This window comes from Acidisoma sp. C75, from assembly GCF_054665095.1.
Genome location: NZ_BAAFHD010000009.1, coordinates 1 through 213,943, shown reverse-complemented (window position 1 = coordinate 213,943; position 213,943 = coordinate 1). Strand labels below are relative to the sequence as shown.

The window sequence follows — 213,943 nt, the reverse complement described above, 5'->3', positions numbered from 1 at the left end:
CTCGGCGGATGTTCGGTGCCCGGCGCCTCGGGCGGCGGCAGCACGGCTGCCAGCTGATCGAGCGTCATCAACTGCGCCGGCGCCATCGGCTTCAGCGTCAGATACTGCGCGGCGAGGGTCTGCAGCCGCTCGGGGTCGTTCATCAGCGCCCAATCGGCGCGCAGCATGCGGGTCTTCTCGCGCGCCACGTCGATATCGTGAAAGGTCGTGCGCAGCTCCGCCTCCAGCTTAAAGGCGCGCTGCTTGACCTGGTAGAGATAGAGGCCGGAGCCGGCGGCAAGCATCAGGCAGATGCAGGTGAAGGGTCTTATCATGCCACAACCTCCAGCGAGCCCAGCCGCGACGCGGCACGCAGGCGCGCGCTGCGGGCGCGCGGGTTCAGTGCGATCTCGTCCGGCCCGGGCCGCAGGGCCCGCCGGGTCAGAAGGGAAAATCGCGCCGCCGCCTGCGGCAGCAGGCCGCGCGGATCATGACGGGAGGGAGCAGGCGCCTGGCCGGCGGCATCCGTGAGGAAGCGCTTGACGATGCGGTCTTCCAGCGAATGGAAGGAGACGACGACGAGCCGCCCGCCCGGGCGAAGCAGGCGCGCCGCCGCTGCGAGCCCGCGCTCGATCTCGCCCAGCTCGTCATTCACCCGGATGCGCAGCGCCTGGAAGGTGCGGGTCGCGGGATCGATGCCGGAGCGATCGGGCGGCAGCACGCCGCGAACGATCGCGGCCAGCTCGCCCGTGGTGCGGATCGGCGCGGCGGCGCGGGCGGTGATGATGGCGCGGGCGATGCGGCGGGAGTGGCGCTCCTCCCCGAAGGTATAGAGGATGTCGGCCAGTTCCTCGGCCGAAAGCCGCGCCACGAGGTCGGCCGCACTCGGCCCATCCGCGCCCATCCGCATATCGAGCGGGCCATCCGCGCGGAAGCTGAAGCCGCGCTCTGCGTCGTCGATCTGAAAGGAGGAGACCCCGAGGTCGAGCACGATGCCGTCCAGCGCCGAGACCCCGCGCGCGCTGAGCAGATCGAGCATTTCGCTGAACCGCCCGTGGATGAGATGCAGGCGGCCCGGGAAGCGCGCAGCGAGCGCGGCACCTCGGGCGATCGCCGCATGGTCACGGTCGATCGCCCAGAGCGTGCAATCGGCCGCCTCGAGGATGGCGCGGGCATAGCCGCCGCCGCCGAAAGTCCCGTCGAGATAGGTTTCACCGGCCCGCGGATCGAGGGCCTGGAGAACCTCGGCGAGCATCACTGGCACATGGCCCTGCCCGGCCGCGCTCATCGCAGCACCCCGATGCCTTTGACCGAGAGGGTCAGCTTCTTCTCGATCACCGTGCCGAGCAGCGCCGCCTCGTTCCGCTCGCCGGCTTCCGGCTCCCAGATCTGGAAATTGGTGCCGACACCGACGAAGAGCACCGCATCGGTGATGCCGGCATGCTTCGCCATCTTCTCGCCGAGCTGAATGCGGCCCTCACGGTCGGTCTCAGCCGTTTGGGCCTTGCCGTAGATCGCATAGGAGAGGGCGTTATAGTCCTCGCTGAACATCTCGTAGCGTTCGAGAACCTGCTCGCCCAGCGCCTCGAAGCGGGAAACCGGCCAGGCCTCGATGCAGGCATGGGTATGGGATGGGCGCAGGATCATCGACACCGGCCCGTCGGTCTCCCCGGCGATCTTCTTCAGCGCCGTGCGGAAGGGGGCGGGGACCGAGACGCGGCCTTTCGCATCCAGCCTGTTCAGGTGGTTCCCGAAAAAATTCGACATCGGGCCCCCTTTCACGGTCTCGCTGGCCGCAGCGTCTCCATTGACATTGATGACGACGCGCCCGCCGCAATCGCCAAATCGTGGGATGGCATGGGTTAACATGGGCATAAATGGGCGTCAAAGGTATTTACGTTCACATTTTGGAAAAAAGCAAGAAAATACGCCGAGAAACAACAACTTCCCCACCGACGCTCCGACGCCAGGTCATTTCATTTGTTCCTGCTTCGTTCTGTATTTCCACCTTATCGGCGCCGCGCGCGGCATGGGAAAACGGGGGTCTCGCGCCCCTTTCCCATGCCCGCCCATGGGCCGGCATGGGAAAGGCCGGCGGCGCCGTAGCGATCGGGTTTACCGATGGGGGGACAGAAAGTGCCAGACGGCCTGTAAGCCGGGTTCTGTCCGGGCTGCTCGCGCAGCCTTGGACGACCATTCCTCTGGGATGCCGCTCACGCGGCACCTCACGCGACCAACCCGGGCGGCGGGGCGGGAATGCCCTCGCGTCACGCGGCTCGTCACCGCGCCGCCGGCCGCCCCTATTCGGTCTTGCTCCCGGTGGGGTTTACCCTGCCCGCCGCGTTACCGCGCCGGCGGTGCGCTCTTACCGCCCCGTTTCACCCTTACCGGCGGGGCCAAGCCGCGCCGGCGGTCTCTTCTCTGTGGCACTATCCCTGAGGTCACCCTCGCCGGCCGTTAGCCGGCACCGTATTCCCGTGGAGCCCGGACTTTCCTCCCCCGCTCTGCCAAGCAGCGCGAGGGCGGCCGTCCAGCCGTCTGGCGGCGCCTGCTTGCGCCAGCCGGGCGCGCCGGTCAAGGCATCGCGTCCTCGGATCTGGCGAGCACGGCGGCGCGGGCCGCGGTTTCGGTATCGAGCAGGCCGGAGACCAGGCGCGGGCGCCAATGGCGTTGAAAGGCCCGCAGCAGGGTGGCGAAGGCCGCCGGCCCGGCGCCGGGCGGCGGCACCGGATAGCCGAAGCGGGCGAGATCGCCCACCACCCGCGCCGGGTCCACCTCCGCCCCCTCCGCCGCCTCTGCCGGAAAATCCGGCCAGAGGCCGATGCCTTGGGCGGCGAGCCAGGGCCAATCGAAAAGCTCGCCCGGGTCTTCCTTGCGGTCCGGCGCGATATCGGAATGGGCGACGACATTGCGCGGCGGGATGGGGTGGCGGCGGAGCAGCCCTTGGGCGAGCCTGGCGAGGGCCGCCATCTGCGCCGGCGGGAAAGGCCGGTAGCCCCATTCGTGGCCGGGATTGACGATCTCGACGCCGATCGAGCGGCCGTTCAGATCCTCATGGCCACGCCAGAAGGAAACGCCCGCATGCCAGGCCCGCCGCTCCTCCGGCACCAGCTGCCACAGCGTGCCATCCTCCTCCACCAGGTAATGGGAGGAAACCTTGGCCGCCGGGTCGCACAGCCGGTCGAGCGCCGCCGCGGCGCTTTGCATGCCGGTGTAGTGGAGGACGAGGATATCGATCGGCACCCCCGCCGGGCGCGCATCGTGGTTCGGCGAAGGGCGCTGCCGCACCATCAGCCCTTGCGCAGCACGTCGATCGGCACCAACCGGCCGTCACGCTCGAAGTGCCAGAAGGTCCAGCCGTTGCAGGAGGGCGCGTTCTGCACCTCCGCGCCGACCTTGTGGATCGAGCCGCGGATCTCGCCCGCGCTTACGCTGCCATCGGGCCCGACGATGGCGGAAACCCGTCGCTGCTTGTCGTAAAGCACGGTGCCGGCGGCAAGCGCCCCGCTCTCCACCAGATGGCCGAAGGCGATGCGCGGCATCTCCCGCCGCGAGGGGGTGATGGACATCGCCTCCCCCGCCGGCAGCGGCTGGGTTTGCGCGAGCCGCGCCCAGGCCGCCTCGACATAGGCGGGATGGCGCTCGATCCCGATGAAATGGCGATTGAGGCGCTTGGCGACGACGGCAGTGGTGCCGGTGCCGGAGAAGGGATCGAGCACGATATCCTCGGGCAGGGTGGAGGAGAGCAGGATGCGATGCAGCATCGCCTCGGGCTTCTGCGTGGGATGCAGCTTGAGGCCATGCTGGTTGCGCAGCCGCTCCGGCCCGCCGCAGACCGGCATCAGCCAATCGCTTCGCATCTGCAGATCGTCGTTCGCCGTCTTCATCGCCTGGTAGTTGAAGCGGTAGCGGCTATCCCGCCCGCGCGCCGCCCAGATCAGCGTCTCATGCGCATTGGTGAAGCGCCGGCCGCGGAAATTCGGCATCGGGTTGGATTTGCGCCAGATGATGTCGTTCAGCACCCAGAAGCCAAGATCCTGCAGGATGCTGCCGATGCGGAAGATGTTGTGGTAGGAGCCGATGACCCAGAGGGTGCCGTCCTTGCGCAGCACCCGCCGGCATTCCGACAGCCATTCGCGCGTGAAGCGGTCGTATTCCGCGAAATCGGTGAAACGGTCCCAATCCTCGTCCACCCCATCGACGATGCTCTCATCCGGGCGGCGCAGTTGGCCCTGAAGCTGCAGATTATAGGGCGGATCGGCGAAGACGCAGTGAACCGACGCCGGCGGCAGCATCCGCATCATCTGGATGCAATCGCCGAGCAGGAGCTGGTTCAGCGGCAATTCGCGCGTGAGGTCCACGTTCCTCCTCATGATGTCGAACCAAGGCAAAGGCACGCCGGGAGGCAGGGGCCGGAAAACATTTTCACCATGGGCGCGATCAGAGTGCCAGCGCGTCTTGCGCCGCCAGGAAGAGGGGCGGCGCGCGCCCGGCCAGGGCTTCGCCCAGGCTCTCGGGCAGCGCCGGCGCCAGCAGCGCGCGCACCGGGGCGAAGCCGCGGCGATGATGGCGCGTGACCCCCCGCTCACGCAGCGCGCCGAGGTGGCCGGGCGTGCCGTAGCCTGCATTGCTCTCCCAGCCATAATGCGGGAAGCGCAGCCCGAGCCGGGCCATTGCGCGATCGCGCACGACCTTGGCGACGATCGAAGCGGCGGCGATGGACAGGCTCAGCCCGTCGCCGCCGACCACGCATTGCACCGGGCAGCCGAGGGCGGGCGCCTTGTTGCCGTCCACCAAAGCGAGATCAGGCAGGCGCGGCAGGCGGCCGACGGCGCGGCGCATGGCGAGCAGGCTCGCCTGCAGGATGTTGATCCGCTCGATTTCCGCGACCGATGCGGCCGCGACCGCGATTTCGGCCGCCGAGCCGCGGATCGCCATCAGCGCCGCGAAGGCCGCCGTCCGCTGCTCGGCCGAGAGCTTCTTCGAATCGTCGAGCAGGGCCGCGAGCTTGCGCGGCACCCCGCGCGGAAACACGACCGCGGCGGCGACGACCGGGCCGGCGAGCGGCCCGCGCCCCACCTCGTCGAGCCCGGCGACCCGCCCGCCCGCCGCCTTCTCGAGCTTGAAATGCGGCGCCATCAGCCCTGCCCGGTCAAGCGGCGCCAAAGGCCGGCGAGGCTTTCCAGCATGCCGCCGGCCGGCTGCTCCGCCCGGCGCACCTGGCTGTAGGAGACATGCGGCCGCGCGGCGGGCGGCCTGAGCGCGCTCGACATCAACTGCCGCCCGGTCTCCCGCTCGGCGATCAGCCGGCGCTGGAAGGCGAGGATGGCGGCGGAATTCTCGTCGAGCGGCGCTTCCGCCAAGGCTTCGGAGACCGCGGCCGCCTGATCGAAGGCGCCGGCGCGGCGATAGATATCGATGAGGCAGAGGCGCGGCTGCGCTTCCGGCGCTTCCGGCCAGGCGGCGGCCGCCTGCAAGCGCCAGGCGCTCGCCCATTCGGCCTCCGCCGCGTCATCGGCCGCCCAGGCCGCCTGCAGCAGCGCTTCCGCCGCCCCCCATTGATCGCCCCGCCGCTGGCAGAGCAGGGCCCAGAGCAGGAAGGAGCGGGCGAAGGCCGGCGCCTGGTCGCGGAGCGCGGCATATTCGCCGTCCGACCGCACCACCTCGGCATCCCCGGCCGAGAGCGCGGCGAGATCGGGTGCCGCCGCGCCGCAGCCCGAGCATTCCGCGACCCAGCGCCGCAGGGTGGAGCGCGCGGGCTCGCCCGGGCGGAAATCGAGATCGGGGGCGAGTTCGGCCGCCGGCGCCTGAAAGACCGGCCGCACCATCGCGCCGCAGACCGCGCAGACGCTCATGACGGGCTCCTCATGCCGCGCGTGCCCGGAAGGCGGCCAGCCCCTCGGCGAGCCGTCCGAGGGCGCGCTCCAGGCGCTCGGGCGCGACGGCGAAGCAGATGCGCAGCCACCCCTCCCCGCTCTCCCCGAAGGCGATGCCGGGCGCGATGGCGACGCCGTGATCCGTCACCAGCCGCTCGGCAAGGGCGAGGCTGTCGGTCAATCCCTGCACGCGGATGAAAGCATAGAAGGCGCCGGCCGGCGGGGCATAGGCGAGGCCGGGCAGCCGGCCGAGCAGGTCTCCGGCGATCCGCCGCCCCTCGGCGCAATAGGCGCGGAAGGCCGGCGGCGTCACATGATCGGCGATCGCGGCGAGGCCGCCCTCCTGCAGAAAGGGGGCGACGCCGGAATGCGTGACCTCGATGAGTTCGGCGAGATCGTCCCGCACCCCTTCGGGCACCACCAGCCAGCCGAGGCGCCAGCCCGTCATCACCCAGGTCTTGCTGAAGCTGTTGGCGACGATGACGCGATCCTCCGGGCCGGCGATATCGAGGATCGAGGGCGCGGCATCGCGACCGTCGTAAACGAGGCGGGCATAGACTTCGTCCGACAACAGCCAGCAACCATGGCGGCGGCACAGGTCGAGGATGGCGCGCAGCTCCGCTTCCGTCGCGGTCCAGCCCGTCGGGTTATTGGGCGAGTTGAGGATGAAGACGCGCGCGCCGGCGAGGGCGCGGTCGAGCTTGTCGAGATCGAGATGCAGCGTGCCGTCCGCCCGCGCATCGAGCGCGATGGGCTCGACCACGGCGCCCCGGAGGCGCGCGGCATTGCCGGCATTGGGCCAGGCCGGCTCGTGCAGCACCACCCGATCGCCGGCGCTGAGGATGGCTGAAAGCGCGATGGCGAGCGCCGCCATGCCGGAGGCGGTGACCATGATGCGGCTTTCGGAGACCCTCTGCCGATGCAGGCCGGAGAGATAGCCGGCGAGCGCCTCGCGGAGCGCCGGGAGGCCGCGCACATCGGGGTAGCGCGTCTCGCCCCGCTGCAAGGCCGCGCTCAGCGCGCCGACCGCGGCGGCCGGGCTCGGCCGGTCGGATTCGCCGAAGCAGAGGAACTCGGTATCCGGCCGGGCGAAGGCGAGCCGCGCGACGGAGACGATGCGCGATCCTTGAAGCCGGGTGAGATCGAAAAGTTCGGATGACATGCGACTCGGGCTAGCACACCCCGCCGCGCCGAGGCGAGAGGCGAAAGCAAGCCCTGTGCGCCACCTTCGGGCGCCCCCGGGCGGCGCGGCGGACCGATCCTTGCGCCGACCCGCGCGGGGCGGGTGAGCCGGCGGCGCGCCCCGGCAGGGGTGACGCGCCTGCGCCGCTCGCGCGGCGTCTTTCGGAAGAACCGGCGCCGCCCGCAGCCCCGCGGCGCGGATCGCCGTCTGCCCCGACCCCGAGCCCACCCCCGGTGCGGGGCGGGACAAGTCTATGGATGAAGCATCAACGGAGACACATCAACCCAGCGGTGGGCTCTTCCGCCTATTCTTCCTCGTCCTCATCCTCTTCCAGAAGGAATTGGTCGGCCTCGCGATCATAGCTGAAGAGTTCGGAATACCGCCCCCAGGAGACGATGGTGCGCATGGTATCCTCGGCGAAATCGGGGGACATGTAATCCTCCAGCTCGTCGCGGAAGCGCAGCGCCGGGGCGCGATGGTTCCACCGCTCATCCAGCACCTGGCGGATCTGGCCGAAGATCGGCACATGAGCGCGCAGTGCTGCGGCGAACTGCTCCTTGCGGTCCTCGGTATCGGCATTGACGAAGCGGCGCCCGGCTTCGGTGAGCTTGATGTCGCCATCCGCCACTTCCGCGAAATGCAGCATCTGCAGCGCCTCGCTGATGGGGAAGAGGTCGTCGCCCTCCATCTGGAAGGCGGTGGCGAGCGCCGGCAGATCGGCGCGCCCGTTATAGGGCTCGCCCTCCACCGTCTCCATGAGGCCGGCGATGAGGTTGGTCGAGACCAGCGGCAGCGCCTGGTAGGCGACGGCGGGCGGCGGCACGCCACGCTCATGCGCCGCCGGCTGGCGATGCTCCACAGGCCGGCGCGTCATCAGCGCGTAGATATCGTCCACCATCTGGCGGAAGGCGGGGTCCAGCCGCTCGCGCGGATGCGGAAAGGGTACCACGAGCTCGCTCGCCACCCGGCCGGGGTTGGAGGAAAAGACCAGGATGCGGTCGCACATCAGCACCGCTTCCTCGATATTATGCGTCACGATGAGGACGGATTTCACCGGCAGGCGCTTTTCCATCCAGAGATCAATGAGATCGGTGCGGAGCGTCTCGGCGGTCAGCACGTCGAGCGCGCTGAAGGGCTCGTCCATCAGCAGCAGGTCGGGATGCACGACGAGAGCGCGGGCGAGGCCGACGCGCTGGCGCATGCCGCCCGACATTTCCTTCGGATAGGCGTTCTCGTAGCCGCCGAGGCCGATGAGGTCGATCGCTTCCTCCGCCCGGCGCGCACGCTCCGCCTTCGGCACGCCCTGGGCTTCGAGGCCGAGCGCGACATTCTCCTCGACGGTGAGCCAGGGGAAGAGCGCGAAGCTTTGAAACACCATCGAGACGCCGCGCACCGGCCCGGTGATCGGCCGGCCGCGCCAGCGCACATCCCCGGCGGTGGGCTGCAAGAGGCCCGAGACGATCCGCAGCAGGGTCGATTTGCCCGAACCCGAGCGGCCGAGCAGGCCGACGATCTCGCCCTCCTTCAGGGTGAGATTGACATCGTCCAGAATGATGACATCGGCCGCCGCCTCCTTCGGGTAGGATTGGCGGCAGTTCGCGATCTCTACGAGGGTCGCGGCGTCCTGGGGCAAGCTATGGTCCATGGGCGTCTCCTGCCGGTCTCGGAGCGAATCGAACATCATCAGAAGGTCAGGCGGCGGACGGCGAAGGCGTGCAGCGGGCGCCAGAGCAGGCGGTTGATGGTCAGCACGAAGGCCGTCATCACCACCACGCCGAGCACGATATGCCCCGTATTCCCCGCATTCGTCGCTTCCGCGATGAAGGAGCCGAGGCCGGTCGCGGTCAGCGTCGTATGCCCCCAGGAGGCGATCTCCGCCACGATCGAGCTGTTCCACGCCGCCCCCGAGGCGGTGAGCGCGCCGGTGACGTAATAGGGGAAGATGCCCGGCAGGATGACGCGGCGCCACCACAGAATGCCGCGCACGCCGAAATTGGCCGAAGCCTCCTTGAGATCGCCCGGGAAGGCGGAGGCGCCGGCGACGACGTTGAACAGCACGTACCACTGCGTGCCGACGATCATCAGCGGCGTCAGCCAGATATTTGGATCGAGCCGGAAATAGACCAGCAGGATCACGACGATGGGAAACAGCAGATTGGCCGGGAAGGCGGCGAGGAACTGCGCCACCGGCTGGATGAGCCGCGCCCAGCGGGGCCTGAGCCCGATCCAGACCCCGATCGGCACCCAGATCAGCGAGCAGATGATGAGCGCCGCCGCCACCCGCAGCAGGGTGCAGAAGCCGAGCAGCACGACATGGGCGAGGAGGCCGAGCGAGACATCCCGCGCGACGAAGCGGATAATGTGCCAGAGCGCGAAGCCGACCAGCAGGACGATCACCCCGTACCACAGCATGTCGAGCAGCCGCGAGGGCCGCTCGGCGCTGCCGCGGCCCTTCAGCGCCAGCGGCAGGCGCATGCGCAGCCCGCCGAGGGCGCTCGTGAAATCACCGATCGCCTCGCCCATCACGCGCAGGAGCTGGGTGCGGCGCAGCAGGCTGAGCACCCAAGGATCCGGCGCGACGCCGCCGCTCGTCATCTCGAAGCGGAATTTGGCCGACCAGGCGACGAGCGGGCGGAACAGCAGCTGATCGTAGATGAGGATGACGACGAGCATCGCGACGATCGCGGCGAAGACCGCCGAGAGATTGCTCTGGGACAGCGCGACCGAGACATAGGAGCCGATGCCCGGCAGCAGGAAGGTTGTGTTGCCGACGGTGACGGCTTCGGACGCGACGACGAAGAACCAGCCGCCCGACATCGAGAGCATGGTGTTGAACACCAGCCCCGGCATCGCGAAGGGCACTTCCAGCCGCCAGAAGCGCTGCCAGATGGTGAGCTGGAAGCTGCGCGAAGCCTCATCCAGATCGCGCGGCACGGTCGTCAGCGACTGGTAGAAGCTGAAGGTCATGTTCCAGGCCTGGCTCGTGAAGATCGCGAAGACCGCGGCGAGTTCGGCGCCCAGCACGCGGCCGGGGAAGAGATTGAGGAAGAACAGAACGGTGAAGGACAGGAAGCCGAGGATCGGCACCGATTGCAGGATATCGAGGGCCGGGATGATGATCATGCTGAGGCGGCGGCTCTTGGCGGCGAGCGGCGCCACGATCAGCGTGAAAAGGATCGAGAAGACCAGCGCCACGAACATCCGCAGCGTCGTCCTCAGCGCATAATAGGGCAGATAGGCGAGGCCGAGATGGATCGTCGTCTGCTGCGGCAGCCGCGCCAGCGTGCCGCCCGCGGCATGGGCGATCAGGATGATGAGCGCGAGCACGCAGGCGATGGCCACGAAATCCCAGATATTGGGAAGGCGGCGTCCGTTCAGGAAAGCAGGCGAGGCCGCGGTCGTCATCTCTGCGCGCGCTCCTGGGCTTGATCAATTGAAGGAGAGCCGCAAGCGGCCGGTCGGGCGCCTGTATCTCAGCCCGGGGGGGCCTGTCACCACCCTTCCTGTTATGAAAGCATGACAGAGCCGGGCGGGCGGGGCCGGAGGCCGGGCCGCCGGGCGCGGCGCTCAGAGGCCGGTGGAGCCGAAGCCCCCCTGCCCGCGCGCCGTTTCGGGCAGTTCCTCCACCACCTGCCAGCGGATGCGGGTGACGGGGGCAAGCACCGCCTGGGCGATCCGCATGCCACGCTCGACCGTGAAGGCCGCCGCCCCGGCATTGAGCAGGATGACGCCGATTTCGCCCCGGTAATCGGCATCGATAGTGCCCGGGGCGTTGGCCACCAGGATGCCATGCTTGAGGGCGAGGCCGGAGCGCGGGCGGATCTGCAATTCATGCCCCGGCGGCAAAGCGAGGGCGAGACCGGTGGGCACCAGCGCCCGCCCGCCGGCGGCGATGATGAGCGGGTCGGAGACCGCGGCCAGCAGGTCCACCGCCGCCGCGCCGAGGCTCGCATAATCGGGCAGCGGCAGATCCGCCCCATGGGCCAGGCGGATCACCGCGACGCTCGCCTGCCCGCTCATGCCGGGCGCCCCTCGAACCAGGCGGCGATGCGCGCGGCGAGCCGGGCGGCGACCGCCTCCTTGGCCATGCGCGGCCAAGGCTCCACCCCATCCTGCGTCACCAGGCGGATCTCGTTCTCGCCGCCGCCCATGATGCCGCTCGCCGCCGAGACATCGTTGGCGATCAGCCAGTCGCACCCCTTGCGAGCGCGCTTGGCGATGGCATTGGCCTCCACCGCCTCGGTCTCGGCCGCGAAGCCGATGACGAGTGCCGGGCGCCTCGCGCCGGCTTGCGCGATCGTCGCCAGGATATCGGGGTTGGCCACGAGATCGAGCGCCGGGGCGGCGGCATCCGGCCCCTTTTTGATCTTGGCCCCCTGCTCCGCCCGCATCCGCCAATCGGCGACCGCGGCGGCGAAGACCGCGATATCAGCCGGCAAGGCGGCCTCGCAGGCGGCCAGCATCTCCCGCGCCGTCTCGACATGGCGGACGGTGAGGCCCGGCGGATCGGCAAGCGCGACCGGGCCCGAGACGAGGGTGACGCGCGCGCCGAGGGCGGCCAGCGCCGCCGCGATCGCATGGCCCTGGCGGCCGGAACTGCGGTTGGCGATATAGCGCACCGGGTCGATCGGCTCATGCGTCGGCCCGCTGGTGACGAGGGCATGCCGCCCGGCGAGCGGCCGCAGCGGCCCGGCGAGCATGGCGCGGATCGCCTCCAGGATCGCCGGCGGCTCGGCAAGGCGCCCGGGGCCGTATTCGCCGCAGGCCATCGCACCCTCGTCAGGCCCGACGACCGCGATGCCGCGGGCGCGGAGTGTCGTGAGGTTGGAGACCGTCGCCGCATGGCCCCACATACGGTGGTTCATCGCCGGGGCGACGAGAACGGGCTTGTCGGTCGCGAGCAGCAGGGTCGTCGCGAGGTCGGAAGCGAGGCCGGCTGCCATGCGCGCCAGGATATCGGCCGAAGCCGGCGCCACCACCACGAGATCGGCCGCGCGGGAAAGCTCGATATGCCCCATCTCGCTCTCATCGGTCAGCGAGAAGAGGTCCTGATAGACGCGCTCCTCCGTCAACGCCTGGACGGAAAGCGGTGTGACGAACTGGGCGCCGCCGGCGGTGAGCACGGCGGAGACGAAGGCGCCCTCGCGCCGCAGCAGGCGGATGAGTTCGAGCGCCTTATAGGCGGCGATGCCGCCGGCGATGACGAGCAGGATGCGCGCGCCGGCAAGCGGCCGGCAAGCAGGCCCGCCCGCGCCCTCTGTCACAGCTTCCAGCCCGCATGGATGGCGGCGATGCCGCCCGAGAGGTTGCGCACCGAGACCCGCGCGAAGCCCGCCGCGCGCATCATCTCGGCCAGCATCTCCTGATCGGGGAACATGCGGATGCTCTCGGCGAGATATTGGTAGCTCTCCGCATCATTGGCGAAGATCCGGCCGAGGCGCGGCAGCACCTTGAAGGACCAGGCATCGTAGAGCGGAATGAGGGCGGCGATTTCGAGGCGGGAGAATTCAAGGCAGAGGAAGCGGCCGCCGGGCTTGAGCACGCGGAGCGCTTCGGCCAGCACCGCCTGCTTCTCGGTGCAGTTGCGCAGGCCGAAGGCTATGGAGACGATATCGAGGCTATTGGCCGGGATCGGCAGCGCCTCGGCATCCGCGACGAGGAAGCTCAGCCGCTCGATGAGGCCCCGGTCGGTCGCCCGGTTGCGCCCCACCTCCAGCATGGCGGGGTTGATGTCCGACAGGATGGCGGGGCCGCCGCCGCGGGCGAGCCAGCCGAAGCTGATATCGCCGGTGCCGCCGGCGAGATCGAGCAGCCGGCGGCCGGCTCGCGGGTCGAGCGCGGTGATGAAGATCTGCTTCCAGGCCCGGTGGATGCCGAGCGACATGAGATCGTTCATGAGGTCGTAGCGCGGGGCCACGCTCGCGAAGACCTCCCGCACGAGGGACTTCTTTTCCTCCCGCGGGACGGAGCGGAAGCCGAAATCGGTCTGGTCGGGGGAGATCTGGTCTTGCATGGCCTTGTCGCTCATCACCCCTCCCCTATACGCTCGGCCGCGCCATGCCGGAACTCCCCGAAGTCGAAACCGTGATGCGCGGGCTCGCCGCCCGCCTTGCCGGCCGCCGCATCCTGAGCGCCCGCCTCAACCGGGGCGATCTCCGCCGCGCGATCCCGCCAGGGCTCGCCGCCGCCCTCACCGCAAGCCCGGTGAGCGGCTTTCGCCGCCGCGGCAAATATATCCTCATGCGCCTCGCGGCGGGGGAGAGCGTGCTCATCCACCTCGGCATGTCCGGCCGGATGGTGATCAGCCCCGCCGGCCGCAATGAGCCGCCGCCGGCCCATGAACACCTGGTGATGGAGACCGAGGACGGGGTGCGGATCGGCTTCGTCGATCCCCGGCGGTTCGGCCTGCTCGACCTGCTGGCGACGGCGGAGGAGGATCGGCACCCGCTGCTCGCCGCCATGGGGCCGGAGCCGCTCGGCCCCGGCTTCGATGCCGCCATCCTCTCGGCGGCCCTGGCCGGGCGGCGGACGCCGATCAAGGCCGCCCTGCTCGACCAGCGGATCGTCGCCGGGCTCGGCAATATCTATGTCTCGGAAGCGCTCTTCCGCGCGCGCATCAGCCCCGAGAGGCTGGCGGCGACCATCCCCGGGGCGCGGGCCCGCCGCCTCGTCCCCGCCATCCGGGAGACCTTGACGGAAGCGATCGCCGCCGGCGGATCGAGCCTGCGGGATTATGTGCAGCCGGATGGCGAACTCGGCTATTTCCAGCATGCCTGGAGGGTTTACGGCCGCGCGGGCGAGCCCTGCGCCCATTGCCAGGCGCCGGGCCTCTGCCCCGGCATCCAGCGTATCACCCAGGCCGGCCGCAGCACCTTCTTCTGCCCACGCAGCCAGCGCTGAGGGCAGCCGCCGCCGATCGGATTTCCTGAGTCCGGCGCAGGGCAGAGCAGCACCGGTGCGGCGCTTGTTCTGCTTGACGAAGTCGACCCCCACCTCTAGAGAAGCCCCCTCATTCGGGGCGGCCGCAAAGCCGCTCATCACGCATTTGGATGTCGATCACACATGGCCAACACCGCCTCTGCCCGCAAGCGCATCCGCCAGACGGCGAAGCGCACCGCTCGTAACGTCGCCCGCCGGACCCGCATGCGCAACGTCATCAAGTCCGTCGAAACCGCGATCGCGACCGGGGATAAGGCTGCGGCGCAGGAAGCCATCCGCGCGGCCCAGCCGCTGCTTCAGCGCGCCGCCAACAAGGGCGTTGCGCACCGCAACACGATCTCGCGGAAGATTTCTCGCCTCTCCGGGCGCATTAAGGCTCTTGCCGCCTAACTCTCCATCTCTCTAGAATGGGGTTCGCCAGGTCTGGCAAACCCCATTCCGACACCTGAGACTTTTACTGTAGTTTCAGAGAAGATTTTCTTTCTGAAGATTCAGAACAGTCTTAAGGGCATCCGATAACAGTAAAGACGCAAGTCAAATGACCCATCGTCTTTGCGCGCGCACCCACAAAATTTAGTCGATATTTGCGGCGTACACCCTTGGGTGATCAAATCCTCCGTTCTTATTTGAGCGCGATTTGAATCTGGTTGCTTCACATGCCCCAGTGACCTAACCTAGCCGTAAGATTGCAGGAGCGTGCCTCTCAGGCGCGCCCCTCCGTCGCTACAGGTTGAGGGAGCGGGCCGCTCGGGCACGCCCGCCTGGTTTTTGCCACGGCCTGGCCTTTCGGGGAGGCTCGGCCGCGGCTGTGATTGATTGTCGCGCCATGGAGCTTCATTTGAGGGCTGCATCAGAAGTGAGGATGGAGGGGCACGACTTTTCCCCATCGGCCGAACTTGCGGCGGAATGGAGCCGCGTGCGTGCCCGCCTGCAAAGCGAGGTCGGCGAGGTTGAATATCGCACCTGGCTGCGCCAGCTGGCGCTCGGCGGCATGGATGGCGATGAGGTGACGGTTCTGCTGCCCACCCGCTTCCTGCGGGATTGGGTGCGCAGCCATTATGGTGACCGTATCAGCGCGCATTGGCAGGCGGAGAATGCGCGGATAAGGCGCGTCGATATCCGCGTCGGCCAGGCGCCGCAGCCGCTCACCACCCCGCTCGCCCCCGGCAACGCCGCCCCGGCCAGCGCCGGGAAGGCGCTGGCCCCGGACGAGGCCGCGCTCGGCGAGGATGCGGACGAGCGCGGGGAAGGCCGCGGCGACGGCATCCTGCTCGATCCACGCTATACCTTCGATACCTTCGTCGTCGGCAAGCCCAACGAATTCGCCTTTGCCTGTGCAAGCCGGGTGGCCGATCAACCATCCTCGCCCGGTTTCAACCCGCTCTTCCTCTATGGCGGCGTGGGCTTGGGCAAGACGCATCTGATGCACGCCATCGCCTGGAAGCTGCAAGCCAGCCGCCGCCCCGGCCTGCCGCCCGTCTCGGTCGCCTATATGTCGGCCGAGAAGTTCATGTACAAATTCATCGCCGCCATCCGCAACCAGTCCACCATCGAGTTCAAGGACAATCTCCGCTCGGTGGACGTGCTGATGATCGACGATCTCCAGTTCCTCATCGGCAAGGACAATACCCAGGAAGAATTCTTCCATACCTTCAACGCGCTGGTGGATGCCGGCAAGCAGATCGTGGTCTCGGCTGACAAGTCACCCTCCGATCTCTCGGGCCTCGAGGACCGGCTGCGCACGCGCCTCGGCTGCGGCATGGTGGCTGATCTGCACGCCACCACCTTCGAACTCCGCATCTCGATCCTGGAAGCCAAGGCCGCCAAGGCGAGCGTTTCGGTGCCGCCCAAGGTGCTGGAGTTCCTCGCCCATAAGATCACCAGCAATATCCGCGAGCTGGAAGGCGCGCTCAACCGCCTCGTCGCCCATTCCGCGCTCTTCCAGCGCCCGATCACGCTGGAGACGACGCAGGAGGTGCTGCACGATATCCTCCGCGCGCATGACCGGCGGGTGACGATCGAGGAGATCCAGCGCAAGGTCGCCGAACACTACAATATCCGACTGACCGACATGGCTTCCGCCCGCCGCGCCCGCAACGTCGCGCGGCCGCGCCAGGTCGCCATGTTCCTCGCCAAGCAGCTCACCAGCCGCAGCTTGCCCGAGATCGGCCGCAAATTCGGCAATCGCGACCATACGACGGTGATGCACGCCGTCTCGCGCGTCGCGGGGCTGATGGAAAGCGATGCCGCCTTCGCCGAGGATGTGGAGCTGCTGCGGCGCATGCTCGAATCCTGAGGCGGCGGCCGAGCGCTGCCCCGCCGCCCGCCGCTTGCTCCGGGCCGCGATCTTGCTAATGTGCGCGCCCTTCTGGCGATCTGAGGTGCGACCATGAAATTCAAGGCCGAGCGTGCGGTGCTGCTCAAAGCCCTCGCCCATGTCCAGAGCGTGGTCGAGAAGCGCAACACCATCCCCATCCTCGCCAACCTCATGATGACGGTGAAGGATGGCGGCCTCAGCCTCACCGCGACCGACATGGAAATCGCCATCGTCGAGCAGGTGGCGGCCAATGCCCTGCAGGAAGGCGCGGCGACGGCGCCTGCCGCGACGCTCTATGAGATCGTGCGCAAACTGCCGGAATCGGCCGAGGTCGAACTCAACCATCCGGGCGGGGATGCGCCGCTCTCCTTGCGCGCCGGCCGCTACGCCACCAGCATCATGGTGCTGCCGGTGGAGGATTTCCCGTCGATGACGGCGGGCAGCCTGCCGCATAACTTCAAGCTCTCCGCCCAGCTGCTGCGCGGCATGATCGACCGCACGCGCTTCGCCATCAGCACCGAGGAGACGCGCTACTATCTCAACGGCATCTACCTGCACGTGGCCGCCGGCGCCGATGGCGCCAAGCGGCTGCGCGCCGTCGCGACCGACGGGCACCGCCTCGCCCGTGTGGAGGAGCCGCTGCCCGCGGGCGCCGAGGAGATCCCGGGCGTCATCATCCCGCGCAAGACGGTGCTCGAAGCCCGCAAGCTGCTCGACGAAGGCCAGGAGGAGGTGGAGATCGGGCTTTCGGATACCCGCATCCAGTTCACCCTGGGCCCCGTGCGGCTGACGAGCAAGCTGATCGACGGCACCTTCCCCGAATACGAGCGCGTCATCCCGCGCGGCAACGACAAGATCCTGCGGGTGGACAAGAAGGATTTCGCTGAGGCGGTCGCCCGCGTCTCGGCCATCTCCACGGAACGCTCCCGCCCGGTGAAGATCGCGCTCGATCAGGACCGGCTGACCCTCTCGGCCGCGAGCCCCGAGCAGGGCTCGGCCACCGAGGAGCTGGATGGCGGGCGGGTTTCCTATTCCGCCGGCCCGCTCGAAATCGGCTTCCAGGCGCGCTATCTCAACGACATCACGGACCAGATCGGCGGCGAGGTCGAATTCCTCTTCGCCGATGGCGCAGCCCCCACCATCGTGCGGGATGCGGGGGATGAGAGCGCGCTCTACGTGCTCATGCCGATGCGTGTCTGATCCCGCCGCCTTCCGGCTCACCCGCCTCGATCTGACGGAGTTTCGCAGCTACGCCGCCCTTTCCTGGCGGCCGGCGGCGCCGATCTGCGTCATCACCGGGCCCAACGGCTCGGGCAAGACCAATCTTCTGGAAGCGATTTCCCTGCTCGGGCCGGGGCGCGGGCTGCGCCAGGCGCGGGTCGGCGAATTCCCCCGCAAGCGGCCGGGAGGCGAGGTGGGCTGGGCGATTTCCGGCCGCCTGCGCAACCCGGGCCTGCTCGAAGAAGTGCAGATCGGCACCGGCAGCGCGCCCGAAGGCGGCGAGCGACGGGTGGTGCGGATCGACCAGGCGGCCGCCACCCAGGCGGAACTCGCCTCCCATATCGCGCTGAGCTGGATCACCCCGCAGATGGACCGGCTTTTCGGGGAAGCCGCCGGCGGCCGGCGCCGCTTCCTCGATCGCCTGGTCTGGGCGCTCGATCCCGGCCATGCCCGGGATGTCGCCGCGCATGATGCGGCGATGACGCGGCGGAACCGCCTGCTGGCGGAAGGCCGCGGCGATCCGGCCTGGCTCGCCGGGCTGGAAGATGGCATGGCACGCCATGCGGTGGCCGCCGCGGCCGCGCGCCGGGCGCTGGTGCTGCGGCTCAATGGGCACTTGGCCGAAGGCGCGGTGGCGCCGTTCCCCGCGGCCCGCCTCGCCCTCCTCTGCCCGATCGCCGCCAGGCTCGACGAGGCGCCGGCCCTCGCGGTCGAAGATTGGCTGCGCGAGCAGCTGGCGCGCAGCCGGGCCGCCGATGCCGCCGCCGGCAGCGCCAGCCTCGGCGCCCATCGCAGCGATTTCGCCCTCGCCGATCTCGAAACCGGCCGCCCGGCCGCCCTCGCCTCCACCGGGCAGCAGAAGGCGCTGCTCCTCGGCCTCGTCCTCGGCCATGCCCTGGTGATCGCCGCGGCGCGCGGCTTCGCCCCTTTCCTGCTGCTCGACGAGCCGCTCGTGCATCTCGATGCCGAGCGGCGGCGGGCGCTGCTCGACGCACTCACCCGCCTGCCCGGCCAGGCCTTCCTCACCGGCACCGATGCGGAGGCTTTCGCGCCCCTCGCGGGCTTGGCCGAATTCGCCTGCTGCATGGCGGCAGGGCTTGAGCCGGACCCGGGTTTCGCTAGGCCCGGCGCGCAAGAATCGCTATAATCTGTTCTATCCCCTGCATTCCGGAGTTTTCCTCGGCATGTCCGATTCCGCCGCGCCGACGCCTGAGCCGATCCCCGAACACCAGGCCTATGATGCCGCCTCGATTTCCGTCCTCAAGGGGCTGGATGCGGTGCGCAAGCGCCCGGGGATGTATATCGGCGACACGGATGACGGCTCCGGCCTGCATCACATGGCCTTCGAGATCATCGACAATGCGGTGGACGAGGCGCAGGCCGGCTTCGCGACCAAGGTCGAGGTTTCGCTCAATGGCGACGGCTCGGTGACGGTGATCGACAATGGCCGCGGCATCCCGACCGATATCCATCCCGAGGAAGGCATCTCGGCCGCCGAGCTCGTGCTCACCAAGCTGCATGCGGGCGGCAAGTTCAACCAGAATTCCTACAAGGTTTCCGGTGGCCTGCATGGCGTGGGCGCGGCCGTCGTCAACGCGCTGTCGGAATGGATGGAGGTGCGGATCTGGCGCGAGGGCGAAGAGCACCACATGCGCTTCCAGCATGGCGAGCCTGATGCGCCGCTGCGCCGCATCGGCCCCTCTTCCCGGCCGCAAGGCACCGAGATCAGCTTCAAGCCAAGCGCCGGCACCTTCACCAAGGTCGAATTCGATTACGCGATCCTCGAACGACGCTTGCGCGAACTTGCCTTTCTCAATTCCGGGCTCGACATCACGCTCCGCGACGAGCGGCACACGCCGGCCGTCGAGACGCGGTTTTTCTACGAGGGCGGGCTCGTCGCCTTCGTCGAATGGCTTGACCGCGCGCGCGCGCCCATCTTCACGCCGCCGCTGACCGGCAATACCGAGGATAAGGCAAGCGGCATCCGGGTGGAATTCGCGCTCTCCTGGAACGATTCCTACCACGAGACGATGTTGTGTTTCACGAACAACATCCCCCAGCGCGATGGCGGCACGCATCTCTCCGGCTTCCGCCAGGCACTGACGCGGATGGTGACGCGCTATGCCGACAGCATGGGCAAGAAGGATAGCCTGGCGCTGACCGGGGACGATATGCGCGAGGGGCTGACGGCGGTGCTCTCCGTCAAGGTGCCCGATCCGAAATTCTCCTCGCAGACCAAGGAAAAGCTCGTCAGCTCGGAAGTGACGCCGGTGGTGCAGTCGGTGGTCGCGGATGCTATCGGCCATTGGCTCGAAACCCATCCGAAGGAGGCGCGCGGCATCATCCAGAAGGTGATGGATGCGGCAAGCGCCCGCGAAGCAGCGCGCAAAGCGCGCGAGCTTACCCGGCGCAAGGGTGTTCTTGACGTATCAACGCTTCCCGGCAAGCTCGCGGACTGCCAGGAGCGCGATGCCTCGAAATGCGAGATCTTCATCGTCGAGGGGGATTCGGCCGGCGGCTCCGCCAAGCAAGGGCGGGACCGCAAGTTCCAGGCGATCCTGCCGCTCAAAGGCAAGATCCTCAATGTCGAGCGGGCGCGCTTCGACCGCATGCTCGGCAGCGCCGAAATCGGTACCCTCATCACCGCGCTCGGCACCGGCATCGGCAATGGCGATATCGACCAGGGCGGCTTCAACGTCGATAAGTTGCGCTATCATCGCATCGTCATCATGACCGATGCGGATGTGGACGGCTCGCATATCCGCACCCTGCTGCTCACCTTCTTCTTCCGCCAGATGCCCGAGCTTATCGCCCGCGGGCATCTCTATATCGCCCAGCCGCCGCTCTATCGCGCCAAGCGCGGCAATGACGAACGCTACCTCAAGGATGACCGCGCGCTCGAAGACTTCCTGCTCGGCAAGGCGCTGGCCGAGGCGCGGCTGACCTATGCCGATGGCCGCGTTCTCACGGCCGAGGAATTGCAGGAGGCGGTGAGCTTCCTGCGCGAAGCCTGGACGCGGGTGCGCAGGCTGACGCCGGCGGCGCCGCTCCCCATCATCGAGCAGGCGGCGATCACCGGCGCGCTCGGCGTGCCGGCGACGGATGAGGAAGCCCTCGCCCAGGCCAAGACGCTCGCCGAACGGCTCAACGCCCTGCTGCTCGATGGTGAAGGTGGCTGGATCGGCACCGGAGACCTCATGAGCGGCATCACCGTCGCCCGCCGCCTGCGCGGCGTGGGCGAGCGCTACGGGCTTGATGCGGCAACGCTGCGGAGCGCCGATGCGCGCTGGCTGGCCGAGCGGCGCGGCCGTATCGCGAGCGAGTTCGCCGAGGGTGCGCTGCTCAAGCTCGACAATCGGGAGGATCGCGTGGCCGGCCCCGCCGCTGCCTTCGAGGCGATCCTCGCCCATGGCCGCCGGGGGTTGACGATCCAGCGCTTCAAGGGCCTGGGCGAAATGAACCCCGAGCAACTATGGAAAACCACGCTCGACCCCAAGATGCGCACGCTACTGCAGGTCAAGATCGGCGATGCCGAGGAGGCGGCGCAGGTCTTCGCGACGCTGATGGGGGATGTGGTGGAACCGCGCCGCGAATTCATCGTCGGCAACGCGCTGAAAGTGGCCAATCTCGACATCTGAGCGCGGGTGTCCCGCGCTGCATCATCCTGCAATCTTCCGCTAGCATTGGGCTGCAAAGGAAGATTGCAGGCCGTCTGCGTTCAAAGAGTTCAGCGGATCGTCCTCAAGAGACAGGTCCAGACCTACAGAGTACCTCATAGTTCTGCTCATTGTTCCAAGCCGGAGCCGCCATCGGCTTGACCGATCGCAGACTGATCATCTGGACAGCAGCGGCGATCACCCCATCTTCTTTCATTCCTTATGAGGGCGCATCGCGGCGGGCATCGAAGGCAAGGTCTTGGCCATCACGCACGCCGCGAGCGCGATCGGCTGCGGGACTGCGACTTGTTCGCAAGGAGGGATAGTCCATGCCCAGCTTAGGCCTCAAGCCGAAGGTCATCACCTTCGACTGCTACGGCACCTTGGTGCAATGGCACAGCGCCTTGGAAGCGGCGGTCCGTTCGGTCCTCGCGAAGCATGTCGGGGCTGACGGCCTGAACAAGGGTCTGGTCGCCGATACTGTCTCGGCGCTGCGAACCCTATCGATGGAGCAGCAACAACGCCCGCCGTTCCGGGATTACAAAACCATCCTGCAATCGAGCCTGGCCGAGGTGCTGGCCGTGAGGAGGCTGTCCATAGGTCCGGATGACGGGGAAAAGCTCCTGTCGCACCTTCGCACCATCCCGCCCCACCCGGAGGTGCCGGCGGCGTTGCAGCGCCTGCGCGCCCGGTTTCGCCTCGCGATCATCAGCAATACGGACGACGATCTGATCGCCGGAACCGTTGGCGCGATCGGCGTTCCGATCGGCTGCGTGGTCACCGCTCAGCAGGCGAAAGCCTACAAGCCGGATCATCAGCTCTTTCGTCATGCCCATGCCGCGATCGGTGTCACGCCGGATGAGACTGTTCACGTCGGCATGGGACAGGTCACTGACCTGAAGGTCTGTCACGAACTGGGCATCCGCGCGGTGTGGATCGACCGGTTGGGCGAAGCGCTCAACCCCGACTGGACGCCAGACGCCGTCTTGCCTGACCTGACGGGTTTGCCTGAACTCCTCGCCTGACCATCCGGGCTCGCCCTCGTCGAGGGCGTCAGAGCGCATTCGTGTCGAAGCGCTTCTCGGGAAATGCTTTCTCAACTACGTCCAGGAAGGCGCGTATCTTGGCGCCGACCAGGCGGCGTGAACTTTGCAGCGCCCAGATTTCGACCGTCGGGCCGGCATGCTTTCCCCAATAGGCCAGCCTGCCGCACTCGATGTCTTCGGCGACAAGCAGCTTCGGCAGCAAGGCGGCACCAGCGCCGGCCAGAACCGCGTCGCGCACCATCAGGAGCGAAGAGAGGCGAAGGATCGGCGCTGGCCGCAGGACCATCTCTGCCTCCGCTCCGGACCTCATCCGCCAAGGCGTGCCGGGCTGCGCCGCCGAGAGCAAAACCGCCGCAACCGACACCTCCTCGTCATCCGCGCCGGGAACGGGGCGCGGCATGCCGGGCGGCGCCACGATGAGGCGTTCATCGTTGAGAAAGCGGCGGCCGACCAGGCGCTCATCGGGCGAGGGGTCGATCCGGATGATCAGATCATAGCCATCTTCGACCGGATCGACCTTGCGGTCCTCGGCCACGATCTCGAGTTGTACTTCCGGATAGGTCAGAGCGAAGCGCGCGGCGATGCGGGGCAGCGCCACATGCGCGAAGACAACCGGCGCACTGACCCGCAGCCGGCCTTTCGGCGTGGATGCGCCGAGGACGACCGCCTCTCCGGCCTCGGTGATGTCACTCAGCAGCCCATGGGTACGCTCGTGAAGCGCCCGTCCTTCCTCCGTCAATCGCAGGCTCTGGGCTCCGCGCTCGATGAGCCTCACGCCGAGGCTTTCCTCGAGTTCGCCAACCCGTCGCGAGAGCGTGGCTTTGGAGCGGCCGGACTGCCGGGCGGCGCGGCCGAACCCGCCATGGGATGCGACAAGGTCGAAGTCGGACAGAGCCTGAAGATCCATCGAGATGTTCCGGATTTGAGACGGTCGATCTCGAAATTGGCGTCTATTGGATAAAAACGAAACGCCTATTTTGACCCTCAAGCCATCCGGCTCGCAACCTCATCAGGAGATTTCGACATGACCATTCTCGTCACAGGCGGCACGGGCACCATCGGGGCGCAGGTCCTCGCGCATCTTCAGGGCCACCAGGCCGATGTCCGCGCGCTGACGCGCTCGCCCGAAACGGCGCAGTTTCCCGCTGGCGTAAGCGCGGTGCGCGGCGACCTCGCTGATCCGGACTCGGTGCGGGCGGCGCTGCGAGGCGTCAGCACGCTGTTCCTGCTCGTCCCGAATGTCGCCGATGAACTGACCCAGGCGATGCTGACCCTGACGCTCGCCCGCGAGGCCGGCGTCAAAGGCATCGTCTATCTCTCGGTCTTCGGCGGCGAAGCCTATGCCGATGTGCCGCATTTTGCCGGCAAATACACGGTCGAGCGGATGATCGCGGCGCTCGAACTGCCCGCGACGATCCTGCGCCCCGCCTATTTCATCCAGAACGATCTTCGTCAGAAAGACGGGCTTCTGAAGGCCGGCGTCTATGGCGCGCCGATCGGCGCCAAGGGCGTCTCGATGGTCGATATCCGCGACATCGGCGAAGCCGCCGCCATCGAGCTGCTGCGCCGTGAACAGGCCGCGACGCCGCTCGGCCGCGAGACCTACGCCCTGGTCGGGCCGGACAGCCTGACCGGCGACGATATCGCCGCTCTCTGGAGCAAGGCGCTCAGCCGCGCGATCCGGTATGGCGGTGACGATCTCGCCGCCATGGAACAGCGCATGAAGAGCATGCTGCCGGCCTGGCATGCGCTCGACCTCCGCCTGATGTTCGCCCGCTACCAGACGGATGGCGCGGTGGCGACCGCGGAGGATATCGCCCGCCTGACCGCGCTCCTCGGTCGTGCCCCGCGCTCCTACGCATCCTTTGCCAGCGATGCGGCGAGCCAATGGGCGCGTGGCTAAGCCCCGCAACTGTAGCCCCTCACCTGGGAGACCTGCCATGAAGAGCTTCCACCCCCTCTCGCCCGAAGATGCGCCGGCCTTGGCCGCGATGCGCAAGGCCGCCTCGGCCCATAAGGGTGAGACCCTCGGGCCCGAGGCGCGGCCGATGTTCGACGCCATGCTTGCCGTGACCCCTGCGGCAGCAGATGTGCGGGTGGAGCCCGCGACCGTCAGCGGCATTGCGGGCTTGTGGCTTCGGCCGGCGAAGGCCCGACCGGGCGCGCGCATCCTCTATCTGCATGGTGGCGGATATGTGCTCGGCTCGGCCCAGGCGCTATCGCATTTCGCGGGCCAGATCGCCGCTCGCGTCGGCGCCGATGCTTTTGTGCCCGACTATCGGCTGGCGCCCGAGCACCCGTTTCCGGCCGCGATCGACGATGCCGTCGCCGCCTATCGCGGCCTCGCGGCGGAGGGGGCCGAGCGGATCCTGGTCGCGGGTGACTCGGCGGGCGGCGGTCTGACGCTGGCGCTGCTCTCGATCCTCGCCGCCGACAAGACGAAGGGCGTGGTGCGGCCGGCCGGCGCGGCGGTAATGTCACCCTGGACCGATCTGGCGCTCACCGGTGATAGTTTCGAGACGAGGGCGGCGGCGGACCCGATCTTCACGCGCGACGTACTCCAGGGCTTCGCGGATCTCTATCTTCAGGGCCAGGATGCCGCGAACCCCAAGGCATCGCCGCTCTATGCGCCCCTCGGCGGCCTGCCGCCCATCCGCATCGATGTGGGTGACGACGAAGTGCTGCTCGCCGATTCCATCCGCTACGCCGAGCGGGCGCGCGCGGCGGGGGTGGAGATCACGCTCTCGATCTGGGAGGGCATGCCGCATGTCTTCCAATCCTCCCTCGGCCAGTTTCGCGCGGCCGAGCAGTCGGTGAACGCTATCGGGGATTTCCTCCGCCAGCGGCTCACCCAAGCGTCCCCGCCATGAGCAGAGCGGCCATCGCGCGCGCCGATCTCGCGGATTTCGTCGTGCAGCGGCTCGCCACCGATACCTGGCCGCGCAAAGCGCCGCTGATGACCTGGTAGCACCCGGCCCGGCTTACAGCAGACCAGGGCGATCCGCCCGGAGCAGATGAGCGAGCCGGGCGACCGCTGCCAAGAGCGCATCATCCTGGGCGAAGCCGCCGACCAGCTGCACGCCGATCGGCAGGCCGGACCGCGAGAGCGCGACCGGCAGGCTGATCGCCGGCAGCCCGCCGATATTCACCCAGCCGGTAAAGACGGCATGGTCGCGCGGGCCGGCGGGCATGCCCTCGATCACCTGCGGATAGGGCTCCTCCGCCGGCCAGGGCAGGGCAGCGGCCGTCGGCGTCAGCACCAGATCATGCGCGCGAAACAGCGTGGCCAGATGCTGGCGGAGCCGCCCGACCTCCTGCAAAGCCGCACTTAATTCGGCACCTGTGATACCCGCGCCTTCGGCCAGCATGGCGCGCGCCGTCTCCCCCGCCTTCATGGGCAGATCGGGATAGAGCCGCAGCAAGGAGGCGACGCCCGCGCGAGAGACGACACGCCAGATCTCGCCCATCGTCTGCAAATCGAAGAAGAGCCCACCCTCCTGTACCTCGGCCCCGCTCTCGCGGAGCGCTGTGGCGAAGTCGGCCGTGGCCGACGCAACCTCGGGGTCAACCGGCGATGCGCCGAAACGCGGCACGGAGAGCACCCGAAGCCGCCCTGCCCTGCCCGGCCCCTCGGCGCGACTCACAAGCGAGCGCGGATCCCGCGCATCCGGCGCACGCAAGATCATGTCCAGAATGCGGAGGTCGGCGAGGCTCCGCGTCAGCGTGCCGATCACCTCGAAATCGCCGAGGATGGGCGGGAAGCCGTCGATCCGTGGAATGGCGCCGGCCGAGGGCTTCCAGCCGATCAGCCCGGTATGGCTGGCCGGGCGCCGGATGGAGCCGCCGCCATCCGTGCCGATCGCCGCCGGCACGAAGCCTGCCGCCACGCTCGCCGCCGCCCCGCCTGAAGAGCCGCCGGGGGTGAGTGCCAGGTTCCAGGGATTGCGCGTGACGCCGAAGAGATCGTTCCGCGTATAGCCTTCGAGGGTGAGTTCCGGCACGTTGGTCTTGCCGAGGATCACCGCGCCCGCCGCGCGCAGCCGGGCCACCGGCAGCTCGTCCGTCTCCGGTCGAAAGGTGGCAAGCGCCCGGCTTCCCCAGCTCGCCGGCAGGCCGGCCGCGAGGATATTGTCCTTGATCGAGAGGGGAATGCCTTCGAGCGGGGAGCGTGCGGCCCCGGCGGCAAGCCTGCGGTCGCTCTCCTCCGCCGCAAGCCGGGCGCCCGGCTCGTCGATCGCGACGAAGCTGCCGATCGCGCTGTCCTCGGCCGTGATGCGGGCGAGCGTGCGGTCCAGCAGTGCCGCCGCCGTCAGCCGGCCGGCGCGAAGCGCTTCCGCCACAGCCGCGATCTCGTTCGGTATCCCCTCGTCTGACATGGCCGTCACAGCGGCTTGCCGATGGCGGCCGGCAGGCGGCTCCCCCGGCCAAGGCCGGCGAGCACCCCAAGCGCGATGAGATAGGGCAGCATCTGCACCACATAGGAGCTGACGGGGATGGCGAAGCTTTGCAGCCGGAATTCGAGCGCTTCGGCGGCGCCGAAGAGCAGGCAGGCGAGCGCCGCGCCCCAGGGGTTCCAGCGCCCGACGATCAGCGAAGCGAGCGCCAGATAGCCGCGCCCGCCGGTCATGCCGTCGGTGAAGGTGCCGACCTGCTGTAGCGAAAGCACGGCCCCGCCGAGCCCCGCGATGCCGCCGCCGGCGACGATCGCCCAGATGCGGATCGCCATCGGATTGGCGCCAGCCGCGAAGACCGCCTCCGGGTTCTCGCCGACCGCCCGCAGCCAGAGCCCGGTGCGCGTGCGGTAGAGGAGATAGGAAAGCAGACCGCAGCCGAGCACGGCGAGATAGGTGAGCGGCGGATGGTCGAAGAAGAGCGGGCCGAGTCCGGGCAGGCGCGCGAGCCCCGGTATCGCCCAGGCCGCCAAGGGTGTCACCTGGATCGCCTGATGCCCCGCCACGATCTGCATGAGATAAGTGGTGAGGCCGAGGGCGAGGAGATTGGCGGTCAGCCCCGTCACCATATTGTCCGCCCGGTAGCGCACGGCGACGATCGCGATGGCGAGCGCCAGCGCCGCACCGGCAAGGATCGCGAGCAGCAGGCCGGCGAGCGCGCTACCCGCGGCAAAGGTGCCGACGACGGCGCCGAAAGCCCCCATCAGCATCATCCCTTCGAGCCCGACGGCGAAGACCCCGGCACGCTCGGAGAGGATGCCGCCGAGGGCCGCGAAGACGAGCGGCGTCGCGATGCGGATGGCAGCGGCGAGATAGTCGATCATGCCCGGCGCACCATGGCGGCGAGGATGAAGAGCATGGTCAGCGCCTCCATGACGGTGACGACGGATGAGGGCACGCCGGTCTGCCATTGCATGGCAAGCGCCCCGGTTTCGAGCGCGCCAATAAAGAGAGCGGCCGGAATGACGGCGAGCGGTTCCAGCGCGCCGAGCAGCGCGACGGTGACGGCCTTGAAACCGAAGCCGGCCGAGAACCCCTCGATCAGGCGGTGATGCAGGCCGAGCACTTCGGCGCCACCCGCAAGCCCCGAGAGCGCGCCCGCGATGAGCATGACGCCCCAGGTGACCCCGGCCGCTGAAAACCCGGCATAGCTCGCGGCCTTGCGGGATTGGCCGGTGACGCGGATGGCAAAGCCGAAGGGCGTCTTCCACAGCAGGAGGGAGAGCAGCACGGCGGCCACCAGGCCCATCAGGATGCCGGCATGGAAGAAGAAGCGCGGCATCTGCCAAAGCCAGTCTGCCCGTGGCAGCAGCGGCGATTGCAGGAAACCCGCCCCCGGCTGGCCGAGCGGACCCGAGAGCAGCAGCTGCACGAGGAGCAGCGCCACGAAATTCAGCAGCAGCGTCGCCAGCACCTCATGCACGCGCCGCCCGAGATGCAGTGCCGTCGCGATGCCGGACCAGAGCGCGCCGCAAAGTGCCGCTGCCACCATGGCGACGACGCAGGAAAGCAGCGAGGGCGCGGCAGGCCAGGCGAGCACGGCGGCGGTCGCCCCCACACCGCCGAGCGCGATCTGCCCATCCGCCCCGATATTGATGACGCCGGCGCGAAAACAAAGCGCGAGCCCCGCGCCCGAGAGCAAATAAGGCGAGGTGCGGTTCAGAAGCGTGCCGATGCGATAGGGCGAGCCGAAGGCACCAAGCAGCATCGCCCGGAAAGCGGTCGCTGGATTGCCACCCGCTGCCGCAATCAGCAGCGCGGCTGCCACCAGAGAGAGGCCGAGCGCGATCAGAATACGGGGCAATACGCCTTCCCGCCGGAAGACGAGGCGGAGCCGGCGCGCAGCCTGGGGCGGCGCGGCACTTGGCGCGGCCGGGGATGTGCTGCGGCTCATGCCGCCCGGCCTGACATCCAGAGGCCAAGCTCCGCGGGATCGACCGCCGCACGATCCCGCACACCTGCGATCCTGCCATCCGCGAGCACAGCCACGCGATCGCTGATCGCCAGCACTTCTTCGAGTTCCGAGGAGATGTAGAGCACGGCCGCACCCGCCGCCCGCAGCGCGATCATCTGGTCGAGCACGAAGCGCGTGGCGCCCGGGTCGAGCCCCCAGGTCGGCTGATGCGCGATCAATACGCCGGGCGCGCGATCCAGCTCGCGCGCGATGACGATCTTCTGCCGGTTGCCGCCCGAGAGCTGGCCCGTGCGCGTGCGGGGCGAGGTGCCGCGGATATCGAAGCGGCGCATCAGCGCGTTTGCATGGGCGAGGCTCGGGGCCCGGCGCAACAGGCCGTGCCGGCTATAGGGCGGGCGCCGGCTATCCCGCAGCATGAGGTTTTCGGCGATCGTCATGCCGGGGACGAGGCTGGTGGTGGCGCGATCCGCCGGCATATAGGCGAGCCCGGCCGCGACCCGCCCGGCCGCGCTTCGGCGGGTGATCTCCCGCCCGTCGAGCAGGATCTGCCCGGATGTGGCCTTCCTCAAACCCGCGATGGTTTCGGCAAGCTCAAGCTGACCGTTGCCATCGACGCCGGCGAGCCCCAGGATTTCGCCCGCGCGGATATCGAGGTCGAGCGGCCCCAGCCCCGGCGCGCGCAAGGCCCGCAGGCTGAGGCGTTCGCCCCCCACCGCCGAGGGTGGCAAGGCCGGTGGCGCGACATCCTGCTCGACCATGAGGGCGGCGAGCGTCTCCCGCCGGGCGCCCGTTACCGGCCGGGTGCCCGCAACGCGGCCCGCCCGCAGCACGACCACGCGATCGCAGACCGCCAGCACCTCGGGCAGCTTGTGGGTGATGAAGATGATCCCCTTCCCCTCACTGCGCAGCCGCTTGAGGATCGCGAGGAGTTCGCTGACTTCGGCAGGTGCCAGGTTGGAGGTCGGCTCGTCGAGGATGAGCAGTTCCGCATCCCGCAGGATCGCCTTGAGGATTTCGACGCGCTGGCGGCGGCCGAGCGGCAGATCGCCCACGCGGGCGAAGGGATCGAGCGCGAGCCCCAGGCGCTCGCTCGTCGCGCGGATGCGCTTCGCGGTCTCGTCCACCGCCAGGCGCCAGCCCGCTTCCTCCCAGCCGAGCATGACGTTCTCGACCACCGTCATCGCATCGACCAGCATAAAATGTTGATGGATCATCGCAATGCCGGCCGCCATCGCTTCCCGCGGCCGATGGTCGGAAAGCTCGCGCCCGCGAAAGACGATGCCGCCCTCATCCGGCCGCAGCATGCCGAAGAGCACTTTCATGAGCGTGCTCTTGCCCGAGCCGTTTTCACCGAGCAGGCCGAGGATCTCGCCCTTATGGACGTCGAGGCTGATGCCGTCATTCGCGCGGAGCGCGCCGAAGCTCCGCACAATGCCGCGCATTTCGAGAAGAGCGGCCATCCGCGCCTATCCTTCGCGCGCTCAGCCTTCGCTCAGCCGCCGGGCCGCGCGTCATGCGCGGTCGGCACGATCGAGAGCTTGCCCGCCGCGAAAGCCTCGCCCATGGCGGTGATCTCCTTCTGCACGGATGCCGGCACCACGGGGTTGAAGGTCTCACCCGGCTTATAGCCCAAGGTCGCGCCCGTCACCGGCGCAGTGTTGTAGCCATATTGCACGAAGGTGCCGAAGAGCTTGCCGGCCTTCACCGCATCCGCCGTATGACCGATCATCGCCGGCCAGTCTTCCAGGATATTGGTGAGCACGAGATCGGGCGCGATCTTCGTCTGGTCGTAGCCCCGGCCGGTGACATAGACGTGGCGTTCTTTCGCGGCTTCGACAAGCCCGGCTTCGGCCGCGTTGAGCTTGCCCGTCAACACATCGGCGCCCTGGTCGATCATGGAGAGCGCCGCCTCCTTCGCCTCGGCCGAATCCTCCATATCCTTGATGTAGATGATGGTGACATGCGCGCCCGCCTTCTCCGCGCAGATGCGGAAGGCGCCGGCCTGGGCGGTGATGTTGGGCACGCCCTGCAACCCATAGACGCCGCCCACCTTATGCGTCTTGCTCATGCGCGCGGCGAGCAGGCCGAGCTGGCAGCCGAACTGGGCATTGTTCCAGTCGATCGACATGACATTGGGTGCCTGGCCCTCATTGCCGCTCACCGCGATGAACTGGGTTTTCGGGAAATCGGGTGCGACCTGCTCCATGGCGGAGACGAAGCGGCCCGAATGGCCGAGCACGATGAGATAACCCTGGCTCGCATAGCTTTGCAGCGCATCGGCCTCATCGGCATCGGCGACATTCTCGGTGTAGGATACCTTGAAGCCGTGCGGCTTGAGGCTTTCGATGATCTGGTAACCGAGCGCGTTCCAGCTCTGGTCGTTGATGCTGCCGGGCAGCAGGATCGCGGCCTTGGGCTCGGCCGCCTGCGCCATGCCGAGCGTGGCACTTCCCATCAGCAAGGCGAAACCGGCAGCCATGAGGCGTGCGGCGCGGGGCAGACGCATGATCAGCATGGGGCAACCTCTTTCTGAAAATGAACCAGGAGATCGGGGGCGCCCGGCCGCGCGCAGTCGGCTCCCCGTCTCATAGGCTGACGATGGCGGCGATCGGCGCCTGGCCGGGGCGGCATTGATGTTCCGTGCCGCCGGAGATGAAGATTGCCGGATCACCCGTGACGGAGGCGAGAACAGCGCCGAGGGCCGCGCGCGCATGGCGCTCGTAATTGATATCGGCATCCGACAGCATCGTCGTCCGCCGCCCACGCAGCATGCCGCCGGGCGGCGCTTCGGCCTTGGCGAAGATCGCGGCGATGCGCGCATCGCCGGCGCCCGCTTCGTCGCCGACTGCATCGCGCGCCGCACGGCCGACGGCGGCAGCGTCGATCACGTCCTCCAACACCGCATGGCCGATGCGCAACGATCCCGTCGCGGCGGGGGAATTGCCGAAGAGCAGCACTTCGCAATGGCGCAGCTCCCCGCCGGCCGAAGTGTTCGCCACTTCCGAATAGAGATCCATCGCTTGCGCGATCACCCCCTCCGCCAGCGCATCTTCGGCGATCTCGCCGAGGGCCAGAGCGACGCCGAGCGCGGTTGCCCCCCGGGCATAGGGCTTCGAACCATTGGGGTCGGTCGTCACCAGCCGCACGCCGCGGCGTGCCGCATCTTGCACCAAGGCTGGCGTCAGCAGCGGGCCTTTGACCTGCACGTAATGAACGTCGCGCGCCTCCTCGATGCCGGCCTCCGCCTGCGCCGCGCGCACGGCCTCGGCCACCAGACGCACCTCCGTCAACGTCCCCACCTCCTCCGGCTGCAAGGCGCGCGTCAGCCCGATGCCGAGGGCGAGGCGCTTCTGGCCCGGCACAGGCACGCCGCCCGACGACCGGGTAAACAGCGTCGCATGCGGGCTGAGCACGCCTTCCGTGCCGCCGGACCAGACGAAGGCAATCCGCTCCGTCACCGCCTCAGGGCTGATACCGAGATGGCGTGCCAGCAGGAGGGAGAAGGCGAGTGTTGCGAAGCCGCGCGTGAAATCATTCGCGCCGCCATTCCCCTCGGTCTTGCCGATGAGGGCGACGATCTCGCGCGGATCGACGACGCCGCTCTCGATGAGTTGGCTCAGGGCCGAAACATCGCTCGGGCTCGCCATGGGCAAGGTGTGGAGGCCGATCTGCATCGCCCGCTCCTTCGACTGATCACGCAGCTTGAACGGGTTGTGCTGCGCTGCGCAAATATTTTGGAATTCTTTTCACGATGTGGAATAACGCCCCATCGGATGGAGGGTGCCATGGCGCGGCCACGCAAGAACGAGGCCAAGGCGGAAGAGGGCGCTGCGGCCGAGCGCGGCAGCGGCGTGCAGTCGATCACGCGGGCGCTCGCGCTCCTCGAAGAACTGGCAGCGAGTGACGAGGGGTTGACGCTGACCGATCTCGCCCGCCGTGTCCGGCTGCCGCCATCGAGCGCCCATCGGCTGCTGACCACCCTGCAGCATGCGCGCTTCGTGCGCTTCGAGCCCACGAGCATGGCCTGGCAGGTGGGCGTCGGTGCCTTTCTCGTAGGCAGTGCCTTCACCCGCACGCGCGATCTCGTCTCGCTCGCACTCCCCCATATGCGGCGGCTGATGAGCGAGACAGGCGAGACCACCAACCTCTTCGTGCTCGATCGGGAGGAGGTGATCTGCATGGCGCAGGTGCAGAGCCAGCAGATGGTGCGCGCCATTTCACGCCCCGGCAGCGGGGTGGAGTTGCACCGCTCGGCCGCCGGCAAGGCGATCCTCGCTTATATGGACCCGCAGGAGATGCAGGCGCTGATCACGCGCCGGGGCCTCCGCCGCTATACCGAGCGCACGATCACCAGGCCCGACGCGCTCGAAGCGGAACTCGCGCGCATCCGAGCAGAGGGCGTCTCGATCGACAATGAGGAGTTCTCGCTCGGGCTGCGCTGCGTCGCGGCACCCATCTTCACCGAAGCGGGTGCGGTGCAGGCGGCACTCTCGATCGCGGGGCCTTCCGCCCGCATCACGCCAGCCCGGCTTCCCGCCGTCTCCGCCCTGGTCCGTCTTTGCGGCGAGCGGGTGACAGCGGAGATGGGCGGTTCAGCCGCTTCGGCAAGGCTGGGTTGAACGCCATTGCGCCCGCCAGGCCCGCCGCGGCCGGCCTTGCCGCGCGGCATTTGGGCGGAGGGTCAGGGGGGCGCAGCAGGGCCAGGGAGTTCGGCATTGCCGAGTTCCGCCGCGGTCGGCAGCGCCGCGAAGGCCCCCGGCCGCCCCACGGTCAGCGCCGCCGCCTGCTGCGCCCGGTCCAGCGCAAGGATGAGCGGCACGCCGGAGGCGAGCGCGGCGGCGATGACGCCGCAGAGCGTATCGCCCGCCCCCGAACTGTCCACCACCACGGCCGCAGGATGCGCGGGCAAGCGAAGGGCGCGCGCGGCGCCATCCGCATCCCGCTCCGCCAGGGCGGCCCCCGCGCCGCCGAGGCTGACGATCGCGGCCTGCGCACCGGCCTCGATCAGCGCGCAGGCCGCCTCCTCCGCCTCCAGCCCCGTGAGGCTCTTTGCTTCCACGGCATTGGCGATGACGAGATCGCAGAGCGGCAGCAGAGGCAGGATGGGCCAGATGAGCGGCGCGGTGTTGAGGATCACCCGCCCCCTCGCCGCCTGCATGGCGGCGCGGGTCGCGGCCTCCGAGAGGTTGCCCTGCATCAGCAGCCAGTCCCCGGGCCCGACCGTCCTGCCGAAGCGCGCGGCCTCCTCCGCCGGATAGGCGGCCGCCGCGGCACCGGCGGTGACGATGCAATTCTCGCCCTCCGCGGTCACGAGAATGAGGGACAGATCCGTCGGCGCATCGACGTAAAGCGGCGCGAAGCCCAGCGGTTCGCGGCCCAGCGCCTCGGACAGGCGGGCCGCTTCGGCATCGCGGCCGATGGCGGCCGCGAGCACGACATCCGCCCCCGCCCGTGCCGCCGTCACCGCCTGGTTGAGCCCCTTGCCGCCCGGCGCGCGTGCCGCGCGGTCGGCAATCAGCGTTTCACCCGGGTAGGGCATGCGCCCCATCGTCAAGGTCACGTCGAGCCCGGCATTGCCAAGCACGAAAAGCCGGCTCATGCGCGCGCCCGCTCGGCCTCGCCCATGAAGGCGCGCACGCGCTCGGGGTCCACCGGGTTCCACCAGACGCCATCTTGCTTGAGGTAGCTTGCGATGATGACGCCATCGGCGAGCGAGAGGATCTCGCCGATATTGCCCGGCGTCACGCCGGAGCCGATGACGACGGGCAGGCTGCAGCCTTCCGCGATGGCGCTAATCTCCTCGGGCGTTGCGGCATCGCCCGTCCGCTGGCCGGTGGCGATTGCCACATCGGCGTCGAAAAACTCCGCATCGCGGGCGAGTTCGGGAATTGACCGATCCCCGGTGATCGCATGCGCCCCGTGCTTGACATGGACATCGGCGAACACCCGCACCGAACGGGCCTGCAGCGCGGCACGGTAGCGCATGGCCTGGCCGGCGAGCCCGTCCATCAAGCCTTCGTTGGCGACATAGGCATTGGTCCATTGATTGACGCGGATGAAGGCGGCGCCCGCCGCTTTGGCGATCGCGAAAGCCTGGATGGCGCCATTGGCCAGCACATTGACGCCGACCGGCAGGCGGCTCGCGCGGCGCACCGCATCCGTCATCACGGCCATGCAGGCCGCCGTCTCGGGGCCGAGCTGGTCCGGCTTGATGAAGGGGATGTCTCCGTGATTCTCGACGATCAGCCCGTCGAGGCCGCCGGCTTCGTAGCGGCGCGCTTCCTCCACCGCATAATCCACGATGCTCGCCATGCTCTCGCCCTCATAGGCCGGCGCACCCGGCAGAGGCCGGGAATGGATGACGCCGATCACCACCTTGCGGCGGCCGAAGAGCGCTTCCAGCGCATGCGGCTTGGGGCGAAAGACGGGCTTCGCGGTCATCACGCCGGCTCCTTCATGCGGGGCACGGGCCAGCTCGTATCATAGGCTGCCTCGTGGAAATCGATCTCGAGCAGCAGGGCGCGCCCGAAGAGGTTGGAAAGGTCGCGCCATCGGGCGCGATCCAGGCTGGCGCCGGCACGGTCCACCTCGGCGCGCAGCCATTCAGCGCCCTGGACGAAATCCGCAGCGGCATGCAGATCGACCCAGGCGCGCAGCGTAGGCGCCGTGATGCGGCCGCGCGCCGCGCGCTCGCACCAGGTTGCATACATCCATTCCGCCGCCAGCATGATCGTCACGATCGCGGCATAATCGCCCTCGCGCGCAATCGCCAGCATGCCATCGGCGAAGCGCCGCACCGCCTCGGGCAAGGCCGGTGCGTCGGATGCCGCATCAATACCAAGTGCTGCAAAACACGCTTCGAACCAGACGAGTTGATCCTCGGCCAGCGCATGGAGCGTGCCGATCAGCTTACGCTGGGCGGCGAAGCCGGGCGCCTTGAGCAGAGCATGCGCGAAGATGAGCACGGCGGTTTCGACAAACGCATGCTCGAAATAGAAATACCGCCGCAGCGCATCCTCGGGCAGCCGATCCTGCTCGATATCCCGCACGAAGCGATGCGTCTGCATCGCCTGCCAGGCTTGCTCATTCTCGGCGCGTAGCCAGGCGGAGAGGCGCTCGCCGCTCACCGCGCCGGCTCCGTCAGCCAGGCGAGCAGGTTGCGCCACAGCCGCCCATAGCCCTCCCAGGCGAGAAAATCGTTCGGCAGCCAATGCGGCCCGATATCGGACGTCCAGACAGCCGTGCGGCCCTGCCCGTGGCTTCCGGTGACGAGCAGGGGAAAGCCGCCCTCACCCGCCGGCAGGCGCGCGAGAACCGCGGCACCTGGCTTGACGGTCACCTCGTTGGCGCCGAGGAGGAGCGGCCATTCGCCCTCGATCCCGGCGAAAATCGGATGCGCAGGCTCGTCGATCTGCGGCCGGAAGCCTTCGGGGATCTCAAGCCTGTCATCCTGGGCGAGGCAGGTGACGGGCAGCGCGTCCTCGACCGGCGTGCGGTGCCAGCGGGCCCGCCCGTCGATCCCCTGGAAGCTGAAATAGCCGCCGATCATGGCGAGCCCGCCGCCTGCCGCCGTCCAATCGCGGAGCAGCTTGAGGCGGTTGGGCACCGGCTTGCCGTGCAGCCAGACCGAAGGCGGGAGCAGCAAGGTATTGGCACCGATATCCGAGAGCAGAATGGCCCTGTATTGCGCGAGCCCCGCCGCCTCGAAGGGAAAGCCCTCCGCCGCTTCATGCGCCGGCATATAGGTCAGCTCGAAAGGCGAATCCGCGAGTGCCGCAACGAGCGGCTCCGCACCCAGGTGAAAGGTGACGCTGCCGAACTGGTCGAAACCTTTGAAGTGGGTCGCGGCACTCACCCAGCTTTCACCCACCAGCAGCACTTTGGTTTTCGTCACGGTCAACCCGTCCTTTCAGTCGCCCCGCGCGGAGAAGACAGCGCGGGGATTGTCGATCATCAGCTGCATGATGGCATCTTCCCCGACGCCATGGCGGCGCAGGCGCGGCAGGAAGTGCTTCTGCAGATAGGCGTAGCCGAAGCCGCCATGGCGGGTGAGCATCATCTTGAGGAAGACATCCTGCGAGAGCAGCAGGCGGCCGAGATGCCCGGCAGCGATCAGCCCCGCGATGGCAGTTGCGTTATCCTCGTCTGACGGACATTGCACGCCCTGGTCGGCGTAGAAGAAGTCCATGCCGATCATGTCGTATTCGAGGAAGGCGCCGCGCTCGGCCAGCGCCGATTGATAGGCCAAGTCCTTGCCCGAGGGGTTCATGTGGCAGAGCACGGTGTGGCGGAGCGCCCCGCCCTCCGCCTCCACGATATCGAGCACCCGATGCCCATGGCGGAACCAGGCCGGCAGATGCACCATCAAGGGCAGGCCGCAGCGGGCTTGGGCTTGCGCGGCACCGCGGAGAGACCGTTCCTCGGCCGCCGTGAAATCGGGCGAGACACCAATTTCGCCGATGATGCCGATGCGCACGCCACTATCGCCGATACCGTCCAGCGCTTCGGCCACGATCTCGTCGGCGATCGCTTCGGCCGACATGCCGGCAAGCCGCGGCGGATGCGAAGCACCAAGGTAGAAGCCGCCGCCGGTGATGATCTGCAAGCCGGTTTCCCGGGCGATGCGCTGATGCGCGAGGGGATCACGCCCGATGCCGGCGCAGGTCGGATCGACCACCGTGCGGCCGCCAAGCGCCGCGACCGGCAGCAGTTCCGCGATCGCCAACCGCTCGTCATCCAGCCGGCAATTGTCGAGATTGACGAAAGGGTCCATCCGCAATTCGCCGAGGATGCCGGGATGCACCGGATCGCAGGCAAGCCGCTGGCGCTCCGGCTCGCGCGGCTTGTGCCACCAGCAACGGCAATCGTTCAGCAGATGCTCATGCATCAGCGTGACACCCATGGCCTCGGCCGCGATCGGGCCGAGCACGGTCATCACCTGCCCCGATCCGATATGGGCGGGCGAGAGTTCGCTCATCATCGCCGCCTGCCAGCCGAGAGGCGGGAGAAGATGCGCGTATTGAGCCAGATGGCGAGGAGGATGATCGCGCCCGTCACAATCTGCACCAGGAAGGGCGAGGTATGGATGAGGATGAGCCCGTTGCCGATCACGCCGATCGTCAGCGCGCCAAGCATGGTGCCGAGGATCGTGCCGGTGCCGCCGAGGAGCGAGGTGCCGCCGAGCACCACGGCCGCGATGACCTGCAATTCGAAACCCTCCGCCGCGTTGGAGGAGCCCGAGCCGAGGCGCGCCGCGATGAGCAGGCCCGCGAAAGCGGAGGCGACACCGGTGATGACGAAGGCCGAGATGATGACGGCGACCGATCGGATGCCGACGCGCCGTGCGGCTTCCGCATTGGCGCCGACCGCGGTGACATAGCGGCCGTAGCGCGTCTCCCGCAGCACGAAGACGCCGATTGCGAGGATGATGACCGCGAGGATCGCCGGGATCGGCAGCCCCGCCACCCAGCCCCGCCCGAGGGTGAGGAACAGCGCGCTGGATGGCTGGTCGATCGGGATCGAGTAGCCGCGCGTCAGCAGCAATGCCAGGCCGCGCATCATCGAAAGCCCGGCAAGCGTCACGATGAAGGACGGGATCTTTTCCGAGGCGACGAACCAGCCCTGCACCGCGCCCGCAAGCGCGCCCAGCGCGAGGACCAGAAGCGAGGCGATTTCCCACGGCACGCCGGCGCCGATCGCGATGGCGCAGACGGCATTGGCGAGCGCGACGATGGAACCCACGGAGAGATCGATCCCGCCCGTGGTGATGACGAAGGTCATCCCGACGGAGGTGACGAGCAGCGGCGCCAGCTGCCGCAGGACATTGAGGAGATTGTCCGGCAGCAGGAAGTAAGGCGAGAGGATGGCGAAGAGCGCGCAACACAGAATGAAGAAGAGCGCGATCGAGAGCACCTGCGCATGTTCGATCAGGAAGTCGTGCCAGGGCCGGGTACGGCTGGGCACGGTTGCCGTATCGGTCATCCTGCGCCCTCCAGAGCGGCGGCGTGGTTGCCACCGACGATGAGCCTGACGATCTCGTTCAGGTCGGTCTCTCCGATCAGCCGTTCGGCGACCTTGCTGCCCTCGTACATGAAGGCGATGCGGTCGCAGACACGGAACAGATCCTGCAGGCGATGCGTCACCAGCACGACGGCGACACCTTGCGCCTTCACGCGGTTGATGAGCGCGAGCACCGCCTCCACTTCCGCCACCGCAAGCGCCGAGGTCGGCTCGTCGAGCAGCAGTACCTGCGGCGAGAAGGAGGCGGCGCGGGCGATGGCGATCGATTGCCGTTGGCCGCCGGAGAGCATCGCGACTTTCGCGCGCATGTTCGGAATGCGGATGTCGAGCGCGTCGAGCATCCGACGTGCCTCGCGCTGCATCGCTGGCTTGTCGAGCATGCCGCCGCGGGTGATCTCGCGGCCGAGGAAGAGATTGCCGGCGACGTCCACCGTGTCGCAGAGGCTGAGATCCTGGTAGACCATCTCGATGCGATGCGCGCGGGCTTCGGCCGGGCCCGAGAGGCGGATGGGCGTGCCGGCCAGGCTGATCTCACCACCATCCGGCAGATAGGCGCCGGACATCACCTTGCTGAGGGTGGACTTGCCGGCGGCATTGTCGCCGACAAGTCCGAGGCATTCGCCCCCGAAAAGATCGAGATCGACATCACGCAGCGCGGTGTTCGATCCGAAGATCTTACGGATGCCGCGCAAAGACATCAGTGGCGTGGCCGCGGCGATCATCCCTTGAAGACGGCACGATAGGGGTCGACATTCGCCTTGGTGACGATGGTGACAGGCACCGGAATCAGCGCCGGCACGGTGCCGCCCTTGAGCTTGGTGAGAAGCGCCTGCACCGCCGCGCGGCCCATGCCTTCCGGGTCCTGCTGGACGACGGCGATGACGTAGCCGGCATCGATGCCGGCGATCGCCTGGGCCGTCAGATCCCAGCCGAAGATCTTCACGCTGTCCTGCTTGCCCTGGCTTTGCACGGCCGCGATGGCGCCGAGCAGCGCGGGCTCCCCGGTTGCGTAGATAACGTTGATGTCGGGATTGCCGGTCAGTAGGTTTTCGGCGGCATTGAGCGCGGTATCCTGGATATTGCGCCCGTCCACGACACCGGCGACCGAGATGCCGGCATGACCCTTGATGGCATCGAGGAAGGCTGATTGCCGCTGGTTCTGGATGAAGGAATTCAGCGCACCGACGACGCCGATGCGCGCATGGCCTTTCATGTGCTGCTGGACATAGGGGAGGAAGACCTCGGCGAGCATGTGGCCGGCCGTTGTGTTATCCACACCAACCTGCGCGAGCTGCGGGCCTTTCGGCAACACCGCATCCACCGCCACGACGGGGATCTTGGCGGTTGCCGCTTCCTGGATCGCCGGCATGATGCCGTTGACGTCGATCGCATCGACGACGATGCCCTGCACCTTCTGCTGGATATAGGCCTCGATCGCATTGTTTTGCGCCGTCGGCTGGTCGTTTGCGTTGAAGACGACGAGCCTGGCGCCGGCAGCCTTTGCCGCTTCCTCCGCCCCTTTCTGGAGCTGGTTGAAGAAGAGCGCCTGCTCGTTGATCTGCACGAGGGCGAAGCTCGGTTCGGCAGCCTGCGCCAGGCTGGGGAGAAGTGCGGTCGCGGTAAGGCCGGCAGCACCTCCAAGGAGGCTGCGGCGGGACAATGCGGTCATCGATACCTGTTCCTTCAAGGGCTGCTGCCAGCCGGAATGGGCGGCCGGCGAGATGGGTGAATCGTTTCAGGCACGCGGCGGCGCTGAGGTAGCGATGGGAGAACAGGCCGTGCTGCAGCGCCGCCCAGCAAGCAAAGTCGGATTGGTAAATCGGTTTACTCTAGGCGCAGCGATAGGCTGCTCGTCAAGCGGGATTTTCTAGCTCTTACCGATTTGCACGCTTAGCCGGTTCCGGCCGATGGCCTTAGCCGAGCTTCACCCGGCGGCGCGGCGGCAGCACGGATTGCCGTACCTGAAGCTCCATCGGCACCCGCACGCGGCCCGCCCCGCTCGGCGGCGTTGCGATCTCCCGCATGACCAGACGCAGCGCCTCCCGCGCCAGGAGCCCGAGATCCTGCCGCAGGGCGGTGATCGGCGGCTCGAAAAGCCCGAGAGGCTCGACGTCGTCGCAGGTCACCACCGAGATATCGGTGCCGATGCGAATGCCGCGGCGGCGGAAGGTTTGCAGCATGCCGAGAAAGATCTCGTCCGAGCCGGTGAAGATCGCGGTCGTCTGCGGATGGTCCGCCAGCAGCCGCTCGGTGGCCGCTTCCCCGGCTTCACGCGTATAGGCGCCCTCCATCACGGCCAATGCTTGGGCGCCCGCCTCGCTCACCGCCCGCATGAAGCCACGCCGCCGCTCCTCCGCCGTCAAAAGCCCCGGCGGCCCCGACAGCATGGCGATGCGGCGGTGCCCTGCCGCGAGAATATGGCGGGTCGCGTCATAAGCTCCGGCGACATTCTCCGCGAAGACGCCCGAGACCTCCGCGCCCGCAATATCCTCGTCAACCAGCACCATGCCGGGCAGGCCGGCAAGCGCCGTCAGCAAAGTCCCATCATCGGGATGGTTGGTCGCGAAAAGCAAACCATCGACCTGCCGGTGCTCAAGCCTGCGGATATAGTCGAGTTCCCGATCCACCCGGTTGAGGGTGACGCACAGCAAGACACCGAGACCGTGCTCCGCCGCCGCCGTCTCGACCGCCGCGGCAAGCCCGGCGAAGAAGGGGTTGCTGATCTCCGGCACGACCAGCCCGATGGTATCGGACCTGCCCCGGCTGAGCGAGCGGGCGAGCGGGTTGGGCACATAACGCAAGGCAGCGACGGCCTGATCGATGCGCTTGGTGGTCGCCGGCGGCAATCGGATGGAGCCGTTGAGATAGCGCGATACGGCGGCGACCGACACTCCGGCAGCACTCGCGACGTCCTTGATCGTCGCCTTGCGCGACACGGCAGTTCTCCTTGACCCCGCCGCCTGGGCAGAACCGGTCGATATTGGACGCCGAGAATAGGGGAGCGGCGAAGGAGGGTAAAGCGCGGCAGGCCACGCGCCGACCGAAGCGAAGGGGCGACCGGACACCCGATCAGAAATGTCTTGACCGACGCCCGCCGCCTCCCCCAGGATATTTTTCTCGCGGCAAGAATTTTGTCGTAAGCGCTTTCGCCCTATCGCCTTTCCGGCTGCCGCGCGAAAGCCATCGGTGCCAACTTGGTTTTGCTCGATCCGAAGGAATCGGCACTGCTATGAAACGGCTTTCCAATCTTGCTGCCACAACAGGCGCCCCACCCCGATTCTCGGCTGCGCGTCGAGCAGACGCGCAGCTTAGGTTGCCTCATCAAATAAGGCATGCGGCGGTGGCGATCGTCGCGCCATGCCGCTTATCCTGGGCATTGCCCTTCGCTCCCCCCCCCCCCCCGGACCGGACCAGCAACAGCGATGGACAGAAGACAATGAGACGATTTCCAAGCAGACTGGGCTTCCTGAGCCTTGCAACAGCGGCTTTCGGCTTGAGCCCCCTCGCCACGCCCCTCGCCCAGGCTCAGGACAAGCCGCAATATGGTGGCGATCTCACCATGGTCCGCGCCGAGCAACTGCGCACACTCCTTCCGTCACAGCCGACGGACAATGCCTCGATCTGGGTCATCGAAGAGGTTTTCGACACCCTGCTGCTGCCAAAGGCTGATGGCAGCGGCGTCGGCCCCGATCTCGCGACCTCATGGTCGCAGAGCAAGGACGGGTTGAGCTGGACTTTCCATCTTCGCCATGGGGTGACCTTCACCAATGGCCAGCCGCTGACCTCGAAGGACGTGAAATTCTCGCTGGAGCAAACATCCAAGCCCTCCAGCCCCTTCTCCTTCATCAATGCGTCGATCACCAAGATCGCGACGCCCGACCCTTACACCGTGGTGATCACGACGAAGCAGCCCTTCTCCCCGCTGCCGTCCGACATGGCGATTTTTGCCAATTCCATTGTGCCCTACAACTATGCCGGCATGAAGCCCGAGGACTTCGCCAAGCATCCGATCGGCAGCGGCGCCTTCGTGCTGAAAAGCTGGACGCCCGGCGTCGGCACGACCTTGGTGCGTAACCCGCATTACTGGCGCGAGGGGCGGCCCTATCTCAATTCGATCACCTTCAAGGTGGTGCCCGACAGCAATACGCGGGCGAATGAAGTGCAGGGCGGCGAAGCGCAGATCGACGAGTTCCCGGCCTATTCCAGTATCTCCGCGCTGCAGAATTCGGGTGGTGCGGTCAAGGTCGGCATCTACCCGTCGAGCCGGGTGGATTTCCTCTCAATCAACAACACGCACAAGCCGTTTGACGATGTGAACGTGCGGCGCGCCATCGCTTCGGCCTTCGACAAGAATACCCTGGTGAAGGTGGTGCTGTTCGGCCACGGAACGCCGGCCGGCGCCTATATGTCGCCAAGTTCCTGGTCTTTCGACAAGAGCATCAAGGGCTATCCCTATGATCTCAAGGCGGCGAAGGCATATCTCGCGAAATCCTCCGTGCCGAACGGCTTCTCCTCCACCATCACCGTCTATAGCGGCAATTCGGACCAGCAGACGGAGGCGCAGATTCTGCAAGCCTCGCTCGCCAAGCTCGGCATCAAGCTTACCATCCAGACGCTCGACCCCTCGGCCGCCTATGATGCGCAGCAGAGCGGCAATTACGACCTCTCCTTCAGCTATGATACGACCGACATCGTCGATCCTGATGAGATCATCCGCTTCGTCGGCTCCTATAACGGCGGCTCGAACTCGCTCTATTCCTTCTACAAGAACAAGCAGATCGATGCCTGGATCGACCAGGCGGCGACGCTGAACGATCAGGCGGCCCGCAAGGCGCTCTACGACAAGGTGCAGGAGCAGTGGAATACCGATCAGCCTGACGTGCCGCTCTACTACACGCCGGAAATCTATGCCTATGGCGGGAACGTCCATGGCTTCCATCCTTTCGTGACCGGCAATTACGATCTGGCGGATGTGTGGATGTCGAAGTGAGGCTATGGCGCGCGGCGATCCCCGGAGCCGCTCCGGCGGGTCGCTGCCGCTTGGGTTCGCGGACTGTCCTGGAAGCCTGACATGATCCAATTTCTCGCGCGGCGTATTCTGCTGCTCATCCCGGTGGTGCTCGGCGTGGCGACGCTCACCTTCATCCTCATGCACATGGCCCCGGGCGATCCGGCGCGCACCTATCTCGGGCCGCGCGCGAACCCGGCAGCCATCGCGGCCTTGCGCCATCAATGGGGGCTCGATCAGCCTTTATGGCGCCAATACCTCACCTTCATGGGCGGCCTTGCCATCGGCAATCTCGGCCAGTCGATGTTCTTCCACCACTCGATCCTCACCCTGCTCGCGATCCGCCTGCCGCCGACCTTGCTGCTGATGGCGATGGCCACACTCTTCAGCGTCGTCATCTCCGTCCCGCTCGCGATCTGGATGGCGGTGAGCCGCGGCGGCGCGGTGGATGCCGCGGTGCGCGCCTTCAATTCCATCGCGCAGGGCACGCCACTTTTTTTCACAGGCGCGGTGCTCATCGCGATTTTCAGCCTGCATCTCCGGTGGTTCCCCGTCGCGGGCTATGGCAACAGCCTGCCGCAGCACATCGTCTCCCTCGTGCTGCCTGCGCTCTCGGTCGCACTCGCGATCGTACCCTTCCTGGTGCGGGGCTTGCGCGGCGCGCTGATGGATGCGCTGACAAGCGAATATGTGAATTTCGCCAAGGCCAAGGGCCTCAACCGCCGGTCGGTCTGGATCAACTATGCCCTGAAGAATGCGGCGATCACCGGCATTTCCATCCTTGGCATCCAGATCGGCTATCTCGCCGGCGGCACGCTCGTCGTCGAGAATGTCTTCGCGATTCCAGGCATGGGCACATTTCTGATGAGCGGTATCCTCAACCGGGATTTCCCGGTGGTCCAGGCGAGCGCGCTCGTCTTCGCGCTTCTCGTTATCTTCGTCTATCTGCTCACCGATATCGCCTATGGGCTCTGCGATCCGAGGGTGCGCGTGAAATGAGCACGGTATCGGTGACGGACAAGCCCGGCCGCCGCCTTGCAGCCCGGCCGCGGCGGCGCGAGTGGAACCTGCATCTGATGATCGGCCTGGTGATTGTGGGGGCGATCGTGCTGATGGCGGTCTGCGCGCCGCTGCTCACCCATTACAGCCCGACGGATCAGGATTTCACCGCGACGCTGCAAGGCCCGAGCTGGCAGCATCTGCTCGGCACGGACAATCTCGGCCGCGATCTGTGGAGCCGCATTCTCTATGGCGGGCGGATCGATCTTTTTCTGGCAACCGCCGCGGTGGTGGCTCCGCTTGTCATCGGCACGATCATCGGTGCGCTCAGCGGCTATTTCGGCGGCTGGTTCGATCTTGTCCTCATGCGTATCGCCGATACCGTCGTGGCCTTTCCCTTCTACGTGCTGGTGATCAGCCTCGTCTTCATCCTTGGCAACGGCGTCGGCAGCATCTTCGCCGCGATCTCGATCGTCTCCTGGGTCGCCTATGCACGCATCGTGCGGGCGGAAACGCTCAAGATCCGCTCGACCGATTTCATGGATGCGCTGCGCGTGGGCGGCATCGGCACCGGGCGCATCGTCTTCCGGCATCTCGTGCCGAATGTCGTGAGCCAGGCGATCGTCTATGCGATGAGCGATATCGTCGCCGATATCACGGTGATCGTGACGCTGAGCTATTTTGGCCTCGGCATCGTGCCGCCGACGCCCGATTGGGGAAACATGATGGCGGATGGACAGCCCTTCTTCGCCGGCGGCTATTACGGCCTGATGGTGATGCCGGCACTCGCCGTGATCCTGACGAGCTTCGGGCTGTCGCTGGTGGGAGACGGCCTCGCCAATCTCCTCCGGGTCAAGAAATGAGCGGGCGCGGGCCGGAGACAGTCGGCGATGGCGCCAATGCCCCCTTGCTGGAGATCGACCAGCTCGTTGTCTCCGCGCGGATCAAAGGGCAGGACTATCGCGCGCTCGACCGTGTCTCGCTCACCGTCGGCCGCGGCGAAGCGCGGGGCCTGGTGGGCGAATCCGGCTCTGGCAAAAGCCTCACGCTGCGGGCGGCGATGGGGCTGCTGCCGCAGGGGGTCTCCGTCACCTCCGGGGCGATCCGCTTCAAGGGGCGCGATCTGCTCGCCGATGGCGGGAAGTCGCTGACAGCGGTGCGCGGCACCGGTATCGCGATGGTGTTTCAGGAGCCGGCGGTCGCGCTCAATCCGGTCATGCGGGTCGGCCGCCAGATCGTCGATAGCCTCGCCTGGCGCCGCGGCTGGGGGCGGCGCCAGGCGCGCGAATTCGCGGTCGAACTCATGACGCAGGTCGGCATTCGCGAGCCTGAGCGTTGGGTGGATGCCTATCCCCACCAACTCTCGGGCGGCATGCGCCAGCGTGTGATGATCGCGGCTGCCATCGCCTGCCACCCGGAGATGATCTTCTGCGACGAGCCGACAACCGCGCTTGACGTGACGGTGCAGGCGCAGATCCTCGCCCTCTTCAAAAAGCTGCAGCAGGACCTTCATGCCGGGTTTCTCTACGTGACCCATGACCTCTCGGTCGTCGCGGAATTCTGCAGCACGCTCAGCGTCATGTATGCCGGGCGGATCGTGGAACAGGCGGACGACCTGAATGCGATGATCGCAGCACCCGCGCATCCCTATACGCGCGCGCTGCTCGCCGCCGTGCCGCGCATCAAGGGCCCGGCCAAGCGGCTGCGCGGGCTTGCCTCTTCCGCCCCGCCGCTCACCGAGCGCTCTCAGGCCGAGGCACCGCCGCTTGCCGAGATCCGCCCGGGCTGGCAGGCGGCACCTGCGACCGAGGAAGAGATGGCGCTCTTCGCCGCCGGGGCCGAAGCGTGAACGGGCCTCAGCTTCTGGCGGAGAACATCTCCGTCACCTTCGCGACGCGCCGGCGAGACGAGGGCCATCGCGCGCTGCGGGACGTGAGCTTGGGCATCGGCACCGGCGAGATCCTGGGCCTCGTGGGGGAATCCGGCTCCGGCAAATCGACGCTCGGCCGGGTGATCGTCGGCCTGCAGGAACGCTATGAGGGCCAGGTGAGCTTCGGCGGCACCGTGCTCGGCCACCGGCGCACGCGGGCGCAGCGGCGGGCGATCCAGATGGTCTTTCAAGATCCTTATGCCTCGCTCGATCCGCAGATGACGGTATGGCAGATGATCGAGGAACTGCTCGCCGTCCACCGGATCGGCAAGACGCGGGACGCGCGGCGCGCCCGCTGCGAGGCGTTGATGCGTCTCGTCCATATGCCTGCCGCCCTGCTCGATGTGCGGCCGGCCGGCATGTCCGGCGGGCAGCGCCAGCGGATCGCACTTGCCCGTGCCCTCGCGGTCGATCCGCAGATGATCGTGGCGGATGAGGCGACATCCGCCCTCGATGTCTCCGTCCAGGCCGGGATCATCAACCTGCTCGCCGATCTGCGGGACGAGATGGGCTTGTCGATCCTCTTCATCTCCCACAATCTCGCCGTCGTCCGCTCGCTTTGCGACCGGGTTGCCGTGATCTATCAAGGGGAGATTGTCGAGGTGGCAGACACCGAGGCGATTTTCGGCGCGCCGCAGCACGATTATACCCGGCAGCTTCTGGCGGCCGCGCCCGATCTGCCGTAGCACCAATTCGGGGATCAACCGATGCCGTCACTCCGCGCCCATCCCGCCTTCACGCAGATCCAGTCCGAGATCACGGCCCTCTTCGCCAAGCGGGTGAGCGAGGCGCGCGCGCCCGGCTGCTTCTTCGCCGTCTTCGATGCCGAAGGCGCGCTGTTCGAGGGCGGGTTCGGCTGCAAGACGCTCGGGCAAGGGGCGCCCGATCGGCAGACGCGGTTTCGCATCGCCTCCTGCACCAAGAGCTTCACCATTGCAGCTCTCTTGATGTTGCGTGATGCCGGCAAGATCGTGCTCGATGACCCGATCACCGCCTATGTGCCCGCGCTCCGCCCGACACTGCCGGTGCATGCGCCGGCCGCACCCAGCTTGCGCATGCTCATGAGCATGAGCGGCGGTTTGCCGACGGACGACGCTTGGGCGGACCGGCAGGAGGCGCTCTCGCGCGAGGCCTTCCTCGGCATCCTGACCGGCGGCGTGCGCTTTTCGACCGTGCCCGGCACGCGCTTCGAATATTCCAACCTGGGCTACGCGCTGCTCGGCCAAGTGGTGGAGCAGGCAAGCGGCAAGGCGTTTCAGACCTACGTGACGGAGACGCTCCTGCACCCGCTCGGCTTGCACAGCACAAGCTTCGAGCATGCGGCAGTTCCGCCGGCGCAGATGGCGACCGGCTATCGCGCATCGAATGGCACCTGGATCGGCCTTCCGCAAACGGGGCCTGGCGCTTTTTCCAGCATCGGCGGCTTGATTTCGACGGGTGAGGATCTCACGCGATGGGCCGCCTGGCTTGCGGAAGCCTTCGCCGATGCCCCCGAGCGCGGCCCGCTTTCGGCCGCAAGCCGGCGGGAGATGCAGCGCATCCATTGCCCGATCGCGCCGGAACCCGGCGAGGATCTCCTCTTCAAGGGCTACGGCTTCGGCCTCATCGCAGAGACGGATGCGCGCCATGGCCTCACCGTGCATCACTCGGGCGGCTATCCCGGCTTCAGCGCGCATATGCGCTGGAATCCGGCCGCCGGCATCGGCGTCGTCGGGTTTGAAAACGCAACTTATTCCGGTGTGTGGAAGACGGTCGCGGCGGCGTTGGAGCGTCTGATCGACCGTGCCGGGCCGGCAGCGGTACCTACAGCGCCGGCGGAGATCGCGGCGATCGGTCGTGGCGTTGCCGCGCTCGTCACAAACTGGGATGATGGCCTGGCCGATCGCCTCTTTCTCGAAAACGTCGCCATGGATCGGCCGTACGCGGAGCGGGCTGCGGAACTCGCGGAACTCCGCGCCAAGCTCGGCACGCCGGATGCCGCGCGGGTGGAAATCCGCCCGGCGGATAGCGCGATGTTCGGCTATTTCGAGGTGCGCGTGCCCTGCACCACGGGCGTCATCATCGGCCTCGTCGGGCTCGGTCCGCCGGAGCCTGCGCGCATCCAATCGCTGATCTTCAAGATCGACCATTGGTCGCAGTGGTAGCCCGGGCGGAGAGAGCAGCATGAAGGTCTATATCTGCGTCGATCTCGAAGGGGTGGCCGGCGTCATCACGCCGCAGCAGGGCACGCCCGGTAACGCCGAGTACGAGCGCGCGCGCCGCCTGATGACGGAGGAGGCGAATGCCGCGATCGAAGGGGCACTCGCTGGCGGGGCGACCTCGATTCTTGTCAACGACGCCCATGGGCCGATGACCAATCTCCTGCCGGATCTGCTCAGGTCCGAAGCCGAATTCATCAGCGGCAGGCCGAAGCCGTTTACGATGTTCTCGGGCCTCACGGCCGCCTTCGATGCGGTGTTTTGCGTGGGGCACCATGCCGCGGCGTCTGGTTTCGGCGTGCTCGCGCATACCACCAACGGCTTCGCCTTCCGCTCCGTCAGCATCGATGGGCGGAGGCTGGGCGAGCCTGGGCTGTACGGCGCCTATGCGGGGGAGTTGGGCGTGCCCGTCGTGCTTGTGACAGGGGATGACCGATGCGCTGCCGAGAACCGGCCGCTCTTTCCGGGCGCGACCTTCGTGACCGTCAAAACCGCGCTTGGGAACCGCGCGGCGCGGTCCCTCTCCATCACCGCGGCACGCGAAGCGATCCGCACCGGCGCAGAAGCCGCGCTGAAGAAGGCGCCGCTGGCGCGGCCCTTCGTGATCGAACGGCCGAGCAGCGTTGAATTCGCCATGGCAGATCCCGCGATGGCGGACCTTGCCGAGACGCTCCCACCCGCCGAACGGGTGGATGCGGTTACAATCCGCTTCGCCATCTCCTCCGTGGCCGAGGCGATCGGCTGGATGAACGCGCTTTCCGCGATGTCGGCGGCTCTCCGCTAAGCCGGTTTCGGCCCGATCCTGCAGGCTGCGCCTCCGCTCAGGGTCGCGGCGCGGATGCGTCGACTGGCGGGTGTCTCTCGGCCTCGGGGAAAGCGGGTGCGGCTCACTTGCCATCCTCCTCGCCTATGGTCATGGCGGTCTCGCGCGGGTCTCGGGCCGCACGTCCGTGACGGCCGAGGCGCGCTGAAATTTGCTGATATTTTGTGCATTATTGCCTAATTGTTAGGCTTAATGATTGCGCTTGACAGATTGTGCACCGCACATAGGATGGAAATTAGGCAACCCGAGCAACAGCGCTCAGTGAGGTTGCCGCGCCGCCGCTGTTCCGCCTGGCACCGCCGCCGCTGAAAACATCCATCCCCGCCGTAACAAGCCCGTCGCGTTGGGCAGCTGGAAAGCGTGCCATTGGCTCAGGACATACAGATCGGCCTCCTTATGTCGGCCTCGGGTCCCTACGCCCCGATGGCGCGCGCAAGCCTGCACGGGGCGCTGCTCGCGGTCGAAGACATCAATGCCAGGCCCGCAACACCCGTACGACTGGTGCCGGCTGCGGCGGATCCAGCCTGCGACCCCGCGCTCTATGCGCGCCACGCCGCCAACCTTCTGGCTCAGGGCATCCGCCACGTCGTCGGCTGCTACACATCGATCAGCCGAAAGGAAGTCATCCCCATCTTCGAGAAGAGGGACGCTCTGCTCTGGTATCCAACCCATTACGAGGGTTTTGAGGCATCGCCGAACGTCATCTATGTCGGCGGTGCGCCGAACCATCATGTTCTCCCGCTGGCTGCCTGGGCGCTTCGCCATGTCGGGCGGACCGCCTATTGCGTCGGCTCCAACTACGTCTGGGCTTGGGAGACGAACCGCGTCTTGCGGGAGGCGCTGATCCCGGCCGGCGGCCGTGTCATCGCCGAACGCTATGTCGCGATCGACGATCTCGATATGGACCACATCGTTCAGGATATCATCCGCGCCAGGGCGGATTTCGTCTTCTGTACCCTGATCGGCGCGGCGGCATCCGCCTTCATCAGCCGCCTGCGAGCCGCCTGCATCGGCCAGGGGATCGACCAGCTGCGCGAGATACCGCTTCTCACCTGCAATCTCAACGAAACGACGATGCAGGGGGTGGAGCCCGCGGCGCGGGACGGACATATCAACTCTTCCGTCTATTTCGCCTCTCTGCCAACGCCGGCAAGCCGGGCCTTCGTCGCGGCCTTCAGGGCGCGGTTCGGCACTATCCCCTCCGCCGATGCCGAAGCCGCGTTCTCGGCGGTCCACCTCCTCGCCGAGGCGGTTGCCGCGGCCGGGTCGGACGAGATCGCTGCCGTGCGCGCGGCAGTCCCCTCGCTCCGCTTGCAGGCCCCCCAGGGTGACGTGATGATCGACGCCGACACAATGCACGCCTGGCTCACGCCGCGCATCGGCCGCTCCCGCGCCGATGGCGGGTTCGATATCATCGAGGACGCCGCAGCCCCCGTCCGCCCCGATCCCTATCTTGTTGATAGCACACGACGCTTGGCGCCCGCCCATCTCAGGCTCGTGTCATGACGGGGGCCGGTATCGTTCAGAACTTCAGCGGTCTCCGCGCCGTGGTGATCAGCCGCGACAGCGATCCCGCTCAACCACTGGCTGCGGCGCTCCTGCGCCTCGGGCTGAGCATCGCCTTTCATGATCCGGAGGATGGCTGGCCTCGGGAGCTCGATGCGGAGCGCGATCTCCTCATGATCGAGGGTGATCTGCACCCCCGCGGCATTGCCGGCGCCGAAGCCGCAACCGGCGGGGATGTGCCGGTGATCGGCCTTCTCGGCGTCGAAGCGCCAGGGCGGCTCCGCGCCCTCATGGCGCTCGGCGCCACCGCCTTTCTGCGCCAGCCGGTCTATGGGCCGTCCGTCTACTCGGCAATTTTTCTTGCCGTCAACACGCACCGGGAGCGTCGGCATCTCCGCGGGCAGATCGCCGCGCATGAGCAACGGCGAAGCGGCCGGCGTTTCGTCATCAAAGCCGTGCTCGCCCTGATGAAACGCGAAGGATGCGATGACGAGCAGGCCTATGAGGTGCTTCGCCGGGCCGCCATGCGCGAACGGCTGAGCATCGAGGCCTATTGCGAGATCTGGCTGCAGAACGCCGAGGCCGCGCCACCCGCGCCGGCGGCCGCTCTGCGAGCGAAGCCCTGATAGTCACAGAGACGAAGGATAGCGAATGGACAAGCTCAACTCCCCTCATCCCAAGACCGCGGCGCCGTCGCGGCGGCAGTTGCTGCAAAACTCGGCCGCCGTTTTGGGCGGGGCGCTTGCCGCGCCCTTCCTGGCGCGCACCGCGGAAGCTGCAGACAAGATCAAGGTCGGCAGTCTGCTCGATCTCTCCGGCCCGCTCGGCAGTTCGGGGCTCGGGATGTATCAGGCGATCCAGGTCGGCGTTGATGAGGTGAACAAGGCGGGCGGCTTGCTCGGCAAGCAGATCGAGCTCATCAACTACGATACGCAATCCAATATCCAGCTCTATTCGCAATATGCCCAAAAGCTGGCGTTGCAGGACCGCGTCGCCGTCGTGCATGGCGGCATCACCTCGGCCTCGCGCGAAGCGATCCGCCCGGTGTTCGACCGTTATCGCACCCTCTATTTCTACAACGTGCTCTACGAAGGCGGCGTCTGCGACCGCGACATCTTCTGCACCGGCACGACGCCCGCGCAAACCGTGCAGAAGCTCGTGCCCTATGCCATGAACACCTGGGGCAAGAAGGCCTATATCATCGCGGCCGACTACAACTATGGCCAGATCACCGCCAAGTGGATGGCGAAATACACGCGTGACAACGGCGGCACCGTGCAGTCGGTCGATTTCTTCCCGCTCGATGTCACTGACTTCAGCGCCACGATCAGCAAGATCCAGCAGGCGGGGCCTTCCGTCGTGCTCTCAGCACTCGTCGGCTCCAACCACACTGCCTTCTATCGGCAATGGGCAGCGGCCGGCATGCTGCACAAGATTCCCATCGCGTCGACGACCTTTGGCCTCGTCGATGAGATCCACACGCTCGCGGCGAGCGAAAGCGACGGGATCGTCACCTCCTACGGCTATTATCAGGAGATCGACACCCCGGCGAGCAAGGCCTTCGTGCAAGCGATCCAGGCCAAGTTCGGCCAGAAGGTGCCCTATATCAGCGAGCTTTCCTGCGACAACTACGAGGGCTTCAAGCTCTGGGCGGCCGGCGTCAAGAAGGCCGGCAGCACGGACCGCATGGCGGTGATCAAGGCGCTGGAGACGGGCATCTCCATTGATGGCCCATCCGGCAAGGTGACGATCGACCACCAGACGCATCATGTCATCCGCAACGCCTATCTGGCGAAAGCCGTCAACAAGAGCTGGGACGTCTTCAAATCCTACCCAAACCAGTTCCCGTCCGACACGGCGGCGGTCTGCAACCTCATCAAATACCCGCGGACCGACAAGCAATACGTCATCGACGTGAAAGCCTAACGGAGAGACCGGGCATGGCGCTGAGCGGACTGCTTCTGTTTAACACGCTGACGGGCATCGCTACCCTGGTGCTGATCTGCCTTGGCCTCGGCATCATCTACGGCATGATGAAGATCATAAACCTCGCGCACGGCGAATTCGTCATGCTCGGCGCCTATGTCACGGTCTTTGCGGCGAATGCCGGCGTCAATCTGTGGATCGCCATGCTCGTGCTCTCCCCGCTCGCGGTCGGGCTCTTCGGGCTCGTGGTCGAGCGGTGCTTCATCCGCTTCCTCTACGGCCGCATCATCGACACGATGCTGGCGAGCTGGGGGCTCAGCCTCGCCATCATCGGCATCGTCACTTCGCTGTTCGGCAATACGGTGCGCGGCATTTCGGCGCCGCTCGGCTCCTTCTCGATCGGCGTCTATCGCACCAGCCTCTACGGTCTCTTCATCATCGTGGTGGCGGTTCTTGCGATCGCCGGTCTCTACGCGCTTCTGCGAATGACGCGCTTCGGCCTCGTGGTGCGAGCAACCATGGGCAATCCACGCATGGCGGCCGCCCTCGGCGTCTCGCCACCCCGCATTTACATGGCAACCTTTGCGCTCGGCGCGGGCTTCGCAGGGCTTGCGGGCGGTGTGCTGGCGCCTGTCTCCGGCGTCTCGCCGGTGATGGGAGCGGCCTTCATCGCGCGGGCCTTCATCACCGTGCTCGGCGGCGGCCCTGCCATCATCACTGGCACCGGCATCGCCTCCGCGCTCTTCGGCAGTATCGACGAGTTCGCAACCTTCCTCACCACGCCCGTCTTCGGCCAGGTGGCGCTGCTGCTGGCGGCTATCATCATGATCCGCTTCCTGCCGCAGGGCATCACCGGCCGCGTCTTCAGGAGGAGCCTGTGAACAGCGTCCCCTCCGGCTGGCGCAGCGGCCTCGTCACCGTCGCGGCAGGCCTCGTGCTGCTCTTTGCCCTGCCGCAGATAACCGGCCTCTACGGCGTCGTGCAGATGACGGTCTTCGCGGCCATGGCGGTCTTCGCCCTTTCCCAGGGCTTCATCTGGGGTTTCGGCGGCATCATGTCCTTCGGGCAATCGGCTTTCTTCGGCCTCGGCGGCTATGTCTATGCCGTCTCGGTCATCAACATGGGCGATAGCACGATCCCCGTTCTGCTCTCGATCGCCGCACCGGCCGCCTTCGCAGCCCTTCTCGGCTACTTCATGTTCTTCGGCCGTATCAGCGACGCCTATATCGGCGTCATCACCCTCACCGTCACCATCATCCTCTTCAACGTGGTGAACTCTACCTCGGGCGATTTCTACACCATCGGCCAGGCAGCACTCGGCGGTTTCAACGGCATGCCGAACGTGCCGCCGCTCAACCTGCCCGGCCATCCCGATGCGGCATTCGGTCCGCTCGACACATGGTATTTCGCCATGGGGTCCTTGATCCTCGTCTATATTCTGCTGCGCTGGATCCTCGCCAGCCGCTTCGGCCGCGTCGTCGTCGCGATCCGGGAGAACGAGACGCGGGTTCAGCTCCTCGGCTATGATGCACGGGTCTACAAGCTGCTCGTCTTCACCGTGGGCGGCGGCATCGCGGGCCTCGGCGGTTGCATCTTCACCAACTGGGGCGCCTTCATCAGCCCGACCATCTTCGGCCTGGCAAGCGCGGCGCAGGTTCTGATCTTCGTGCTTGTCGGCGGCCTCGGCACACTCGTCGGCCCCATTCTCGGCGCCTTCGGTATCGAATATCTCATCTCGATTATCGGCACCCAGCAAACCTTCAACGCCAATCTCGTGCTCGGCCTGGTGCTCGTCGCCTTCGTACTGCTGGTGCCGCAGGGCCTCGTCCCCGTGCTCTGGAGCGGCATCGCCCGCCTCCTGCCACAGCGCCTCGACCCCGCAACAGATCAGGCGGTGGAGATCCGCTCATGACGACGCCCCTTCTGGAAGCCCGTTCCGCCACCATGCGGTTCGGCGGTGTGGTTGCCGTCAATGAAGTGGACTTCACGCTGCGGGAGATGGAACTCCGCTGCCTCATCGGGCCGAACGGCGCCGGCAAGAGCACCTTCTTCAAGATGCTGACCGGACAACTGCGCCCAAGCGCGGGCCAGATCAGGCTGCGGGGCGAGGACGTGACGGGTGCGGAGCCGCACCACATCGCGCGGCGCGGCGTCGGCATCAAGACGCAGGTGCCGAACGTCTTCAACGGCCTCAGCGTGCGCGAGAATGTCGCGATTGCCGCCGGGCGCCGCAAGTCGATCGCGAGCGCGCGCCGCATCACCGAAGAGACGCTGGAACGTGCAAGCCTGACCGGCATCGCCCATCGCATGGTGGGGCAGTTGGCCCATGGCCAGCGGCAATGGGTGGAGATTGCGACCGTGCTCGCGCAGGAGCCGGAACTCATCTTGCTCGACGAGCCAGCCGCCGGCATGACGCACGAGGAAGTGCTACGCACCGCCGAGCTGATCCGCGAGATCAACCGCGCCCAGGCCCTCATCGTCGTCGAGCACGACATGCAGTTCATCCGCATGATCGCGACCACCGTCACGGTGTTCAACCAGGGCCGGATCCTGGTGGAGGACCATGTCGACCGCGTGTTGGCCAATCAAGCGGTCCGAGACGTCTATCTCGGGAAGCACGCGGCATGATGCTCTCGGTCCAAGGCCTGCGCTCGGGCTACGGGCGAATTCCGATCCTTGCAGGCGTGACCTTCACCGTCGCCGAAGGTGCCTTCGTCGGCATTCTCGGCCATAACGGCATGGGCAAGACGACGCTCTTGCGCACGCTGATGGGCTATCTGCCGGCAACCGGCGGCAGCGTGCATTTCGAAGGGCGCGATCTGACAGCGGAAACGCCGACCGTCCGTGCCCGTGCCGGCATCGGCTTCGTGCCGCAGGGGCGCGAGATCTTCGGCAGCCTCAGTGTTTATGAAAATCTGCGCATGGGCTGCCTCCTCTCCCGCACGGAGGAGCGCCGCACGATCGAGGAGGTGTTGGAGATGTTCCCGCGCCTCAAGCGTCTGCTCGATCGCCCGGGCGGCGCGCTCTCGGGCGGGGAGCAGCAGTTGCTGGCGCTCGCCCGCTGCCTCTGCGGCGCGCCCAAGCTCATCCTTCTTGATGAACCAACCGAAGGCATCCAGCCATCGATCATCGAGGAGATCATTGAAACCCTCCAGGCGCTGCGCCGCATGCGGGAGGTGACTTTCATTCTTGTCGAACAAAACCTCAACTTTCTCACCGCTCTTTCCGGGCGCATCCTCATCATCCAGAAGGGCCAGATCATCCGCGAGATCAGCCCCGAGGCGGTGGGCAACCCCGAGCTTGTGGCCGAACTCGTCGGGATAGACGTGTAAGGCAAGACATCGCTTCTCTCAGTAGAGAGACGCCACAACTCTCAATCCGTTTTCAGGAGCAAGACGACATGAGCGTCGAACGGCCGACACTTGCCCAGATGCAGGCCATCGTCACCAGCCTCGGGATGGACCTGCCGCCCGAAAAGATCGAACAGTTCCGCGCCCTCATGGATGGTGCGGTCGCCTCCTATGCCCTGGTGGACGCGCTGCCGGACGAGAAGCCGCGCGTCGCCTATCCACGCACGCCCGGCTATCAGCCGCTGCCCGAGGAGAACGAATACAACGCCTGGTACGTGAAGACCGAGGTGCGCGGCGCCGAGAGCGGGCCGCTCGCCGGCAAGACCGTCGTGCTGAAGGACAATGTCTGCCTCGCCGGCGTGTCGATGATGAATGGCGCGGCGACGCTCGAAGGCTTCGTGCCGGATGTGGACGCCACGATCGTCACCCGCATGCTCGATGCCGGCGCCACCATCATGGGCAAGGCGCATTGCGAATCCTTCTGCCTCTCCGGCGGCAGCCATACCGGCGCGCTCGGCCCGGTGCATAATCCCCTGAAGAAGGGCTATTCGGCCGGCGGTTCCTCCTCCGGCTCCGCTGTGCTTGTGGCCGCGGGCGAAGTGGACATGGCAATCGGCGGCGATCAGGGCGGCTCTATCCGCATCCCCGCCGCCTTCTGCGGCATCTACGGCATGAAAGGCACCTGGGGACTCGTGCCCTATACCGGCGTGATGCCGATCGAAAGCACGATCGACCATACCGGCCCGATGACGGCGACGGTCGCCGATTGCGCGCTCATGCTCGAAGTGCTGGCGGGGCCGGATGGGCTCGATCCGCGGCAGACGGGCTGCAGGACGGCGCGCTATACGGAAGCGCTGGGGCGGGGCGTGGAGGGGCTGCGCATCGGCATCGTCACCGAGGGCTTCGGCTGGAGCAATAGCGAAGAGGGCGTCGATGCCTCCGTGCGCTCGGCCGCCGAACGCTTCCGCAAGATGGGCGCGGTGGTCGAGGAGGTCAGCATCCCCATGCACCGCATCGGCAAGGATATCTGGTCACCCATCGGCAATGAAGGCTTGATGGCGCAGATGATGCGCGGCAACGGCATGGGCTTCAACTGGAAGGGCCAGTACACGCTCGGCCTGCTCGACATGCATGCCGCCTGGCGCGAGCGCGCGAACGACCTCTCCGACACGCTCAAGCTCTCGATGTTCATCGGCGAGTATTTCACCCGCCATTACCGCGGCCGCTATTACGCGAAGGCGCAGAATATCGCGCGCCGGCTGCGCGCGGCGTACGACACCGCCCTTGCGCAGTATGACCTGCTGCTCATGCCGACCCTGCCGATCGTGGCCACCGAGATTCCGCCCGCCGATGCCGACCTGCCGCTCTATGTGCAGCGCGCCTTCGAAATGATCGTCAACACCGCGCCCTTCGACGTGACGGGGCATCCCTCGATGAGCATTCCCTGCGGAATGTCGGACGGTCTGCCGGTGGGGCTGATGTTGACGGCGAAGCACTGGGATGAAAGCACCATCTTCGCCGCCGCCGCCGCTTTCGAGGCAAGCGGGGACTGGAAGAGCTTCTGATCCTTGCCGCTTCAACGCCGTATCGGGGAGTGACCTGAACATGACCGATCTGCATTATCTGGAGCTTTTGGAACTCACCCGCCTCATCCATGCGCGCGAACTCACCGCCGTCGAGGCGACGCGCCAGGTGCTCGCTCGCATCACGGCGCTGGATGGCTCCTTGCACGCCTATGTCACGGTGATGGCGGAGAGCGCGCTCGCCGCCGCCGCCGCGGCCGATGCGGAAATCGCCGCCGGCCATATCCGCGGCCCGCTGCACGGCGCGCCGATCGCGGTCAAGGATCTGTGCTGGACAAAGGACGCGCCGACGAGCGCCGGCACGCTCATCCATAAGAACTTCCGCGCGCCCGAGGATGCGACGGTGGTACGCCGGCTGCGCGAGGCCGGGGCCATCATGCTCGGCAAGCTCGCGATGACGGAAGGGGCCTATACCGATCACCATCCCTCCGTAGCCGCGCCCATCAACCCTTTCGGCGCTGCCCACTGGGCCGGCTCTTCCTCCTCCGGCTCCGGCGTCGGCACCGCGGCGGGGCTCTGCTATGGGGCGCTCGGCTCCGACACCGGCGGCTCCATCCGCTTCCCGAGCGCGGCGCAAGGCCTGACCGGCATCAAGGGAAGCTGGGGCCGCGTCAGCCGCTACGGCATTTTCGATCTCAGCCCCACGCTCGACCATATCGGCCCGATGGCCCGCAGCGCCGCCGATGCGGGCGCCATGCTGGGCGCGATTGCCGGTGCCGATCCGCTTGACCCAACGGCGGCCGACCTGCCGGTGCCCGATTATCTGGCGACCGCGCGAGACGGTATCCGCGGCTTGCGCATCGGCATCGATCGCGACTGGACCACGGAGGGCGTCGATACCGAGACGCTTGCGATGATGAGGACGGCAGAGGCCACCCTGCGCGAACTCGGCGCGACCATCGTCGAGGTCCGCTTCCCGGAGACGGCCCAGATCGTGCGGGACTGGTTTCCGCTCTGCGCGGTCGAAGTCGCGGTCGCGCATCAGGAGACCTATCCAGACCGGAAGAGCGACTATGGCCCGTCCCTCGCCGAGTTGATCGAGCAAGGCCATCGCGTCTCGGGCCTCGACTATCAGAGGATCGTTCTGCGGCGGCTGGATTTCGCGGGCCGCGTGCGGGCGCTCTTCAAGGGTATCGACCTCCTGCTCCTGCCGGTGCAGAGCATCGCCGCCCCCACGCTCGATTTCCTCGGGCGATTCGGCGCCAATGAAAGCGTGCTGCACGGAATGCTGAAATTCACTTGCCCCTTCGACATGTCCGGCCACCCGACGATCACGCTTCCCGGCGCCTTCACAGCAACCGGCATGCCGATCGGCTTCCAGTTCGCAGCTGCGCTCTGGAACGAAGCGCTGCTGGTGCGTGCCGGCACCGCCTTCCAGAGCGTGACCGACTGGCACCATCGCCACCCCACCGCCTGGGCCTGAGAGAGGAAAACCCCATGCTCGACGTCGTGGAACTCACGCTGGACGAGGTCCAACAGGCTTTCGCCGCCGGCCATTATACATCCGAGGCATTGACACAAGCCTGCCTGGACCGCATCGCCCTCTATAACGCCAGCTACAACGCCATCATCTTCCTCAATCCGGATGCCTTGAGTGATGCGCGCGCAATCGATGCACGCCGCGCCGCCGGGGAGGCGTTGGGCCCGCTCGCCGGCGTGCCCGTCGTGGTGAAGGATGCGATGGACATGGTGGGCTTCCCCACCACCGGCGGTTGGCGCCTGCTCTATAGCGGCGCCGGCGGCGTGGACCTCATGCCGGCACGCGATGCGCCCGTCGTCGCGCGCCTCCGCGCCGCGGGTGCCGTGATCCTCGGCAAGACGAATATCCCGGTCCTCAGCCATACCGGCAGCCACGCGAATGATAGCTGGGCGGGCCCCACCTACAACGCCGCCGGCCGCGCCTTTCTGCCCGGTGGCAGCAGCGCCGGCACGGCAACCGCGGTTGCCGCCAGCATGGCGGTGCTGGGCTTGGCGGAGGAGACCGGCGGCTCGATCCAGAACCCGGCCTCGGCTCAAGCGCTCGTCGGCATCAAGCCCACCTTCGGCCTCGTGCCGAATGCCGGCGTCATGCCGCTTTCTGGCCTGCGCGATGTCGTGGGGCCCATCGCGCGCTCGGTGCGGGATGCGGCGCTCACGCTCGACGTGCTGGCGGGCTACTCATCGGAGGATCCGAAGACGGTCGCGGGCATCGGCCGCCGCCCCCAGGGCGGCTACGCAGCGGCCCTCGCGCCCGAGGCGCTGCGCGGCGCGCGGATCGGCCTCTACGGCCCTGGCTGGCGCGATCAGCCGCTGTCCGAAGAGGCCGCGGCGCTCTACCAGACTGCGCAGAGCGAGCTTGCCGCACAAGGCGCCGCGCTGATCGACGATCCCTTCGCGGGTTCCGGCTTTGCCGCCTTGCGCCAGACCGCAACACCCGAGACGCATTTCGACGCGCGCGGCCTGGAATCGATCGCCTACGACCTGCAGACCTATCTCGAACGGCTCGGCCCGCAGGCGAGCCTGCGGGACTTTGCGGCCTTCGCCAAGGCGACGGCGGCGGAAAATCCCTTCGCGCCCGGCGGTGTGCTCTCCTTCATGCCGGCGCTGCCCGCCTTCCGCGCCTGTCTCGAAAACCCAAGCGCGCCGGCCGATCTTTCGGAATTCGTCGCGGCGCGCGAAGCCTATCAGGATGTCTTCGATCGCGTGATGGCCGAGCATCGGTTGGATGCGCTGGTCTTCCCCCAGATGCGGAGCGAATTGCCTGGCCTCCATAGCGGCATCCCGATCGCCGAGACGACGGTGAGCGAGATCAACATCGCCGGCCTGCCGGCGGTGACGGTGCCGGCCGGCTACTACACTTCCGGCGCGCCGTTCTGCCTCGTCTTCGTCGGGCCGATATGGAGCGAGGGGCGCCTGCTCGCTCTTGCATATTCTTACGAGCAAGCGACGAAGCATCGGCGCGCACCGGTGCTTGACGCCCCGGAGCGATAGCAGCCTCGGCTTTTGCCATGCGTGTGACCGCGCAAAGCTGCGCAGAAACCCCAAAGGGGCTGGCGCCGACAGATCAGAGTGCGGCCAGCCTCTCCCTCAGCCGACCCGCGGCAAAATCCAGAAAGACGCGCATCTTCGAGGGCAGCGCACCGCGCCCCGCATGCATCAAGTGAACCGGACGCGGTTCGACCTCGAAGTCTGCCAGGACGATTCGGAGGGAACCGTCACGTAAGGCGTCGGCGCATTGATAGTGGAGCACGCGGGTAGCGCCGACGTCATGGACCGCGGCCCAGACCGCCGCCTCCGCAGTGGAGACGGAGAGACGCGGCCGGATGGGCAGGTCGATATGGCGCTTCGTATCTTTCTGCCTGAACGGCCAGGTTGAGGACAGCGACAGGAAATCGAAATGGACGCTGGGCAGGCTGGCCAGGTCTTCGGGCGCCCTCGGTACGCCATGGGCGGCCAGCAGCTGCGGGCTGGCGCATACCACGGTCCGCATCGAACCGATGCGGGTGGCCACCATGCTGCTGTCCGGCAGCTCGCCGATCCGCACCGCCATATCGACGTGATCGTCCAACAGATGGAGGTTGCGGTCGGCCAGCACCAGCCGGACGTTGATCTCGGGGTAAGCAGCCAGGAACTCGGCGATGACCGGAAGGATGTGGAGGCGGCCGAATAAGACCGGCGCGGTGACGACCAATTCGCCACGCGCTGCGTGAAATTCGCCAGCCGCGACACGCTCTGTCTCGTCGAGCTCATCGAGGATGCGTCGGGCCGAAACCACATAGGCGGTGCCGGCATCGGTCATCGTGACCTTGCGAGTCGTGCGGGTCAAAAGCCTGGTCCCCAGATGGGCCTCAAGCTCAGCTACCTTCCGGCTCACGGTCGCCAGGGGCACGCCCAGCTCCCGGCTCGCGGCCGAGAAGCTCCCCGAATCCACCACCCGCAACAGGATCGTCATGGCTTCGAGCCGGTCCACAATTATTCCAAATTTCGAGAGCTTATTTTCCAAACATACCGGATTATCTTCCTGCATGGAACTAGCTACCTCTGCAGCAGCACGAACCGCCCCGGTTTCGGGCTCGCAAAGGATAAAGCCATGTCCCGCCTGACCATCCCCGCCGGCGACGATGTCCCTGAAGCTTCGAAGCCGATCCTCGATGCCGTGCATAAGCAGCTCGGCGTTGTCCCCAACATGTTCAGGCTGATCGCTGCCAGCCCGGCCGCGCTGCAGGGTTTCACCGGCAACAGCGGCTCGCTGGCGAGGACGCTCGACGTCAAGACGCGCGAGCGGATCGCACTGGCCGTGGCACAGGTGAACGGCTGCGATTACTGCCTGTCGGCGCACAGCTATCTCGGCCTCAACCTGGCGAAGATCACCCCGGAGGAGATCGCCCTCAATCGCAAGGGCGAGTCCGGCGACCCGAAGGCGGCCGCGGCCGTGCGCTTCGCGGCCAAGGTGGTGCGCGAGCGCGGCCAGGTCAGTGATGGCGACATCAAGGCCGTCCGCGACGCCGGCTTCTCCGACGGCCAGATCGTCGAGATCATCGCCGTCGCGGCAGAAAACGTCTTCACCAACCTGCTCAACGTCGTCGCGCAGACCGACATCGACTTCCCGGTTGTGCACGCGACCGAGGCCGTCTGAAGCAGGGCGCGGACCGGCAGGCTGTGTCATCTGCCAGTCCGCGCCCTCTCATGCGAAGGAGCCCGATCATGTCCTATGGATTCCTCGATATCGCAGCGACGGCGAGCGTCCGCGCCGCACAAGCGGCAATGGGCAGCGACCACCTTTGGCAAGACTTCCAAGGCCATCGCCAGTTCGACAGGTTCACGCCCGGTGAAGCGGCCTTTATCGCCCAGCGCGACAGCTTCTACATGGCGACCGTCTCGGAGACCGGCTGGCCCTATATCCAGCATCGCGGCGGGCCGCCCGGCTTCCTGAAGGTGGTGGACGACAAGACGCTGGCCTTCGCCGACTACCGCGGCAACCGGCAGTATATCAGCCTCGGCAATCTTGGCGCCAACGCCCGCGCAGCGCTGATCCTGATGGACTACGCCAACAGAGCCAGGCTGAAACTCCTGGCGCATGTCGAGGTCGTGCCGCTCGACGCTGATCCGGAGCTTGCGGCGCTCGTTTCCGCGCCCGGCTATAAGGCCAAGCCCGAACGCATCCTGCGGCTGCACCTCGATGCCTTCGATTGGAACTGCCCGCAGCACATCACCCCACGGTTCACCGAGGCGGAAGTCGCCGAGGCTGTCCAGCCGCTGCATGATCGCCTGGGCGCACTCGAAGCCGAAAACGCCGAATTGCGCGCCAAGCTCGCCGCCAGGGAAGGTGCAAAATGACGCAAGCCTAAGGCCCGCCGCTGCCGCCGTTCAGAAGGCTTGAACCGCGCCGGCTCTCAAGAGGCTCCTATTTCCCAGTGGGATGGAGCGATGGTGAGCAAGACCGCGCATCCCGCCCGCTCGGCGAAGCTCCGCTCAACCGTGCATATTCCGAACAAGTCGAACGAACCGGCTTACATCTTCAACAAATTCCGCTGGCCGCTCCAGCGCTGCGAAGTGGCCGCCCCCTTCGTATTCGGTGAACTGCACCAGATTGTATGTCCGCTCCACCAGCGCTGCGGGCGGCAAAGGCTTGAGGTCCCACGGGAAACTCGCATAGCCGGTTTGCACCTCTATCCGGGTGCCGCGTGGCAGCGAGCGCATGACCTCCTGCGCCGCTGCCCGATAGATCCAGGCCGAGGTCGTGAAGCTATTAGGCAGGACGTAGAACATGACGTTCGTGATCAGCTCGTCCAGACTGAACACCACATCCGGTTCTCCGCCCCCGAGGTCCGACCATGCGTGGAATTTGTCGATAATCCAGGCTGCCTGGCCAACCGGATTGCCCTCCAAACCCAGGCCAAGGGTCTGTGGCCTCGTCCGGTGTGTCTCTGAATAGGCGCGTCCGTCGCGCACGAAAGGGGCGCACCGCGCCTCGAAAGCGTGGTCCTCCTCCGTTACCACGTCGCCTTCAGCACGGCTGCCGAGATAATTGAGGTGGAGTGCCTCGCAGCCGCCCCCGCGAGCGACCGAATGATCCAAACCCGCCATGGCGGAGACCATGGAGCCCCAGTCGCCGCCCTGGGCGATGTAGCGCCTATAGCCGAGCCCCTCGCGCAGCAGTTTGTCCCATATCCCGGCAATCCGCCGCGGGCCGATCGGCGCTGGTGGGCGGCCGGAGAAGCCAAAGCCCGGCAAAGATGGAACCACCACGTCCACGCCGTCTGCCGCCTTGCCGCCAAAACGCTCCGGGTGCGCCAGCCTATCAATGACGCCCAGGAACTCGACAATCGAGCCCGGCCAGCCGTGGGTCAACACCAGGGCCCTGTCGGCTGGACCCGACCCACGCTCGTGCAGCAGGTGAATGCGCTGTCCATCGATCTCGGCCATGAATTGGGGAAAGCGGTTCACGGTCGCTTCCTGCGCACGCCAGTCGAAATCCGTGACCCAGTGGCGGCAGAGCCGCTGGAGGAACGCAATCGAGGTTCCCGCGGCCCAAGCGTTCCCATCCTCGACAAGCTCCGGGAGGATGCCCCAGTCGAACCGCCTCACTGAATCCAGGATCGTGTTCAGGCGGCTTTGCGGAACCGCGACGCGATAGCTCACCATCTCGACCATCGGACGCCTTCCCTCGGGTGAAGAAGCCATCAGACAAGCCGCGAACGCCCCCTAACTCAAGGCTGAATTGCAATCACCTGCCTCACGCCGACGGCGGGAGCCCCAACACGACGGCACTGCCTTATATCATTTACCCGGCACGGATAGCGGGTGCGAATGCGTTATCCTCTCTTCGCCTTTCCGCAACCGGCTATCCAAGAGCGGACACACGGCCCTGGGTAGCGGCGCCCGCCGCCCGCGCGCGCCGCTCCCTCAGCCTCACTCCCGCCGCTGCTTCAGCCGCCGATCACGGCATCGGCCGGGCGGAGCGGCAGGCCGAGTGCGGCAGCGACCGCCGGATGCGTCACCGCGCCGTCATGGATGTTGAGGCCCTGGCGAAGATAGGCATCCTCGGCCAGCGCCCGCCGCCAGCCCTTCTCGGCGAGCGCCAGCAGATAGGGCAGCGTCGCGTTGTTGAGTGCGAAGGTCGATGTCCGCGCAACGCCGCCGGGCATATTGGCAACGCAATAGTGGATCACGCCATCCACTACATAGGTCGGGTCCGAATGCGTCGTCGCGCGGGAGGTTTCCGTGCAGCCGCCCTGGTCGATCGCGACATCGACGATGACCGAGCCGGGGCGCATCCGGCCCAGCATGTCCCGCGTCACGAGCTTGGGCGCGGCGGCGCCCGGGATGAGCACGGTGCCGATGACGAGATCGGCGCCCGAGACCAGGCCGGCGATGGTCTCGCGCGTCGGGAAGGCGGTCTTGATGCGGGTGCCGAATTGCGCGGTCAAGCGGCGCAGCACCTCGGCCGACCTGTCCACCACCGTGACATCGGCGCCGAGGCCGACCGCCATAAGCGCGGCATTGCTGCCCGAGACGCCGCCGCCGAGGATGACGACATGGGCCGGCGCCACGCCCGGCACGCCGCCGAGCAGGATGCCGGGCCCACCTTGCGCGTTTTCGAGATGGTGCGCGCCCACCTGGACGGACATCCGCCCCGCGACTTCCGACATCGGGGTGAGCAGCGGCAGCGCGCCGGATGGGCTCGTCACCGTTTCATAGGCGATGCAGGTCGCGCCGGATGCGAGCAGATCCTCCGCCTGCGCGGGATCGGGGGCGAGGTGGAGATAGGTGAAGAGCAGCTGGCCTGGGCGGATCTTGCGCCGCTCGGCGGCGAGCGGCTCCTTCACCTTCACGATGGTCTCGGCTTCCGCCCAGATGCTATCGGCCTCGGCCGCGATCTCGGCGCCCGCCGCCTCGTAAGCCGCATCGGTGATGCCGATATTGGCCCCTGCCCCGGCTTGCACCAGCACGCGATGCCCGCGGCTGGTCAACTCCCGCACGCTCGCGGGCACCAGGCCCACGCGGTCTTCCCGGTCTTTGATTTCCTTCGGAACGCCGATGAACATCCCACTTCCCCCGATTGCTGATGGCTAGGTTAGTGGAGCGAAAGCTTAGGAAAGCCGGCGGCGAATTTTTCTCCTATTTCAGGCAAGCCTGCGGCTATTTTTCGCATATTCCGCGGGCAGGGGGCGGCTTCTTCGCATAAGATGCCAGCCATGAAGCTGGACGCGACCGATCGTACGATTCTCAACCTTCTCCAGGCCGATGCGCGGCTGACCAATGCGGAACTGGCGGAGCGGGTGAACCTCTCGCCCTCCGCTTGCCTGCGCCGGCTGCATCTGCTGATGCAGAGCGAGCTGGTGGAGGCAGCCCACCTCATCCTGCATCAGAAGGAAGCGGGCTTTCCCGGCACGGCTTACGTGTTCATCACGCTGGAAGGGCAGGAGCGCCGGCAGCTCGACGCCTTCGAGGCGCGGGTGACGCGCATCCCCGAGGTGCAGGAGTGCTACCTGCTCGCGGGCGAAGCGGATTATCTGCTCCGCCTCGTCTTTCGGGATTCGGCGGATCTGGAGCGGCTGCATTCGGAAGTGCTCACCCGCCTGCCCGGCATCCGCCGCATCCATTCGACGATGACGCTCCGCACCGTCAAGCGCACCTCCAACCTGCCTTTGTGAGCCCGGCCGGCTCAGGCGCCGCCGGCTCAGGCGCCGCCGGCTCAGGCGCGGCCGGCTCAGGCGCGGCCGGCTCAGGCGCGGCCGGCTTAGGCGCGGCAGCTCACGAAGCGCAGCAATTCCTCCTCGTTCGGCGGCTTTTCCAGCACCTTGACCACGCCGAGCGCGGCCGCGCGCGCGCGCAGCTGCGCGGTCGGCGCGGCCGTGACCAGCAGAATCGGAAAATCCTGCGCCCGCGCCCGCAGACGCTCCACGAGTTCGAGCCCCGTCATCTGCGGCATGTGATGGTCGAGGATCATGCAGCGGATATCCGGCCCGTCGGCTTCCAGATAGGAGAGGGCGGAGGTGAAGGGCATCACCGCGAAGCCGGCCAACTGGAGCATGAACTGGTAGGATTCCAGCACCGCTGCATCATCGTCCACAACGGCGATCGCACCGCGCGCGGTCTCAGCCATCTGCGTGCCGGCTCCTGCCCTGCCTTTTCTCCCGCGCGATTGCGGATGCCGAGCATCAGGCCGGCGGCCCTCTTGCGTCATTGATCTAAGTCAGCCAGCCGCGGACGGGGGCAGTTCCGGCGAGGCGTCGCCCGCCGGCTGGATCGGCAAGGTGAAGGCAAAGGCGGTGCCCGGGCCGCCATCCTCCACCAGGCTCAGCTGGCCGCCGTGATTTTCGATGATGGTGCGGCAGATGGAGAGGCCGACGCCGAGACCCTCTGTCTTCGAGGTCACGAAAGGCTGGAACAGCCTTGCGCGCACCGTCTCCGGCAGGCCAGGGCCGGTATCCTGCACGCGCACCATCACCGCGGGCCCGACGACCGCGCTGGTGCTGATCGTCAAGACCCGCTCGGCGCTGTCGCTCATCGCTTCCACCGCATTGCGCATGAGGTTGAGCAGCACCTGCTGGATCTGCACGCGGTCGGCATAGACCATGCTGGCCTCGGGCGCGATCTCGAGCGCGAGGGTGACGCGGCGATGATTGCCGGCGAGCACGAGCGCGCTCGTCTCGATGATGAGCGGCTCGAGCGCCGCGATATCACGCGGCCGCTCATCCTTCTTCACCAGCGCCCGCAGGCTCTGGATGATGCCGCGCGCGCGGGCGGCCTGCTCCGCCACCTTGTCGATCGCCTGGGCGAGCAGAGGTGATGACCGATCATCCAACAGCCGCCGCATGCCTTGCAGGTAGTTGGAGACGGCGGTGAGCGGCTGGTTTACCTCATGGGCGAGGGCAGATGCCATCTGGCCAAGCTCGCTGAGGCGCGCGACGTGCATCAGTTCGGACTGCAACTCGGCGAGCCGACGATCCCGGTCCTCACGCTCCGTCAGGTCACGGACGAAGCCGGTGAAGCGCCGTACGCCGCCCACCCGCGCTTCGCCGATCTGCAGGTCCATCGGGAAGGTGCTGCCATCCCGCCGCCGCCCGGCCACCACCCGGCCGATGCCGATGATCCGCCGCTCCCCGGTTTCGCGATAGCGGCTCATATAGCTGTCATGCGCGGCCTGGTAGGGCTCAGGCATCAGCACGGAGACGTTGCGCCCCACCACCTCGGCCGCCGTGTAGCCGAACATCCGCTCGGCCGAATGGCTGAAGAACTGCACGAGGCCCGCTTCGTCGATCACCACCATGCCGTCCGGATTGCTGTCGAGGATGGAGCGGAACAGCCCGTCATGCTGCGCCAGCACGATCGAGAAATACTGCGCCTCGCTGAGATCGCGGATGATGTCGGAGATGCCGATCACCCGGCCCTTGTCGTCATGGATCGGCGAGAGCGAGAGCGAGACCGGGATCAGCCGCCCATCATGGGCCAGCCGCTCGGTCTGGAAATGCGCCAGCCGCTCGCCCCGGCCCACACGCGCGCGGATTGTTGCCTCCTCATCCTCCCGCGCGTCGGGGATGATGCGGCGGATCGACTGGCCGAGCATCTCGGCCGCGGCATAGCCGAACAGACGCTCGGCCGCCGGATTCCAGAAGGTGACGATACCGTCGAGATCCTTGCCGACGATCGCATCGCTGGAAGAAGAGGCGATGGCCGCGAGGAAGAGCGGCGCGTCCAGAGAGGCGGCTGGCATACGGGGTCTTCCTCTCGCTCTCAGGCGGCCGGCGCGGCCGCGTCGGCGGCCAGCACCAGCCGCACCAGCCCGGCGAGGTTGTCCGCCTCCAGCTTCTGAAAGACGCGGGCGCGATGGACATCGATGGTCCGCGGGCTGGTGCCGAGGATGCGGGCCATTTCCTTGTTCGACAGCCCCTGGGCGAGCAGATCGAGCACCTCGCGTTCGCGCGGGGTGAGCAGGGCGATGCGCTTGCGGGCCGCCGCCACCTCGGCGCCGGCGCGGCGCGCGGCGCGATCACGCTCCAGCGCGCGGCGCACGGCGCGCAGCAGATCTCCCTCGGCGAAGGGCTTTTCGAGGAAATCGACCGCCCCTTCCTTCATCGCGCGCACCGCCGCCGGCACATCGCCGAAACCGGTCATCACGATGAGCGGCAGGCACACATCCTGTCGGCGGAGCTGCGCCTGCAACTCGAGCCCATCGAGCCCGGGCATGCGGACATCGGTGAGCACGCATCCGGCGATGGCGGCGGGTGCCGTCAGGAAATCATCGGCGCCCGCATAGCAGGCAACGGAGAGGCCCTCGGCCTCTAGGAGGAAGCGAATAGAATGGCGGACCGCCTCATCATCATCGATGACATGCACGGTTTCAATCGGGTCCATCGTCTCACCCCCTGGGTGGCCCGAAGCATCGGCGGGGCGGAGGAAGGCCACGCGCCGCCAACCGACCCGGCTCGGCATAGCATAGGTAGTTCCGCGTACGCGGCCAAACGAATTTTGGCGGGCGACGCCGGGGCGCAGAGTGCAGAGGCCAGCAGATGATTTCCCTCGGAGACGCTCTACCATGCGCATCGCGCGAGACATGCCCTGCCCGCAAGCGCCCACCCTTTCGCTCGGCCACACCGGCCCCCTCCAGACCGGCACCCTCTGGAGGGAGCCCGCGGCGGAAAAGGGCCTCTCCGCCTGGTTCGGCAGCCTCGTGCCGGCGGGCAACACCGCGCGGATCGAGCGCGGACAGGAGATCGTTGGCCAGGACGATCCGGCGCTGTTCTGCTTCCAGGTGCAGGAGGGCGTGGTGCGCTGCGTGCATCGGCTGGAGGACGGGCGGCGCCAGGTCAGCGAATTCCTGCTACCCGGCGACGTTTTCGGCCTCGATGCCGGCGCAACCCATGCCTTCGCCGCGGAAGCGGTGACGGAGGCGACGATCCGAAAAGTCCGCTTCTCCGCGGTGGAGGCGGAAGCCGAGGCCGATCCCCGCTTCGCCCAGGCGCTCCGCCAACATATGGCGGCCCAGGCCAAGGCCATCCGCGGCCGGCTGGTGCTGCTCGGCCGGCTAACGGCGGCAGAGCGCGTCGCCGCCTTCCTCCTCGAAATGAACGATCGCCTCGGCCAAGGGCCGCTCGGCCAGGTGGATCTGCCGATGTGCCGGAGCGACATGGCGGATTATCTCGGCCTCACGATCGAGACCGTCTCGCGCTGCCTCGCCGAGATGAAGCGGAGCGGCGCCATCGCGGTGAAAGGTGCGCGCATCCTCATCCGCAACCGCCGCGCCCTCGCCCCCGAGGCAATGCTGCATTGAGGGCCAAGGGCCGCCCCGCCGCGTCAATCCGCTGCTAACTCTTGCCGCCGCATCCTGCGCCGATCCGGATCTCGCGGCCGCCAGGCCAGCGAGGGGTTCCACCTCGTGGGAGGGCGCATGGCAGAGCCTTGCGAGATCGCCGCCACTATCCACTCCCCTGCCTCTGCCCCCGCTGCCGCAACGGTAGGTGACCGCTGGAGCCGTTGGCTGTTGCACGGGCGGCACGGGAACGATGCCGCGGCGGCGCGCGCGATGCAGCCGACCCTGCTCCGCTTCGCCGACCGGGTGATTGATGGCGCCGCCCCGGGGCCCGGCGCCCATCTCATTGATATCGGCAGCGGCACCGGGCTCGTCGGCCTACGCGCGTTGGAGCGCCTGGGCAGCGCGAGGCTGTTCGTCACCTTCACGGATCGGTCAGCCGAGGTGCTGGCGGAAGCCCAAGCGGCTGCAGAGGCTGCGGGCTGGGCCGCGCAGTGCCGCTTTCTCCGCAGCGAGGCCGAGGATCTGGCGGGCATCGCCGAAGGCTCCGCCGATTGCGTGACGAGCCGCGCGGCACTCGCCTATGTGGGCGACAAGGCGCGGGCCTTTCGCGCCATCGTCCGGCTGCTGCGCCCCGGCGGGCGGCTTTCCATCGCCGAGCCGCTCCTGCGCGAGAGCGCGCTGCCGGTGGTCGCGCTCCGCCAACTGCTCAGCGCGGGCGGGCGCGGCGCGGCCGATCCGCTGCTGCCGCTGCTGCACCGCTGGCGCGCGGCGCAGTTCCCCGATACCGAAGCGGCGCTGGAAGGCTGCCCGCTGACCAATTTCACCGCCGCCACCTTGGCCGAATTAGCGGCAGCCGCGGGCCTGCGCCGCATCACGCTGGATGACCGACCCCGCGCCCGCCCTGCCGCGCCCCTCACCTGGGAGGCTTTCATCAACACCGCGCCCCACCCCCTGGCGCCGACGCTGGCCGAGATCCTGCGCGATGCCTTCAGTGCTGCGGAAAGCGCCTTCTTGGAGCGCCACCTCCGCCCGGCGGTGGAGGCGGGGGGCTACGGCCTCACCGAACGCGTCGCCTATCTCACGGCGGTCAAGCCTGAAGCCGGAGAGGCGGTCGCGGCCACTCCGGCTTCTCTTTAGGCTTCGCGAAGGGCTGATCGGCCCGGCGGCCCCGGGCTGATGATCTAGAAACCGCCCTCCTGGCGGAGCACCGGCGCGGTGCGTTCGCGCGGACGCGGCTGGTGGGCGGCGCGCTGCTGATTGCAGCGTGCCTGGGCGGCCATGGCCTGGCCCGGCTGGCCGTGCGCGGCACCGGCCGTCCGCTCCCCGCGCCGGCGGGGCGTGGTGATGGTGATCCCGCGGCGGATCCAAAACATCGGGCGCAGGATATCGTGGCCAAGCAGATGGTGCAGCGCCCCGATGCCGGCATGGCCGATCAGATAGGCCCACATCAGATTGCCCATCGCTGCGTGCAGTTCCAGCATATAGAAGCTGGTGATGGTGCCGCGCGTCACGAAATAGGCGGTGCCGGTCACGGCAAGGCCGGTCAACACCAGCAAGCCGAGCCCGTGCACGGCGCTCGCGAAGGCGCCGTCGCTCTCGGCCAGCGGATCGCGCTCCATCAGGCTCTTGAGCTGACCCCAGGCATCGCGCAGCACGGCGGCGATGGCGCGCGGCGAAAACCAAGGGAAGAGGCGGCCGAGCTTGGTCTCGCCATGGCGGATGAGCGTCCACAGCCAGAAGATCATCACGAGGCCGAGACTGCCGATGCCGATATATTCGTGCACGACGAAGAGGGTGGACGGCCCGACGCCAGGAAACGGCCGGCCCATGAACTGGCTGGTCAGCAATTGGTTAACGACGGAGATCAGGATCGCGAGATGCAGAACCCGGGTGAGGTGGGAGCGCCGGGTGTCATGGCTGCCTGCCTGATACACGGCCTGGCGGGAAAGCCGCGCGCGGCTGAGGATCTGTTGTGGCGAAAGAAAGCTCATTCTCTATGCTCCGCTCAGTTGAGGGACGCGTGGCAGGCGTTGCAATCCGCCATCAGATGTTGGAAGTGCGGGCGAAAGCTGGCCGCGGATGCACTCGCGGCGCCCGCGATCTCGGCATCGTGTGCGAATTGGCGGAACCGGTCGGCGAAAGCCTGGCCACCTTGGGCGTGGCTGAGGCGATCGGCCGTCATCTGCGCCTTCGAGACGAACACGCGGATGGCCGCTTCCACCCGCGCCTGATCATAAGGGTGGGAGCCGTTCAGCATGCGGAGGACGACTTCCCGCTCCCGGCTCCATGCACCCATCACGGAGGCGATCCCGGCGAAAGCCACGCCCGGAAGCAGAACCGCCGTTATCACCAGGATTGTTCCCCAACGCCGTCTCATGACCATCCATCCGATCGCTTAACCCATAAGGCCCGCCCCTTATCCGCCACCGCCATTACAGCCGCCTGACAAGCAGCCCGGCTTCTCTTCGCACCTGCGGCATTCACGCCGACGTGCTTTCTTTTAATGTCCATGTAATCTCGGCGCGCGAGAAGGGCGGGCGGGGGAGGCAAGGCGAGCGATCATGAGACTGCTGGCAATCGAGGATGAGGGCGAACTCGGCACGCTTTTGCGCGCTGCGCTGGAGCGTGGCGGCTTCGCCGTCGATCTCGCGCAGAGCCTCCAGGAAGCGCAGGATTTCCTGGCCGTCGTCACCTATGATGCGGTCATCCTCGATCTCAACCTGCCGGATGGCGACGGCATCCTGCTGCTGCGCGACATCCGCCGGCGTGGCCTCCTGATGCCGATCCTCATCCTCACCGCACGCGACGCGCCGGAGGATCGGGTGCTCGGGCTCGATGCCGGATCGGATGACTATCTCATCAAACCCTTCCATATGCCGGAACTCATCGCGCGCGTGCGCGCCTTGCTGCGCCGGCCGAACGCAGCGCTCGGCGTGACCCTGACGCTCGGCAATCTCTCGCTCGAAACCGTCGGCCGGCAGGTGCGGATCAACGGCGCCGAAGTCAGCCTCACGCCGCGGGAGACCTCGATGCTCGAAATCCTGCTGCGCCAGCAAGGCAGCGTCGTTATTCGCGAGGTGATGGAGCAGCGGCTCTACAGCTTCGACAATCAGCTTGGTTCCAACGCGCTCGAAGTGCTGGTCCATCGGCTCCGCCGCCGCCTGGCCGAGGCCGGGGCCAGCATCACCATCCATACCGTCCGCGGCGTGGGCTATATGATGGCCGAGGCGGCGTGAGCGAGGCCAAGCCGCGGCCGCGCAAAACCTGGTCGCTCACCGCCCGGCTCGCCTGGCGGCTTGCCATCGTCACGATTCTCGCCGTGCTGCTGGCCGCCGGCGCCATCGCCTGGCGCAGCTTCGCGACGCTGCGCGATCTCGATGACGCGGCGCTCGCCCAGCAGGTGAGCTTCCTCATCGCCCATCTGCCGCCGCCGCCGCTGCCGGGCGTGCCGGCGCCGCCGCTGCATCTGCCCAGCCGGGTGACGGATCGCTTCACCGCCTCCGATGGCGATACGATCTTCCTGATCTTCGGCCCGCACGGCCGCCTGCTCGCGACCTCCGACCCCGACCGGGCAGATGCCGTGCGCGCCCTTCTGCCGAGCGATGTGCCGCCCGGCTTCCTGCGGCTGCCAGCGATGCCTGGCCACCCGAGCGGCATGATGGGCTATGCCCGCACCGATCAGGGGCGGCTCGTGCTCGTCGTGCAAGGGCGGGATCAGACGGAAGCGGTGATCGATGGGCTCACCACGCATTTCATGGCCGCCGCGGTCTGGCTGCTGCTGCCGATCGGCTTCCTCATGCTCGCCGTCAGCATCGTCACGCTGCGCCGGGGCTTGCGCCCATTGACGCGCGCTTCCGCCGCCGCCGCCGCCATCCGCCCCGGCGCGCCCGGCCAGAGGTTGCCCGATGAGGGCCTGCCGCGCGAGGTAGTGCCCCTCGTCGATGCCGTGAACGAAGCCTTTTCGCGCATGGAACGCACGATCGACGCACAGCGCAGCTTCATGGCCCAGGCGGCGCACGGGCTGCGCACCCCGCTCGCGGTGTTGACGGCGCGGCTCGACAGCCTGCCCGACACGCCCGAGATGCGGGGCCTGCGGCTCGATACCGATCGCATGGCCCGCCTCGTCAGCCAGTTGCTGCGCATGGCGCGGCTGGAAAGCCTGCCGCTCGATCTCACTGCCACGGTCGATCTGCACGGTGTCGCGGCCGAGGCGGTGGCGAGCCTCGCGCCGCTTGCCATCCGCGAAGCGGTGGAGCTTGAACTCACCGGCACCGCCCCGCCCCGCTTCACCGGCAATCGCGCGGCGCTCGTGCTCGCTCTGACCAATCTGATCGAGAATGCCATCGGCTATGCGCCGCGCGGCTCGACGGTGGAGATCCGCCTCCTCGACCCGGCGGAGATCCAGGTGCTCGATCGCGGGCCCGGCATTCCGGAAGATCAGCGGGCGCGGCTGCTGCGCCCGTTCGAGCGCGGGCCGCATGCCCGCGAGGGGGGCGCCGGCCTCGGCCTCGCCATCGCCCAGCAGATCGCCCAGGCGCATGGCGGCAACCTCGCCCTGCTGCCGCGCGAAGGCGGCGGCACCACCGCGCGCATGGTGCTCGGCCGGCCGGTGGCATGGGCGCTCGGTAGCCCGCCCCTTGCGCATTGACGGCTTTCCTACATATCGAAACCCTGCGTTACAGAGCGGCCGGTTACACTCGCCACCGGTACCGACAGGAGAATGATGTGCCGAGCCCACGCCGATCGCCACCCCACCGCGGCGCCGATGATCGCTACGATGATATAACGATCTCCCTGCACTGGCTGGCGGCGGGCCTCATCGTCATCCTCTTCGTCATGGCGGAGATCTGGGGCTTCCTGCCGCGCGGCGGCGGCTGGCAGGCGATGCTCAAAAGCCTGCATGTCTCGCTCGGCGTGCTGCTGATCCTGGCGGTGCTGGCGCGGCTCGTCTGGCGCAGCCTGTTCGGGCGGCATCTGCGGAACGAAGGCGTCGCCGGTATGGCGGCCAAGGCCGTGCATGTCCTCCTCTACCTGATGATGCTCGCCATGATCCTCTCCGGCCCGGTCAAGAGCTGGACGCACGGCCATGGGCTCAGTGTCTTCTGGCTCTTCTCCATCCCCACGCCTTTCGCCATGCCGCCCGCCTGGCACGGCCCGGCAAGCTTCGTGCATCACTGGGCAGCCTGGGCGATCATCGTCATCGCCGGGTTCCATGCGAGTGCCGCGCTCTTCCACCATTACGGGCTGCGCGACGGCGTGCTCCACCGCATGCTGCCGGGCTCGCGCGGCGGGGCGGGCCGCCCGGTCAGAGCTGCGCCAGGCCGCTGAACAGCAGCCGGGTATCGCCCCCCACCCAGATGCGGCCCTGGCTGTCGCGGTCGATCATGACCCGCCCGCGGCGGCCGAGCCGGGTGCCTTGCGCCGCGACATAGGCGCCCTTCACCCGCCCGCTGGCGAAGAGCCATTGCGCGGCGGAAGCGTTGAGGCTCCCGGTTACCGGATCTTCGATCACCGCGCCTTGCGCATCCGTGAAGAGGGCGCGCAGCTCGTAGGCGGCCTCGCTCCCCGGCGGATGGGCGCCGATAAGCCCGATATCGATGTGCCGCTCGTGCCGCCCGGCGGGGGTCACGTTCAGCACCGCCTCGGCCGAGGCGAGCATGATGCCAAGCCAACCTGGGCCATTGTCGATCCAGGCGGCATCCTGCACCGCCTCCCGCCCGATGCCAAGGAAGGCGCAGGCTTCCGCGAGCTCTGCCTCCGTCGGCGGGCCGCTGCGGGCCAGCGGTGGCGCTTCGAAGGCGAGCCGCCCCTCGGCGCAGCGGATGGTGACGAGGCCGGCACCGCATTCCTGCACAATGGCATCTGCCTGGCGCGGCTTGCCGCCAGCGGCGAGCCAGGCATGGCAGGTGCCGAGCGTCGGGTGGCCGGCGAAGGGCAGTTCCCGCGCCAAGGTGAAGATGCGCACCCGGTAATCGGCGTCCGCCCGCGTCGGCGGCAGCAGGAAGGTGGTTTCGGACAGGTTGAGCCAGCGGGTGGCGCGCTGCATCTCCTCGGTTTCCAGCCCCGCCGCATCACCGATGACGGCGAGGGGGTTGCCGGTGAAATCACCGCTGCCGAAAACATCCACCATCTGGAAGGGCCGTGCCATCATCCGCCTCGCTGCGCCATGCCGGCCGAGCCTAGCAGATCCCGCAAGCTTGGCTCGTCCCCCAGGCGCCGGGGCCGGGTCCGGCGCGGCGCATGGCCGCATCCGCGCCTCCGCGACCGGTCTCGCTTGTTGGGCAGGCCAGGCATCCTCGCCCGGCCAGATTTTCCATCCGGCCGGGATCTGCTCTAAAAGCCGAGACCCCCGGAGGTGCTCGACCGATGACAGCGGACTCCCCCCTCGCCCAGGCCGCCGCTACGGTCGATGACCATGCGGCGAGCCTCAGGCGCACCATTCGCACCGAGATGGCGGGCCTCGCCGCACTGGAAGCGGCCATGGCGGCCGGGCTCAGCACGGTTTTTCTCACCGTTGCCGCCCTGATCGAGGAGAGCGGCGCCGTCATCGTCACCGGCATGGGCAAATCCGGGCTCATCGGCCGCAAGATCGCAGCGACCCTGGCGAGCACCGGCACGCCGAGCCATTACGTCCACCCCGCCGAGGCGAGCCACGGCGATCTCGGCATGATCGGCCCGACGGATGTGGTGCTGGCGCTTTCCTGGTCGGGCGAAACCCCGGAACTCGCCGATATCGTCGCCTATACCCGGCGCTTCGATATCCGGCTGGTGGCCCTCACCTCCCGCGCCGATAGCGCGCTCGGCCGGGCCGCCGATCATGTGCTGCTGCTGCCGACCTCGGAAGAGGCCTGCCCCAACGGCCTCGCGCCCACCACCAGCACCACCATGCAGCTGGTGGCGGGCGATGCGCTGGCGGTGCTGCTGCTCGAACGGTCCGGCTTCACCGCGCATGATTTCCGCCGCTACCATCCGGGCGGCAAGCTCGGTGCCCGGCTGCTCACCCTCGGCCAGCTCATGCATACCGGGGATCAACTGCCGCTCATCCCGCTCGGCGCCTCGCTCTCGCAAGGCATCGTCGAGATGACCTCGAAGCGCTTCGGCATCGCCGCCGTGGTGGATGCCGAGGGCCGCCTCGTCGGCGCGCTGACGGATGGCGATCTCCGCCGCGCCTTCAGCGGCGGCTTCACCGACAAGCCGGTGGCGGAGGTGATGGGCCGCCGGCCGCAGACCATGGCGCCAAGCGACCTCGCGGCCCAGGCGCTGGCGCGGATGAACGAGCGGCGCATCACCTGCATCTTCGTGATGGAGGGCGAAAAGCCGGTCGGCCTCGTCCATATCCACGATCTGCTGCGCGCCGGCGTCGCCTGATACGGCGGGCGACTTGCCTGTAGGTCTCCGGCAGGCTAAAATATACCTCGTTATATAACTTGGAATGAAGATGATGACGACGGATGTTCTGGCCGATCTCGGGCCGATCTTTCTCGGCAGCCGGCTGAAGCGCCTGGCGGAGCGGATGCAGGCCGGCGCCGCCCGCGCCCTGGCAGATGCCGGGATGGAGCTACAACTGGCGCAACTGCCGCTGCTCGCGGCCCTCGATCGGGGCGCCTTGACCGTGGGCGACCTTGCCGAGGCGGTCGGCACCAGCCAGCCGGGCGTGACGCGCACGATCGGCCAGCTTGTCTGCTCCGGCCTCGTTCAGGCCGAAGCCTGCGCAGACCAGCGGCAGCGCAGCCTCTCCCTCACCCCTGCCGGCAAGGCCGCCATGGCACGGCTGAAGTTCGCCCTCTGGCCGCGGATCGAGCGGGCGGTGCAGGAGATGTGCGCGGGCCTCACCGGACCTTTGCTCGGGCAGATCGCGGCGCTCGAATCCTCGCTTGCCGAAAGCCCGCTGGACGAACGCATCCGGGTGGCCCAGCCTGCCGGCCTCGTTGTCCGCGACTATGATGAAAGCCTCGCCCAGGCCTTTTACGACATCAACGCCGAATGGATCGAGGCGATGTTCCGGCTGGAGCCGACGGATATCGAGGTGCTCCGCAATCCGCGGGAGCGGATCATCGCGCCCGGCGGCACGATCCTCTTCGCCGAGGCGCCGCATCTCGGCATCATCGGCACCTGCGCGCTACAGAAAACGGGCGAGGGCTGCTTCGAGCTGACCAAGATGGGTGTGCGCGCCAATGCCCGCGGCCTCAAGGCCGGCGAATTCCTCCTCACCGCGATGATCGCGCAGGGCCAGCGGATGGGGGCGCGGACGCTCTACCTCCTCACCAACAAGCGCTGCGAAGCGGCGATCCATCTCTACGAGAAACTCGGCTTCGTCCATGATGCGGCGATCATGGCCCGCTACGGCGCGCGCTACGAGCGGTGCGACGTGGCGATGCGCTACGCCGGCTGAAACCCCGAGGCCGCCGCGGAGCGCGCGCGCCGGACGCGAAAACCCCGCGCAAGCTTCCGCCTGGCGGGGTTTTTCCGTGCTCGGCCGAACCGCGCCGCTTTACGGCGCGGCGGACTTACTTGATCTTGGCTTCGCGGAACACGACGTGCTTGCGGGCCACCGGATCGTACTTCTTGAATTCCAGCTTGCCGGTCTGCGCGCGGGTGTTCTTCTTCGTCACATAGAAATAGCCGGTCTCCGCGGTGGAGAGCAGTTTGATCTGAACGGTGTTGGACTTCGCCATCGTGCACTTCCTGTCGCCGCCCGAACCGACACCCCGGGCCGCCGCGCGGCTGCGGGATCAAGACCGGCGCTTGATTCCAAAACGAGGGCGCCTCATGGCGCATCGGCGGCCTCGCGGTCAAGCCCCCGCGGCGCAGGGCGGACCCTATTCGCCGGAAAGTTCCCGCCGCCGCCGGTCCAGCTCCTCGGTATAGCGGCGCAGCGCATATTGCTCGGTGAGCAGGCCGATCACCCGCATCGTCTCCTGGCTATCGACGACGGCGAGCGCATCGCTCTCCGATTCCTCGAAGAGACCGATCGCGGTCTTCACGGTCATCGCAGGCGTGAGCACCGTATCCTCGACATGGCGCAGCTCGCCCACCGTCTCGGCCGTCACATCCGGGCTGAAGGCTTCCGCCGTCTGCACGATGCCGGCATAGCGCCCGGCATCATCTACCAGGATCACGCGATGGGTGGAGCCGAGCGGGAATTCCCGCCGGAAGGCGTCGAGGCTCATGGAGGCGCGCACCGTCCGCTGGTCCCGCCGCATCATCCGCCCCACGCTCAGCGTATTCACCCAGCCGATATCGACCGCGCTGCGGATCGCCTCACCCCGCAGATGGAACCGCCAGGTGGCGAAGGAATAGCCGAAGGTGCGCCGCGCGGTGAGCGAGGAGACGATGACGGCCGCCAGCACCGCGACCGTCAGCGGGAAGCTGCCGGTGCTTTCGAGCGCCAGGAAGCACATGGTGAGCGGCCCGCCGATGATGGCGACGGCCATGGCGCTCATGCCGATCAGCCCATAGACGACCGAGGGCATCATCGGCCCCACCGCGAAGAGCGCCATCACCCCGGCGAAGACCTTGCCGACCAGCGAGCCGAGGAAGAGCGAGGCGAAGAACAGGCCACCGCGAAAGCCCGAGGCGATGGACATGGCGGAGGCGAGGGATTTGAGCACCAGCGCGGTCGCCACCAGCAGCAGCGGGTAATCGAGGCCGAGCCCGCTATGCAGCGCACCATGGCCGGAGGAGAGCACCATGGGCGTGACGAGGCCGCAGAGGCCGACGACGAGCCCGCCCGCCATCGGCCGGCTCCACACCGGCAGCGTGCTGCGGCGGAACCAGGCTTCGAGGATCGTCACCCCGCGCATGATGGCGATGGCGACGAGCGCGCAGATGATGCCGAGCGCGAGGATGGGGATATACTGCACCACAGGATAATTGTCCGGCAGTTGCAGGTTGAGCGGCTCGATCCCGGCGCCGAGCGCGCGCTCGACGAAGACGGCCGTGATCGAGGCGACCACCACCGGCGCGAGATTGGCGATTGTATAGGTGCCGATGACGAGTTCGATGCCGTAGAAGGCGCCCGCCATCGGCGCGTTGAAGGCGGCGCCGATCGCCCCCGCCGCGCCGCAGCCCACCATCAGCCGCAGATCGCTGCGCCGCAGGCGGAAGCTGCGCCCGATGGAGGAGGCGATGGAAGACCCCATCTGGGTATAGCCCGCCTCTAGCCCCACGGATGCGCCGACACCGCAGGAAAGCAGCGTCTGCACGACCACGATGAGACTGTCGGTGAGTGACATGCGCCCGCCATAGAGCGCATTGGCCTCGATCGGGTCGATCGCGCGGCGCGGCCGCCAGCGGGCGAGGGCGAGGCCGAGGAGGCCGAGGAGCAGGCCGCCGGCGGCCGGCACAATGAGCAGGCGCGGCACGGGGAGTTCGGCGGCGGTGCTGAGGCGGGTGCCGTGGGGGATGAGGAACAGCGCCTCGTGCATATGCTGGATGATGCCGTTCATGACGACGACGACGAGGCCGGCGCCCACGCCCACCCCCGCCGCCAGCACCGTCAGCCACAGCTCGTCCGCGCGCACCAGGGCGCGCAGCATCTGCGGCGTGTGCAGAACCCACTCCCCCCATTGCTGTCGGCGGCTGCGATCCGGCAGGGAGCGCGTCGACATCGTGCGGCTCGTCCTCAGTCTTCGGCAGCCCGGGCGGCGCCGGCTGCTTGTCGCGGTTGCAAAGCCCGAAAGCGGCAAACCCGGAACAGGCCGCCGCTTTCGCCCTATAATCCGCCTTTTAGCTCACAACTCGCTGACGGAAGTAAGTCAGGGAGTGGGGTTTCGCCGAAAAATTTCTGCACGGCAGCATGGCGCCGGCAAGGGGCCTGCAAGCCCGAGCCCGCCCCCGCGATCCTGACGATCCGGCAGGCGGGCTGGGCCGCCGCTAAATCTGTCGGGCGGCGGTGAAGGCAAGCACCAGGAAAATCACGCAGATGACGAGGAAGAGGAAGAACAGGAACTTCGCGATTGCCGCCGCGGCCCCGGCAATGCCGCCGAAACCCAGGGCACCGGCGATAATGGCGATGATGGCGAAAATGAGCGCCCACTTCAGCATGATGGCCACCTCACATTGTTGTAACGCTGAGGTAAGCGAGGCGCGGGCGTTTCCAATCCGCGCCAGCGGTCACCAGACTGCGAGCGCCCGGGCAGCGACGCAGCCGGTGGCGCCTCAGCCGGCCAGGCGGAAGCGCCCGGCGGCGCCCGGCGTGGGCAGCAGCGCCACGAGCTTGCCCCCTTGCCATTGCGAGACGGCGGAAAAGGCCCGCAAATTCTGCCCGTCGCCGCCGAAGAGCGCGCCCCAGCCATTGGCGAGCGCCCCGCGCGGCAGGCCGAGGCTGCGCACGACGCCGAGGATCTTGTCCTTATCCGCGCTTTTGGCGAGCCGCAGCACATCGAAGCAGAGCGCGGCACCGGCGAAGTGGGAGAGGCTGAGGCCGGAGCGCGGGCGCGCCCCGAAACGCTGCTCGTAGAGGGTCTTGACCATCGCCGCATCCGGGGCCAGCCGCTCGCGCACGCCGAAGGGCACGACGCCGACCGCGAGCGAACCCTCGAACGCCGGGCCCACCATATCGGCCGTCTCGCTCGATCCATAGGCGGGGGCGAGCCCGATGAGGCTGCGCGGATGCCAGGCGCGGCTGGCGAGCGCGGTATGCAGCAGCACCACATCCTCGGCCGAGCCGTGATGCATGAGCACCTCGGGCCGGAGCACGGCCAGCCGGTCCGCCAGGGCATCGAAATCGGCCTTGCCCGGCTGGTAGGCGATGCTCATCGGCGCAGGCAGGTGGCGGCTATGTGCTTCCGCCTGCACCAGCGATTGCAGGGCGCTGCCGGAGGCATCGTCGGCATAGAGGAGGGCTGCGGGCATTTGCGCGGCGGGCTTTCGCAGCGCCGGGGCGACGAGGCTCGCCAGCGCCTCCAGCGCCGCATGGGCGGTGCCCGTCTCGGTATCGCAGACGCGCAGGAGGTAATGGAAGCTGCGGCCCGTCACCAAAGGGAGGGTTGCCGTCAGTTCCCAATAGGGAATGCCCGACCCCTCGCTCGCCTCGCTGGCGCCGAGGCTGAGCGAACTCGCCCCCGTGCCGAAGAAGAGCGCGGGCTGCTTCTCCGTGATCAGCCGCCGGGCCTCGGCGACCGCCCGGTCCGGATCGGCAGCGTCGCCGAGCGCGAGATCGACCGGGCGGCCGAGCAGACCGCCGCCGGCATTGCAGAGTTCAACGGCGAGCTGCACCCCGCGCAGGCATTCGTTGCCTTGGGCGGCGAGCACGCCGGTCAGCGGGAAGAGCGCGCCGATCACCAGCGCCGATGCGCCCGGGGCACTGGCCGCGGGAGGGGCGCCGGCAGCCCCGGCGCGGCGCGCGAAGGCGCCGGCGGCAACGAGCCCGAGGCCCGCCGCCGTACCGCCTAGAAGATCCCGCCTGCGCGCTGCCATGGCCTTCCCCCCTCATGGCTGAGCCTCTGCCGCGCCGGAGGCGCGCCGTCATCGCCCCGCATGACTAATCCGCCGGCCTTGGCGGGGAAAGGGCAGAGGCTTAACTATATGCGCCAAGCGCGGGGCGGCGGCCGGCCGGCCATCGCCCCCCCGATCCCATTCCAGCAGCCGAGGCCGCAATGACGCTCCCGCAAACCATGCGCGTGATCCAGACGAAGGGGGCCGGCGGCCCCGATGTCATGCAGCTGGGCGAGGCGCCGCTGCCAAGCCTGCGGCCGGGCGAAATCCTCATCGAGGTGGCGGCGGCCGGCGTCAATCGCCCCGATCTCCTGCAGCGCCAGGGCCTTTATCCGCCGCCCGCCGATGCCAACCCCGTCCTCGGCCTCGAAGTGGCGGGCAAGGTGGTGGCGCTCGGCAGCGAGGTATCCGGCTGGCAGGTGGGGGACCGCGCCTGCGCACTGACCAATGGCGGCGGCTATGCCGAATTCTGCGCCGTGCCGGCAGGCCAGGCGCTGCCCTGGCCGGAGGGCTATACCGCCGAACAGGCGGCGGCACTGCCCGAAAACACCTTCACCGTCTGGGCCAACCTTTTCCAGATGGCGCGGCTGCATGCCGGCGATAGCGTGCTGATCCATGGCGGCACCGGCGGCATCGGCATCACCGCCATCCAGCTTGCCGCCGAATTCGGTGCCGTGGTGTTCACCACCGTCGGCAGCAAGGACAAGGCACGCGCCGCCGAGCGCCTCGGCGCCCATGCCGCGATCGACTATACCGAGGTCGATTTCGCCGACGAGATCAAGCGCCTCACCGCCTATCGCGGGGTGGACATCATCCTCGATATTGTCGGCGCGCCCTATTTCGCGCGCAACATCGCCTCCCTCAAGCGCGGCGGCCGGCTCGTCTATATCGCCTTCCTGCAGGGCGCGACGGTGGCGGAAGCCGATCTCCTGCCGATCATGGCCAAGCGCCTCACCGTCACCGGCTCCACCCTCCGGCCCCGCACCTCGGCCGAAAAGGCCGCGATCGCGCGGGAATTGCAGGAACGCGTCTGGCCGGTGCTCGCCGCCGGACGCGCCGCGCCGGTGATCGAGCGGGTCTTTCCGCTGGCGGACGCCGCCGAGGCGCACCGGCTGATGGAGGGGCGCGGCCATATCGGCAAGATCATCCTGTCGGTGGCGGGCTGAGCACGCGGGCATGCTGCTGCAAGCGACCATCCAGGGGGTAGCGGCGGATGGCCGCGCCCCCGTTCTCCTGCTGCACGGGCTCTTCGGCTCCGCGCGCAACTGGGGCGCGCATCAGAAGGCGCTGGCGGCCGAGGGACGGCAGGTCATCGCGCTCGATCTCCGCAACCACGGCGAAAGCCCGCACGGGCCGGTGCCGGATTACGCGACGCTGGCGGCCGATGTCGCCGAAACGCTCGGCCATCTCGGCCATGCCCGCTGCCGGCTGCTCGGCCATTCCATGGGCGGCAAGGTCGCCATGGCGCTGGCCCTCACCCGCCCGGCGCTGGTGGAGCGGATCGTCATCGCCGATATCGCGCCCCGCACTTATCCGAACGGCAATGCCCGGCTGATCGCAGCGATGCGGGGCCTCGCTTTGCCCCCCGGCATGACCCGGGCGGAGGCGAGCGCCGCGCTCGCCCAAACCATCCCGGATGCGACGATCCGCGCCTTCCTGCTGCTCAACCTCCGCCTTGGCGGCGGTGAGGCCGGCTGGCGCCTCGGCCTTGCCGAACTCGCGGCCGGCATCGGCACGATCGAGGGCTGGCAGCCGCTCCCCGGCGTCTTCACGGGCCCCGCGCTCTCCATCGCGGGCGGACGCTCCGCCTATGTGCCGGAGGAGGCGCGGGCCGAGCTTCGCGCCCTCTTCCCGGCGATCCGCTTCGCCACCCTCCCCGCGGCGGGGCATTGGCTGCATGCCGATGATCCGCAAGGCTTCCTCGCCGCGATCCGCCCTTTTCTCGACGAGGCTGCAGCATGAGCAAGACCATTCTGATCACCGGGGCGAGCCGGGGCATCGGCCGCGCCGTGGCGCTCGGCGCGGGCGCGCGCGGCTGGTCCGCCGGCGTCAATTACGCGAGCGCGCGGGAGGCGGCCGAGGAGGTGGTGGCGGAGGTCGCCGCCGCCGGCGGCCGCGCGCTCGCGGTCGGCGGGGATGTCGCTGAGGAAGCCGATGTGCTTGCCATGTTCGATGCGGTGGAGCGGGGCCTCGGCCCGCTGGACGGCGTCGTCATCAATGCCGGGATCGCCGCCCCCTCGATGACGCTCGCGGAGATGAGCGCGGCGCGGATGAAGCGGCTGTTCGAGGTCAATATCTACGGCGCCTTCCTCACCGCGCGGGAAGCGGCGCGGCGGCTTTCCACCAGCCGCGGCGGGCGCGGCGGATCGATCGTGATCGTCTCCTCGGTCGCCGCCCGCCTCGGCTCGGCCTTCGAATTCATCGACTACGCGGCCTCGAAGGGTGCGCTCGATACCCTCGCCCTCGGCCTCGCCCGCGAACTCGGGCGGGAGGGGGTGCGGGTGAATGCGGTGCGGCCGGGGCTGACCGATACCGAGATCCATGCGAGCGCCGGCGCGCCGGACCGGGCGCAGCGGCTTGGCACCACCACGCCGATCGGCCGGGCGGCCGATCCGCGGGAAATCGCGGAGCCCATCCTCTGGCTTCTCAGCGATGCCGCTTCCTATACCAGCGGTGCGATCCTGGATGTCTCGGGCGGCCGGTAGCGCCACAGGGAGAGCTTCCCGTAGGCGCCAGCTCAGGCGCGGCCGGCTCAGGCGCCCCCGGCTAGGCGCCCCCGGCTAGGCGCCCCCGGCAATCCCCCGCCAGGTGACGGCGAAGCGATCGGCGAAGCCGCGCGGCCCCTGCGGGCGATCGCGCCGGCCGGCGAGATCCCGCGCCGCCAGCACCCCGGGGAGCGCGGCGGCGATCGCGCTGCGCGGCGGCGGCGGCGCCCTCCGCGCCTCGGTCAGCCAGCCGCGCGCCTCGGCCCGCAGGCGGTGCAGAATGCGCAAAAGCCCCGGATGCCGCGGCTCAGCGAGCGCCGCTTCACGGCTCAAGCCCTCAGCCGCCAGCAGATCCTCCGGCCAGGAGGGCAGCAGCCCCTGCCCGGCCTGGGCGAAGCGGGCGCGAAACAGCCCCGCCGCGCCATAGGCCGCGCCGCGCAGCCTGAGGCCCGCGAGCACCGCGGGCGCTTCCACGCCGAGCGCCTCTCCGGCCGCGACAGCAAGGCCGCCCGCGCCCTGCATGAGCCAGGCGGACCAGCTCGCCTGATCGGGGAAAGCGCCATCCACCTCCTGCTCATACGCCGCCACGATGCCTTCCAGCGTGGCGGCGCTCACCTGCCCGGCGCGCAGCAGCGCGCTGAGCGGCGTCGCGATCTCGCCAGGCTTGTCCTCGCCCTCCACCACTTCCCGCCACCATTGCAGGCGGATGAGCGCGAGTAGGCTCTGGCTCGTCACCACCCGCGCCCGGGCCAGCTCGTAATTGAAGGCATAGAGCACGACGAGCGCCTCCCGCCGCTCCTCCGGCGCGAAGAGCAGGGTGAGGAAACGGTCGGGGTCGTGCCGGCGGAGCGCCTGCGCCAAGGGGGAGAGCATGGCCTGGGTGATGGACCGGGAGTGTGGCCCTTAGCAAGAAGCGGTGAGCCGCGGCCGCACGGCTTCGCGATGGGTTGACGCTGCGGGCCCTGCGGCTAATGGTTACAAAAGGTGAGTGGGAGGCGGAGCCGCCAAGCGGTCCGCCCCCTGCGCATGCAAAAACCAATGGAGCGCATCATGGCTTTCGAGCTTCCCCCGCTGCCCTTTGCCACCTCGGCCCTCGCCGAGGCCGGCATGTGCCAGGAAACGCTGGAGCTGCATCACGGCAAGCACCACCAGGCTTACGTGACGGCGCTCAACGGCTTCGTCGAGAAGAACGCCAATCTGGCTGGCAAGTCCCTCGAAGAGATCGTCAAGCTCTCCTACGGCCAGAGCGATCTCGCCCCGGTCTTCAACAATGCCGGCCAGCATTGGAACCATATCCTCTTCTGGAAGAACCTCTCGGCCAAGGGCGGCAAGCTGCCGGGCAAGCTCGAAGCCAAGATCACCGAGGATTTCGGCTCCGTGCAGGCCTTCAAGGATGCCTTCAAGACGGCGGCGACGACGCAGTTCGGCTCCGGCTGGGCCTGGCTCGTCATCGGGGCGGACGGCAAGCTCAAGGTGACGAAGACGCCGAACGGTTCCAACCCGCTCGCCACCGGCGAGGGCAAGGCGCTCCTCGGCCTCGACGTGTGGGAACACAGCTACTACCTCGATTTCCGCAATCGCCGGCCGGATTACACCCAGAACTTCCTGGACAAGCTGGCGAACTATGAATTCGCCGAAGCCGAACTCGCCGCCGCCTGAGCGGGCGGCCGGCCCGGCCGGGCGAGCTCGTATCCGGCCGGGCCTTTCTCAGCGTGGCGTCAGAAGCCGCGTTCAATCGCCACAACCACGTCATGCCCGGCTTCATGCCGGGGATGACGCCCGCGGCGCATGCCTCCGTATCAGTCTGACAAGCCTCAGGCGCGGTCGTCCACTGTCACGCCAAGCTGCTTGAGCTTGCGATGCAGCGCGCTCCGCTCCATGCCGACGAAGGCAGCGGTCTTGCTGATATTACCGCCGAGGCGCAGCAGCTGCGCCTGGAGATACTGGATCTCGAACAGATCCCGCGCCTCGCGCAGTGTCAGCCCCATCATGTCGGCGCCTGAATCGAGGCTGAGCAGGCGGGGCGCATGGGCACCGATCTCCGCCGGCAGCACCTCGGCGCGGATCGGATCGGCAGCACTGCCCGGCGCCATGATAATGAGCCAATCCATCAGGTTGCGCAGTTGGCGGACATTGCCCGGCCAGTCATAGGCCTGCAGCGCGGTCATCGCATCCGCCGCAATCTCGCGGGCCGGCATGCCGGCATTCTCGGCCGCGCGGGCGAGGAAGTATTGCGCAAGCTGCGGCACATCCTCCCGCCGCTGGCGCAGCGCCGGCACCTGCAGCGGCACCACCGCCAGGCGGTAGTAGAGATCCTCGCGGAAGCGGCCGGCGGTGATCTCGGCCTGCAGATCCCGGTTGGTGGTGGCGATCACCCGCACATCGACGCTCACCCGCGCCGAGCCGCCCACCCGCTGGAAGGCCTGGTCCTGCAGCGCGCGCACGATCTTGCCCTGGGTTTCGAGCGGCATATCGGCCACCTCGTCCAGCAGCAGGGTGCCGCCATGGGCGCGTTCCAGCACGCCCGCGCGCCGCGGCTCGCGGTTAGGCCCAGCGGTCGCCTCCACCCCGAACAGCTCCTCCTCGAAGCGGGCGGGATTGAGCGTCGCGCAATTGAGGGCGACGAAGGGCTGGTCCGCCCGGCGGGACAGGGCATGCACCATGCGCGCCGCCACTTCCTTGCCGACACCCGCCGGCCCGCTGATCAGCACGCGCGAGCCGGTGGGCGCCACCCGCTCGATCGCGCCGCGCAGCGCCTGCATCGCCGGGCTATCGCCGAGCAGGGTGCTTTCCGCGCCCACCCGTAGCTTCAGCTCGGCATTCTCGGCCGCGAGGCGCGCGGCCTCCAGCGCGCGGCGGACCATGAGCAGCAGGCGATCGGACTTGAAGGGCTTCTCGATGAAATCATAGGCGCCCTTCTGGATGGCAGTGACCGCCGTTTCGATGGTGCCATGGCCCGAGATCATCATCACCGGCACGCGCGGCTCTTCCCGGCAAAAGACATCGAGGATGCCGAGCCCGTCGAGGCGCGAATTGCGCAGCCAGATATCGAGGATGACGAGGCTCGGCCGCCGTGCCTGGAAGGCGGCGATCGCCTCATCCGCATTGGATGCCTGGCGCGTGCTGTAGCCTTCATCGCGCAGCACGCCATCGATGAGCATGCGAATATCGGGCTCATCGTCAACGATCAGAATATCAGCCGCCATCTTGCGTTCCGCCCAAGCCTTCAGCCGTCAGCATGCGCGGCTTTCGCGGGCGCCGCCATCCCCGCGCCGGCCGGCAGCACCAGCCGCGCCACCGCGCCCGGCCCCGGCTTGCGATCTTCGAGAACGAGCCGCCCCTCGTGATCTTCCATGACCTTCTTGACGATCGCGAGGCCGAGCCCGGTGCCCTTTTCCTTCGTCGTCACGTAAGGCTCGGTCAGATGCGGCCGCTCGGCATCGGGCAGGCCGATGCCGTCATCCGCCACGCTGATCACCACATCCTGCCCTACTTGCTCGACCGTCAGGCTGATTTCGCTCGCGCCATCCCGGCTGGCTATCGCATCCGCGGCATTTTGCAAGAGGTTGGTGAGCGCCTGGCCGATCAGCCGCCGGTCGCAGGGGGCGGTGATTCCGCCCGGCGGAATGGCGGCGACGAAGTGGATATCGGGCCGCGCATGCTGCTGCAGCATCAGCGCATCCCGCGCCACCTGGCCGATATCCTCGGGATGGATGACAGGCTGCGGCATGCGGGCGAAGGCCGAGAACTCGTCCACCATGCGGCCGATATCGCCCACCTGGCGCACGATGGTATCGGCGCATTGCGCGAAGGTCTCGGGGTCGGACTGGATTTCCTTGAGGAAGCGCCGCTTCAGCCGCTCCGCCGAGAGCTGGATCGGGGTCAGCGGGTTCTTGATCTCATGCGCGATCCGCCGCGCGACATCGGACCACGCGGCCTTGCGCTGGGCGGCGGCGAGCTCGGTGATATCGTCGAAGGTGATGACGAAGCCGTCCAGCCGGTCCTCTGTCATCTCGGCGCCGAGGCGGACGTTGAGAAGGCGCCGCCCCGCCGCCGGGCCGATCGCGATCTCGGCGCGCCGGGCGCGTTCCGGGCTGGCCCGCACCGCCTCGATCAGCGGCGCGAATTCCGGCACCAGCTCATCGAGCGGCCGGCCGAGGGAGGCCATGAGATCGACGCTGAGAAGATGGGAGGCGGCGCGGTTGGGCAGTTCGATCCGCCCCTGCTGGTCGAGCCCGATGACCCCGGCCGAGACCCCGCCGAGCACCGCTTCCGTGAAGCGGCGCCGCTCGTCAATCTGGCTATAGGCTTTCATGAGTTCCGACCGCTGCGCGTCGAGCTGCCCCGTCATGCGGTTGAAGGCGCGGGTGAGGCCGGCGATCTCGTCCTCCCGCCGGCTTTCCGGCAGCCGCACGGCGAGATCGCCCGAACGGATGCGCTCGGCCGCGCGGATGAGCCGCCCGACCGGCCGGGCGATCTGGTTGGCGAAGAGCAGCCCGACCAGCACTGCGGCCGAGAGCACGAGCAGCGCCACGGTCGCGAAGATCACCACGAAGGTGATCTGCAGGCTATGCCGGTTCGATTCCAGCCGGTGGTATTCCTGCACCGCCGCCGCCGTGCGCGCCATATGCGCGAGGATCGAGGGATCGACCGGCTTCTGGATCAGCAGCATGAGCGGCGGGGTGGTGGCGAGCTGCACCAGCCCGCTGACGAGCGAGCCGTCCTTGGAGCTGAGCACCACGACATCGCCGTTCTTGGCGATCGCCTGCGCCCAGGGCGGCGGCAGCGGCGTCGTCAGCCCGCCCATGAAGCCGGCGGAGGCGATGACCTGGCCGGTGGTGGGGGTAAAGACGATCGCCTCCGTCAGCCCGCGCAGCGAGACCTGGGTTTCGAGGAACTGGCCGAAGGCCTGCATGTCGCTGGTGATGAAGGGGCCGGCGCGCGCCATGTCATCGGCCATGGCGAAGGCATCGGTGCGGATCTCGTCCTTGTGCTCGTTGAGATAGCCCTGCGCCACCTGCATGCTCTCGTCGAGCGCGGTGCGCACCCGCTCGTTGAACCAGGCCTGGATGCCGAGCTGGAAGAAGATCGTCGCGAAGATCGCGACCACGATCGTCGGCGTCACCGCGACCACGCTGAACAGCAGCACGAGCTGCGCCTGCATGCGGCTGCCGGCCGAGCCCCGCCGCCGCTCGCGATAGACCCGCCAGAGCCGCACGCCGACGGCGATCGCGAGCAGCACGAGGACGACGAAATTGGCCGGCACCAGGGAGATGATCTCGTCATGGCTGAGGCCGAGGGAGGAGCCGCCCGAGAGCACGACGAAGGTCGCGCAGGCAAGGATCAGCGCGACGAGGGCGAGGATGAGCGTGACGGTGCGCCCGAGCAGCACGCGCAGCAGCCAGCGCAGCCTCGGCCAGCGCTTGTTCGGCCCCTCATCGCCCAGGAGGGGCATGGAGGAATTGGGCGTGTTACTGATCAGCATGCGCGCGCGACTTGCCCCGTTGCGGCTGGCATGGACTGGCCGCAAGAAAACGCCTCAGGAGACGCCGCGGACGACCGGAACTTCCAGATCGCGGATTTTCTTACGCAATGTGTTGCGATTCAAGCCGAGCATGGCGGCCGCCTTGATCTGGTTGCCCTTTGTTGCAAGCAGGGTGAGCTGGATGAGCGGCCGCTCGACCTCGGCGATCACCCGGTCGTAGATATCATTGCCCACCAGCCCTTCCTCATGGGCGGTGAGGAACTGGCGGATATGCCGCTCCATGGCGCGGGCCAGCGGCTCCTCGCCCTCGCCCGGCTCCTCATTCATCGCCGGCATCGCATCCGTCAGTTCACGATCGAGCGACTCGGCCGAGATCCGCTCCTCGGCATGCAGCGCCGCCATGCGCCGCATGAGGTTCTCAAGCTCGCGCACATTGCCTGGCCAGCGATAGGCGCGCATGCGCTCCACCGCGCCCTGGTCGAGCGTCTTGAAGGGCAGCCCGTCCGCCCGCGCGCGATCGAGGAAGTGGCGGGCGAGGAGGGGAATATCCTCCACCCGCTCGCGCAGCGGCGGCAGGCGGATCGGCACCACGTTGAGGCGGTAGAAGAGATCCTCACGGAACAGGCCCTGGCGGATGGCGGCGCGCAGATCGCGATGGGTGGCGGCGATGATGCGCACATTGGCCCGCACCGGCTGGCGGCCGCCGACGGCGGTGAACTCGCCCTCCTGCAAAACGCGCAGCAGCCGCGTCTGCGCCTCGGGCGGCATGTCGCCGATTTCGTCGAGGAAGAGGGTGCCGCCGGCCGCCTGCTCGAAGCGGCCCTGGCTGCGGCTGGTGGCGCCCGTGAAGGCGCCGCGCTCATGGCCGAAAAGCTCGCTCTCGATCAGCTCGCGCGGGATCGCCGCCATGTTGATGGCAACGAACGGCCCGCTCCGCCGCCGCCCGTAATCATGCAGCGCGCGGGCGACGAGTTCCTTGCCTGTCCCTGATTCGCCATTGATCATGACGGTGAGATCGGTCGTCGTCAGCCGCGCGACGGTGCGGTAGATCTCCTGCATCGCGGCACTGCGGCCGATCAGCGGCAGCCGCTCGTCCTGGTCCCGCGGCTCGGCCGGCGGCGGCTCCCCCGCCACCGGGGCGGCGAGCGCGCGATCCACCACCGCGAGCAGTTCCTTGAGGTCGAAAGGCTTCGGCAGATATTCGAAAGCGCCGCGCTGGGCGGCCTTCACCGCCGTCATCAGCGTCGATTGCGCGCTCATCACGACGACGCGCAGATCCGGCCGCAGCCTGCGGATGCGGGGGATGAGGTCGAGCCCGTTATCGTCCGGCATCACCACGTCGGTGATGACGAGATCGCCCTCGCCATCCTCCACCCAGCGCCACAGCGTCGCCGCATTGCCGGTGCTGCGCACCTGATAGCCGGAGCGGCCGAGCGCCTGGGTCAGGACGGTGCGGATCGACCGGTCGTCATCGGCGATCAGAACGGTGGGCATCATAGCGCATCCTCCTCGGCGAGCATCGGCAGATGCAGCCGGAACTCCGTACGGCCGGGGCGGCTCTCCACCTCGATGAGGCCGCCGTGGTCAGCGATGATCTTGGCGACGAGGGCGAGGCCGAGGCCCTGGCCGGAAGGTTTGGAACTCACGAAAGGCTCGAAGAGATGCGGGCGGATATCCTCGGCGATGCCCGCCCCGTTATCCCGCACGACGACGAGGAGGGGCAATTCGCGCCGATCCTGGTCCGAGGTCGGGGAGGCGAGCCGCAGCCCATGCTGGAAGCGGGTGATGAGGGTGATCTCGCCCTCCCCGGCGCCCACGCCCTGCAGCGCATCCGCCGCGTTCTTCACGAGGTTGAGCAACACCTGCACCAGCTGATCGCGATTGCCCCAGACCGGCGGCAGGGAGGGGTCGTAATTCTCGGAGAAGCGCAGCCCTTCGGCGAAGCTGCTGCGCGCCAGGCGGCGCACATGCTCCAGCACCCGGTGGATGTTCACCGCCTCCATGGCGACCGGCTTTTCGCCGAACACCTCCATGCGATCGACGAGGGCGCGGATCCGGTCCGCCTCGTCGCGGATCAAGACTGGCAATTCCCGATCGCTCTCCGAGACGCTGCTTTCCAGAAGCTGCGCCGCGCCGCGGATGCCGGACAGCGGGTTCTTGATCTCATGGGCGAGGATCGCCGCCATGCCGGTGATGCTGCGGGCGGCGTTGCGCGCGGCGATCTGCCGGTCGAGCAGGCGGACGGTGGTGCTGTCCTGAAGGACGAGCAGGACCGAGCCGGGATGTTCCGCGAGCGCCGTCCCCTGCACGCTGATGCCGCGCTTGGAAAGCCGCGGGCCGTCGAAGGAGAGATCATGATCGGCGATCGAGGCGACGCCGCCGCGCACCTGGCCGAGCATGAGGAAGAGCGGGCTGTCCTCGGGCAGGATGTCGTCCAGCGAGAGCTGGGAGAGCTGCGGGAAGGACAGGCCGAAGAACTGCTCGGCCTCCGGGTTGGCGTAGGTGAAGCGGTTGTCCTCCGAAAGCACGACCACCGCCTGCGGCAGGGCGGAGAGGATGGTCGCCATCTCGGGCACCTGCGCCGCCGGCACCGGATGGCGCCGCACTACGGAAAGCACGGTCCGCCGCACCGCCTTGCTCACCGCGCTCATGCCGCCTCCGCCAGCAGCGCCGACTTGTCAGGCGCGGGCGCCGCCACCCCACGCTCGATCAGCGGATCGAAGAAACGCTCGATGAGGTCGATCGCCTGGGCAGGTTCGCCGGCGCGCATGATCTGGGCACGGAAATCGGCCGAGCCCGGCAGGCCGCGGGAATACCAGGCGATATGCTTCCGCGCGAGGCGCAGCCCCGGCAGCTCGCCGAAATGGCTCAGCATGAGGTCGTAATGGGTGAGCAGGATCTCCTTGCGGCGGGCAAGGTCGGGCTCGGGCAGGATCTCCCCGGTCGCCAGGTAATGGGCGACGTTGTGGAGGAACCAGGGCCGGCCGTAGCAGCCGCGCCCGATCATCACGCCATCGGCGCCCGAAAGCCGCAGCGCTTCGGCCGCGTCTTCCTCGACGATAATGTCCCCATTCGCGATCACCGGAAGGCGGCAGGCCTCCTTCACCGAGCGGATGAAGGCCCAGTCCGCCCGGCCGGTATAGAACATCTGGCGCGTGCGGCCATGCACGGTCAGCATCTTGATGCCGCTCTCCTCGGCGATCTTGGCGAGCCGAGGGGCGTTGAGGCTCTGATGGTCCCAGCCCATACGCATCTTGAGGGTGACGGGAACCGAGACCGCGCGCGCCGTCGCTTCCAGGATCCGGGCGGCATGCACCTCATCCTTCATCAGCGCCGAGCCCGCCATCTGCCCGACCGCCACCTTCTTCACCGGGCAGCCGAAATTGATATCGACGATATCGGCGCCATGCCCCGCCGCGATGCGCGCGGCCTCGGCCATCGCCTGCGGGTCGCAGCCCGCAAGCTGCACCGAGTTGGGCGAGCCGCCGGCGGCGACCTTCGCCATGCGCAGCGTTGCCTGGTTCTCGCGCACCATCGCCCAGGAGGCGATCATCTCGGAGACGACGAGGCCTGCGCCGAGATCCCGCGCCAGCCTGCGGAACGGCAGGTCGGTGACGCCCGACATCGGGGCGAGGATCACCGGCGTTTCGATCACCGCATCCTGGCGGCCATCGCCCGCGCTGCCGGCAAGCCGGATCGGCTTCAGCGGCGGAACCGGCTGAGACACTGTATCGGAGGTTAAATTGCCCATGGATTAGGCAGATACAGCACTGCCGGGTTGACGCGCAATCACCGAGAGACGAGTTTGCGCGCCATTCGCCCATCCCCCGCTGCAATGGTGCCCGATGAACGCCTCTTCCAGCCTTCCGACCCATGTCACCCGCCTCGGCACGGGCTATGATGTGCATGTTCTGCAAGCAGGGCGGCCCCTCATCCTCTGCGGCGTCGAGGTCGCGCATGAGCGGGGGCTCGCCGGCCATTCGGATGCCGATGTCGGCATCCATGCGCTCTGCGATGCGATCTACGGCGCGCTCGCCGAGGGCGATATCGGCCGCCATTTCCCGCCCTCCGAAGCGCAATGGAAGGATGCCGATAGCGCCCGCTTCCTCCGCCACGCCGCGGCGCGCATCACGGCCCGCGGCGGAATGCTGGTCAATGCCGATGTCACCCTGATCTGCGAGCAGCCGAAGATCACGCCGCATGCGCCGGCGATGATCGCCCGCCTGGCCGATCTCCTCGGCGTGCCGGCGGGGCGCATCTCGGTCAAGGCGACGACGACGGAGAAGCTCGGCTTCACCGGCAGGCGGGAAGGCATCGCCTGTATGGCCTCCGTCTCCATCCTCGTGCCGCTCGCCGATCTCGGCTGAGATGGGCGCCGAGACCATCCGCGACGTGGCCGGGCTGATCGCGGCCGGCCTCGCCGGGGAGGAGGCGCGGGCGGCGCTGGAGGCGGTGGGTGCCCGCTACGCCCTGGCACTCTCCCCCGCCATGCGGGCGCTCATCGCCACGCCCGAGGACGCGATCGGCCGGCAGTTCATCCCGGATGCGGCAGAGCTGACCGCCGCCCCGCATGAGCGCGCCGACCCGATCGGCGATGACGCGCTCTCCCCCGTGCCCGGCATCGTCCATCGCTACCAGGACCGCGTGCTCCTCAAGCCGCTGCTGGTCTGCCCGGTCTATTGCCGCTTCTGCTTCCGGCGCGAGCATGTTGGCCCCGATGGCGGCCTGCTGACGGAGCAGCAATTGGAGGCCGCCTTCGCCTATATCGCCGCGCGGCCCGAGATCGGCGAGGTGATCCTCACGGGTGGCGATCCGCTCATGCTCTCGCCCCGCAGGCTCGGCGGCATCATGCAGCGCCTCGCCGCCATCCCGCATGTCGCGACGATCCGCCTGCATTCCCGCCTGCCGCTGACCGCGCCCGAGCGGCTGAGCCCAGAGCTCGCCGCAGCGATGGACGTGCCGGCGAGCCTCTGGCTCGTCATCCATGCGAACCATGCGCGGGAATTCACGGCAGAAGGCCGCGCCGCCCTCCGCCGCGTGCAGGCGCGCGGCATCCCCGTGCTCGGCCAATCGGTGCTGCTGCGCGGGGTGAACGACAGCGCGGACGCGCTCGAAGCCCTCTTCCGCGCCATGGTGGCAGCAAGGGTGAAACCCTATTACCTGCATCAGCTCGACCCCGCGCCCGGCACGGCGCACTTCCATGTGCCGATCGAAGAAGGCCAGGCGCTGCTCCGCCAATTGCGCGGGCGGGTCACCGGCCTCGCCTGGCCGACTTACGTGCTCGATATTCCTGGCGGCCACGGCAAGGTGCCGATCGGGCCGGGCTATCTCGCGGGGTCGGATGCGGTGCAGGACCCGGCGGGTATCTCCCATAGCCTCCGCGCAGCCCCTTGAACTTGCCGCGGGCTTGCGGAGGGGTTACAAGCCGCGCCTCCCGATCCGACGAAGTGTTGAGAAGCCCCCATGAAGCAGCAGGCGAACCTTATCCGCGCCGGCCAAGTGATCGAGCATGAAGGACGCCGCTGGACGGTGCTCAAGCAGCAGATCATCACCCCTGGCAAAGGCGGCGCGTTCATCCAGGTCGAGATGCGCGACCTCAAGACCGGCAACAAGACCAACGAACGCTGGCGCACCGCCGATACGGTCGAGCGGCTGGAGACCAACAACAAGGACTACATCTATTCCTATACCGACGGGGACAACCTCGTTCTGATGGATCAGGAGACCTTCGAGCAGACGATGGTGCCGGTCGGCATCCTCGGCGATCGGGCGCCCTTCCTGCAGGACAATATGCAGGTGGAGGCCGATCTCGTCGAAGGCGAGGTGGTCGGCCTGCATCTGCCGCCGACCGTCATCCTCGAAATCACCGAGGCCGATCCGGTCGTCAAGGGCCAGACGGCCGCCAGCTCCTACAAGCCCGCTCTGCTCTCCAACGGCGTCAAGACCATGGTGCCGCCCTTCATCGAGGCGGGGGAGCGGATCGTGGTGCGCACCGAGGACGCCTCCTACGTGGAGCGTGCAAAGTCCTGACGGACGGGATCTGAACCATGGCAGCGCGCCTCTCCGCCCATCTCACGATCATGGCCAATGCTGCCCAGAAGGCGGCGAAGCAGCTGCTGCGCGACTTCAGCGAGGTCGAGCAGCTGCAGGTCTCGATCAAGGGCCCGTCCGATTTCGTCTCTCAGGCGGATATGCGCGCCGAGGCCTCGATCAAGGCCGATCTCGCGAAGGCGCGGCCGGGCTATGCCTTCCTGATGGAGGAAAGCGGCGCTTCCGGCGGCGAGAACTGGACCTGGCGCTGGGTCGTCGATCCGCTGGACGGTACGACGAACTTCCTGCACGGCATGCCGCATTGGGCGATCTCGATCGGGCTTGAGCGGCGCCTGCCGGATGGCACCATCGAACTCAATGCCGCGCTGATCTACGCGCCCTGCACCGATGAGATGTTCTGGGCCGAGAAGGGCGGCGGCGCCTTCGTCAACGAGCGGCGTCTGCGCGTCTCCGCCCGGCGGGACTTCGCGCAATCGGTCTTCGCGACCGGCATCCCCTTCGCGGTGACGACGCAGCGCCAGCGCCTCGCCTTCGCCCGCACGCTATCCACGCTGATGCCGCAGGTGGCGGGCATCCGCCGCTTCGGCGCCGCCGCGCTCGATCTCGCCTGGGTCGCCGCCGGGCGCTTCGACGGCTATTGGGAAATCGGCGTGAAGCCCTGGGATATCGCCGCCGGCATCCTGATCGTGCGGGAAGCGGGCGGCTATGTGACGACGCCGGCCGGCGGCGAGCAGATCGTCGATGAGCTGGTGGCGGCCAATCCGCAGCTGCATCCGAAGCTGCGCGAGGTGGTGGCGGACGGCGTGGCCGCGGCCGGCGGCTGACCGCCAGCAGCGGCAACGCGCGGGTAGCGGCCAGCCGGAGACTGGCCGAGACAGCAAATCCCGTGAAGGGCGGCGGCTTGGCTCGCCCAGCCTCAGCGAAATCGGTCTTCGCCAGGGCGGATTGGCGCGGAAGGCGCTTGCCCCCCTCGCCGCGCCGCTCATTCTGTCTTACATGCCTTGGCATATGCGCCGCTTCGATCCGTTTTCCTGTCCGCTCCTCACCCGTGCCGGCCTGCCGGCCGTCGGGCTCTGCCTGCTCGCGGGTCTCGCCGCGCTGCCCGCCGCGGCCCAGGTGACGATCGACCCCAATGCCTTGAACCGGCTGGGCGGGGCGCAAGCCTTGCCGGTGCCGCCCGCGCCGCTGCCGGCGCCACGCCGCCAGAGCCATCCGCGCCCGCACCCGGCCCATGGCCGGTCGGCGATGGCGCAGGGCGGGCCGAGCAAGGCCAGATCGACCGCCCATGCGGCGGGCGCACCTGCTTCGCGCGCCGAGGCGTCGCGCGCTCATGCGTCGGGTGCCGAGGCTTCGGGTGGCGGCGCCCCTGCCGCCGCCAATGCCACCGTGCATGCATCGGGCCTCGGCCCTTCCTTCGCCACGCTGCCGAGCTTGCCGGGTGCCGCCCCGCCGCTGCCGCCACCGCCCCATATCGTCACCGCGCCACCCCCGCCCGCGCATGCGGCGGCGCGGCCGGCGAAGCCCCCGTCTGCCCCTGCTCCCGCTCCCATCCCGGCTCCGACCGTGGCAGCGGCACCGGTTCCGGCGCCTGCCGTCATTCCGCCCGCGCCGGCCCCCGCCGCACCGCCAGCCTCGGCTGCCGCTCCGAAGCCGGCCGCACCTCAGCCGGCCACGCCTCAGCCGGCCACGCCGACGGCTGCCGCTGCCCCGGCGGCTCTGCCGCGCGGCGCCGACCGGCTGACCTTGCCCTATACCGGCACCGAGACCGCGCTGCCGGCCGCCGAACGCGCCATCCTGCGCGATTTCGTGCGCCAATATGGGCCGGGCGCGCAGTATCAGGTGGATGCCTTCGCCTCCCAGCCGGCGGGAGACAGCGACCCTTCCACCCCGCGGCGCATCGCCCTCGAGCGCGCGCGCGGGCTCACGCCGGTGATGGTCGCGGCTGGCGCCAGCGCCGACCACATCCGCCTCATCACGCGCGGCAATGCCGGCGGCACGCCGGCGGACCGGGTGGAAGTCATCGCCATCCCGCCCCAGGCGGGGCATACTGCGCCCGCCCCCTCACCATGAACGGGTCTTCGCCTTCATGACACGGCCGAACACCTACCTCATCCGCATGCTCATCTTCCTCGCCGCGGTGCTCGCGGTGGGAGCGGTGCTCATCCCCAAGATCCGAATCTTCTTCGCGAGCAATCCGGCGCTCAACAGCTTCATCTTCTTCGTCCTCATCCTCGGCATCATCTGGAACATCCGCCAGGTCACCCGGCTCGGCCCCGAAGTCGCCTGGGTTTCGGCCTATCAGCGCAGCCGCCAGAAGCTCTCCGGCATCGTTCCGCCCAAGCTCCTCGCGCCGATGGCCCGCATGCTCGCCGCCCGCGCCGAGGCCGCCGGGCGCGAAGGCCGCGTCAGCCTCTCCACCCAGGCGATGCGCAGCCTGCTGGACGGCATCGGCAGCCGGCTCGACGAAAGCCGCGAGCTCTCCCGCTACGCGACGGCGCTGATGATCTTCCTCGGCCTGCTCGGCACCTTCTGGGGCCTGCTGAAAACGGTGAGCGCGGTCAGCGACGTGATCCAGGGCATGAGCGTCGGCAATGGCGACATCAACGCCGTATTCGACCAGTTGAAGGCCGGGCTCGCGGGGCCGCTGGCGGGGATGTCCACCGCCTTCTCCTCCTCGATGTTCGGGCTTGCCGGCGCGCTCGTCCTCGGCTTCCTCGATCTCCAGGCGGGCCAGGCGCAGAACCGCTTCTACAATGAGCTGGAAGACTGGCTCGCCGGCTTCACCCGCCTCTCCTCCGGCGTGCTCGGCGGTGAGGGCGATATGGGCGGCAGCGTGCCGCTCTACGTCCAGGCGCTGCTGGAACAGACGGCCGAGAATATGGAGGCGCTGCAAACCGTCCTCGCGCGGGGCGAGGAAGGGCGCGTGCAATCCGCCCAGGCGTTGCAGGCGCTGGCCGAGCGGCTCCACACCTTCACCGATACCATGCGCGCCAACCAGCAGCTCATGCTGCGCATCGGCGAGGCCCAGGCGGGCATCGGGCCCGCCTTGCAGCGCATCTCCGAAGGGCGTGAGCGCGCGGCTTCCGACGAGGTGGCGCATGCCCATCTCCGCAATATCGAGCATGCTTTGCAGCGGATGATCGCGGAGAGCGAGCAGGGCCGCGCCCAGAGCACGGCGGAGCTCCGCAACGAAATCCGCGTCCTCACCCGCACGCTCGCCGCCATGGGCGAAGGCGGGCGCTGAAATGCCGGGATACCACCGCCGGCGCCAGCACAACGGGCTCGATGCCTGGCCGGGCTATGTCGATGCCCTCTCCACGCTCCTCATGGTCACGATCTTCGTGCTGCTGGTCTTCGTCCTCGCCCAGGGTCTGCTCTCCGTCACCCTCTCGGGCAAGGACCGCGCGCTGGCCAAGCTCAACAGCGAGATCGCGCAGCTGACGGATATGCTCTCGCTCGAAAAAGGCCGCGCCAACAACCTCGAAAACAACGTCGCGAGCCTCGCCCATGATCTCGGCCAGGCGACCGCGAAGCGGGACCGGCTGGCCGCCGACCTTACCGCCGCGCAGAAGCGCGTCGCCCAGGATAGCGCGACGATCACGAGCCTGACCGCGGCGCGCGACGAGCTGAACGCCAAGCTGGCGGATGCGCTGCTGCAGGCGCAATCGGCGACCGCGCGGCTCAACGCCATGCAGGGCCAGCTCGGCCAGCAGATGACGGCCGCCGCTTCCGCGCAGAGCACCCTCACCGGCCTCCAGACGAGCCTCGCCGAGGCGGAGAAGCAGCACGCGGCGGATCAGGCGAGCCTGACGGCGGCCGAAGCCGCGGCCGCGCGGGCCACTGCCGGCGAGCAGGCCGCCGCGGCCCAGGTGGCGAGCCTGCAAGGCCAGCTCGCCAGCCTGCAAAGCCGGGCGCAGACGGCGGAAGCCGGCCTCGCCCAGGCGCAGAGCCAGCTTGCCAACGCGCAGGCCGTAGCGGCGAGCGGCACGGCCGCGCTTTCCGCGCAGAAGCAGCTGACCGACCAGGCAGAGGCGCAGATCACGCTTCTCAACCAACAGATGGCCGCGCTTCGCCAGCAGTTGCAGGCAATCACCGCCGCCCTCGATCTGCAGGTGAAGCAAGGGCGGGACAAGGATGCCGAGATCGCCGATCTCGGCCGCAAGCTCAACCTGGCGCTGGCGGCCAAGGTGCAGAAGCTCGAACGCTACCGCAGCGATTTCTTCGGCGAATTGCGCGACGTGCTGAAGAACCAGCCGAACATCAAGGTGGTGGGCGATCGTTTTGTCTTCGAAAGCGATGTGCTCTTCGGTTCCGGCAGCGCCGATCTCACCACCCTCGGGCAGCAGCAGATCAACGATATCAGCGTGGTGATGAAGAAGATCATCCCCGAAATTCCCGCGAACCTGCCATGGGTTCTGCGCGTCGATGGCTATGCCGATAGCCAGCCGGTGATCGGCGGCCCGTATCAGAACAACTGGCTGCTCTCCGCCGCGCGGGCCATCTCCGTCGTGCAACTGCTCATCCTCGACGGGATCCCGGCCGATCACCTCGCGGCCGGCGCCTTCGGCGATACCCGCCCGCTCGATCCGGCCCATACGCCGGCGGCTTATGCCAAGAACCGGCGCATCGAGTTCCGCCTGACGGATCATTGAGCCCGCGGCCATGCTCGACCAGACCAAGGCGGCGGCCGAATGGAGCATCGGCCGCCAGCGCATCCTGCAGACGGACTGCCTCGCGGGCCTATCCGCGCTCGCGGCCGAGAGCGTGGATGTCTGCGTCACCTCGCCGCCCTATAATATCGGCATCGCCTATCGCTCCTACGCCGACCGGCTGCCCCGCGCGCAGTATCTGGACTGGATGGCGGAGGTCGGGCGCGCGATCGCGCGGGTGCTGAAACCCGAAGGCTCACTGTTCCTCAATGTCGGCTCCACCGGCAACGATCCCTGGATCGCAAGCGATGTCGCGGACGCGATGACGCACGATCTCGTGCTGCAGAACCATATCGTTTGGGTGAAGTCGCTGAGTATGGGCGAGGACACGTTCGGGCATTTCAAGCCCATCAACAGCGATCGCTTTCTCAACAACAACCACGAGTCGATCTACCACTTCACCAAATCCGGCCGCGTCGCGGTGGACCGGTTGGCGATCGGCGTGCCCTTTAAGGACAAGTCCAATATCGCGCGCTGGGGCCATGCGCGTGACCGCCGCTGCGCCGGCAATGTCTGGTTCCTGCCCTATCAGACGGTCAAATCCCGGGCGCAGAAATTCGATCATCCGGCCGGGTTCCCGGTGGAGCTGCCGGCGCGCTGCATCCGCCTGGCCGGGCGGGAGGACCCGCTGGTGCTGGACCCCTTCCTCGGCGCCGGCACCACCCTCGTCGCGGCCGAAGCGCTCGGCGCGCGCGGCATCGGCTTCGAGATCGACGGCGATTATGCCGCCCGCGCCGCCGCCCGGCTCGCGGCCGCCGTCACCGGCTGAGCCGATCAGCGAGATGCTAAGAGGATTGCTTCACATGCCAAGCCGCCGCACCCTTCTAGCCGCGAGCCTCGCCTTGCCGGCCCTTGCCCGGCCCGCCCGCGCCGCGGCCGATCTGGCAGCGCAGATCGCGGCGCTTGAAACGCGGCAGGGCGGCAGGCTCGGTGTCGCGCTGCTCGATACCGGCAGCGGCCGGCGCTTCGGTCATCGCGCGGCGGAACGCTTCCCGATCTGCAGCACATATAAGTTTCTCGCCGCCGCCTGCGTGCTGGCGGCGGTCGATGCCGGGCGGCTCAGCCTCGGCCAGCGCATCACCTATGGCCCGGAGAAGGTGGTGACCTATTCGCCCGTCACGGCCAAGCATGTCGGGCCGCCGGGCCTCGCGCTCGGCGATATCTGCGCAGCGGCGGTGACGCTCAGCGACAATACCGCCGGCAATCTGATGTTGGGCGAGATCGGCGGCCCTGCCGGTCTGACCCGCTGGCTCCGCGGCATCGGTGATGGCGTGACAAGGCTGGACCGGTGGGAAACCGCGCTCAACGACTATCACCCCGGCGATCCGCGCGACACCACGACGCCGCAGGCGATGCTCGCAGACCTGCAGCGCCTGCTCCTGGGTCCGGTCCTCTCCCCGGCCTCGCGCCATCAGCTCATGCAGTGGATGCTGGCGGATCAGGTCGGCGCCGCGCGGCTGAAGGCGGGCTTGCCCGCCGGCTGGCGCATCGGGGACAAGACCGGCTCGGGCGCCATGAACGCCACCAACGATATCGGTATCCTATGGCCGCCCGCAGGCGCGCCGATCCTGGTCGCGGTCTATGCCATCGGCCTTCCGGGCGACATGGCGGCACGCAACGCCGTCATCGCCGAAATCGGCCAGCTGATCAGCCGTCAGCGCACATAGACGCGGATCTGCGCAGCCGGCAAGCCGGGCAGGACGAGCGCGCCGAGGGTGATGCGCTGATCCGGCACGCCTTGCTGGCGGATCGCCCGGGCGACGGCCACCGCTTCCGGGCTCAAGCCTTCCGCCGCCGCGATCTGATCGAGCGGGGTGCCGGTCTGCGGCACGGCCGCCACCACATCGAAGACCACCTGCGGCTTGCGGGAGACCGCCGCGCCGACGGCGCTGGCGAGCGGCCCGGCATAGGCGGCGGGCGGCGTGCCGGCCGGGATCGTCACATAGGCCACGCGGCCATAGCGCGCGGCCGCCTGCGGCAGCGCCGCCGCCGACGGGCTTTGCGCCGCGGGGCCGAGGAAGCCCCGGCCGGGCGGCGCGCAGGCCGCCAGGAGCAGCAGCGGGAACAGCAGCGGCAGTAGCCAGCGCGGGGCCGCGCGGGGCGGGCGCCAGAGCGCGTTCATGCGCCATCTCCAAGGACGGTGTGGCGGGTGAAGGTGCCAAGCCCCACCTGCCGGCGGGTGGCCAGCCGCTCGGCCTGCAGCACGGCGCGCAGCCGCGCGAGCGCCGCGTTGAAGTCGTCATTCACCACGATGTAATCGAACTCCCCGGCATGCTCCATCTCCCCCGCCGTCGAGGCCATGCGGCGGGCAATCTCGGCCTCGCTATCCTCGCCGCGCCGGCGCAGCCGGCCTTCGAGTTCGGCAAGCGATGGCGGCAGCAGGAAGACGCCCACCACATCCTGGCCGAGGGCCGCGCGCATCTGGCGGAAGCCCTGCCAGTCGATGGTGAAGACCATGTCCCGCCCGGCGGCGAGCGCCGCCTCCACCGGGGCGCGGGGCGTGCCGTAGAGCGTCTCGCGGCCGAAGACATGCGCCCACTCCAAGAGGCCGCCGCTCTCGCGGAGCGCGTCGAAATCCTCCCGGCTGCGGAAGTAGTAGTGCTGCCCCTCGACCTCGCCCGGCCGCGGCTGGCGGGTGGTGATGCTGACAGACAGGGCGAGCGCCGGTTCGGCCGCCAGCAGCGCCCGCGTGAGGCTGCTTTTGCCGGTGCCGGAGGGCGCGGCGATGACGAGGCAGAGGCCCCGCCGCCCGATCAGGGACGTTTCGGATAGTCCGCTCATTCGACGTTCTGAACCTGTTCGCGCAGCTGTTCGATCAAGGCCTTCAGGGAAAGACCGGTCGCGGTCAAGGGCAGGGAGGCGGATTTGCTGCAGAGCGTATTGGCCTCGCGGTTGAATTCCTGCATCAGGAAATCGAGCTTGCGGCCGATCAGCTGCCCTTCGGCGAGGAGGGCGCGCGCCGCTTCGATATGGCTCGCCAGGCGGTCGAGCTCTTCGCGCACGTCCGAACGGCTGGCGAGCAGCGCCACCTCCTGGGCGATCCGCTCCTCCGGCAGGCTCATCCCCTCGTCAAGCAGGGCGCGGACGCTCTCCAGCATACGGGCGCGCTGCAGGCGGGGCTGATCCTCGGCCTGGAGCAGCGCCTCGGCATGGCGGGCGGCGATCTCGTCGAGCAGGCCGGCGAGCACCGCGCGGAGGCGGGCACCTTCGGCGAGGCGGGCCTGCTCCACAGCGGCGAGCGCCGTATCGAAACCCGCGAGCACGGCGGCTTTGAGCGCGGCATTGGGCGCGAGCGCCCCAGCCCCCCCACCCGCACCGCCGCCACTGGGCGCACGGAAGACGCCCGGCAGAGCGAGCAGGAGTTCCGCGCGCGGCGGCGGGCTGCCCGGAATCTGCGCGCCGATCTCCTGCGCCAGCCGGATGAGCCGGGCCAGCGCCGCGGCATCCGGCTCGGCCACCGCCTGATCCTCCGCCTTGAGGCTGAGCGCGGCACTGATACTGCCCCGGCGCAGCCGGGCGGCGAGGCGGGGGCGAAGCTCGCCCTCAACCCCATCCCAGCCTGGCGGCAGGCGGAAGCGGATCTCGGCGCCCTTGCTGTTGACGCTGCGGATCTCCCAGGCCCAGGCGACCGCGGCGCTCTCGCCGGAGGCAGCGCCGAAGCCGGTCATCGAAGCGAGTGGGGTGTGCGATGTCATGCCCCAGCTTCTATTGCGAAACGGGGCTTTGGCAAATCCGCCCCCCGCGCGGGGCCGAAAGGCGCTATCCTGCCGCCCGCCATCGCCAGGAGAGCGCGCGCATGAACGCCCCACCCGTCGCCTATGCCGTTTCGGTCCTGCTCCTGGTGCTCGCGGGGCTCGCCGGGCGTGGCGGCATCATCCCGCTCGCCGTGCTGCTCGTGCTCCTCGCCATCCTAATTCCGGCCAGCATCAAGATCACGAATCAGTGGGATCGCGCCGTCATCCTCCGCCTCGGCCGCTATCGCGGCCTGGGCGGGCCCGGCCTCTTCACCCTCATTCCCTTCCTCGAATCGATCACCGCCGTGGTCGATATGCGCATCCGCACCACCGAGATCCGCGCCGAGGAGGCGCTGACCCGCGATACCGTCTCGATCGCCATGGATGCCATCGTCTTCTGGCGTGTGGTCGATGCCATGGCCGCCTCCACCGCGATCGAGCGCTACCCCAAGGCGGTGGAGCGGGTGGCGCAGACCAGCCTGCGCGAGACGATCGGCGCGAGCGACCTCAGCCAGCTGCTGAGCAACCGCCGCGCGGCGGATGAGGAGCTGCGCCAGACCATCAGCCGCAAGACGACCGTCTGGGGGGTCGAGATCACCTCGGTCGAGATCAAGGACATCGCCATCCCCGCCTCGCTCCAGGATACGATGAGCCGCCAGGCCCAGGCGGAGCGCGAGCGCCAGGCCCGCGTCACCCTCGCCTCCGCCGAGGTCGCGATCGCCGAGCAGGTGCGGGCGGCCGCCGCCATCTACGCGGCTGACCCGGTATCCCTGCAACTGCGGCAGATGAACCTCGTCTATGAAATGAACAAGGATCGCGGCACCACCATCATCATCCCGAGCGAGCTTGCGAGCAGCTTCGGCAGCCTGGCCGCAGTTGCCCGCGGGGCGGGAAATGGTATGAACAATGCGATGCAAGGTCCGAAACCGGACCAGATCAAAGACGAGGACCGTTCATGACCGACGCCGCCCGCTTTTTTGCCCGGGAAGAGCCGATCCGCTATGCCGGCCGGGATAGCCGCGATCCGCTCTCCTTCCGCTGGTACGACAAGGACCGCGTGGTCCTCGGCAAGACGATGGAGGAGCAGCTGCGCTTCGCCATCGCCTATTGGCATTCCCTCGCCTGGCCGGGCGGCGATCCCTTCGGCGGCGAGACCTTCCTGCGCCCCTGGATGCACGGCTCGGACGAGATGGCCATGGCCCGCCACAAGGCCGAGGTCGGGTTCGAGCTGTTTCGCCTGCTCGATGCGCCCTTCTTCTGCTTTCACGATCGCGACGTGGCGCCCGAGGGAAGCAGCCTCGCCGAGAGCAACCGCAACCTCGATGCCATCGCCGATCTCTTCGCGGAGAAGATGGCGCGCGAGAAGGTGAAGCTGCTCTGGGGCACCGCCAATCTCTTCTCCAACCGCCGCTACATGGCGGGTGCCGCGACCAATCCGGACCCCGAGGTCTTTCTCTATGCCGCGGCCCAGGTGAAGCACGCGATGGAGGTGACGCAGCGGCTCGACGGCGCCAACTACGTGCTTTGGGGCGGGCGCGAGGGCTATGAGACGCTGCTCAACACCAATCTCGGCCAGGAGATCGACCAACTCGGCCGTTTCGTCTCGATGGTTGTCGAGCATAAGCACAAGATCGGCTTCAAGGGCGCGATCCTGATCGAGCCGAAGCCGCAGGAGCCGACCAAGCACCAGTACGATTTCGACGTGGCGACGGTCTATGGCTTCCTCATGCGCTACGGCCTCGAAAGCGAGGTGCAGGTCAATATCGAGGACAATCACGCGACCCTCGCGGGCCATACCTATGAGCATGAGATCGCGCTGGCCTGCGCGCTCGGCATCATGGGCTCGCTCGACGTCAATCGCGGGGACCGGCAATCCGGCTGGGATACCGATCAGTTCCCGAACGACCCGACCTCCCTCGCGCTCGGCTTCTACCACCTCTTCCGCGCCGGCGGCTTCACCACCGGCGGCTGCAACTTCGATGCGAAGATCCGCCGCCAGTCGCTCGATGCGGATGATCTGCTGATCGCCCATATCGGCGGCATGGATACCTGCGCCCGCGCGCTGCTGATGGCCGCCGAGATGATCGAGGACGGCGCCCTGCCGGGCTTCGTCGAGGAGCGGTATGCAGGCTGGCAGACGCCGGAGATGCAAGCGATCCTCGGCGGCGAGAAGGGGCTCGACGAGATCGCGCAGATGGTCGAGGCGAAGGGCATCAACCCGAGCCCGCGCTCCGGCCGCCAGGAATATCTGGAAAACCTCGTCAACCGCTATCTCTGAGACCGGGAGGGCGGTGTGAGAAGCCGGCCGGCACCCGCGTGCCGGCCGGCTTTTCTTTGCGCGACGCCCAGCGGCACCCGTCTTTCGGCGCCCGTTCCTCGATAGCGGGATCCTCGCCGCTACCGCGCCAAAAGGCGTAACTCTCCTGGCCCGCTCTCCTCCTTCGCCGAGGGTAGCGTGTTAGACCTCCTTCGGCCGACGGATGCGGAGGCATGCGGCGCGTGAACAAAACATCACGCAGCGGTCCGGTGCCGGTTCATCTTCCCCCATGGCGGCGGCGCCATTGCGCGCGCATAATGATCCGCAGTCGCCGTCGGGCCGGCATCGGCCGGCTTTGGGAGAAGCTCGATGGACAAGGCGTTTTTCGCGGTGGAGGTGGACGGCATCGCCCCCGGCCAGTTGCGCGTCGTGCGGTTCGAAGGCCATGAATGCCTGAGCCGGCCTTATCACTTCGAAATCGATGCGGTCGGCACGGAGCATGCGCTGCCGCTCGAAGAGGCGATCGGCCGGCGTGCGAGCCTGACCATCGGCCGCGGCAAGACCGCGCGCAAGATCCACGGCATCCTGCAAGAGGCCGAGGCGATCGGAGAATCGGATGGCGGCAGCTTCGCCTATGTCCTGCGGCTGGTGCCGCGCCTGGCACTCCTCGGCCTCAGCCAGCACCATCGCAGCTTCGGCTCGAAAAACCCGATGACGGTGTTCGAGGTGATCGACGCGGTGCTGCGCGATCCCGCCGGCCTCGGCTTCAGCGCGGCGGACTACTCGCTTCGCCTGCAGGACAGATCCGCCTATCAGCCGCGGGATTTCTGGGTGCAATATGGCGAGAGCGACGCCGCCTTCCTCAACCGCCTCGTCGAACATTGGGGCCTGTTCTATTACTTCGAGCAGGACAAGAATCACGAGCATCTGGTCTTCACCGATTCGACGACAACCCTGCCGGCGCAGACGCCGCCCCAGGCGCTCGCCTATCAGAACCGCCAGGGCCACGGCACGCCGCATGGCCAGGATCTGCAGACGATCCGCCGCCGCCTCAAGGCGATCCCGAAATCCGTCCGGCTGCGGGATTACAATGGCGACCATCCGCAGCTTGAACTGGCAAGCGCGGCGGCCGTGCGCCAGGGAACCTTCGGCGAGTATGACGATTACGGCGCGCATGTCCGCAACCCCGCCGAGGGGGATTTCCTCGCTCGCGTGCGGGCGGAGGAATTCGCGAGCCTCCGCGACCGCTACTTATTGCGCACGCAATCACCCTTCGTCACCGCCGGCCACATCGCGCGGGTGGAGGGGCATGCGCGCGGCGCCTTCAACCAGCGCTATGTGCCGGTCTCGGTCCGCCATAGCGGGGCGCAGCCGCTCGCCGGCGGCTTCAGCGCCCCGGAGGAGCAGGCGGCGGAGCCCGCCTATCACAACGATGTCGAGGCGATCCCGGCGACCGCCGCCTTCCGCAGCCCGCGCATCACGCCGCGCCCGGCGATGAGCGGGCTCAGCCCCGCCATGATCGAGGTGGACGAGCCGCAGGCCAACAGCAACCGCGCAGCACTCGATGCGCAGGGGCGCTACAAGGTCGCCTTCGATTTCGATACCGCTGAAAACCCGGTCTATCAGCGCTCCCCGGCCTTGCGGCGCATGCAGCCCTATGGCGGTCGCGATGTCGGCATGCATTTTCCGCTGCTCAAGGAAACCGAGGTGATGATCGGCTGGCTGGATGGCGACCCCGACCGGCCGCTGATCCTCGGCGCGGTGCCGAATGCGCAAACCGTGGGCCCGGTCAGTCGCGCCAACCATACCGAGAACAAGCTGCGCACGGCGAGCGGCATCGCGCTCGTGATGAACGACGGTCCGGGCCTCGCCGAGGGCCCGGGCAGTGCGAACCCGCAGGCCGGCACGGCGACGGCGCGGGCGGAAAGCGGCGGCGGCGTCTATTCCGCGCTCGTCGTGCCATCAACCAAGGGCATGCCCGCGCATTACCTGCGCCTCGGCGATGTCGCGGCGGGGGACGGGCTTGAGAGCCAGATCATCGCCCATCCCGCCTTCGGCGCCGATCGCATGGCCTATCGCGGCAGCAAGCTGACCGACGCCGCCTATGGCGGCATCTTCGCCTTCACCGGCGGCCACCACACCCGCGCGACCGCCGGGCACGAAACCCTCTCGACCGGCGGGGATCTTCGCCAGGTCATCGGCGGCTCGCATATCGTCGCGACCTATGGCGCAGCCGCGCCCGCCGGCAGCTACGCGCCGAGCCATGAGGATGACTGGACGCCATCCCTCAGTTCCGCCCACAAGGTCGTCGCCATCAACTGCAACACCGATGCCTATGTCGCGCTGCTGAGCTACGTGCCGAACATCACCTATTGCGATTCGGCGCAGACCAATTTCACCCTCGGCATATCCTACACCTTTGTCGGCGGCTTCAATCTCGCGGTCAATCTCGGCGCGGTGTTCAGCATCCAATGCGCGCCGATGGTCGAGGTCGGAACGAGCTACGAATACGTGCTGGACAATAAAGGCGGCATGAGCGACGGCACGAACTTCCTTGATTCCGACTTCAGCTTTTTCGCGACCGAGGCGCGCGGCATCGTGCTCGGCTATCGCGGGCCCAGCGGCACGCCCATCCGCGCCGCAGCTGCCGGGCTCGCGCGGACCGCCATGGGCTTCTCCTTCACCGGCGGCCTGATGGCCGAGGCCGGGCAAGGCAGCATCATCGCCCAGCAGAGCCTCTCGCACACCAAGTCCTCGGTGCTCGGCAGCGTGGCGCAGGGCGCGGCCACCGGCCCGAGTGCCATCGCCTACGGCGCCTGCCTTGCGCAGACAAAGAGCTTCTTCGACGATGGCATCGACGCGCTGGACGTGCCGAACGGCCCGGGCGAGCCGACGCTTTCCATCACCGCGGACGGCATCACCCTCTGCGCCGGAACAAGCCGGATCCAGGTGACGGAGACGCAGATCACACTCCTCTGCGACACGCGCAGCATCATCATCAATGCGGAGGGCATCGTCTGCAGCACGGGCGAGGCGACGCTGGCGATGGAGGGCAACGAGGTGCAGATCGAAGCGGAGTTCGCCAACCTCGTTGCCGACACGATCAATCTGTCGGGGGATACGGATGTCGCCGGAGATCTCGCGGTTGAAGGAGATATCTCGGCGGTCGGCGAAGTGGCCGGCGCAAATATCAACGCGGGATTATGAGCCACAGACGCTGCAAGCGGCATCGTTTTGTCTCTTTTCAGAGAAGCGTAAAGCTTTTACGCCATGATGCGGGGCGAGTGAGGCAAGGAAAACCAGCATGGACCGGCCTGTTTTTACGATCGCGATCAACGGGCTTTCCGGCCCAGCCCCCACGGTCGCGCGCTTCGAGGGGCGGGAGAGCCTGACCCAGCCCTATGTTTTCGAGATCGATCTCGTCTCCGAGGATGCGGACCTGCCGCTCGACGATTTGATCGGCCAGCCGGCCAGCCTCAGCCTCAGCCTGGGCGAGACGACGCGGCAGATCCACGGCATCGTGCGGCAGATCGCGGCCGGGGCGGAGGCCGATGGCGGCGCCTATGCCTATCACCTCCGCCTCGTCCCCCGGCTCGCGCTGCTCGAACTCGGGCGGCATAACCGCACCTTCGGCACCAAGGCGCCGATGACCGTGCTCGAGGTGATCGAGGCGGTGCTGCAGGACCCGACCGGCCTTGCCTTCACGCAAGGCGATTATTCCATCCGGGTGATGGATCGGGCGAGCTACCCGAAGCGCGAGCTGTGGGTGCAGTATGGCGAGACCGATCGCGATTTTCTCCATCGCCTGGTGGAGCACTGGGGGCTCTTTTACTATTTCGAGCAGACTGCGGAAAGCGAGCGCGTTGTCTTCTGCGATTCGACGAGCACCCTGCCGATCAACGCGGCGGAGGCGGCACTGCCCTACCAGGGCTCGGCCGGGGCCGTGCCGCTCGGCACGCCGCAGGTGCAACAGCTCAGCCGCACGCTGCAAACCGTCAGCAAATCCATCCGGCTCAAGGATTACAACGCCGAGCATCCCAGTCTCACGCTCGCCACCTCGGCCGAGGTGCATCACGGCACGCTCGGCGAGTATGATGAATACGCCCCGCATTTTCTGAGCAGCGCGGAGGGCGATTTCTTTGCCCGCCTGCGCGCCGAGGAGATTGCCGCGCGGCGAGACCGGTTCGAGTTCACCACCACCTCGCCCTTCGCCGCGGCGGGCGCCATCTTCGAGGTGGACGGGCATTTCCGCAGCGGTTTCAACCAGAGCTACCTGCCGGTGGCGATCCGGCATGAAGGCCAGCAGGGCATCGCCCAGGCTTTCACCGAAGCGCGGAGCGCGCCGACCGGCGCCTATCACAACCGGATCGAAGCCATTCCCGCCAAAGCGCCCTATCGCAGCCCGCGCATCACGCCGAAGCCGAATATGAGCGGCATCATGCCGGCCGTGGTGGAGGTGGATGAAAGCCGCCCGAACACCGACCGCGCGGCGATCGATGCGCAAGGCCGCTACAAGGTCGCGCTCGATTTCGACAGCAGCGACAATCCGGTCTATGAGCGCTCGCCCTATCTGCGGCGCGTACAGCCCTATGCCGGGCCCGATGTCGGCTTTCACTTTCCGTTGCTGAAACAGACCGAGGTGATGATCGGCTGGATGGATGGCGACCCCGATCGCCCGATCATCCTGGGCGCGATACCCAATGCCGAAACGGTAGGGCCGGTCGCCAAGACCAACCATACCGAGAACAAGATGCGCACCGCGAGCGGCATCGCGCTCGTCATGAATGACGGGCCGGGCCAGTCTTCCTCTTCCGGCGGGAGCGAGAGCGAGAGCACGGGCGGCAGCAGCTCCGCGCAGGCGGCGCCCGCACGCGCCTCCAGCCGCGCGGCGCCGGAGGATCGCGGCCACAGCGTCTATTCTTCCCTCATGGTGCCAGCGAGCGGCGGCGGCGCACCGCATTACCTGCGGCTCGGCGATGTGGCGCCGGCGGATGGGCAGGAGGATCAGATCATGGGCACCAGCGTCTTCGCGCCCCGCCACATGGCCCATCGCGGCAAGACGCTCAACAACCGCGATTACGCCGGCATCTTCTCTTATACTGGGCAGAACCGTACGAGCACGATCGGTGCGCATGAGACAGTCTCGGTCGGCGGGGATTTCCGGCAATATGTGACGGGAACGGCGACCTCGGTGGTCGGTGGCCGGAAGGCCGCCGCCAGCCAGGATGCGAGCGGCTCTTCCGGCAGTTCATCCGGTGGGGCCGCCAGCGATAGCACACCCACGGATGTCTCGACCCCGGCGCTTGCCTCCACGGGCGCGGTCGTCGCCATCGCCACCAATACCGATGCCTATGTGTGCTATCTGAACTACGTACCTCTCATCACCTTCTGCGACACCATGCAGGCGAGCTACACCCTCGGCGTTTCCTACACCCTCTGGGGCGGCTTCGCGGCGAGCGTGAGCCTCGGCGGGCAGTTCTCCACCATGCAAGGCGGCACGGCGTCGGTCGGGGCCAACTTCGCCTATGCCATCGGCCGTAATGGCGGGCTGAGCGACGGCACCAATATCCTCGATTCGAGCTTTTCCTTCTACGCGACCGAGGGCAGCATCATCCTCGGCTGCCGGCCGATCAGCGGCACGCCGATCATGGCCGATGCCGCAGAAACCGCGCTGGCGGCGACTGTCGCCAGCTACACCGGCGGGATCATCGGCGAGATGGGGCAAGGCGCGGTCATCGCCCAGGAAAGCCTTGGCACCACACCGAGCAGCGTCCTGGGCGTGGCGGCGCAGGCCGTTTCCGCCACCGCGGCCGGCCTTGCCTATGCCGCCAGCGTGGCAACCGGGAAGGCCTATTTCGATGGCACGGTCAATACCCTGACCCCGCCCGACGTGCTGCAGGAACCGACGCTTTCGATCAGTTCCGCGAACGGCATCACGCTGACCGCCGGCACATCGAGCCTGCGGATAACGGAGCTTGGCATTTTCCTGGCGGCTGGCGCCAACACCCTCAGCCTCAATGCGGGCGGGGTGGAGATCAATGTCGATGCAACCCGGATCATGGTGACACCCGATGATATCGGCCTCGAATCCCCCGAAACGGTCATCGATTCGCCCTATGTCGAGATCACCGGCAAAACGACCGTCGATCAGAGCCTTTACGTTCTACAAAGCATGTTCGTCACCGCCAGCCTCTCCGCGGCCACGATCGCGGCCGGCGCCTAAGGCCCGGGCGGGCTCAATCCGCCCGAGGCGCGATGCCTGACATGTCTCCACCCTTTGCCCGCGACCGGGGAGCGACGGAAAACGCATCATGAGACCATTCATCCCCGAGCCTTTCGCGCTCGCACCGCGGGTCACGAAATTCCGCGCGGCCGATCATCTGCTCAGCCTCATCTGCGTGGTGCGGGCGGCGCTGGTGCCGGGCGGGGTCTGCACGCTTCTGCCCAAGAAGCAGCAGCCGGGCCTCCGCCACTCGGCCCTGCACGCGGATGAGATCGGCGCGAGCCCGGCCTATGGCGGGGATCTCGCCCCCTTCAAGCCGCGCACGGATCTAACGGTCGATGCCGTCGCCCATGTGCCGGGCGGCGGCAGTGCCTCGCTCCTGCATGTCGCCCTCGGCGTCGGGGATTGGCGGAAAACCCTGGACGTGACGGGCGACCGCACCTGGCAGCGCGGCAGCAAGATCGAACTGTCGCAGCCCGCCTCCTTCGCGGAAATGCCGATCCGCCTGGAAAAGGCCTTTGGCGGCCCGGCTTCGCGCTTCAACCCCTGGGGTAAGGGCTACGGCATGCTCAAGGAGGAGCCTGGCAGCCAGTTGCCCGCGGCGAATATCCATCCGACGGGGGAGCATCAGCTGCGCTGGGATGCGCCCGTGCCACCCGCCGGCTTCGGCCCGCTTTCCCCTCATACGCACCCGCGGCTTGGCCTGCGCGGCCGGCATGAGGGAGGCTGGGCGGCGCAGGGCGGGCTGCCGCCCAAGGATTTCGATTGGGGCTTCTATAACGTGGCGCCGCCCGATCAGCAGTTTCACCCCTATCTCAAGGGCAACGAGACGCTCTTTTTCGAAAACCTGCACCCCAGCCTGCCGCGCTTCGCGAGCGAGCTGCCCGGGCTGCGGCCGCGCATGCTGGTGCGCAAGACGGACGATCAGGATGCCGAAGCGGTGTTCGAGGAGCTGCATCCCGTGCTCGACAGCATCCATGTCGATACCCAGGCGATGACGGTGGATCTCGGCTGGCGGGCGGTGATGAGCGTGCCGGATGCCGATGCCTCGGCCATTACCCATTGCCTGTTGAGCGTGGAACGGCTGAGCGAGGCGCCACGGCCGCTCGCCGATCTGGTGGCCGAGTTCAAGGCGCGGCTGGCGCCGCGGCGCTTGGCCATCCCGCCGCTGCCATCGCCGCCGCCGCCCGACCCGGAGGCGGATCGTAAACTCGCCGATAGTCTGCGCGAGACCCTGCAATCCCTGCCCCTGCCGCCCGATCTCGCAGCGGCCATCCAGGCGGAGACGAGCGGCCGCAGGATCAAGGCGCTGTTGGACGATGCCCTGGCGAAACTGGCCGCGCAGCAAAAGGCGGCTTCACAGCCGACGATCGAGGGCTGAGAGGACGAGTGCCGCGCCTCTCCGCCCTGCTTCGCGCTCTGCGCAAAAAAAGACCGGCCCGCAGGCCGGTCCAGTCTTGTGATCAGGAAGAAAGGCAGTCTCGCCGAAAGGGTTAGGCGAGGTAGGAGGGGCGCTGCTGCGGGGAAACGTCGTAGCCACCGCGCGCAAGGTAGATCGGGCGCTGGCTCGGCAGAACCGTATTGTTGCCGGCGAGATAAACGGGCCGCTGGCTCGGCAGAACCGTGTTGTTGCCCGCGAGGTAGACGGGGCGCTGGCTCGGCAGAACCGTGTTGTTGCCGGCGAGATAGGTCGGCCGCTGGCTCGGCAGAACATTGTTGTTACGCGCAAGGTAAGTCGGGCGCTGGCTCGGCAGAACCGTGTTGTTGCCCGCGAGGTAGGTCGGGCGCTGGCTCGGCAGAACCGTGTTATTGCCCGCGAGGTGGCGGAGGTGGTGGCCCGGCATCACCAGCTGGCTGTTCGGGTTCGCAGTCTGGGGCGCGGCGGTCTGGCTGGCGAGGGCGGCGCCCGTCATGCCCAGGGTAACAGCAGCAACAGCGGCCATCAGGATCGACTTCATCATCATCTCCATCATCTATGAGGCCGGCCTCTCGGCTGGCCGTAGCGAGGCATCGAACGCCGTCGCTTCGTTGAATGGGGAGATAGGCCATGCTGCAGTGCATTAGAACGTCAGAGCGGCACATGTGATCTATGCGCTGATCGTTTGAATAGCCCGCAAATTACCGACCTTACAGCAGTATGCGCATAAATCATGCCAGAACCGCGCCGCCTGGCATAGCTCGCGGAACGCCGGTAGTACCAGGAAAACTCAGCGCCAACCCCCGGCGGACACGCACGGCGAGGTGCGCAAAGCATTGCGCCTCAAGGAAATCGCCGGACCAACCGACCGTCTCCACCGGCCGCACCGGCGCGCCGAGCCGCGCCGCGAGCGCTTGCATGATCACCTGATTGTGTCGGCCGCCACCTGTAACGAGCCAGAGGCCTGGCGCCTCCGGCAGGGGGGTGCGGGCCACCGCTTCGGCGGTGAAAGCAGCGAGAGTTGCCGCCCCATCCGCGGCACTCATGCCGGCCATGCTTGAAAGCACGGCGTGGAAGGCCTGCCGGTCGAGAGATTTGGGTGCCGGGCGCGCGAAATAGGGCTGCGCCATCCAGCCGGCGAGGCGCGCCGCATCCACCCGGCCGCTGGCAGCCATCGCCCCGCCCTCATCATAGGGCTTGCCCGTCTGCCGCATCATCCAGTCATCCAGCAGTGCGTTGCCCGGCCCGGTATCGCAGGCGAGCAGCGCGCCGGAGGCCCCCAGGAAGGTGACATTGGCGACACCGCCAATATTGAGCACGGCGAGCGGCTTCGGCAGATCGGCGGCCAGGGCGGCATGGAAGATCGGCGCGAGCGGCGCGCCCTCACCGCCGGCGGCGACATCGGCCGAGCGGAAATCATAGGCGACGGGCATGCCGGTCGCTTGCCGCAGCAGGGCGGCATCGCCGATCTGCCAGGTCCGCCCGCGCGCCGGCGCATGCAGGATCGTCTGGCCATGAAAGCCGATGAGGTCGGCAGGCTCCCCTAAAGCCCGCACCGCCTCGATATGCGCCTCCGTCAACCGCCGCGTCGCCTCCAGAAGCGCCGGATCGTCGGCCGCCAGGCCCGGCGCACGGTCGAGCAGGGCGCGCAGCTCCGCCCGCAACGCCTGCGGATAGGGCCGCGTCAGCGCCGGGCCGAAGCGCCCGATACGCTCGCCATCCGTCTCGATCAGCGCCGCATCCACTCCATCGAGCGAGGTGCCGCTCATCAGCCCGATCACACGCAGCATTCCGCCCGCTCCTCTGCCGTGCTAGCCACGGCACCACTCTCGCATGTTTACTCACGGATAGGCTCGATGGCGAAAAGCGGTTTCCTGGCCGAGGCGAAGGCGCGCGGCTTCGTCTTCCAATGCACCGATGAAGAGGCGCTGGATGCGGCGCTCGCGGCCCATGCGGTCGGCGGCTATATCGGCTTCGACCCGACAGCCAGCAGCCTGCATGTCGGCAGCATGGTGCAGATCATGATGCTGCGACTGTTGCAGAAGCACGGCCACAGGGCGGTGGCGCTCCTCGGCGGCGGCACCTCGAAGATCGGCGATCCCTCCTTCCGCGAGGAAGCCCGCCAGCTCATGACGGATGAGACGATTGCCGCAAACATCGCCGGCATCCGCCGCAATATCGAGCCCTTCCTGCGCTTCGGCGATGGCCCGGCGGATGCGGTGATGGCGAACAATGCCGATTGGCTCGACCGTCTCGGCTATATCGAACTGCTCCGCGAAGTGGGGCCGCATTTCAGCATCAACCGCATGCTCTCCTTCGACAGCGTGAAATCCCGGCTGGAGCGCGAGCAGGGCCTCACCTTCCTCGAATTCAACTATTCCATTTTGCAGAGCTACGATTTCCGTGAGCTCAACCGCCGCTATGGCGTCACCCTGCAGATGGGCGGGTCGGACCAATGGGGCAACATCGTCTCGGGCGTCGATCTCGTCCGCCGCACCGACGGCAAGACCGTCTATGGCCTGACGACGCCGCTGCTCACCACCGCCTCCGGCGCCAAGATGGGCAAGACGGCGAAGGGCGCGGTCTGGCTCTCGGCCGATCGGCTCTCGCCTTTCGACTACTGGCAGTTCTGGCGGAATACCGAGGATGCCGATGTCGGCCGCTTCCTCAAGCTCTTCACCGATCTGCCGCTCGATGAAATCGCGCGCCTCGAAGCGCTCGGCGGCGCCGAGATCAACGAGGCCAAGAAGATCCTGGCGACGGAGGCGACCGCGCTTTGCCATGGCCGGCAGGCGGCGGAAGCCGCGGCCGAGACCGCGCGCCGCGCCTTCGAAGAGGGCGAAGCAGCCGAGACCTTGCCCACCGTCACCTTGCCTGCCGCGAGCCTGGCAGAAGGCATCCCCGCTTTCGCTCTGCTGGTCGCGGCCGGGATGGCGGGATCGAACGGCGAGGCGCGGCGCCTCATCCGCGGCGGCGGCGCGCGGCTGAACGATCTCGCCTTCACCGAGGAAGGCCAGATCGTCACCACCGCCGATCTGCGAGACGGCGCGCTGAAACTCTCGGTCGGCCGCAAGCAGCACAAGCTCGTCCGCATGGAAGGTTGAGAGATGACGCAAGAGGAGATCACCGCCTGGGCGCTCGCCCATGGCTGGCAGATGATGGGCGGCCACCCGAGCCTCACCAAGCCGCCGGCGCATAAGGAGGCGATCGTGCGGCTGGTGCTGAAGGCGACGGTCGCCAACCTCGAAGTGAAGAAGCCCGCCGGCAACAAGTGGGAGAAGATCGGCGGCGCGGGTTATGCCGCGATCACCCCCGATAGCGAGGACGGGCCGCCGCATGGCCTGGGCTTCGAGAGCATCCCGAGCTTCTCGATGCTCATGCAGGCCAATAGGGACGCGCAGATTTTCGCCAAGTTCAAATGACCCCTTCACATAAGCGCAGCGGCGGCCGGCGGAGGATGCGAACAAAATAGGAACATGCTAGGCCTGGGCCCATGTCTTATGTGGAGCTTCGGGTCACCTCCAACTATTCCTTCCTGCGGGGCGCGAGCCATGTGGAGGAACTCGTCGGCACCGCCCGGGCGCTCGGCTACACCGCACTTGGGCTCGCGGACCGCAACAGCGTCGCCGGCCTCGTGCGCGCCTGGAACGCGGCGCGAGAGGCGGGCTTACGCCTCATCCCTGGCTGCCACGTCACCTTCCAGGATGCGCCCGATCTGCTGCTCTATCCGCAGGATCGCGCCGGCTGGTCCGCCCTTTGCCGCCTCATTTCCATCGGCAAGGCACGTGGCTTCAGGGAGACCAAGCGCGCCGGCACCTGCCATCTCCTCTGGGCGGATCTGCCCCCGCTGGCTGAGGGTCTTCTCGCCATCTCCCTCGCCGAGGCCGATGATCGGCAGCTCAGCCACCATCTCGCAGAGCTGCGCACTCTCTTCGGCAACCGCGCCTATCTGGCGCTCACGCCGCGGCGCCTGCCGGGCGATGCCGTGCGGCTGCATCGCCTGGCCGAGGCCGGGCGCGCGGCCGGCCTGCCGCTGATCGCGACGGGTGACGTGCTCTACCACCGGCCGGAGCGGCGGATGCTCCAGGATGTGCTGGCGGCGATCCGCCATCATACGACGGTCGCCGACCTCGGCATGCGGCGGGAAGCCCATGCGGACCGGCACCTGCGGCCGCCCGCGGAGATGGCCCGGCGCCTCGCCGCCTATCCGGAGGCGATCGCCAATACCGCGCGGCTGGCTGCCGCCGCCGGCTTCGATATCGGCGCCATCCGCTACCAGTATCCGAGCGAAACGGAGCCGGGCGAAACCGCGCAGGAGAAGCTCGCCCGGCTGGTCGCCGAGCATCTGCCGATGCGCTACCCCGAGGGGACGACGCCCGAACTTCGCCGCCAGATCACGCATGAACTGGCGCTGATCGGGCAACTCGACTACGCGCCCTATTTCCTCACCGTCCACAGCATCATCCGCTTCGCGCGCAGCCGCGGCATCCTCTGCCAGGGCCGCGGCTCGGCCGCCAATTCCGCCGTCTGCTACGTCCTCGGCATCACCGCGGTCGATCCCGTGCGGTCGGGGCTGCTCTTCGAGCGCTTCATCTCCGCCGAACGGCGCGAGCCTCCGGATATCGACGTCGATTTCGAGCATGACCGGCGCGAGACCGTCATCCAATGGATCTACGCGCATTACGGGCGGGATCGCGCGGCGCTCTGCGCCACCATCATGCGCTACCGCACGCGGGGCGCGGTGCGCGACGTCGGCAAGGCTCTGGGCTTGACCGAGGATATCACCGCAGCCCTCGGCCGCCAGGTCTGGGGCTGGTCGGAGGACGCGCTGACCGAGGAACATCTCGCCGCCCTCAACCTCGATCCTCACGATCGCCGGCTAAGGCTCACTCTCGCACTCGCGGGCGAGCTTACCGGCTTTCCCCGCCAGATGGGCACCCATCCCGGCGGCTTTGTGCTGACGGAGGATCGGCTGGACGATCTCGTGCCGATCGCGCCCGCCGCCATGCAGGATCGACAGATCATCGAATGGGACAAGGAGGATATCGACCTGCTGCGCTTCATGAAGGTCGATGTGTTGGGGCTTGGCATGCTCGGCTGCCTGCACCGCGCCTTCGATCTGCTGGCGAAGCACAAGGGCGAGTTGCGTGACCTCGCCACCATTCCACAGGAAGACCGCGCAACATATGCGATGATCGCGCAAGCCGATACGCTCGGCACCTTCCAGATCGAAAGCCGGGCGCAGATGTCCATGCTGCCGCGGCTGAAGCCCCGCACCTTCTACGATCTCGTCATTCAGGTCGCGATCGTGCGGCCCGGCCCGATCCAGGGGGATATGGTGCATCCCTATCTGCGCAGGCGCGAGGGGCGGGAGCCGGTTTCCTACCCCTCGCCCGAGCTTCGCCGCGTGCTCGGCAAAACGCTCGGCGTGCCGCTCTTTCAGGAGCAGGCGATGCAGGTCGCCATCCAATGCGCGGGCTTCACGCCGGGGGAGGCCGATCAGCTCCGCCGTTCCATGGCGACCTTCAAGATGACAGGCGGCGTCTCGAAGTTTCGTGACCAGCTCATCGAGGGCATGGTGGCGCGCGGCTACCGCCGGGAGTTTGCGGAAAACACCTTCCGGCAGATCGAGGGCTTCGGCTCCTACGGCTTCCCCGAAAGCCATGCGGCGAGCTTCGCGCTCATCGCCTATGCCAGCGCCTGGGTGAAGTGTCATCACCCGGATGCTTTTGCCGCCGCCCTGCTCAATAGCCAGCCGATGGGCTTCTACGCGCCAGCGCAGATCGTGCGGGATGCGCGGGCGCATGGCGTGGAGGTGCGGCCCGTCTCCGTCTGTCACTCGGACTGGGATTGCACGCTGGAACCATGCGCGGCGGGCGGCCATGCGCTCCGCCTCGGATTCCGCATGGTGAAGGGCCTGGGCGCTGAAGATGCGGCCGCCCTGCTCGCCGCGCGGGACGCTGGCCCCTTCGCCTCGCTCGCCGATCTCGCGGAACGCAGCGGGCTTGGCCGCGGCGCGCTCGAAAAGCTTGCTGAGGCCGATGCCTTCCAGCCCTTGGGCCTTGCGCGGCGCGCGGCCCTCTGGGCGATCCGGGGCCTGGCCGATAGCAGCCTGCCGCTCTTCGCTTCCCGCGGGCCGGGCGTGGGCGAACCGGCCGTGAACCTTCGCCCGCTCGCCCCGCCGGCCGAGGTGGTGGAGGATTACCGCGCAACGAGCCTCAGCCTGCGCGCCCATCCGCTGGCCTTCTTGCGGCAGAAGCTCGCGGACGAACGCCTCACACCGTGCAGCGCGCTTCCCACCATCCGGGACGGCACGCGCCTTTCGGTCGCCGGCCTCGTGCTCGTCCGGCAACGGCCCGGCTCGGCCAAGGGCGTGCTCTTCATCACAGTCGAGGATGAGACGAGCTTCGCCAATATCATCGTCTGGCCCGATATCTACGAGGTGCATCGGCCGATCATCCTGGGCGCGCGGCTTCTCGCCGTCACCGGCCGGTTGCAGAAGGAAGGCAGCGTCATCCATCTGGTGGCCGAGCGGCTGCGCGATCTCTCATCGCTGCTCGATGACCTCAGCCGCGCCGAGGCGCCGATGCCCGAAACCCTCGCCCATGCCGATGAAGTCAAGGGCGGCGGCCCGCCCGATCCGCGCGAAGCGAGCGAGCGTATCCCGGGGCTCCGCGTGCCGACGCGGGATTTCCGCTAGGCTCCCACCCGGGGGCAGAGCCGGCGCCGGTGGAGCGGAGGAAGGCCTTGCCCCGCCGCCTTCGTTCGCTCTCGCCGAGCGTTCCAGCAGCGATCGCGATGCCTGACCGCGTGACCCGCCCTCCGCTGCTGTTGCGTGCCTGCCGTATCGCGCTCGTCGCCGCGATGGCGCTGTTCTTCACCGTCATCGCCTTGGGCAATATTACCGATTACGAAACCAACCGGCAGTTCGTCCGCCATGTCATGGCGATGGACACGATCTTCCCGCAATCGAAGCTGCCTGCGCGGGTGATCGCCGATCCCGCCATCCAGACGGCGGTCTATTGCCTTATCATCGCCAGTGAATGCGTGATCGCCGCGCTTCTATGGATCGGCGCCCTTCAGATGCTGCGGACGATCCGGGCGGCCCGCCCGGATCGGGCGATCGCCGCCGCCGGCCTCACGCTCGGGCTGCTGCTCTACCTCGTCGGCTTCGTCACCATCGCCGCCGAATGGTTCGCGATGTGGCAATCCGGCAGCTGGAACGCCCAGCCGACCGCGCTCGCCTTCTCCGTGCTGATCGGCGTGGTGCTGGCGGTGCTGCTGCTGCCCGAGGATGCGGCCTGAGGGCGACAGCCGCGGCGCATCCCGGAATTCTTGACGGAAACGCCATTTTGTTTTGCTAGAAGAATCTAATCGGCAAGTCAAAAAAATTGAAAAACGCGGAATTGCCTGAAATTCAAAATGATGCGCGACCTTCTTCCTTCCTGAAGGATGCGATGGATTTTGTTTTCTATCAGATCTCCTTACATCGCCTGCGATTGCGTCGTAAGCAGAAGGACGCCTTCCCACCATCACTAAAGACGGGGTGCTTTGTTTAGGAATTTCTTACATGTCGGTTTTTCAGCCGCAATTTAACTCAGAATTTACGAATGCCCTCGCCGCACGGCGCGTCAAACCCTATTTTCAGCCGATCGTCTGCCTCGCCGATGGGCGGATCATCGGCTTCGAAAGCCTGGCCCGCTGGCTGACGCAAGACAACCGCATCATCGGCCCCGCAAGCTTCATCCGCCGGGCCGAGCGTGGCGCCTTGCTCGATACCTTCCTGAAGGATTTCATGGATCAGGCCTTCCGCGCGGCGGTCGCCTGGCCCAGCGACCTCTTCCTCACGCTCAATGTTTCGCCCCGCCAGTTGCTCAACCTGGATCTGCCGCTCTGGATCGAGGATGCCGCCGCCGCCGCCGCCTTTGACACGCATCGCCTCAAGATCGAGATGACCGAGACGGCGATCGTCGAAGATCTCGAACGGGTGCGTAGCACGATGCACAGGCTGATCGGCCTCGGCTGCACCGTCTCGATGGACGATTTCGGTACCGGCTATTCCTGCATGACCTGGCTGCGCAGCCTGCCCTTCGAGACGATCAAGATCGATAAGAGCTTCGTGCAATCGATGCTGCGGGAAAAGGAAAGCCGCAAGATCGTCTTGGCCCTGGTCGGTCTCGGACGCAGCCTCGATCTCACGGTCGTCGCCGAAGGTGTCGAGACCGAGGAACAAGCCGATCTGCTGCGCCTGATCGGCTGCCCCGTCGCGCAAGGATATCTCTTCGGCAAGCCGCTTCCGGCCGAAAGGGTGCCGGAGATGCTTGCCCGGCAGTTGCCCATCCGCACGCCCATTCGGCCGGAGCGCATGTCCCTCGAACAGCGGGCCTATCAGCTCTCAGCGCTTTATCGCACACCCGAGATTTCGGTCTGCTTCGTGGATAAACACGATGTCATCGTGGATGCGAGTGAAACCTTCGCCGCGCACCTCGGCTGCGAACTCCAGGATATCCTCGGGCGCCCTTTTTACGACGTGTTCCCCGAGGAGCGCGGCCGCCTCCCCTGGCTTCGCAGCTTTCGGGAGCGCGGCCTGCCCTATCCTCCCTACGAGTTCAACTGGCCGAATGGGCAGGTCGATACCGTCACGCTCATCGGCGTACGGGATGAGATCGGCGAGGTTCTCGGCTTCTTCATCCTGGCGATGGATATCAAGCTCAAATCATGATGCGCCCGTCAGCCGGGCCGCCGGCTGAGCGGGCCGGAGGCAAGCCAACCCCAGCGGCCGAGCCGCGGCGTCAGCCAGCGGTCGATCCCGAAGGTCAGGCCCGGCTGAGCAAGAAAGAGCGCGACAAAGACGAAGGCATAGATGATCGCGGTGCCGATATCGGTGGCACCCGCCTTGTACGGTCCGCCAAATCCTTCCGGCACGGACCATATGACAAGGGTGAGAAGCACGCCGCCGAGGCAGGCAAGATTGCCGAGCAGCCCCAGGATGAGCGCGAGCGCGAGCGCCGTCTCGCTCATCGCGACGATGATGCCGAAGACATGCGGATTGATCTGGATGATCTTCACCCAGAAGTCGATCCAGGCCTTGACGGCCGGGGGCTGCCCATCGAGCGCGCCGGTGAGGTAGCTCACGAAGCCCGATTGGAAGGCCGGGCGCCATTTGAACTGCGCGTCGATCGCCCAGACGATGCCGAAGACCAGGCGGAGGAGTACGAAGCCCTGGCGGCGCCAATCCTCCTGCGCATAGGCCGGCCGTCCGGCCGTGGGGGTGAGGTCGAGGCCGCCCGGTTCGCTCGCCGTGGTCGGCACCGCCAATCCTACCGTCTGCCGCATAGCATCCTCCGTCAGATTGTTGTGTTATCGAAACAAGATTGCCGCAAACCCGGCCGCGCCGATGCCGGCCCGGGAGCGGTCGCGCCCAGGCACCGCATCCCCCGCGCGCTTCAATAGGAAGAAGCATGCGCCGCCCGCCATGATCTGGGTCAAGACCGGGCGCGAGGGCGAACCGGCGCCCGCCCGGGCGGGGGTCAGCCGGGCGGGCGGCCGATCTGCCGCGGATAGCGCCCGAGCAGGGCGACGCCCATAAGCGCGAGCGCCGCGCAAGCGGCCATCACCAGCGCCGGCGCGGCGGCCAAGCCGGTAGCGGCGATCGCCGCCGTCGCCAGCAGCGGCGCGGTGCCGCTGAAGGCGGTGAAGCTCACATTGTAGGCGAGCGCGATGCCGGTGAAGCGCACCCGCGTCGGGAAGAGATCGGCCACCACCACCCCGAAGATGCCGTTGGCGAGGGCAGCGCCGAGGCCGGCCAGCATCAGCAGCGGTATCAGCGGCAGGGCGTGGCGGGCGGCGGCGGCATACCAGGGCCAGGCGCCGAGCAGCAGCACCAGCACGCCGAGCGCGAGCAGCCGGCGGCGCGACAGCCGGTCGCCCAGCCAGGCGACCGCGAGCAGCCCGAGGGCGAGCGTGCCGATGCCGAGATTTTGCGCAATGGCGACGGCGAGCGGCGGCTCGTGCAGGACGCGGCCGAGATAGGCCGGCATGTGGACGAAGAAGAGGCCGTTGAAGCAGGCGGTGGCGGCGGTCGTCAGAATGCCGGCAAGCGTCGCGCCAGGATGGGCGCGCAGCACCTCGCCGAAGGGCAGGCGCACCACATGCGCCCGCAAGGCGGTGAAGGCCGGCGTCTCCTCCAGCGCCCGGCGCAGGCGAAAGCCGAGCAGGCCGAGCGCGCCGCCGAGCAGGAAGCCGATGCGCCAGCCATAGCCGCCGAGCAGCGGCGCGGGCAGAATAAGTTGCACGGCGAGGTTCACGAGCGTCGCCAGCAGCACGCCGGAACTGACGCAGGCAAAGACCACGCCGCAGACGAAGCTCGCCCGCCCGGGCAAGGTTTCCACCACATAGGTCATCGCCCCGGGCAGTTCACCGCCGAGGCAGAAGCCCTGCACCAGCCGCAGCGCGAGCAGGATGAGGGGCGCGGCGAGGCCGAGCGTCGCATAGCCCGGCACCAGCCCCATGCCGGCGGTCGCCAGCGAAACCGCGAGGACCGAGCCGATGAAGACCCGCCGCCGGCCGATGCGGTCTCCGAAATGGGCGAGCACGATGCCGCCCACCGGCCGCGCCAGGAAGCCGAGGGCAAAGCCGGCGAAAGCGAGGATCTGGGAGAGGAGGGGATTGCCGGCGGGGAAGAAGGCGCGGGCGATGGCGGGCGCGAAGACGCCGAAGACCACGAAATCGTAGAATTCCAGCGCGCCGCCGAAGCTCGCGAGCAGGATCATCCGCCATTGCGCGCGGGAAAGCCCGGCCGCTCTTTTACCCGTCACGCCTGGCCTCTCCTCGCGCGTTCCACCGCTATCGAAGGGGCGCGGCGCCCGGCGCGTCAACCCTGCCCGGCTTCGCGCCGCGCGCTATGCGCCTAGCGCATGGAGGCTCCGCCGCAATGCGAAGGCTCGGCCGGGGCCTCCGCCGCATGGCGGACAAGATCCGCATGCGATAAGCGATCAGGTATCCGGCGCCGCAGGAGAGGCCTTTGTCCAACCGCTTTTTCTCCATCCTGCCTGTGCTGATCGGCGTGCTCATCGCCGAGGTCGCGCTCGGCATGCTGACGACGCTCATCCCGCTCGATCTCGCGGCGCGCGGCCTCTCGGCCAGGGCGATCGGCCTCGTCGGCTCCGGCTATTTCCTCGGCTTCCTGCTCGGCACGCTGACCTGCGCGCGGCTGGTGCGCGCCGTCGGCCATATCCGCGCTTTCGGCGTCTTTCTCACTGTGGCGGCGGATTGCGCCCTGGCCATGTTGCTGGCGCATGATCCCCTGGTCTGGGCAGCGCTGCGCCTGCTGATGGGCTGGATGCTCTCGGGCATGTTCCTGGTCGCCGAAAGCTGGCTGAACGACAAGGCGGACAATACCTCCCGTGGGCGGGTCTTCGGCGCCTATCTTCTCGTCTCCTGGGGTGGGGCGGCGCTCGGCCCGCTCGCCTATGCGCTGATGAAGACGGCCGATCGGGCGCTCATCATCACCGGGATCGCTTTCGCCACCGCCCTGCTGCCGATGGCGCTGACACCGACGCAGAGCCCGCCTTTGGGCGAGCGGCGGCGCTTCGGCCTCTGGCGGCTGTTCAACATCTCGCCGATGGGCACCACCTGCGTGCTCGCCTCCGGCCTCGTCAACAGCTCCTTCTATACCCTCGCCCCGCTCTACCTGGAGCGGCACGGCTTCGCCCCCGAACAGATCCCGACCTTCCTGTCCGCCGCCCTCGCCGCCGCCCTCGTGGTGCAATATCCGGTCGGCATGGCGGCAGACCGGTACGGGCGGCGGCCGATCACGGTCGCGGCGCTCGGGCTCGCCGTCATCGTCTCGCTGCTCTTCCCGCTGATCGGCCGCGGCGCCGCCTTCTGGGTGCTCATCCTGCTCGGCTGCGTGCTCTCCGGCGTCACCGCGCCGCTCTACGGCCTCGGCGCGGGGCAGACGAACGACCGGGTGGAGCGCGCCGATTACGTCGCCTCCAGCGGCGGCCTGCTCTTCGCCTGGGCGGTGGGGGCGAGCATCGGGCCGATCGCGGCGGGGCTCGTCATGGCGCGGCTCGGGCCGAACGGGCTGTTCTTCTTCCTCGCCCTCTGCCTGCTCGCCCTCTCCGGCTTCACGCTCTTCCGCATGCGCCGGCGCCCCGGCGTCGTGAGCGAGAGCGCCTTCGTGCCGGCCCGCGCGGCGCCGCCGCAACTGCTCATCCCCGAAGGTCCGGCGCCGGAGGCTTCAGCGCCGGACGGGCCGGATGCAGCGGATACGGCGCCTCAGCTCGTCGGCAGCGAAGGGGGTGCCAGCACGGGCGCCGAAGATGCGGCAGCCGGGCGCGGCAGCAGCACATAGAGCCGGCCGGCGGCATCCATCGCCCCGGCGCGGGCCGCGGCCTCATTGCCATTGCCGAAGAAGACATCCGCCCGCAGCGGCCCGGTGATCGCCGAGCCGATATCCTGCGCCACCACCAGCCGATCCAGCGGCGCATGGGTCAGCGGATCGGTCGTCACCAGCCAGACCGGCGCGCCGAGCGGCAGGTAGCGCCGATCGACCGCGATGGAATGCCCCGCCGTCAGCGGCACGCCGAGCGCGCCCGGGGGCCCGCCGCTGGCCGGGGCGGAAGGGTCGGTCTTGAAGAAAACGTAGGAGGGATTGGCATCCATGATGGCGCGGGCCCGGTCGGGATGCGCTTCCAGCCAGGCGCGGATGCTCTGCTCGGTCACCCCATTCGGCGGCAGCAGGCCCTGCTGCACCATCACCCGCCCGATCGGCACATAGGGCCGGCCGTTCTTGCCGGCATAGGTCACCCGCATGCGGCTGCCATCCGGCAGGTCGATGAGGCCCGAGCCTTCGATCTGCAGGAAATATGCGTCCACCGGATCGGCGGTCCAGGCGATCGCCAGGGCCTGGGTGTCGAGCGCGCCATTCTCGATCTGGAAGCGGTCGTAATAGGGCACGATATGGCGGCCATCGAGACGGCCGATCGCCATATCCCCCTTCTTCGCCGGATCGAAGGCGCCGAGGTTGAAGGTGACGAGATCGGGCGGCAGGCTGAGAATGGGGGTGGTGTAGCGGCCGCCGGGAAGGGTGGAGCCGGCGACCTCGGGTTCGTAATAGCCGGTGATCCGGGCGGTGCTGCTGCCCGCCTGAGACACCAGATAGGGCTGGAAATAGCTCTCGAAGAAGCGCGCCGCGGCGGCCGGATCGTCCGGCGGCACGCTTTTGGCGGCAGCGCAGGCCGGGCCCCAGAGCGCCGCCTTGCCGCCGAGCGCGGCCGCTATGCCGGTGCCGCCCAGCGCCTCATCGGGCGGGAAGAACTGGATGCGCCGGCAGCTCGCGACGAAGGCGGTCAAGGCCGGCGCCGCCTGGCCGGCGGTCCAGCCTGGAAGCTGGCTGAAGGCCGTCGGTGTCCAACCGGCGGGGGCGGTGCTCTCCGCGCCCGGCACGGCACATCCGCCCAGCGCCAGGGCTGCGAGCATGCTCGCCCCGGCGAGCAGGCTGCCTCGCCCGCGTTTCCGTCCTGCCAAGGCGCGGCTCAGGCGCTGCGGGCGGCGGCGAGGCGCCAGGTCTGGTCGCGGATCGCGAGATCCCGCTCGAAGGTCCAGAGGTCGATCATCTCGGTGATGCCCTCCGTCCCGCCGACCGGCTTGCCGTCCTTGTCGAGCGTGGTGTTCACCTGGTCCGAGACGAAACGGAGTGTCACCTCGGCGATGCTGCCCTGCAGCTCGACGCCAATGATCGCGGCTGTGGTGATCTCGCGGATCTCGCTGCGCTGGGTTTCCCCCGCCGCCTCTCGTGCCGCGATCGCGGTTTCGAAGCCGCGATAGGTCTCATCCGTCAGCAATGCGCGCAGCGCGACGCGGTCTCCGCTGGCAAAGGCGGTAACGATCGAGCGGAAGGTATTCTCCGCCGCTTCGAGGAAGCGGGCGGCATCGAAGCCCGGGTCCTGGCCGCGCAGCCGGCGCAGCTGTTCGCCGAGCGGGGAGGCAGGATCGGGCAGCGGGCGGGCCGGGCGGGGCTGCACCGGCTCGGCCCGGCCGTCGATCACTGGTCCGCCGCGGCGGACGCCCGCCTGCTCCTGCGGGCCGCGGAAGGGCCGGCCCGCCTGGCGCGGGGTGCCGAGAGGCGGAGTTTGCGGCGGCCGGCCTTCGAAGCCGGTGCGGCGGCCGAGGATGCTGCGCAGCCGCAGGACGAGGAAGGCCGCGATGAGGCCGAAGAGCACGAGATCGACAGGAAACCCGCCGGGAAAGTTCATGAAACCCATTCCTGCGGCGGCACCCAGTGGCGGCCGCCCATGCCAATGGCGCGAGACATAAGGCGCCTCGCCCCCGACCGCAACCGAAGGGCGGCCAGGGCGGCCCCTTGCCTCCGCCCGATGATGCTTGCAGGACTATAGCATGATTCTGATCCGCCATGGGCAAAGCGAATTCAACCTCCACTTCACCCGCACCCGCAAGGACCCCGGCATCCCCGATCCGCGGCTGACGGCGGAGGGCGAGGCGCAGGCGGAAGCCGCGGCCGAGACCCTCGCCGCTGTGCCGATCCGCCGCATCATCGCCTCCCCCTATACGCGGGCGCTGCAAACCGCCGCGCCCTTCGCCCGGCGCTTCGGCCTGCCGGTGACGATCCTGCCCGTGGTGCGGGAGCGCTATGCCTTCACCTGCGATATCGGCAGCACAGCGAGCACGCTGAGCGGCCTGTGGCCGGGGCATGACTTCTCTGATCTCGCCGAGCGCTGGTGGCCGGAGGAGACCGAGAGCGAAGCCGGGGTTCTCGCCCGCGCGGCCCGTTTTCACGGCGAGATGGCGGCGCGGGACGATCACGCGGAAACCCTCGTCGTCAGCCATTGGGGCTTCATCCTGGCCATGACCGGGCAGAGCCTCGGCAATGGCGAATGGATCGTCATCGAGCCGCAGGCGGGCTTTGGCGGCAAAACAGGCTAAGGCCCGCCGCCCCGCCCCTTCCGCCTGACGGCGGCGAATGCTAGGGCAGCACACCGAGACCGAGAAAGAGGCCATGTCAGAACAAAGCCAGGATCCCGCCGCCCAGGGGCAGCCGCCCCTCGTCGTCAACGCGCAATATGTGAAGGATCTTTCCTTCGAGGTGCCCGGCGCGCCGCAGATCTATTCCATCCTCCGCACCGCGCCCCAGGTGGCCGTCAATCTCGACGTGCAGGTCAAGCGGCTGGTCGAAGGCCAGCACGTCTATGAGGTGACCTTGCTCGCCCGCATCGAGGCGACCCGCACGCCCGAACAGGGCCAGCCGACGGAAGGCTCCGCCATCGTCTTCCTCGCCGAACTCGCCTATGCCGGCATCTTCACCCTCAACGGCATTCCCGATAATCAGATCGAGCCGGTGCTGATGGTGGAAGGCCCCCGCCTGCTCTTCCCCTTCGCCCGCAACATCCTCGCCGATGTCACGCGCGATGGCGGCTTCCCGCCGGTGCTGCTCGGCCCGATCGACTTCCTCTCGCTCTGGCATAGCCGCCGGCAGCAGGCGGCGGCCGCCGCCGGCCAGGCGCCGACGCTGAACTGAAGCCTGATGGGCGCCTCAAGGTGAGGGTGCTCTCGGGCCATGCGCGGCTCGCCGGTGTCATCGGCTGGCCGGTCGCGCATTCCCGCTCGCCGCGCCTGCATGGCTATTGGCTGGAGCGCTACGGGATCGACGGCGCCTATCTGCCGCTCGCCGTGCGGGCGGAGGATCTCGCCCTCGCCGTGCGCGGCCTCGCCGCCGCCGGCTTCCGCGGCGCCAATGTCACCATCCCGCACAAGGAAGCCGCCTTCGCGCTGTGTGACGTGGTGGAGGAGACGGCGCGGGCGGCCGGCGCCGTCAACACCCTGGTCTTCGCGGAAGGGCGTATCATCGGCCGCAATACCGATGGGCTCGGCTTCCTCGCCAATCTCCGCCAGCACGGCATCGCGCCCGAGGCAGGGCCCGCGCTGCTGCTCGGCAGCGGCGGGGCGGCGCGCGCCATTGCCGCGGCGCTGCTCGGCTGCGGCGTTCCGGTCACCCTCGCCAACCGCACCCGCGCCCGGGCCGAGGCGCTTGCCGCCGCGCTGCCCGGCCTCGGGGTGATTGATTGGGAGGCGCGGGAGGCGGCGCTCGCCGAGCATGCGCTGATCGTCAATACCACCACGCTCGGCATGCACGGCCAGGCGCCGCTCGCCCTCAGCCTGGACCGGGCCGATGCGAGGGCGGCGGTCGCCGATATCGTCTATGTGCCGCTCGAAACGCCGCTCATCGCCGCGGCGCGCGCACGCGGCTTGAAGACCGCCCCCGGTCTCGGCATGCTGCTGCACCAGGCCGCCCCGGGCTTCGCGGCCTGGTTCGGCACCGAGCCCGCGGTGGACGAGGCGCTGTATCGCTTCGTCGCGGCCGATCTGCTGGCGCCGGGCTGAAGCGAAGCCCCGAGGTTAGCTCTCCAGGCGGAAGGCCGCGGCTTTGAAGGTGATCGGGCTTACGGGCGGCATCGGCATGGGCAAATCGACCGCCGCCGATGTGTTCCGCCGCTTGCATATTCCCGTTTTTGATGCCGATGCGACGGTGCATCGGCTGCAGGCGCGGGGCGGGGCCGCGGTGCCCGCCATCGCCGCGGCCTTCCCGAGCGCGGTGAGCGAGGGCCGGGTGGACCGGGCGCGGCTGCGCGCGCTCCTCATCGCCGATCCCGCCCTCTGGCCGGTGCTGGAGCGCATCATCCACCCCCGCGTGCGCGAAGCCCGCCGCCGCTTCCTGGCGCAGAGCCGGCGGCAGGGCGCACGCATCGCCGTGCTCGACATTCCGCTGCTGCTGGAAACCGCGCCCAACCGCGATGTCGATCTCATCCTCGTCGTCTCCGCCTCGGCGGCGACGCAGAAAGCGCGGCTGCGGCGCCGGCGGCGGATGACGGAGGGCGAGATTGCCGCCATCATCGCCCGCCAGATGCCCGATTCGGAGAAGCGGCGCCGCGCCGATGTGGTGCTCCGCACGGGGCTTTCGCGCCGCCATGCCCAGGCCCGCATCACCCGCCTTGTCCAGGAGTTACGCCGATGACCCGCTCGGTCTTGTTCGACACGGAGACCACCGGCCTCGATCCCCAGACCGGGGACCGGGTGATCGAGATCGCCGCCCTCGAACTGGTGAACGACCTGCCGACCGGCCGTCAGTTCCACCGCCTCATCCACCCCGAGCGCGATATCCCGCCCGAAGCGACGCGGGTGCACGGCCTCACCCTCGCCCATCTCGAAGGCAAGCCGCGCTTCCGCGAAATCGCTGAGGAACTGCTCGCCTTCATGGGGGCGGAGGACATGCTCGTCGCCCACAATGCGCCCTTCGATTTCGGCTTCCTCAACTGGGAGCTGAAAGCCTGCGGCCTGCCGCCGCTCGGCGCGCATCGCATGGTCGATACCCTGGTGCTCGCCAAGCAGCGGTTTCCCGGCATGCCGAACAGCCTGGACGCGCTCTGCCGCCGCTTCGGCATCGATCTGTCGGAGCGGACTTCGCATAACGCGCTGCTCGATTGCCGGCTGCTCGCGGAGGTCTATGTCGAGCTGACGGGCGGGCGGCAGCGCGGCCTCTCCCTCGCGCTCGGCGAAGGCGAGGGCAGCCACCTCGCCCGCTACGAGGCCGCGCGGGATCGTGCGGCCCGGCCGATCCTGGTCTCGGCGGAAGAGGCGGCGCGGCACGCGGCCTTCCTCGGCCAGGTCAAGGAGGCGCTGTGGCTACGCCAGGAGGCGGAGAAGGCGGAGGCAGAAGCGGGGGCAGCGCCGCCGCAGCTGGCCGCCGCCGGATAGGCGGCGGCGCGCCCTCTGTTCAGGATGCCTTGGCAGGCGGCGTCGTGCCGGCCTTGGTATCGTTCGCCACCACCGGATTGATCACCGCCGAGATCGTCTCCCGCAGCACCGTCACCCGCACATTCGGCGCGATTTCGACCTCGATCTCGTTCGAACCCTCGCGGGTCTTCTGCACGAGGCCGAGGATGCCGCCCGCCGTCACCACCCGGTCACCGCGCTTGATCGTGGAGAGGCTCGCCTTCAGCGCCTTCTGCTTCTGCTGCTGCGGCCGGATGAGCATGAAGTAGAACACCGCGAAGATGAGGACGAGCGGCAGGAACTGCGCGATGCCCGCGAAAGAGGAGGCACCGCCGAGGGTTTGCGCATAGGCGGGGGAAATCAGGTGCATGGGGGCATCCGGTGCGAAAAACGGGTGAAAAGGCTGAAGCGGGCGGACCATAGAGGGTGATCGCGCCGGATAGAAGTGGGCTCGCCGCCCTGGCGCCGGTTAATCGCGCCGAGCCTTGCCTGGGGCCGGGGGCAGGCCTGCCGCAAACCGCCTGTCCTCGCGGCGCGGAACCCGCTTGCCTTCTATCCTCTCGCCGCTGAATGGATCGCGCCCCGCATGGACCCGTCTCTCCTGCCTGTCCTCACCCGTATCGCCGACGCGCTGGAGCGGCTCGCCCCGCCGCCGCCAGCCGCGCCCGATCTTTCCGCAGCCGAAGGCTTCATGTGGCAGCCGGCCGCCCGCCAGCTCACCCCCGTGGCGCGGATCGCGCGGCTGCCGATCGCGCTCATCCAGGGTGTGGATCACCAGAAGGCCATCCTGCTCGAAAACACCCGCCGCTTCGCAGCTGGCCTGCCGGCCAACAACGCCATGCTCTGGGGCGCGCGCGGCATGGGCAAATCCTCGCTCGTCAAAGCCGCGCATGCGGCGGTGGTGGCCGAGCGCGCGGCCGCTGCCGGCGGCCTGCCCGGCATCGGCCCCTTCAAGCTCATCGAAATCCATCGGGACGATCTCAAGACCCTGCCCGAACTGCTCAACCTGCTGCGCGGCCGGGGCGAGCGCTTCCTCCTGCTATGCGACGACCTCTCCTTCGAGCGCGAGGATGCCGACTACAAGGCGCTGAAATCCGTGCTCGACGGCGGGATCGAGGGGCGGCCCGAAAATGTGCTGTTCTACGCCACCAGCAACCGCCGCCACCTCATGCCGCGCGACATGATCGACAATGAGCGGGCGACGGCGATCAACCCGGGCGAGGCGATCGAGGAAAAGGTGTCGCTCTCCGATCGCTTCGGCCTCTGGATCGGCTTTCACAACTGCGACCAGCCGACCTTCTTCGCCATGATCGACGCTTATGCCGCAGCCTTCGCCCTGCCGATCGGGCGGGAGGCGCTGCATGCCGGGGCGGTGGAATGGTCCGTCACCCGGGGCGGGCGCTCGGGGCGGGTCGCCTGGCAATATATCCAGGATCTCGCCGGCCGCCTCGGCCTGCAAACCGAACTGCCGCCGGCGGCGGAGCCGGGCTGACCATCACCCGGCTCAGCCCATATCGTCATACCCGCAGGCGTCAGAAATCCGTGCAGCGGCCCTTCTGTTCCCAATCCCCGAAGCGGGTCGGCTCCGGCCCCTTGGGGCCGCCGATCTCGCGCGGCAAGCCGCCTTGGGGATCGACGGGCGGCGTATCCTGCGGTGCCGGCGCCGGCGATGGCTCGGGGGAAGGGGCAGGGCTGGGGCCGGGCGCGGGGGTCGGCGCCGGGCGGGCCGGATCGGATGCTGTGCTGCTCATAGAAGCGAAGTAATCCGACGGCGGCCCAATGCAAGCGGCGCCATCAGGGGTTCTGCGCTTCCTTGCGCGCAATGGCCGCGGCCGCGGCCTGCATATGGGCGAGGCCGGGATCGGCGCGGATCGCCAGCGCCTGGCCCCAGGCCGCGGCGGCACCGGCGGCATCGCCCATATCGGCTTGCAGCTTGCCGAGCAGCACGTAGCCCTGGCGGGCAGCCTCGCTCTTCGGATCAAGCTCGGCGATGCGGGCGCGCAGCAGGCGAAGCAGGGTCTCATCCTCCGTCCGCTTCGCCGCCAGCGCCGCGAGGCGCGGGGCGAGCGGGGCGGCGGGCAGCATCGGCGCACCGCCTTGCAGATAGAGCACGAGCGCGGCGAAGGGCAGCAGCGGCACGAGCAAGGTCAGCCGCCAGCTATGCCACCGTGGCGGGGAAGCGGCGGCGGCGACCGGCCCTTGCCCGTCCCCCTCGCCGGCGGCAAGCAGCCGGCGCTCGATCTCGAGCCTCGCTTCCGCCGCTTCGCGCGGCGGGATGCGCCCGCGCGCCGCTTCCTCGCCCAGTTCCTGCAATTGCCGACGATAGAGAGCGAGTGCCGCCTCCCGCCGGCCGCGGAGCGAAACCCGGCCTTGCGCCGCCAGCACCGGCAGCATGATGACGAGCGAGAGCAGGATGAAGCCGAGCCAGATCATGAGCCGATCAACCGGTCGAGCCGCGCGCGTTCGGCGGGGGAAAGCGGCGCCGGCGGCGCCCCCTGCCGCCGCTGCCGGCGATAAGCGAGAAGGACGAGGCCGAGGCCGAGACCGAGCGCGAGCAGCGGGGAAGCCCAGAGTAGCGCGGTCATCGCCTCGAAGGGCGGGCGAAGCAGAATGAAATCCCCATAGCGGGCGACCATATAGGCCATGATCGCGCGGTCGCTCTGCCCCGCCGCCACCTGGTGGCGGATGATGGCGCGCAGATCCCGCGCGAGCGGCGCATCGCTCGCCTCGATGCTCTCGTTCTGGCAGACGAGGCAGCGGAGCTGGCTGCCGATCGCCTCCGCCCGCGCTTCCGCCCGCGGGTTGGCGAGCATCTCGGAAGGATCGCTCACCGCGAGCGCCGGCAGCGCCGTGGCCCAGAGGCTACCGGCGACCGCGCCGAGGCGGCAGAGCAACAGAAGCAAACGGGCCGCCCGCCGCATCAGGCGCTCCCGGCGCGGTTGAGCAGCGGCTCCAGCTCGCGGAGCACGACCCCCGGGCTGAGCGGCCCGGCATAGCGCCAGCGCACGATGCCGCCGGCATCGATCAGATAGGTCTCCGGCACGCCATAGACCCCCCAATTGATGGCGACGCGGCCGGGCTGGTCCAGCGCCACGCGCTGGAAAGGGTTGCCGGTCCGGCCGAGGAAGCCGCGGATATTGGCCGGGCTGTCCTTGTAGCCGATGCCCCAGAGGGTGAGGCCGGCGCGGGCAAGGCCGGCGAGGATGCCCATCTCCTCCAGGCAAGGTTCGCACCAGGAGGCGAAGAAGTTCACCAGCATCACCCCTGGCGGATGCTGCAAGGCAGCGCCGGTGATGCCGGGCCCGCCATCGAGCCCCGGCAGCGTGAAATCCGGCACGCGGCGGCCGATCAGCTGGCTCGGCAGGGCATGCGGGTCGAAATTCCCCTGCCCCATGCGGCGCAGCATGAAGGCGAAGCCGCCGCCCATGAGGGCGAGCGCGCCGAGCGGTGCGGCCAGCATCAGCCGCCGGCCGATGAGGGATTTCTGATGGTTTTGCTGAGGGGCCAGATCGCTCATGCGCGCCCCGGCCGGGCCACCGCCGCCATCCTCTGCCGCCGCCGCGCCGCCGCCGGCGCGCCGAGCCGCAGCCTCCGGTCGGAGAGCGAGAGCGCGCCGCCCGCCGCCATGATCAGCGCGCCGAACCAGATCCAGGGCGCGAGCGGATTGACATGCAGGCGGAGGATGACGCCCGCCCCCGCATCCGCCCCCATGGCGACGTAGAGATCGCGCAGCCCATTCGTCTGGATCGCGACATCGGTCGTCGTCTGCTGTTGCAGCGGGAAGGTGCGGCGGGCCGGGTGCATCACCGCGACCAGCCGCCCGCTCGCCGCGCTCCGCACCGCGAGCGTCGCCATCCGCTCGGTATAATCCGGCCCCGGCGCGTTCTGCAGGGCGGTCAGCGTCCAGCGATAGCCGCCGAAGGAGACGGTCTGGCCGGGATCGATGCGCAGGATGGTGTGGGCCGCGAGCGTCATGCCGGCGATGCCGGCGATGGTGACGCCGAGGCCGGCATGGCCGAGCGCCGCGCCATAGGCCCCGCGCGGCAGGCGGCAGAGCCGCCGCCAGGCGCCGGCCGGCTGGGTGCGGCCGAAGCCCGCCCGCTCGGCGAGTTCCGCCCCCGCGCTGCCGACGAGCCAGAGTGCGGCGGCAAGGCCGAGCGCCGCGCGCAGCCCCGCCAGCGGCAGCACCAGGGCGCAGAGGAGAAGCGCCACCACCGCCGCCCACCACAGGCGCTGCAAGGCGGGGCCGAGGGCCGCGCGCTTCCAGGGCAGCACGGGGCCGAGTCCCATCGCGAGGATGAGCGGGGCGGCGAGCGGCAGCACCGTGCTTTCGAAGAAGGGCGGCCCGACGCTGATCTGCTGGTCGAACAGCAGCTGCACGAAGGGCGGATAGAGCGTGCCGGTGAACACCACGGCGACGATGGCGCAGAGCAGGATGTTGTTGAGCACCAGCGCCCCCTCGCGGGAGAGCGGGGCGAAAAGCCCGGCCGGCTGCAAAACCGGCGCCCGCAGAACGAAGAGCAAGAGCGCCGCGCCGATGACGAGGCCGAGCAGGGCGAGGATGAAGAGGCCGCGCGCCGGATCGGCCGCGAAGGCATGGACCGAGTTGAGCAGGCCGGAGCGCACCATGAAGGTGCCGCAAAGGCTCAGCGAAAAGGTGCCGATGGCGAGCAGGATGGTCCAGATCTTGAGAGCCTCCCGCCGCTCGACGACGATCGCCGAATGCAGCAGCGCCGTGCCGGTGAGCCAGGGCAGCAGCGAGGCATTCTCCACCGGATCCCAGAACCAGTAGCCGCCCCAGCCGAGTTCGTAATAGCTCCACCAGGAGCCGAGCGCGATGCCGGCGGTGAGGAAGGCCCAGGCGCCGAGCGTCCAGGGGCGCACCCAGCGCCCCCAGGCGGCATCCACCCGCCCCTCGATGAGGGAGGCGACGGCGAAGGCGAAGGGAATGACGAAGCCGACATAGCCGCAATAGAGGATCGGCGGATGGAAGGCGAGGCCGGGGTCTTGCAGCAAGGGATTGACCCCGGCGCCCTGCAGCGGCGGCGGCCAGACGCGCCCGAAGGGATCGGACAAGGTGAGGGTGAAGAGCAGGAAGCCGCAAGCGGTGAGGCCGAGCACGCCGAGCACGCGGGCACGGAAGGCGGAGGGCAGCCGGCCGCCGAACAGCGCCACCGCGCCGCCGCAGAGAGAGAGGATGAGGCACCAGAGCAGGATGGAGCCCTCATGGTTTCCCCACGTGCCGGTGATGCGATAGAGCAGCGGGGTATCGCCGCTCGAATAATCGAGCACGTTGCGCACCGAGAAATCCGAGACGACGCCGCTCCAGACGAGGGCGAGGAAGGAGAGCAGCACGGCGAGCGCCTGGGAGAGCGCGAGGCCGGGGGCTGCCGCGATCAGCCGGGCATCGCCCCGCTCCGCCCCCCAGAGGGCGAGCAGCCCTTGCGTGAGCGCGAGGACGCAGGCGAGCGCCAGAGCGAAATGGCCGAGTTCGGGTATCATGTCAGGCTGAGCCTCCCGCCGCGGGCGCGAGGCCCGGCACCTTGCCCCGGAAGGCGGCGGCCGGCGGCGGGCGGCCGCTGGCCGGGTTCCAGAGCCCGTCCTTCTTGAGCGCCTGCTCCACCTCGGGCGGCATATAGTCGGCGCTGTGCTTGGCGAGCACCTCGGTCGCGCGGAAATAGCCGCCCGGCGTCATCGCGCCGACGGCGACGATCCCCTGGCCCTCGCGGAAGAGATCCGGCAACAGCCCGGCATATTGCGCCGGCACGGTATGGCCGTGCTCGTCGGTCACGCCGAAGGAGACGCCGGGGCCGCCATCGAGGGTCGTCGCATGCAGGCTGCCCTCCGCCACGATGCCGCCGAGGCGGAAGACCCGCCCGGGCGGCGGATGCTTCGCGAGCACGGCATCGGGCAGCATGAAATAGACGATATCGCCCGAGAAGGCGGAGAGCGTCAGCGCCGTCGCGCCGCCGAAGGCGAGCAGGCAGGCCGAGACCAGCCAGAGGCGGCGGCGCTTCTTCGTCATCATGCCTGGCGCTCGGCTGGCGCAGGGCCGGCGGCGCCCGCGCGGGCGCGGCGGCGGGGGTTCGCCTCCTCCAGCGCCCGCAGCCGGCGGGCGGCACGGCCGTGGCGCCAGAAGGCGCCGATGCCGAGAGCGAGCACGCCGATGAGGGTGACGGCATAGGCACCGCCGATAAAGGGCCAGGGGCTGACGGCGCTCATCGGGCCGCTCCGGCGCCCGCTCCCGCTACCACCGCGATGGCGGCGCGGGGCTTGGCCGCATCCTCGCCCTGGCGCAGCCGCAGGGCGAGGAGCGCGCGGATCCGCCGCTCCATCACCGCCGCGCGCAGCCGCAGCAGCACGATCGCCGCGAAGAGCAGGGTGAAGCCCGCCGCCGAGACCAGCAGCGGGTCGAGCATCGCGGCTGGCATCGTCGTTTGCCCGAAGAGATGGATGCTGTCCTTCTGGTGCAGGGTATTCCACCAATCGACGCTGAATTTGATGATCGGCAGGTTGACGAGGCCGACCAGCGAGAGGATGGCGGCGGCGCGAAAGCCCCGCTGCTCCTGATCGAAGGCGCGGATGAGGGCGATATGGCCGAGATAGAGGAAGAACAGCACCAGCATCGAGGTGAGGCGCGCATCCCATACCCAATAGGCACCCCAGGTCGGCTTGCCCCAGAGGCTGCCGGAGACGAGGCAGATCGCGGTGAAGACGGCGCCCACGGGGCCGATCTCCATCGCCGCGAGATCGGCCAGCGGATGGCGCCAGACGATCGAGGAGAGGCCGCAAGCGCCGAGCGCGGCATAGCCGAGGGTGGCAAGCCAGGCGGCGGGGACATGCACATACATGATCCGCACCGTCTCGCCCTGCTGCCAATCGGGCGGGGAAAAGCAGAGGCCCCAGACGAGGCCCATGATCGTCAGCACGATGCCGGAAAGCGCGAGCCCCGGCAGCACACGGCCGGAGAGCCGCAGGAAACGGCCTGGATTGGCAAAACGATGCAGGCTGGAGGCCGGCGGGCGGGCCGCGCCGGGCAGCGGGGGGCTCAATGCGTCCACAAACTCTCCATAGCGAAGCCGCGCGTCAGTTTGAAGCCGCTTAAGCCTGGTTTACACTGACCGTCACATTACAAAATCTCAGGATGAGACCGCCGATGCTCTTCGCCATCCACGCCCTCGACAAACCCGCCAGCGCCGCGCTGCGCGCCGAGACGCGCCCCGCCCACCTCGCCTATCTCGACGGCGCTGCCGGCGGCATCGTCTTCGCCGGCCCGCTTCTCGATGCGGCGGGGGGCGCCATCGGCAGCCTTCTCGTGATCGAGGCGGCGGACCAGGCGGCGGCCGAAGCCTTCGCCGCGGCGGACCCCTATGCCCAGGCGGGGCTGTTCGGGAGCCTGCGCATCACCCCCTATCGGCTGGTCTATCGCGACGGCGCGCGGCTCGGCTGAAGGCGCGCGTGCGATGCCTGCCTATTGGCTCGTCAAAAGCGAACCGGATGCCTTCAGCTGGCAGCAGCAGGTGGCGAACCGGGTGGAACCCTGGACGGGCGTGCGCAATTTCGCCGCCCGCAACAACCTGCGCGCCATGGCGCAAGGCGATCTCGCCTTCTTCTACCACTCCAATATCGGGCGGGAGATCGTCGGCGTGGTGCGCGTCGCCCGCACGCATTACCCGGACCCGACGGCCGAGGCCGGGGATTGGTCGGCGGTCGATATGGAAGCGGTGGGGCCGATGCCCCGGCCGGTGACACTGATCGAGATGAAGGCCGATCCGGCGCTGGCCGGCTTCGGCCTCATCCGCCTCTCGCGCCTCTCCGTCGTGCCGGTGAGCGCGGCGCATTGGGCGCATATCTGCGGCCTCGGCGGCTGGCAGGGCTGAGGCGGCCGGCCCTGGCGGCGGGCGCTTGGCCTGCCGCGCATAACGCCCGCCCTTCACTAAGATTGACTCCGCGTAACACCACGGGCTAACCGGGCGCGCACTTCGCACCGTCTGAGGCTGATCACCTCGCCCAAGCTGATCAACGCGGGCCGTCGCCGGCCCTTTCCTCAAGGACAGTTCATGACCGTTCGCGCCTTTATCTTCCCCGGCCAGGGCAGCCAGTTCGTCGGCATGGCCCAGGATCTCGCCGCGGCCTTCCCGACGGCGCGGGACGTGCTCGGCGAGGTGGACGAAACCCTCAAGCAGAAGCTCTCCAAGCTCATGTTCGAAGGCCCGGCGGAGGAGCTGACGCTGACCGAGAACACCCAGCCCGCGCTGATGGCGGTCTCTCTCGCCGTGCTGCGGGTAATCGAACAGGAGGGCGGCCGCCGGCTGAGCGAGACCGCCGTTCTGGTCGCGGGCCACTCGCTCGGCGAATATAGCGCGCTCGCCGCCGCCGGCAGCCTCTCGATCGCCGAAACCACGCGCCTGCTGCGGCTGCGCGGCAGCGCCATGCAGCGCGCCGTGCCCCCTGGGGAGGGCGCGATGGCAGCGCTCCTCGGCACCGATCTCGAACAAGCGCAGGCGATCTGCGCGGAAGCGGCGACCGACCCGGAGACCGGCCGGCGCGAACTCGTGCAGCCTGCGAACGACAATGGCGGCGGCCAGGTGGTGATTTCCGGCCACAAGGCGGCGGTGGAACGCGCCGTGGAGGCGGCCAAGGCGCGCGGCGTCAAGCGCGCCATGCTGCTGCCGGTTTCCGCCCCCTTCCATTGCGGGCTGATGGCCCCGGCGGCCGACGCGATGGCCGAGGCGCTGGCCGAGGCCGGGCTGATGGCGCCCGCCGTGCCGCTCATCGCCAATGTCACCGCGGCCAAGGCGACCGACCCGGTCGAGATCCGCAAGCTTCTCGTGGAGCAGGTGACGGGCATGGTGCGCTGGCGGGAAAGCGTGCTCGCCATGGCGGCGATGGGCGTCACCCAATTCGTCGAGCTTGGTGCCGGGCGCGTGCTCTCCGGCCTCGTGCGGCGCATCCTGCCCGAGGCGGAGGCCCTCTCGATCGGCACCCCTGCCGAGATCGAAAACTTCCTCAAGACGCTCTGACGCTTCCGCTTCGACGACCGATTTCAAGCAAGCTCCAAGGAAACGACCCGTGTTCGATCTGACCGGCAAGACCGCCCTCGTCACCGGCGCCTCGGGCGGCATCGGCGGCGGCATCGCCCGCGCGCTGCATGCCCAGGGCGCTTCGATCGCCCTTTCCGGCACCCGGCGCGAGGCGCTCGAAACCCTCGCGGCCGAGCTTGGCGAGCGGGTGGCGGTCTGCCCCGCCGATCTCCGCCAGCCAGAGGCGGCAGAGGCGCTGGTGGCGGCGGCGGAAGCAGCGCTCGGCCCGCTCGCCATCCTCGTCAATAATGCCGGCTTCACGCGGGATATGCTGGCGCTCCGCATGGCGGATGCGGATTGGCAGAGCGTGCTCGATGTCGATCTCTCGGCGCCCTTCCGCCTCATCCGCGCGAGCCTGCGCGGCATGCTCAAGCGCCGTGCCGGGCGCATCATCAACATCGCCTCGATCGTCGGCGTCACCGGCAATGCCGGGCAGGCGAACTACGCCGCCGCCAAGGCGGGCATGATCGGCATGAGCAAATCCCTCGCCCAGGAGGTCGGCAGCCGCGGGGTGACGGTGAACGTGATCGCGCCCGGCTTCGTGCAGACGGCGATGACCGATGTGCTGAAGGAGGAGCAGAAGGCAGCGCTCCTCGGCTCCATCCCGCTCGGCCGCATGGGGGCGCCGGCCGATATCGCGGCCGCCGCCGTCTATCTCGCTTCCGACGAGGCCGGCTGGGTGACGGGGGCGACGCTGCACGTCAATGGCGGCATGGCGATGGTCTGAGGCGGATCGCCTCTTGAATTCAGGGAGCCCGATCCCGTAACGCTTGGGCTTGAAGTGCCGCCGCGCGGCCCGCGCCGCCAGTTCCGCGCGGGCCGCTGTTGGCGGGTTGGTTAAAGCATGCTAATCGCGCCGCAATCCGGGCCTTGATCCGCCGGGCGTCGCGAGGGCGGCGCCAAGGGCGAAGATGTCGTCCGGGCGATAAACGGATCAAACTTTTAGCCGCTACCGAGGAGTATCGAGGTCCATGAGCGAAGTCGCCGATAAGGTGAAGAAGATCGTGGTGGAGCATCTGGGCGTCGAGGAGTCGAAGGTTACTCCCGAAGCGTCCTTCATCGACGATCTCGGCGCCGACAGCCTCGACACGGTCGAGCTGGTCATGGCGTTCGAGGAAGCCTTCAGCGTTGAGATCCCGGAGGATGCCGCCGAGAAGATCAGCACCGTGAAGGATGCGATCGACTACATCGAGAAGCAGAAGGCGGCCTGAGGGCCCCCTTTTCGCGGGTTGGATGAAGGATTTACTACGCATGGATCTTCGGCGAGTCGTCGTAACGGGCATGGGGATCGCATCCCCGCTCGGGGTCGGGGTCGAGCCGGTGTGGCGCCGGCTTATCGAGGGGCAATCCGGCATCCGCGCCATCCAATCCTTCGATGTCGGTGATTTGCCGGCCAAGATCGCGGGTGAGGTTCCGGCCGGCACCCGCGCCGAGGGCGGGCTTGATTTCGCCGAATGGATTCCCGTCAAAGACAGCAAGAAGATGGACCGCTTCATCCAGCTCGGAATGGTGGCGGCCATCGAGGCGGTCGAGGATTCCGGCTGGATGCCCGAGACCGAGGAGGATCGCTGCGCCACGGGCGTGATGATCGGCTCCGGCATCGGCGGGCTGCAATCGATCTTCGAAGCCTCGATCCAGGTGCATGAGGGTAAGGCGCGGCGGCTTTCGCCCTTCTTCATCCCTTCCGCCCTGATCAACCTCGTCTCGGGCCATGTCTCGATCCGCTATGGCTTCAAGGGGCCGAACCACGCCGTCGTCACCGCTTGCGCCACCGGCGTGCATGCGATCGGCGATGCCGCGCGGCTGATCGCCCTCGGCGATGCCGATGTCATGGTGGCGGGCGGGGCGGAAGCCGCCGTCTGCACCCTCGGCATCGCGGGGTTCTGCGCCTCCCGCGCGCTCTCCACCAGTTTCAACGATACGCCCGCCCGCGGCTCCCGCCCGTGGGACAAGGACCGTGACGGTTTTGTCATGGGCGAGGGCGCCGGCATCCTCGTGCTCGAGGAATACGAGCATGCGAAGAAGCGCGGGGCCAAGATCTATGGCGAGGTCGCGGGCTACGGGCTCTCGGGCGATGCGCATCACATCACCGCCCCGGCCGAAGGGCATGACGGCGCCTTCCGCGCCATGAAGGCCGCCTTCCGCAACGGCCGCATCGATCCCGCTTCGGTCGATTACGTCAATGCTCACGGCACCTCGACCCCGCTCGGCGACGATCTCGAACTCGACGCGGTGGAGCGTTTCTTCGGCGAGCATGCCCGCCATCTCGCCATGTCCTCCACCAAATCCGCGACCGGGCATCTGCTCGGCGCCGCCGGCGCGATCGAGGCGATCTTCTCCGTGCTCGCCATCCGCGACGGGGTGGCCCCGCCGACCCTCAACCTCGAGGAGCCGAGCCGGGCGAGCGTGATCGACCGGGTGGCGAAGGTCGCGCAGGAGCGGCCGATCCGGGTCGCGCTTTCGAACAGCTTCGGCTTCGGCGGCACCAATGCGAGCGTGATCTTCCGCGCGGCGGACTGATCCGCGCGTGCCCCAGCCCCGCATCATCGGGCGGCTCGCGGCCTGGATCCTGCCGCTCTTCGTGCTGCTGACGGTGCTGAATGCCGGCCGGATGTATATCGACCAAACCTGGTCTGGCCCCGGCCCCTTGCCCAAAGCGACCGATGTCGTGGTGCCACCCGGCGATAGCCGGGCCGTCGGCCGGGCGCTGCAGGCCGCGCATGTGATCGACGGGCTTTTCGCCTTCCGGGTGGCGGAATTCGTGACCCGCGGGCAAGGCCCGCTGCATGCCGGGGAGTTTCGCTTCCCCGCCCATGGCAGCCTCGCGGATGCCTTCCGCATCCTCCGCCACGGCAAGCCGGTGGAACACCAGCTGACGATCCCCGAGGGGCTGACCGCCAAGGATATCAAGGATCTCATCAACGCCGCCCCGGCGATGACCGGGCGGGTGACGCTGGCGCGCGAAGGCGCGATCCTGCCCAATACCTACGATTACCTCTACGGCACCAAGCGCAGCGCGCTCCTCGCCCGCGCCGAGCAGGCGCTGACCGCCGCCATGGCCAAGGCCTGGCCGGACCGCGCGCCCGGCCTGCCGATCACCTCGCCCGAGCAGGCGATCACGCTCGCCAGCATCGTCGAGCGGGAGACCGCGATCCCGGCGGAGCGGCCGATGGTCGCCGCCGTCTATCTCAACCGCCTCGCCGCCGGCATGAAGCTGCAGGCGGACCCGACGGTGATCTACGGCCTCTCGGATGGGCGCGGCGTGCTCCCCCGCCCGCTCGACCATGCCGATCTGCTGGTGCCGGGCGCCTACAACACCTATCTCAATGCCGGCCTGCCGCCCGGGCCGATCGCCGCCCCCGGCATCGCGGCGATCCTCGCGGTTCTGCATCCAGCCAAGACGGACGCGCTCTATTTCGTCGCCAACGGCACCGGCGGCCATAGCTTCAGCGCCACCTACCAGGGCCAGGAGAAGAATGTCGCGCGGCTCCGCCGCCTCGATGCGGCGCGGCTGAAATAGCCCGCGGCGACCGCCGCTCTTTCCGCCAGCCGGCCCACGCAGGCGTGAGCGCCGCCGCCTCTTGCCTGCCTGCCGATCGGGGCCTTATCCGCCCCTCCCCCCGATCGGAACGCGCGTGACAGAGACGACGAAGACGACGACCGAGCCGGCCTCACCTGCGCGCAGCGCGCAGAGCGAGCGGACCGAGGCCGTGGAAGCGGAGATCAGCACCGAAGCCGGGGCGCAATCCCCGCATCTGGACGAACAGCAGCAGCGCCAGGCCGAGAAGCGGGCGCCGCCGGGCGCCATCGTCATTCACGAGATCGTCCGCGAACAGGGGATCGAAGAGCTGGCCCGCTCCGGCCCCTCGCTCGCCTGGTCCGGCAGCGCCGCCGGGCTTTCGATCTGCTTCTCCTTCGTGGCGCAGGCGACGCTGACCGGCCTGCTGCCGGATGCGCCCTGGCGGCCGGCGGTGGCCTCCTTCGGCTATGCGCTCGGCTTCCTCATCGTCATTCTTGGCCGCCAGCAGCTTTTCACCGAGACGACGCTGACCGCCCTCATCCCGGCGCTGACGCAGCGGACGCCGGCGATCTTCCTCCGCACCATGCGCGTCTGGCTCATCGTGCTGACCTTCAACATCGCCGCCACCTGGGTCTTCGCCTTCATCCTCTCGCGGCCCGGCATGATGCCGCCGGAGACGGAAGCCGCGATGCACCTGCTGGCCGGCCACGCCTTCGCGCCAGCCTTCTGGCACGGGATGGTGATGGCGGCGGCGGCCGGCTGGCTGATCGGCCTCATGGTCTGGCTGCTGCCGGCGGCCGCCGCCTCGCAGCCCTTCATCATCCTGGTGGTGACCTATACCGTCGCGCTCTGCGGCTTTCCGCACATCATCGCGGGCTCGGTCGAAGCAGCCTTCGCGGTGCTCACCGGCCAGCAAGGCTTCGGCGCCTATCTCGGCCGCTTCCTCTGCCCGACGCTGATCGGCAATACCCTGGGCGGCACGCTGCTGGCGGCGCTGCTCAACCACGCGCCGATCGCCGATCATCTGCGTCTGCGCGAAGAGCCCCGCCGCCGGGGTTGACGCGAAGCCGCGGACGAGCGCGCCGGCGGCCGGGCCGAGGCTGCTATTTCGGCACCACCTGCGTGCCATTCGTACCGGCCCCGCTCCCCGGCCGGATGACGGGCATGGTGCTCGGCACATGCGGCTTGATCACCGGCATGCGGCTGGTATCGGCGGGCGGGGTGATCACGCTGCCCTGATCGCGCGGGGCGAGGATTTCGGGTGGCTTGGTCGCCTCCGTCCCGGGCGGGCCGGGCGGCCCAGGCGGCATCGGGGGCTGCGCGGCGGGAGAGGCCTGGGCGCTCGCTGGTGGTGCAACCCCGGCCGCGACCGCCTGGCCGCCGAGGCCGCACGCCAGCAGCGCCACCGCTATCGCCGCCGCGCCTCCGCTTTTCCGGATCATCGGCTCCTCCCCTGCTCTCCCATCTGCCGGTTGAGATGAGGCGCCGCCTTCCGGGTTTCAGCGCCGGCGCCGCTCCCCGCCTCTTCACCATCAGCGGAGCATGGTGTGTGGGCGGGCTCTATTGACCCGCGGAGAGGCTTGGGGAGAATCGTCTCCGAGCCTCGCACGAGCGAGGCCGGAGGCTTGGCGCGCGCATGAGGCTTTTTGTCGCTCTGGATCTGCCCTGGAGCTTGCGTGAGCGCCTGGCCGCCCTCGCCACCGGCATTCCCGGCTGCCGCTGGCTGCCGCCGGAAAACCTCCATCTCACGCTCCGCTTCATCGGCGAGGTGCCGAACTGGCGCGCGGAGGAAATTGACCTCGCGCTGCACGCCATCAAGGCCCGCGGCTTCGCGCTCACCCTTGCCGGTGTCGGCCTGTTCGAGAAGGGCGGCCGCGTCACCGCGCTCTGGGCGGGGATCGAGCGCTCACCCCCGCTCGACCATCTCCAGGCGAAGGTCGAGACCGCGCTGCAACGGGCGGGGCTGGAGCCGGAGCGGCGGCGCTTCACCCCCCATGTCAGCCTCGCCCGGCTGGATCAGCCAGCCAATGAGAAGATCACCGGCTTCATCCAGAGCCACAGCCTGTTCCGCGCCGAGCCCTATGCGGTGGAGCGCTTCACCCTGTTCAGCTCGCAACTGGGCAAGGAAGGCTCCGCCTATACGGCCGAAGCTGACTACCACCTTACGTGAAGGCCGCGCCGCCGCCTCCGTCGCGGGCGGGGGGTGCCAGGTTTATGCCGCTTGTGTCGCGGGCATTGCGCTGTTTACAACTCAGCATGTTATTGAGTGACGCACGCACGATCTTTTCTTCGCCTTCCGCCACCCCGGCCGGATGGACCATGCTCAACGCCGGATGGACCTTATGAGCGGTAAGCCCCCTCGCGGGAATTGGCTGCGCGACATGCGGCGCAGCATGGCGAACCTACCGAGCCTGCGCTCCCGCGTGCCGGATGCGCCGACGCTGCCGGTGCGCGATCTCTGGCCTGGAGACCCGACGCTCGGCGCCCGCTTGCTGAAAGGCGAGCTGACGGTTGGCAATTCCGTGCGCGCCCTGGTGCCGGGCGGCTGGGGGGATACCAGCGGCTCCCCGGTGTTGCGCGCCGCCGCCCATACCTTCTCCTGGTTGCGCGATCTGCGGGCCCTCGGCACCGATGCCGCCCGCCAGCGCGCCCGCACCCTGGTTCTGGAGTGGATCGCCGTCTCGCACGGCGATCCGGTCGGCTCGCGCCCCGATGTCGCCGGCGCGCGAATCGCCGCCTGGCTCGGCCATTACGATTTCTTCGCGGCGAGCGCCGATGACGCATTTCGCCAAAAATTGATGGGCCGGCTGGTGGCCGATGCGCGGGCGCTTTCCGCCTCGCTGCCGGCGGAGGAGGGCCAGGCCCGGGCGCTCACCGCGATCAAGGGGCTGATCGCGGCGGCGGTGGCGCTGCCCGATCAGGGCTCCTTCCTCACCCGCGCGCTGCGCTTCCTGCCGAGCGAGCTTTCCCGCCAGGTGCTGCCCGATGGCAGCCATATCGAGCGCAGCCCCGCCAACCATCTCGCCGCCTTGCAGGATCTCACCGAGATGCGGGCGCTGCTGCAGGCAGCCCAGGCGCCGCCGCCGCCCTCGCTCAGCCCGTCGATCGAAAAGCTCGCGACCGCGCTTCGCATGCTGCGCCATGGCGATGGCGGCCTCGCCCTGTTCAACGGCACCAAGGAAGAAACCTCGAGCCTCGTCGATCTCGTGCTGACCCAGGCCGGGCGGCCGACCCGCGCGCCGAGCCAACTCATCGAAGGCGGTTTCCACCGCCTGCAGGCCGGGCGCAGCGTGCTCATCATGGATACCGGCGCGCCGCCGCCGCCGGGGCTGGACGGCAATGCCCATGCCGGCACGCTCTCCTTCGAAATGTCGGTCGGGCGGGAACGGATGATCGTCAATTGCGGGGCGAGCCCGGCGGCGATGAGCGAATGGCGGGATGCGCTGCGCGGCACCGCCGCCCATTCAACGCTGACCCTTGCCGATACCAGTTCGGCGGAGATCCGGCCCGAGGGCCTCGGCCAGCGCCGGCCGGAAACCGTCGATGTGCAGCGGCAGGAGGCGAATGGCGCGCATTGGCTGGAAGCGAGCCATGACGGCTGGCTGCGCAGCCATGGCGCCTTGCATCGCCGCCGCCTCTACATGGCGGAAAGCGGCGAGGATGTGCGCGGCGAGGATGCGGTGGAGGGGCAGATGCCGCAGCGCTTCGCGCTCCGCTTCCACCTCCACCCCTCGGTGCAGGCGAGCCTGCAAGGCGAGGGCGAGGCGGTGCTGCTGCGTCTGCCAAGCGGCCATAGCTGGCGCTTCCGCGCCGAAGGCGGCGAGATGGCGCTGGAGGAAAGCATCTATATGGGCGGCAGCGAGCCGCGTCGCACTGAGCAGATCGTGCTGAGCGGCGACGAATCGACGCCGCAGCAGGTGAAATGGGCGCTCACCAAGCTCGGCTGAAGCCGCGGGCGGCGTTGGCGGGGCGGCCGGCCGCGCGCCGGATAGAAACTGCGCTCACCGGCGCGCGGGCGGGGTTGGCGGGGCGGCCGGCCGCGCGCCGGATAGAACAATGAAGATCCTCGAACTCACCAACACCGATTTCGCGATGCGGCATTTCCTCAGCCCCCTGCTGCGGGAAGGACGGGCGCGTGGGCATGAGATGGTGGGCGCCTGCGCCGAGGGCCCGCTGCTCGGCCCGCTGCGGGATGAGGGCTTGCGCATCCTGCCGCTGCCGCTTGCCCGTACCGCCTCGCTCGCCGCGCAGGCCAAGGGCTTCCAGGCACTGCGGCGGATGATGCGGGCGGAGCGCTTCGATCTCGTCCATGCCCATATGCCGCTCTCCGGCTTCTTCGGGCGGATGGCGGCGAAGGCCGCCGGCGTGCCGGCGATCGCCTATACCTGCCACGGCTATCTCTTCAACCAGCCGAGCCCCTGGCCGCGCCGCGCCGCCTCCTTCGCCATGGAATGGGCGGCCGGGCAGGTGACGGACCTCTACCTCACGGTCTCCGAAGAAGAAGCCGCCATGGCCCGTGCGCTCCGCATCAACCGGGGCGCCATCGCCATCGGCAATGGGCGCGATCCGGCGCGCTTCCGCCCCGCGCCCGAGGCCCGCGCCCGCATCCGGGCCGCGCTCGGCGTGCCGGAGGATCGCGTCGTCATCATCATCGTCTCGCGCCTCGTGCGGCATAAGGGGCACCCCGAGCTGCTCGCGGCCATGGAGAGCGTGCCCGATGCCGAGCTTTGGGTGGTGGGGGAACGCCTCGCCTCCGATCATGGCGAGGATCTGGAGCCCTTCTTCGCGCGCTCCGGCCTCGGGCCGCGGCTGCGCCGCCTCGGCTATCGGGAGGATACCGCCGATCTGCTGGCGGCGGCCGATATCTTCGCGCTGCCGAGCCATTTCGAAGGCCTGCCGATGTCGGTCATCGAAGCGATGCTGACGGGGCTGCCCGTGGTCGCGACCGATATACGGGGCCCGCGCGAACAGGTGGTGCATGAGGAGACGGGCCTGCTCGTCCCACCCCGCGCCGTGCCGCCGCTGGCCGAGGCGCTGCGCCGGCTGGTGGCCGATCGCGACCTCCGCGCGCGCTACGGCGCCGCAGGCCTCGCCCGCGCCCGGGCGAGGTTCGACGAGGCGCGCATCATCGGCCGCACGCTCGATCTTCTCGAAGAAACCGCCCGCCGCTGAGGCGGCGCGGTCAGCCTATCGGCTGTGGCACATAGACCGTCCAGGTGACGCCGAACCTGTCCGTCAGCATGCCGAAGGCGGGGGAGAAGAAGGTCTTCCTCATCGGCATGCGCACCTGGCCGCCTTCACCGAGTGCCGCGAAATGCCGCTCGGCCTCGTTCTCGGTTGCGGGCAGCAAGGAAAGTGCGAACCCATCGAAATGTTGCGGCCGCATGGGCGAACCGTCGGAGGCCATCAGCTCCGTCTCGCCGATCCTGAAGGAGACATGCATGATCTTCTCCTCCTGCCCCGGCGGCATCGTCGCAGAGTCCATCGGCTCGGGGCAGTCGCGGTAGCGCATCAGGAACGTGATCTCGGCGCCGACCGCCTCGGCGTAAAAATCGAGCGCTTCCTGGCATCGGCCATTGAAGAAGAGATAGGGCGTGACCTTCATCGGGCGTTTCTTTCTGTTCTATATGTAGACGCCATCCACATTGGACTAGCATAGGATGTGAACGCTGTCTACAATCCGATTCGGATCATGAGCGAACAGACCAAGGATCGGGCGACGTACCGCCACGGCGATCTCCGGCGCGCGCTTTTGGACGCCGGACTCGCGCTCGCACGCGAAGGCGGCCCGCAGGCGATCGTCCTGCGGGAAGCGACGCGACGTGCGGGCGTCGTCCCCAACGCCGCCTACCGGCATTTCGCGAACCGGCAGGCGCTGGTCGCGGCCGTGCAGGCGGCGGCCCTCGCCGCCCTCGCGAGAGCCATTGAGGCCGAACTGGACGCGGTTGACCCGGCTTTGCCGACGCCAGAGGCCGCGCGCGCCGCGCTCCGTGCTGTGGGTCGAGGCTATCTGCGCTATGCGCTCGGCGAGCCCGGGCTCTTCCGCACCGCTTTCGCCTTCTACGAGACGCCCGAGGGGGATACCGATCCCGAGAAGACCGGGCAGAGCGGCCTCAACCCCTTCCAACTGCTGGGCGCGGCGCTCGACCGGATGGCGGAGGCGGGCCTCATCGGCCCGGAACAGCGGATGGGCGCCGAGTTCCTCGCCTGGTCCGCCGTCCACGGCTTCGCGCTCCTCATCATCGACGGACCGTTGCGCAGCCTGCCCGAGGCGCAGATCGCGGCGCTCGCCGCGCGGCTTGTGGCGATGGTGGAGCGGGGTGTTTCCACTACCGCAACAGCAGGGTGATCACCATCGGCCGCATCAGGTTGATGCGGCAAGCGCCACAAACCATGTTCGCGCCATCATCGGATCGGCGCAGCGCGCGAACGGACCGCGTCGCGCGGGAGATTCGAAGTGCCACGCAAGGCGCTGAAGATCGCGTTATCGCGCTCAGCACGGGCGAGACCTTCCTCGCGCGTGGGGGCGATCCCGCAGCCGCGCCAGACGGCCCTGCCCGGTCCGGCAGCAGGGCTGGACGCACACCCCGCCCCGGCCCTATCTCCCGAGTGGAGATTCGCCGGAGAGAGCCCGCCATGAGCCAGACCGATCGCCTGCCCGTCCGCCGTGCCCTGATCTCGGTCTCGGACAAGACCGGCCTCATCCCTTTCGCCCAGGCGCTCGCCGCCACGGGGGCGGAAATCCTCTCGACCGGCGGCACCGCGAAGGCGCTGCGCGATGCCGGCATCGCGGTGAAGGATGTCTCGGAGCACACGGGCTTCCCTGAGATCATGGATGGCCGCGTCAAGACGCTGGTGCCGCAGATCCATGGCGGGCTGCTCGCCCGGCGAGACAATGCGGAGCATCGCGCCGCCATGGACGCGCACGGCATCGCGCCGATCGACCTCATCGCCGTCAACCTCTACCCCTTCGAGGAGACGGTCGCGCGCGGGGCGGATGCGGAGACCACGATCGAGAATATCGATATCGGCGGCCCGGCGATGATCCGCGCCGCCTCCAAGAACCATGATTTCGTGGCGGTGGTGACGGACCCGGCGCAGTATGCGGAGGTGCAGGCGGCGCTGGCGGAGGGCGGCACCGATCTCGCCCTTCGCCGCCGGCTCGCCGGTGCGGCTTACGCGCGCACAGCAGCCTATGACGCGGCAATCGCCGCCTGGTTCGCCGGCCAGGAGGGCGATGCCTTCCCCGAGCGCTTCACGGTCAGCGGCCAGCGCCGCCAACTCCTGCGTTACGGCGAGAACCCGCACCAGAAGGCGGCCTTTTACGTGACGGAGCGCCGCCCCGGGGTCGCGACCGCGCGGCAGGCCCAGGGCAAGGAGCTTTCCTACAACAACCTCAACGATACCGACGCCGCCTTCGAATGCGTGGCGGAATTCGAGGCGCCGAGCGTCGTCATCGTCAAGCACGCCAATCCCTGCGGTGTGGCCTCCGCCGATAGCCTGACGGAAGCGTGGGACCGCGCGCTCGCCTGCGATCCGGTGAGCGCCTTCGGCGGGATCGTGGCGCTCAACCGTGCGCTCGATGCCGAGACCGCGCGGCGCATCGCCACGATCTTCACGGAAGTCATCGTCGCCCCCGATGCGAGCGCGGAAGCGCAGGAAGTGCTCGCTGCCAAGAAGAACCTCCGCCTGCTGCTCACCGGCGGCTTGCCGGATGCGGCGGCGGAGGGGCTGACCTTTCGCTCGCTTGCCGGCGGCTTCCTGGTGCAGAACCGCGATGCCGGGCGGGTGCAGGCGCATGATCTTCGGGTGGTGACGAAACGGGCGCCGAGCGCGCAGGAGCTGGCGGATCTGCTCTTCGCCTTCCGTGTGGCCAAGCACGTCAAGTCCAACGCCATCATCTATGCCAAGGCGGGGGCGACGGTGGGCATCGGTGCGGGGCAGATGAGCCGGGTCGATTCAGCCCGCATCGCCGCCTGGAAGGCGGGGGAAGCGGCGCGCGCGGCGGGGCTGGCGGAGCCGCTGACCCGCGGCTCGGTCGCCGCGTCCGACGCTTTCTTCCCCTTCGCGGACGGTCTGGAAACGATCGTCGCCGCCGGCGCCACCGCCGTCATCCAGCCCGGCGGCTCGCTGCGGGATGAGGAGGTGATCGCCGCGGCGGACGCCGCCGGGATTGCCATGGTGATGACGGGGATGCGCCACTTCCGGCACTGAGGCCGGCGCGCATCGCCCGCGCCCGCGCCTCCGCGCTTGCTCGGCGCAGAAGCGGGCGCGGGAGCGGGCTAATCGAGATCCTCGGTGCTGCTGCTCCAGCCTGCGCTCATGACGCCCGGCATCGCTTCGAGCTTGCTGGCCACCGCATCGAGTTCCTTCGGCTCCACCTTGGTCGTCACCAGCGTCGCCACCACCTCCATCCGCCCCTCGCTGCGGTCGATCAGCTCGATATCGCTCACCGGGTACTGCGCCGCGGCAAGCAGGCCGAGCACGGCCTTGCGCGTGCGCCCCACCGCATCCGCCGCGACCATGACGCTCACCTCATAGACCGCCTCGACCGTGCTGCCGATCAGCGGCGCGCGGTTGATACGATGGACGAGCGGTTGCAGCAGCGTATTGGCCATGACGACGAAGATCGTCAGCAGCGCCGCCTGGGCGGCGAGGTTGGCGCCGGCGCAGGCGCCGACGGCCGCCGAGCACCAGAGTGTGGCGGCGGTATTGAGGCCGCGGATATTGAGCCCGTCCTTCATGATGACGCCGGCGCCGAGGAAGCCGATGCCCGAGACGACGTAGGAGACGACGCGCGCACCCCCCGAGCCGCCATCGAGATGCATCGCGATATCGACGAACTGGCAGGCGCCGAGCGCCACCAGCACATTGGTCCTGAGCCCGGCGCTGCGCTGCTTCCATTGCCGCTCCGCGCCGATCACCGTGCCGAGGGCGAAGGCGACGACGAGGCCGATCAGCGTCTGGACGACATCGAAGGTTTGGTAGGTTTTGAAGATCAGCATGGCTGCGCCTTATCGGCAAAACCTGCCCGCCCCAAGCGCTTTTGCGAGACAAAACCGAGACAGCGGCGGAATTGTCGTTTTCCGACAGGGCGGATGCGAAGCACTCGCAAAATCCCCTGATCCTGGCTCGGTTTTGCAATTAAGAGCAATTTGCATCAGAATAGAAACGACTTGATCCAGCGACCCGGCCGAGGCAAAACTGCGCTCATGCGCAATTTCTCAGATCTCTCCGAAAAGGAAATCCTCGCCCTCGCCGTCGGCAATGAGGAGGAGGATGGCCGCATCTATCTCGACCTCGCGGACGGGCTGCGGGCCGACTATCCGACGACCGCGGGCATCCTGCAGAAAATGGCGGAGGAGGAGAGCGAACATCGCCGCATGCTCCTCTCCCTGTTCCAGGAGAAGTTCGGCGAGCATCTGCCGCTCATCCGCCGGCAGGATGTGCGCGGCTTCCTCAGCCGCAAGCCGATCTGGCAGTTGCGCCCGCTCCGGGTGGAAGCGGCGCGCGCGCTCATGCAATCCATGGAGATGGAGGCCGAACGCTTCTACGCCCGCGCCGCCGCGCGCAGCCAGGATGCCTCGATCCGCAAGCTGCTCGGCGATCTCGCCCTCGCCGAAAGCCAGCACGAGCACAAGCTCGATACGCTGATGGACGAGCGGCTGACCGAGGAGGAGCGCGAGACGGAGGCCGATGCGGCGCGGCGCAATTTCGTGCTGCGCTATATCCAGCCCGGGCTTGCCGGGCTGATGGATGGCTCGGTCTCCACCCTCGCGCCGCTCTTCGCCTCCGCCTTCGCCAGCGGCAGCAGCTGGCAAGCCTTCGTGGTCGGGCTTTCCGCCTCGATCGGCGCCGGCATCTCGATGGCCTTCGCCGAGGCGCTCTCGGATAACGGCAGCCTCACCGGGCGCGGCTCGCCCGTGGTGCGCGGCGGGGTGACGGGGCTGATGACGACGATCGGCGGCCTCGGCCACACCCTGCCCTTCCTCATTCCCAATCTGCACGTCGCGCTGATGGTGGCGATCGCCGTCGTCATCGTCGAACTCGGCGTCATCAGCTGGGTACGCTGGAAATACATGGATACGCCACCCGTGGCCGCCACCTTCCAGGTCGCCTTCGGCGGCGCGCTGGTCTTCGCGACCGGGGTGCTCATCGGGAGCAGCTGAGCAGCAGGGCGATCGGGGCGAGGAGGGCGAGGCAGCCCGCCTCCACCACGCAGGCGGCGCGATAGAGGCGGAGCGCGCGGCGGAGATCGGCTGGCCCCGCTTCCGCCCGGCCATCGCCCATCCAGCCATCCGCCACCAGCGTCTCGCCATAGACGCGCGGCCCGGCGAGCCGCAGGCCGAGCGCGCCGGCCATCGCCGCTTCCGGCCAGCCGGCATTGGGCGAGCGGTGGTGCCGCGCATCGCGCCGCACGGCGGCGAGGCCGGCCCGCCAATCCCCGCCCGTAACCGCTGCGGCGACCAGGATGAAGACCGCCGCGAGGCGCGAGGCCGGCAGGTTGATCCAATCATCGAAGCGCGCCGCCGCCCAGCCGAAGGCCGCGTGGCGCGGGGTGCGATGGCCGATCATGCTGTCGGCCGTATTGGCGGCCTTATAGGCGGCAGCGCCCGGCAGGCCGAGCAGCGCCCCCCAGACGAGCGGCGCGACCACGCCATCCGAGAAATTCTCCGCCAGGCTCTCGATCGCCGCGCGGCAGACGCCGGCCGCGTCGAGATGCGCTGGGTTCCGCCCGACGATGCGCGAGACCGCCGCCCGCCCGGCCGCGAGGCCGCCGCTCTCCAGCCCCGCCGCCACTGCCGCGACATGCGCGTGCAGGCTGCGCTGGGCGATGAGGCTGGAGGCGAGAAGCGCGAGCGGGACGAGGGCGAGCCAGGGGCCGAGCAGGAGGCGAAGCACCGCCGTGAGGAGTGCGGCTGGCAGCAGCGCGAGGGCGAGGATGAGCGCGAGCGCCAGCACGCCGCGCCACCGCCGCGCCCTTTCGGAAAGGGTCTCGTCGTTCAGCCGCCGGTCGAGCGCGCTGATCGCCCCGCCGATCCAGACCACCGGATGGCCGATGCGAGCGAAAAGCGGCGCGGGATAGCCGCACCCCGCTTCGACGAGGAGAGCGAGCAGCATGAGGAGCGGGGCGGAGAGCATCGCGCGCGTCGCCCCCCTCAGGCCCGCCCGGCGCGCGGCGCCGCGGCCGGCCAGGCGAGGATGACGAGGCTCGCGACCGCGGTGCCGATCAGCACGCCGAGCAGGCGGGTCACCAGCGGGTTGAGGCTCGTCGCCGGCCCCGGCCCCTGCACGAAGGCGACGAGGAAGGCGAAGGCGAATTGCGTGCCGAGATAGGAGAGGCCCGACCGGCCGGATTGGATGTGAAAGCCGATCCAGACACCGCCCGCGAGGCAGAGGGTCCAGGCCAGCCGGTCATCCCCCGCCAGCACCACGGCGATGAGCGCCACGAGCCCGCCGAGACCGCAGCCCAGGATGCGCTGGATCATGCGCTCATGCACCGCTTCCTGCGCGCCCCCGGCGATGCGCTCCAGCGGCACGATCATGACGATGACGGCGGTGATCGCCGTCTGCGCGTAATCGGTGATGTCGAACACCCGCCAGATTACCGGCAGCAGGCAGATCGCGATGCCCGCCTGGGCCGCGTGGATGACGAGCGGCCAGTTGCGGGCGAGCCAGGCCTCGTCCTGGAGATTGCGCCAGGAGAGGCCAGCGCCCGGCACCGGCAGGGGTGCGGCGCCCTGGCCCGGCGGCGCGCCGAAAGCCTCGAAGAGGGCAGCGACGAGCAGGGCGGCGAGCGCGCCGATGGCGACCTCGGCCATGCGGACGGCGGCGAAGGCGGCGGCACCCGGCGGATCGCTGAACCCCGCGATCAGCACCAGGGTGGCGGTAATGCCGAACAGCAGCCAGGCATAGCGGGCGGCGCTGACGCTGCCCTGATAGACGGCGAGCCAGATGATGACGAAGAGCGCGAGCATCATCACGCCCATATCCCCCGCCGCCCAGCGGGCGAGACAGAGGCCGAGCGCGCCGCCGGCGATGGTGCCGAGCACGCGATGCAGCGCGCGCGGCAGGGATTCGGAGAGCGAGCTGCGCATCACCAGAAAGCCGCTGAGCGCCGCCCAGATCACATCGGGCAGGTGCATGGCAGCGGCGGTATAGGTCGCGAGCAGCACGGAGCACACCGCCTTGAGCGGCTCGCGCAGCCCCTCGCGGTTGCGCGCAAGATCGCCCGCCTCTTCCCAGAGCCCGCCCTCGATCCGGCGGAGGATGCGCCCAAGCTCGCTCGCCATGGCTAGTAGATCACCAGCACCCGCGCATCCGAGCCCATGAAGAGTTCGGCCTCTGGCGGCGGGTCGAGCAGGCGCAGCCGCACCGGAAAGCGCGCCTGCAGGCGGATCCAGTCGATCCCCGGATCGATATAGGGAAGCAGCCCGGTGGGTTGCGCCTTGTGGCGGTTGACCGCGGCGGCCACCCCCTCGATCTGCGCGCGGTAGAGGTGGAAGGGATGGGTATCGAGCCAGACCCAGGCGCGCTTGCCGCGCACGAGGTGGCGCAGCACGCCTTCCTTGTAATTCGCCGTGACATACCAGGAGCCGGCGGCGACGAGCGCGACGAGCGGCTGGCCGGCCGAAGCCTCATCCCCCCGCCGAAGATTGAAATGGGTGATGCGCCCGGCGAGCGGCGCCGTCACCCGCGTGCGGTTGAGCTGCCAATGGGCGAGGGCGAGGGCGCTTTCGGCGCGGGCGATGGCGGTCTGGTCCAGCCGCAGCATGCGGTTGGCGCGCAGCACCGCATCCTGCGCCGCGGCGAGTGCGGCGGCGGCGCGGCGCGCGGCCGTGGCCGCTTCCTCCTGGCCCTGCGCCGCCTCGAAGCCGGAGGCCGTGAGGCTGCTCGCGCGTTTGAGATTGGCGGCCGCCAGGGCGCTTTGCGCGGCGGCGGCACTTTGCAGGGCGAGCGCACTCTGCTGGCTCGCCTGATCGAGGCTGAGCTGCGCCTCCGCCCCCGCCAGCGCATCGCTCGCCTGATCGAGCGCGAGGCGATAGGGCTTGGCGTCGATCGTGAAGAGCAGATCGCCCGCCGCGACGCTCTGATCGTCGCGGATGGCGACGGTATCGATCTGCCCGCCGACCCGCGGGGCGATGGAGACGAGATCCCCCCAGAGCAGCGCGTCATCCGTATAGGCGAAGAAGAAGCCGCTCGCTTCCCAGATCAGGAAGAGCAGCAGCAGCGCGCCGAGGAAGAGGCGCGTCTTGCGCCGATGCGGTGCGGCGCCGGAGGCGGCGCCAGATGCGGGGCCAGATGCAAGGTCGGGCGCGGCCGAGGTGTCGGCGGCGGCCGGCGGCGGCGCTGCGGGCGGGTTCTCCGTCGTCGCGCGGGGGAGGTCCATCGGCCGGCGCCCTCTCAAACGGTGTCGGATGCCGGATATCCGGCTTCGGCCCGGCGCTGCAACGTCTCTCGCAGCAGCGCCTCGATCTCGGCCGGCGCGGCCCAGGCGAGCCGCACGCCGGCGACCGCGATGCCGGCGCGCGCCGCCGGCGGCAGGCGGGCGAAATCCTTGGGCGTCGTCAGCAGCAGCGCGCGCTCCGCCCGCGCCGCGGCGGCGAGCGCCGAGAGTTCCGCCGCGCGATAGCGGTGATGGTCGGCGAAGGCGCGGCTGCCGGCGAGGGTGAGGCCGGCACCGGCCAGCCCCTCGAAGAATTTCTCCGGCCGGCCGATGCCGGCGAAGGCGAAGTAGCGCGCAGCCGGCGGCAGCCCGCTCAGATCCTGCACCAGATCGGCGCGGAGCACGGGCAGATCCGGCGGCAGCTGGCCGAGCGCGTGGCGCCGATCCTCCCCGATCAGCACGGCTGCCCGGCAGCGCGCGGCGGCGCTCGCCACCGCCTCGCGCAAGGGCCCGGCGGGTAGGAGGCGGCCATTGCCGAACCCCGCCCCGCCATCGATCACCAGCAGGCTGCAATCCTTGACGAGGCCCGGATTCTGCAAGCCGTCATCCATCACGATGGCCCCGGCCCCGGCGGCGGCGATCGCCTGCCCCCCGGCCGCGCGATCCCGCGCGATCCAGGTCGGCGCGGCGGCGGCCAGCAGCAGCGCCTCATCCCCCACCAGCGCCGCATCATGCCGCGCCGGATCGACCGCAAGCGGCCCCCGCGCCCGCCCGCCATAGCCGCGTAGCAGCGCATGCGGTGCTGCGCCCATGGCCGCGAGGCGCATCAGGAGATCGAGCACCAGCGTCGTCTTGCCGGCGCCGCCCACCCCGGCATTGCCGCAGCAGAAGACCGGGATGGGCGCGCGCCAGCCCGGCCGGGCGAGGCGCCGCGCCGTCAGCCGAGCGGTGATCGCGCCGAAGGGGGCCAGCGCCTGGGCGGCCAGGCCATCCCGCTGCCAGAGGCCGGGGGCGCGCATCCCCGCCTCAGCCGTCCCGCCCGCCATCGGCGAGCGTCGCCAGCATGGCGGCGACCTCGCCGGGCAGGCTCTCGTAACCGGCGAGCAGCGCGGCCCCCCGCTCCCCCATCGCGGTCGTGCCCCAGGGGTCTTTCAGCCGGGCATCGAGCCAATCCCCCAGAGCTTGCGCATCCGCGACCACGGTGAGCGCGCCGCCCGCGCTGAGCAGCGCGACGGTTTCGGCGAAATTCGCCATATGCGGCCCGGCGGCGATCGCCCGGCCGAGCCGCGCCGCCTCGGCCGGGTTCTGGCCACCATGCGGCACCAGGCTGCCGCCGATGAAGGCGAGCGGCGCGAGGCGGTAGAACAGCCCGAGCTCGCCCACCGTATCGGCGATCCAGATGCCGCCCCGCTCGGGCGGCGGCGCCCCTTCGGCGCGGCGCGGCGCACCGCCGGCGGCTGCCGCAAGCGCCGCCCCGCGCTCCGGGTGGCGGGGCACGATGATGGTGGTGAGGCCGGGATGGGTGGCGCTCGTCCGCGCATGCACGGCGAGGATCATCGCATCCTCCCCCGGATGCAGGCTCGCGGCGACCCAGGCGGGCCCGCCGATGACGCTCGTGAGGCCCGAAAGCTCGGCCTTGTCCACCGGCAGCGGGGGGGCGGCGAGCTTGAGATTGCCCGGCGGCAGGATGCGCCCGCCGGTCAGCCGTGCGAAACGCTCGGCATCGCCCAGGCTCTGCGGATGGATGATGGTGAAGAGGCCGAGCAGCGCGCGCGCGGTGCGCGGCGCCCGCTGCCAGCGCGCCAGGCTTTTCGCCGAAAGGCGGGCATTGAGCAGCATCAGCGGAATGCCCCGCCGGGCGGCGGCGGCGAGCAGGTTGGGCCAGATCTCACTTTCCACGAAGCCCGCCGCATCCGGGCGCCAATGGTCGAGGAAGCGGGCGGCCCAGCCCGGCACATCGAGCGGCACGAAGCGCGGGATCACCGCTTCGGCAAGCCCCATCGCCGGCAGCCGCGCGGCGAGCAGGTTCTGCGAGGTCACGGTGCCGGTGGTGAGCAGGACATGCCCGCCCCCGGCCACCAGATGCGGCAGCAGCGGCAGGATGGACATGGTCTCGCCGAGGCTCGCCGCATGCAGCCAGATGAGGCGGCCGGGCGGCCGTGGCGCCGCCTCCCGCCCTTCGCGCTCGCCCAGCCGCTCGGCGATTTCCTTGCCGCGGGCAAGGCGGCGGCGGAGCATGCGGCGGAGCACGGGCGCAGCCAGCCGCCCGGTGCCCGCCCAGAGGCGGAGCGGCAGGGTCATCCGCGCCGCGGCTCCAGCCCGAGGGCGCGATCGGCGGCCGCGCAAGCAGCGTCGAGCGCCGCCTCGATGCGCGGCAGCGCCGCCTCGGCGCCGCCGCGCGGCACCCAGATCGGCGGCTCGACCGCGATCACCGCCCGGCCGAAGGGCAAGGGCAGCGGCAGCACCATCCGATCCCAGCTGCCGAGGCGAAGGTGGAAGCGGCATTGCCCGGCGGTGGGGTAGATCGGCGCCCCGGTGGCGCCAGCGAGTTGCGCGATGCCGGCGGCCGCGCGCCGCGCCGGGCCGCGCGGCCCATCCGGGGTGATGGCGATGTTATGCCCGTCGCGGATCAGCAGCAGCATGTGGCGCAACCCCGCCGCGCCGCCCTTGGAGGAGGAGCCGATCACCGTGCCGAGGCCGAACTGCGCGATGACGGTCGCCATGAACCGCCCGTCCCGATGCCCGCTGCCGAGCACGTCGGTCGGATGCGTCGCGCCCTGGCGCCGCGCCTCGATGGCGAGCATGGGCATCAGCGCCAGCCGCTCGTGCCAGAAGCAGACGAGGCCGGATTTCTGCTCCCGCGTCGAATGCGCGAGATGGTCGAAGCCGTGGAATTCCCAGCGCATGCTGCGGTAGCAGAGGGCGAGATAGGCGCTGACGGTGCGGGCCAGCGCCTCCTGCGCGCGGGGAGAGCGCAGCCAGCGCTTGAGCGCGGGCGGGGTGCGGAAAAGCCGGCGGCGCTTCGGGCGCGGCGGCGGCGGCTCGGGGGTGGAGGACATGGCGCGCGGTAGCATTTCCGCGCTCCGCCGGCAATCAAGCCGCCACCGCCCGAGGAGCCAGCGCCCGGTGGCCGGCGGGCGGGTGATGGCGCTGCCGGCGATGGCGCGGCTGGCACTTCATTGCGATGTTGAATCATTACCACCGCTGGCCGATAAGGCGGAATGCCCCGCCACCGCCTGATGCCCCTTGCCGCCTTCCTGTTCGCGGCCCTCGTGCTCGGCCTCGCGGCCGGGCTGCGCGGCCCGGAATATGACGAGGGCTATACCGCATTCGTGACCGGCCATCAGCCGCGCCCCGCCTGGCCCGAAGCGCCGTTCCGCGCCGGGGCGGTGCGCGCGGCCTTCGCCCCCGCCGCCACCCCTTGGGCGATCGGCGCCAATCTGCGGCAGACGGATGTGCATCCGCCGCTCTATTTCTGGCTCGTCTGGGCCTGGCGGCGGGCATTCGGCCCGGATCTCTTGATCAGCCGCCTGCTCTCGGTGCTGGCGAGCCTCGCCGCGCTCGGCGCCGTCCGCCGCCTCGCGCAAGCCGCGGCGCTGCCCGCCTGGCCGGCCGTCTTCCTCACCCTCGGCTGCTTCGGCTTCGTCGAGACCGGCATCACCGCGCGCGGCTATGCCCTCGCCCAGGCGCTGCAGCTGAGCGGCCTGCTGCTCTGCCTGCGGGCGGCGGAGGCAGAGGCGAAGGCGGGCGGGATGCGCGGGGCCTGGCGCGGAACCCTCGCCGGGCTGGTGCTCGGCGCCGCGAGCTTCACCAACTACCTCGCGGCCTTCCCGGCCGCGGCCGCCGCGCTCTGGCTGTTGCGGCGGAACGCGCGGCGCGGCGCGGCGCTGCTCCTCGGCCTCGCCCCCTTCGTCGCGGCCGATGCCTGGTTCTTCTGGGCCCAGCGGAGCAGCCGCATCGGCCAGTTTCCGCCCTTCAGCATTGCCCGCTTCCTCGGCGCGCTGGCCCATGCCGCGGGGGGCGCGGTGCTCGGCGGGCTGCCGCTCTACCTGCCCGCCGGGCCGCTCCGCCTGCTGCTGGGCGCCGCGCTCGCCCTTCTGCTCGGCGCGATGCTGCTGCTCCCCGCGCTCCGCTGGCGGCGGCTCGGCCGACCGGCGCCGCGCGCCCTGCTCGGCATCGCCGCGCTCGCCACCCCCGCGGGGCTGCTGGTGATGGGGCTCGCCGCGCGGTCGGTTCCGGTCGAACTCCGCTACCTCGCCTTCGCGCTGCCGCCCTTCATGCTGCTGCTGGCGGGCGCGCTGGGGCGCCTTCCCGGGCGCGCGGGCCCGGCGCTCCTCGCCCTCATCCTCGGCCTGCAGATGCTCGCGATCGGCGGGCTGATGCTGGCGCCGGCGACGATGCAGCCCGAGGGCGCTGCCGCCCGTGCCGCCGCCCGCGCCGCCGGCACCACGGGGCTCGTGCTGCTGCCGCGCGGGAATGACGGCGTCGGCATCGTCAGCGCCTTCCTCACCGCGGCCCCGCCCGGCCTGCATATCCTGCTCATCCGCCCGGGCGAGAGCGCTGCCCGCCTCGCGCCGCTCATCGCCCGCTTTCCCTGCGTCGTCGCGCCCAGAATCGCTGTCGATGACGCAAGCCGCGCCGCCCAGCCGCTGATCCGCGCCCTGCTGCGCCGCGCCCCTAATTGCATTGACGCTCGCTGAAACAGGCTTCTAGGCTCGGCCCCTCACCGACCGGACAAGGACCGCCGCGCTTGCGCCACGACATCCGCTTCCTGCTCGGCTCCGAGGAGCGGCGCATCTCCGGCGCCGATCCGACGCGCAGCGTGCTCGACTATCTGCGCGAGGATGAACAGCTGCACGGCACCAAGGAAGGCTGCGCCGAGGGGGATTGCGGCGCCTGCACGGTGCTGCTCGCCGAACGCACCGCCGATGGCGGGCTGCGCCGCCGCCCCGTCAATGCCTGCATCATGTTCCTCCCCGCGCTGGACGGCAAACAGGTGATGACGGTCGAGCATCTCGCGGGGCCGGACGGCCGGCTGCATCCGGTGCAGCAGGCGATGCTCGATCATCACGCCTCGCAATGCGGCTTCTGCACCCCGGGCTTCGTCATGTCGCTGACGGCGCTCTATGAGGAGAGGGCGAGCCCGGGCGCTGGCTTGCCCGACCGGCCGGCGATCGCCGATGCGCTGGCCGGCAATCTCTGCCGCTGCACCGGCTATCGCCCGATCCTCGATGCCGCCGCCGCCGCTCTCGCGCAGCCGCAGGCGCAGGCGCAGGCGGGGGACGCGATCGCCGCGCGCCTCGCGGCCCTCGGCACGGAGGCGGCCACGCTCGCCTGCGGCACCGCCGCGCGCCGCTTCATGGCGCCCCGCAGCCTCGGCGAACTCACCGCCCTGCTCGCCGCCATGCCCGAGGCCCTGCTGCTCGGCGGCGGCACCGATGTCGCGCTCTGGGTGACGAAGCAACAGCGCGACCTGCCGCTGCTGATCGCGACCGGCGCGGTGGCCGAGATGCTGGAGATCGCGGAGGATGGCGCGGCGCTCAGGATCGGCGGGGCGGTTGCCTATGCCGATGCCGCAGCCGCCCTCGCGCGCCTCGCCCCCGCCGCGGCCGGCCTCATCCGCCGCATCGGCTCCCGCCAGATCCGCGAGCGCGGCACCATCGGCGGCAATATCGCCAATGCCTCGCCGATCGGGGATATGCCGCCGCCGCTCATCGCGCTCGGGGCTTCGCTCCTGCTCGTCTCGGCCAGCGGCCGCCGGCGGCTGCCGATCGCGGAGTTCTTCCTCGACTATCGGCGCACCGCGCTGCTGCCGGGAGAGGTGATCGCGGCGATCGAGATCCCCCGCCCAGCGCCCGCGCTGCGCCTCGGCGTCTATAAGGTGTCGAAGCGCTTCGACCAGGACATCTCGGCCGTCTGCGCGGCCTTCGCGATCCGTCTGGAAGGCGGCACGGTCGCCGAGGCGCGGCTCGCCTATGGTGGGATGGCGGCCATCCCGCGCCGTGCCGCGGCGGCGGAGGCAGCTCTGCTCGGCGCCCCCTGGACGGAGGCGAGCCTGGAGGCGGCGACCGAGGCGATGGCCGCGGATTTCACGCCGCTTTCGGATATGCGCGCCTCCGCCGCCTATCGGGCGCAGGTGGCGCGGAACCTGCTGCGCAAATTCTTCCTCGAACATCCGGCCGAGGGCGCCGCCCCGCCGCCGCTCCGCCTCGACCAGCCGCTGCAGGAGGCTTGGGCATGAAGACGATCGGCGCCCCCCTGCCGCATGACAGCGCCGCCCTGCATGTGGCCGGCGCCGCCGCCTATATCGACGATCTGGCCGAGCCGCGCGGCACCCTGCATGCCGCGATCGGCCTCAGCACCGAGGCCCATGCCCGCATCCGCGCGCTCGATCTCTCGGCCGTGCGCGCGGCCCCCGGGGTCGTCGATGTCATCACCGCCGCCGATGTTCCGGGCATCAACGATATCGCGCCGATCTTCACCGGCGATCCGATCATGGCCGAGGGCGTCACCGCGTATCACGGCCAGCCGCTCTTCGCCGTCGCCGCCCGCAGCCGGGCCGAGGCGCGGGCCGCGCTCCGCCTCGCGCGCATCGTCTACGAACCGCTGCCGGCGATCCTCTCGCTCGACGCGGCCCTGGCGGAGGAGACGGCGCGCGTCGCCCCCAGCCGGCTGATGCGGCGGGGGGAGCCGGAAGCCGCGATCGCCGCGAGCCCGCACCGCTTGGCCGGCGTGCTGCGCGTCGGCGGGCAGGATCATTTCTACCTCGAAGGGCAGATCGCGCTCGCCATTCCCGGCGAACAGGGCGACATCACGCTGCTGAGTTCGACGCAGAACCCCTCCGAGGTGCAGCATCTCGTCGCCCGCGCGCTCGGCCGCGCCGATCATTCGGTCGTCGTCGAAACCCGCCGCATGGGCGGCGGCTTCGGTGGCAAGGAAAGCCAGGCGGCGCTGCCCGCCGCGATCGCCGCGATCTTCGCCGCCCGCCAGCACCGCGCCGTGAAGCTGCGGATGGACCGGGACGACGATATGCGCGCCACCGGCAAGCGCCACCCCTTCCGCATCGATTACGCGGTGGGCTTCGAGGATGACGGCCGCATCCGCGGCATCCGCTTCATGCTGGCGGGGGACTGCGGCTTCTCCGCCGATCTCTCGACCGGCGTGAACGACCGCGCGATGATGCATGCGGATAATTGTTACTTTCTCGAAAACGTCTCCATCCTCTCGCACCGGTGCCGCACCAACACCGTCTCCCACACCGCCTTTCGCGGCTTCGGCGCGCCGCAGGGGGTGATGGCGATCGAGCAGGTGATGGACGAGATCGCCCGCGCCCGCGGGCTCGATCCGCTGGCCGTGCGTCGGCGGAACTTCTACGGCACCACCACGCGCAACCTCACGCCCTATGGCATGGTGGTGGAAGACAACATCATCCCCGAGCTGGTGGATGAGCTGGCAAGCAGCGCGGATTACGCGAGGCGGCGGCAGGAGATCGCCGCATTCAATGCGCGAAGCCCCTGGATCAAGCGCGGGATCGCCCTGGTGCCGGTGAAATTCGGCATCTCCTTCACCGCCATCCACCTCAACCAGGCGGGGGCCCTGGTGCAGCTCTATACCGATGGCAGCGTGCTGCTCAACCATGGCGGCACCGAGATGGGGCAGGGCCTCTTCATCAAGGTGGCGCAGGTGGTGGCGGATGTCTTCGGCCTGCCCATAGCGCGCGTGCGGGTCTCGGCGACGAGCACCGCCAAGGTGCCGAATACCTCGCCCACCGCCGCCTCCTCGGGGACAGACCTCAACGCCAAGGCGGCGGAAGCGGCGGCGGAGGCGATCCGCGAGCGGCTGGCGGGCCTCGCCGCGCGCCTCTTCGCGGTGCCGGCCGATGCCATCCGCTTCACCGGCGGCGCCGTCTCGGGCGGGGGGCAGAGCCTTCCCTTCGCCGAGCTTGCCCGCCGCGCGCGGATGGAGCGCATCTCCCTCTCCGCCACCGGCTTCTACGCCACGCCGAAGATCCATTTCGATGCGGAAAGCCAGACCGGCCGCCCCTTCTACTATTTCGCCTATGGCGCGGCGATCACCGAGGTGGAGGTGGACGGGCTGACCGGCGAATACCGCCAGCGGCAGGTCGATATCCTGCATGATTGCGGCCGCTCGCTGAACCCCGCGATCGACCTCGGCCAGATCGAGGGCGGCTATGTGCAGGGCGCCGGCTGGCTGACGACGGAAGAACTCTGGTGGGATGCGCAAGGCGCGCTCCGCACCCATGCGCCCTCCACCTACAAGATCCCGGCGATCGGCGATGTGCCAGCCCGCTTCACCACCCGCCTCTATGCCGCCGGGCTGAACCGCGAACAGGCGATCGGGCGATCGAAAGCGGTGGGGGAGCCGCCGCTCGTGCTCGGCATCGCCGCCTTCCAGGCGATCCGCGATGCGGTGGCGGCCTTCGGGGCGGCCGGCGCCGCGCCCAGCCTCGATGCGCCGGCGACCCCCGAGCGGGTGCTGATGGCGATCGAGGCGCTGCGTGCGGCTGCACGCCAGCCGGCTGCCGCTGCCAAGGCTGCGGAGTGATGCCCGCCTGGCTCGACGCGCTACAGGAATTGAGCGCGCGAGACGAGCCGCTGGTGCTGCTCACCCTGCTCAGCACCGCAGGCTCCGCCCCGCGGGAAGCGGGCAGCAAGATGGTGGTCTCGGCCGAGGGGGTCTGGGATACGATCGGCGGCGGCAATCTCGAATTCCAGAGCATCGCGACCGCGCGCGCCCTGCTCGCCGCCGGCGCGATCGCGCCCGAGACGCGGGATTTCCCACTCGGCCCGGCGCTCGGCCAATGCTGCGGCGGGGCGACCACCGTGCTCTTCGAGCCGATCCGCCCGCCGGCCTGGAGGGTCGCCCTCTTCGGCGCCGGGCATGTCGGCCAGGCGGTGGCGCGCCTGCTCGCCGATCTGCCCTGCCGGCTGCTCTGGCACGATGCGCGGGCGGAAGCCTTCGCCGCCGTCGCGCTCCCCGCCCATGCCCGCGCGATCCCGCGAAGCGATGCGGCGGCGATCGCCGCCCTGCCGCCGGGCGCGATGGTGCTGATCATGACGCATGATCACGGCCTCGACTTCGCCCTTACCGAGGCCGCCCTCGCCCGGCCGGACCTCGCCTTCGTCGGCACCATCGGCTCCGAGACCAAGCGCGCCCGCTTCGCCTCCCGCCTCGCCCGCGCCGGCGTGAGCGGGCAGGCGATCGCCCGGCTGCATTGCCCGGTCGGCCTGCCCGGCATCGGCGGCAAGCTGCCGGCGGAGATCGCCATCGCCGTCGTCGGCCAGCTGCTGCAAAGCCGCGATGCCGCGCCCGCGGCGATCCGGCCGCGGCCAATGGCTGAGGCCGCCACCGGCCCGGATGCGGCGGCCTCCCGCTGCCCCGATTGCGCCGCCGCCTGCGCCCTGCCGGCCGCCGCCCGCTGACAACGCTCGCCGTTCAATATATCGTGCGCGATTGAATCGTGCACGTTGACAGTGAGCGAAGGCCGGCGTAAACAGGCGCCATGATGTCGCGCCCGACATTATGCGCCCCCAGACAGAGGAACGAGACCATGCCCGTAGATGCGAAATACACGACGAGTGCGACCGCGACCGGCGGCGGCCGTGATGGCAAGACCGCGCTCACCGATGGCAGCATGGCGCTGCAGCTCACCGTGCCGAAGGAATTGGGCGGCCCCGGCAGCGAGGGCGCCAACCCCGAGAAGCTCTTCGCCCTCGGCTATTCCGCCTGCTTCCTCGGCGCCATGCGCGTGGCCGCCGGGCAGACCAAGATCAAGGTGCCGGAAGGCACGACGGTGACGGCCGAAATCGGCGTCGGCCCGCGTTCGGAAGGCGGCTTCGGCATCACCGCCGCACTCGACGTCTATCTGCCCGGCCTCGCCGAAGCGGAGGCGAAGCAGCTCGTGGACGTGACGCACACCATCTGCCCCTATTCCAACGCGATGAAGGGGAACGTGGATATCAAGACCACCACGCGCGCTTGATCGAAGGGGGGTGGCGCGGCGACGCGCCGCCCCCGCCGCTTCTCGTCGACCACGCCCTCTCGGGATCGCGGCGGGAGAGCGCACAAAATGTCAGAACCGGCAGGTTTCGATGGGCTAGGACTGGGGCCTCATCTGGAGAATGTCGCGATGACCGATCATTTCGAGAAGACCTGGAACACCTATGTCAGCGCCTGGGGCGCGGGCGGGGTCGAGGCGAAGCGCGCCCTGATGGCCGAATGCCTCGCGCCCGATTGCGCCTATAACGATCCGCTGACGCGGCGGACCGGCCATGAGGACTTGCTCGCCTATATGCTGGAATTGCATGAGCAACAGCCCGGCGCTCATTTCAGGGTCAAGCATTTCCGCGCCCACAACAACCAGTCCATCGCCTGCTGGGATCTTCTGGCGGCGGACGGCGCCTTCGTCACCGACGGAATAAGCTATGGGCGGTACAATGCGGACGGCATGCTCGACCGGATGACCGGGTTTTTCGATCCGGGCGCTTGAGGCGGCGATGGATTATCTCGCGCAGGTCCGCTCCGGCATCGACTATATCGAGGCCAATCTCGATGAGGAGATCGCACTCGCCGCCGTTGCGCGGGCGGCCAGCCTCAGCCAGTGGCATTTCCAACGCATCTTCAAGGCGCTGACCAACGAGACCGTCAAGACCTATATCCGGTCCCGGCGGCTCGCCGTCTCGCTCGACAAGCTGCGCGCCACGAACGAGCGGATCCTCGATATCGCCATCGCGGCCGGCTACGAATCGCAGGAAGCCTTCAGCCGCGCCTTCAAGGCGAGCTTCGGCATGACGCCTACGGACTATCGGCGGATCAAGGACAGGTCGCTCTTTCCTGGCAAGGTGATGATCGACGAGGCATATCTCCGCCACATTCACCGGAACCTTTCCCTCGATCCCACCTTCATCCGGCTGGATGACATGTCTTTCGTCGGGCTTTCCACGCGGTTCTATGGCATCGATTCCGACAAGAACAACATCGGCGATCATCTGCCGGCGCTCTGGGCCGCCTTCATGCCGCGCGTGCGCGAAATCCCCGGCCGGCTGGGCGCGGAATTATATGGCATCGTGCGGCCGCTCAGGGAGGATGGGGACGAGCTGGAGTATTTTGCCGCCGCCGCCGTTGGCCGCGTCGAGAACCTGCCCGAAGGCATGGCCAGGATGACCGTTCCGGGCGCCACCTATGCGCGCTTCGCCCATCGCGGCCTGCCGCAGGCGGTCGATCTCACGGTCAACTACATCTACTCGAACTGGCTGCTCGGCTCAGGCAAGCGGCACACCGGCGGCCCGGATATCGAAATCTACGGCCCCGGCTATCTTGCGAATTCAGCAGACTCGGTCTTCCACTACGCAATCCCGGTGGCCTGAGGCACCGCGCGCCGCCTATCCCCGCCGCAGCACGAAAAGCCCCTGCTCGCCGAAAAGGTTGGCAAGCGCCGGGAAGCGGCGCCAGGGGGCGCGGTGGCCTTCATCGTCGAGCGCCAGCCAGGTTTCGACCACATAGCCCTCCGCCCGGCAGAGATCGAAGAAATCCTGGATCGTGCAAGGGTGGATGTTCGGCGTTTCGTACCACATCCGGTTCCAGCTCTTCGTCATCGGCATCCGCCCCGAGAAGAGCAGCTGCGCGCGCAGATACCAGTGGCCGAAATTCGGAAAGCTCACCACGGCGCGCGCGCTGATGCGCAGCATCTGGCGCAGCACTTCGCGCGGCCGCTCCACGGCCTGCAGCGTGCGGGAGAGGACGACGTAATCGAAGGCCTGGTCCGGGTAATGCACGAGGTCGGTATCCGCGTCGCCCTGCATCACCGGCAGGCCATGCGCCACCGCGCGGGTGACGAGCGCCATGTCAAGCTCGATCCCCCGGGCATCGCAGCCGCGGGTATGGAAGAGATGCCCGATCAACGCCCCGTCGCCGCAGCCGATATCGAGCACCCGCGCCCCCGGCTGCACGAGATCCGCGATGAGCTGCAGATCGACGCGCATGGCGCGCTGCGCTTCGGCCTGCCGCTCGGCCCGCTGTGCGCCATCCGGCATCAGCCGCGCTCCTTCGGCGCGAGGCCCCGATGCTCGGCGCAGCCGGCGATGAAGCCCGCGAGCGTGCGGTGGAAATCCGGCTCGTCGAGCAGGAAGGCGTCATGCCCCTTGTCGCTCATGATCTCGACGAAGCTGACATTGGCCGCCCCGCGGATGAGCGCGTTGACGACCTCGCGGCTCGCCGCCGTCGGGAAGAGCCAGTCGGAGCTGAAGGAGACGAGGCAGAAGCGCGTGCGGCTGCCGCGAAAGACGGCGGCGAGATCGCAGCCACGCTCGGCCGCGAGATCGAAGAAATCCATCGCGCGGGTGATGCAGAGATAGGAATTGGCGTCGAACCGGCGGACGAAGGCGCTGCCCTGGTATTGCAGGTAGCTTTCGACCTCGAACTTGTCGCCGAGCAGGGTGAGGCTTTGCGCATCGCGCAGCCGCCGGCCGAACTTGCGGGTGAGCGCCGCTTCGCTGAGATAGGTGATGTGCGCCACCATGCGCGCGACCGCGAGGCCGCGGGCAGGGGTGATGCCGCTCCGCCAGTATTCGCCCTCCTCGAAATCGGGATCGGCGAAGATCGCTTGCCGGCCGACCTCGTTGAAGGCGATGTTCTGCGCCGAATGATGCGCCGCGGTCGCGATCGGCACGGCGGCGAAGACGGCCTCGGGATAGGTCGCCGCCCATTCCAGCACCTGCATGCCGCCCATGGAGCCGCCGACGACGGCGAAAAGCTGCGCGATGCCGAGATGGTCCACCAGCATCTTCTGGGCGCGCACCATGTCCCGGATGGTCACCGGCGGGAAATCCCGCCCCCAGGGCTCGCCCGGCCGCGTATCATGCGGGCTCTGCGGCCCGGTCGTCCCCATGCAGCCGCCGAGGACATTGGCGCAGATGACGAAGAAGCGGTCGGTATCGATCGGCAGGCCCGGGCCGACGAGGTTGGACCACCAGCCCGCCCGCCCGGTCAGCGGATGGGTTTCGGCGACATACTGATCCCCCGTCAGCGCATGGCAGATGAGGATGGCGTTGCGCCGCCCGGCATCGAGCGTGCCATAGGTGCGGTAGGCGACGGTGAGGCTCGCCAGCCGGCGGCCGCAATCGAGCGTCATCCCTTCGGGGAAGCGGATGCTCTGATGCGCGATCTCGGCCAGGGGTTCCACTTGGTCCATCGCATTCTGATAGGATGCGGCGCGCCCGCCGGCAATCCGGCGGCGCGGCGCGGCAGGCAGACCGGCTCGGCGGCCATGCCGGGCGACGGGCGGGCGGCGGGCGCTTGCGTCCCCGCCCCGTTCCGCTATCACTCAAGAGACGCAGAAACTGCCGGTTTGTGATCGATGCCGCCCTCCACCGAAACCCTCGCCGAAGCGGCCCCCGAGCCGGCCGCCGAGGCTGACCCTGCCGCAGCCACCTCGCCGGCCGACCAGCTCAGCGCGCTCCGCGCCGAGCTTGACCGGCTGGACGATCGCCTGCTCGACCTGCTGATGCAGCGCGCGCGGGTGGTGGAGGATGTGGCCGCCACCAAGCGCGGCGGCGCGGGGCCGCTGCGCCCCGGGCGGGAAGCCGCCATCCTGCGCCGCCTGCTGCGCCAGCGCACCGGCGCGCTGCCGCCCTTCGGCGTCATTCGCATCTGGCGGGAAATCTTTGCCGCCTCGGTCGCCCAGCAGCAGACCATGCTCGTCGCTGTCTGCGATCCGGCCATGGATGGCCGCTTCCAGGCCGCGGCGCGCGAGCATCTCGGCGCGCTGACGCCGATGCGGGTCTATCGCAGCCCGGCCCAGGCGATCGGCGAGGTGGTGGAAGGCCGGGCGAGCGTGGCGGTGCTGCCGCTGCCGGGCGAGGCGGCGGGCGAAGCAGCCGCCGGCCCCGGCTGGTGGCCCGGGCTTCTGCAATACAATACCAAGGGCCGCATCCATGTGGTGGCCCGCCTGCCCTTCTGGACCGCGCGGCCCGAGGGCACGGCCTCGGTGCAGGCGGTGATCATCGCCAGCGCCCCGCCCGATCCTTCGGGCGAGGATATCTCGCTGCTCGCCCTCGAAACCGATCCCCGCGTCAGCCTCGGCTCGCTCTCGCAATCGGTGACGGCGGCGGGCTTCACCCCGCTCTCCGCCCTCGTCAACCGCCCGGCGGGCGCGGGCATCGCGCAATTCCTGCTCGAGGTCGATGGCTTCGTCGCGGCGGATGATCCGCGGCTCGGCCGCATCGCGGGCTTGCAGGAACCGGCGGTGATCGTCGGCGCCTATGCCGTGGCACTCAGCGGGGAGCAGGAGGCATGAGCGGCCCGCGCCTGCCCGAGCCGCATGCCGCGATCATGGCGATCGCGCCCTATGTCGGCGGGGAATCGAGCCTGGCCGGCGTTGCCCGCGTCATCAAGCTCTCCTCCAACGAAGGCGCCTTCGGCCCGCCGCCCGCAGCCCGTGCCGCCATGGCGGCGGTGGCCGAGGGCATGGCGCGCTACCCCGATGGCGGCGCGCATCGCCTGCGCGAGGCGATCGGCGCCTATTTCGGGCTCGATCCGGCGCGCATCGTCTGTGGCAACGGGTCTGACGAGATCCTCAACCTGCTCGTCCTCGCCTATGCCGGCCCCGGCACCGAGATCCTGATGTCGCAATACGGCTTCTCGATCTACGAGATCTTCGGGACGCTCGCCGGCAGCCGCGTCATCAAGGTGCCGGAGCAGGCGATGGTGCCCGATATCGACGGGCTCATCGCCGCGGTGACGGAGCGGACCCGCATCGTCTTCATCGCCAATCCCAACAACCCGACCGGCGCGCTGATCCCCGCCCCCGAGCTTGCCCGGCTGCGGGCGGGCCTGCCCTCGCATGTGCTGCTGGTGATCGACGCCGCTTACGCCGAATATGTCGAGCGGGCGGATTACGATGCCGGGCTCAGCCTCGTCGAGGCCGGGCAGAACACGATCATGACCCGCACCTTCAGCAAGATCTGGGGCCTGGGCGGCGCCCGCCTCGGCTGGTGCTACGGGCCGCCGGCGATCATCGACGTGCTCAACCGCCTGCGGCCACCCTTCAACGTCAACAAGACGGCGGCGGAAGCGGCGGTCGCGGCACTCTCCGAGCCACGCTGGGCGGAGATTTCCCGCGCCCATAACACCGTCGCCCGCGCCCGCATGGCGACGGCGCTGACGGAGGCCGGCATCCATGTCTGGCCCTCCGAGGGGAATTTCCTCCTCGCCGATTTCGGCACCGCCCAGGAAGCGCGCGCGGCGGATGCGGCGCTCAAAGCGGCGGGGATCATCGCCCGCATGGTCGGCTCCTACGGGCTGCCGCATTGCCTGCGCATCACCATCGGCACCGATGAGGAATGCGGCCTCGTCATCGCCTGCCTGCAAGCCTTCAAGGCGCGCGCCAATGCCGCGGCGGCCGGGGCCCATGGCTGAGGAGCATCCGCCGGTTTTCCAGCGGCTCGCGCTCGTCGGCCTCGGGCTGATCGGCAGCTCGGTCGCCCGCGCGGCGCGGGAGAGCGGGGCGGCGGCGGAGATCATCGCCACCGATGCGAGCGCGGCGGTTTGCGCCCGGGTGCGCGCGCTCGGCATCGCCGACCGGGTGGAGGAGGATGCAGCCCAGGCCGTCGCCGGGGCCGATTGCGTCATGCTCTGCGTGCCGGTCGGCGCGCTCGCCGAGGTGATGGGCCAGATCGCGCCGCATCTGGCGCCGGGCGCGGTTCTCACCGATGTCGGCTCGACCAAGCTGTCGGTGATCCGCGATGTCGGCCCGCTGGTGCCGCAGGGCGTGCATTTCGTCCCCGCCCATCCGCTGGCGGGCACCGAGTTCTCGGGCCCCGATGCCGGCTTCGCGACGCTTTTCCAGGGGCGCTACTGCCTCATCGTGCCGCCGGCGGGCACGGAGCCGGCGGCCGTCGCCCGCCTCCGCGCGCTGTGGGAGCGGTTGGGCGCCATGGTGGAGGAGATGGAGCCCGCGCATCATGACCGGGTGCTCGCCATCGTCAGCCACCTGCCGCATCTCATCGCCTTCACCATCTGCGGCACGGCGGACGATCTGGCCGACGAGACGCGCCAGGAAGTGCTGCGCTTCGCCGCCTCCGGCTTTCGCGATTTCACCCGCATCGCCGCGTCTGATCCGGTGATGTGGCGGGACGTTTTCCTCAACAATCGCGAGGCGCTCTTAGAGATGCTGGCCCGCTTCACCGAGGATGCGCAGGCGATGGCCCGCGCCATCCGCTGGGGCGACGCTGGCTATATCGAGGACCGGGTGCTGCGCGGGCGCAAGATCCGCCGCGGGCTGATCGAGATCAAGCAGGCGTAAGGTCGGTCAGATCTTCTTTTTCTGGAGAAAAAGAAGCAAAAAGACTTTCATTCTGGATACCGCACGGAACGGCTATCCGGTTCTTTCTTACAAGAAAGAACGTCTTTCATGCTTCCCCGCCGCCGCGCGCCTTGGGCAGGGTGATGACGAAGCGGGCCCCGAGCACGGCCTGATCCTCCCCGCGGCGGTTCTCGGCATGGATGCTGCCGCCGAGCGCCTCGATGATCTGCTTGCTGATGGATAAGCCGAGGCCGGAATGCTTGCCGAAGCTCTCGCTCGCCGGGCGTTCGGAATAGAAGCGCTCGAAGATGCTTTCGAGCTTGCCTTCCGGAATGCCCGGCCCCTCGTCGGACACGGTGATCTCCACCAGCCCCTCCGGCAGGTCGCGGGCGGCGAGTTCAATGAGCCCGTCCGGCGGGCTGAAGGACCGGGCATTGCCGATGAGATTGCCGAGCACCTGGGCGAGCCGCCCCTCGACCGCGGCGACCATCAGCCCCGGCTTCACATCCTCCCGCAGGCGGAGCCGCGGCGCATGGGGGCCGCGCGTCGCATCGTCGATATCAGCGAGCGCGCCGAGCATGGCGGTGATATCGAGCCGCTGCGGCGCGGCGCGGGAGATCTCGGCATCGACCCGCGAGGCATCGGAGATATCGGTGATCAGCCGATCGAGCCGGAGCACGTCATCCGTCATGATGGCGAGGAGGTTGCGCCGCTGCCCGGCATCCTCCACCCGCCGCAGCGTCTCGATCGCGCTGCGGATGGAGGAGAGCGGGTTCTTGATCTCGTGCGAGACATCGGCGGCGAACCGCTCGATCGCATCCATGCGCCCCCAGAGGGCGGCGGCCGAATCGGCCAGCGCCTGGGCGAGCACGCTCAGCTCGTCCCCGCGCGCGAGCAGCCCCGGCGGCACCGTGCCGGTGCGGCCCTGGCCCTCGCGCATGTTCTCGGCCGCGATCGCGAGCTGCAGGATCGGCCGCGCGATCGTCTGCGCCAGATACCAGGAGAGCAGCACGGTGAGGATGAGGGCGACGAAGAACAGGCCGAGGATCGAGATGCGGACGGAAAGCACCGCCTGATCCACCCGTCGCGCATCATGGGTGAGCAGGATCATCCCGACCGTCTGGTTATCATGCGTCACCGGCTCGGCGACCGTCACCAGCAGCCGCCCATCCGGTGTGCGGCGGATATAGGGCGGCACTTCCTGGCCGGAATCCTTGCCCCGCAGCGCGAGCACGGCCTTGAGATCGGGCTGCCAATCCGCGCCATCCGCCTTGTCGAGCTGGCGGACGGGAATGCCCCCCGCGGTCGGCGCCCAGGCGAGCACATGATCGTAGAGCCAGCTCACGATGCGGGTGAAGAGCCCGCCCGAGGCCGGTGGCGGCAGCGGCTCCGTCACGATCGCGCCGCCCGCCCCCGGCCGCACCTGGCTATCGGCGAGGATATTGCCGTCCGGCCCGAAGAGGCGGGCCTGGGCAAAAGGCGTCGGGTCCGTCAGGCGGTAGAGCAGCGGCCGGGCGAGATCGGGCACCAGCGCCGCATGATCGCCCGAGGAGGATTGCTGCACCGCGCTTTCGCCGAGCGCGCCGGCATAGATCCGCGCCTGTTCCCGCAGCGCCGAGATATCGGCGTTCATCAGCCCGTTCTGATACTGGTCGAGATAGAGCAGCCCGATGACGAGCAGGGCGAGCGGCAGGGCGTTGACGAGCAGGATGCGGCGGAGGAAGGGCGAGGCGAGCCGCCGCCGGGGCGCCATCGCCGGCTGCGAGGCGGAGCCCGCCGCCGCCTGGGCCGGCTTGGCGATGGCGGCCCCGTCCGGCATCAGTTTTCCTTGTAGCGGTAGCCGATGCCGTAGAGCGTCTCGATCTGGTCGAAATTGTCGTCCTCGACGCGGAACTTCTTGCGCACCCGCTTGATGTGGCTGTCGATCGTCCGGTCGTCCACGTAGATATTCTCGCCATAGGCGGCGTCGATCAGCTGATCGCGGGATTTGACCATGCCGGGCCGCGCCGCCAGCGCCTTGACGAGCAGGAATTCCGTCACCGTCAGCTGGATATCCCGCCCCTTCCACAGGCATTGATGCTTGGTCTCGTCGAGCGTGAGATCGCCGCGCACGATGACGCCCGAGGGCGTGACGCCCGAGCCCTCGGCGCGGCTCACCTCGTTCCGCCGCAACAGCGTGCGGATGCGCTCCAGGAGCAGGCGCTGGCTGAAGGGCTTCTTCATATAGTCGTCCGCGCCGAGGCGGAGCCCCATCAGCTCGTCCACCTCCTCGTCCTTGCTGGTCAGCATGATGACCGGCATGGCGCTCCTCTGCCGCAATCGCTGGAGGAGTTCCATCCCATCCATCCGCGGCATTTTGATGTCGAGCACGGCAAGGTCGGCCGGGCGGGCGATCAGCCCTTGCAGCGCGCTTTCGCCGTCGGTGAAGGTGCGCACCTGGAAGCCCTCGGCCTCCAGCGTCATGGAGACGCTCGCCAGGATGTTGCGGTCATCATCGACGAGCGCGATCGTGTGTTTCATCGAAAACCAGCTTTCGCCTTGGGCGGCCCGGCGAGAGGAGCGAGCCGAAAGACTCTCTCATAACCGCTCTCGGCCCGCCGCGCCATCGCGCGAAGGCCGGTGGCGCGGATCACATCCCGCTCAGAAAAGCCCCTGCAACCGCGCCTGGGCGAAGGCCGCGATGGTGATGCCGTCGCGGATCTCGCCCGCCACGATCATCCGCTCCACCGCGGCGAGGGGGAAGCTTTCGGCCCGCATATCCTGCTCTTCCGGCTCCGGCGCCGCCGCCTCGGCCACCAGGCCGCTCGCCAGAAACACATGGCCCTTCTGGTTCGAATAGCCCGCCGCCTGAAAGAGGGTGCCGATCAGCCGCATCTCGGCGGCGATCAGCCCGGTCTCCTCCCTCAGCTCGCGCGCGGCGAGGGAGGCGGCATCCTGGTCCTCGCCCGGCTCCAGCGTGCCCATGGGAAATTCCCAGACGCGCTCGGCCACCGGATAGCGAAACTGTTGCACCAGATGCAGCCGGCCATCCTCGTAGGGGCAGATCACCGCGAAATCCGCCCGCTCCAGCACCGAATAGATGCCCTCTGCGCCATCGAGCCGGCGCACCCGGTCCTCCCGCAGGCGCAGCCAGCGGTTCTCATAGACGAGACGGGTGGAAAGCTGGGTGATGGCATCGGCCATGCTTACCTCGCGCGGCGAAAGGTCAGGTTGTAGCGGAAGGGGCCGAAGAGCGGGTCCGCCCCGCGCCGGATCGGTCGGATGCCGTGGAAGAGCAGCCGCGCCGGCCCGCCGAAGACGAGGACATCGCCGCTCGCCAGCGGCAGGGGGCGGGGCTTATCCGCCCTCTCGGCGCCGCCGATGAGGAAGAGCGCGGGCAGGCCGAGCGAGACCGAGACGATGGGCTGGGCGAAATCCTGCTCGTCGGCATCGCGGTGCAGCCCCATGCCGCTGCCGACCGCATAGCGGTTGATGAGACAGGTATCGGGCGTGAAGCCGGCGAAGCCCGCGGCAGCCGCAGCACCGGCGGCGAGCGCCTGGAAGGCATCGGGCATCGGCGGCCAGGGCCGGCCGCTCTCCGGATCATGGCTTTCGTAGCGGTAGCCGCGGGCATCGCTGATCCAGCCGCAGGCCCCCGCGCTCGTCATCGCCGCGGCAAGCTGCCCGCCCCGCCGCGTTTTCATGAAGCGGAAGGGGGCAGCGGCCTCGATTGAGCGGATAAGCGGCAGGAGGGCGGCGGGCTCGGCGAAGCCCGGCAGCAGGCGCATCCCGCCCGGCAGCGGGGCTTGGGCCGCGGGCGGCGCGAGGCCGGCGCTTGCGAAGAGATCGCTCAGGCGGGTTGCGGCAGGGTGAAGAGCCGCGCGACCTCGGTGAGCGAGGCGGCGGCCGGGTGGCGCTGGCCGGCCAGGGTGCCGTCTTCCGCCCGCACCAGCTGGCAGGTGCGATAGCCGGCGGCGAGCGCGGCATCGAGCTCGGCCTCGACATCAGAGAGGAAGAGGATGAGCCCGGCGGGCAAGCCGATCGCCTGGCGGATGGCGCGAAAGCTCGCCGCCTCGCGCTTGGCGCCGATACGGGTATCGAAGAAGCCGCGAAACAGCGGCACCAGATCGCCATCCTGGCTATGGCCGAAGATGCCGCGCTGCGCCTCCTCCGACCCCGAGGAATAGACGTAGAGCGGCAGCCCTTCCTGGTGCCAGTAGCGCAGCAGCGCCGGCACCTCCGGGTAGAAGGCGGCGGTCAGCGCGCCCGAGGCATAGCCCTCCCGCCAGATCAGCCCCTGCAAGGTCTTGAGCGGCGTCACCTTCTCGTCGAGATCGCTCCAGCGCTGCAAGGCCGCCAGGGGATCGGCCTCGGGGGCGAGGGCGCGGGTCTCCGCTAGCAGCGCGCGCACCTCTGCATCCTCGGCGTGGTCTGCGAGGTACTCGGCCATGCGTGCTCGGGCGAAGGGAAACAGCCTCTCCCGCACCATGCTGATGGGGGCGACGGTGCCTTCGATATCAAGCAGCACCGCCTCCACCGGATGCAGCGCCACCACCCCGGCCTCTTCCAGGCCCAGCTCTTCCCGCTCGGCCTTGCTCTCGATCCCGGATCCGGACACGGCGGCGCCTCAGGACGCCGGGAAGCGGCGGCTGATGTCATTCCCAGTGAAATGGGGCACCCAGCCGGAGGTATCGGTGAAGATGCGGAGCGCGGTGAAGAAGGGCCGCTCGCCGGCATCGAACCAGTGCTTGATATTGGCCGGCACGCTGATGAGATCGCCCGCGGTGCAATGCGCGTCGTAGATCCGCCCGTCCAGATGCAGGATGAAATTGCCCGAGCCATGGACGAAGAAGCGCACCTCGTCCTCGGTATGCAAATGCTCCTGCAGGAATTTCTCCCGCAGCGCCCCGGCCTGCGGATGATCGGGGGTGAGCTTGATGACATCGGCCGAGCCCGCGCCCGTCGTTCCCATCAGCGCATCGAGATAGGGGCGGTAGGCGGCGAGGATGGTCTCCGCCTCGTCATCCGGGGCAAGCGTCACCGGGCTTTCCCAGCGTTCGAAACGCACCCCGATGGCGCCAAGCTCGCGGGCGATGGTCTCGCCATCCTCGGCGCGCAGCAGCGGCGCGTCCGGCGCGTCGTCCCGGTAGATGGTCAGGCGGCTCATGCGAGCTTCCTCCGTTCGATTTCCACGGCGAGCAGGAATTCCAGCGCTTCCAGCCGATAGAGCGCGGCTTTGATATCCGCGCCCCAGACATAGACGCCATGGCCGCGCAGCACATAGCCGATCGGCGCCCGCCCGGCGCGCAGCAGCGGCGCGATCTGGGCGGCGAGGCGCGGCATGTCCTGATCATTGGCGATCACCGGCAAGGGCACCGAGACCTCATGGCTGGTGATGGTCTCGCCCCAGGCTTTGAGCACCTCATAGCCGTCGAGCCGGATCTCCGCCGCCTCCGGCCGGGCCATGGTAAGCGCGGTCGCCGCCACCGAATGGCCGTGCAAAACGGCGCCGACGCCAGGGAACAGAGCATAGAGCTGGCAGTGCAGCAGGGTCTCGGCCGATGGTTTGAGGCCGGGGGTGAGGCTCTCCCCGGCGAGATCCACCGCCATGATATCCTCGGGCGTGAGGAAGCCCTTATGGGCACCGCTGCGGGTGATGGCGAGGCGATCGGGGGTGAGGCGGGCGCTGAGGTTGCCGGCAGTCGCCGGAACCCAGCCGCGGGCATCCATCCGCAGGCCGACGGCGACGAGCGCTTCGGCGATCGCGCGCGGCACCGCGCAGCCCGCGGCAGGGCTGGGCTCGATCGGCCGCTCGGCGGCCAATCCGCGGCCGAATCTCTCCTCGGCCGGGGCCATCGCGCCCGCGCCTTCTGCATCCGCCATCATCGCTCGGTTCCGACTTCGAAGCCGCGCCCTACAAAGGCCGGAGGATTAGTGGCGAACGGTCTCGGCCGGGCGATTGGCGGTCGTCGCCGTGCCGCTTTCGCCGGGGGCGGCGATGCGCTCGGCCGGCTTGTCCTGCGCCATGGACGCATCGTCATCCTCGGCCATGTTCTTCTTGAAGGATTTGATGCCCTTGGCGAAATCGCCCATGAGATGGCTGACCTTGCCGCTGCCGAACAGCAGGAGCAGGACCAGGATGACGATCAGCCAATGCCAGATGCTTAACGAGCCCATTTTGCCTCCCTCGGGGTAACCGCCCCCAAGCTCCCTGTCAGATGTCACGCGGGCGGCAGCACGGCAAGCCGAAACCCGAGCGCGCCCATCATAAAGCGAGCGGCCGCGCTCCGCCAGTTACCGTGCCGCAAGATGGCCGGCGGCGGCGGCGGCGGGGTTTGTCCACAGCTTTCTTCGCGGCAGGCAGACTCAAGCATTGGCGTGGATCGCAGAGGGGGCTACATTATCTAGTAGTGAAGCAGCGAGGGACCACGAGATGGAGTGGAATGAGGCGATCATCGCTGAATTAAAGTCTCTGTGGGACCAGGGCTTGTCCACCGCCGAAATCGGCCGCCGGCTGGGCATTTCCAAGAATGCTGTGGTCGGCAAGGCGCACCGGCTGGATCTCGCCGGCCGCCCCTCGCCGATCCGCCGGGCCGAGCGGCCGGTCGGCACAGCCGCCCCCGCCGCGCGCATGACGGGGCCGACGCTTGCCCCGCTGCCTTCGGCCGCCGTGGCGGCGGCGGAAGCGCCGGCGGCGGAGACGGCATCCGCCGCGCCCGCGGTGGAACTGCCGGTGGCACGCCCCGCCAAGGCCGCGCCCGCCACCGCGCGGCGGCTTGCCGCCGTCGCGCCGAGCCCGGTCGCGCGGGTCTCGGCCTGCTGCTGGCCGATGGGCGAACCGGGCAAGCCGGGCTTTCACTTCTGCGATGCCGCGGCGGTTGCCGGCAAACCCTATTGCGCCGAACATGCGCAGCTCGCCTATGTGAAGATCCGCGACCGGCGGGAAGACGCGGCCTGACCCGCCCGGCCCCGACCGCTGCGTAGCGGAACGCATGCTGGCCTATTGTTTATGCGCGCATCTTCGCCTGGCCAGATAACTCCATCCGGCCAGGATCTCCTCCAGGGTCCGGCCTCGGCTCGCCGCCAGCGTTGAGCGCTTGCGCGGGCCATTCGGTCTCCTGGCCCTCGGCCAGGCCGCGACAAAGGCCCGCCCATGCAGACGCCCCCCGTCTCACCCTCGCGCTTCCTCTGGCCCGCGGAAGCCCAAGGACCACGGTTGCAAGCTGGTTCCACCGCCTGCCCCAACTGCGGCGCAGCGGGCGAAAAGCCGGTCATCTGCCTCTCGGACCCCGCGGCAGACTGGGCCTGGCGCCTGCTCGCTTGCCCTGGCTGTGGTGCGGGCTTCTATGAGGATCAGGCGGTCGTCGATTACGCCGCCGAAGGCATGTCGGCCGCCTCCACCGCCTATTTCCTGCAACAGGGCGCCGCCCTCGGGGTATTCGCCGATATTCTCGCCCATATCCGCAAGCCGCCGGGAAGCCGTTACGTCGAGATCGGCTGCGGCGCCGGCTTCGGCCTCGATGCCGCGCGGCACGCGATGGGCTGGCAGGCGCGCGGCATGGACCCGGCGGCGCTTTCCGCCCTCGGCCGGGAACTCCTCGGCCTCGATATCAGCCCCGCCTATTTCGATGCCACCACGGTCGCGGACAGCAGCTGTGACGTGGTGATGGCGACCGAGGTGCTGGAGCACCTGCCCGATCCGCTCGGCTTCCTGAGGGAGATCCGCCGCGCGCTCCGCCCCGATGGCATGGCCGTGCTGACCACGCCCGATCTCGCCGCCGTGCGGCCCGCCATCGCCAAGACGGCTCTGCAGGCGACGATGACGGTCGGGCTGCACCTCATCCTGCAGAGTGCCGCGAGCCTTGAGCTGACGCTCCGCCGCGCCGGCTTCAGCCATCTGCGGGTGATGAGCGACGGTTGGCGGCTGACCGCCTTCGCGAGTTGCCAGAGCTTCACGCTCGAAGAGGATGCGGCCGCGCGCCAGACGCGGGTTATCCGCTACCTGGCCGATCGGGCCGAGGAGCGGCGCGAAGCGGATGACCTCTATATCGGTTTTGCCGGGCGCGGCTTCTTCGCCGCCGTCTCCGCCGGGGATCGCGATACGGCGCGGCGGCTATGGCAAACGCTCGACCAGCGGCTGCGCGAGCGTTATGGAATCGTGATCGATACAATCACGACGCCGGTGATCGGCGCCACGCCAGCCGACGAGGCCGCGATGCGGGCGAAGCTGCCCTTCAACCTTGCTGTCATCATGCTCGCGCGCGCCTACCAACGCCTTGCCGAAGGGGAAACGCGCGCCGCCATTCTGCCGCGGTTCCAGGCCATTTCATCTGTCTGCGCGCCGCTGCTCGACTGGCTGATCCGTATGCAGATCAATGATATGCAGACGCGGCAGATCCTCTGGGTGGCGCGGGCCGAGGAGGTGTTGTGCGCGGCGGCTGCCGGGCAGGCCAGGACGGTCGGAACCCTGGCGCGGCTTGAAGAATCGCCCACCGGCGCGGGGCGGCAAGCCATCGCCGCCCGCGCACACGACTATCTCATCCATGCAGAACGGCCTTTCCAGGCGGCACGGCTGGCAAAACGGGAGGATATTGGCCATCTCCACCAGGCAGGGGCCTTCTCCCTCCGATCCTTCGCACGCGCGGGCGGGCGCGAGATTTTCTACCGAATGAGGCAAAGCTTACGTGGCGGCTGACCAAGACCCTCCTGCAACGCAACAAAAACCGTCGCTCCTCAGCGAAGCGCTGACCTGGCGCATCCTGCTGCACCGCTTCCGCCATGCCGAGAACCGCCCGCTGGCTGCCTGGAACCTCAGCCGCCATGCGCTCCGCGCGATCCGCGGCCGGGCCTGCCGGGCGGCGCATCTCCTGCGCATCGCCGCGCATGAGGGGCGCGTGCTGGCCCGCATCGGCCTCGCCTATCCGCGCGGCTTCCTCCGCTCCCCGCATCAGGTGGTAGAGCAGATCGCGGGCCAGGGCCGGCCGCTCGGCCCCGAGGTCGTCGTCTTCGTGCATTTCGATGCGGCCGGGGCGGTGGTGGAGACGACGCGCGCCTTCATCCGCGGCCTCGCCGCGGCCGGGCTGCCCATCGCCTTCGTCACCAATTCCGGGCAGCTCGCGGAGGAGGCGCGGGTCTTCCTCGCCCAGCACTGCGCCGCCATCCTGATCCGCCGCAATATCGGCTATGATTTCGGCGCCTGGCGCGATGCGCTCGATACCCTCGGCCTGCCGCGGACCGAGACCCGCGCGATCTACATGATGAACGACAGCATGTTCGGGCCCTTCGCCGATCTCCGCCCGCTGCTCGACGCCATCGATTTCGACAAGGCCGATCTCTGGGGCGCCACCGAGAGCTGGCAGCACCACTATCACCTGCAATCCTTTTTCCTCGCCTGCGGGCCGCGCGTCATCCGCAGCCCGCAATGGTCCGCCTTCTGGCGCTCGGTGCGGCCGGTGCCGTGCAAGGATTGGATCATCCGCCACTGCGAGATCGGCTTCACCCGCGCCCTGGCGCAAGGCGGCATCCGGGCGGCGGCCCTCTACCCCACCCGCGCCTGCCTGCTCGACGGGGCGGAGCAGGCGCGGCTGCTCGCCTTAATCGAGGCGGACGCGGCGCAGGGCGGCAGCGATCCGCACCTGCGGCGGGAGGCAGAGCATGCGTGGCGGGTGCTGCGCGCGCTTCGCCGGGAAGAGGTCGGGCTCAACCCCTCGGTCGATCTCTGGCGGCAACTGCTGCGCGCCGGTTACCCCTTCCTCAAGCGCGAACTGTTGATGCGCAACCCGACCAAGGTACCGGATGTCTTCGCCTGGGAGGAGGAAGTGCGCCGCAACCTCGCGGCCGATGTCGGCCCCCTCGCGGCGGAGATCCGCGGCCAGCTCGGGGACCGGCTGCCAGCGGTCTGGGAGCCGGCGCTGCCTGAGCGGCCGGAAGCGCGGCTCAGCCCGGCGGCCTCGTAGAAGCGCCCCAGCGAGCGGCGGCGGCATCGTCGGCCGCTCGCGCCTCCACCCAGCGCGCGGCGCCATCGGCGAAATGCTCCTTCTTCCAGAAGGGCGCCGCGACCTTCAGCCAGTCGATGAGAAAGCCCGTCGCCTCCAGGGCTGCCGCGCGGTGCGGCGCGGCGGCGGCGACCAGCACGATGCGCCCGCCCACGGCCACGCGCCCGGTGCGATGCAGGATGGTGCCGCCGAGCAGGGACCAGCGGGCCTCAGCCTCCGCCGCCATGGCGGCGATCGCCCGCTCCGTCATGCCGGGATAGTGTTCGAGCGTCATCGCGACGATCGGCGCGCCCGAGCCCGCGCCTACGCCCGCGCGCACGAGGCCGAGGAAGGAGGCGATCGCCCCGGCATCCCCCGCCCGCGCCTGCAAGGTCGCGAGTTCGGCGCCCGGCTCGAAATCCTCGTCGCCGATGCGGATGTCGATCGCCATGGCTCAGCCGCCGGTGATGGGGGGAAAGAGCGCCACCTCGTCCCCCTCCGCCAGCGCCGCATCGGCCTCGGCGAATTCCTGGTTGATGGCGCAGCGCACCCGCGCGCCCTCGGCCAGCGCCTCGGCATAGCCCTCGCCGCGCGCGCGCAAGTGGCCGAGCAGCGCGCCGAGGGTGCGGATATCCGGAGGGAGCGCCAGCCTCTCCTGGCTGCGGCCGATACGCTCCCGCACGGAGGCGAAATAGAGCAGTTCGATCGCCAATGCCTCTTCCTCCCCGAGCCTGCGCCGCCGGCCCGTGCCGTAACCTGCCGGGCCGTGCCGCTTACTTCGGCGTAGTCAGCGTGCTGATGGTGCCATTCGGCATGACGAGCGTGCTCGTGCCATTGCCGTTGGGGATCAGGATGCCGCCGGTCTGGCCGCCGATCGGCCCGAGCGTCTGGTAATTGGCGGTGCCACCGGTGATCGTCGCCGGGCCTTGCGGCGTCTGTACCACGCTGCCGATCTTCGGCATGGTGAGCGCCGGCGGCGGGGTGAAGGTCTCCCCCGGATTGTTGGGCAAACTCGGCAAGGACGGCAGGGCCACCGGCGCCTGCGTGGCGGGCGTCTGCGTCGCGGGCGCGGTGCCCTTGAGGCCGGGCAGGGTGCTCAGGCTCGGGATCTGGCCAGGGCCGGAGGGCACCGGACCCAGCTGCGGCACGCCATTGCCGGAGAGGTTCATCTGCTGCTGGATCTGAGCGAGGCTCGGCATCGTCGGGATGGCGGTCGGCCATACCTGGCCGCTTTCGGGGGCGATAACGGGCGCCACCCCCGGCTTGCCGGTGGCCCGCTGCATGCTGAGGCTATCGCCCTTCGGCGCATTGGGGCTGCCGTTGATCGAATGCGTATCCGAGATGAAATGGCCGAAGCCCGTGCATCCGGAGAGAAGAAGAAGCCCGCTCAGCGCAATCCGCCGCATAAAGGTCACATCCTTGATCTTGGCCGAGAATGGGCCGGGCGCGGACCGGGAGCTGCCCGCCACGCGCACTCTGTTTCGCTTCAATGCCATGCCATGGCCCGGGCCTTCAAGGAAGCCGGTGCCCTCGCCTTATCCACCGGCCTCGGCCCGCCCCCGCCCGGCGCCGAGCCCGGTGTGCCGCAGGCCGGCGCGCAGATAGTCCCACCCGGTAATGACCGTCAGCAGCGCCGAGATCCAGAGCAGGATCACGCCGATCAGCCAGACCGGCAGCCAGCCGAGGCCGAGCAGACGGGCGGTGCCGTTGCCGGCGATAAGGAAGCCTAAAGAGGCCATCTGCGCCGTCGTCTTCCATTTGGCGAGGCGGGTGACAGGCAGGCCTACCCGGATCTCCGCCAAAAATTCACGCAAGCCGCTGACCAGGATTTCGCGGCACATGATGATGATGGCCGGATAAAGCCCCCAAGGGCCGAGCCGCCCGTCGCCCGCCAGCATGATGAGCACGGCGCCGACCAGGAGCTTGTCGGCGATCGGGTCCAACATGCGGCCGAGATCGGAGAATTGCTGGCGCGAACGGGCGAGCTTGCCGTCGAGATAATCGGTGATGCCGGCAAGCGCGAAGACCACGCAAGCCGCGAGATCCGCCCCCGGCAAGCCGACCGAGGCAAGCGCGATCAGCACCGGAATCGCGGCCATGCGGGAAAGGGTCAGCACATTGGGCAGATCGGTGAGCATCGCGCGAGCACACTAGTCCGGCGCCGCGGCTTAAGGAACGCCTTCCATGCGAACGCCCGGATGAAAATGCGCATAGATGCGCCGCGCGGTTTCGCGGTTGATCCCCCGGACCGCGGCGAGATCGGCGAGCCCCGCCTGCTTCACCCCGCGCGCCGAGCCGAAATGGTTGAGGAGCGCGCGCTTGCGCGCGGCCCCAATGCCGGCAATCTCGTCCAGCTCGCTCGTCACGATCGCGCGGGAGCGGCCGGCGCGATGGGTGGTGATGGCGAAGCGGTGCGCCTCGTCGCGCAGGCGTTGCAGGAAATAGAGCACCGGATCGCGCGGCGGCAGCTGGAAGGCTTCGCGCCCGGCCATGTGGAACCACTCCCGCCCGGCATTGCGGTCCGGCCCCTTGGCGATGGCGACGAGCGGGATATCCCCCACCCCCAGCTCCTCCATCACCGCTTGCGCCGCCGAAAGCTGCCCCGCCCCGCCATCGATGAGGACGAGGCCCGGCCAGTGCGGGTCGTCCCGGTCGGCATGTTCGCGCAAGGCCCGGCCGAAGCGCCGCTCCAGCACCTCGCGCATCATCGCGAAATCATCGCCCGGAGCGACCGGACCTTTGATCGCGAATTTGCGGTAGGCCTGCTTCATCAGCCCCTCGGGCCCGGCGACGACCATGACGCCATAGGCATTGGCGCCCATGATGTGGCTGTTGTCGTACACCTCGATCCGGTCGAGCGGGCTGGGCAGGCCGAAGAGTGCCGCCGTCGCCTCCAGAAGCTTGCCCTGCCCCGCCGTCTCGGCGAGCTTGCGTTCGAGGCTTTCGCGGGCATTGAGCTCGGCATGGGCGACGACGGCGCGCTTCTCGCCCCGCTGCGGCACGGCAAGGGTCACGGCGCGTCCGGCCTTGAGGGAGAGCGCCTCGGCGATCAGCGCCTCCTCCTCAAGCGGATGGTTGAGCAGCAGGAGCGGCGGCGGCGGCTTGTCCTCGTAGAACTGGGCGATGAAGGCGGCCAACACCTCGCCCAGCTCCTCGGCGCGGGCATGGGCGGGGTAGAAGGCGCGATTGCCGTTATTATGCCCGCCGCGCACGAAAAACACCTGCACGCAGGTCTGGCCGGCGATCTGGTAGCCGGCGATGACATCGGCATCGTCGAGGCTTGCCGGGTTGATCACGCCCGTCCCCTGGACATGGGCGAGGCCGCGGATACGATCCCGCAAGGTGGCCGCGCGCTCGAACTCCATCGCCTCCGCCGCCTGCTCCATCTCGGTGGCGAGCTGCTTCTGGATGGCGGCGGCACGGCCGCTGAGGAAGGCTTTGGCCTGCGCCACCAGGGCCGCGTAATCCTCGGCCGCGATATGGCCGACGCAGGGCGCCGAGCAGCGCTTGATCTGGTAGAGCAGGCAGGGCCGGGCGCGATTGGCGAAGACGCTGTCCGAGCAGGAGCGGAGCAGGAACAGCCGCTCGAGCGCGGTGAGGCTCTGATTGACCGACCAGGCCGAGGCGAAGGGCCCCCAATAGGTGCCCTTTCGGGTCTGCGCGCCGCGATGCTTCACGACTTGCGGAAACTCGTGATCCTCGGTCAGCATGATCCAAGGGTAGCTCTTGTCGTCCCGCAGCACGATGTTGAAGCGCGGCTTGAGGCGCTTGATGAGGTTCGCTTCGAGCAGCAGCGCCTCCGCCTCGGTATGCGTCGTCACGATCTCCATCGAGACCGTCTCCGAGACCATGCGCCGCAGCCGCTCCGGCAGGCGGGGGATCTGGGTATAGGAGACGACGCGCTTCTTCAGGCTGCGCGCCTTGCCGACATAGAGCGCATCCCCCTTGGCATCGAGCATGCGATAGACGCCGGGGACGAGGGGCATGGTTTCGAGCGCGCGCTCGATCACGGCAACGCCATGGGCGATGGAAACCGGCCGCGCCGCAGCTTCCGCCGGGCTCCCACCCAGGTCCGCCGGCGCGCTATCCGCCGCGCTGGCCGCGCCCTGCGGCACCCCGTCATTCGGATCCGTCGTCATCGCCCGATCGTCACCCGCCTCGCGCCCGCCGGCTGTGGGAGAGGCCTGTGGATAAGTTTGTGGAGCAAATTGCGCAAGTCTCAGCTTTCGGGCCGTTCAAGCGATGGAGGAACTGTGGACGAATCTGCCCGAAACATATTTATCTATCTGATTTACAAGGATAATTTTTTAGATCTCGACTCACGAATGGGTTACAAGTGAAACAATATCTTCATTTTTGAGCCGCTAGCCGCGGGGTGGAAAAAGCCGCGCCCGGTGCCGCTCGATCTCCACCCCGGCCGAGGCCGCATCCGGGAAAACCGCGAGCTTCTCCACCGTGATGCGGGCCGAAAGCACGCGCGGATCCTGCAGCGTCAGGCGGGCGATCTGCTCGGCCATCGTCTCCACCAGTTCGACATGGGCGCGGCCGATGAAGGAGCGGATGCGCCGCGCGAGGCCATCGTAATCGACCACGCGGCCGACATCGTCCGGCCCCACGCCCTCGGGGTGGTCCATCCCGTCATCGCGCATGGTGAAGGAGAGGTTGATCCGCACCGGCTGGCGGTGCCCGCGCTTCTCCTCGGGATAGACGCCGATGCTCGCCTGCAACACGAGGTCGCGGATGAAGACCCGCCTCAGGGGCATCGCCGTCTCGTCCGTCATTCGCTGATCTCCGCCCCCGAGGGCGCCCATTGCAGGTGCTGCCCGCCATCGAGCGCCAGCATCTGCCCGGTCAGCGAGGGCAAGGATAGAATGGCTGCGACCGCATCGCCGATCTCATCCGGCGAGGTGCCCTGCCGCAGCGGCACGGAGGCGCATTGCCGCGCGAAATCCTCCTCCGTCTGGCGCGGGCTCGGCATCGCCGGCCCCGGCCCGATGGCCATGACGCGGATGCGCGGCGCGAGCGCCAGGGCGAGGCTCTGCGTCAGCGCCCAGAGCCCCGCCTTGGAGACGGTATAGGAGATGAAATGCGGGGTGAGCGACCAGACCCGCTGATCGAGCATATTAATGATGACCCCTCGCGCCGCCTCGGGCAGCGCGCGGGCAAAGGCCTGGGAGAGCACCAAGGGGGCGCGCAGATTGGGCTCGATATGCCGGTCCCAGCTCTCGCGGCTCGCATCCCGCCACTCGTCCCGCTCGAAGGTCGAGGCATTGTTGACGAGGAGGCCGATCGGGCCGAGCGCCGCCTCCGCCTGGCCGAGCAGCGGAGCGACCTCGGCTTCCCGCGCGAGATCGGCGCCGAGCGCAACCGCCCGGCCGCCGCGCGCGCGGATCGTCGCGGCCAGGGCCTCGGCCTCGGCGGCGCTGGTATGGTGATGGATGGCGACCGCGAAGCCTTCCGCCGCCAGCCGTTCGGCAATGGCGCGGCCGAGCCGCTTGGCGCCGCCCGTGACAAGCGCCGCGCGTGGGATCCGGGTATCGATCATCGGTCTCTGTCTCTCTCCGCCATGCCTATCGCTTGGCCCGCGCGGCACCGCGCGGAGAGGAGCCAGCCTTGCCACGCCCGGCCCCGCCGCGGCGCTTGGCGGGGTCGTAACCGCCGCCGCCCGGGCCCAAGGGTTCGGGCATATACTCGCGCCGCGCCCGCGCGGATGCGGCGGGCGGCGGTTCGAGCCCGAGATCGAGCGCCTCCAGCCGCTTGAGTTCGTCGCGCAGCCGCGCCGCTTCCTCGAATTCGAGGTCGGCCGCGGCGGCCCGCATCCGCTTCTCGATATCGGCGATGGCGGCGCGCAGATCCTTGCCGACGAAATCCGACAGCCCGGCATCCTTGACCGGGGCGACGGTCACGTAATCCTGCTCGAAGACGCTCTCCAGCACTTCCCCGATCTGGCGGCGGATGGAGGTCGGCGTAATGCCATGCGCCTCGTTCCAGGCCTGCTGCTTCTGCCGCCGCCGCTCGGTCTCGCCGATCGCGGCTTCGAGGCTGCGCGTCATGTGGTCGGCATAGCAGATGACGCGCCCGTCCACGTTGCGGGCCGCGCGGCCGATCGTCTGGATGAGGCTCGTCTGGCTGCGCAGGAAGCCTTCCTTATCGGCATCGAGAATCGCGACCAGCATGCATTCCGGAATGTCGAGCCCCTCGCGCAGCAGGTTGATGCCAACCAGCACGTCGAACACACCGAGGCGCAGGTTGCGGATGATCTCGATGCGTTCGAGGGTATCGACATCCGAATGCAGGTAGCGCACGCGCACGCCCTGTTCGGTGAGATATTCGGTCAGATCCTCGGCCATGCGCTTGGTCAGCGTCGTCACCAGCACGCGGCCGCCGGCATCGCGCACGCGCCGCACCTCGGCCAGGAGATCGTCCACCTGATTGCCGACGGGGCGGATCTCGACCAGCGGATCGATCAGCCCGGTCGGGCGGATCACCTGCTCGGCGAAGGTGCCGCCCGTCCGCTCCATCTCCCACGGCCCGGGCGTTGCCGAGACAAAGACCGTCTGCGGGCGGAAACGCTCCCACTCGTCGAAGGTCAGTGGCCGATTGTCCGCGCAACTCGGCAGGCGGAAGCCGAATTCCGAGAGGACGGATTTGCGCGCCGCATCCCCGCGCGACATGCCGCCGATCTGCGGCACGGTGACATGGCTTTCATCGACGATGAGGAGCGCGTTTTCGGGGAGGTATTCGAAGAAGGTTGGCGGCGGGTCGCCCGGCGCGCGGCCGGTGAGATAGCGGGAATAGTTCTCGATCCCCTTGCAGGAGCCCGTCGTCTCCATCATTTCGATATCGAAAGTCGTGCGCTGGTTGAGGCGTTCGACTTCGAGGAGCTTGCCTTCCGCCTCAAGCTCGGCCAGCCGCTCCTTCAGTTCCGCCTTGATGCGGCCGATCGCCTGGGTCAGCGTCGGCCGTGGCGTCACGTAATGGCTATTGGCATAGACGGTGATCTGTTCGAGCGCGCCCGTCACCGTCCCGGTCAGGGGATCGAATTCCGAGATGCTCTCGATCTCGTCCCCGAAGAGGGAGACGCGCCAGGCGCGATCTTCGTAATGGCTCGGATAGATATCGACGACCTCGCCGCGCAGCCGGAAGGTGCCGCGCTGGAAGGCGGCGTCGTTGCGGCGGTATTGCAGTTCGACGAGGGCTTTCGCCAGCTTGTCGCGGTCGATCGTGCCGCCGACCTCAAGCTTGACGACCATCTTCGCGTAGGTCTCGACCGAGCCGATACCGTAGATGCAGGAGACCGAGGCGACGACGATGACATCGTTCCGCTCCAGGATCGCCTGGGTCGCGGCATGGCGCATGCGGTCGATCTGCTCGTTGATCTGCGCGTCTTTCTCGATATAGGTGTCGGTCCGCGGCACATAGGCTTCCGGCTGGTAGTAATCGTAATAGCTCACGAAATACTCGACCGCGTTCTCGGGGAAAAAGCTCTTCATCTCGGCATAGAGCTGGGCTGCGAGGGTTTTGTTGGGGGCGAGGATCAGCGTCGGCCGTTGCAAATCCTCGATGACCTTCGCCATGGTAAAGGTCTTGCCCGAACCAGTGACACCGAGCAGCACCTGGTCCCGCTCGCCGGCGGTGAGGCCGGCGGAGAGCGCGCGGATGGCGGTCGGCTGGTCGCCGTTCGGCTCGAATTCCGAGACGACCTTGAAGGGTTTGAGATGCGGCCGCACCGGCTGCTTCTCGGGCATGAAGAGCACGGGCGGCGTCGGGGAGCGGGCGGCGACCTGGGACATAGCGTGAACATAGTCTCCGGCCGCCGCCTTATCGAGGGGTCAGGCGCGCGGATCTGCCTTCAGCGCGAAAGCCGCTCCCAATGGTCGATCTCGAAGCCGAGCTGGGCGCGGGAGACGCCGAGATCGCCGAGCATCCGCTCATCCATGCGTTCCAGTTCGCGCCGGAGCGCGGCGGCGCGGGCATGGCGCCGGAGGCGGGTGAGGAGGCCGTTGACGAGCCGGCGCACAGCCTTCCCGGCACGCGGCCGGGGGCGGGCAGGCGCGCTGGCGGTCTGGCGGGCTTGGGCGGAGGACATGGCGGCCATCCTTGTTGCTGCGGGTCTTGCCGCCACCATGCCGCTGCGCGCCATCATCAGAAAAACGAATTGTTCTGATGATAGGAATCAAATATATTGATCCGCATGACCCGCCCCGCCACCATCGACCCCGACTTGCTGCGCGCCTTCACCCTCATCGCCGAGGAGCGCAGCTTCACCCGCGCGGCAGAGATCGTCGGCCGCACGCAATCCGCCGTCTCGATGCAGGTGCAGCGGCTGGAAGCCCTGCTCGGCCAGCAATTGCTGCATCGCGGCCGCGGCGGCACGGTGGAGCTGACCCGCCATGGCACCTTCTTGCTTGCCCGCGCGCGGGACATGCTCTGCCTCAACGACGATATCTGGCGCACCTTCCATAGCCCCGCGGTGAGCGGCGCGGTCAGCCTCGGCACGCCGGACGATTATGCCCTCCGCTTCCTGCCGCGCGTGCTGAAGCGCTTCGCCGAGGTGCATCCGCAGGTCGAGGTCGAGGTGGTCTGCGCCCCGTCCGAGGAATTGGCGCCCAAGCTGCAAGGCGGCGCGCTCGATCTGGCATTGCTGACCGGCGGGCTGGAGCCGGAGGGGATCGCGGCTGAGCGGCTATGGCAGGGGCCGCTCGTCTGGGTCGGCTCCGCCCGCCACGCGACGCAGCGGTTGGACCCGCTGCCTCTCGCCATCGCCACTGCTGGCTGCTCCTGGGGGCGCGCCGCGACGGAGAGCCTGCAAGCAGCCGGACGACGCTATCGCATCGCCTATACCTCGGTGACGCAGACCGGCACGCTCGCGCCGGTCATGGCGGGGCTCGCCATCACCGTCTCCTCCGCGGTCGATTTGCCGGATGGACTCGTGGTGCTGGGGGCGGAAGACGGGCTGCCGCCGCTGCCCGATTTCGGCATCGTCATGAGCAAGGCGCGGAATGCCCGCCAGCCGGTGACGGATGCGCTCGGCGAATATATCGCCGAGGTTTTCGGCCGCGAATTGCGCCAACCGGGCCCTGCCCTCTGCGCCTAGTCGAGCGCAGGCGCGAGGGATTTCGCCGCGCGGCGGCTATTCCGGCCCGGCGAGGGATTTGACGAGTTCGAGCACGCGCTTGCGCACCTCCGGGTCCGTCACCCGCGCGAAGGATTGCAGAAGCTCGGCCGCGTCCGGCAGCAGCGCCGGCTCGTCCCGCAAGGGGGCCTGGTTCTCATGCAGGGCATAGCCGCCCGCACCGCCCCCCGGCATGCCGCCGCCATAGGCGGGATAGGCGCCGGCGGTCGGAAAGCTCGGCAGGCCATCGAAAAAGTAATCCGCCGGAACGTCGAAGACGCGGCAGAGGTCGTAGAGGCGCGAGGCGCCGACCCGGTTCACCCCCCGCTCATATTTCTGGATCTGCTGGAAGGTGAGGTTCAGCGCATCGCCGAGCTTTTCCTGGGACATGCCGAGCCGGGTGCGCTGCTCGCGGATGCGGGCACCCACGTGAACGTCGATCGGGCTCGGTGCCGCATCTCCCTCGGTGGTCGCCCGCTTGCCCATGAAAGCCAAATCACCCGTCTGGAAAGGTCAATATTCTTCAACCAGAAGATGAATTAGCACGGGTTACGCCGCAACCGTAGAGAGAAAATTAAGAATTATGACGCCTTTGCCGCGCTGCGAGGGCAAGGCCGAGCAGCAGGGTGAGGAGCGCCAGCACGCCGGGACACCAGAGGCCGAGGCGGGAGAAGAGCGTCGGCGGCAAGGGGCCGGGCAAGGGCCGCACCAGGATGCCCCTCCGCCCCATGCCGATCCGCCCCAGCTCCCGGCCCGAGGCATCGAAGAGCGCCGAGATGCCGGTATTGGCGGCGCGGGCCAGCGGCAGCCCTTCCTCCACGCTCCGCATCCGCCCGGCCGCGAGGTGCTGGCGGGGGCCGGAGCTATTGCCGAACCAGGCATCATTGGTGACGAGGGCGATCCAGTCCGGCCGGTCCCGCTCACGGATGATCTCGCCCGAGAAGACCGATTCATAGCAGATGATCGGGCCGACCGGCGGCAGGCCGGGAATATGCAGGGTCTTGGGGCCGCGCCCGGGGGTGAAGCCCTGGCCGGGCAGAATCTGCATCGGCAGCCAGGCGGGCTGGTATTCCCCGAAGGGCACCAGGTGCCACTTGTCGTAGATGCCGAGGAGCGGCCCAGGCCCGCGCACCACGCCGAGGCTGTTGTAAATCCGCCCGAAGCGGCCGAAGCGCAGCATGCCGGAGATGACGGTGACATCCGGCCCCACCGCATCGGTGATGAACTGCCGCGCCGCCTGATCCGTCTGCAACAGGAAGGGCGAGGCGGTTTCCGGCCAGAGCAGCACCACCGGCAGGCCCGGATAGGCGGCATGCGCCTCGGCGACCGCCTGGGCGCTGAGCGCGAGGTAGCGGCGGAAGAGCGCATCCGCCGCCGCCTGGGTGGAGACGAATTCCGCCGTGCCATCACCTTGGATGATGCCGACCACGGCCTGCGGCTTGCCAGGGGTGGAGCGGGCGAGCCGCGCCCCACCCGCCCCGGCCCAGACCAGCATGAGCAACAGGGAGGCCACGAGCCCCCGCCGCCCGAGCGCCGGCAAGCTGGCGACGAGGACGATGGCGAGGGTGAGGCCGAGATCGCCGACCCAGGCGGCCGGCTGGATGAGGAGGGTGCCGAGCTTGCCCGGCACCGCCACATCGGTGCCCCAGAAGTTCCAGGGAAAGCCGGTCAGCACGAATTGCTGGGCGAGATCGGCGAGCGTCCAGGCCCCGGCCAGCACCAGGATGCGGGGCAGCCCTGACGGCGCACGATAGGCGAGCGCCGCCGGCACGGCGATGAAGAGCCCGACGACGAGCGCGAGGCCCGGCACGGCGAAAGGCACCAGCCACCAGAACTGCGCCGCCTCGATGAGGATCGGCTCGGTAATCCAATAAAGGCCGAGGCAGTTGAGGCCGAAGCCGAAGGCGAGCCCGATCAGCCCCGCCTGCCGCCAACTCCGCGCCTGGCCGATCAGCCGGAGCAAGGCCGGCATGCTGATCCAGAGGGCCGGCAGCAGGTAGAAGGGTGGCAGGGCGAAGGCCGCGACGACACCGAAAAGAAGAGCTAGGATCAGGAGCTTGCGCATGGCATGGCGGCTACAGAAGCCGCCCGGGCTTGGCAAGCGCCCGCACTGCGCGCCGCCGCCTTCCCGCCGACCGGCTGACAGGATTTGACGCATGAATGCCATCGCGGACGCCCCGACCGTCAAGGCCCCCGCCGCCGCCACGCCCGGCACCGGCGCCGCTCAGACCGGCCTCGCCCAGACCGACGTCGTGGGAGGCGATGCGGCGGCCTCCCCACTCCCCGCATTTCCAGCCGCACGGCCGCCGGAAGTATGGCCTGACCGATCGCCCGCGCCATTACCCGCGCCGCCCCTGCTCCTCGCCCTCGAAGCCGCCCAGGCCGGCTGCTCGGCGGTGCTGGCCGAAGGGCCGCGGATCCTCGCTGAACTCAACCGCGAAGGGCCGAGCGGGGAAGCGGCCTTCCTGCCCGGCATGGTCGCCGAACTCCTCGCAAGCGCGGGCCTCGCGCCGGGCGCGGTCGGCGCCGTCGCGGTCTCGGTCGGGCCGGGCAGCTTCACCGGCTTGCGCGCCAGCATCGCCTTCGCCAGCGGCTTCGCCGGGGGTGCTGCCCTGCCGCTGATCGGCGTGACCGCGGCTGAAGCCCTCGCCTCAGCGCTCGGCGAGATGCCGGGGCCCGATCTCTGGTGCGCGCTCGATGCCCGCCAGGGCCGGATCTTCCTGCACCAGGGCGGCGCGCCGGATGCCTGGCAGGTCGCCACGCTCGACGATCCGCCGCAACCGCGCGGCCCGATCCGCCTGACCGGCGATGGCGCGGCAGCCTTCGCCGCCGCGCTGGCGGCGCGCGGCGCCGCGGCGCGGGAGACCGGGGCGGTGAAGGCCGATGCGCGCGGCGTCGCCGCCGCCGCCTTGGCCCGGCTGCGCGGCGATCTCGCACCCCTCGCCCTGCGTCCGCTCTATATCGATCCGCCGCGCGCGCTGCTGCCCCGCGGCGGCCTGCGCCCGCCCCCCGCCGCGCCCGAGGCGGCATGACGGTCACGCGCATCGGGCCGGCCCATGCGCCGCTGGTGGCGGCGCTTCACGCCGCCGCCTTCCCTGGGGAAGCCTGGGATGCCGCCGCCTTCCAGCTACAACTCGCCATGCACGGCGTGCTCGGCTTCATGGATGCGCGCGGCGGCCTTATCCTCCTCCGCATCACCCTGGACGAGGCGGAGATCCTCACCCTCGGCGTGCATCCCCGCGCGCGGCGCAAGGGCATCGCCGGCGGCCTGCTGCGCGCGGCCATGGCGGAGGCCGCGCAGCTCGGCGCCCGCAGCCTCTTCCTCGAAGTGGCCGTCGGCAATGTCGCCGCCCGCGCGCTCTATGCCCGCGCCGGCTTCACCGAGGTCGGGCGCCGCCGCGCCTACTATGCCAATGGCGCCGATGCGCTGCTGCTGCGGGCGGATCTCTCACCGCCCGAGCCCCTCGGGTAGTCGCACACCCGGCATCCGCATGGCTTGCCAGGCGGGGCAGGCCGCGCCAGTCTTCCCGCCATGCGCATCCATATCCAGAATCACCCGAGCCAGCCGGCTGTCTTTACCGTGACCGAAGCCCATTGGGCGGAGGCCCTCGCCCGCGCCGGGGTCGCGCCCGGGCGCCACCGCGTAAGCTTCGGCGCCGGCCGCCCGGCCGAGGACTTTCCGCCCGCGGCGGCGGAGGTCGAGATCCTCATCGCCGGGCCCGGCGCCATCAAGCAGATGCTGCCCATGCTGCAACCGGCGGCAGCGCCGGCGCTCCGCCTCATCTTCTCCGTCGCCGCCGGGGTGGACATGCTGCCGCCTGAGCAGATGCCGCCCGTGCCCTATGCCAATAACCGCGGCGCCCATGCCGAGAAGGCCGGGGAATTCGCCGCCATGGCGCTGCTCATGCTGGCCAATGGCATGCCCGGCTGCATCGCCGACCAGCACCAGCGCATCTGGGGCCAGCGCTTCACCCGCGGCTTGCGCGGCCGCCGGCTCACCGTGCTCGGTCTCGGCTCCATGGGCCAGGCGGCGGCCGAGCAGGCGCAGCATTTCGGCATGCGGGTGACGGGGCTGCGCACCCGCCCGGCGCCGCACCCCGCCTGCGAGCGTGTGCTGCACACCGATGCGCTGGAGAGCGTGCTGCCGGAGAGCGAATTCCTGCTCATCGCGACGCCGCTGACCCCCGCCACCTTGCGCATCCTCGACCGTCGCCGCATCGCGCTGCTGCCGCCGGGCGCCTTCGTCATCAATATCGGGCGCGGCCCGTTGATCGACCAGCCGGCCCTCTGCGACGCGCTCGACGCCGGGCGGCTCGGCGGCGCCGTGCTCGACGTTTTCGATCCGGAGCCGGTGCCGGACGAGGATCGGGTCTGGACGACGCGGAACATGGTGATGACGCCGCATGTCTCGGTGGATGACGCGGAAAGCTACATCCCGCGCTCGCTCGATATCTTCTTCGCCAATCTCGCGGCTTTGGAACGGGGGGCGCCGCTCGTCACCCCGGTCGATTTCAGCCGGGGGTATTGAGGGGGAGGGCGGCGCGCGCCCGCATCGCCCGCGTCCGCACCATCATCCGGCCAGGTGACAGGACCGGCCTGGGATCTTCTCCGATGGGCTCAGCGCCCGCCGGAGACGGTGATGACCGTGCCGGTGACATAGGAGGCGGCGGGGGATAGCAGCCAGGCGACGGCCTCGGCGATCTCCTCCGGCTCGCCCACCCGCCCCATCGGCAGGCCGCTCGCCAGCGCCGCCGCGCGCATCCCCTCGGTCGCCATCTCGGTCGCTGTCATGCCGGGGGCGACGGCGTTGACGCGGATGCCCTCCCGCGCCACCTCGGCCGCGAAGCCACGGGTGAAGGTCTCGATCGCGCCCTTGCTCGCGGCATAGGGCACCTGGCCCGCAAGCCCTCCCAGCCGCGCCGCGACCGAGGAGAGGTTGACGATGCCGCCACCCGCGCCGCCACGCGCGGTGGAGAGCAGCTTGGCCGCTTCCCGCGCGCAATAGAAGCTGCCGAGGATGTTCACCGCGAAAAGCTGCGCCAGCGCCGCATCGGTCTGCTCGGCGATCGGTGCGGCAAGCCCGGTGATGCCGGCATTGTTGACGAGCCCGCCGAGCGGCCCGAGGCCTTGCGTCACCGCGCCGAACATGCGGGCGACCGCCGCCGGATCGGCGACATCGGCCTGCACGGCGATCGCCTGGCCGCCGCCGGCCCGGATCGCCGCGGCCACGGCTTCGGCTTCCGCTTCGCCACGGGTGTAATTGACCGCGACCGGATGCCCCATCGCCGCCAGGCGCCGGCAGATCGCGGCGCCGATGCCCCGGCTGCCGCCCGTGACCAGAATAGCGCGCGGGGCGGACATCGGCATCTCCTCTGCTCAGGCGGGTTCAGATCTTGGTGACATGCACCATATTCGTGCCGCCGGACTGGCGGAAGGGCACGCCCGCCGTCAACACGATCTGCTCACCGGGCTGGGCCATATTCTCCTGCCGCGCCTCCTCGCGCGCTTCCTCGGCGGCTTCGGTGAAGGAATCGACATCCTTGCCGATCACCGCATGCACGCCCCAGACGACGGCGAGCCGCCGCGCCGTCTCCGGCCGGGGGGTGAGGCCGAGGATCGGGCAATCGGGCCGGGTGCGGGCGACGCGCAGCGCCGTGACGCCGCTATCGGTGAAGGCGGCGATGGCCGGCGCCTTGATGGTATGGGCGATCTGCCGCGCGGCGGAGGCGATGGCATCGGGCGCCGAGCCTTCGGGCTCGGGGCAGGAGGCATCGGTGATCTGCCGCCAGCCGCCATCCTGCTCCACCCGCGCGACGATCCGGTCCATCATATTGACCGCCTCGATCGGATACTGCCCGGCGGCACTTTCCGCCGAGAGCATCACCGCATCCGCGCCGTCGAACACCGCGGTCGCCACGTCCGAGGCTTCCGCCCGCGTCGGCGCCGGGGCGGAGATCATGCTCTCCAGCATCTGCGTCGCGACCACCACCGGCCGGCCCATCTGGCGCGCGGCACGGACGATGCGCTTCTGCGCCAGCGGCACTTCCTCGGGCGGCAGTTCGACGCCGAGATCCCCGCGCGCGACCATCACCGCATCCGACAGGCGGATGATTTCGTCGAGATTTTCGAGCGCCTGGGGCTTTTCCATCTTCACCATGATCCAGGCCCGGCCGTCCGCGATCTCGCGCGCCTCGATCACATCCTCCGGCCGCTGCACGAAGGAGAGGCCGATGTAATCCACCCCGGCGTTGAGCGCGAAATCGAGATCCTGCCGGTCCTTCACCGTGAGCGCGGGAATGGGCAGCACGACATCGGGGACGTTGACGCCCTTGCGGTCGGAAAGCGGGCCGCCGAAGATCACCTCGGTTTCGAGATGATCGTCCCGCTTATGGGTGACGCGCAGGCGCAGCTTGCCGTCATCCAGCAGCAGATGGCTGTTGATCTGGGCGGCGGCGATGATTTCGGGATGCGGCAGGTTGACGCGCCGGGCATCGCCGGGCGTGGGGTTGAGGTCGAGCCGGAAGGTCTGGCCGGTCTGCAGATGCACCTTGCCGCCGCCGAAACGGCCGACCCGCAGCTTCGGCCCCTGCACATCGGCGAGAATGCCGATCGGCCGATCGAACCGCTTCTCGACCTCGCGGATCGAGGCGATGCGGGCCGCGTGGTCATCATGGCTGCCATGGCTGAAATTCAGCCGGAAGACATCCGCGCCGGTCTGGAACAGGCGGGTGATGATCTCCGTCGTGGAACTCGCCGGCCCGAGCGTCGCGATGATCTTCGTGCGGCGGCGGCGACGAAGCCGCTGTGAAGCGATCGGCGTGCGGTTGAGCGACATGTCGGGGCGTCCCAGTGCAGGAGGACAGGCCGAAGCCCGAAACAGAGAGAGACCGGGGCAGGCGCGGCAAGGCGGGATGCGACGTGCCGACCGGCTCCGCGCGCCATGAGCCACGGGTGCGCGCGGGAATCAACCCCCTCCCCTGCCGCGCCGCTTCTCCCCTCGCCTCTCCTTCCGCCGCCTCGGGCCTTGCCGGCTCAAGCGCCGCCCCGGCCACCCGGCGCGGCCTGGCCGATCCAGTGCGCGAGGCGGGCGGCCAGCGCTTCCGGCTCCCCCGCGAGGTGCAGCCGCTTGAGGCGGGCGGTCGCACCCGCGCGGAGCGTAATCGCTGCCTGACGCAGGCCGAGTTCGCGGGCGAGGAAGGCGATGAGCGCGGCATTGGCCGCCCCCTCCACCGGCGGCGCGGTGAGGCGGATCTGCAGCACGGCCCTGCCATCGGCACCGATCGAGACCCCGCCCTGCGCATCGCGCGCGGCGCGCGGCGTCAGCCGCACCGCCAGCACGAGGCCGTCCGCTTCCCGGCTGAAAGGCACCGCATCCATCTGCATCTCGACAATACTTAACGAAAAGTTTCTATTGCGGGACCGTATCATATCAGAACCTTACCGAGGCACTATGGCGACGGCGCGGCTTTGCGATTGTGGCAGCGGCTTGAGACCCGGGCGATGCTGCGCCTGGCGCCTGGCGGATCGCACCCGCCCGGCCGTGCTTGCCCGGTTGCAGCCCATGCTGGCCGAGGCGCAGGCGGCGCTCGCGGCCGGCGATACGCCCCGTGGCGAGACGCTGCTCGTCGATCTCCTCGAACTCGCGCCGGACGCCTTGCCCGCCCTCGCGCTGCTCGCCGAGCTGCGCCAGCGGCAGAACCTGCCGGTGGCCTCGGAGCGGCTGCTCCGGCGCATCACCGCGCTTGATCCGAACAACCTTGCCGCACTCCTCGCCCTCAGCCTCGCCCTCTTCGGGCGCGGGCGGCTCGACGAGGCAGAGGTCGAGGCGCGCAACGCGCTCCGCGTCGCGCCGGAAAGCCCGGCCGCACACAATCTCATGGCGATGATCCTGACGGAGGCGAACCGGCCGCAGAGCGGAGAATACCATTACCGCCAGGTGCTCGCGCTCTCCAATGCGCGAGACCCCATCCTGCTCGCCAATCTCGCCTGGAACCTCAAGAACCAGGGCCGCATGGCGGAGGCGCGCTCGCTCTATGAGGAATCCCTCGCCGCCGCGCCGCTGGTGCGCCAGACGCTGATCGGCTTCGCCCGGCTGGAAGAGGCCGATCGCCGCTTCGAGGCCGCCGCCGCCATCCTCGACCGCGCCGAGGCCGCCTTCCCCGCCGATCCGCAGCTGCGGCTGATCCGCGCGACGCTGCTCGGCCGCACCGGTCAAGGCGAGGCCGCGATCGCGCTGCTCGATGCGCTCGGCGAGACGCGCGAGCAGGGCCTGGGAGCGGCCGAACTGCTGGAGAAGGGCCGCCTGCTCGACAAGCTCGGCCGCCATGCCGATGCCTGGGCCGCCTTCGCCACCGGCAAGGAGCGGGCGCGCAGCCTCTCGGGCATCGCCTATGGCGATGCGGCGGCGGCGGCCGAACAGGCGCGGCTGCGCGGCTTCTTCACCGCCTCCCGCCTCGCGCTGCTGCCGCGCGCCGAGCGGCGGGCGGATGTCGCCGAGCCGCTCTTCATCCTGGGCTTCCCCCGCTCCGGCACCACCCTGCTGGAGCAGAGCCTCTCCGCCCATTCCGCCATCGCCGCCGGCGACGAGCTGCCGCTTGTCCACGAACTCACCCTCAGCCTGCCGCGGCTGCTCGGCAGCCCGCTCGCCTATCCGGAGGCGCTCTCGGAACTCTGGATGGGGGATCAGCGGCTCGGCCTCGATCATCTGCGCGATCTCTATCTCGGCCGCCTGCGGCAGATGGGCCTCGCCGCGCCAGGCCAGCGCTACGTGACGGACAAGATGCCGCTGAACGAGACGCATCTCGGCCTCATCCACCTCATCTTCCCGCAGAGCCCGCTGCTGCACCTCATCCGCCATCCGCTGGACGTGATGGTCTCCGCCTTCTCCAACCTCTTCACCCATGGCCATTGCTGCGGCGCCTCCCTCGAAACCGCGGCGCTGCATTACGCCCGCGTCCAGGATCTCATCGCCCATTACCGGGCCGAGATCCCGGCGCTGCGCTACTTCGCCATCCGCTACGAGGCGATCGTCAGCCGCCAGGAGGAGACGATGCGCGGCGTGCTCGATCTGCTCGGCCTCGCTTTCGAGCCGGCCTGCCTGACCTTTCACGAAAACCGCCGCTATGCCCGCACCGCGAGCTATGCCCAGGTGGCCGAGCCGCTCTACGATCGCTCCGTCGGGCGCTGGCGGCATTACCGCGCCGAGCTCGAACCCGTCCTGCCGATCCTGCGGCCGCATATCGAGCGGCTGGGCTACGACTTGTCCTGACGACGGCCAAGGCGGGCGCGAACAAGCCGCCCGCCGCCCGCTTGCGCAGGATCGAGGCCGCGGGCATCACTGGCGCGCGGCAGTGATCGGCGGCGGCTACAACGGCAAGGAGCGGGGCGCATGCAGCGCGAATCGATGGAATTCGACACCCTCATCATCGGCGCGGGCCCGGCCGGCCTCGCCGCCGCCATCCGCCTCAAGCAGCTCGATCCGCAAGCCAGCGTCTGCGTCGTCGAGAAGGGCAGCGAGGTCGGCGCCCATATCCTCTCGGGCGCGGTGATCGAGCCGCGCGCCCTCGCCGAGCTTCTCCCCGACTGGCGGGAGCGCGGCGCCCCGCTCGAGACCGAGGCGAAGGAGGACCGGTTCTATTTCCTCACCGAGGAGAGCGCCTATCGCCTGCCGACGCCGCCGCAGATGCACAACAAGGGCAATTTCATCGTCTCGCTCGGCGATGTCGTGCGCTGGCTCGGCCGCGAGGCGGAGGCGCTCGGCGTCGAGATCTATCCGGGCTTCGCCGCCGCCGGGCTGATCGAGGAGGGTGGCCGCATCGCCGGCATCGTCACCGGCGATATGGGGGTGGAGAAGGACGGCGCGCCAGGGCCGAACTTCCAGCCGGGAATGGAACTCCGCGCGCCCTACACACTCTTCGCCGAGGGCTGCCGCGGCAGCCTCTCCAAGCAGATCATGGCGCGCTTCGATCTGCGCCAGGGCGTCGATCCGCAGACCTATGGGCTCGGCATCAAGGAACTCTGGGAAATCCCGGCCACCAACCATCGGCGTGGCCTCATCGAGCATAGCTTCGGCTGGCCGATGGATAGCCGCACCTATGGCGGCTCCTGGCTCTATCACCTGGGCGATAACCTCGTCTCCTACGGCTTCGTCATCGGGCTCGACTATCGGAACCCCTGGATCTCCCCGTTCGACGAGATGCAGCGGTTGAAGACGCATCCGCATCTGCGGCGGCATTTCGAGGGCGGGCGGCGCATCGCCTATGGCGCGCGGGCGCTGAGCGAAGGCGGGCTGCAATCCATCCCCCGCCTCACCTTCCCCGGCGGCGCGCTGGTGGGGGATGCTGCGGGCTTCCTCAACGTGCCCAAGATCAAGGGCACGCATGCGGCGATGAAATCCGGCATGATGGCGGCCGAGGCGGTGGCCGAGGCCCGCGCCGCGGGCGCGGCCGAACCCACGGCCTTCACCGACAAGCTCCGCGCGAGCTGGCTGCATGCCGAGCTTTCGGCGGTGCGCAACATCCGCCCGGCCTTCGCCAAGTTCGGCAATCTCGGCGGCTTTCTCTATGCGGCGGCCGATACCGTGCTGCTGCGCGGCCGCGCGCCCTGGACCTTCCATCACCCGCATGCGGATAACGAGACGCTGGAGCCCGCGCGCGAAGAGCAGCGCATCGCCTATCCGAAGCCGGACGGCGTGCTCACCTTCGACCGGCTGTCCTCGGTCTTCGTCAGCAATACCAATCACGAGGAGAACCAGCCGGTGCATCTGCGCCTGCGCGATGCGGCGCTGTGGCGGCGGGAGAACTGGGAGAAGTTCCAGAGCCCCGAGAGCCGCTATTGCCCGGCCGGGGTCTATGAGGCGGTCGGCATCGAAGAGGGCGCCCCGCGCCTGCAAATCAACGCCCAGAACTGCGTACATTGCAAGACCTGCGATATCAAGGATCCGTGCCAGAATATCGACTGGTCCGTGCCGGAAGGCTCCGGCGGGCCGAACTATCCCGGCGGCATGTAATTTCCAGGGGGAGTGCACGCGTATGGACGACAATACCCGCATCGCCATGGAGGCGGCGGCCTTCCGCAGCCTCGTCTCGCATCTGCAAAGCCGCCCCGAGGTGCAGAATATCGACCTGATGAACCTCGCCGGCTTCTGCCGCAACTGCCTCGCGCGCTGGTATCGCGAGGCGGGGGAGAGCATGGGCGTCGCCATCACCGACGCCGCGGCGCGCGAGCATGTCTATGGCATGCCCTATAAGGAATGGCAGGAAAAGCACCAGAAGCCGGCGAGCCCTGCCCAGCAGGCGGCTTTCACCAAGGCCGAGGGCAGCAGCGCCGGCGCCTGAAGCGGCGCGCGGCCGCGGCCGTGCGCCGCGCGGATTGACCGCCGGGGCGGGGGCGGGCTACCTCCCCGCGCTCACGCGCGTTCAGGATAAAGGAGCTTGCCCATGGCGTTCGATTCCCCCGAAACCACCGACGCCGCCTCTCAGGGCAATATCGCGGCCGACCGGCTGCGCAGCATCATCGAGCGGATCGAGCGGCTGGAGGAGGAGCGCAAGGCCCTCGCCAGCGACATCAAGGATATCTACGCCGAGGCGAAATCGGCTGGCTTCGACGTGAAGGTGCTGCGCCAGCTCATCCGCATCCGCAAGCAAGAACCCGCCGAGGTCGAGGAGCAGGAGACGCTCCTCGATGTCTATCGCCGCGCGCTCGGCATGTGATCAAAAACGGGAGGGGCGGTCGCGGCCGACCGCCCTGCCCGATCACCGGTTCCGGCTGGCCAGATGGGCAGCCCTGCTCGCCCGCAGGTGCGAGAGAGGCCTTCAGAGCGGTGCGTTCCGCCTCCGCTCAGCCTGCCCGAAGATCTGCGATCTGTTCCTCAGCCTCTGCTTTGATCTTTTGGTCCCAATCTCGCGGCACATCGCGGTTGTCCGCCATGGTGTCGTACCCGCGCTTGCAGTAGTCGCGCTCTCTGGCAATAGCGCCGAGCTGCCTGCAGATGCCATCGAGGCAGCGAAACCTCTGGCCAAGATGACGTTTCTGGCCGGTCAGGCGTCCGGCCAGAAGCTCTCATCCATCATCTGCTCGAAGGACCAGGGGCATTCGGGTGGAAAGGTGGCTTTCGGCAACGCCGTTTCTGCGTAAGCCGCGCCGCGGGCGTCGAGGTAGGCATCCGTGATGGCTTCATCCAGCTTCGACCGCAGGCTGGGATTGTCCTTGAGGTGGCGATCGAGCGCGCGGCGCTGAGTGCTGATAGTGACCTCCCAGGACGCGCCTCGGCGCACCGGCTGGTATTGCCATTTGAGAAGATGGGTCAGCAGGACGGCGAGACGGCTGATCAGCTCGCGTTTCTCGGTGCGTCCCATGCTCTCGATCTCTTCGGCGATATGCTCGATGTCGGCCTGGGCGAGCTTGCCGGCGCGGAGCAGGGCGGCCTGCTCGTTGGCCCAGGCGTAGAAGTCGCGGTCGTAGAGAGACCCTTCAGGCATCTGCCTTGCCCCCTCAGAAGGTGCCGGCCTGGGCGGCTTTCTGGTCAGCGGCCCAGGGAGCATGTTCATAATCCGGCCGGTCGCCCTGATCCACGGGATCAGAGGGCTTAACGATCGTGTCGCTGCGAAACGCGACGGGCGGCTGCCAGACGGCGGGAACCGAGCCGTAGGCCCCGTAGGGATCGAACAGCGGTTGCTTGACGGCCGGCGCGGGTGGCGCGTCGTAGGAGGAGGCGGAGCGGATATTGCCCTGGGCGCAGGCGGACAGGCTGCAGCCCGCCAGCAATGCGAGCCCGATTGTCCACCTGCGCATGGTCAGCCCTGCTCACCCTGGGCGAGCGACGCCTTCAGAGCGGCGAGTTCGGCTTCCGCCCGCTCAGCGCGCTGGCGCAGCGTGCCGACTTCGGCCTCTGCCTGCGCGGCCACCGCTCGGAGATCTCTGAGCTCAGCGACCTTCGCATCGAATTGTCTTGCGAGCGTCTCCCCCCAATTTTTGAACACATCCCGGTTCTCTTCCATGGCCTGCTGCTCGCGTTTCCAGTAGTCGCGCGATGCTTTCATGTCCTCGTAGTTGAGGATCATCATGTCGAACGCGCGCCGAAGCTCAGAGTAGCGGTCCAGAGACACGGAATTGACGGAATTGTCCGCAATCTGCGCAGTCGCCCGAGCGATGCGAGAGAGCTTGTCATACTCTAATGCGTTGAGCGACATCTTAACCTCCTTCAGTCCTCTTGCTGGCGGCCCGCATTGCGCATCGTAGCCTGAATAGTAGCATCGTTCTCGGGGCTCCGTGAGTTCTCACTTTGTTTCCCCTGCTTTGCGTCGGGCCCCAGAGCAGCAATTGCATCCTGTGCGAGATCTCTCACCTTCCCGGTGGCCCGCTCCATGCCGCGCCCGGTTGTCTCGTCAGCGAAGCGGTCGCTATCGACGCGGCTGATGCTGCTCATTCCGGCGATTGCCGGGATGTGGTGCGGCAGGGTGGAGATGAGGCGGAAGCACATCATGGCGAGGCCCATTTCCGTCGTTGCGAAGACGCCTGGAAGACGAAGCCGGTGGCGATGGTGAAGCTCTTCATGACGAGCCAGGAGAGGGCAGCGAAGAGGCTTACGCATCCTCATCTGGTCGGATGCTTCCATCCGACCAGATGCCGCGTCTAGTCTAAAGGGCGGCGAGCACCGTCTCCGCCTTGCTGGCCTCGAAAGCCGGCCCTTCCTCGACCCCGAGGAAGCGCACAACCCCATCCTCGGCGATCAGGGCGTAGCGCTGCGAGCGCATGCCGAGCCCGCGCGTCGTGAGATCGAGTTCGAGCCCGACCGCACGCGTGAAATCGCCCGAACCATCGGCGAGCATGAGGATCTTGCCCTCGGTGCCCTGATCTTTCCCCCAGGCGCGCATCACAAAGCCATCATTCACCGCGATGCAGGCGATGGTATCCACCCCTTTGGCGCGGAGAGCCTCGGCATGCTCGATGAAGCCCGGGAGGTGCTTTTCGCTGCAGGTCGGCGTGAAGGCGCCAGGCACCGCGAAGAGCACCACCTTCTTGCCTTTGAAGATCTCGGCCACGCTCATCGGGGCCAGACCATCGGGGGTTACGGCCGTCACGGTCACATCCGGTATGGTGTCACCAATCTTGATCATGTCTCTCATCCCTCGGTCTCATGGCGCGGGGCGGCGGAATGCCGTCCGGCTCGGCGGCGCAGCATAGGCCGCGCGGGGTTTTGTGAAAGGGGCCGTGTTCTTGCACCATTAAGGCAAAGGGCTGGATAATCAGGCATGGATAAGGCTGGGCGTAGCAGGATCGGGCGGCGCGACATGGTGTCAGGGAGCGGCAAGGACGGCGTGAATGCCGGCACCGAGGCGGACAAGGCCGGGCAGACGCGCGAGGCGACGGGCGCCACCGGGAGAGGCGCCGAAGCGCGTATGGGCGCGCATGGCGCGAGCGGCGCGCAAAGCGGGGCGCAGGTCGGCGCCCAGCCGGGTGAGGCACTTGCCGCCCGCGCGGCGGATCGCCTCGCCGGGCAGATCCTCGTCGCCATGCCGAGCCTGGCGGACCCGGCTTTCGCCCAAGCCGTCATCCTGCTCTGCGCCCATGGCGAGGATGGGGCGATGGGCCTCGTGCTCAATCGCCCGGTGCCGAGCCTCACCTTCGCCACCCTGCTCCGCCAGCTGGAGATCCTTCCCGCCCCGCCGGAGCGGGAGCTGCGCCTCTGCGCCGGCGGCCCGGTGGAGACGACGCGCGGCTTCGTGCTGCATAGCAAGGACTGGATGGCGGAAAGCAGCCTGCCGGTCGCCGGGGATTTCGCGCTGACTTCGAGCCTCGACATTCTCAAGGCCCTGGCCGAAGGCGGCGGCCCGCGCACGGGCCTGCTGGCGCTCGGCTATGCCGGCTGGGGGCCGGGGCAACTGGAGGCCGAGATCGCAGACAACGCCTGGCTCTCCATCGCCGCCGATGAGGCGCTGATCTTCGATGCGGATAATGAGAGCCGCTGGCACCGTGCGATGGCGAAGATGCACATCACCCCGGCCGCGCTCTCCCCAGCCGCGGGCCATGCCTGAGGGCCGATCGTCAGCTACGCCTGATCCGATCGGCTGACATTCGCTTGCGTGAAGCGCGGATCAAGGCCGGGGGCCGATCCAGGCAGGCTCGGCCAGGCTCGCCGGGAGGTAGCCGCCATACCGCGTCAGGCGGCACCGTCTGGCCGGCACGATGTGCGCACAAATAGAAACCGCGAGCGGTTCAAGACGCGCATCCGCGACCTTGAACCGCTCCTAGACTATCGGCTTACTCCGCCGCCTTCTTTCGCCGCCCGGCGCCACGCGGCGCCGCATCGGTGAGCCCCGCCGCCGCCTTGGAGAGCGCGGTGAGCAGGCCGATCAGGCTGTCCACCTGCTTCGGGGAAAATTCCGCCAGCAACTGCTCTTCCCGCTGCAAGGCAACCTGCGCGATACGGTCATGCAGGCGGCGGCCCTTGGCGGTCAGCGCCGTCGCGCGCGAGCGGCCGCTGGTATCGCGGGAGGAAACCAGCCCCTGCTCTTCCATCCGCGCCAGGCTGCGGCTCACGGCCGCCTTGTCGAGCCCGGCATTCTTGCAGAGCACCGGAGAGGTGATCCACGGGTCCGCTGCTAGCGCTACCAGAATATGCCACTCTGAGAGGCCGATTCCGTAATTCTTGCGGTAGAAGCGCGAGGCGCCGCCCTCAAGCTTGTTAGCGACCGCGCGGACGAGACCGGGCACATACCGATCCGCGGCGATCACCGTACCCCCCGCCACGGCCGCGGCACGGCCCGTGGTTGCCGCCGCATCTGGCGCCCGCATCTCTTCGCCCCGCTTGCGCTTCGTTACCTGCCGATCCAGCACGAGTCACACTCCTTTCAATGTTACGATCATTTTCCAAGCGTTGCTTCGGACCCTGACCGAAAGTGTTAAGTATTAGGTTAGAAATTTCCCAGTCAATTAGCGGCAATTATCATATCGATCCGCGCCGCAACAAATTAATTTTATTACGAAACCAACAGAATTCTGCAATTTCCGGCGAAAATTGAGCAAAAACGCAGAGGATATTGGCTTCGGGCTGTCACCGCACCCAGCGCTAGCAACCTCGCATTACCGCAACATGACAAACCAACACATCTCCCAGGGCCTATACCTCTTCCGGTCATGCGCAAGCGTTTTTCCGGGGGATGCCGATGCAATCAGTTATCAGCCGGCCAATGAAAGACCTTATCCTCATATAGCAGCTTGACTGGAAAAAACGACAGCCAAAACCAAGAAAGGATGCGCCGTCTCCACGAATCTCCGACCGGCCAACCCGGCCTCTCCCGGCTCTCGGCGCTGGGGAGATTGATCATCATACCATCCGCCGCGGTATGATCTCTCGGCCAAGCGGCGGCAAGGAGGCCGGGTGGGAGACAACCAGTCGGCACAGGCCGCCACCCCGTCCGCGGGCGCCGCTCGCCCCTCCCGGGCGGGCATGTCCATGATCCGCCTGCGCGACGCCATCATGGCGGGACGAGCCGGGGCACGGGGGAGCAAAGCCCGGCGCCGCGAAGCCTCTCGGTCGGGCCATGGCGCATCGCAAGCATCCGTTGCAATTCAAATGTCTGCTCGGTTCTCAAATGCGACACAGCACCAAGTATCGAGGTTCTGTGCTTGGGATTTTACCCCCACCGCCCAAGAGGCGGTTTGCAAAGGCAACCGTCGGCGCGGTGGCCCCGCAGTTGCCCAAGCCACAGGCGCGCTTGCAGCCTCGACGACGACAGCGCGAGACGCTCATTTGTTTTGATTTCATAACTTTATGCGAGGCTGGATTCACCCCGCGCGCCGGCGAAACGCCGGGGGTGTCGCCGCCGCGAAGCCAGCCGGCACGCCACCTCCGATCACCGCTCAATGACTGCCTGGAGTGCATCCGGGGCTGATCGCCTTGTCCCATCCGATCGATCCGAGCGGGATCTGCTCTCGGCCAATCCCGTCGCGGCAGGCCAGCCGCGCAGCTGCCGCGCCGTTCCCGGGCGCGGTTCGATGTTCGGGAGGGACTGGGTGGAGACAGGCGCTCATCGCCACAGGCGAAAGCGGGCGAGCCTCTCTACACCCGCCGGCACCGGGGGTTAAGCCACAGGCGCGGGCCGCGCGGTGGCCGGAGGCGCTCTCCGGCCAGTGCCGCATTTAATCCGCGGGCTTGGCTTTCGCCGCCGCGAGATCGCGCTGCACGTCCGGCCGGTGCAGCAGGCTATCGACCTCCATCGCATAGTCGATCGAGGTATCGGCGAGGAAATGCACCTCGGGCGCTACGCGCAGGCGGAGCGCGCGCGCCAACTCCCGACGGAGGAAGGGCGCCACACGGCCGAGCGCGGGCAGGAGCTTGTCAACATCGCTCCGCCCGAGGCGCGTCACATAGGCGGTGGCATGGCGCAGATCGGGGCTGATCCGCACCTCGGTCACCGTAATCGCGATGCCGCTCAGCTCATGATCGCGGATCATGTCCCGCGCGAAGATGCCAGCCAGAACGTGGCGGATCTCCTCGGCGACGCGCAGCTGCCGCTGCGAGGGGGCCTGCGCCGTGCTCACGCCGGCACAAGCTCGCGCTCGTAGCATTCCACCACATCGCCCTCGCGCAGATCCTGGAAGCCGGCGAAGGAGAGGCCGCATTCGTAGCCACGCGCCACTTCGCGCACATCGTCCTTGAAGCGCTTGAGCTGGGAGAGGTCGCCCTCGTGGATCACCACATTGTCCCGCAGCAGGCGCACCCCGGCGCCGCGCCGCACCAGCCCCTCCGTCACCATGCAGCCGGCGACCTTGCCGGATTTGGTGATGTCGAACACCTTGCGGATCTCGGCATAGCCCAGGAAGTTCTCGCGCACCTTCGGCGCCATGCGGCCGCGCACCAGCTTCTCGATATCGTCCGCCACTTCGTAGATGATGCTGTAGTAGCGGATATCGACATTCTCGCGCTGCGCCAGTTCCCGCGCCTGGCTCGTCGCCCGCACGTTGAAGGCGACGATGACGGCGTTGGAAGCCTTGGCGAGCTGGATATCGCTTTCCGAGATCTGGCCGACGCCGGCGAGCAGCACGCGCACCTTCACCTCGTCATTGCCGAGCTTGACGACCGTGACCTGGATCGCCTCGGCCGAGCCCTGCACGTCCGCCTTGATGAGGACGCCCACTTCCTTCTGCACGCCGGCCTGGATGCGGGCGAGCATCTGGTCGAGCGTGCCGCGCCCGGCGATCGCCCCGGCGGCAGCCTTGTCGCGCAGCTTGCGCTGGCGGAATTCGGCGATTTCGCGCGCCCGCTGCTCGTCATCGACGACGATGAAGTGCTCGCCCGCCGCGGGGACCGCGGAAAGCCCGAGCACTTCCACCGGCATCGAGGGGCCGGCGGTCTTCACGTTCTCGCCGTTCCAGTCGATCAGCGCGCGCACCCGGCCGTATTCCGCGCCGGCGACGAGGATATCGCCATGCCAGAGCGTGCCCTTCTGCACGAGGACGGTCGCCACCGGGCCGCGCCCGCGATCGAGCCGGCTTTCGATGACGGCACCTTCCGCATCGCGCATCGGGTTGGCGCGGAAATCGAGCATTTCAGCCTGGACGAGGATCGCCTCCTCCAGCTTGTCGAGCCCGGTGCGCTTGAGCGCCGAGACATGGATTTCCTGCGTGTCGCCACCGAGGCTTTCGACCACGATCTCGTGCTGCAGCAATTCGTTGCGCACGCGCTCCGGGTTGGCGCCGGGCTTGTCCATCTTGTTGATGGCGACGATGATCGGCACGTCCGCCGCCTTGGCGTGGCTGATCGCCTCGATCGTCTGCGGCATCACGCCATCATCGGCCGCCACCACCAGCACCACGATATCGGTGACGGAGGCGCCGCGTGAGCGCATGGCAGTGAAGGCCGCATGGCCCGGCGTATCGATGAAGGTGATCTTCTGCCCGGATGCGGTGGTGATCTGGTAGGCGCCGATATGCTGGGTGATGCCACCCGCCTCGCCCGCCGCCACATCGGATTTGCGCAGCGCGTCGAGCAGGCTGGTCTTGCCGTGATCGACATGGCCCATGATGGTGACGACGGGGGGCCGCGGCTCCAGATCCTCTTCCTCGTCCACCTCGCCTTCGAGGCCGAGTTCGACGTCGTTCTCCGCCACGCGCTTCACGCGGTGGCCGAATTCCTGCACCACCAGCTCGGCGGTATCGGCATCGATCGTCTGGGTGATGGTCGCCATCACGCCCATCTTCATGAGCGTCTTGACCACGTCGCCGGCGCGGGCGGCCATGCGGCTCGCCAGTTCCTGCACGGTGATCATCTCCGGAAGCACGACGTCTCGCACAACTTTCACCTGGTCGTTGCGCAGGCGCTCGAGTTCCGCCTGGCGGCGCTCGCGGTCCCGCTGGCGGCGCATCGAGGCGACCGAGCGCACGCGCTCGTCGTCACCCTCAATGGCGGCTTGAACGTTGATCTTGCCGGCACGGCGGCGGTCGTCGGGGCCCTTCTTGGGGGCGACGACGGCGGGCTTGCGCGGCGCGGCGGAGGGGCTGTTGCCGCCGGGGCGGCGCACGGGGCGCGCATCCTCTTCCTCATCCCCGGGGCGGAGCGAAGGCTTGAGGCGCAGCGTCTCGGCCG

Annotated in this window: 209 protein-coding genes, 1 other RNA gene and 1 pseudogene; 103 read left to right on the top strand and 108 right to left on the bottom strand. The window is 68.7% G+C overall.

Going from position 1 to position 213,943, the window contains the following annotated elements; translation table 11 throughout:
* The 14 genes from ftsL to ACYQ7X_RS13660 form a co-directional block, all read right to left on the bottom strand.
* A partial coding sequence (ftsL, locus tag ACYQ7X_RS13725) for a cell division protein FtsL (RefSeq protein ID WP_459697608.1) occupies positions 1–314 on the bottom strand: 314 nt, incomplete at its 3' end.
* Complete coding sequence (gene rsmH / locus ACYQ7X_RS13720; protein ID WP_459697607.1) at positions 311–1,267, bottom strand: 16S rRNA (cytosine(1402)-N(4))-methyltransferase RsmH; 957 nt, start codon at positions 1,265–1,267, stop codon at positions 311–313. The genes ftsL and rsmH, both read right to left, overlap by 4 nt.
* On the bottom strand, positions 1,264–1,746 hold the full coding sequence (locus ACYQ7X_RS13715; RefSeq protein WP_459697606.1) for a division/cell wall cluster transcriptional repressor MraZ: 483 nt from the start codon (positions 1,744–1,746) through the stop codon (positions 1,264–1,266). Before ACYQ7X_RS13715 ends, rsmH begins: the two co-directional genes overlap by 4 nt.
* Positions 1,747–2,114: 368 nt before the next feature.
* Positions 2,115–2,521, bottom strand: an RNA gene (rnpB, locus tag ACYQ7X_RS13710) — RNase P RNA component class A.
* A gap of 32 nt (positions 2,522–2,553) precedes the next feature.
* A complete protein-coding gene (locus ACYQ7X_RS13705) occupies positions 2,554–3,270 on the bottom strand; it encodes an N-acetylmuramoyl-L-alanine amidase (RefSeq protein ID WP_459697605.1) in 717 nt (238 codons plus the stop codon).
* On the bottom strand, positions 3,270–4,283 hold the full coding sequence (locus tag ACYQ7X_RS13700; protein ID WP_459697619.1) for a DNA methyltransferase: 1,014 nt from the start codon (positions 4,281–4,283) through the stop codon (positions 3,270–3,272). Before ACYQ7X_RS13700 ends, ACYQ7X_RS13705 begins: the two co-directional genes overlap by 1 nt.
* A 136-nt stretch (positions 4,284–4,419) precedes the next feature.
* Entirely contained in the window at positions 4,420–5,118 is a 699-nt protein-coding gene (locus ACYQ7X_RS13695) for a ribonuclease HII (protein ID WP_459697604.1), read from the bottom strand.
* The gene (locus ACYQ7X_RS13690; protein WP_459697603.1) at positions 5,118–5,834 is read right to left on the bottom strand and encodes a hypothetical protein; all 717 of its coding nucleotides are present in this window, start codon (positions 5,832–5,834) and stop codon (positions 5,118–5,120) included. Before ACYQ7X_RS13690 ends, ACYQ7X_RS13695 begins: the two co-directional genes overlap by 1 nt.
* A gap of 10 nt (positions 5,835–5,844) precedes the next feature.
* Positions 5,845–7,017, bottom strand: coding sequence for a pyridoxal phosphate-dependent aminotransferase (locus ACYQ7X_RS13685; RefSeq protein WP_459697602.1), 1,173 nt, complete (start codon positions 7,015–7,017; stop codon positions 5,845–5,847).
* A gap of 325 nt (positions 7,018–7,342) precedes the next feature.
* Positions 7,343–8,683, bottom strand: coding sequence for an ABC transporter ATP-binding protein (locus ACYQ7X_RS13680; protein WP_459697601.1), 1,341 nt, complete (start codon positions 8,681–8,683; stop codon positions 7,343–7,345).
* Between the two features lie 38 nt (positions 8,684–8,721).
* Positions 8,722–10,443, bottom strand: a complete 1,722-nt coding sequence (locus tag ACYQ7X_RS13675) for an ABC transporter permease (protein WP_459697600.1) — start codon at positions 10,441–10,443, stop codon at positions 8,722–8,724.
* A gap of 162 nt (positions 10,444–10,605) precedes the next feature.
* A complete protein-coding gene (gene dut / locus ACYQ7X_RS13670) occupies positions 10,606–11,058 on the bottom strand; it encodes a dUTP diphosphatase (protein WP_459697599.1) in 453 nt (150 codons plus the stop codon).
* Positions 11,055–12,302 carry a bifunctional phosphopantothenoylcysteine decarboxylase/phosphopantothenate--cysteine ligase CoaBC gene (gene coaBC / locus ACYQ7X_RS13665; RefSeq protein ID WP_459697598.1) on the bottom strand — a complete coding sequence of 416 codons (1,248 nt, stop codon included), beginning with the start codon at positions 12,300–12,302 and terminating at the stop codon, positions 11,055–11,057. Before coaBC ends, dut begins: the two co-directional genes overlap by 4 nt.
* Entirely contained in the window at positions 12,299–13,066 is a 768-nt protein-coding gene (locus ACYQ7X_RS13660; RefSeq protein WP_459697597.1) for a class I SAM-dependent methyltransferase, read from the bottom strand. Before ACYQ7X_RS13660 ends, coaBC begins: the two co-directional genes overlap by 4 nt.
* A 29-nt stretch (positions 13,067–13,095) precedes the next feature.
* On the opposite strand from ACYQ7X_RS13660, the gene mutM reads away from it, so the two are divergent.
* From mutM to ACYQ7X_RS13625, 7 genes are all read left to right on the top strand, one after another.
* Positions 13,096–13,938: a bifunctional DNA-formamidopyrimidine glycosylase/DNA-(apurinic or apyrimidinic site) lyase gene (gene mutM / locus ACYQ7X_RS13655; RefSeq protein WP_459697596.1), complete on the top strand. Its 843-nt coding sequence runs from the start codon at positions 13,096–13,098 to the stop codon at positions 13,936–13,938.
* Positions 13,939–14,100: 162 nt separating this feature from the next.
* Positions 14,101–14,367 carry a 30S ribosomal protein S20 gene (gene rpsT, locus ACYQ7X_RS13650; protein ID WP_459697595.1) on the top strand — a complete coding sequence of 89 codons (267 nt, stop codon included), beginning with the start codon at positions 14,101–14,103 and terminating at the stop codon, positions 14,365–14,367.
* A gap of 472 nt (positions 14,368–14,839) precedes the next feature.
* Positions 14,840–16,273: a chromosomal replication initiator protein DnaA gene (dnaA, locus tag ACYQ7X_RS13645; protein WP_459697593.1), complete on the top strand. Its 1,434-nt coding sequence runs from the start codon at positions 14,840–14,842 to the stop codon at positions 16,271–16,273.
* A gap of 93 nt (positions 16,274–16,366) precedes the next feature.
* Complete coding sequence (gene dnaN, locus ACYQ7X_RS13640) at positions 16,367–17,494, top strand: DNA polymerase III subunit beta (protein WP_459697592.1); 1,128 nt, start codon at positions 16,367–16,369, stop codon at positions 17,492–17,494.
* A complete protein-coding gene (recF, locus tag ACYQ7X_RS13635) occupies positions 17,487–18,662 on the top strand; it encodes a DNA replication/repair protein RecF (RefSeq protein WP_459697591.1) in 1,176 nt (391 codons plus the stop codon). The genes dnaN and recF overlap by 8 nt, the downstream gene beginning before the upstream one ends.
* Positions 18,663–18,699: 37 nt before the next feature.
* Entirely contained in the window at positions 18,700–21,153 is a 2,454-nt protein-coding gene (gyrB, locus tag ACYQ7X_RS13630; RefSeq protein WP_459697590.1) for a DNA topoisomerase (ATP-hydrolyzing) subunit B, read from the top strand.
* Positions 21,154–21,500: 347 nt separating this feature from the next.
* Complete coding sequence (locus ACYQ7X_RS13625) at positions 21,501–22,196, top strand: HAD-IA family hydrolase (protein WP_459697589.1); 696 nt, start codon at positions 21,501–21,503, stop codon at positions 22,194–22,196.
* 28 nt (positions 22,197–22,224) lie between these two features.
* Here ACYQ7X_RS13625 and ACYQ7X_RS13620 read toward each other — a convergent pair whose 3' ends face one another.
* A complete protein-coding gene (locus ACYQ7X_RS13620) occupies positions 22,225–23,205 on the bottom strand; it encodes a LysR family transcriptional regulator (RefSeq protein ID WP_459697588.1) in 981 nt (326 codons plus the stop codon).
* Positions 23,206–23,241: 36 nt separating this feature from the next.
* Between ACYQ7X_RS13620 and ACYQ7X_RS13615 the strand changes: the two genes are divergently transcribed.
* Positions 23,242–24,120, top strand: coding sequence for an NmrA/HSCARG family protein (locus ACYQ7X_RS13615; protein ID WP_459697587.1), 879 nt, complete (start codon positions 23,242–23,244; stop codon positions 24,118–24,120).
* A 37-nt stretch (positions 24,121–24,157) separates the two neighbouring features.
* On the top strand, positions 24,158–25,087 hold the full coding sequence (locus tag ACYQ7X_RS13610) for an alpha/beta hydrolase (protein WP_459697586.1): 930 nt from the start codon (positions 24,158–24,160) through the stop codon (positions 25,085–25,087).
* A gap of 111 nt (positions 25,088–25,198) precedes the next feature.
* Here the strand turns inward: ACYQ7X_RS13610 and ACYQ7X_RS13605 are convergent, their stop codons facing one another.
* From ACYQ7X_RS13605 to atzD, 6 genes are all read right to left on the bottom strand, one after another.
* On the bottom strand, positions 25,199–26,593 hold the full coding sequence (locus ACYQ7X_RS13605; RefSeq protein WP_459697618.1) for an amidase: 1,395 nt from the start codon (positions 26,591–26,593) through the stop codon (positions 25,199–25,201).
* 5 nt (positions 26,594–26,598) lie between these two features.
* Positions 26,599–27,492, bottom strand: coding sequence for an ABC transporter permease (locus ACYQ7X_RS13600; protein WP_459697585.1), 894 nt, complete (start codon positions 27,490–27,492; stop codon positions 26,599–26,601).
* Positions 27,489–28,562, bottom strand: coding sequence for an ABC transporter permease (locus ACYQ7X_RS13595; protein WP_459697584.1), 1,074 nt, complete (start codon positions 28,560–28,562; stop codon positions 27,489–27,491). Before ACYQ7X_RS13595 ends, ACYQ7X_RS13600 begins: the two co-directional genes overlap by 4 nt.
* Complete coding sequence (locus tag ACYQ7X_RS13590; RefSeq protein ID WP_459697583.1) at positions 28,559–30,043, bottom strand: ABC transporter ATP-binding protein; 1,485 nt, start codon at positions 30,041–30,043, stop codon at positions 28,559–28,561. The genes ACYQ7X_RS13595 and ACYQ7X_RS13590 overlap by 4 nt, the downstream gene beginning before the upstream one ends.
* 32 nt (positions 30,044–30,075) lie before the next feature.
* Positions 30,076–31,098, bottom strand: a complete 1,023-nt coding sequence (locus ACYQ7X_RS13585; RefSeq protein ID WP_459697582.1) for a BMP family protein — start codon at positions 31,096–31,098, stop codon at positions 30,076–30,078.
* A gap of 70 nt (positions 31,099–31,168) precedes the next feature.
* Entirely contained in the window at positions 31,169–32,257 is a 1,089-nt protein-coding gene (gene atzD, locus ACYQ7X_RS13580) for a cyanuric acid amidohydrolase (protein ID WP_459697581.1), read from the bottom strand.
* A 111-nt stretch (positions 32,258–32,368) separates the two neighbouring features.
* On the opposite strand from atzD, the gene ACYQ7X_RS13575 reads away from it, so the two are divergent.
* Positions 32,369–33,202 carry an IclR family transcriptional regulator gene (locus ACYQ7X_RS13575; protein WP_459697580.1) on the top strand — a complete coding sequence of 278 codons (834 nt, stop codon included), beginning with the start codon at positions 32,369–32,371 and terminating at the stop codon, positions 33,200–33,202.
* Between the two features lie 62 nt (positions 33,203–33,264).
* Here the strand turns inward: ACYQ7X_RS13575 and ACYQ7X_RS13570 are convergent, their stop codons facing one another.
* The 9 genes from ACYQ7X_RS13570 to ACYQ7X_RS13530 form a co-directional block, all read right to left on the bottom strand.
* Positions 33,265–34,182 (bottom strand): PfkB family carbohydrate kinase, encoded by a 918-nt coding sequence (locus ACYQ7X_RS13570; protein ID WP_459697578.1) that lies wholly within the window; start codon positions 34,180–34,182, stop codon positions 33,265–33,267.
* On the bottom strand, positions 34,179–35,024 hold the full coding sequence (locus ACYQ7X_RS13565; RefSeq protein ID WP_459697577.1) for a BtpA/SgcQ family protein: 846 nt from the start codon (positions 35,022–35,024) through the stop codon (positions 34,179–34,181). The genes ACYQ7X_RS13570 and ACYQ7X_RS13565 overlap by 4 nt, the downstream gene beginning before the upstream one ends.
* Positions 35,024–35,710 (bottom strand): TenA family protein, encoded by a 687-nt coding sequence (locus ACYQ7X_RS13560; protein WP_459697576.1) that lies wholly within the window; start codon positions 35,708–35,710, stop codon positions 35,024–35,026. The genes ACYQ7X_RS13565 and ACYQ7X_RS13560 overlap by 1 nt, the downstream gene beginning before the upstream one ends.
* Positions 35,707–36,477, bottom strand: a complete 771-nt coding sequence (locus ACYQ7X_RS13555) for a glutamine amidotransferase (protein WP_459697575.1) — start codon at positions 36,475–36,477, stop codon at positions 35,707–35,709. Before ACYQ7X_RS13555 ends, ACYQ7X_RS13560 begins: the two co-directional genes overlap by 4 nt.
* Positions 36,478–36,492: 15 nt before the next feature.
* Complete coding sequence (locus ACYQ7X_RS13550; protein ID WP_459697574.1) at positions 36,493–37,560, bottom strand: phosphotriesterase family protein; 1,068 nt, start codon at positions 37,558–37,560, stop codon at positions 36,493–36,495.
* The gene (locus ACYQ7X_RS13545; protein ID WP_459697573.1) at positions 37,560–38,564 is read right to left on the bottom strand and encodes an ABC transporter permease; all 1,005 of its coding nucleotides are present in this window, start codon (positions 38,562–38,564) and stop codon (positions 37,560–37,562) included. The genes ACYQ7X_RS13550 and ACYQ7X_RS13545 overlap by 1 nt, the downstream gene beginning before the upstream one ends.
* A complete protein-coding gene (locus ACYQ7X_RS13540) occupies positions 38,561–39,301 on the bottom strand; it encodes an ATP-binding cassette domain-containing protein (protein WP_459697571.1) in 741 nt (246 codons plus the stop codon). Before ACYQ7X_RS13540 ends, ACYQ7X_RS13545 begins: the two co-directional genes overlap by 4 nt.
* 20 nt (positions 39,302–39,321) lie before the next feature.
* Positions 39,322–40,272: a substrate-binding domain-containing protein gene (locus ACYQ7X_RS13535; protein WP_459697570.1), complete on the bottom strand. Its 951-nt coding sequence runs from the start codon at positions 40,270–40,272 to the stop codon at positions 39,322–39,324.
* Between the two features lie 244 nt (positions 40,273–40,516).
* Entirely contained in the window at positions 40,517–41,539 is a 1,023-nt protein-coding gene (locus ACYQ7X_RS13530) for a LacI family DNA-binding transcriptional regulator (protein ID WP_459697569.1), read from the bottom strand.
* A gap of 500 nt (positions 41,540–42,039) precedes the next feature.
* On the opposite strand from ACYQ7X_RS13530, the gene ACYQ7X_RS13525 reads away from it, so the two are divergent.
* From ACYQ7X_RS13525 to ACYQ7X_RS13445, 17 genes are all read left to right on the top strand, one after another.
* Positions 42,040–43,593 carry an ABC transporter substrate-binding protein gene (locus ACYQ7X_RS13525; RefSeq protein WP_459697568.1) on the top strand — a complete coding sequence of 518 codons (1,554 nt, stop codon included), beginning with the start codon at positions 42,040–42,042 and terminating at the stop codon, positions 43,591–43,593.
* An 81-nt stretch (positions 43,594–43,674) separates the two neighbouring features.
* On the top strand, positions 43,675–44,610 hold the full coding sequence (locus ACYQ7X_RS13520) for an ABC transporter permease (RefSeq protein WP_459697566.1): 936 nt from the start codon (positions 43,675–43,677) through the stop codon (positions 44,608–44,610).
* Entirely contained in the window at positions 44,607–45,473 is an 867-nt protein-coding gene (locus ACYQ7X_RS13515; RefSeq protein ID WP_459697565.1) for an ABC transporter permease, read from the top strand. The genes ACYQ7X_RS13520 and ACYQ7X_RS13515 overlap by 4 nt, the downstream gene beginning before the upstream one ends.
* Positions 45,470–46,459 (top strand): ABC transporter ATP-binding protein, encoded by a 990-nt coding sequence (locus tag ACYQ7X_RS13510; protein ID WP_459697564.1) that lies wholly within the window; start codon positions 45,470–45,472, stop codon positions 46,457–46,459. The genes ACYQ7X_RS13515 and ACYQ7X_RS13510 overlap by 4 nt, the downstream gene beginning before the upstream one ends.
* The gene (locus tag ACYQ7X_RS13505) at positions 46,456–47,226 is read left to right on the top strand and encodes an ABC transporter ATP-binding protein (RefSeq protein ID WP_459697563.1); all 771 of its coding nucleotides are present in this window, start codon (positions 46,456–46,458) and stop codon (positions 47,224–47,226) included. Before ACYQ7X_RS13510 ends, ACYQ7X_RS13505 begins: the two co-directional genes overlap by 4 nt.
* 21 nt (positions 47,227–47,247) lie before the next feature.
* Entirely contained in the window at positions 47,248–48,684 is a 1,437-nt protein-coding gene (locus ACYQ7X_RS13500) for a serine hydrolase domain-containing protein (protein WP_459697562.1), read from the top strand.
* Positions 48,685–48,703: 19 nt separating this feature from the next.
* Positions 48,704–49,522 carry a M55 family metallopeptidase gene (locus ACYQ7X_RS13495; RefSeq protein ID WP_459697561.1) on the top strand — a complete coding sequence of 273 codons (819 nt, stop codon included), beginning with the start codon at positions 48,704–48,706 and terminating at the stop codon, positions 49,520–49,522.
* A 399-nt stretch (positions 49,523–49,921) separates the two neighbouring features.
* Positions 49,922–51,067 (top strand): transporter substrate-binding domain-containing protein, encoded by a 1,146-nt coding sequence (locus tag ACYQ7X_RS13490; RefSeq protein ID WP_459697560.1) that lies wholly within the window; start codon positions 49,922–49,924, stop codon positions 51,065–51,067.
* Positions 51,064–51,693 carry an ANTAR domain-containing response regulator gene (locus tag ACYQ7X_RS13485; RefSeq protein WP_459697559.1) on the top strand — a complete coding sequence of 210 codons (630 nt, stop codon included), beginning with the start codon at positions 51,064–51,066 and terminating at the stop codon, positions 51,691–51,693. Before ACYQ7X_RS13490 ends, ACYQ7X_RS13485 begins: the two co-directional genes overlap by 4 nt.
* A 25-nt stretch (positions 51,694–51,718) precedes the next feature.
* Positions 51,719–52,993 (top strand): urea ABC transporter substrate-binding protein, encoded by a 1,275-nt coding sequence (locus tag ACYQ7X_RS13480; protein WP_459697558.1) that lies wholly within the window; start codon positions 51,719–51,721, stop codon positions 52,991–52,993.
* A gap of 14 nt (positions 52,994–53,007) precedes the next feature.
* Complete coding sequence (locus ACYQ7X_RS13475) at positions 53,008–53,874, top strand: branched-chain amino acid ABC transporter permease (RefSeq protein WP_459697557.1); 867 nt, start codon at positions 53,008–53,010, stop codon at positions 53,872–53,874.
* Positions 53,871–54,905 (top strand): branched-chain amino acid ABC transporter permease, encoded by a 1,035-nt coding sequence (locus ACYQ7X_RS13470; protein WP_459697556.1) that lies wholly within the window; start codon positions 53,871–53,873, stop codon positions 54,903–54,905. Before ACYQ7X_RS13475 ends, ACYQ7X_RS13470 begins: the two co-directional genes overlap by 4 nt.
* A complete protein-coding gene (locus ACYQ7X_RS13465) occupies positions 54,902–55,621 on the top strand; it encodes an ATP-binding cassette domain-containing protein (protein ID WP_459697555.1) in 720 nt (239 codons plus the stop codon). Before ACYQ7X_RS13470 ends, ACYQ7X_RS13465 begins: the two co-directional genes overlap by 4 nt.
* Positions 55,618–56,325, top strand: coding sequence for an ABC transporter ATP-binding protein (locus ACYQ7X_RS13460; RefSeq protein WP_459697554.1), 708 nt, complete (start codon positions 55,618–55,620; stop codon positions 56,323–56,325). Before ACYQ7X_RS13465 ends, ACYQ7X_RS13460 begins: the two co-directional genes overlap by 4 nt.
* Positions 56,326–56,393: 68 nt before the next feature.
* Positions 56,394–57,908, top strand: coding sequence for an amidase (locus ACYQ7X_RS13455; protein ID WP_459697552.1), 1,515 nt, complete (start codon positions 56,394–56,396; stop codon positions 57,906–57,908).
* A gap of 40 nt (positions 57,909–57,948) precedes the next feature.
* Positions 57,949–59,349, top strand: a complete 1,401-nt coding sequence (locus tag ACYQ7X_RS13450; RefSeq protein WP_459697551.1) for an amidase — start codon at positions 57,949–57,951, stop codon at positions 59,347–59,349.
* Positions 59,350–59,363: 14 nt separating this feature from the next.
* On the top strand, positions 59,364–60,896 hold the full coding sequence (locus ACYQ7X_RS13445; protein WP_459697550.1) for an amidase: 1,533 nt from the start codon (positions 59,364–59,366) through the stop codon (positions 60,894–60,896).
* Positions 60,897–60,969: 73 nt separating this feature from the next.
* On the opposite strand, the gene ACYQ7X_RS13440 is transcribed toward ACYQ7X_RS13445, so the two are convergent.
* A complete protein-coding gene (locus ACYQ7X_RS13440) occupies positions 60,970–61,932 on the bottom strand; it encodes a LysR family transcriptional regulator (protein WP_459697549.1) in 963 nt (320 codons plus the stop codon).
* Positions 61,933–61,995: 63 nt separating this feature from the next.
* On the opposite strand from ACYQ7X_RS13440, the gene ACYQ7X_RS13435 reads away from it, so the two are divergent.
* Positions 61,996–62,541, top strand: coding sequence for a carboxymuconolactone decarboxylase family protein (locus tag ACYQ7X_RS13435; protein WP_459697548.1), 546 nt, complete (start codon positions 61,996–61,998; stop codon positions 62,539–62,541).
* Between the two features lie 68 nt (positions 62,542–62,609).
* Positions 62,610–63,242 carry a pyridoxamine 5'-phosphate oxidase family protein gene (locus ACYQ7X_RS13430; protein ID WP_459697547.1) on the top strand — a complete coding sequence of 211 codons (633 nt, stop codon included), beginning with the start codon at positions 62,610–62,612 and terminating at the stop codon, positions 63,240–63,242.
* Between the two features lie 135 nt (positions 63,243–63,377).
* On the opposite strand, the gene ACYQ7X_RS13425 is transcribed toward ACYQ7X_RS13430, so the two are convergent.
* Both ACYQ7X_RS13425 and ald read right to left on the bottom strand, forming a co-directional pair.
* Positions 63,378–64,559 (bottom strand): epoxide hydrolase family protein, encoded by a 1,182-nt coding sequence (locus tag ACYQ7X_RS13425; RefSeq protein WP_459697546.1) that lies wholly within the window; start codon positions 64,557–64,559, stop codon positions 63,378–63,380.
* Positions 64,560–64,834: 275 nt separating this feature from the next.
* Positions 64,835–65,953, bottom strand: coding sequence for an alanine dehydrogenase (gene ald, locus ACYQ7X_RS13420; RefSeq protein WP_459697544.1), 1,119 nt, complete (start codon positions 65,951–65,953; stop codon positions 64,835–64,837).
* Between the two features lie 150 nt (positions 65,954–66,103).
* On the opposite strand from ald, the gene ACYQ7X_RS13415 reads away from it, so the two are divergent.
* Complete coding sequence (locus ACYQ7X_RS13415) at positions 66,104–66,562, top strand: Lrp/AsnC family transcriptional regulator (RefSeq protein WP_459697543.1); 459 nt, start codon at positions 66,104–66,106, stop codon at positions 66,560–66,562.
* An 86-nt stretch (positions 66,563–66,648) separates the two neighbouring features.
* On the opposite strand, the gene ACYQ7X_RS13410 is transcribed toward ACYQ7X_RS13415, so the two are convergent.
* The 3 genes from ACYQ7X_RS13410 to ACYQ7X_RS13400 form a co-directional block, all read right to left on the bottom strand.
* Positions 66,649–67,014 (bottom strand): response regulator transcription factor, encoded by a 366-nt coding sequence (locus ACYQ7X_RS13410; protein ID WP_459697541.1) that lies wholly within the window; start codon positions 67,012–67,014, stop codon positions 66,649–66,651.
* A gap of 90 nt (positions 67,015–67,104) precedes the next feature.
* Complete coding sequence (locus ACYQ7X_RS13405) at positions 67,105–68,625, bottom strand: PAS domain S-box protein (protein ID WP_459697540.1); 1,521 nt, start codon at positions 68,623–68,625, stop codon at positions 67,105–67,107.
* A gap of 20 nt (positions 68,626–68,645) precedes the next feature.
* Positions 68,646–69,266: a response regulator transcription factor gene (locus tag ACYQ7X_RS13400; protein WP_459697539.1), complete on the bottom strand. Its 621-nt coding sequence runs from the start codon at positions 69,264–69,266 to the stop codon at positions 68,646–68,648.
* Between the two features lie 181 nt (positions 69,267–69,447).
* Between ACYQ7X_RS13400 and ACYQ7X_RS13395 the strand changes: the two genes are divergently transcribed.
* Together ACYQ7X_RS13395 and ACYQ7X_RS13390 are read left to right on the top strand one after the other, a co-directional pair.
* Positions 69,448–70,182 carry a helix-turn-helix domain-containing protein gene (locus ACYQ7X_RS13395; RefSeq protein WP_459697538.1) on the top strand — a complete coding sequence of 245 codons (735 nt, stop codon included), beginning with the start codon at positions 69,448–69,450 and terminating at the stop codon, positions 70,180–70,182.
* 117 nt (positions 70,183–70,299) lie between these two features.
* Positions 70,300–71,301 carry a class I SAM-dependent methyltransferase gene (locus ACYQ7X_RS13390; protein WP_459697537.1) on the top strand — a complete coding sequence of 334 codons (1,002 nt, stop codon included), beginning with the start codon at positions 70,300–70,302 and terminating at the stop codon, positions 71,299–71,301.
* Between the two features lie 44 nt (positions 71,302–71,345).
* Here ACYQ7X_RS13390 and ACYQ7X_RS13385 read toward each other — a convergent pair whose 3' ends face one another.
* On the bottom strand, positions 71,346–72,155 hold the full coding sequence (locus ACYQ7X_RS13385; RefSeq protein ID WP_459697536.1) for a cytochrome b/b6 domain-containing protein: 810 nt from the start codon (positions 72,153–72,155) through the stop codon (positions 71,346–71,348).
* A gap of 14 nt (positions 72,156–72,169) precedes the next feature.
* Entirely contained in the window at positions 72,170–72,541 is a 372-nt protein-coding gene (locus tag ACYQ7X_RS13380; protein WP_459697535.1) for a hypothetical protein, read from the bottom strand.
* 184 nt (positions 72,542–72,725) lie between these two features.
* Here ACYQ7X_RS13380 and ACYQ7X_RS13375 point away from each other — a divergent pair, with 184 nt between their 5' ends.
* The 3 genes from ACYQ7X_RS13375 (at position 72,726) to ACYQ7X_RS13365 (ending at position 75,492) form a co-directional block, all read left to right on the top strand.
* Positions 72,726–73,400 carry a response regulator gene (locus ACYQ7X_RS13375; RefSeq protein ID WP_459697534.1) on the top strand — a complete coding sequence of 225 codons (675 nt, stop codon included), beginning with the start codon at positions 72,726–72,728 and terminating at the stop codon, positions 73,398–73,400.
* Positions 73,397–74,812, top strand: coding sequence for a sensor histidine kinase (locus ACYQ7X_RS13370; protein ID WP_459697533.1), 1,416 nt, complete (start codon positions 73,397–73,399; stop codon positions 74,810–74,812). The genes ACYQ7X_RS13375 and ACYQ7X_RS13370 overlap by 4 nt, the downstream gene beginning before the upstream one ends.
* 77 nt (positions 74,813–74,889) lie before the next feature.
* Positions 74,890–75,492 carry a cytochrome b gene (locus ACYQ7X_RS13365; protein ID WP_459697532.1) on the top strand — a complete coding sequence of 201 codons (603 nt, stop codon included), beginning with the start codon at positions 74,890–74,892 and terminating at the stop codon, positions 75,490–75,492.
* On the opposite strand, the gene ACYQ7X_RS13360 is transcribed toward ACYQ7X_RS13365, so the two are convergent.
* Positions 75,470–76,312: a PhzF family phenazine biosynthesis protein gene (locus ACYQ7X_RS13360; RefSeq protein WP_459697617.1), complete on the bottom strand. Its 843-nt coding sequence runs from the start codon at positions 76,310–76,312 to the stop codon at positions 75,470–75,472. The genes ACYQ7X_RS13365 and ACYQ7X_RS13360 overlap by 23 nt on opposite strands.
* 218 nt (positions 76,313–76,530) lie before the next feature.
* Between ACYQ7X_RS13360 and ACYQ7X_RS13355 the strand changes: the two genes are divergently transcribed.
* Together ACYQ7X_RS13355 and ACYQ7X_RS13350 are read left to right on the top strand one after the other, a co-directional pair.
* On the top strand, positions 76,531–77,532 hold the full coding sequence (locus tag ACYQ7X_RS13355; protein WP_459697531.1) for a KpsF/GutQ family sugar-phosphate isomerase: 1,002 nt from the start codon (positions 76,531–76,533) through the stop codon (positions 77,530–77,532).
* Positions 77,533–77,602: 70 nt separating this feature from the next.
* Complete coding sequence (locus tag ACYQ7X_RS13350; protein ID WP_459697530.1) at positions 77,603–78,556, top strand: GNAT family N-acetyltransferase; 954 nt, start codon at positions 77,603–77,605, stop codon at positions 78,554–78,556.
* A gap of 115 nt (positions 78,557–78,671) precedes the next feature.
* On the opposite strand, the gene rpmG is transcribed toward ACYQ7X_RS13350, so the two are convergent.
* From rpmG to ACYQ7X_RS13330, 4 genes are all read right to left on the bottom strand, one after another.
* The gene (rpmG, locus tag ACYQ7X_RS13345; RefSeq protein ID WP_227306051.1) at positions 78,672–78,839 is read right to left on the bottom strand and encodes a 50S ribosomal protein L33; all 168 of its coding nucleotides are present in this window, start codon (positions 78,837–78,839) and stop codon (positions 78,672–78,674) included.
* Positions 78,840–78,983: 144 nt separating this feature from the next.
* On the bottom strand, positions 78,984–80,774 hold the full coding sequence (locus tag ACYQ7X_RS13340; RefSeq protein WP_459697529.1) for a chloride channel protein: 1,791 nt from the start codon (positions 80,772–80,774) through the stop codon (positions 78,984–78,986).
* A gap of 265 nt (positions 80,775–81,039) precedes the next feature.
* Entirely contained in the window at positions 81,040–81,210 is a 171-nt protein-coding gene (locus ACYQ7X_RS13335) for a DUF1328 family protein (protein WP_459697616.1), read from the bottom strand.
* A gap of 114 nt (positions 81,211–81,324) precedes the next feature.
* Complete coding sequence (locus ACYQ7X_RS13330) at positions 81,325–82,584, bottom strand: ABC transporter substrate-binding protein (RefSeq protein ID WP_459697528.1); 1,260 nt, start codon at positions 82,582–82,584, stop codon at positions 81,325–81,327.
* 179 nt (positions 82,585–82,763) lie between these two features.
* On the opposite strand from ACYQ7X_RS13330, the gene ACYQ7X_RS13325 reads away from it, so the two are divergent.
* Genes ACYQ7X_RS13325 through ACYQ7X_RS13315 form a run of 3 tightly spaced genes read left to right on the top strand, consistent with a single transcriptional unit; the run spans position 82,764 to position 85,307 of the window.
* Positions 82,764–83,768 carry an NAD(P)H-quinone oxidoreductase gene (locus tag ACYQ7X_RS13325; RefSeq protein WP_459697527.1) on the top strand — a complete coding sequence of 335 codons (1,005 nt, stop codon included), beginning with the start codon at positions 82,764–82,766 and terminating at the stop codon, positions 83,766–83,768.
* A 10-nt stretch (positions 83,769–83,778) separates the two neighbouring features.
* Positions 83,779–84,564, top strand: coding sequence for an alpha/beta fold hydrolase (locus tag ACYQ7X_RS13320; RefSeq protein WP_459697526.1), 786 nt, complete (start codon positions 83,779–83,781; stop codon positions 84,562–84,564).
* Positions 84,561–85,307 (top strand): SDR family oxidoreductase, encoded by a 747-nt coding sequence (locus tag ACYQ7X_RS13315; protein ID WP_459697525.1) that lies wholly within the window; start codon positions 84,561–84,563, stop codon positions 85,305–85,307. The genes ACYQ7X_RS13320 and ACYQ7X_RS13315 overlap by 4 nt, the downstream gene beginning before the upstream one ends.
* 75 nt (positions 85,308–85,382) lie before the next feature.
* Here the strand turns inward: ACYQ7X_RS13315 and ACYQ7X_RS13310 are convergent, their stop codons facing one another.
* On the bottom strand, positions 85,383–86,180 hold the full coding sequence (locus ACYQ7X_RS13310) for a squalene/phytoene synthase family protein (protein WP_459697524.1): 798 nt from the start codon (positions 86,178–86,180) through the stop codon (positions 85,383–85,385).
* A 177-nt stretch (positions 86,181–86,357) separates the two neighbouring features.
* Here ACYQ7X_RS13310 and ACYQ7X_RS13305 point away from each other — a divergent pair, with 177 nt between their 5' ends.
* A complete protein-coding gene (locus ACYQ7X_RS13305) occupies positions 86,358–86,966 on the top strand; it encodes a superoxide dismutase (RefSeq protein ID WP_459697523.1) in 609 nt (202 codons plus the stop codon).
* 155 nt (positions 86,967–87,121) lie between these two features.
* On the opposite strand, the gene ntrX is transcribed toward ACYQ7X_RS13305, so the two are convergent.
* From ntrX to dusB, 5 genes are all read right to left on the bottom strand, one after another.
* Complete coding sequence (gene ntrX / locus ACYQ7X_RS13300) at positions 87,122–88,513, bottom strand: nitrogen assimilation response regulator NtrX (RefSeq protein ID WP_459697522.1); 1,392 nt, start codon at positions 88,511–88,513, stop codon at positions 87,122–87,124.
* A gap of 20 nt (positions 88,514–88,533) precedes the next feature.
* Positions 88,534–90,762, bottom strand: a complete 2,229-nt coding sequence (locus ACYQ7X_RS13295) for a sensor histidine kinase NtrY-like (protein ID WP_459697615.1) — start codon at positions 90,760–90,762, stop codon at positions 88,534–88,536.
* Positions 90,763–90,846: 84 nt separating this feature from the next.
* Complete coding sequence (gene ntrC / locus ACYQ7X_RS13290) at positions 90,847–92,289, bottom strand: nitrogen regulation protein NR(I) (RefSeq protein ID WP_459697521.1); 1,443 nt, start codon at positions 92,287–92,289, stop codon at positions 90,847–90,849.
* Positions 92,286–93,443 carry a two-component system sensor histidine kinase NtrB gene (locus tag ACYQ7X_RS13285; protein WP_459697520.1) on the bottom strand — a complete coding sequence of 386 codons (1,158 nt, stop codon included), beginning with the start codon at positions 93,441–93,443 and terminating at the stop codon, positions 92,286–92,288. The genes ntrC and ACYQ7X_RS13285 overlap by 4 nt, the downstream gene beginning before the upstream one ends.
* Positions 93,440–94,543 carry a tRNA dihydrouridine synthase DusB gene (gene dusB, locus ACYQ7X_RS13280; protein WP_459697519.1) on the bottom strand — a complete coding sequence of 368 codons (1,104 nt, stop codon included), beginning with the start codon at positions 94,541–94,543 and terminating at the stop codon, positions 93,440–93,442. The genes ACYQ7X_RS13285 and dusB overlap by 4 nt, the downstream gene beginning before the upstream one ends.
* Positions 94,544–94,667: 124 nt before the next feature.
* Between dusB and ispF the strand changes: the two are divergent.
* The 9 genes and pseudogenes from ispF to bla form a co-directional block, all read left to right on the top strand.
* Positions 94,668–95,159: pseudogene (gene ispF, locus ACYQ7X_RS13275) on the top strand (2-C-methyl-D-erythritol 2,4-cyclodiphosphate synthase); the annotation flags it as partial.
* Between the two features lies 1 nt (position 95,160).
* A complete protein-coding gene (locus ACYQ7X_RS13270) occupies positions 95,161–96,186 on the top strand; it encodes a lysine-2,3-aminomutase-like protein (RefSeq protein ID WP_459697518.1) in 1,026 nt (341 codons plus the stop codon).
* 69 nt (positions 96,187–96,255) lie between these two features.
* A complete protein-coding gene (gene efp / locus ACYQ7X_RS13265) occupies positions 96,256–96,822 on the top strand; it encodes an elongation factor P (protein WP_459697517.1) in 567 nt (188 codons plus the stop codon).
* 17 nt (positions 96,823–96,839) lie between these two features.
* Entirely contained in the window at positions 96,840–97,667 is an 828-nt protein-coding gene (locus tag ACYQ7X_RS13260) for an inositol monophosphatase family protein (RefSeq protein WP_459697516.1), read from the top strand.
* Positions 97,668–97,839: 172 nt separating this feature from the next.
* The gene (locus tag ACYQ7X_RS13255; protein WP_459697515.1) at positions 97,840–98,913 is read left to right on the top strand and encodes a hypothetical protein; all 1,074 of its coding nucleotides are present in this window, start codon (positions 97,840–97,842) and stop codon (positions 98,911–98,913) included.
* A 16-nt stretch (positions 98,914–98,929) separates the two neighbouring features.
* On the top strand, positions 98,930–100,087 hold the full coding sequence (locus ACYQ7X_RS13250; RefSeq protein ID WP_459697514.1) for a flagellar motor protein MotA: 1,158 nt from the start codon (positions 98,930–98,932) through the stop codon (positions 100,085–100,087).
* A gap of 1 nt (position 100,088) precedes the next feature.
* A complete protein-coding gene (locus ACYQ7X_RS13245; RefSeq protein WP_459697513.1) occupies positions 100,089–101,495 on the top strand; it encodes a peptidoglycan -binding protein in 1,407 nt (468 codons plus the stop codon).
* 10 nt (positions 101,496–101,505) lie between these two features.
* Positions 101,506–102,321 (top strand): DNA-methyltransferase, encoded by an 816-nt coding sequence (locus ACYQ7X_RS13240; RefSeq protein WP_459697512.1) that lies wholly within the window; start codon positions 101,506–101,508, stop codon positions 102,319–102,321.
* A gap of 34 nt (positions 102,322–102,355) precedes the next feature.
* The gene (bla, locus tag ACYQ7X_RS13235; RefSeq protein WP_459697511.1) at positions 102,356–103,219 is read left to right on the top strand and encodes a class A beta-lactamase; all 864 of its coding nucleotides are present in this window, start codon (positions 102,356–102,358) and stop codon (positions 103,217–103,219) included.
* On the opposite strand, the gene ACYQ7X_RS13230 is transcribed toward bla, so the two are convergent.
* Genes ACYQ7X_RS13230 through ACYQ7X_RS13220 form a run of 3 tightly spaced genes read right to left on the bottom strand, consistent with a single transcriptional unit; the run spans position 103,207 to position 105,247 of the window.
* Positions 103,207–103,674 carry a hypothetical protein gene (locus tag ACYQ7X_RS13230; RefSeq protein WP_459697510.1) on the bottom strand — a complete coding sequence of 156 codons (468 nt, stop codon included), beginning with the start codon at positions 103,672–103,674 and terminating at the stop codon, positions 103,207–103,209. The genes bla and ACYQ7X_RS13230 overlap by 13 nt on opposite strands.
* Positions 103,671–104,333, bottom strand: a complete 663-nt coding sequence (gene gmk / locus ACYQ7X_RS13225) for a guanylate kinase (protein ID WP_459697509.1) — start codon at positions 104,331–104,333, stop codon at positions 103,671–103,673. Before gmk ends, ACYQ7X_RS13230 begins: the two co-directional genes overlap by 4 nt.
* Positions 104,330–105,247 (bottom strand): YicC/YloC family endoribonuclease, encoded by a 918-nt coding sequence (locus ACYQ7X_RS13220; protein WP_459697508.1) that lies wholly within the window; start codon positions 105,245–105,247, stop codon positions 104,330–104,332. Before ACYQ7X_RS13220 ends, gmk begins: the two co-directional genes overlap by 4 nt.
* A 101-nt stretch (positions 105,248–105,348) precedes the next feature.
* Between ACYQ7X_RS13220 and ACYQ7X_RS13215 the strand changes: the two genes are divergently transcribed.
* The 5 genes from ACYQ7X_RS13215 to ACYQ7X_RS13195 all read left to right on the top strand — a co-directional run bounded on the left by ACYQ7X_RS13215 (position 105,349) and on the right by ACYQ7X_RS13195 (position 115,147).
* A complete protein-coding gene (locus ACYQ7X_RS13215; protein WP_459697507.1) occupies positions 105,349–106,245 on the top strand; it encodes an SPFH domain-containing protein in 897 nt (298 codons plus the stop codon).
* Positions 106,242–107,564 carry a xylose isomerase gene (xylA, locus tag ACYQ7X_RS13210; RefSeq protein ID WP_459697506.1) on the top strand — a complete coding sequence of 441 codons (1,323 nt, stop codon included), beginning with the start codon at positions 106,242–106,244 and terminating at the stop codon, positions 107,562–107,564. The genes ACYQ7X_RS13215 and xylA overlap by 4 nt, the downstream gene beginning before the upstream one ends.
* 348 nt (positions 107,565–107,912) lie before the next feature.
* Positions 107,913–110,750 (top strand): type VI secretion system Vgr family protein, encoded by a 2,838-nt coding sequence (locus ACYQ7X_RS13205; RefSeq protein ID WP_459697504.1) that lies wholly within the window; start codon positions 107,913–107,915, stop codon positions 110,748–110,750.
* A gap of 97 nt (positions 110,751–110,847) precedes the next feature.
* Positions 110,848–113,766 (top strand): type VI secretion system Vgr family protein, encoded by a 2,919-nt coding sequence (locus ACYQ7X_RS13200; RefSeq protein WP_459697503.1) that lies wholly within the window; start codon positions 110,848–110,850, stop codon positions 113,764–113,766.
* An 88-nt stretch (positions 113,767–113,854) separates the two neighbouring features.
* Positions 113,855–115,147: a DUF2169 family type VI secretion system accessory protein gene (locus ACYQ7X_RS13195; RefSeq protein WP_459697502.1), complete on the top strand. Its 1,293-nt coding sequence runs from the start codon at positions 113,855–113,857 to the stop codon at positions 115,145–115,147.
* Positions 115,148–115,259: 112 nt separating this feature from the next.
* Here ACYQ7X_RS13195 and ACYQ7X_RS13190 read toward each other — a convergent pair whose 3' ends face one another.
* Positions 115,260–115,727, bottom strand: coding sequence for a hypothetical protein (locus tag ACYQ7X_RS13190; protein WP_459697501.1), 468 nt, complete (start codon positions 115,725–115,727; stop codon positions 115,260–115,262).
* A gap of 187 nt (positions 115,728–115,914) precedes the next feature.
* A complete protein-coding gene (locus ACYQ7X_RS13185) occupies positions 115,915–116,973 on the bottom strand; it encodes an anhydro-N-acetylmuramic acid kinase (protein WP_459697500.1) in 1,059 nt (352 codons plus the stop codon).
* Between the two features lie 66 nt (positions 116,974–117,039).
* Here ACYQ7X_RS13185 and tyrS point away from each other — a divergent pair, with 66 nt between their 5' ends.
* The 5 genes from tyrS (at position 117,040) to ACYQ7X_RS13160 (ending at position 123,905) form a co-directional block, all read left to right on the top strand.
* The gene (tyrS, locus tag ACYQ7X_RS13180; protein ID WP_459697499.1) at positions 117,040–118,287 is read left to right on the top strand and encodes a tyrosine--tRNA ligase; all 1,248 of its coding nucleotides are present in this window, start codon (positions 117,040–117,042) and stop codon (positions 118,285–118,287) included.
* A 3-nt stretch (positions 118,288–118,290) separates the two neighbouring features.
* Entirely contained in the window at positions 118,291–118,605 is a 315-nt protein-coding gene (locus ACYQ7X_RS13175; RefSeq protein WP_459697498.1) for a hypothetical protein, read from the top strand.
* Between the two features lie 71 nt (positions 118,606–118,676).
* A complete protein-coding gene (locus tag ACYQ7X_RS13170; RefSeq protein ID WP_459697497.1) occupies positions 118,677–121,883 on the top strand; it encodes an error-prone DNA polymerase in 3,207 nt (1,068 codons plus the stop codon).
* Positions 121,884–121,981: 98 nt separating this feature from the next.
* A complete protein-coding gene (locus ACYQ7X_RS13165) occupies positions 121,982–122,488 on the top strand; it encodes a DUF2165 family protein (RefSeq protein WP_459697496.1) in 507 nt (168 codons plus the stop codon).
* Positions 122,489–122,753: 265 nt separating this feature from the next.
* Positions 122,754–123,905, top strand: coding sequence for an EAL domain-containing protein (locus tag ACYQ7X_RS13160; protein ID WP_459697495.1), 1,152 nt, complete (start codon positions 122,754–122,756; stop codon positions 123,903–123,905).
* 8 nt (positions 123,906–123,913) lie between these two features.
* Here ACYQ7X_RS13160 and ACYQ7X_RS13155 read toward each other — a convergent pair whose 3' ends face one another.
* Positions 123,914–124,519 carry a hypothetical protein gene (locus tag ACYQ7X_RS13155; protein ID WP_459697494.1) on the bottom strand — a complete coding sequence of 202 codons (606 nt, stop codon included), beginning with the start codon at positions 124,517–124,519 and terminating at the stop codon, positions 123,914–123,916.
* Between the two features lie 194 nt (positions 124,520–124,713).
* Positions 124,714–126,000 carry an MFS transporter gene (locus ACYQ7X_RS13150; protein WP_459697493.1) on the bottom strand — a complete coding sequence of 429 codons (1,287 nt, stop codon included), beginning with the start codon at positions 125,998–126,000 and terminating at the stop codon, positions 124,714–124,716.
* A 206-nt stretch (positions 126,001–126,206) separates the two neighbouring features.
* On the opposite strand from ACYQ7X_RS13150, the gene ACYQ7X_RS13145 reads away from it, so the two are divergent.
* Positions 126,207–127,541, top strand: coding sequence for an MFS transporter (locus tag ACYQ7X_RS13145; protein ID WP_459697492.1), 1,335 nt, complete (start codon positions 126,207–126,209; stop codon positions 127,539–127,541).
* Here ACYQ7X_RS13145 and mltA read toward each other — a convergent pair.
* Together mltA and ACYQ7X_RS13135 are read right to left on the bottom strand one after the other, a co-directional pair.
* Complete coding sequence (gene mltA, locus ACYQ7X_RS13140; RefSeq protein WP_459697491.1) at positions 127,466–128,716, bottom strand: murein transglycosylase A; 1,251 nt, start codon at positions 128,714–128,716, stop codon at positions 127,466–127,468. The two genes, ACYQ7X_RS13145 and mltA, sit on opposite strands and share 76 nt — an antisense overlap.
* 8 nt (positions 128,717–128,724) lie before the next feature.
* Positions 128,725–129,444 carry a Tim44/TimA family putative adaptor protein gene (locus ACYQ7X_RS13135; protein ID WP_459697490.1) on the bottom strand — a complete coding sequence of 240 codons (720 nt, stop codon included), beginning with the start codon at positions 129,442–129,444 and terminating at the stop codon, positions 128,725–128,727.
* 142 nt (positions 129,445–129,586) lie between these two features.
* Here ACYQ7X_RS13135 and ACYQ7X_RS13130 point away from each other — a divergent pair, with 142 nt between their 5' ends.
* The 5 genes from ACYQ7X_RS13130 (at position 129,587) to dnaQ (ending at position 132,958) form a co-directional block, all read left to right on the top strand.
* Entirely contained in the window at positions 129,587–130,132 is a 546-nt protein-coding gene (locus ACYQ7X_RS13130) for a histidine phosphatase family protein (protein ID WP_459697489.1), read from the top strand.
* A gap of 73 nt (positions 130,133–130,205) precedes the next feature.
* The gene (gene secB, locus ACYQ7X_RS13125; protein ID WP_459697488.1) at positions 130,206–130,724 is read left to right on the top strand and encodes a protein-export chaperone SecB; all 519 of its coding nucleotides are present in this window, start codon (positions 130,206–130,208) and stop codon (positions 130,722–130,724) included.
* Between the two features lie 26 nt (positions 130,725–130,750).
* Positions 130,751–131,587, top strand: coding sequence for a shikimate dehydrogenase (locus tag ACYQ7X_RS13120; RefSeq protein WP_459697614.1), 837 nt, complete (start codon positions 130,751–130,753; stop codon positions 131,585–131,587).
* Between the two features lie 43 nt (positions 131,588–131,630).
* Positions 131,631–132,218, top strand: coding sequence for a dephospho-CoA kinase (coaE, locus tag ACYQ7X_RS13115; RefSeq protein ID WP_459697487.1), 588 nt, complete (start codon positions 131,631–131,633; stop codon positions 132,216–132,218).
* Positions 132,215–132,958: a DNA polymerase III subunit epsilon gene (gene dnaQ, locus ACYQ7X_RS13110; RefSeq protein WP_459697486.1), complete on the top strand. Its 744-nt coding sequence runs from the start codon at positions 132,215–132,217 to the stop codon at positions 132,956–132,958. The genes coaE and dnaQ overlap by 4 nt, the downstream gene beginning before the upstream one ends.
* Before the next feature lie 19 nt (positions 132,959–132,977).
* Here dnaQ and yajC read toward each other — a convergent pair whose 3' ends face one another.
* Positions 132,978–133,346, bottom strand: a complete 369-nt coding sequence (gene yajC, locus ACYQ7X_RS13105) for a preprotein translocase subunit YajC (RefSeq protein WP_459697485.1) — start codon at positions 133,344–133,346, stop codon at positions 132,978–132,980.
* Between the two features lie 216 nt (positions 133,347–133,562).
* Here yajC and ACYQ7X_RS13100 point away from each other — a divergent pair, with 216 nt between their 5' ends.
* Positions 133,563–134,468, top strand: coding sequence for an ATP-binding protein (locus ACYQ7X_RS13100; protein WP_459697484.1), 906 nt, complete (start codon positions 133,563–133,565; stop codon positions 134,466–134,468).
* A gap of 40 nt (positions 134,469–134,508) precedes the next feature.
* On the opposite strand, the gene ACYQ7X_RS13095 is transcribed toward ACYQ7X_RS13100, so the two are convergent.
* The 8 genes from ACYQ7X_RS13095 to ACYQ7X_RS13060 are packed head-to-tail and all read right to left on the bottom strand — an operon-like array spanning position 134,509 to position 140,037.
* Positions 134,509–134,727 carry a DUF1674 domain-containing protein gene (locus ACYQ7X_RS13095; RefSeq protein ID WP_459697482.1) on the bottom strand — a complete coding sequence of 73 codons (219 nt, stop codon included), beginning with the start codon at positions 134,725–134,727 and terminating at the stop codon, positions 134,509–134,511.
* Between the two features lie 43 nt (positions 134,728–134,770).
* Complete coding sequence (ccmI, locus tag ACYQ7X_RS13090; RefSeq protein ID WP_459697481.1) at positions 134,771–135,409, bottom strand: c-type cytochrome biogenesis protein CcmI; 639 nt, start codon at positions 135,407–135,409, stop codon at positions 134,771–134,773.
* Positions 135,406–135,897, bottom strand: a complete 492-nt coding sequence (locus ACYQ7X_RS13085; protein WP_459697480.1) for a cytochrome c-type biogenesis protein — start codon at positions 135,895–135,897, stop codon at positions 135,406–135,408. The genes ccmI and ACYQ7X_RS13085 overlap by 4 nt, the downstream gene beginning before the upstream one ends.
* On the bottom strand, positions 135,897–136,493 hold the full coding sequence (locus tag ACYQ7X_RS13080; protein WP_459697478.1) for a DsbE family thiol:disulfide interchange protein: 597 nt from the start codon (positions 136,491–136,493) through the stop codon (positions 135,897–135,899). The genes ACYQ7X_RS13085 and ACYQ7X_RS13080 overlap by 1 nt, the downstream gene beginning before the upstream one ends.
* Positions 136,490–138,478 carry a heme lyase CcmF/NrfE family subunit gene (locus ACYQ7X_RS13075; protein ID WP_459697477.1) on the bottom strand — a complete coding sequence of 663 codons (1,989 nt, stop codon included), beginning with the start codon at positions 138,476–138,478 and terminating at the stop codon, positions 136,490–136,492. Before ACYQ7X_RS13075 ends, ACYQ7X_RS13080 begins: the two co-directional genes overlap by 4 nt.
* A gap of 1 nt (position 138,479) precedes the next feature.
* On the bottom strand, positions 138,480–139,001 hold the full coding sequence (gene ccmE / locus ACYQ7X_RS13070) for a cytochrome c maturation protein CcmE (RefSeq protein WP_459697612.1): 522 nt from the start codon (positions 138,999–139,001) through the stop codon (positions 138,480–138,482).
* Positions 139,001–139,198, bottom strand: a complete 198-nt coding sequence (gene ccmD, locus ACYQ7X_RS13065) for a heme exporter protein CcmD (RefSeq protein WP_459697476.1) — start codon at positions 139,196–139,198, stop codon at positions 139,001–139,003. Before ccmD ends, ccmE begins: the two co-directional genes overlap by 1 nt.
* Positions 139,195–140,037 (bottom strand): heme ABC transporter permease, encoded by an 843-nt coding sequence (locus tag ACYQ7X_RS13060; RefSeq protein ID WP_459697475.1) that lies wholly within the window; start codon positions 140,035–140,037, stop codon positions 139,195–139,197. The genes ccmD and ACYQ7X_RS13060 overlap by 4 nt, the downstream gene beginning before the upstream one ends.
* Before the next feature lie 83 nt (positions 140,038–140,120).
* Here ACYQ7X_RS13060 and ACYQ7X_RS13055 point away from each other — a divergent pair, with 83 nt between their 5' ends.
* From ACYQ7X_RS13055 to ACYQ7X_RS13020, 8 genes are all read left to right on the top strand, one after another.
* Positions 140,121–140,426 carry a YciI family protein gene (locus tag ACYQ7X_RS13055; protein WP_459697474.1) on the top strand — a complete coding sequence of 102 codons (306 nt, stop codon included), beginning with the start codon at positions 140,121–140,123 and terminating at the stop codon, positions 140,424–140,426.
* Positions 140,427–140,439: 13 nt separating this feature from the next.
* Positions 140,440–140,856 (top strand): EVE domain-containing protein, encoded by a 417-nt coding sequence (locus tag ACYQ7X_RS13050; RefSeq protein WP_459697473.1) that lies wholly within the window; start codon positions 140,440–140,442, stop codon positions 140,854–140,856.
* A gap of 180 nt (positions 140,857–141,036) precedes the next feature.
* On the top strand, positions 141,037–141,999 hold the full coding sequence (gene fabD, locus ACYQ7X_RS13045; protein WP_459697472.1) for an ACP S-malonyltransferase: 963 nt from the start codon (positions 141,037–141,039) through the stop codon (positions 141,997–141,999).
* A 49-nt stretch (positions 142,000–142,048) separates the two neighbouring features.
* On the top strand, positions 142,049–142,786 hold the full coding sequence (gene fabG / locus ACYQ7X_RS13040; RefSeq protein WP_459697471.1) for a 3-oxoacyl-[acyl-carrier-protein] reductase: 738 nt from the start codon (positions 142,049–142,051) through the stop codon (positions 142,784–142,786).
* Between the two features lie 244 nt (positions 142,787–143,030).
* Entirely contained in the window at positions 143,031–143,270 is a 240-nt protein-coding gene (locus tag ACYQ7X_RS13035) for an acyl carrier protein (protein WP_158804395.1), read from the top strand.
* Positions 143,271–143,310: 40 nt separating this feature from the next.
* Positions 143,311–144,579 carry a beta-ketoacyl-ACP synthase II gene (gene fabF, locus ACYQ7X_RS13030; protein WP_459697470.1) on the top strand — a complete coding sequence of 423 codons (1,269 nt, stop codon included), beginning with the start codon at positions 143,311–143,313 and terminating at the stop codon, positions 144,577–144,579.
* 7 nt (positions 144,580–144,586) lie between these two features.
* Positions 144,587–145,579: an endolytic transglycosylase MltG gene (mltG, locus tag ACYQ7X_RS13025; protein ID WP_459697469.1), complete on the top strand. Its 993-nt coding sequence runs from the start codon at positions 144,587–144,589 to the stop codon at positions 145,577–145,579.
* 115 nt (positions 145,580–145,694) lie between these two features.
* Entirely contained in the window at positions 145,695–146,639 is a 945-nt protein-coding gene (locus ACYQ7X_RS13020; RefSeq protein WP_459697468.1) for a formate/nitrite transporter family protein, read from the top strand.
* A 43-nt stretch (positions 146,640–146,682) separates the two neighbouring features.
* Here ACYQ7X_RS13020 and ACYQ7X_RS13015 read toward each other — a convergent pair whose 3' ends face one another.
* Positions 146,683–147,021: a hypothetical protein gene (locus ACYQ7X_RS13015; protein ID WP_459697467.1), complete on the bottom strand. Its 339-nt coding sequence runs from the start codon at positions 147,019–147,021 to the stop codon at positions 146,683–146,685.
* A 194-nt stretch (positions 147,022–147,215) separates the two neighbouring features.
* On the opposite strand from ACYQ7X_RS13015, the gene thpR reads away from it, so the two are divergent.
* From thpR to ACYQ7X_RS13000, 3 genes are all read left to right on the top strand, one after another.
* Positions 147,216–147,749, top strand: coding sequence for an RNA 2',3'-cyclic phosphodiesterase (thpR, locus tag ACYQ7X_RS13010; RefSeq protein ID WP_459697466.1), 534 nt, complete (start codon positions 147,216–147,218; stop codon positions 147,747–147,749).
* Positions 147,750–147,921: 172 nt separating this feature from the next.
* Positions 147,922–149,526, top strand: coding sequence for a heparinase II/III family protein (locus ACYQ7X_RS13005; RefSeq protein ID WP_459697465.1), 1,605 nt, complete (start codon positions 147,922–147,924; stop codon positions 149,524–149,526).
* Between the two features lie 109 nt (positions 149,527–149,635).
* Positions 149,636–150,751 (top strand): glycosyltransferase family 4 protein, encoded by a 1,116-nt coding sequence (locus ACYQ7X_RS13000; protein ID WP_459697464.1) that lies wholly within the window; start codon positions 149,636–149,638, stop codon positions 150,749–150,751.
* Between the two features lie 10 nt (positions 150,752–150,761).
* Here the strand turns inward: ACYQ7X_RS13000 and ACYQ7X_RS12995 are convergent, their stop codons facing one another.
* Positions 150,762–151,184: a VOC family protein gene (locus tag ACYQ7X_RS12995; protein ID WP_459697462.1), complete on the bottom strand. Its 423-nt coding sequence runs from the start codon at positions 151,182–151,184 to the stop codon at positions 150,762–150,764.
* Between the two features lie 87 nt (positions 151,185–151,271).
* Here ACYQ7X_RS12995 and ACYQ7X_RS12990 point away from each other — a divergent pair, with 87 nt between their 5' ends.
* Positions 151,272–151,928, top strand: a complete 657-nt coding sequence (locus ACYQ7X_RS12990) for a TetR-like C-terminal domain-containing protein (RefSeq protein WP_459697461.1) — start codon at positions 151,272–151,274, stop codon at positions 151,926–151,928.
* A 287-nt stretch (positions 151,929–152,215) separates the two neighbouring features.
* Positions 152,216–153,793, top strand: coding sequence for a bifunctional phosphoribosylaminoimidazolecarboxamide formyltransferase/IMP cyclohydrolase (purH, locus tag ACYQ7X_RS12985; RefSeq protein WP_459697460.1), 1,578 nt, complete (start codon positions 152,216–152,218; stop codon positions 153,791–153,793).
* A gap of 68 nt (positions 153,794–153,861) precedes the next feature.
* Here purH and ACYQ7X_RS12980 read toward each other — a convergent pair whose 3' ends face one another.
* Entirely contained in the window at positions 153,862–154,584 is a 723-nt protein-coding gene (locus ACYQ7X_RS12980; RefSeq protein WP_459697459.1) for an MgtC/SapB family protein, read from the bottom strand.
* Positions 154,585–154,791: 207 nt separating this feature from the next.
* On the opposite strand from ACYQ7X_RS12980, the gene mbfA reads away from it, so the two are divergent.
* The gene (gene mbfA / locus ACYQ7X_RS12975) at positions 154,792–155,748 is read left to right on the top strand and encodes an iron exporter MbfA (protein ID WP_459697458.1); all 957 of its coding nucleotides are present in this window, start codon (positions 154,792–154,794) and stop codon (positions 155,746–155,748) included.
* Here mbfA and cbiB read toward each other — a convergent pair.
* The 6 genes from cbiB to ACYQ7X_RS12945 are packed head-to-tail and all read right to left on the bottom strand — an operon-like array spanning position 155,732 to position 162,040.
* Positions 155,732–156,721 carry an adenosylcobinamide-phosphate synthase CbiB gene (cbiB, locus tag ACYQ7X_RS12970; protein ID WP_459697457.1) on the bottom strand — a complete coding sequence of 330 codons (990 nt, stop codon included), beginning with the start codon at positions 156,719–156,721 and terminating at the stop codon, positions 155,732–155,734. The genes mbfA and cbiB overlap by 17 nt on opposite strands.
* A gap of 17 nt (positions 156,722–156,738) precedes the next feature.
* On the bottom strand, positions 156,739–157,872 hold the full coding sequence (locus tag ACYQ7X_RS12965) for an FUSC family protein (RefSeq protein ID WP_459697456.1): 1,134 nt from the start codon (positions 157,870–157,872) through the stop codon (positions 156,739–156,741).
* A gap of 2 nt (positions 157,873–157,874) precedes the next feature.
* On the bottom strand, positions 157,875–158,969 hold the full coding sequence (locus ACYQ7X_RS12960; RefSeq protein WP_459697455.1) for an HlyD family secretion protein: 1,095 nt from the start codon (positions 158,967–158,969) through the stop codon (positions 157,875–157,877).
* Positions 158,970–158,983: 14 nt separating this feature from the next.
* Positions 158,984–159,985 carry a tetraacyldisaccharide 4'-kinase gene (gene lpxK / locus ACYQ7X_RS12955; RefSeq protein WP_459697454.1) on the bottom strand — a complete coding sequence of 334 codons (1,002 nt, stop codon included), beginning with the start codon at positions 159,983–159,985 and terminating at the stop codon, positions 158,984–158,986.
* A 7-nt stretch (positions 159,986–159,992) separates the two neighbouring features.
* Entirely contained in the window at positions 159,993–161,267 is a 1,275-nt protein-coding gene (locus ACYQ7X_RS12950; protein ID WP_459697453.1) for a 3-deoxy-D-manno-octulosonic acid transferase, read from the bottom strand.
* Positions 161,264–162,040 (bottom strand): lysophospholipid acyltransferase family protein, encoded by a 777-nt coding sequence (locus tag ACYQ7X_RS12945; protein WP_459697452.1) that lies wholly within the window; start codon positions 162,038–162,040, stop codon positions 161,264–161,266. The genes ACYQ7X_RS12950 and ACYQ7X_RS12945 overlap by 4 nt, the downstream gene beginning before the upstream one ends.
* Before the next feature lie 147 nt (positions 162,041–162,187).
* Between ACYQ7X_RS12945 and ACYQ7X_RS12940 the strand changes: the two genes are divergently transcribed.
* From ACYQ7X_RS12940 to ACYQ7X_RS12910, 7 genes are all read left to right on the top strand, one after another.
* Positions 162,188–163,666, top strand: a complete 1,479-nt coding sequence (locus ACYQ7X_RS12940; protein ID WP_459697451.1) for a hypothetical protein — start codon at positions 162,188–162,190, stop codon at positions 163,664–163,666.
* Positions 163,667–163,716: 50 nt separating this feature from the next.
* Positions 163,717–165,207: a xanthine dehydrogenase small subunit gene (gene xdhA / locus ACYQ7X_RS12935; RefSeq protein WP_459697450.1), complete on the top strand. Its 1,491-nt coding sequence runs from the start codon at positions 163,717–163,719 to the stop codon at positions 165,205–165,207.
* The gene (gene xdhB / locus ACYQ7X_RS12930) at positions 165,204–167,531 is read left to right on the top strand and encodes a xanthine dehydrogenase molybdopterin binding subunit (protein WP_459697449.1); all 2,328 of its coding nucleotides are present in this window, start codon (positions 165,204–165,206) and stop codon (positions 167,529–167,531) included. The genes xdhA and xdhB overlap by 4 nt, the downstream gene beginning before the upstream one ends.
* Positions 167,531–168,409 carry a xanthine dehydrogenase accessory protein XdhC gene (gene xdhC / locus ACYQ7X_RS12925; protein WP_459697448.1) on the top strand — a complete coding sequence of 293 codons (879 nt, stop codon included), beginning with the start codon at positions 167,531–167,533 and terminating at the stop codon, positions 168,407–168,409. Before xdhB ends, xdhC begins: the two co-directional genes overlap by 1 nt.
* Positions 168,410–168,537: 128 nt before the next feature.
* On the top strand, positions 168,538–168,969 hold the full coding sequence (locus ACYQ7X_RS12920; RefSeq protein WP_459697447.1) for an organic hydroperoxide resistance protein: 432 nt from the start codon (positions 168,538–168,540) through the stop codon (positions 168,967–168,969).
* Between the two features lie 87 nt (positions 168,970–169,056).
* Positions 169,057–169,476, top strand: a complete 420-nt coding sequence (locus ACYQ7X_RS12915; protein ID WP_459697446.1) for a nuclear transport factor 2 family protein — start codon at positions 169,057–169,059, stop codon at positions 169,474–169,476.
* A 7-nt stretch (positions 169,477–169,483) separates the two neighbouring features.
* A complete protein-coding gene (locus ACYQ7X_RS12910) occupies positions 169,484–170,353 on the top strand; it encodes a helix-turn-helix domain-containing protein (protein ID WP_459697445.1) in 870 nt (289 codons plus the stop codon).
* A gap of 15 nt (positions 170,354–170,368) precedes the next feature.
* Here the strand turns inward: ACYQ7X_RS12910 and metW are convergent, their stop codons facing one another.
* Together metW and metX are read right to left on the bottom strand one after the other, a co-directional pair.
* Positions 170,369–171,019 carry a methionine biosynthesis protein MetW gene (metW, locus tag ACYQ7X_RS12905; RefSeq protein ID WP_459697444.1) on the bottom strand — a complete coding sequence of 217 codons (651 nt, stop codon included), beginning with the start codon at positions 171,017–171,019 and terminating at the stop codon, positions 170,369–170,371.
* Positions 171,019–172,176: a homoserine O-acetyltransferase MetX gene (metX, locus tag ACYQ7X_RS12900; RefSeq protein WP_459697443.1), complete on the bottom strand. Its 1,158-nt coding sequence runs from the start codon at positions 172,174–172,176 to the stop codon at positions 171,019–171,021. The genes metW and metX overlap by 1 nt, the downstream gene beginning before the upstream one ends.
* A 165-nt stretch (positions 172,177–172,341) precedes the next feature.
* Here metX and ACYQ7X_RS12895 point away from each other — a divergent pair, with 165 nt between their 5' ends.
* Genes ACYQ7X_RS12895 through ACYQ7X_RS12885 form a run of 3 tightly spaced genes read left to right on the top strand, consistent with a single transcriptional unit; the run spans position 172,342 to position 175,287 of the window.
* The gene (locus ACYQ7X_RS12895) at positions 172,342–173,280 is read left to right on the top strand and encodes a chorismate mutase (protein ID WP_459697442.1); all 939 of its coding nucleotides are present in this window, start codon (positions 172,342–172,344) and stop codon (positions 173,278–173,280) included.
* Complete coding sequence (gene hisC, locus ACYQ7X_RS12890; protein ID WP_459697441.1) at positions 173,277–174,401, top strand: histidinol-phosphate transaminase; 1,125 nt, start codon at positions 173,277–173,279, stop codon at positions 174,399–174,401. The genes ACYQ7X_RS12895 and hisC overlap by 4 nt, the downstream gene beginning before the upstream one ends.
* Positions 174,394–175,287 (top strand): prephenate/arogenate dehydrogenase family protein, encoded by an 894-nt coding sequence (locus ACYQ7X_RS12885; RefSeq protein WP_459697440.1) that lies wholly within the window; start codon positions 174,394–174,396, stop codon positions 175,285–175,287. Before hisC ends, ACYQ7X_RS12885 begins: the two co-directional genes overlap by 8 nt.
* Positions 175,288–175,393: 106 nt before the next feature.
* On the opposite strand, the gene ACYQ7X_RS12880 is transcribed toward ACYQ7X_RS12885, so the two are convergent.
* The 8 genes from ACYQ7X_RS12880 to ACYQ7X_RS12845 form a co-directional block, all read right to left on the bottom strand.
* Positions 175,394–177,106, bottom strand: coding sequence for a stimulus-sensing domain-containing protein (locus ACYQ7X_RS12880; RefSeq protein ID WP_459697439.1), 1,713 nt, complete (start codon positions 177,104–177,106; stop codon positions 175,394–175,396).
* Complete coding sequence (locus ACYQ7X_RS12875) at positions 177,106–177,807, bottom strand: response regulator transcription factor (RefSeq protein WP_459697438.1); 702 nt, start codon at positions 177,805–177,807, stop codon at positions 177,106–177,108. The genes ACYQ7X_RS12880 and ACYQ7X_RS12875 overlap by 1 nt, the downstream gene beginning before the upstream one ends.
* A 120-nt stretch (positions 177,808–177,927) precedes the next feature.
* Positions 177,928–178,470, bottom strand: a complete 543-nt coding sequence (locus ACYQ7X_RS12870; RefSeq protein ID WP_459697437.1) for an NUDIX domain-containing protein — start codon at positions 178,468–178,470, stop codon at positions 177,928–177,930.
* 2 nt (positions 178,471–178,472) lie between these two features.
* Positions 178,473–179,054, bottom strand: a complete 582-nt coding sequence (locus ACYQ7X_RS12865) for an alpha-ketoglutarate-dependent dioxygenase AlkB (RefSeq protein ID WP_459697435.1) — start codon at positions 179,052–179,054, stop codon at positions 178,473–178,475.
* A 62-nt stretch (positions 179,055–179,116) separates the two neighbouring features.
* Positions 179,117–179,812: an acireductone synthase gene (gene mtnC, locus ACYQ7X_RS12860; protein ID WP_459697611.1), complete on the bottom strand. Its 696-nt coding sequence runs from the start codon at positions 179,810–179,812 to the stop codon at positions 179,117–179,119.
* A gap of 81 nt (positions 179,813–179,893) precedes the next feature.
* On the bottom strand, positions 179,894–180,433 hold the full coding sequence (locus ACYQ7X_RS12855) for a 1,2-dihydroxy-3-keto-5-methylthiopentene dioxygenase (RefSeq protein WP_459697434.1): 540 nt from the start codon (positions 180,431–180,433) through the stop codon (positions 179,894–179,896).
* Positions 180,430–181,149, bottom strand: a complete 720-nt coding sequence (locus tag ACYQ7X_RS12850) for a methylthioribulose 1-phosphate dehydratase (RefSeq protein WP_459697610.1) — start codon at positions 181,147–181,149, stop codon at positions 180,430–180,432. Before ACYQ7X_RS12850 ends, ACYQ7X_RS12855 begins: the two co-directional genes overlap by 4 nt.
* 48 nt (positions 181,150–181,197) lie before the next feature.
* Positions 181,198–181,443, bottom strand: a complete 246-nt coding sequence (locus ACYQ7X_RS12845; protein ID WP_459697433.1) for a twin-arginine translocase TatA/TatE family subunit — start codon at positions 181,441–181,443, stop codon at positions 181,198–181,200.
* A gap of 256 nt (positions 181,444–181,699) precedes the next feature.
* Between ACYQ7X_RS12845 and ACYQ7X_RS12840 the strand changes: the two genes are divergently transcribed.
* The 3 genes from ACYQ7X_RS12840 to ACYQ7X_RS12830 all read left to right on the top strand — a co-directional run bounded on the left by ACYQ7X_RS12840 (position 181,700) and on the right by ACYQ7X_RS12830 (position 185,222).
* A complete protein-coding gene (locus ACYQ7X_RS12840) occupies positions 181,700–182,224 on the top strand; it encodes a GcrA family cell cycle regulator (RefSeq protein WP_459697432.1) in 525 nt (174 codons plus the stop codon).
* A 258-nt stretch (positions 182,225–182,482) separates the two neighbouring features.
* On the top strand, positions 182,483–183,961 hold the full coding sequence (locus ACYQ7X_RS12835; RefSeq protein ID WP_459697431.1) for a class I SAM-dependent methyltransferase: 1,479 nt from the start codon (positions 182,483–182,485) through the stop codon (positions 183,959–183,961).
* Complete coding sequence (locus ACYQ7X_RS12830; protein WP_459697430.1) at positions 183,951–185,222, top strand: rhamnan synthesis F family protein; 1,272 nt, start codon at positions 183,951–183,953, stop codon at positions 185,220–185,222. The genes ACYQ7X_RS12835 and ACYQ7X_RS12830 overlap by 11 nt, the downstream gene beginning before the upstream one ends.
* On the opposite strand, the gene ACYQ7X_RS12825 is transcribed toward ACYQ7X_RS12830, so the two are convergent.
* From ACYQ7X_RS12825 to ACYQ7X_RS12785, 9 genes are all read right to left on the bottom strand, one after another.
* Entirely contained in the window at positions 185,203–185,691 is a 489-nt protein-coding gene (locus ACYQ7X_RS12825) for a molybdenum cofactor biosynthesis protein MoaE (protein ID WP_459697429.1), read from the bottom strand. The two genes, ACYQ7X_RS12830 and ACYQ7X_RS12825, sit on opposite strands and share 20 nt — an antisense overlap.
* Before the next feature lie 3 nt (positions 185,692–185,694).
* A complete protein-coding gene (gene moaD / locus ACYQ7X_RS12820; protein ID WP_459697428.1) occupies positions 185,695–185,952 on the bottom strand; it encodes a molybdopterin converting factor subunit 1 in 258 nt (85 codons plus the stop codon).
* A gap of 61 nt (positions 185,953–186,013) precedes the next feature.
* Positions 186,014–186,646, bottom strand: coding sequence for a hypothetical protein (locus tag ACYQ7X_RS12815; protein WP_459697427.1), 633 nt, complete (start codon positions 186,644–186,646; stop codon positions 186,014–186,016).
* Positions 186,647–186,775: 129 nt separating this feature from the next.
* Complete coding sequence (pgsA, locus tag ACYQ7X_RS12810) at positions 186,776–187,378, bottom strand: CDP-diacylglycerol--glycerol-3-phosphate 3-phosphatidyltransferase (protein WP_459697426.1); 603 nt, start codon at positions 187,376–187,378, stop codon at positions 186,776–186,778.
* A 30-nt stretch (positions 187,379–187,408) separates the two neighbouring features.
* Entirely contained in the window at positions 187,409–189,379 is a 1,971-nt protein-coding gene (gene uvrC, locus ACYQ7X_RS12805; protein ID WP_459697425.1) for an excinuclease ABC subunit UvrC, read from the bottom strand.
* Between the two features lie 225 nt (positions 189,380–189,604).
* On the bottom strand, positions 189,605–190,021 hold the full coding sequence (locus tag ACYQ7X_RS12800; RefSeq protein ID WP_459697424.1) for a dihydroneopterin aldolase: 417 nt from the start codon (positions 190,019–190,021) through the stop codon (positions 189,605–189,607).
* Positions 190,018–190,785 (bottom strand): SDR family oxidoreductase, encoded by a 768-nt coding sequence (locus ACYQ7X_RS12795; protein WP_459697423.1) that lies wholly within the window; start codon positions 190,783–190,785, stop codon positions 190,018–190,020. Before ACYQ7X_RS12795 ends, ACYQ7X_RS12800 begins: the two co-directional genes overlap by 4 nt.
* Before the next feature lie 25 nt (positions 190,786–190,810).
* On the bottom strand, positions 190,811–193,033 hold the full coding sequence (gene uvrB, locus ACYQ7X_RS12790) for an excinuclease ABC subunit UvrB (RefSeq protein ID WP_459697422.1): 2,223 nt from the start codon (positions 193,031–193,033) through the stop codon (positions 190,811–190,813).
* Between the two features lie 59 nt (positions 193,034–193,092).
* Positions 193,093–193,329 carry a DUF1127 domain-containing protein gene (locus ACYQ7X_RS12785; protein WP_459697421.1) on the bottom strand — a complete coding sequence of 79 codons (237 nt, stop codon included), beginning with the start codon at positions 193,327–193,329 and terminating at the stop codon, positions 193,093–193,095.
* A 105-nt stretch (positions 193,330–193,434) separates the two neighbouring features.
* Between ACYQ7X_RS12785 and ACYQ7X_RS12780 the strand changes: the two genes are divergently transcribed.
* Positions 193,435–194,337, top strand: coding sequence for a LysR substrate-binding domain-containing protein (locus tag ACYQ7X_RS12780; RefSeq protein WP_459697609.1), 903 nt, complete (start codon positions 193,435–193,437; stop codon positions 194,335–194,337).
* Between the two features lie 36 nt (positions 194,338–194,373).
* On the opposite strand, the gene ACYQ7X_RS12775 is transcribed toward ACYQ7X_RS12780, so the two are convergent.
* Positions 194,374–194,841 carry a helix-turn-helix domain-containing protein gene (locus ACYQ7X_RS12775; protein ID WP_459697420.1) on the bottom strand — a complete coding sequence of 156 codons (468 nt, stop codon included), beginning with the start codon at positions 194,839–194,841 and terminating at the stop codon, positions 194,374–194,376.
* A gap of 88 nt (positions 194,842–194,929) precedes the next feature.
* Positions 194,930–196,420, bottom strand: a complete 1,491-nt coding sequence (gene lnt / locus ACYQ7X_RS12770) for an apolipoprotein N-acyltransferase (RefSeq protein ID WP_459697419.1) — start codon at positions 196,418–196,420, stop codon at positions 194,930–194,932.
* 91 nt (positions 196,421–196,511) lie between these two features.
* Between lnt and tsaB the strand changes: the two genes are divergently transcribed.
* Genes tsaB through ACYQ7X_RS12755 form a run of 3 tightly spaced genes read left to right on the top strand, consistent with a single transcriptional unit; the run spans position 196,512 to position 198,883 of the window.
* A complete protein-coding gene (gene tsaB, locus ACYQ7X_RS12765) occupies positions 196,512–197,387 on the top strand; it encodes a tRNA (adenosine(37)-N6)-threonylcarbamoyltransferase complex dimerization subunit type 1 TsaB (RefSeq protein WP_459697418.1) in 876 nt (291 codons plus the stop codon).
* On the top strand, positions 197,384–197,827 hold the full coding sequence (locus ACYQ7X_RS12760; protein ID WP_459697417.1) for a GNAT family N-acetyltransferase: 444 nt from the start codon (positions 197,384–197,386) through the stop codon (positions 197,825–197,827). The genes tsaB and ACYQ7X_RS12760 overlap by 4 nt, the downstream gene beginning before the upstream one ends.
* A gap of 60 nt (positions 197,828–197,887) precedes the next feature.
* Positions 197,888–198,883, top strand: a complete 996-nt coding sequence (locus tag ACYQ7X_RS12755; RefSeq protein ID WP_459697416.1) for a D-2-hydroxyacid dehydrogenase — start codon at positions 197,888–197,890, stop codon at positions 198,881–198,883.
* Between the two features lie 89 nt (positions 198,884–198,972).
* Here the strand turns inward: ACYQ7X_RS12755 and ACYQ7X_RS12750 are convergent, their stop codons facing one another.
* The 3 genes from ACYQ7X_RS12750 to ACYQ7X_RS12740 all read right to left on the bottom strand — a co-directional run bounded on the left by ACYQ7X_RS12750 (position 198,973) and on the right by ACYQ7X_RS12740 (position 201,738).
* A complete protein-coding gene (locus tag ACYQ7X_RS12750; RefSeq protein ID WP_459697415.1) occupies positions 198,973–199,716 on the bottom strand; it encodes an SDR family NAD(P)-dependent oxidoreductase in 744 nt (247 codons plus the stop codon).
* A gap of 25 nt (positions 199,717–199,741) precedes the next feature.
* Complete coding sequence (gene pyk / locus ACYQ7X_RS12745) at positions 199,742–201,190, bottom strand: pyruvate kinase (RefSeq protein ID WP_459697414.1); 1,449 nt, start codon at positions 201,188–201,190, stop codon at positions 199,742–199,744.
* 197 nt (positions 201,191–201,387) lie between these two features.
* A complete protein-coding gene (locus ACYQ7X_RS12740) occupies positions 201,388–201,738 on the bottom strand; it encodes a DUF167 domain-containing protein (RefSeq protein ID WP_459697413.1) in 351 nt (116 codons plus the stop codon).
* Positions 201,739–201,841: 103 nt separating this feature from the next.
* On the opposite strand from ACYQ7X_RS12740, the gene ACYQ7X_RS12735 reads away from it, so the two are divergent.
* From ACYQ7X_RS12735 to ACYQ7X_RS12720, 4 genes are all read left to right on the top strand, one after another.
* On the top strand, positions 201,842–203,623 hold the full coding sequence (locus ACYQ7X_RS12735; protein ID WP_459697412.1) for a tetratricopeptide repeat-containing sulfotransferase family protein: 1,782 nt from the start codon (positions 201,842–201,844) through the stop codon (positions 203,621–203,623).
* Between the two features lie 120 nt (positions 203,624–203,743).
* On the top strand, positions 203,744–205,363 hold the full coding sequence (locus ACYQ7X_RS12730; protein ID WP_459697411.1) for an electron transfer flavoprotein-ubiquinone oxidoreductase: 1,620 nt from the start codon (positions 203,744–203,746) through the stop codon (positions 205,361–205,363).
* A gap of 22 nt (positions 205,364–205,385) precedes the next feature.
* Positions 205,386–205,691: a DUF1244 domain-containing protein gene (locus ACYQ7X_RS12725; RefSeq protein WP_459697410.1), complete on the top strand. Its 306-nt coding sequence runs from the start codon at positions 205,386–205,388 to the stop codon at positions 205,689–205,691.
* Between the two features lie 102 nt (positions 205,692–205,793).
* On the top strand, positions 205,794–206,066 hold the full coding sequence (locus ACYQ7X_RS12720) for a DUF2312 domain-containing protein (RefSeq protein WP_459697409.1): 273 nt from the start codon (positions 205,794–205,796) through the stop codon (positions 206,064–206,066).
* 327 nt (positions 206,067–206,393) lie between these two features.
* Here the strand turns inward: ACYQ7X_RS12720 and ACYQ7X_RS12715 are convergent, their stop codons facing one another.
* The 5 genes from ACYQ7X_RS12715 to ACYQ7X_RS12695 are packed head-to-tail and all read right to left on the bottom strand — an operon-like array spanning position 206,394 to position 208,472.
* A complete protein-coding gene (locus ACYQ7X_RS12715; protein ID WP_459697408.1) occupies positions 206,394–206,834 on the bottom strand; it encodes a DUF29 domain-containing protein in 441 nt (146 codons plus the stop codon).
* Between the two features lie 13 nt (positions 206,835–206,847).
* The gene (locus tag ACYQ7X_RS12710) at positions 206,848–207,147 is read right to left on the bottom strand and encodes a hypothetical protein (protein ID WP_459697407.1); all 300 of its coding nucleotides are present in this window, start codon (positions 207,145–207,147) and stop codon (positions 206,848–206,850) included.
* A gap of 2 nt (positions 207,148–207,149) precedes the next feature.
* Positions 207,150–207,545, bottom strand: a complete 396-nt coding sequence (locus tag ACYQ7X_RS12705; protein WP_459697406.1) for a hypothetical protein — start codon at positions 207,543–207,545, stop codon at positions 207,150–207,152.
* Between the two features lie 11 nt (positions 207,546–207,556).
* Positions 207,557–207,952: a hypothetical protein gene (locus tag ACYQ7X_RS12700; protein ID WP_459697405.1), complete on the bottom strand. Its 396-nt coding sequence runs from the start codon at positions 207,950–207,952 to the stop codon at positions 207,557–207,559.
* A 40-nt stretch (positions 207,953–207,992) separates the two neighbouring features.
* Positions 207,993–208,472 (bottom strand): redoxin family protein, encoded by a 480-nt coding sequence (locus ACYQ7X_RS12695; RefSeq protein WP_459697404.1) that lies wholly within the window; start codon positions 208,470–208,472, stop codon positions 207,993–207,995.
* Between the two features lie 174 nt (positions 208,473–208,646).
* Between ACYQ7X_RS12695 and ACYQ7X_RS12690 the strand changes: the two genes are divergently transcribed.
* The gene (locus tag ACYQ7X_RS12690; protein ID WP_459697403.1) at positions 208,647–209,390 is read left to right on the top strand and encodes a YqgE/AlgH family protein; all 744 of its coding nucleotides are present in this window, start codon (positions 208,647–208,649) and stop codon (positions 209,388–209,390) included.
* 226 nt (positions 209,391–209,616) lie between these two features.
* Here the strand turns inward: ACYQ7X_RS12690 and ACYQ7X_RS12685 are convergent, their stop codons facing one another.
* The 3 genes from ACYQ7X_RS12685 to infB all read right to left on the bottom strand — a co-directional run.
* Entirely contained in the window at positions 209,617–210,192 is a 576-nt protein-coding gene (locus ACYQ7X_RS12685) for a MarR family winged helix-turn-helix transcriptional regulator (RefSeq protein WP_459697402.1), read from the bottom strand.
* Positions 210,193–211,497: 1,305 nt separating this feature from the next.
* Positions 211,498–211,926: a 30S ribosome-binding factor RbfA gene (gene rbfA / locus ACYQ7X_RS12680; protein ID WP_459697401.1), complete on the bottom strand. Its 429-nt coding sequence runs from the start codon at positions 211,924–211,926 to the stop codon at positions 211,498–211,500.
* On the bottom strand, positions 211,896–213,943 hold a 2,048-nt coding region (gene infB, locus ACYQ7X_RS12675; protein ID WP_459697400.1), incomplete at its 5' end, for a translation initiation factor IF-2. The genes infB and rbfA, both read right to left, overlap by 31 nt.

What these genes read in the sequence shown, in the direction of transcription:
- ACYQ7X_RS13255 (WP_459697515.1), top strand. Translation starts at nt 97,840, where the DNA reads ATGCCTTGGCATATGCGCCGCTTCGATCCGTTTTCCTGTCCGCTCCTC.
- ACYQ7X_RS13590 (WP_459697583.1), bottom strand. Translation starts at nt 30,043, where the DNA reads ATGGCCGCTCTTCTCGAAATGCGCGGCATTGTGCGGAGCTTCGGCGCG.
- ACYQ7X_RS13550 (WP_459697574.1), bottom strand. Translation starts at nt 37,560, where the DNA reads ATGAGCGAACTCTCGCCCGCCCATATCGGATCGGGGCAGGTGATGACC.
- ACYQ7X_RS13515 (WP_459697565.1), top strand. Translation starts at nt 44,607, where the DNA reads ATGAGCACGGTATCGGTGACGGACAAGCCCGGCCGCCGCCTTGCAGCC.
- ACYQ7X_RS13600 (WP_459697585.1), bottom strand. Translation starts at nt 27,492, where the DNA reads ATGATCGACTATCTCGCCGCTGCCATCCGCATCGCGACGCCGCTCGTC.
- ACYQ7X_RS13585 (WP_459697582.1), bottom strand. Translation starts at nt 31,098, where the DNA reads ATGCTGATCATGCGTCTGCCCCGCGCCGCACGCCTCATGGCTGCCGGT.
- ntrX (WP_459697522.1), bottom strand. Translation starts at nt 88,513, where the DNA reads ATGGCGGCTGATATTCTGATCGTTGACGATGAGCCCGATATTCGCATG.
- ACYQ7X_RS12750 (WP_459697415.1), bottom strand. Translation starts at nt 199,716, where the DNA reads ATGTCCGCCCCGCGCGCTATTCTGGTCACGGGCGGCAGCCGGGGCATC.
- tsaB (WP_459697418.1), top strand. Translation starts at nt 196,512, where the DNA reads ATGAATGCCATCGCGGACGCCCCGACCGTCAAGGCCCCCGCCGCCGCC.
- ACYQ7X_RS13085 (WP_459697480.1), bottom strand. Translation starts at nt 135,897, where the DNA reads ATGCGGCGGGCGGCCCGTTTGCTTCTGTTGCTCTGCCGCCTCGGCGCG.
- gmk (WP_459697509.1), bottom strand. Translation starts at nt 104,333, where the DNA reads ATGAGCGGACTATCCGAAACGTCCCTGATCGGGCGGCGGGGCCTCTGC.
- ACYQ7X_RS13425 (WP_459697546.1), bottom strand. Translation starts at nt 64,559, where the DNA reads ATGGTCGAGATGGTGAGCTATCGCGTCGCGGTTCCGCAAAGCCGCCTG.
- cbiB (WP_459697457.1), bottom strand. Translation starts at nt 156,721, where the DNA reads ATGCTCTCCGCCCCGCTCCTCATGCTGCTCGCTCTCCTCGTCGAAGCG.
- ACYQ7X_RS13395 (WP_459697538.1), top strand. Translation starts at nt 69,448, where the DNA reads ATGCGCATCGCGCGAGACATGCCCTGCCCGCAAGCGCCCACCCTTTCG.
- ACYQ7X_RS13355 (WP_459697531.1), top strand. Translation starts at nt 76,531, where the DNA reads ATGACAGCGGACTCCCCCCTCGCCCAGGCCGCCGCTACGGTCGATGAC.
- ald (WP_459697544.1), bottom strand. Translation starts at nt 65,953, where the DNA reads ATGTTCATCGGCGTTCCGAAGGAAATCAAAGACCGGGAAGACCGCGTG.
- gyrB (WP_459697590.1), top strand. Translation starts at nt 18,700, where the DNA reads ATGTCCGATTCCGCCGCGCCGACGCCTGAGCCGATCCCCGAACACCAG.
- ACYQ7X_RS12865 (WP_459697435.1), bottom strand. Translation starts at nt 179,054, where the DNA reads ATGCGCCTGCTGCCGGGCTTCGCCGAGCCCGCCGCCCTCCTGCCGCTT.
- ACYQ7X_RS12710 (WP_459697407.1), bottom strand. Translation starts at nt 207,147, where the DNA reads ATGCGCAGGTGGACAATCGGGCTCGCATTGCTGGCGGGCTGCAGCCTG.
- ACYQ7X_RS13500 (WP_459697562.1), top strand. Translation starts at nt 47,248, where the DNA reads ATGCCGTCACTCCGCGCCCATCCCGCCTTCACGCAGATCCAGTCCGAG.
- ACYQ7X_RS12785 (WP_459697421.1), bottom strand. Translation starts at nt 193,329, where the DNA reads ATGTCCTCCGCCCAAGCCCGCCAGACCGCCAGCGCGCCTGCCCGCCCC.
- pyk (WP_459697414.1), bottom strand. Translation starts at nt 201,190, where the DNA reads ATGTCGCTCAACCGCACGCCGATCGCTTCACAGCGGCTTCGTCGCCGC.
- ACYQ7X_RS12740 (WP_459697413.1), bottom strand. Translation starts at nt 201,738, where the DNA reads ATGCAGATGGATGCGGTGCCTTTCAGCCGGGAAGCGGACGGCCTCGTG.
- ACYQ7X_RS13570 (WP_459697578.1), bottom strand. Translation starts at nt 34,182, where the DNA reads ATGAGCCGGCTTTTCGTGCTTGGCAATGCCGGGCTCGACGTGACCTTG.
- fabF (WP_459697470.1), top strand. Translation starts at nt 143,311, where the DNA reads ATGGATCTTCGGCGAGTCGTCGTAACGGGCATGGGGATCGCATCCCCG.
- ACYQ7X_RS12875 (WP_459697438.1), bottom strand. Translation starts at nt 177,807, where the DNA reads ATGAAACACACGATCGCGCTCGTCGATGATGACCGCAACATCCTGGCG.
- ACYQ7X_RS13535 (WP_459697570.1), bottom strand. Translation starts at nt 40,272, where the DNA reads ATGACCGCATTGTCCCGCCGCAGCCTCCTTGGAGGTGCTGCCGGCCTT.
- rsmH (WP_459697607.1), bottom strand. Translation starts at nt 1,267, where the DNA reads ATGAGCGCGGCCGGGCAGGGCCATGTGCCAGTGATGCTCGCCGAGGTT.
- ACYQ7X_RS12855 (WP_459697434.1), bottom strand. Translation starts at nt 180,433, where the DNA reads ATGAGCCGCCTGACCATCTACCGGGACGACGCGCCGGACGCGCCGCTG.
- ACYQ7X_RS13250 (WP_459697514.1), top strand. Translation starts at nt 98,930, where the DNA reads ATGACACGGCCGAACACCTACCTCATCCGCATGCTCATCTTCCTCGCC.
- ACYQ7X_RS13430 (WP_459697547.1), top strand. Translation starts at nt 62,610, where the DNA reads ATGTCCTATGGATTCCTCGATATCGCAGCGACGGCGAGCGTCCGCGCC.
- ACYQ7X_RS13615 (WP_459697587.1), top strand. Translation starts at nt 23,242, where the DNA reads ATGACCATTCTCGTCACAGGCGGCACGGGCACCATCGGGGCGCAGGTC.
- ACYQ7X_RS12780 (WP_459697609.1), top strand. Translation starts at nt 193,435, where the DNA reads ATGACCCGCCCCGCCACCATCGACCCCGACTTGCTGCGCGCCTTCACC.
- ACYQ7X_RS13035 (WP_158804395.1), top strand. Translation starts at nt 143,031, where the DNA reads ATGAGCGAAGTCGCCGATAAGGTGAAGAAGATCGTGGTGGAGCATCTG.
- ACYQ7X_RS13625 (WP_459697589.1), top strand. Translation starts at nt 21,501, where the DNA reads ATGCCCAGCTTAGGCCTCAAGCCGAAGGTCATCACCTTCGACTGCTAC.
- ACYQ7X_RS13445 (WP_459697550.1), top strand. Translation starts at nt 59,364, where the DNA reads ATGCTCGACGTCGTGGAACTCACGCTGGACGAGGTCCAACAGGCTTTC.
- ACYQ7X_RS12720 (WP_459697409.1), top strand. Translation starts at nt 205,794, where the DNA reads ATGGCGTTCGATTCCCCCGAAACCACCGACGCCGCCTCTCAGGGCAAT.
- ACYQ7X_RS12840 (WP_459697432.1), top strand. Translation starts at nt 181,700, where the DNA reads ATGGAGTGGAATGAGGCGATCATCGCTGAATTAAAGTCTCTGTGGGAC.
- ACYQ7X_RS13390 (WP_459697537.1), top strand. Translation starts at nt 70,300, where the DNA reads ATGGCAGAGCCTTGCGAGATCGCCGCCACTATCCACTCCCCTGCCTCT.
- ACYQ7X_RS12760 (WP_459697417.1), top strand. Translation starts at nt 197,384, where the DNA reads ATGACGGTCACGCGCATCGGGCCGGCCCATGCGCCGCTGGTGGCGGCG.
- ACYQ7X_RS13295 (WP_459697615.1), bottom strand. Translation starts at nt 90,762, where the DNA reads ATGCCCCTCCTGGGCGATGAGGGGCCGAACAAGCGCTGGCCGAGGCTG.
- uvrC (WP_459697425.1), bottom strand. Translation starts at nt 189,379, where the DNA reads ATGACGACGGATCCGAATGACGGGGTGCCGCAGGGCGCGGCCAGCGCG.
- dusB (WP_459697519.1), bottom strand. Translation starts at nt 94,543, where the DNA reads ATGGGCAATTTAACCTCCGATACAGTGTCTCAGCCGGTTCCGCCGCTG.
- ACYQ7X_RS13230 (WP_459697510.1), bottom strand. Translation starts at nt 103,674, where the DNA reads ATGAACGCGCTCTGGCGCCCGCCCCGCGCGGCCCCGCGCTGGCTACTG.
- ACYQ7X_RS12700 (WP_459697405.1), bottom strand. Translation starts at nt 207,952, where the DNA reads ATGAGGATGCGTAAGCCTCTTCGCTGCCCTCTCCTGGCTCGTCATGAA.
- ACYQ7X_RS13165 (WP_459697496.1), top strand. Translation starts at nt 121,982, where the DNA reads ATGCCTGACCGCGTGACCCGCCCTCCGCTGCTGTTGCGTGCCTGCCGT.
- ACYQ7X_RS13465 (WP_459697555.1), top strand. Translation starts at nt 54,902, where the DNA reads ATGACGACGCCCCTTCTGGAAGCCCGTTCCGCCACCATGCGGTTCGGC.
- ACYQ7X_RS13575 (WP_459697580.1), top strand. Translation starts at nt 32,369, where the DNA reads ATGGCGCGGCCACGCAAGAACGAGGCCAAGGCGGAAGAGGGCGCTGCG.
- ACYQ7X_RS13525 (WP_459697568.1), top strand. Translation starts at nt 42,040, where the DNA reads ATGAGACGATTTCCAAGCAGACTGGGCTTCCTGAGCCTTGCAACAGCG.
- ACYQ7X_RS13405 (WP_459697540.1), bottom strand. Translation starts at nt 68,625, where the DNA reads ATGCCAGCCGCCTCTCTGGACGCGCCGCTCTTCCTCGCGGCCATCGCC.
- ACYQ7X_RS13190 (WP_459697501.1), bottom strand. Translation starts at nt 115,727, where the DNA reads ATGATGAAGTCGATCCTGATGGCCGCTGTTGCTGCTGTTACCCTGGGC.
- thpR (WP_459697466.1), top strand. Translation starts at nt 147,216, where the DNA reads ATGAGGCTTTTTGTCGCTCTGGATCTGCCCTGGAGCTTGCGTGAGCGC.
- ACYQ7X_RS13175 (WP_459697498.1), top strand. Translation starts at nt 118,291, where the DNA reads ATGACGCAAGAGGAGATCACCGCCTGGGCGCTCGCCCATGGCTGGCAG.
- ACYQ7X_RS13685 (WP_459697602.1), bottom strand. Translation starts at nt 7,017, where the DNA reads ATGTCATCCGAACTTTTCGATCTCACCCGGCTTCAAGGATCGCGCATC.
- ACYQ7X_RS13495 (WP_459697561.1), top strand. Translation starts at nt 48,704, where the DNA reads ATGAAGGTCTATATCTGCGTCGATCTCGAAGGGGTGGCCGGCGTCATC.
- ACYQ7X_RS13205 (WP_459697504.1), top strand. Translation starts at nt 107,913, where the DNA reads ATGGACAAGGCGTTTTTCGCGGTGGAGGTGGACGGCATCGCCCCCGGC.
- ACYQ7X_RS12775 (WP_459697420.1), bottom strand. Translation starts at nt 194,841, where the DNA reads ATGGGCAAGCGGGCGACCACCGAGGGAGATGCGGCACCGAGCCCGATC.
- ACYQ7X_RS12800 (WP_459697424.1), bottom strand. Translation starts at nt 190,021, where the DNA reads ATGACGGACGAGACGGCGATGCCCCTGAGGCGGGTCTTCATCCGCGAC.
- ACYQ7X_RS12845 (WP_459697433.1), bottom strand. Translation starts at nt 181,443, where the DNA reads ATGGGCTCGTTAAGCATCTGGCATTGGCTGATCGTCATCCTGGTCCTG.
- ACYQ7X_RS13410 (WP_459697541.1), bottom strand. Translation starts at nt 67,014, where the DNA reads ATGGCTGAGACCGCGCGCGGTGCGATCGCCGTTGTGGACGATGATGCA.
- mutM (WP_459697596.1), top strand. Translation starts at nt 13,096, where the DNA reads ATGCCGGAACTCCCCGAAGTCGAAACCGTGATGCGCGGGCTCGCCGCC.
- ACYQ7X_RS12920 (WP_459697447.1), top strand. Translation starts at nt 168,538, where the DNA reads ATGCCCGTAGATGCGAAATACACGACGAGTGCGACCGCGACCGGCGGC.
- mbfA (WP_459697458.1), top strand. Translation starts at nt 154,792, where the DNA reads ATGCGCAATTTCTCAGATCTCTCCGAAAAGGAAATCCTCGCCCTCGCC.
- metW (WP_459697444.1), bottom strand. Translation starts at nt 171,019, where the DNA reads ATGCCGGATGGCGCACAGCGGGCCGAGCGGCAGGCCGAAGCGCAGCGC.
- ACYQ7X_RS12795 (WP_459697423.1), bottom strand. Translation starts at nt 190,785, where the DNA reads ATGATCGATACCCGGATCCCACGCGCGGCGCTTGTCACGGGCGGCGCC.
- purH (WP_459697460.1), top strand. Translation starts at nt 152,216, where the DNA reads ATGAGCCAGACCGATCGCCTGCCCGTCCGCCGTGCCCTGATCTCGGTC.
- ACYQ7X_RS13440 (WP_459697549.1), bottom strand. Translation starts at nt 61,932, where the DNA reads ATGCAGGAAGATAATCCGGTATGTTTGGAAAATAAGCTCTCGAAATTT.
- rpsT (WP_459697595.1), top strand. Translation starts at nt 14,101, where the DNA reads ATGGCCAACACCGCCTCTGCCCGCAAGCGCATCCGCCAGACGGCGAAG.
- ACYQ7X_RS13610 (WP_459697586.1), top strand. Translation starts at nt 24,158, where the DNA reads ATGAAGAGCTTCCACCCCCTCTCGCCCGAAGATGCGCCGGCCTTGGCC.
- ccmD (WP_459697476.1), bottom strand. Translation starts at nt 139,198, where the DNA reads ATGAGCGCCGTCAGCCCCTGGCCCTTTATCGGCGGTGCCTATGCCGTC.
- efp (WP_459697517.1), top strand. Translation starts at nt 96,256, where the DNA reads ATGAAGCAGCAGGCGAACCTTATCCGCGCCGGCCAAGTGATCGAGCAT.
- ACYQ7X_RS13480 (WP_459697558.1), top strand. Translation starts at nt 51,719, where the DNA reads ATGGACAAGCTCAACTCCCCTCATCCCAAGACCGCGGCGCCGTCGCGG.
- ACYQ7X_RS13050 (WP_459697473.1), top strand. Translation starts at nt 140,440, where the DNA reads ATGCCTGCCTATTGGCTCGTCAAAAGCGAACCGGATGCCTTCAGCTGG.
- ACYQ7X_RS13545 (WP_459697573.1), bottom strand. Translation starts at nt 38,564, where the DNA reads ATGACCGATACGGCAACCGTGCCCAGCCGTACCCGGCCCTGGCACGAC.
- fabD (WP_459697472.1), top strand. Translation starts at nt 141,037, where the DNA reads ATGACCGTTCGCGCCTTTATCTTCCCCGGCCAGGGCAGCCAGTTCGTC.
- tyrS (WP_459697499.1), top strand. Translation starts at nt 117,040, where the DNA reads ATGGCGAAAAGCGGTTTCCTGGCCGAGGCGAAGGCGCGCGGCTTCGTC.
- lnt (WP_459697419.1), bottom strand. Translation starts at nt 196,420, where the DNA reads ATGCGCAAGCTCCTGATCCTAGCTCTTCTTTTCGGTGTCGTCGCGGCC.
- ccmI (WP_459697481.1), bottom strand. Translation starts at nt 135,409, where the DNA reads ATGATCTGGCTCGGCTTCATCCTGCTCTCGCTCGTCATCATGCTGCCG.
- uvrB (WP_459697422.1), bottom strand. Translation starts at nt 193,033, where the DNA reads ATGTCCCAGGTCGCCGCCCGCTCCCCGACGCCGCCCGTGCTCTTCATG.
- ACYQ7X_RS12960 (WP_459697455.1), bottom strand. Translation starts at nt 158,969, where the DNA reads ATGGACCTCCCCCGCGCGACGACGGAGAACCCGCCCGCAGCGCCGCCG.
- ACYQ7X_RS12815 (WP_459697427.1), bottom strand. Translation starts at nt 186,646, where the DNA reads ATGCGGCGGATTGCGCTGAGCGGGCTTCTTCTTCTCTCCGGATGCACG.
- ACYQ7X_RS13260 (WP_459697516.1), top strand. Translation starts at nt 96,840, where the DNA reads ATGGCAGCGCGCCTCTCCGCCCATCTCACGATCATGGCCAATGCTGCC.
- ACYQ7X_RS13400 (WP_459697539.1), bottom strand. Translation starts at nt 69,266, where the DNA reads ATGGACCCGATTGAAACCGTGCATGTCATCGATGATGATGAGGCGGTC.
- xylA (WP_459697506.1), top strand. Translation starts at nt 106,242, where the DNA reads ATGACCGACGCCGCCCGCTTTTTTGCCCGGGAAGAGCCGATCCGCTAT.
- ACYQ7X_RS13310 (WP_459697524.1), bottom strand. Translation starts at nt 86,180, where the DNA reads ATGCTCTCCCCCTTGGCGCAGGCGCTCCGCCGGCACGACCCCGACCGT.
- ACYQ7X_RS12690 (WP_459697403.1), top strand. Translation starts at nt 208,647, where the DNA reads ATGGTGTCAGGGAGCGGCAAGGACGGCGTGAATGCCGGCACCGAGGCG.
- ACYQ7X_RS13130 (WP_459697489.1), top strand. Translation starts at nt 129,587, where the DNA reads ATGATTCTGATCCGCCATGGGCAAAGCGAATTCAACCTCCACTTCACC.
- yajC (WP_459697485.1), bottom strand. Translation starts at nt 133,346, where the DNA reads ATGCACCTGATTTCCCCCGCCTATGCGCAAACCCTCGGCGGTGCCTCC.
- ACYQ7X_RS13435 (WP_459697548.1), top strand. Translation starts at nt 61,996, where the DNA reads ATGTCCCGCCTGACCATCCCCGCCGGCGACGATGTCCCTGAAGCTTCG.
- ACYQ7X_RS12895 (WP_459697442.1), top strand. Translation starts at nt 172,342, where the DNA reads ATGCCGCCCTCCACCGAAACCCTCGCCGAAGCGGCCCCCGAGCCGGCC.
- rbfA (WP_459697401.1), bottom strand. Translation starts at nt 211,926, where the DNA reads ATGCTACGAGCGCGAGCTTGTGCCGGCGTGAGCACGGCGCAGGCCCCC.
- ACYQ7X_RS13240 (WP_459697512.1), top strand. Translation starts at nt 101,506, where the DNA reads ATGCTCGACCAGACCAAGGCGGCGGCCGAATGGAGCATCGGCCGCCAG.
- ACYQ7X_RS12980 (WP_459697459.1), bottom strand. Translation starts at nt 154,584, where the DNA reads ATGCTGATCTTCAAAACCTACCAAACCTTCGATGTCGTCCAGACGCTG.
- ACYQ7X_RS13335 (WP_459697616.1), bottom strand. Translation starts at nt 81,210, where the DNA reads ATGCTGAAGTGGGCGCTCATTTTCGCCATCATCGCCATTATCGCCGGT.
- ACYQ7X_RS12940 (WP_459697451.1), top strand. Translation starts at nt 162,188, where the DNA reads ATGCCCCGCCACCGCCTGATGCCCCTTGCCGCCTTCCTGTTCGCGGCC.
- ACYQ7X_RS13285 (WP_459697520.1), bottom strand. Translation starts at nt 93,443, where the DNA reads ATGAGCGCGGTGAGCAAGGCGGTGCGGCGGACCGTGCTTTCCGTAGTG.
- dnaQ (WP_459697486.1), top strand. Translation starts at nt 132,215, where the DNA reads ATGACCCGCTCGGTCTTGTTCGACACGGAGACCACCGGCCTCGATCCC.
- ACYQ7X_RS12950 (WP_459697453.1), bottom strand. Translation starts at nt 161,267, where the DNA reads ATGACCCTGCCGCTCCGCCTCTGGGCGGGCACCGGGCGGCTGGCTGCG.
- ACYQ7X_RS13270 (WP_459697518.1), top strand. Translation starts at nt 95,161, where the DNA reads ATGGGCGCCGAGACCATCCGCGACGTGGCCGGGCTGATCGCGGCCGGC.
- ACYQ7X_RS13700 (WP_459697619.1), bottom strand. Translation starts at nt 4,283, where the DNA reads ATGATGCGGATGCTGCCGCCGGCGTCGGTTCACTGCGTCTTCGCCGAT.
- ACYQ7X_RS12910 (WP_459697445.1), top strand. Translation starts at nt 169,484, where the DNA reads ATGGATTATCTCGCGCAGGTCCGCTCCGGCATCGACTATATCGAGGCC.
- ACYQ7X_RS13320 (WP_459697526.1), top strand. Translation starts at nt 83,779, where the DNA reads ATGCTGCTGCAAGCGACCATCCAGGGGGTAGCGGCGGATGGCCGCGCC.
- ACYQ7X_RS12870 (WP_459697437.1), bottom strand. Translation starts at nt 178,470, where the DNA reads ATGGCCGATGCCATCACCCAGCTTTCCACCCGTCTCGTCTATGAGAAC.
- ACYQ7X_RS13375 (WP_459697534.1), top strand. Translation starts at nt 72,726, where the DNA reads ATGAGACTGCTGGCAATCGAGGATGAGGGCGAACTCGGCACGCTTTTG.
- ACYQ7X_RS12990 (WP_459697461.1), top strand. Translation starts at nt 151,272, where the DNA reads ATGAGCGAACAGACCAAGGATCGGGCGACGTACCGCCACGGCGATCTC.
- ACYQ7X_RS12915 (WP_459697446.1), top strand. Translation starts at nt 169,057, where the DNA reads ATGTCAGAACCGGCAGGTTTCGATGGGCTAGGACTGGGGCCTCATCTG.
- ACYQ7X_RS13055 (WP_459697474.1), top strand. Translation starts at nt 140,121, where the DNA reads ATGAGACCGCCGATGCTCTTCGCCATCCACGCCCTCGACAAACCCGCC.
- ACYQ7X_RS12715 (WP_459697408.1), bottom strand. Translation starts at nt 206,834, where the DNA reads ATGCCTGAAGGGTCTCTCTACGACCGCGACTTCTACGCCTGGGCCAAC.
- ACYQ7X_RS13605 (WP_459697618.1), bottom strand. Translation starts at nt 26,593, where the DNA reads ATGTCAGACGAGGGGATACCGAACGAGATCGCGGCTGTGGCGGAAGCG.
- ACYQ7X_RS13675 (WP_459697600.1), bottom strand. Translation starts at nt 10,443, where the DNA reads ATGACGACCGCGGCCTCGCCTGCTTTCCTGAACGGACGCCGCCTTCCC.
- xdhB (WP_459697449.1), top strand. Translation starts at nt 165,204, where the DNA reads ATGAAGACGATCGGCGCCCCCCTGCCGCATGACAGCGCCGCCCTGCAT.
- ACYQ7X_RS13200 (WP_459697503.1), top strand. Translation starts at nt 110,848, where the DNA reads ATGGACCGGCCTGTTTTTACGATCGCGATCAACGGGCTTTCCGGCCCA.
- hisC (WP_459697441.1), top strand. Translation starts at nt 173,277, where the DNA reads ATGAGCGGCCCGCGCCTGCCCGAGCCGCATGCCGCGATCATGGCGATC.
- ACYQ7X_RS13305 (WP_459697523.1), top strand. Translation starts at nt 86,358, where the DNA reads ATGGCTTTCGAGCTTCCCCCGCTGCCCTTTGCCACCTCGGCCCTCGCC.
- ACYQ7X_RS13450 (WP_459697551.1), top strand. Translation starts at nt 57,949, where the DNA reads ATGACCGATCTGCATTATCTGGAGCTTTTGGAACTCACCCGCCTCATC.
- pgsA (WP_459697426.1), bottom strand. Translation starts at nt 187,378, where the DNA reads ATGCTCACCGATCTGCCCAATGTGCTGACCCTTTCCCGCATGGCCGCG.
- ACYQ7X_RS12965 (WP_459697456.1), bottom strand. Translation starts at nt 157,872, where the DNA reads ATGGCGAGCGAGCTTGGGCGCATCCTCCGCCGGATCGAGGGCGGGCTC.
- dut (WP_459697599.1), bottom strand. Translation starts at nt 11,058, where the DNA reads ATGAGCGGGCAGGCGAGCGTCGCGGTGATCCGCCTGGCCCATGGGGCG.
- ACYQ7X_RS13360 (WP_459697617.1), bottom strand. Translation starts at nt 76,312, where the DNA reads ATGGCACGGCCCTTCCAGATGGTGGATGTTTTCGGCAGCGGTGATTTC.
- dnaA (WP_459697593.1), top strand. Translation starts at nt 14,840, where the DNA reads ATGGAGGGGCACGACTTTTCCCCATCGGCCGAACTTGCGGCGGAATGG.
- xdhC (WP_459697448.1), top strand. Translation starts at nt 167,531, where the DNA reads ATGCCCGCCTGGCTCGACGCGCTACAGGAATTGAGCGCGCGAGACGAG.
- ACYQ7X_RS12755 (WP_459697416.1), top strand. Translation starts at nt 197,888, where the DNA reads ATGCGCATCCATATCCAGAATCACCCGAGCCAGCCGGCTGTCTTTACC.
- ACYQ7X_RS13565 (WP_459697577.1), bottom strand. Translation starts at nt 35,024, where the DNA reads ATGACCGCGAAGCCCGTCTTTCGCCCCAAGCCGCATGCGCTGGAAGCG.
- ACYQ7X_RS13315 (WP_459697525.1), top strand. Translation starts at nt 84,561, where the DNA reads ATGAGCAAGACCATTCTGATCACCGGGGCGAGCCGGGGCATCGGCCGC.
- lpxK (WP_459697454.1), bottom strand. Translation starts at nt 159,985, where the DNA reads ATGCGCGCCCCCGGCCTCTGGCAGCGGGATGGCCTGGCCGCCCAGGCG.
- ACYQ7X_RS12695 (WP_459697404.1), bottom strand. Translation starts at nt 208,472, where the DNA reads ATGATCAAGATTGGTGACACCATACCGGATGTGACCGTGACGGCCGTA.
- ACYQ7X_RS13520 (WP_459697566.1), top strand. Translation starts at nt 43,675, where the DNA reads ATGATCCAATTTCTCGCGCGGCGTATTCTGCTGCTCATCCCGGTGGTG.
- ACYQ7X_RS13000 (WP_459697464.1), top strand. Translation starts at nt 149,636, where the DNA reads ATGAAGATCCTCGAACTCACCAACACCGATTTCGCGATGCGGCATTTC.
- ACYQ7X_RS13095 (WP_459697482.1), bottom strand. Translation starts at nt 134,727, where the DNA reads ATGAGCAGCACAGCATCCGATCCGGCCCGCCCGGCGCCGACCCCCGCG.
- ACYQ7X_RS13100 (WP_459697484.1), top strand. Translation starts at nt 133,563, where the DNA reads ATGGACCCGTCTCTCCTGCCTGTCCTCACCCGTATCGCCGACGCGCTG.
- ccmE (WP_459697612.1), bottom strand. Translation starts at nt 139,001, where the DNA reads ATGACGAAGAAGCGCCGCCGCCTCTGGCTGGTCTCGGCCTGCCTGCTC.
- ACYQ7X_RS13460 (WP_459697554.1), top strand. Translation starts at nt 55,618, where the DNA reads ATGATGCTCTCGGTCCAAGGCCTGCGCTCGGGCTACGGGCGAATTCCG.
- ACYQ7X_RS13595 (WP_459697584.1), bottom strand. Translation starts at nt 28,562, where the DNA reads ATGAGCCGCAGCACATCCCCGGCCGCGCCAAGTGCCGCGCCGCCCCAG.
- ACYQ7X_RS13705 (WP_459697605.1), bottom strand. Translation starts at nt 3,270, where the DNA reads ATGGTGCGGCAGCGCCCTTCGCCGAACCACGATGCGCGCCCGGCGGGG.
- ACYQ7X_RS12995 (WP_459697462.1), bottom strand. Translation starts at nt 151,184, where the DNA reads ATGAAGGTCACGCCCTATCTCTTCTTCAATGGCCGATGCCAGGAAGCG.
- ntrC (WP_459697521.1), bottom strand. Translation starts at nt 92,289, where the DNA reads ATGATGCCCACCGTTCTGATCGCCGATGACGACCGGTCGATCCGCACC.
- ACYQ7X_RS13695 (WP_459697604.1), bottom strand. Translation starts at nt 5,118, where the DNA reads ATGGCGCCGCATTTCAAGCTCGAGAAGGCGGCGGGCGGGCGGGTCGCC.
- ACYQ7X_RS13475 (WP_459697557.1), top strand. Translation starts at nt 53,008, where the DNA reads ATGGCGCTGAGCGGACTGCTTCTGTTTAACACGCTGACGGGCATCGCT.
- ACYQ7X_RS13195 (WP_459697502.1), top strand. Translation starts at nt 113,855, where the DNA reads ATGAGACCATTCATCCCCGAGCCTTTCGCGCTCGCACCGCGGGTCACG.
- ACYQ7X_RS13015 (WP_459697467.1), bottom strand. Translation starts at nt 147,021, where the DNA reads ATGATCCGGAAAAGCGGAGGCGCGGCGGCGATAGCGGTGGCGCTGCTG.
- ACYQ7X_RS13155 (WP_459697494.1), bottom strand. Translation starts at nt 124,519, where the DNA reads ATGCGGCAGACGGTAGGATTGGCGGTGCCGACCACGGCGAGCGAACCG.
- dnaN (WP_459697592.1), top strand. Translation starts at nt 16,367, where the DNA reads ATGAAATTCAAGGCCGAGCGTGCGGTGCTGCTCAAAGCCCTCGCCCAT.
- ACYQ7X_RS12850 (WP_459697610.1), bottom strand. Translation starts at nt 181,149, where the DNA reads ATGGCGGATGCAGAAGGCGCGGGCGCGATGGCCCCGGCCGAGGAGAGA.
- ACYQ7X_RS12730 (WP_459697411.1), top strand. Translation starts at nt 203,744, where the DNA reads ATGCAGCGCGAATCGATGGAATTCGACACCCTCATCATCGGCGCGGGC.
- ACYQ7X_RS13455 (WP_459697552.1), top strand. Translation starts at nt 56,394, where the DNA reads ATGAGCGTCGAACGGCCGACACTTGCCCAGATGCAGGCCATCGTCACC.
- ACYQ7X_RS13325 (WP_459697527.1), top strand. Translation starts at nt 82,764, where the DNA reads ATGACGCTCCCGCAAACCATGCGCGTGATCCAGACGAAGGGGGCCGGC.
- ACYQ7X_RS13160 (WP_459697495.1), top strand. Translation starts at nt 122,754, where the DNA reads ATGTCGGTTTTTCAGCCGCAATTTAACTCAGAATTTACGAATGCCCTC.
- ACYQ7X_RS13485 (WP_459697559.1), top strand. Translation starts at nt 51,064, where the DNA reads ATGACGGGGGCCGGTATCGTTCAGAACTTCAGCGGTCTCCGCGCCGTG.
- ACYQ7X_RS13415 (WP_459697543.1), top strand. Translation starts at nt 66,104, where the DNA reads ATGAAGCTGGACGCGACCGATCGTACGATTCTCAACCTTCTCCAGGCC.
- ACYQ7X_RS12705 (WP_459697406.1), bottom strand. Translation starts at nt 207,545, where the DNA reads ATGTCGCTCAACGCATTAGAGTATGACAAGCTCTCTCGCATCGCTCGG.
- secB (WP_459697488.1), top strand. Translation starts at nt 130,206, where the DNA reads ATGTCAGAACAAAGCCAGGATCCCGCCGCCCAGGGGCAGCCGCCCCTC.
- ACYQ7X_RS12725 (WP_459697410.1), top strand. Translation starts at nt 205,386, where the DNA reads ATGGACGACAATACCCGCATCGCCATGGAGGCGGCGGCCTTCCGCAGC.
- ACYQ7X_RS13680 (WP_459697601.1), bottom strand. Translation starts at nt 8,683, where the DNA reads ATGGACCATAGCTTGCCCCAGGACGCCGCGACCCTCGTAGAGATCGCG.
- rpmG (WP_227306051.1), bottom strand. Translation starts at nt 78,839, where the DNA reads ATGGCGAAGTCCAACACCGTTCAGATCAAACTGCTCTCCACCGCGGAG.
- metX (WP_459697443.1), bottom strand. Translation starts at nt 172,176, where the DNA reads ATGGACCAAGTGGAACCCCTGGCCGAGATCGCGCATCAGAGCATCCGC.
- ACYQ7X_RS13135 (WP_459697490.1), bottom strand. Translation starts at nt 129,444, where the DNA reads ATGAACTTTCCCGGCGGGTTTCCTGTCGATCTCGTGCTCTTCGGCCTC.
- ACYQ7X_RS13075 (WP_459697477.1), bottom strand. Translation starts at nt 138,478, where the DNA reads ATGATACCCGAACTCGGCCATTTCGCTCTGGCGCTCGCCTGCGTCCTC.
- ACYQ7X_RS13220 (WP_459697508.1), bottom strand. Translation starts at nt 105,247, where the DNA reads ATGACATCGCACACCCCACTCGCTTCGATGACCGGCTTCGGCGCTGCC.
- ACYQ7X_RS13245 (WP_459697513.1), top strand. Translation starts at nt 100,089, where the DNA reads ATGCCGGGATACCACCGCCGGCGCCAGCACAACGGGCTCGATGCCTGG.
- ACYQ7X_RS13380 (WP_459697535.1), bottom strand. Translation starts at nt 72,541, where the DNA reads ATGAGACGGCGTTGGGGAACAATCCTGGTGATAACGGCGGTTCTGCTT.
- ACYQ7X_RS13660 (WP_459697597.1), bottom strand. Translation starts at nt 13,066, where the DNA reads ATGAGCGACAAGGCCATGCAAGACCAGATCTCCCCCGACCAGACCGAT.
- ACYQ7X_RS12945 (WP_459697452.1), bottom strand. Translation starts at nt 162,040, where the DNA reads ATGCTACCGCGCGCCATGTCCTCCACCCCCGAGCCGCCGCCGCCGCGC.
- ACYQ7X_RS13340 (WP_459697529.1), bottom strand. Translation starts at nt 80,774, where the DNA reads ATGTCGACGCGCTCCCTGCCGGATCGCAGCCGCCGACAGCAATGGGGG.
- ACYQ7X_RS12880 (WP_459697439.1), bottom strand. Translation starts at nt 177,106, where the DNA reads ATGCCGGACGGGGCCGCCATCGCCAAGCCGGCCCAGGCGGCGGCGGGC.
- ACYQ7X_RS13510 (WP_459697564.1), top strand. Translation starts at nt 45,470, where the DNA reads ATGAGCGGGCGCGGGCCGGAGACAGTCGGCGATGGCGCCAATGCCCCC.
- ACYQ7X_RS13170 (WP_459697497.1), top strand. Translation starts at nt 118,677, where the DNA reads ATGTCTTATGTGGAGCTTCGGGTCACCTCCAACTATTCCTTCCTGCGG.
- ACYQ7X_RS13330 (WP_459697528.1), bottom strand. Translation starts at nt 82,584, where the DNA reads ATGGCAGCGCGCAGGCGGGATCTTCTAGGCGGTACGGCGGCGGGCCTC.
- atzD (WP_459697581.1), bottom strand. Translation starts at nt 32,257, where the DNA reads ATGCAGATCGGCCTCCACACCTTGCCCATGGCGAGCCCGAGCGATGTT.
- ACYQ7X_RS13540 (WP_459697571.1), bottom strand. Translation starts at nt 39,301, where the DNA reads ATGTCTTTGCGCGGCATCCGTAAGATCTTCGGATCGAACACCGCGCTG.
- ACYQ7X_RS13690 (WP_459697603.1), bottom strand. Translation starts at nt 5,834, where the DNA reads ATGAGCGTCTGCGCGGTCTGCGGCGCGATGGTGCGGCCGGTCTTTCAG.
- bla (WP_459697511.1), top strand. Translation starts at nt 102,356, where the DNA reads ATGCCAAGCCGCCGCACCCTTCTAGCCGCGAGCCTCGCCTTGCCGGCC.
- ACYQ7X_RS13350 (WP_459697530.1), top strand. Translation starts at nt 77,603, where the DNA reads ATGATGACGACGGATGTTCTGGCCGATCTCGGGCCGATCTTTCTCGGC.
- ACYQ7X_RS13215 (WP_459697507.1), top strand. Translation starts at nt 105,349, where the DNA reads ATGAACGCCCCACCCGTCGCCTATGCCGTTTCGGTCCTGCTCCTGGTG.
- ACYQ7X_RS13385 (WP_459697536.1), bottom strand. Translation starts at nt 72,155, where the DNA reads ATGAGCTTTCTTTCGCCACAACAGATCCTCAGCCGCGCGCGGCTTTCC.
- ACYQ7X_RS12885 (WP_459697440.1), top strand. Translation starts at nt 174,394, where the DNA reads ATGGCTGAGGAGCATCCGCCGGTTTTCCAGCGGCTCGCGCTCGTCGGC.
- ACYQ7X_RS13080 (WP_459697478.1), bottom strand. Translation starts at nt 136,493, where the DNA reads ATGAGCGATCTGGCCCCTCAGCAAAACCATCAGAAATCCCTCATCGGC.
- ACYQ7X_RS13715 (WP_459697606.1), bottom strand. Translation starts at nt 1,746, where the DNA reads ATGTCGAATTTTTTCGGGAACCACCTGAACAGGCTGGATGCGAAAGGC.
- ACYQ7X_RS12825 (WP_459697429.1), bottom strand. Translation starts at nt 185,691, where the DNA reads ATGGCGATCGACATCCGCATCGGCGACGAGGATTTCGAGCCGGGCGCC.
- ACYQ7X_RS13005 (WP_459697465.1), top strand. Translation starts at nt 147,922, where the DNA reads ATGAGCGGTAAGCCCCCTCGCGGGAATTGGCTGCGCGACATGCGGCGC.
- ACYQ7X_RS13185 (WP_459697500.1), bottom strand. Translation starts at nt 116,973, where the DNA reads ATGCTGCGTGTGATCGGGCTGATGAGCGGCACCTCGCTCGATGGAGTG.